Genomic DNA, 188,323 nt, shown 5'->3' with positions numbered 1-188,323 from the left:
ACACCAGGATCGCGCCGTCCATCTGGGCAGCACCGGTGATCATGTTCTTCACATAGTCCGCGTGACCCGGGCAGTCCACGTGGGCGTAGTGACGGGTCTCCGACTCGTACTCCACGTGCGAGGTCGAGATCGTGATGCCACGGGCCTTTTCTTCCGGAGCGCGGTCAATCGCGTCGTACGCGCTGAAATCACCGCCGAAACGCTCCGCGCCCACCTTCGTCAGCGCCGCCGTCAGCGTCGTCTTGCCGTGGTCAACGTGACCGATCGTGCCCACGTTCACGTGGGGCTTGGTGCGCTCGAACTTGTCCTTTGCCATGGTTGCGTATCTCGTCGGAACTGGAATGGATGTGGGGAACCGCGCGCACCCCCTACCGGGGGTGCTTGTGATGTGGTGCTCACGAATGGAATCGAACCATCGACCTCCTCCTTACCAAGGAGGTGCTCTACCGACTGAGCTACGTGAGCGTATTGAACCTGGTTGTCTTGCCTGCCTGAGAATCCTGCAACCGCGGGTAGATCAATGGAGCGGGAGACGGGAATCGAACCCGCACCATCAGCTTGGAAGGCTGAGGTTCTACCGTTGAACTACTCCCGCGCCGCGTGATGCATCGTGGTGGAGGGAGGTGGATTCGAACCACCGAAGGCGTAAGCCAGCAGATTTACAGTCTGCCCCCGTTGGCCGCTTGGGTATCCCTCCGGTCGACATTTCTCGTAGCCGGTGAAACAGCCCGTAATTTTCACCATAAAGCGGGCCGTTGTCAACGCATGAAATTCATTTCCCCGAAAAACCTTGTTTCAGCACGCTGCGGAAGCCTCCGGGGGGAGGCACCATGCCTGTTCAGGCCACTGAATGCAACAGGTCCGGGCTCAGACGTTGAACCGGAAGTGCAGCACGTCCCCTTCCTTCACCCGGTATTCCTTGCCTTCCAGCCGCAGCCGCCCGGCCTCGCGGGCCCCGGCCTCGCCGCGATAGCGGATGAAGTCGTCGAAAGCGATGGTTTCAGCGCGGATGAAGCCTTTTTCGAAGTCCGTATGGATCACTCCGGCGGCCTGCGGCGCAGTGGCGCCACCCTTGACCGTCCACGCGCGAACCTCCTTCACGCCGGCGGTGAAATAGGTCTGCAGGCCCAGCAGCTGATAGGCGGCGCGGATGACACGGTTCAGGCCCGGCTCCTCCAGCCCCAGGTCGGCCAGGAACTCACCCCGGTCGGCTTCGTCCAGCTGGGCCAGCTCTTCCTCGATCACCGCCGACACCGGTACCACTTCGGCGCCCTCGGCCTCGGCCCGGGCACGCACGGCGTCCACGTGGGGATTGTCGATGAATCCGTCCTCGAGCACGTTCAGCACGTACATGACCGGCTTGAGGGTCAGCAGGAACAGGTCGCGGACCAGTTCGCGTTCGTCTTCGTCCAGACCGATCGCCCGCGCCGGGGTGCCGTCCGACAGCGCCTTGTAGAGCTGATCGAGCACCGGCATGCGCGCGATGGCGTCCTTGTCGCCGCCCTTGGCCGCCCGCTCGGCGCGCTGGCGCGCCTTTTCCACCGACTCCAGGTCGGCCAGGGCCAGCTCGGTGTCGATGGTCTCGATGTCCGAGATCGGATCCACCTTGCCCGCCACGTGAACAATGTCCCCGTGCTCGAAGCAGCGCACCACGTGGGCGATCGCATCGACCTCGCGGATATGGGCCAGGAACTTGTTGCCCAGGCCCTCGCCGCTGGAGGCACCGGCCACCAGGCCGGCGATATCGACGAACTCGATCACCGTTGGCAGCACCTTCTGCGGATTGATGATCTCCGCCAGCTGCTGCAGGCGCGGGTCCGGCACCGGCACCACGCCCACGTTGGGTTCGATGGTGCAGAACGGGAAGTTGGCCGCGGCGATCCCCGCCTTGGTCAGCGCATTGAACAGGGTCGACTTGCCGACGTTCGGCAGGCCGACGATGCCGCATTTGATGCCCATGTGAGTTCTAGTCCGTGCGTGTATGGAGCCGGGTCATGGCGTCCATGAAGTTGCCCTGCGCGGCCAGTGGCAGCGCATCCAGGGCGCTGTCGATCGCCCGCGCAATCAGAATGTCGTCCTCGGCCGAGGGACGCCCGAGCACCCAGGGGGTGACCATGTCCTTGTGTCCCGGATGACCGATGCCGATGCGCAGCCGGTGGAACCGGCCGTGACCGAGCAGGCGCATGGTGTCGCGCAGCCCGTTCTGGCCGCCGTGGCCGCCATCGAACTTGAGCCGTGCAGTGCCCACAGGAAGGTCCAGCTCATCGTGCGCCAATAGCGCCTGCTCCGGATCAATTTTCCAGAACTGCAGCGCGGCAAGCACTGATTTACCGGACAGGTTCATGAAGGTCGCCGGCCTCAGCAGCCGTACCGGCTCACCGCCCAACTGGACCTGCGCGGTCTCACCGAACAGCTTGGCGTCCAGCCGGAAGCGCTCACCGGCACGCTCGGCGAGCGTATCCAGAAAGCGGAACCCGGCGTTGTGCCGGGTCCGTGCATATTCCGGGCCGGGATTGCCCAGCCCGACGATAAGACGCAGTCCTGCCATCGTAAAAACGCAGACCTGCCGCGCCCGATGGGGACGCGGCAGGCAGTGCGCTTACTCGTCCTTCTTGTCGGCTTCGTCGGAAACCTTGGCTGCCGGCACGTCGGCGGACGGCTCCTCGCCTTCTGCCGGCTCTTCCTCGACTTCGACGCGGGCCGGACGCGCGGTCACGATCGCATCGTCGTGATCCTTGCCCAAGGCCAGCTGCGGAATCTCGACGCCCTCGGGCAGCTTGATGTCCGACAGGTAGAGGGTGTCGCCCAGCACCAGCGCCGACAGGTCCACCTCGATCGAACCAGGCAGGTTCTTCGGCAGGCACTCGACCGTGACCTCCCTGAGTTCGTGGCTGACCAGCACGTCGGCCAGCTTGCCGGCCGGGGAGACTTCCTCGTTGATGAAGTTCAGCGGCACCGAGGTGCGCAGCGTCTCGCCGGCGGTCACGCGCTGGAAGTCCAGGTGCAGGATCTGCTGCTTGTACGGATGGCGCTGCATGTCACGCAGCAGCACCGGCTGCACGTCATCGTTGAGGCTCAGGTCCAGGATCGACGAGTAGAACCACTCGTGCTCGCTGGCCAACAGCACATCGTTGTGGCTGAGCTGGATATTGACCGGCGGCAGATCGCCACCGTAGACAATTGCAGGCACCTGGCCGCTGTGGCGAAGGCGGCGGCTCGCACCCTTCCCTTCGTCCTCGCGGCGCTGGACCTTGATTACCTGTGAAATGGGCATGTTTTCTTACTACCTTGGTTGATGAGCCGCCTCACGGCAGCCTGGATGACTCTTCCGCGACCAGAAGAGCCTGGATTGGTTCAGTCCACGTAGAGCGAGCTGACCGACTCGCCGAACGCGATCCTGCGGATGGTTTCGCCCAGCAGCTCGGCGACGCTGAGCTGGCGGATGCGATCGCAGGCCTCGGCGGCCTCCGACAGCGGGATGGTATCGGTGACCACCAGCTCGTCGAGCTGGGAGTTGTTGATGTTGCTGATCGCGGCCCCGGACAGCACCGGATGGGTGCAGTAGGCCACGACTTTCCTGGCGCCGTTTTCCTTCAGCGCCGCGGCCGCGGCACACAGGGTGCCGGCGGTGTCGATGATGTCGTCCACCAGCACGCAGGTCTTGCCGCGCACGTCGCCGATGATGTTCATCACCGTGGCCACGTTGGCGCGCGGACGGCGCTTGTCGATGATTGCCAGGTCGGCGTCGTCCAGGCGCTTGGCGATCGCCCTGGCCCGCACCACGCCGCCAACATCCGGGCTGACCACCACCATGTTGTCGGTGCCGTGCGCGCGCCAGATGTCGGCCAGCAGCAGCGGCGAGGCATAGACGTTGTCCACCGGGATATCAAAAAACCCCTGGATCTGGTCGGCATGCAGGTCGATGGTCAGCACCCGGGCGGTGCCGACCGCACCGATCATCTTGGCCGCCACCTTGGCCGTGATCGGCACTCGCGACGAACGCAAGCGGCGGTCCTGGCGGGCATATCCGAAGTACGGGATCACCGCCGTCACGCTGGCGGCCGAGGCGCGGGTCAGCGCGTCCACCAGCACCAGCAGTTCAACCAGGTGCTCGGCGGCAGGCGCGCAGGTGGACTGCAGCACGAACACTTCCTGCCGGCGCACGTTCTCCTCGATCTCGACCTGCACTTCGCCGTCGGAGAACTTCGACACCAGCGCCTTGCCCTGGCGCGCGCCCAGCTGGCGACACACGGCCTGGGTCAGCGGCCGGTTGGCGTTGCCGGAGAAGATCAGGATGTTGCGATCTTCTTTCATGTGATGTGTGCGCATTGGTGATTGCCGTGACGGAAGGTGCCGGAATGGCAGGGGCGGCAGGATTCGAACCTGCGGATGCCGGGATCAAAACCCGGTGCCTTGGACCTCTTGGCGACGCCCCTGTGGAACCGTATTTTCAAGTGCCTGATACAGCGTGGACCGCGCCATGCCTTCCGCCACCCAGGCCCTGAGGCCGGCTGGCAGCGCGGCGCGCGCCGCTTCGGCGGCCTCGCAGGTTGCGAATTCGACGAAACAGCCGCTGCCCGTCCCGGTCAAGCGCGGTGAGCCGACGCGCGCCAGCTCGGCGAACACGGAATCGATGACCGGTTCGCGGCGGCGCAGCACCGGCTCGAACGCATTGCCGAGCGGAGCTCCCGAAACAAAGTCCGCTATTGTCGCGGGCTGGGCATTGCGCGTCAATTCTGGAGTCTGGAACAGCTCCGCGGTTCCCACCCGCACCCCTGGATCCACCAGCAGATACCAGGCTGGCGGCAGCTCCAGCGGCGTCAGCCGCTCGCCCACCCCCTCGGCCCAGGCACTGTGGCCGCGCACGAATACCGGCACATCCGCGCCCAGTTGCAGGCCCAAAGCCGCCAGCCCGGGCGTATCCATGCGGGTGTTCCACAGCCGGTTCAGCACCATCAGCACGGTGGCGGCGTTGGACGACCCCCCGCCAAAGCCGCCGCCCATGGGAATGCGCTTGTCCACGGCGATATCGGCGCCCTGCCCGGTGCCGCTGGCCTGCTGCAGCATCCGCGCTGCACGCAGCAGCAGGTTGGAATCATCCGGAACGCCGGCCAGCCCGGGGCCGTGCATCCGGACAAGACCGTCCGGACGCGGACGCAGAAACACCGTATCGCCCCAGTCGAGCAGCCGGAACGCGGTCTGCAGGCAGTGGTAGCCGTCCCCACGCCTGCCGGTGATGCGCAGGAAGAGATTCAGCTTGGCCGGCGCCGGCCAGCGGCTCCAGCCGTCCCCGTCAGGCCCGCCCATGCTCAGCTTCCGCCGGGCGCAGGCGCGCCCAGCGACCACTCGTCAACCATCAGGCGCACCCGGGCCTGGCCGCGCTCGGCGTCGATCCGGGCCGGCAATGCCGTTGCCTCTGCGCCCGGCCCCTCCGGCGGCTGCCAGCGCACATAATCAATCGTCCAGCCGCCCTGGCGAATCCGCACCAGCCGTCCTTCGGCGGAAAACTCCAGCTGCGCGGCCCCGAATGTGGCCTGATCAGCGCGGGTTCCGGCAGCCCACGCCGCTAGCGCAGCAATGGGAACCTCCATGCCAGTTGCCTCGTACAGCAGCTCCATCGGATCCGGCCCCTGCAGCGGCCCGCCGTCCAGGCCATCGATGCGGGCACCGCCAGGGCCGGCGGACAGGCTCCAGCCCTGGCGTGTAACCGGCGCCCTGAGCATGACCCGGTATTCCCGCTCCGCCTGCCACCACTCCAGCCGCCCACTGCCGCCGTCGCTGCCATTGGAAAGCGCCACCCGGCCGCTGAAGGCCACCGGGCCGGCAGCAGTCAGCAGCGCCTCACGGGCGGACACCCGAGCCTCGGCGGCGGCCAGCGCAGGCCCGGACAGCAGCGCTGAATCCGGCGCGCGTACGGGCTGGCTCACGCAGCCGGCGAGCGCGAGCGCAGCAAGCAGAGCCAGCAACCGACCCGCTGCAATCACAGCTCCACTCCCGTCAATTCCAGCGATCTCAGCAGGGCCCGATTTTCAGGGTCAAGCTCATGCGCCTTTTCGAAGAATTCCCGCGCCTCGTCGTGCCGCCCGAGCACCCACAGCACCTGGCCCACGTGCGCGGCCACCTCGGCTTCGCGCAGCATCGACCAGGCCCGGCGCAGCTCCACCAGCGCCTCTTCGTGCCGGCCCAGCTGGTACAGGACCCAGCCGTAGCTGTCGATGATATGGGCGTTGCCCGGCTCCGCCAGGCGTGCGCGATCAATCAGGGCCAGCGCCTCCTCGTAGCGCTCGGTGCGGTCGGCCAGGGTGTATCCCAGCGCGTTGAGTGCGTGTACGTTCTCCGGCTCGGCCACCAGCAGCCGGCGCAGGTCGGCTTCCGCCCGGTCGATGTCGTCGCGCCGCTCCCACATCAGCGCGCGTGCGTAGAGCAGCGCGCCCTCGTCCGGCCAGATGGCCAGGCCGCGGGCGTAGACATCCAGCTCACCCGGCGCGTCGCCGGCCTCGCGCCGCAGCTCGGCCTCCATGAGGTAGGAGTCCCGGTGCAGGTCTTCGTCGATGGAGGCGTCGGCCTGCAGCGCGCGTAGTTCGGCAAAGGCGTCCTCGCGGCGATCGAGGTCGAACAGGGCCTTGGCTGCGCGCAGCCTGGCGATATCCCTCTGCACTCCGCCGGGAACGCTGCGGTACCACTCCAGCGCCTGGCCTGGACGCTCCATGTATTCGGCCAGCTGACCGAGCAGCAGGCGCCAGCCCGGATGCGGGGCGTCGGCGCGCGCGGCCAGCTCGTCGTACAGCTCTTCCAGGCGCTCGCTGTCTTCGGCGCGCACCAGCAGGGAGGCGCGCATGGCGTAGCTGCGCTCGTCCTGCGGCCCCATGGCCATCACCCGCGCGGCGGACTCCAGTTCCTCAAGCTGCTCATACTGGGCGGCGATCGCCAGCCGCAGCTCGGGCGACTGCAGCGCCTGGGCTTCGATCCGCTCCAGCGCCTCCCGCGCGGCCTCTTCATCGCCTCCCTCCCTGGCCTGGGCTGCACGCAGCAGGGCCACGCGCGGCTCGTCCGGGAAACGCCGCACCACTTCTGTGACGATGCGACTGGACAGCTTTTCGTCGCCAAAGCGCTGGGCCAGCCCGCCAAACCCCAGCCAGGCGCGAAAATCGTCGGGCACGGCGTCGGCATCCAACAGCCGCCCCAGGATCCGCGCCGAAGCCTGCTGGTCGCGGGTGCCCGTGCCCAAGGCGCCCACCGCGTAGCCCCAGGCGCGTGGGTCAGGATCGCGCAGCAGGCGCTCCAGCTCCCGGCGCGCGCGCCGGTCACGTCCGGTACGCAGCAACCAGCTGGCCTGGGCCGAGCGCATGGACAGGCTTTCCGGCGCCAGCGCCCGCCACTGCTGCAGCGCCTCGCCCAGCAGGACGTCGTCGTTCTCCACCAGTGCCACCTGCACCGCCCTCTCCACCAGGGCGGCGTCGCCCCCTGCGGCGTCGGATGCCTGGAGGAACCAGCGCACGGCTTCGTTCAGCTTCCCCGCACGCAGCGAGAACTCGGCCGCCATGGTGGCACCGACGGCATCGCCAACCTCAGCGGGAGCCGGCTCCTGTGCACTCGCAGCGACTGGCAACACCAGGGCCGCAGCCAGCAACCAGCTGCGCAAAACAGGACCGATCAGCCCCCGGCCACGGACTGGAAGGCGGTGTTTGGCATATGGAACAGGCATTGCGGGCGGGCGGGCCGTAAAATAGGGGAATCGGAAGCAAGCTTATAGCAAGCCACTGAACGGACCAGACACCAGCAACATGAGCATCATCGCCCTGGGCATCAATCACCGGAGCGCCCCCATCGCCCTGCGCGAACGGGTGGCATTCTCCGGCGATGCGCTGTCCATTGCGCTGGCCCAGATGCGCGCTCTGCCCTCGGTGCGGGAAGCCGCCCTGCTCTCCACCTGCAACCGCACCGAGCTGTATGCGGTGGCTGAAGACGGGGGCGAATCCCTGGTCGACTGGCTGGGCAGCGTGCCCGGCGGCGCCGGCGATCTGCGCGCCTACCTGTACCACCATCAGGGGAACGACGCGGTGCGGCACCTGTTCCGGGTGGCCACCGGGCTGGATTCACTGGTGCTGGGCGAGCCGCAGATCCTGGGCCAGGTGAAGGAAGCCTGGACCATCGCACGCGGCGCCAGGTCCCTCGGCAGCCAGCTCGACCGCCTGTTCCAGCAGGCTTTCGTGACTGCCAAGCGGGCGCGCACCGAGACCCGGATCGGCAACAGCCCGGTATCGGTGGCTTCGGTCGCGGTGCGGCTGGCGGAAGAGTCCTTCGCCCGGCTGGATGAATCGAGCGTGCTGCTGGTGGGCGCCGGCGAGACCATCGAACTTGCGGCCCGGCACCTGTCCCAGGCCAAGGTGAAGCGGCTGATGGTGGCCAACCGCACCCTCGCCCACGCCCAGGACCTGGCCTCCCGCCACGGCGGCGTGGCCCTGCCGCTGGCCGAAATCGACCGCCACCTGGCCCAGGCTGACGTGGTGTTTTCCGCCACTGCCAGCCGCGAGCCGGTGCTGCGCCACGACCAGGTGGAAGCGGCGCTGAAGGCCCGCCGGCACCGGCCGATGCTGCTGCTGGACCTGGCGGTACCGCGCGACATCGCGCCCGAAGTGGCCAATCTGAAGGACGCCTACCTCTACACCGTGGATGACCTGGAACGTTCCGTGGAGGACAACCGCCGCAACCGGCGTGAAGCGGCGGAAGCCGCCGAAGCCATCGTGGAGCTGCAGGTGGCGCGTTTTTCCGAAACGCTGGCCGTCAGCCACATGACCGGCCCGCTGCGCCGGCTGCGGGCACACGGGGAAAGCGCGCGCGAGGACGTCCTGGAACGGGCCCGTCGCCAACTGGCCGCTGGCCAGGATCCGGAGCAGGTGATCGAACGCCTCGCCCACACCCTGACCAACCGCCTGCTCCATGCGCCCACCGCCGCGGTGCGCGAAACCGCCCGCAGCGGCAACACCGAACTGGCCCACGCCCTCGATCGAATCCTCACTTCCGAACGCACACGCGATGCTTCCGACCCTGCGCCATAAGCTGGAGGCGCTGGCCGAGCGTCGCGATGAACTTGAACGCATGCTTGCCGATCCCGATGTGGCCGGCGACCAGACCCGGTTCCGCGCCTACTCCCGGGAATTTTCGCAGCTGGAGCCGCTGGCGGTCGCGCTGGCCGATGAAGTGCGTGCGCGCGCCGACCTGGCCGAAGCCGAGACAATGCGTCGCGATCCCGAGCTGGGCGAGCTCGCCGAGGAGGAAATTGCCAGCGCAAGCGCCCGGCTGGAGGAGCTGAACCGCGTGCTGCTGGGACTGCTGGTGCCGCGCGACGCGCGCGACGACGGCGATCTGTACCTGGAAATCCGCGCCGGCACCGGCGGCGACGAAGCCGCCATCTTCGCTGGCGACCTGCTGCGCATGTATGGCCGCTATGCCGAAAACCGTGGCTGGCGGCTGGAAGTCGAATCAGCCAACCAGGGCGAGCACGGCGGATTCCGCGAGGTGATTGCCCGCATCGAAGGCAAAGGCGCCTATGCAAGGCTCAAGTTCGAGTCCGGTACCCACCGCGTGCAGCGCGTGCCGGAAACCGAATCCCAGGGCCGGATCCACACCTCGGCCGCCACCGTGGCCATCATCCCGGTGGAAGACGAGACCGAACCGGTTGAACTCAACCCTGCCGACCTGCGGGTGGACACCTTCCGTTCCTCCGGCGCCGGCGGCCAGCACGTGAACAAGACCGACTCGGCCATCCGCATCACCCACTTGCCCAGCGGAGTGGTGGTGGAATCGCAGACCGAGCGCTCCCAGCACGCCAACCGCGACAAGGCCATGAAACGGCTGAAGGCGATGCTGGCCGAGGCGGAGGCCACCCGCCGCGCCGCCGCCACCGCCCACACCCGCAAGCTGCAGGTCGGCAGCGGCGACCGCAGCCAGCGCATCCGCACCTACAACTACCCGCAGGGCCGGATCACCGATCACCGGGTGGAAGGCCTGACCGTCTACGACCTGCCCAATGTGCTGGAAGGCGGCCTGGACGGGCTGATCGACCGGCTCGCCAGCGAGCACCAGGCCGAAGAGCTGGCGCAGATGGCCTCGTCCGGCAACTGAGCGGCCGCGTGGCGCGGCGGCGCTGGAGCCGCTACGCTCACCGGATGAACGCAAACGATCAATCCACTCCCCTTTCCATCTGCGTGCTGACCGTTTCCGACAGCCGCACCCCTGAAACCGATACTTCCGGCGACTGGCTGGTCCAGGCCCTGCTGGCGGAAAGCCACCGCCTGGCCGACCGTGCCCTGCTGCCCGACAACCGCTACCTGCTGCGGGCCAAAGTGTCGCAGTGGATTGTCGATGAAGCGGTGGACGGCATCATCGTGACCGGCGGGACCGGCTTTACCGGGCGCGATTCCACCCCGGAGGCCCTGCTGCCGCTGCTGGACAAGGAAATGCCGGGCTTCGGCGAGCTGTTCCGCGCGCTTTCGTACGAAGAGATCGGCACCTCCGCCCTGCAGTCGCGCGCGTTCGCGGGCGTGGCCAACGGCACCTTCCTGTTCTGCCTGCCGGGCTCCACTTCCGCCTGCCGCACCGGCTGGGAAAAGATCATCCGCGAACAGCTGGATGCACGCACCGGACCCTGCAACCTGTCCACGCTCCGGCCCCGCCTGAAGGAATAGGCCATCAGGCTGGCAGCCGCCCGGGACAGTGCAACGCAGCGGCACCTGTGGTGCCGACTGGCGCTGGCCTGCCTGCTGCTGCTTTCCCTGTCCGGCCAACGTGCCCAGGCGCAGGAAGAGGACGGATCCCACGGTGACGGCATCGCCGGTGCCACTCAGACTGAGCCGGAAGACCCGTCCGCCGCGGTCACCAACTTCGACACCGTCCGCGTGGTCGGCAAGCGCCCGGAGTGGGTTGATCCGTTCGCATTCCGGCCCCTGTTTGATCCGGACGCCAACACGTTCCAGCGCCACTGGAACGAGCCACCCAGCGTGGAGGATGTGTCCCTCAGCGGGGGTTACATCCTGCTGGGCATCAACTACGGCCTGCTGAAGGCCGCCGAAGCGGTGACCAGACTTCCGGGATGGAAGCATCAGGTGCAGCCTGCAACTGCCCGACCACCGCCGCTGGATGCCGCGCAGGCGGAGCGCGCCGCGCGCCTGCGCGATGCACAGGACCCTTGAGTTCACGCGCGGGAATCAGGCGCGGCGGGACCTTGCGTTCCATCAGTCAGCGCCACAAGCCGGGCCAGACCCCGTAAATTGGGCCCATCTGTTACCAATTTCCGGGATTCCACCCAATGTCCACACTGTTCAAGAGCTTCGACCTGCACGGGCTGCCGCTGCGAAACCGCATCGTGATGGCGCCGATGACCCGTTCGCGCGTGCCGAGCACGGTGCCCGATGCTCTGACCGCCACCTACTACGGCCAGCGCGCGAGCGCCGGCCTGATCATTACCGAGGGCGCCCAGGTGTCCGAGCAGGCCCGTGGGTATCTGTTCACGCCCGGAATGCACACCACCGCGCAGGTGCAGGGCTGGAAGGCCGTGACCGCCGCCGTGCACGAGCGCGGCGGCGCCATCTTCGCCCAGCTCTGGCACGTGGGCCGTGTGGCGCACTGTTCGGTGCAGCCCTACGAGCGCGCGCCGGTGGCGCCGGTCGCGGTGGCGGCGAAGGATGTGAACGCTTTCGGTTACCGCGAAGACGGCACCCCGGGGCAAATGCCGGTGAGCACGCCGCGGGCGCTGCGAACCGATGAAATCCCCGGCATCGTCGCCGATTTCGTGGCCGCGGCACGCAACGCGATCGAGGCCGGATTCGACGGCATCGAGATCCACGGTGCCAACGGCTACCTGTTCGAACAGTTCATCAATGGCGGCCTCAACACGCGCGACGACCGTTATGGCGGCCCTGATATCGACAACCGCCTGCGCCTGCTGCTGGAGACCGTCGATGCCGTCTCCGCGGCCATCGGCGCCCACAGGACCGGCGTGCGGGTGTCTCCGTTCAACCGGATCTTCGACATGCCCGCCTTCGACGGCGAGTCGGACACCTGGATGGCGCTGGCCCGCGAGCTTGAGCAGCGCAAGCTGGCCTACGTGCACCTGAGCAACCGCGGCAGCGTGCTGGCCAATGCCGGACGCGAATTCCTGAAGGAGTTCCGCGCCGCCTGCGGGGGCACCTTCATCATCGCCGGCAACTACGACCGGGCTGGTGCCGAGGCCGACCTGCACGACGGGTTCGGTGACATGGTCGCCTTCGGCCGTCCGTTCATCTCCAACCCGGACCTGGTCGATCGCCTGCGCAACGGCTGGCCTCTGGCCGATGCCGACGAGGGCAGCTTCTACGGCGGCGGGGCGGCGGGCTACACCGACTACCCGGCGTTCGAAGAAGAGCCGGCAACCGCGTAGCGGAAGGTTCGGGGGCCGGTTTTACCCCACCGGCTCCGAGGCCTCTCCTGCCAGCGCCGGTCCACCCGCTTCGGCGATCGCGGCCTCGATGTCACGTGCGCTGATCGGCCCCAGGAACTGCCTGGCCACGCTGCCATCGGGGGCGATCAGGTAGGTCATGGGCAGTCCCCGCGGCGTGTCGAAGTCCGACGGCGGATCGTAGACGTCGATGATCGCGATCGGATAGGTCACCGGATACTGCTCGAGAAAGCCGCGCAGCGCATCCTCCTCGATGTCCTCATAGGCCAGCCCCACCACCTCGATGTGCTCGCGCATGCTGGCCAGCGCCGAGAGCTCGGGCATTTCCTCGCGGCACGGCGCGCACCAGGTGGCCCAGAAATTCACCACCACCCACTTGCCCCGATGGTCGGCCAGGTCGTACTGCGCTCCGTCAAGGGTCTGCAACTGCAGCGTAGGCACGGTGGGTGCCCGGCTTTCGCCCGGTTCCTCTGAAACCGTCGCCGCCGGCGACTCCGGTGCGGCGACCGGCTCAGCCGGCGATGAGTCTTCACGCTGGCAGGCGGCCAACACCGCGCAGGCCAGGATCAGGGCCAGCAGGTAGCGCTTCTTCATGTGTCCTCCCTGGGAAAGTCATACAGGCTGCCGACCCTGCGCCTGAGGTGCTCGCGCAGGGGCAGGCGAAGCTCGTCCACTGCGGCTGCTGCGGCTGCGCCCAGCGCATCGTCGCGGCATGGCAGGCGTGCCTCGGAGATTGGCACGCGCAGCTGGCAGGCTTCGTAAAGTTCGGCCAGGGTCAGGTCATCCAGATCCCGCGCCAACAGCCATTCACCGGTTTCGGCGCGCATGACCAGGCCGATCTCCGTCAGCTGCCCCAGCATCTGCTGCACCAGGCTGTCGGTCAGGCACGGTTCCAGCGCCTGCAACTCGTCGCTGTGCAATCCCTTCCCGTCGCGCCGCGCTTGGGCAAAGCGGCCCAGCAGACGCAACAGTCCGTACATTTCATAGCCTTCCGGCAGGCGCATGGCCGCCGGCTGGTAGCGGAATGCCGAAACCGAGGCGGCAAACGAAGCGCCCAGCAGCACCGACACCCACGCCATGTAGATCCACAGCAGCAGGATCGGGAAGAACGCCACCTGGCCGTAGATGCGCTCGTAGGCATCGAAACTGCCCAGATAAAACGCCATCAGGCGCTTGAGGACCTCCAGCAGCAGCGCGGCCAGCAGCGCGCCGGCGAAGGCATGGCGCCATTTGACCGTGCGGTGCGGCACCACCCGGTAGATGGTGGCAAACGCCAGCAGCTCGATGACGAACGGCGCCAGCCCCACCAGATTGCGCTGCAGCCACGCGCCCGACACGGTGCGGAAGATGTCCAAAGCGAACACGCTGGTCACCACCGCGATCGACGCGCTGGCCACCAGCGCGCCCAAGGTCAGCACCGTCCAGTACACCAGGAAGCGGGAGATCTGCGGGCGTGCCGCCTTCACCCGCCAGATCCGGTTGAAGCTGGTTTCCACGCCCTGCAGGGTGATCAATACCGTCACTACCAGGGTGATGACGCCGACCGCGGTGAGCTGGCCGGTATTGGCCGAGAACTGCAGCAGGTAGGATTCCACCGCCTGCGCTGCGCTGGGAACGAAGTTGGTGAAGATGAAGTCCTGCAGCACCGCGCTCCACTGCTCGAACACCGGAAACGCCGACAGCACGCCGAAGATGACGATCGACAGCGGCACCAGGGCCAATACCGTGGTGAACGACAGCGCGCCGGCGGCTTCAAGCAGCCGGTCGTCGAAGAACCGCCGCCCCAGGAAACGCACGAAGGAACGCGCGCGTGCGCGGTCAGCCAGGCGGTCCTTCCAGTGGTACGTCGATGCTCCCATCGCAGCGAGATTACCCGAAGACAGCGCGACATCCGGTGGCGGCGTACCGGCGGCCGGGCGGGGATGATCTATCCTTGCCGCTTTCAAAGGGTGGGAAGATGACCGAAATTCTGGTGCTCTACTACAGCCGCAACGGCGCGGTGGCGCGGCTGGCGCGACAGATCGCGCGCGGGGTCGAGGAAGTGGACGGCTGTCGCGCACGGTTGCGCACGGTTCCGCCGGTGGCAGCCGTCACCATCACCGCCGAGCCGCCCGTGCCCGCCGAAGGCGCACCCTTCGTGGAAGCCGCGGATTTCGATGAGTGCCACGGCCTGCTGCTTGGCAGTCCCACCCGTTTCGGCAACATGGCCGCCCCCCTCAAGCACTGCATCGATGGGCTCGGCGCGCAGTGGGCCAGCGGCACCCTGGTGGACAAGCCCGCTGCGGTGTTCACCTCGTCCTCCACCATGCACGGCGGGCAGGAGTCCACCCTGCTGTCGATGATGATCCCGCTGCTGCACCATGGCTGCGTGATCGTGGGCATCCCGTTCACCGAGCCGGCGCTCAGCACCACGCGCAGCGGCGGCACGCCGTATGGGGCCAGCCACGTGGCTGGCACGGGTGACGATGCGCGCCCCAGTGATGATGAAGCCACCCTCGCCCGGGCCCTGGGACGGCGCGTGGCAAAGCTTGCGGCCAAGGTGGCGTCATGACCCCCCGTACGCTGCGCATCGTCCACGCCGCCACGCTGATTGCCCTGGCCGGCCTGTTCGCCCTGTGGTATCTGGGTCGCGGCCACATGGCCACGGCGCTGGTGGTCTTCATCGGCCCGCCGCTGTTGCTGGGCGTCGGCGTGCTCGCTGGAAGCCGTCTGGCGACGTTCTGGTCCGGCGTGGCTGGGCTGCTGTGGTTCAGCCACGGGGTGATGGAAGCCTGGAGCACGCCGGGGTACCGCTTGCTGGCAATCATCGAAATCCTGCTGGCAGTGGCGATCATCCTGCTGGCCAGCTGGCCGGGCCTGGCCGCCCGCCAGAGGAAACGGTCCGGCTGACCCACTGGCCAATGCTCCGGCATTGTCGCCGGGCGGATAGAATGCACGCTCTTTCCGCTGCCTGATTGCCCGAACGCCCTATGGAAGAACTGCTGATCGTCACCACCGGCGGCACCATCGACAAGGTGTATTTCGACGACAAGTCCGACTTTCAGGTGGGTGAACCCCAGATCGGGCAGATCCTGCAGGAACTGGGCGTCGCGTTCCGCTTCCGGGTGATCCCGATCCTGCGCAAGGACTCGCTGCACATCGACGATGCCGACCGCGAGTTGATCCGCGCCACCATCGCCGCCCAGGCGTGCCGGCACGTGCTGATCACCCATGGCACCGACTCGATGGTGGAAACAGCGCAGACGCTGGAAAGCCTGGCCGACAAGACCATCGTGCTCACCGGCGCGCTCAACCCGGCCCGCTTCCGCGGCTCGGACGCCGAATTCAATATCGGCACCGCAGTGGGCGCCGTGCAGTCGCTCTCGCCGGGCGTCTACATCGCCATGAACGGCCGCGTCTGGAATCCACGCGGCGTGCGCAAGAACGTGGATGCAAACCGCTTCGAAGCCGCGGGCTGAATCGCCCTCAGCGCGGGCGCTGCGGCTGTACCGGCAGCGCGTGCATCATCGTCTCGGCTTCCACGTACTGCACTTCGGGATCCGCGGCCAAGGCATCAAACAGGCGTCGCGCCTCGTCACGATCCAGCGGCCGGTCGGCCACGAACAGGTCCGCACCGACTCCCAGCCGCCGCTTCCACTCCAAACGCGGGAGTGAGTGGTTGGCGTCTGCGCCGGCACCAGCGCCGGCAGGGTAATCCGGATTCTCCAGCCTGGCCTGAGCCGCGTGCGGATCCCGCCCCGGTGCGCTGTCCGGCCGGTACTTGATGATGAATTGCTGCCACGGCCCTTCGCCGTCCAGCCCCTGCGTTGCCTGCACGCCACCCTCCCGCGTTGCCATGCCCACACAAGCCGCTGCCAGCAGCAGGCACGCAACGCTTACGACCGCAAACCACCGGATCAGAACATGCCGGTCTGCAGGCGCGCGGCCTCGGACATCATGCTGGCATTCCACGGCGGGTCGAACACCAGTTCCACATCGGCCTCGGCCACGGTGGGGATCATTTCCAGCCGGTGACGCACATCGTCCACGATGACGTCGCCCATTCCGCAGCCCGGCGCGGTCAGGGTCATCTTGATCCCGACCGAACGCTTGCCATCCTCGGCCGGCTCAACTGTCGCCTCGTACACCAGGCCCAGGTCGACGATGTTGATCGGAATTTCCGGATCGAAACAGGTGCGCAGCTGCTGCCACACCAGCTTTTCCACCTCGGTCTCGCCGGCACCTTCGGGCAGTTCGATCGGCGGAGGGACCTCCTTGCCGATCGCCTCCGCGTCGCTACCGGCGATGCGGAACAGGTTGCCTTCGACAAACACGGTGTAGCTGCCACCCAGGGCCTGGGTGATATAGCCAACGCTGCCGGCGGGCAGGATGACGGAATCGCCCTGGGGCACCAGGACGGCGGGGCAGTCACGCTCGAGGCGTACGGGTTCACTGGTTCGGGAATACATAGGCTGATCAATGGGGGCAGTGCTGCGCACTCACAAGCTGCATTGTATCGCCGCTGCCCCGGGGCTGTATGCTGTCGCGCCCCCGGACCCCATGCGCCCATGACCTCCAGGCCCGCCGCGACCCCACCCTGGTTCACCCTGCTGCTGTTGCTGCTGGGCATCGCCGGCTGCGCGGCCCTGTGGGTGCTCGTGTCGATGGCCACCGGCGCCACGGTCAGCTGGATGGCGGTGGTCGCCGCCCTGGATGCCGCCCTGCTGCTGCGCCTGGCGCGGGTCCGCCCCGGCCTGTCGCGCGCCCTGTGGGGCGTGCTGGCCACCAGCGTGTGCATTGTGCTCTCTGTCTGGGTGGTCGTGGCCGGGCTGCTGGGACGGATGCTGGGGCTCACGCCCTGGGAAGCCGCGCTCAAACTGGGGCCCCAGCATGCCTGGGTGCTGACCCAGACGACCCACGGCGCAGCCGATATGGCCTGGCTGGCCGCGGGCTTGGTGATCGCCGCCGTGCTTTCGCGGTAAGCGGCGACAATGGCGCGGCGGGCGGTCAGTGCCCGCCATCGAGCGCCTTCAGTTCGCTGACCAGGGCGCTGGCCATGTCCGCGCCATCGCCGTAGAGCATGCGGGTGTTGTCGGCGTAGAACAGCGCATTCTCGATCCCGGCAAAGCCGGTGCCCTTGCCGCGCTTGATGACGATGGTGTTCTTTGAATCAACCACGTCCAGGATCGGCATGCCGTAGATCGGGCTGGCCGGGTCAGTTTTGGCCACCGGGTTGACCACGTCATTGGCGCCAATCACCAGGCTCACGTCGGTATTCCTGAATTCGGGATTGATGTCGTCCATATCCACGATCAGGTCGTACGGCACCCCGGCCTCGGCCAGCAGCACGTTCATGTGCCCCGGCATGCGCCCGGCCACCGGGTGGATGGCGAATTTCACCTTTACCCCGCGCTCGATCAGGCGCTGGCTCAGCTCCCAGATCTTGTGCTGGGCCTGGGCCACGGCCATGCCGTAGCCGGGCACGATCACCACGCGCTCCGCATAGGCCATCATCGCCGCCACGTCACCGGCCTCGATCGGCTTCTGGCTGCCGGCGATCTCCCGCTGCTCGCCGCCGCCACCGCCGAAGTTGGAGAACAGCACGCTCTTGATCGAGCGGTTCATGGCCTTGGCCATGAGCCGGGTCAGCAGGATGCCCGCCGCACCCACCATCATGCCGGCGATGATCAGCGCCTCGTTGCCCAGCACGTAGCCCTCGAACGCCACCGCCAGGCCGGTGAGCGCGTTGTAGAGCGAGATCACCACCGGCATGTCGGCGCCGCCGATCGGCAGGGTCATCAGCACGCCCAGCGCCAGCGCCACCAGGAAGAAGGCGATGATCCACGGCACGCCCAGGGTCCACATCGCCAGCCCGCCCAGCACGATCGCGGCGACGAACACGCCGGCATTGAAGACCTGCATGCCGGGGAAGGCGTAGCGCTTGTCCATGCGCCCATCCAGCTTGGCCCAGGCGATCAACGAGCCGGACAGCGCCACGGCGCCGATCAGCGCACCGGTCACCGCCAGCAGCGGCACCACCACGCCCGGCGTGGTCCCGGCATCGGACCAGCGCAGCAATTCCACCGCACCGATGGCTGCCGCAGAGCCGCCGCCCAGTCCGTTGTACATGGCCACCATCTGCGGCATGTCGGTGATTGCCACCTTTTTGCCCGAATACCAGGCCAGCGCACCGCCTACCGCGATCGCCACCAGGATCAGGGCGATGTTTTCCAGCCCGGGCAGCAGGAACGTGGCCACGGTTGCGATCAGCATGCCCAGCCCGGCCCACTGGATACCGCTGCGGGCGGTGCGCGGGGAGGCCATCCGCTGCAGGCCCAGCAGGAACAGCGTGGCGGCCGCCAGGTAGCTGATCCTGACCACCAGCGACAGCACTTCCGGCCCGGTCCAGCTCATGACCCGCCCCCCTTGGCGCCGGCACCGGGCTTGTTGCCGGTCTTGAACATCTCCAGCATCCGCTCGGTGACCACATAGCCGCCGGCAGCGTTGCCGGCACCCATCACCACCGCCACGAAACCGATGATTTTCTCCACCGTCGTATCCGCGTGCCCCAGCACCACCATCGCGCCGATCAACACAGCCCCATGGATGAAATTGGAGCCCGACATCAGCGGCGTATGCAGGATCACCGGCACCCGGGAAATGATCACATGACCGGCGATTGCCGCCAGCATGAAGATGTACAGCGCCACAAATCCATCGCCCATGCCCTACTCCCTGCCGGAAACCTGAGTTGAACCGCATCATAACCACACACGAACGTCATGCCGGCCGGTCAACCGCAGCCGCATCCACGCGTTGTCAGTGGCAGACCCCGATAACCAAGGTGCACGGTCAACCGGATGGACGGCAATCTTGCCAGGCAATATGACGACACCAGCGTGGCCGCGGCGCAGCCGACCCTGCGCCCGAGCGGTAAGCTGGGCCTGGTGAGCAAACCAGCCCCCAGCACCGATCCGCGCGCGCCTGTCCGGGCACAGGAAGAAACCCTGGATGCGTTCTTTGCCGGCGTACGTGCCCGCGCTTTCCGCTTTGCCGAGATCGGCCTGCGCAGCCGCGATGACGCCCTGGACGCGGTGCAGGACGCCATGACCCGGATGCTGGGTTATCGCGAACGTCCATCCGCGGAGTGGCCGACCCTATTCTGGACCATCCTGCGCAGCCGGATCATCGACATCCAGCGCCGGCGCACGTTCCGCCTCGGCTGGATGACCAGCTCCGAAGACCGGGAAATGGAGGGCCCGGAATGGGCCGACGATGCTCCGGATCCCTCCCGGGCCCACGACAGCCGCGAGGCCTGGGCACGACTGGTCGAGGCCCTGCGCGAACTGCCGCGCCGGCAGCGCGAAGCCTTCACCCTGCGCGTGCTGGAGGAGCTGGACGTGGCCACCACCGCGCGGGTGATGGGCTGCAGCGAGGGCTCGGTAAAAACGCACCTGTCGCGCGCGCGCGGCGCACTGCAAAAAAAACTGGAGGAGTTCCAATGACCGGCGACACCCACAATCCGCAGCATGTTGACCACGTTGCCCGGGCGCTCCACGCCAGGGCCGTGGCCCACGTACCGGCACAGACCCTGGCCCGACTGCGCCCGCGGCCGGAACCGGCACCCACCCGTCCCACCTGGCTGGCCCGGCCCGCTGGCTGGGGACTGGCAACCGCCTGCTCGGCGGTGTTCATATTCGCGGCAGGCATGTACGTGCTGGTGTCCCCGGATGCCCTTGATCCCCAGCCGTTCCCGGTTGAAACCATGGCCGATTCCGCCGCGTCCGTCCCGGCACCCGCCTTCGACCCCTACGACGATCCCCTGAGCACGTTCGCAGAGGATCCCGACCTGTTTGTCTGGCTGGCCTCCGATGCCCAGCCGGTCGCGATGGAGTAAGCACATGCGAATCCCCACACTTGCCGTGGCGCTCGCCCTGGGGCTGTCCGGCCTGGCCGGACCCGCGCTGGCGCAGGCCCCGCAGGACCTTCCCGAATGGGACCAGCTGACCAGCCAGCAGCGCGAAGCACTCATCGCCACCGTGCGCGACCGCTGGAACGACGCCCCCGGGCAGCGCGCGCGCATGCTCCGTCATGCCGAGCGCTGGCAGCAGATGTCGCCCGAAGAGCGCCAGCGCGCCCACCACGGCATGAAGCGCTGGCGTGACATGAGTCCGGAAAGTCGCGAAGAAGCACGCGCGCTGTACCAGCGGATGCGCAGCCTTCCCGCCAGCGAGCGCGAAGCCTTGCGTGAACGCTGGAAGGAAATGACGCCCGCTGAACGCCGCGACTGGCTGCAACAGAATCCGGTGGAGCGCTGACGCCCGATCCGGCAGGTCCGGGCGGCATCGCTCCGGAGCGCGGCCTCACCCGTCCGCGGCAGCCTTCTCGCGCTCCGGCCAGACCGTCTTCGCCAGCAGCTCGTCTTCCCAGTCGAACGCAAGCGCGCCGTCCGCGATCAGCAGCTGGACGAAATTGAAAACGTTGCGCGCGTACATTTCGCTGGCGTGCTGTGCGCCTTCGCTGGCGAGGTTCAGCGGGCCGGAAATCGTCACCCCGTCCTGGACGAACGTTTCACCCGGGCGGGTCAGTTCGCAGTTGCCACCGGACTCGGCGGCCAGGTCCATGACCACCGTGCCCGGCTTCATGCCCTGGACCATCTGCGCGGTGATGATCTTCGGCGCTGGCCGTCCCGGCACCGCCGCCGTGCTCACGATCACGTCGATGTTCTTCAGGTGCTCGCCCAGGCGCCGCTGCTGCTCCGCGCCCTCCTCCTCGGTGAGCTGGCGCGCGTAGCCGCCTTCGCCCGCGGCGCTTACGCCCAGGTCGAGGAATCGCCCGCCAAGTGATTCGATCTGCTCGCGGGTTTCCGGCCGCACGTCGAAGCCTTCCACCTGTGCCCCCAGCCGGCGGGCGGTAGCGATGGCCTGCAGCCCAGCCACGCCGGCGCCGATCACCAGCACCTTCGACGGCCGGATGGTGCCGGCGGCGGTGGTCAGCATCGGGAAGAACCGGGGCGCCAGCCAGGCAGCGGCCAGCACCGCCTTGTAGCCGGCCATGCCGGCCTGCGAGCTGAGCACATCCATGGCCTGGGCCCGCGTTGTACGCGGCAGGCGCTCCAGCGGGAAAGCAAGGATTCCACGCGCGACCAGCGCCTCGCCACGCGCTGGATCGGCCTGCGGCTGCAGGATGCCTACCAGCACCGCTTCCTGCTTCAGGCCCGCGATCGCCTCCGCCGCAGGGGGCTGCACGCACAGCACCAGGTCGGCATCAGTCACCGCATCCCGGGTTGAATCCACCAGGGTGGCCCCCGCATCGGCGTATGCCTGGTCGGGAAAGTGGGCGCCTGCACCGGCGCCCCGCTCCACCAGCAGCCGCGCACCCGTGGTGGCGAGCTTGCGGCAGGTTTCCGGGGTGAGTGCGACGCGTCGCTCCCCCTGTGCGGTTTCACGCGCGACACCAATGGTCAGCGTCATCATTCGCCTCCGTTTCCCTGATCGGACATCCTAGCGCGAATCATTCCGCCGCCGGGCAGCCCAGAGTCCTCTCGATGCGGCGCAGCGCAGCCTCCACCGCTCCTTCGACAGGACGCGGCAACAGCCGTCCATCGGCGAGCATGCCGGCCAGCTCCTCCGGTGACAGCAGCAGTTCGCGGGTGCCCTGCGCTCCCACCAGCAGGCTGTCACCGCTAAGTGGGCTGCACCAGGCAATTCGGAGTGTACGAACCGGCTCGCCCGCCTCCATCTGCACCAGGATCCGGCCCGGATCCAGCCCTTCCAGCCCGTCAGCCACCGCGGCGGGGCCATCCGTCCCGGCCGTCTGCGCAAGCGGCTTGAAGCCGTGCACCCGGCGTGGCGCATCCGGGTTGGCGAGTTCCCCTACCAGCGTGGCCACCTGCGATCCGACCCCTGTGGGCTCCAGGCCCAACGCGGCATAGCAGTCGTGCAGCCGTGGCTGCAGATCGATCAGGCGTGCGGCCACCTGCGCGCCCTGCACCTTTGCTGCGTCCGCATCCAGTCGCACGAGCGCATCACCCAGCTCCCGCGCGGCGGCATAGCGCTCCGATTCCGGCCCGGCACGCAGCCAGGCCTGCACCAGCGACTGGCGCCAGTACTCTTCCAGGAACACCGTCACGGCTGGCAACAATGGCCGTTCGTGCAGGCGTGACGCCAGCTCACGGTCGGCCTCACGGCGCGCCGCCTCCAACCGCTCCCCGCCCTCGATCGCCTGCCAGGCCCTGCGTTCGCTGACCGCAGCCCGTCGGCGCAAGGGCTCCAATGCGCTTTCAAGTCGTGCCAACGCCCGTGCGAACGCGGCGTCATCTCCGTGATATCCGTCGACCACTTCCCGCGCCGCTTCGTCGGCCAGGTCGTGCAGCCCGGCGTCATGCGGGCCTATACGGCGATTGCCGTCCCACAGCTCCACCAGCAGCGAAAGCAGTCGCGTCGCAGCCGGCTGCGGGGCATGCTCGAACAATCCCGGTTCAGCCAGTGCCAGGCGCAGGTAAGGCAGCGACAACCGGGTCAGCCACTCGCGCCCGCCGGATGACAGCTGATGGTGCGCGGCCAACTGATCGAACAGCATCCCGATCAGGTCCAGCGCGTCCTCCTGCTCGACCGACGGCCGTGCGCTGGCACTGTCAATTCCCAGGCTGCCGGCCACGCGGTCCAGGCCGTTGCGCATCAGCCCTCCGTACCCGGTGCGCGAGTCCACAGGCGGCACCGGCTCGCCCTGCAACAGGGAAAGCACCGCCAGGAACTCCTCCGGCCGCAGACTGCGCACGCCCGGCACACGCCCGCCGCGCGCTTCCCGCCGGGAGCGGACGCGGTGCCGCAGGACGTTGCCCCGCACTGCGTCGCTGCGGTTGTGCGAAGTCGCGGCGGGCTCTCCACGCCGGCCTGCGTCAGCCGGGACGAGCGCGTTGTCCTCGCCCCAGCCCCGCGCCGCATCGCCCCTGCGCGCGCTGACCATGGTGGCGGCGAGGGTGGCGTAATCGCTGACCCCGGCCAGCGCGCATCCCGCATCGGCCAGCTGGCGATTGCACCAGCCGTAGACCCCCACCAGGCTTTCGCCTGCCAAGCGTTCAAAGTGGCGCAACAGCGCAGCGCGCAGGCGCGGACCGCAATCGGCCGGGGTAAAAGTGTAGAGAAAACTGTCAACCAGATGCTGCGGCGAAAGCGGGTTGGCGGGGCGCACCTTGCCCCCCATTTCAGCCGCCAGCGACCACAGCCTCCTGTCGAGGGTGTCGAGAACATCGGCGTGGCGCCGCTCCAGGGCCTCGATCGCCGGCTGCCCGATCAGCTGCGCCTGCAGCTCATCATCCGACACCAGACTGAATGCGTCGTGCACCTCCACCCGGGGCGGGTCCGGCCATCTCGCGAAGGCACGATGGAAGTGGATCTTCCAGCGCCGCTCGTAGGCGATGATCTGGCCGGCGATGATGTTCAGGTTGGCAATGTCTTCTGCGCCGTCGTGCGGCGGCGCCTCAGCGCGCATCTGCCGGAGCAGCGCAGCCTTCTCCGCCTCGATACAGCTGGTAAGCAACGGCAACAACTGCGCCGCTACCCCGGCCTCGAGCGCTTCCACCAGCTCGGCGTACGTAATGCCGTCCCCGTCATCACGCCTGTCCCGGCCGGGTTGCCCCTTCACCATGGCGTCCCTTTCCACGAATCCACTCCCCTGACCGCTCACCGAACATACCAGTCCGTGACAGAGGTCGCAGTTTACGCGTTCGCCGCGAAAAGCCGGAAGCCGACCGCCAAGTGCCGAAGGCGCCTGGAACGTGGGGAAAGAAGAATGCGGGACGCGATCAGTCGTCGTTGACAGCGCGCAGCGGCGGGGCCGGCGGCTGGTTCAGCCGCTGCCAGAGTTGTTTCATCGCCTCGTCGAAGGGTGCATCCACCGAGCGCACCACGACCCGGCCGTTGGCCACCAGTACTGCGAGCTCTTCCGGCGAGACGACCATCTGCCTGACACCGCGCCGGTTGACGATCAGAAAGCGCGATGTGAGTGGACTGATCCAGGCGATCCGGGCCGCCGATTCACGGCCATGCCGATCCACCAGCCGCAGGCCCTGGCCCACCCGCAGGCGGCGCATGCGCGCGGCGATGGCGGGATCGTGCTCAAGACTGTCCAGGCCACCGGCCAGGCGTAATGGAATGCCCGCCTCCTCTTCACCGGTTTCGTCCAGTGCGTCACCGTGCGGCTCGTGTACGGAACGCGGGGTGTCGGGCATGGCCAAGGCGGAAATGATCCGCGCCACGGCATCGCGCGCAGCGTTGGCATCAAGGCCGCAGCTGGTGTAGCACTCGCCCAGCGGCGCCTGCAGGGCCAGCAGCTGCGCGGCGACGGCCGAACCGCGCACCTGCGCCGCGTCGGCATCCACCTGCACCATCGCATCGCCCAGGCCGATCGCACGGCGATGGCGCTCTGAATCCGCGCCGTCGCGCAGCCAGGTCTGGGTGAGGTAGTGGCGCCAGTGTTCGTCGATGAAGTGGGCAATGGGCCGGGTCAGCGGCCGCCTGGCCAGGCGCGACGCCACCAGGCTGTCGGCATTGCTCCGCGCCGCCTGCAGCCGTTCGCGGCCGTGGATGGCCTCGGCCACGCGCTTTTCCGCCACTCCCGAGCGGCGACGCTGCTGATCCAGCTGGTCGCGCAGCTCGCTGGCGGCCAGTTCAAAGATCGCCTGGTCGTCGCGGTATTCCTCCACCACCCGGTCCACCGCATGCTCCGCCCGGTCCAGCGTTTCCCGGTCCTGCGGGCTTTGCCCGGTGTTGCCGTCACAGGCCTCGGTCAGCGCATCAAGCAGGCGCCTGGCAGGATGGCTGCGGCGGTTGAACATGGAATCATCGGTCAGCGCGACCTTCACGTACGGAACCACCAGCCGGCCGTACATCGACTGGGCACGGCGCAGCAGGTCGTTGGCCTCGCACAGCGACTGGAACAGGATGCCGACCAGGTCGATCGCATCTTCCTCGTCGGCGGCAAAGCGGGTGGTGGAAGGGTCGAGCCCCAGCTGGCGCACGCCGCCCAGGATTTCCGCGCGGATCACGTCGGCCAGCGCGCGCTTGTCCTCACCGGCCAGCACCCGGGCGTAGGGCGCGGGATCTTCCCCCTGCAGCAGCGAGGCGACGCTGAGCATGTCTTCGGCATCCAGCACCTGGCCCGCGGCTTCGGCAGCGGCCTCGGCCACCGCCCCGGCTTCCTCGGCCACACTGCCGCCGTCATCGGCCGGCACCGCATGCACGCCGCCGCTGGCACGCCAGGCGCGCAGCTGTTCACGGACAATATCGCGGTAGCGCAGCGGCTGGCCCTCACCCGGAACACCCCCGGGCGACCTTGACGCCGCACCGCCGGAAAAAGTACCGGCGCTGGCTCCGGCCTGCCCTGCTCCGGCCTGCCCTGCTCCAGCCTGCCCGCCTCCAGCCTGCCGCACTCCAACCTGTCCACTGCCGCCCTGCCCGGCAATGGGCTCCACCATGCCGCCGTCTGGAACCCAGGACTCAGCAGCCTCGGCAACCCGGGGCGAAGACCCGGCATCTCGCCCGCGGCCGGCGGGATAGTTCCGCCGCGCCGATCCCGCGCCCTGACCGCCGTACTCGGCTTCAGCCAGGGTGCGGTTGGCCATGACGTAGACCTCGCCAAGGACCTTGGGCAGTCGCTTGTCGAACTGCTGGAACACCATCGTGCGCAGGCCCGGGGTCAGATCGTCTTCGTCGAACAGGGCGACGAAAGACGACACGGCCACTTCCGGGCGCAGCGGATTGCGCGGCTGCCCTTCGATGCCGATGCTGGCGGCCAGCGCCTCCAGCCTTTCATCCAGCTGGGCCAGCGGATGAAGGAACTGGTGTTCGAGCAGTTCGACGATCTGCTGTCCGGCCAGGTAGGTCTCCAGCTCGCCCTCGGACATCAGTTCCAGGTCTTCGGGCCGCTCGGGCTCGACGGAGGGCTCACGCCAGAATTCGAACGACTCCTCGATCGACTCGCGGTAACGGTTGGCGAGTTCCAGCGCGCGGTGACTGAGCGCGAGCACCGCCACGCGATCTTCCTGTGCAGCGCTGAAGTTGTGCCCGGCCAGCGCCGCCAGCCGCGCCTGCTCTTCGATCGCGCTCCAGAATCCGGACAGCACGCCGACCAGTTCGGTAACGGCTTCACGCTTCAGGCGCTCGAGGATGCGCTCCGCATCCCGGCTCCCCGAAGAGGCCGTACGAAGGGACAGTCTGTCAGCGATGTCGTCTCTGGACGGCATTCGGGTCACAATCAGGGGGAAAGGCACGGACTACGTGCCACACCTGTATACCATCCTGAATGAACAATCACGAGTCTGTGAACCCCGTCCCAGATGGCGCCGTTCAAGGGCGCTGCCTGCTTGAAAACCGCCGTTCCACCCCCGCCCGTCAGCTTGCCGCGCCAGGGCCGGATCCGGCCAGCCTGCTGAGGATGCTCGGCGCCGCAGTGCGCGTCCCCGACCACGGCAGGCGGGAGCCTTTCCGGTTCATCACCATTGAAGGCGCAGCCCGCGCGGCACTGGGCGATGAGCTGGCCAGGATCACCCTGACGGCCGATCCCGACGCAGCCCCGGCCGCAGTTGAAAAGGACCGGCAGCGTTTCACCCATGCGCCGCTGGTGGTGGCCGTGGTCGCGGTGTTCGACGAGGAAGACACCCGCATTCCGGAACAGGAGCGCCTGCTCACTGCCGGGTGCGTGTGCTTCTCGCTATTGCTGGCAGCCCAGGCGGAAGGTTTCGGTGCGCAGTGGCTGACCGGTTGGCCCGCATATGACGCGAACGTGGCCAACCGGCTGGGGCTATCGGCGCAGGAGCGGATCGCCGGCTTCATCCATATTGGCACTCCCACCCACGAAGCTCCTGAGCGCGAACGGCCCGACCCGACCGCCCTGCTCACCACCTGGCAACCGTGACGGCGGACCTCAAGACCCGACCGCCACTGCACCTGGTGGATGCCAGCCTGTACGTGTTCCGGGCCTGGCATTCAATGCCGGACGAATTCCAGGACGCCGACGGCTGGCCCACGAACGCCGTCCACGGATTCGCCCGCTTCCTGCTGGAACTGCTCGAGCGCGAGCGTCCACGGCACATCGTGATCGCGTTCGACGATGCCGTGGACGGCTGCTTCCGCAATACGCTCTATCCACCCTACAAGGCCAACCGGCCGCCGACGCCGGACACGCTCAAGCGCCAGTTCGCCTACTGCCGGGCGCTGTGCATGGTGCTGGGCCTGAACGTGGTGGGCCACGGCGAATACGAGGCCGACGATCTGATCGGCAGTGCCCTGCATCAGGGCCGGGGCATCGGCCATCGTGGCGTGATCGTGTCGGCCGACAAGGACCTGTCCCAGCTGCTGCAGCCGGGTGACCAGCAGTGGGATTTTGCCCGCGGGATGCGCTGGGGACCCGACGGCGTACATGCCCGCCACGGCGTTCACCCCGGGCAGATCACCGATTACCTGGCGCTGTGCGGCGACAGCGTTGACAACATCCCGGGCGTGCCCGGCGTGGGAGCGCGCACGGCAGCGGCCCTGCTCGCCCACTTCGGCAGCCTGGATGCGGTGTTGGAGCGGACCGATGAGGTGCCGTTCCTGCGCCTGCGCGGCGCGGCGCGCGTGGCCGCCTCGCTGCGCGCGCACCGCGAAGAAGTCCTGCTGTACCGGCAGCTGACCACCATTGCCTGCGATGTACCGCTGGGCGAGAGCGCTGCCCCGTTCCCGCGTGGACAGGCCGAGCCCGACGCGCTCTGGGCACTGTGCGAGGCCATGGATTTCGGCCCGCTCACCCGGCGCCGCTTGCACGAGGCTGCCAACCTGCCATTCACCCCTGCCCCGGACGCCTATCGATGAGCCACCCTGCCTCTGAAGACACCGAGCTGCTCCATGAAGGAAAGTGGCTGCGCCTGGTCAAGCGCGGCCGCTGGGAATGGTGCGAACGCACCCACAGCGCCCGAGGCCTGGCCGTGCAGGTCATCGCCGTCACCCCGGACGACCGGGTGCTGTTTGTGGAGCAGTACCGCGAAGCCATCGGCGCCCGCGCGGTCGAGATGCCGGCAGGCCTGGTCGGCGATGACGACGACAACGACACCATCGAAGCGGCGGCTCGGCGCGAACTGATCGAGGAAACCGGTTGGGAGCCGGGCCACGTCGAGGTGCTGGTGGGCGGCCCCACCACCGCCGGCATGAGCAGCGAGCGCATCGTCATGGTGCGTGCGCGGGATCTGCGCCAGATCGGCCCTGGCGGCGGCGTGGCTGGCGAGGACATCATCGTGCACGCCATTGCACGCGCCGACGCTCCTGCCTGGCTGATGCACAAGCATGCCGAAGGCTACGAGCTGGATCTCAAGCTCTGGGCCGGCCTGTGGATGATCGACCGCAACCCGGATGGCAGCCCTGCCTGAGCGGCAACCTATTCCGCGAAGCGGTCGGTAGCCTGCACCAGCGCATCGGTGTTTTCCGGCTCGAATGCCGAATGTCCGGACGCCGGGGTGACCATCAGCTCGGCCTTCGGCCATGCCTTGTGCAGGTCCCAGGCGTTGTTGACCGGACACACCACGTCGTAGCGCCCGTGCACGATGATCCCGGGTATATCCACCATCCGGTACACATCGCGCAGGATCTGACCGTCCACTTCGAAGAACCCGCGGTTGTGGAAGTAGTGGTTCTCGATCCGGGCAAAGGCCAGCGCGAAGGCAGGGTCTCCATGCCCGCTGACGAAATCCGGATCCTGGTGGAGGAATGAGGTCGAGGCCTCCCACACGCTCCAGGCCTGCGCCGCCGCCAGCCGGGTGGCTTCATCGTCGCTGGTCAGGCGGCGGTTGTAGGCGGCGATGAAGTCGTCACGCTCGTCTTCGGGGATTGCGGCCTGGTACTGCTCCCACGCTTCCGGAAACAGCCGCGAAGCGCCCTGCTGGTAGAACCACTCCACCTCCCAGCGACGCAGCATGAAGATGCCGCGCAGCACCAGCTCGCGCACCCGGCGCGGATGCTGCTGGGCATAGGCCAGCGCCAGGGTTGAGCCCCATGAGCCGCCGAACACCTGCCAGGCATCAATCCCCAGGTGCTCGCGCAGTTTTTCAATATCGTCCACCAGGTGCCAAGTGGTGTTGTCGATCAGTTCCGCGTTGGGCGTGGAGCGACCCGCACCGCGCTGGTCGAACAGCACGATCCGATACCTCGCTGGATCATGGAAGCGGCGCATCCTGGCGCCGGCCCCGCTGCCCGGTCCGCCATGCAGCAGCACCACCGGTTTGCCCTTGGGATTGCCACACTGTTCGTAGTAAAGGGTGTGGCGCCCGTCCACCTGCAGCATGCCGCTGTCATAGGGCTCGATCTCCGGATACAGCGTGCGCATTCGGCGCCTCTCCAAGGTCTTTTCCAGCAATGAAGTCTAACAGCGGCTCAAGGCCCTTCCGCCGTTCCCGGCCGTTGGCCCAGGGTCACCCGGTCCCGGGCTTCCAGATCGCGCACGGTCTCCACCGCTTCCAGCCCTGCATCTGTGAACAGCCCGCGCACCGCCTCGCCCTGCTCCAGGCCGTGCTCAACAAGCAGCCATCCTCCGGGCCTCAGGTGCCCGGGCGCTCCGGCAACGATGATCCGCAGTGCATCCAGCCCGTCACGGCCCGAAGCCAGGGCCGCAGGCGGTTCAAAACGCAGGTCGCCGCGACCCAGGTGGGCATCGTCAGCGGCGATATAGGGCGGATTGGAGGCAATCAGGTCGAAGCGCTGGCCGGACACGGGCACGAACCAGTTGCCCTGGACGAAAGCGACGTTGGCCAACTGGTGCTCCCGCGCATTCGCCTTCGCCACCATCAGTGCGTCGGTGCTGCGGTCGGTGGCCACTACCTGCGCCTGCGGCCGTTCGCTGGCCAGGGCCAGGGCAATCGCGCCGCTGCCGGTGCCCAGATCGAGCACTCGCGGCGCCGTGCCCATCGGTATCCGTTCAAGTGCCAGCTCCACCAGACGCTCGGTTTCCGGGCGCGGGATCAGGGTGTCGGGGCTGACGGCCAGGTCCAGGGTCCAGAAACCCCGCCGACCGGTCAGGTAAGCCACGGGTTCGCCCGCCTCGCGCCGCTCCACCAGCGCCTGGAAACCCGCGACATCTCCGGCGCCCACGGGTTGGTCCCCGTACGCGTACAGCCATGACACCGATCGCCGCAATACGTGGGCCAGGAGAAGCATGGCGTCCTCCGGCGCAATACGCGCGCGCGCCCAGCGCAGCAATTCATCCGGACGCGTGGGGTTCACTTCATTCATTGGCCGATCCTATGGTGGCGGCTGGAAAGCGTCCATCCATCACTACGAGTGGTCGCCCCGCAGGTCTTTGGCGTAGGGAATAGGAGCGCAGTCAAAGCCGCGTCCCACCCTCCTTGCTGGACTCCTTTGTCAGGCGAATTGATAGGCTAGGCCTATTGGATATATCATATCTATCGATTTGCCATATCGATTCACTGTACCTATCATTACCCCTGTCGCCGGCACTGCCCGGCCGCTCTCCCCCTCTCTCAACCGTAGAAACGAGGAATCCATGTCCCTGATCAACACCGAAGTCCAGCCGTTCAAGACCACCGCCTACCGCAACGGCGAGTTCATCGAAGTCACCGATGCCGACCTGAAGGGTCAGTGGTCGGTCCTGATCTTCATGCCGGCCGCGTTCACCTTCAACTGCCCGACCGAGATCGAGGACGCAGCCGAGAACTACGCCGAGTTCCAGAAGGCCGGCGCCGAGGTCTACATCGTCACCACCGACACGCATTTCTCGCACAAGATCTGGCACGAAACCTCCGATGCGGTGGGCAAGGCCCAGTTCCCGCTGGTCGGCGACCCGACCCACCAGCTGACCCGCGCTTTCGGCGTGCATATCGAGGAAGAAGGCCTGGCCCTGCGCGGCACCTTCGTCATCAACCCGGAAGGCGTGATCAAGACGCAGGAAATCCACGACAACGCCATTGCGCGTGACGTCACCGAGACCCTGCGCAAGCTCAAGGCCGCCCAGTACGTCGCCGCCAACCCGAACGAGGTCTGCCCGGCCAAGTGGAAGGAAGGCGAGAAGACCCTGAAGCCGTCGCTGGACCTGGTTGGCAAGATCTAAGTCCTGCTTCATCCAGGCTTGACCTGTCCCACTTCACTCCCGTCCCCGCATCCGCGGAGGCGGGAGTGAACCGGAGCCCGTGCCCGCTGCCTGCCCGCAGCCGCCAGCCCCGCCGCGGATTCGCGCGGGCTCCGGTTCACTCCCTCCCCCCCTCCCTCCCCCACGTCCGATGCCGCCCCACGGCGCGTCACGACCCCCGCTATCGCCTGCAGGAGATTTTGCATGTTGGATGCCGACCTCAAAGCCCAGTTGAAGGCTTACCTGGAGCGCGTGACGCGCCCGATCCAGATCACCGCGTCGGTCGACGACGGTGAAAAATCCGCCGAGATGCTGGCCCTGCTGGAAGACCTGAAGTCGGCCAGCGACAGCATCAGCGTCGAGGTCGTGCGCGATGACAATGAGCACAAGCCTTCGTTCGCCCTGACCACCCCGGGCCAGGACATCCACCTGCGTTTCGCCGGCCTGCCCATGGGCCACGAGTTCACCTCGCTGGTGCTGGCCCTGCTGCAGGTGGGCGGCCACCCCTCCAAGGCAGCCCAGGAGACGCTGGAGCAGATCCGCGGCCTGGAAGGCGAGTTCCTGTTTGAAACCTACTACTCGCTCAGCTGCCAGAACTGCCCCGACGTGGTGCAGGCGCTGAACCTGATGGCAGCCCTGAACCCGAACATCCGCCACGTGGCAATCGACGGCGCCCTGTTCCAGGAAGAGGTCGAAGCACGCGAGGTGATGGCCGTGCCGACCGTGTTCCTCAACGGCGAGGTGTTCGACCAGGGCCGGATGAGCCTGGAACAGATCGTGGCCAAGATCGACACCGGCGCCGAAGCGCGTGAGGCCGAGAAGATCGCCGCCAAGGAGCCCTTCGAGGTGCTCGTGGTCGGTGGCGGTCCGGCGGGCGCTGCAGCCGCCATCTATTCCGCGCGCAAGGGCATCCGCACCGGCGTGGCCGCCGAGCGTTTTGGCGGGCAGGTGCTGGACACCCTGTCGATCGAGAACTTCATCTCGGTGCCGCACACCGAAGGCCCGAAGCTGGCCGCTGCGCTTGAGCAGCACGTGCGTGAATACGAAGTGGACATCATGGACCTGCAGCGCGCGGAGGCCCTGACCGCGGCGGGCGAAGACGGCCTGCACGAAATCAAGCTGGCCAACGGCGCCTCGCTGCACGCGAAAACGGTGGTGCTGTCCACCGGCGCACGCTGGCGGCAGATGAACGTGCCCGGCGAGAACGAATACCGCAACAAGGGCGTGGCCTACTGCCCGCACTGCGATGGCCCGCTGTTCAAGGGCAAGCACGTGTCGGTGATCGGCGGCGGAAACTCCGGCGTCGAGGCCGCGATCGACCTGGCCGGCATCGTCGCCCACGTGACCCTGTTCGAGTTCGACACCAAGCTGCGCGCCGACGAAGTGCTGCAGCGCAAGCTGCGCAGCCTGCCCAACGTGACCATCCTCACCAATGCCCAGACCACCCGGGTGCTGGGTGACGGCAAGCGCGTGAGCGGCCTGGTCTACACCGACCGCGCCAGCGGCGACAGCCACGAGGTGAAGCTGGACGGCATCTTCGTGCAGATCGGACTGCTGCCCAATACCGAATGGCTCAAGGGCACGGTGGAACTGTCCGACCGCGGCGAGATCGTCACCGACGGCCATGGCCGCACCAGCGTGCCGGGCGTGTTTGCCGCGGGTGACTGCACCACCACGCCGTACAAGCAGATCGTGATCGCGATGGGCGAAGGCTCGCGTGCGGCGCTGTCCGCGTTCGACCACCTGATCCGCACCAGCGCCCCCAAGGTCGCCACGGCGGCAGGCGAGGCAGCGTGATCGCGCGCGCGGGCCAGGCGGCACGGCCGTGAACCTGCGCGACATCTACTACCTGGTCGCGCTGGCCGACCACAAGCATTTCGGCCGCGCCGCGGCCGCCTGCTTCGTCAGCCAGCCGACCCTGTCCACCCAGATCCGCAAGCTTGAAGAGGAGCTGGGCGTGGCCCTCGTGGAGCGCACGCCGCGCCGGGTGATGCTGACCCCGGCCGGGCTTGACGCGGTCGAACGCGCCCGGCGCATCGTGGCCGAGGTTGAGCAGATGAAGGAGGCCGCCCGCAGGGAACAGGACCCCGAGTCCGGCACGGTCCGGCTCGGCATCTTCCCCACCCTCGGGCCCTATCTGCTGCCCCACGTGGTGCCGCAGATCCGCACCCGGTTCCCGCAGCTGGAGCTGCTGCTGGTCGAGGAAAAGAGCGACGTGCTGCTGGCCAGGCTGCGCGATGGCCGCCTGGACGCGGCGATCCTGGCCCTGCCGGTGCCCGACGACCAGCTGCACAGCGAGCTGCTGTTTGAAGAACCCTTTGTGCTGGCGGTCCCCGAGGCCCATCCACTGGCCACGCGCGGCCCGCTGCGCATGCAGGACCTGGACAACGAACGACTGCTGCTGCTCGAAGATGGCCACTGTCTGCGCGAGCAGGCGCTGGAAGTCTGCCACCTGGCCGGCGCCCATGAGCGGGGCGAGTTCCGCGCCACCAGTCTGGAAACCCTGCGCCAGATGGTGGCCGCCAACGTGGGCCTGACCCTGCTGCCTGTCCTGGCCGTACAGCCGCCGGTTGCGCAATCGCCGGACATCCGCCTGCTGCCGTTCCAGGATCCCCCGCCCAGCCGCAGGATCGCGATGGTATGGCGCCGCAGCTCGGCCCAGGACGGGTTCCTGCGCAACCTGGCCGAAATATTCAGGCTGCTCCCGCCGGGGTTGTTCGCCTATGATCCGGATTTCCAATCCGGCTCCGCCGGGGCGGGGCCAGCGCCAGACGCTTGAATGCGGCTGCAACCGGGGCTACGTTAGGAACAGACCGACTGCGGGCGGCGCACGATGCGTCGCCCGTTTTTGCTTATGAGCCAATGCCCGACCGGGCCCTTCCAGGAACCAGACCCATGACCGACAGCCGGCACAGCACTCCGCCCCCAGGGCTGATCGTCTCCAGCATCGACGCCGCCCGCCTGGAGGCGCTGCTCGAGTCCCCGCGCTGGCGCGACCTGCCCGCGGCCGAGGCACTGCAGGATGAGCTGCTGCGGGCCGAAGTGCGCCCCGTGGGTGAAATGCCCGCGGGCGTGGTCGGCATGCACTCGCGGGTGGAGTGCGAAGACGCGGAATCCGGCAAGCATTACCACCTGACGCTGGTCTATCCACATGAGGCCGACGTTGCCACCGGCCGGGTATCGGTGCTGGCGCCGATGGGCAGCGCACTGATCGGCCTTTCGGCTGGCCAGCACATTGACTGGCCCAACCCCGACGGGCGCGCGCTGCATCTGAAAGTCATTGCCGTCCAGCCGCCTGAAGCGGTTGGCTCTGCCTGAGCGGCGACCCCAGTCCGGTTTACGCCCCGACGCCGACCGGGCAGGACACCCCGGTACCGGCAATGCCGCAGTAGCCGCCGGGGTTTTTTGAAAGATACTGCTGGTGCTCGTCCTCCGCATAGTAGAAGCGCGGCGGAGGACGGGCGATTTCAGTGCTGATCCCACCCAGCCCGGCTGCCTGCAGGCGTTCAGCGTAAGCATCCCTGCCTGCCAGCGCGATGCGCTGCTGTTCGGGCGTTTCGCAGTGGACAACCGAGCGGTACTGGCTGCCGATATCGTTGCCCTGGCGCATGCCCTGGGTGGGGTCATGGCCTTCCCAGAAGATGCGCATGAGCTCGTCGAACGGCAGCTGCTGTGGGTCATAGACCACCAGCACCACTTCGGCGTGTCCGGTCTGCCCGCTGCACACTTCCCGGTAGGTGGGGTTGGGCGTGTGGCCCCCGGCATAGCCCACCGCCGTGGTCAGCACGCCCGGCACGCTCCAGAAAATGCGCTCCGCCCCCCAGAAGCAGCCCATGCCGAAATGCACTCGCTGGGCGCCTTCAAACCCTCCGCACAGTGGGCGTCCGTGCACGTGATGTTCGTTATGCAGGGGCAAGGGTGTATCCCGTCCCCGCAGCGCCTCGGCTGCTGACGGCAGCCGCTGTTTCCACGCCCCGATGCCTAGCATGACCCGTTCTCCCGGTTGATCCATGCATCCATGATGCAGCTGTTGCCCGCTGCGCCCAAACGCCGACCGACGCAGCGTTCAGGCCGCGTGCGTAGGCAGTCTGGAACGACCCTTGAGGCTGGCCAGGAAAATTCCGGCCAGGGTCAACGCCAGGCCCAGCCAGGCGCGCGGTTCAACCTGCAGATCCAGCACCACCAGGTCCAGCAGAAAGGCCACGATCGGCTGCAGGAGCAATAACAGGCCGATCACCGCCACGCTCAAATGCGCCATCGCCCGCGAGATCAGCACCCAGCTCAGACAGTGGCCCAGTCCGGCCAGCACCAGCAGCCAGCCCAGCGACTGCCACGACGGGATCACAAACGAGCTGCCCTCGGCCAGCCCGGCCATGCCCAGCAGCAGCGCGCACATCAGCGCAATCAGCGCCAGCACCTGGACGATCGGCGCCCGCTGATGGCCGGCAGCGGTACCGGCTGCATGCGCCTCGCCCTGGGCACGCCGGAGCGCCAGGTTGTAGAGCGCATAGCACAGTCCGGTGGCCAGCCCGGCCAGCACGCCCCAGCGATAACCCGCCGGCAGCGTGTCCCAGTCGCCACCCAGCATCAGGTACAGGCCGAAAAACGCCAGGCCAATCCCGGCCATGAAGCGCGGTCCCACCCGCTCGTGGAACAGCACCACCCCGGCCAGCGCCATGAAGAACACCTGTCCGTTGGCAAGCAGCGTCGCCAGTCCAGGGCCGACCAGCAGAATGCTGCGGTGCCACAGCCACAGGTCGGCGGCAAAGGCTGTGGCGGCCGCGACCGACCACCACCACACCTGGCGCGGCACTGGCCGCCATCCGCGCTGCAACAGGATCACCGCCAGCAGCATGAGGCCGGCGAAAAGCATCCGGTAGAAGGCCGAGATCGTTGGCGGGGTATCGGCAAAGCGCACCATCAGCCCGTTGCTGCCGATCACCGCCGCGCCTGAAAGCATCCACAGCAGTGCCCTGCTCCGCCCATCACCCTGCTGCTGCATCTCGCACCGCACCTGATATCAAAGAGCCCGGAAGCTTAGCAGCGGTCTGCTTCGCCGATCAGGTGGCCCGCCCGGTCAGGTAAAGACCGCGGGCGCCACGTGCACGCAGTTGCGCCCGGCACGCTTGGCTGCATAGAGCGCCTTGTCGGCGCGTTCGATCGTGGCCTGTGGGCTACCCTCACCATCGCGACGGGTGGCCACGCCTACGCTGACGGTCAGCTTGACCGGCTGGCCTTCCCAGTCGATCACCTCTCGCTCCACCGCAGCGCGCAGGCGTTCACCCACCTCCCGGGCTGCTGCACCGGTGCATCCCGGCAGGATGACCACGAACTCCTCGCCACCGTAGCGGCCGAAGATGTCCCTTTCTTCCAGCGCTCCGGCCAGGGCGCCGGCCACCGCCCGCAGGCACTGGTCACCCGCCGCGTGCCCGTAGCGGTCGTTGATGAGTTTGAAACGGTCCAGATCAACGAACAGCACCGACAGCGGCAGGCCGTCGCGGTCGGCCTCGGCAAAACAGCGCCCCAGCCACTGATCCACCGAGCGCCGGTTGAGGCTGCCGGTCAGGGCGTCAAGTTCCGCCGACTGGCGCAGCTGGATGGCCGCGATGGCCTGGTCCACCTGCATCTGGGTGGTACGGCAGAACTCGCTGGCCAGCGCCATCTCATCAGGTGCCAGCCCTTCCCCCCCGGCCCGGCGCAGCAGCAGTGCCCCCCACGCTGGCGCCCTGAGCCTGAGCGGGATCACTGCTTCGGTGAATGCCCCTGCAGCAACCGTCAGGGGCTGCTGCAGCGCAAGCCCTGCGGCCGCCTGCCTGCGCAGGACCAGGGCACGCTCGCTCAGGCCTGCCACCACCGCGTCGTGCGAGTCGCTCGGCTCCACCAGCAGCAGGCTGCGTCCGTGATAGCCCTCGGCCAGCACCGCCAGCCCGGAAACGGGCAGCAATGGCAGCAGATGGGTGGCCATGATCTGGAATCCGCTCCAGGCGACCTCCGCCTGCCCCACCTGGCGCAGCCTTGATTGCAGCGCATTGACCAGCTCGGTACGCGCTGCTTCACGCAGCATCCTCCGCTCGCTTTCAATACGCGCTTTCTGGTCACGATCGCGCTGCTCACGGTATTCGCTGATCCGGTGCACCAGGCCAATCGCACACAGGGTCAGGAACAGCACCAGGGCGCCCTGGTAAAGAAACCGGGTAAGCAGCGGACCTAGCAGGTGCATGTCCGCCAGCAGCTCCAGCGACAGCGCCACCGCGATCAGAAGCAGCAACAGCAAGATCAGCGGCCAGGCCATGGCCACCCGCCGGCGCACCGCATCGCCAAACAGGAGCAAGCTGCCGCCGCCCACGGCCAGCCAGCATACGAATGCGACCTGACGCCACGGGAGCGTTGGCAGCCCCACACCCACCAGGCACAGCGCGGCCAGGCCGAGCATTGTCCAGAACGCGACATCCATGGTCCGCGCCACCCTCTCCGCTCCGGGCGACTGGCCCACGTATTGCTGGATCAGCCGGACCCAGGTTGCCAGGAACAGGAAAACCAGAGCCCACAGCCCGGAAGTCCGCCAATGGGCCATCACCCGCAAACCAGGCAAGCCGTACAGATGTCCGTTGACCGCCGCCAACATCAGTACCAGCGCACTGGCACAGACGAACAGCGTGAGAAACACCCGGTCACGCGCCGCCGCATAAAGTGACAGCGACAGCATGGCCAGCATCAGCAGGCTGGCATAGATCACTGCGCTGCCTACTGCAGCCGCCTGCTCCAGCCGCGCTGCTTCGATGACCGGCATGACCCGCGGCTGCAGGCTGGCACCCGGGCCCGGATGGGCGTGCAGGGTGGCCACTATCGGCCCTTCCCAACGCTGCGGCAGCATGAAGACATAGCCACCAGGCAGCACCCCTTCGACCGGGTCGGGAGCGAAAAAGTCGCGCTCCGCGCTGCTCCAGCCATGGGCTTCCAGCCAGATCGCATGCCGCGACACGCGCGGCACCCATATCACCCACGGCGAAGCCCGCGACTCTTTCGCAGGAAGGTTGAACCGGAGTTGCAATGTGCCGGGGGCGGCTCCGCCATCGGGCGTGATGATTTCCACGGCGACGGGAGAGGTGCGGGCGCTTTCAGTGGTCGCCAACCCGCTTCCCACCAGGACCAGCAGGACCAGCAGCCCGACGACATGCCACACGTCGCCACGCCGCGGCTGCCCGCCAGCCCGGGACCTCAACATGGCGCGGTTCCATCCTTGTGTACCTGCTGCAGCACCTGATCCCCCCTGACCGGTTCAACTGCGCCTGTGTCGCCTTTTAAGCAAAGGATATGCCATAAAAGCGTTATCCACATCACATTTGCAACCAATAGAGGTGGGGGATTCTGTCCAATGGAACGGATGGAGCTTCGATGCCACCCCCCGCGGCTCCGCAATCCGGGCCGTCAAGGCCTACACTAGGCGCCCGTTTTCGCATTGTTCCGCATGACCAGCTCTGACGCCCCAGCAAGCCTCCCCGCCCGCCCGCAGACCACTACCGACCGCAAGCCGGACCCGGCTCCGGTCGAGCGCCAGGACTTCGTCCGCCAGATCGTCCGCGACGACCTGGCCAGCGGCAAGCACAGCTTCATCCGCACCCGGTTCCCGCCCGAGCCCAACGGCTACCTGCATATCGGCCACGCCAAGGCGATCTGCCTGGACTTCGGCATTGCCGAGGAATTCAGCGGCGTGTGCAACCTGCGCTTCGATGACACCAACCCGGAGAAGGAACACCCCGAGTTCGTACGTGCGATCCAGGATGATGTGCGCTGGCTCGGCTTCGAATGGGCCAGCCTGCGCCACGCGTCGGACTATTTCGGCGTGTTCTACCTGGCCGCCGAGAAACTGATCACACAGGGCGACGCCTATGTGTGCGACCTGAGCGCGGAGGAAGTGCGCCAGTACCGCGGCACCCTGACCGAGCCGGGACGCAATTCACCTTGGCGCGAGCGCTCGGTGGAGGAGAGCCTGGACCTGTTCCGGCGGATGCGCGCGGGCGAGTTCCCGGACGGCGCCCGCACCCTGCGCGCCAAGATCGACATGGCCAGCGGCAACATCAACATGCGCGACCCGGCCCTGTACCGGATCAAGCACGTGCCGCACCAGAACACCGGCGACGAGTGGGTGATCTACCCCATGTACGACATCGCCCATGCGCTGGGCGACGCCGTGGAAGGCATCACCCACTCGCTGTGCACGCTGGAGTTCGAAGACCACCGTCCGCTCTACGACTGGTGCGTGGACAAGGTGGATCTGGCCGGCAACCCGGAACTGCTGGAGCCGCTCAAGCAGAAGGGCCTGCCGATCGAGGCCGCCAAGCCGCGCCAGATCGAATTCTCGCGCCTCAACATCAACTACACGGTGATGAGCAAGCGCAAGCTCACCCAGCTGGTGGCCGACGGCCTGGTGGACGGCTGGGACGACCCGCGCATGTACTCGCTGCAGGGCCTGCGCCGGCGCGGCTACACCCCCTCGGCGCTGCGCCTGTTCGTGGACCGGCTCGGGGTCAGCAAACAGAACTCGATGATCGATTTCTCGGTGCTGGAAGGCGCGCTGCGTGACGACCTGGACGCGGTGGCACCGCGGCGCATGGCGGTGATCGAGCCGCTGAAACTGGTCATCACCAACCTGCCCGAAGGCCACGAGGAACAGCTCACCTTCGCCAATCATCCCAAGGATGAATCGTTTGGCAGTCGCCAGGTGCCGTTCTCGAGCGAGCTCTGGATCGAACAGAGCGATTTCGCCGAAGTGCCGCCCAAGGGCTGGCGCCGCCTGGTTCCCGGGGGCGAAGTGCGCCTACGCGGCGCCGGGATCGTGCGCTGCGACGAAGTGATCAAGGACGATAGCGGCCAGGTGATCGAACTGCGCGCCACCCTGGACCCTGAATCACGGCCCGGCATGGAAGGCGCCAACCGCAAGGTCAAGGGCACCGTCCATTGGGTCTGCGCTGCACGGGCCGTGGCGGCTGAAATCCGCCTGTATGACCGCCTGTTTCTGGTGCCGGATCCGGATGACGAATCCGAAGGCAAGACCTACCGCGACCATCTCAATCCGGACTCGCGCCGCAGCGTGCAGGGCTGGATCGAGCCGGCCGCGGCGGTGGCCGAGCCGGAGGACAGCCTCCAGTTCGAACGCCAGGGCTATTTTGTTGCAGACCGCCAGGACCACCGCGCTGATACCCCGGTGTTCAACCGCAGCGTCACCCTGCGCGACACCTGGGCCGCCAAGGCCTGATAGGGAGGAAGCATGCGCCACCGCCTGTTGCTGCTGCTGTCCGCCACCCTGTTGGCACTGATGCTTGGCGCCTGTGCGGCGCCGACGACCGACGCCGGCGTCCCGGGGGGCATGGATCCCGCGCCACAGGCGACCAGCGGCCTGCCCAACCTGGATTACAGCTGCCAGGTCGACAGCGACTGCGAGGTCAAGAACGTTGGCAACTGCTGTGGCTACTTCCCGGCCTGCGTGAATGCGGCCGCCGAGCCGGATCCGGATGCCGTCATGGCGCAGTGCGCCGAAAGCGGGATGGCGTCGGTGTGCGGATTTCGCGAGATCCAGGCCTGCACCTGCACCAGCAACCGCTGCGAGGCGGTGGACCAGTTCGCAGCGCCGTTGGAGCAGAAATGATGCTTGCAGCCTTGCCCGGGCGGGTCGAACTTGCCCTGCCCGATTGGATCGAAGATGTCGTGGCCGGCGTTGGCGCGGTGACCGGCGATGAAGCCAAGGTGGCGCTGGCCATCGAACTGTCCCGCCGCAACGTGGAAGCCGGCACGGGCGGTCCGTTTGGCGCAGTGGTCTTCGGGCCGGATGACCGCGTGGTAGCCGCTGCGGTCAACCGGGTCATACCGCAGGGGTGCTCGGTGGCCCACGCCGAAATCATGGCCTACATGCTGGCCCAGCAGCGTGTCGGCCGGGCGCGCCTGAACCGCGACGAGAACGACCAGCCGCTCGGCTCCTATGTATTGGCAACCTCGGCGCAGCCCTGCTGCCAGTGTTACGGCGCGACCGTCTGGGCCGGCGTTGACCGGCTGCTGATCGGAGCCCGCTCGACGGACGTGGAAGAATTGACCGAATTCGATGAAGGGCCGCTGCCCGCCGACTGGGTCGGCGAGCTTGAGCGCCGCGGCATCGCCGTGGTCCGCGACCTGCTGCGCCAGGATGCCCGCACCGTGCTGGCTGCCTATGGCGGCGGCGACGGCGTGCGGTACTGATCATGGCCGGAACCCTGCTGTGCTACTGCCGCGCCGGTTTCGAACCCGAGCTGGCGGCCGAACTGGGCGAGCGCGCTGCGTTGGCCGGATTCCCCGGCTACGCCCGGGCCACGCGCGGGGATGGCTATGTCCTCTTCCATGCCGGCGAAGAAGGCCCCGGCCTGTCACAGGCCCTGCCCTGGCAACGGCTGGTGTTCGCCAGGCAGAAGCTGGACCTGATCGCGGAGCTGCCGCAGATCGACGCCAGCGACCGGATCACCCCGGTCATGCAGGCGCTTGAAGGCCTGGGCCGCTACGGCGACCTGTGGGTGGAGCATCCTGATTCGGACGCGGGCCGGCCGCTTTCGGCCCTGGCCCGGAGCTTTGGCAACGCCCTGCGTCCGGCGTTGCGCAAGCGCGGCTTCCTCAGCGAACGCGACGAGCCCCGCCTGCCGCGGCTGCACGTGTTCCTGCTGGCCGGCGACCATATCCTGCTCGCCCGGGCGGACCGCGCTGACAGCGCGCCCTGGCCATTGGGCATCCCGCGCCTGCGCCTGCACTCCGATGCGCCGTCGCGCTCGGCGCTGAAGCTGGAAGAAGCCCTGATGGCCCTGCTTGACGAGCGCGAACGCGAGAAGTGGATCAAGCCCGGCATGCGCGCCGCCGACCTGGGCGCCGCACCCGGCGGCTGGGCCTGGGTATTGACCCGCCACCACGTCCACGTCACCGCGATCGACAACGGACCGCTGCAGCCGGCGCTTCTGGACACCGGCCTGGTCAGGCACCTGCGTGAAGACGGCTTCCACTGGAGCCCCGACCGCCCGATGGACTGGCTGGTCTGCGACATGGTTGACCAGCCGCGGCGCGTCGCCGCCCGTATGGGCGACTGGTTCCGCAATGAGTGGTGCCGCCACGCGATATTCAATCTCAAGTTGCCGATGAAAAAGCGCTGGCAGGAAGTCCAGCTGAGCCTGGATCTGTTCCAGCAGACGGCAGAGCGTCCCGTGCACATCCGCGCGCGCCAGCTCTACCATGACCGCGAGGAAATCACGGTTTTCGCGACTGTCCGCTGAACGCCGACGGGATTTATCCGCAATTTCAAGCGGATTTCATCGCTGCACCTCCAGCATGGGCATACCGGCGTCATATGCGCTGTATCGGCGTCGGCCATCCCTATTGGAGAAATCCCGTGAAGCCCAGCCAAGACATCCGCAGCCTCCGGATTGCAATCCTGGCGGCGTTGGCCATCCCGTTCGCCGCGCTCGCACAGCCGGCCCCGACCGAACCCCCGGTGGATCCAATCACCCCGGTCGACACCACGCCCCCTGAAGCGGTGCCGCCCACCGACCCGGTCGAGGCCGCCCCGCCGTGGACGGATGAAACCCAGCCTCCGCCGGCCACGCCGCCCGCACAATCAGACACCACCAGCCATGTGCTCGGGAACGAGCAGGGTCGTGACGTGACGCTGCACGAGCATCCGCCGAGCTCGGTCGTGGGTGACTACAGCGTTGATTTCGACACCCTTGATACCGACAGCGACGGGCACATCAGTCGCAGCGAAGCGCAGGCCAATCCGACCCTTTCCGCCGAATTCGACGGCGTGGACCGGGATGGCGACGGTCAGCTGAGCCGTGAGGAACTGGCGGGCTGGAATCGCTGAAGCGCCTGCATTGTCCGGCTGCCCCGCTAGAGCCCGGCAGCCCGCCGCCACAGCAGATGTGCGACCGGGCCGATCCGCGAGGCCGCGCCAAACAGCTGCCCACGCAGCAGCGTGGGCAGCAGCGCGTCGTTGGAGAACACCCGATCGATGCCGTCGAACGTGCACGCGGCGACGGCATTCTCGCTTTTGCGCCGCCGCGCCCAGCGCCGCAGCCGATGCGGGGAGTCCCAACCTTCGCCCGCGCGACGCACCAGCTCGCGTAACCCGTCCACGTCGCGCAAGCCCATGTTCACTCCCTGGCCGGCCAGCGGATGAACGACGTGGGCAGCATCGCCGAGCAGCAGCAGACGGCCCTGTTGGGCGGTGTCTGCCAGACGTAACCGCAGGGGGAATGCCGCACGGGGCGAACGCGGGCGCACTGTCCCCAGACGGCCGCCGAACGCCCGGGTGAGCGCATCACCGAACGCGGCATCATCCAGCGCCAATACGCGCGTCGCCTCCGCGTCGGGCAGCGACCAGACGATCGAACAGCTGCCATCAGCGCAGGGCAGGAAGGCCAGCGGGCCTCCCGGAAGGAACCGCTGCCACGCGGTGTCCTCATGCCCGAGCTCCGCATCCACGTAGCCCACCACGCCGCGCTGGCCGTAGTCGCGGCCGCGGGTGCCAATACCGGCCATGCGGCGCAAACTGGATTCCGCTCCATCGGCGGCAATCACCACCCGCGTTGCCATGCGGCGGCCGTCGTCGAGCTCCAACCGAGCGCCGTCCTCATCCTGTTCGAACGACTGCACCCGGGCCGGGCAATGCACATCCACTCCAGCCGCGGGCAATGCCGCACGCAGCCGATCCACCAGCAGGCCGTTCTCAACGATCCAGCCCAGCGCATCGCGTGCATAGGCATCGCCGTCAAACAGCAGCTCGTCTCCACCCGCCGCATCCCAGACCCGCATCCGCCGGTAGGGGTGGGCGCGCGCCAGGCGGATCGCATCCCAGGCACCAATTGATTGCAGCAGCGCAATGTTGTCCGGAGCCAGGGCGAACACCCGCAGGTCCGGCTGCTCCCGGCTCCAGGGTCGGGCGGACGCGGCTTCCACCAGCTCAACCCGCAATCCTTCGCCGGCCAGCGCCAGCGCGCAGGTCGCGCCGACCACGCCGCCGCCAACCACCACCGCGTCGCTGCGCATCCGGCGGCTCATGCCTGCGACCTCCGGCACAGCGCCGGCACCTGCCCGCGATAGCCCATGGCTCCGCCCGCCAGTCGCGCCTGCAGTGCAGGCAGACGGTCCACCGCCAGTAACCCGAGGCCACGCAGCGGCCGCAGCAGCGGCGCATCGTTGGCGGTCACCCGGGCCAGGCCGTCGGAAAATTCCAGGGTGCGTTCCCGGTCCTCACGGCGCAGCTCCTCGTAGCTGCGAAGCATCTGTGCGCTGCCGGGATCGTCGCGGTGCGCGGCGAGCAGCTCGGCCAGGGTCAGCGCATCGCGCAGGCCGAGGTTGAAGCCCTGGGCACCCACCGGGTGCATGCTCTGGGCGGCGTTGCCCACCAGGACCGCTCTGCCAGCCACGGTGCGCCGCGCGACCACCCTGACCATGGGATAGGCGCTGCGCGGACCGGCAGCCAGGAACCGTCCGGCGCGCCAGCCGAAAGCGGCCTGGATACGCGCAAGGTAGGTCGTCTCGTCCCAGGCCATCGCGGCTTCGGCCTGCCCGCCGGCCACGCCGTGGACCACGCCGTAATGGCGGTCGCTGCGCGGCAGCACCGCGGTGGGGCCGTGGGCGGTGAAGCGCTCCCAGGCGGTCCCATCGGGGGAGTTGGAGGTGCGCACCCGCGCCACCAGCAGGGTCTGGTCGTAGTCGCGATGGTCGGCCTCGATCCCCAATGCAGCGCGCACGCCGCTGGCACTGCCGTCGGCGCCGACCAACAGGCGTGCATGCACGGTGCGCTCGCCCTCGTCCTGTGCAATCCGCACCCGGCACAGATCGCTCTCCACGCTGCAGCCCACAAAGCGCGCCGGACGATAGCGGGTCAGGCCGTGCAGCTGCGCCAGGCGTGTTTCCAGCGCCTGGCCAAAATCACTGGCCACAACCACCTGGCCAAACGCCTCGCGACCGTAGTCGGCCGCTTCCATGCAGACCCGGCCGAAGTCACCCGCCCGGCTGACGTGGATGCGCCGGATGAGCCCCGGCGGCATGCGCAGTTCCTGCATCACACCAAGCGCGGTGAGCGCATTGACCGTGGCGTCGGCAAAGCTCAGGTTGCGCTGATCGAACACCGGCGGCAGGGAGCCTGCGGGCGATGCCTCGACCTGGGCGACATCCATCCCCAACCGGTCGAGCGCGATCGCCAAGCTGGCTCCAACAAGGCCGCCGCCGACGATCAGTACATCGTGGCAGGGAGGGCTGGAGTGGGAGCTGGGTTGCGGCATTGCGCTATGCTATCGCCTTCCACTCCAAAAGCTCCGCGACCAGCCGATGAACAGTTCCGACCAAGCTCCCAGCCTCGCCCTCGGTCCCCTGCTGCTGACGGGCCTGATCGTCGCCGCCGCACTGACCCGTCTGCTGCCGCAGCCGCCGAACTTTTCGCCGGTGATCGCCATCGCGCTGTTTTCCGGGGCCTACTTCGCGGGCCGCCGCTGGGCGATGCTGGTGCCGCTGGCCGCCATGCTGGTATCCGACCTGGCGCTGGCTGCGACCAATGGCGGCATCTACCTGCAGCACATGACCAGCCCGGTCGCGCTATCGGTCTACGCCTGCATCCTGCTGTCCACTCTGGTCGGCTTCGGCCTGCGCGGCAAGGTCAGCAGCGTGCGCGTGCTGGGCGGGTCGGTCGCCGGCTCGGTACTGTTCTTCGCGGTGACCAACTTCATGGTCTGGACCACGGCCACCACGGTTCCCGGCCACGCCCACTGCGTCGCGGGCCTGGCACCCTGCTACGCGGCAGCTATCCCGTTCTTCCACTGGACCCTGCTGGGCACGCTGTTCTGGTCGGCGGTGCTGTTTGGCGGGTTCGAATTGCTGCGCCGCCGCGTTCCGGCGCTGCGCGCCCAGACCGCCTGACGGCCGCCGCCGGTGGGCAATCGGCTCTCGAAGATCTACACCCGCACCGGGGACGACGGCACCACCGGTCTGGGTGACGGAAGCCGGGTGCCCAAGGATTCCGCGCGGGTCACCGCCTACGGCACGGTGGACGAGGCCAACTCCACCATCGGCCTGATCCAAGCCTGCAAGCTGCCCGACGAAGTACGTGACGTGCTCACCCGCGTCCAGCACCAGATGTTCGACCTTGGCGGGGAGCTGTGCATCCCCGGCCACGCGGCGATCCAGGATGCCGATATCGAACATCTGGAAGCCAGGCTTGACCACTTCAACCAGCAACTGCCGCCGCTCAAGGAATTCATCCTTCCCGGTGGAGGCGAAGCCGCTGCACGCTGCCACGTGGCCCGTACCGTGGTGCGCCGTGCCGAGCGCGAGGCGGTCACGCTGGCCCGCCACGAACCGGTCAGGGCCCAGGCGATCCACTACCTCAACCGTCTGTCCGACCTGCTGTTCGTGCTTTCACGGGTGCTGGCCCGCGTTGACGGGCACGGCGAAGTCCTCTGGGATCACGACCGGCGCAAGCCGTGAGCCTGCGGGTTTATACCCACCCCGCCTGCATCGCCCATGACACCGGGGAAGGCCATCCCGAGCGCCCCGAACGCCTGGGCGCAGTGATCCAGGCCCTGCGCGACGGCATGCCCGGCATCGACTGGCAGCAAGCCCCTTCCGCCAGCCGCGGACAGCTGCTGCGGGTGCATTCGGAATCGCTGCTGCAGACGGTGCTTGAGACCCAGGTGACAGGGACCATGCACCTGGATCCGGACACCATTCTTTCCCCTGCCTCGGCCGAAGCTGCGCTGCGTGCGGCGGGCTCGGGCATCGCCGCGGTCGATGCAGTGATGGGCGGCGAAGTGCCGGTGGCGTTCTGCGCCGTGCGCCCGCCCGGCCACCATGCCACCGGCGGCGAGACAATGGGCTTCTGCCTGTTCAACAACGTTGCCGTTGCCGCTGCTCACGCACTCGATCGGCATGGCCTGACCCGGGTGGCGATCATTGATTTCGACGTCCACCACGGCAACGGCACCCAGGCCATCTTCGAGTCAGAGCCGCGGGTGATGTATCTCAGCTCGCACCAGGAATCGCTGTACCCGGATACCGGGCAGCGCCGCGAACGCGGTGTTGGCAATTTGGTGAACGTGCCGCTGGCCGCCGGCACCGGCAGTCGCGCCTTCCGCGAGGCGTGGAGCGAGCGGCTGCTGCCGGAGCTGGACGGTTTCAAGCCCCAGCTGCTGCTGGTTTCAGCGGGCTTCGACGCCCACTGGCGCGACCCGCTCGCCCAGCTGCAGCTGGACGGCGAGGATTTCGGCTGGCTGACCGGCGAGCTGCGAACGATCGCTGTACACCACGCCGCAGGTCGCATGGTGTCAACCCTTGAAGGCGGCTATGACCTGCGTGCGCTGCAGGAAAGCTGCTTGGCCCACGCGCGGGCACTGCTGGGCAGTCCGGATGCGCACCGGGACTGAGGCACCTGCCGCTCAGTCGCCTTCCGGCGTGGCCTTGAAGTCCAGTGCGGCGGAATTGAGGCAGTAGCGCAGCCCGGTCGGCGCTGGGCCATCCGGAAACACGTGCCCCAGGTGGGACTCGCAGCGCGCGCACTTCACTTCAACCCGGCGCATGCCGTGGCTGAGGTCCTCATGCTCGCTGACCGAATCAATGGCGATCGGCGCGTGGAAGCTGGGCCAGCCACTGCCGGAGTCGTATTTCGCGCCGGACCCGAACAATGCACTGCTGCAGGCAACACAGAGGTAGGTGCCCGTCTCCTTGTGGTCCCAGTACTTGCCTGTGAAAGGCGGTTCAGTGGCGGAACAGCGGCACACCGCATACTGCTCATCGCTCAACACCTCGCGCCATTCAGCCTCGGTTCGGTCGTTTGGCTTGTTGCTCATCGTTTTCTCCATGGTCCCGATGATGCCTTACATGGCATTGCATTGCCGCTTTACAAGGGATGCGGCATGCTGGCGACCGCTTTTGGACTGACCGGAAAACCCTGCGTGCGCCGAGCCCTCCGCCTGCTGCCATTGCCGCTGTGCATTGCCTTTTCCCTGACCGCGCTCGCCGATGAGCGCCCGGGAATGTGGCGCCTGTGCCCGTTGGAAGATGCTGTCCCCGAGTTTCCCGATGCCCCGCCGCCCTCGGGTACGGCAGCGGACCGGGACCAGTACCCCACCGACATCGAAGGCGATGCGCTCAGCGGCGTCTACGACCAGGTGATGAACTACGACGGCAACGTGTCGTTGCGCCGCGGCGATCAGTTCCTCAGCGCCGACAACCTGATGTTCGACGCCCAGACCGGCACCTACACTGCGGAAGGCAGCGTCCGCTACCAGGATTCGGGCATGCGCATCGTGGCCGAGCGGCTGCAGGGCGATCAGCAGCAGGACTCGCACAGCATCGGCGGCGTGCGTTACCAGCTGATTGAACAGCGCGGCAGCGGCGGCGCGGATCGCGCGGAACTCGCCGGCGACTACGGCTCGCTGTACGGGTCAACCTATTCCACCTGTCCGCCCAGCGAGCGCATGTGGGAGCTGCGCGCGCGGCAGATCGACATCGACATGGAAGACGGCTTTGGCACCGCCCGTGGCGCCACGCTGCGCCTGGGATCGGTGCCGGTGCTGTACGTGCCGTGGTTCAAGTTCCCGATCGACGATCGCCGCAAGACCGGCCTGCTGTACCCGGCAATTGGCTACAACAGCCGCAACGGCTTCGACTACAGCCAGCCGATCTACCTCAACCTGGCGCCCAACTACGACATGACCCTGGAGCCGCGGCTGATGAGCCGCCGCGGCCTGCTGCTGGGTACCGAGTTCCGTTACCTGACCAACTCCGGTCGCGGCACGTTTGAAGTTGAGTACCTGCCCTCGGACGACCTGGCTCCCAACGAACGCCAGCGCGAGATCGACGAAGGAATCCACCCGGAGAACTGGCGCAAGGAAGACCGCGGGATGTTCCATTTCAACGGCCGGCACAACATCAACCGGACCTGGCAGGCCCGTGCCAACCTCAATTGGATCAGCGACCCCCGCTACTTGGAGGACCTGAGCAGCAGCCTCGCCGAGTCCTCGCCCAGCACGCTTACCAGCACCATGGGCGTCTACGGAAGGGGCCGCTATTGGGATGCGGCGGTGACGGCCGATTACCGGGTGCTGTCCGATTACACCCTGCGCGAGCGCAACCTGCCCTACTACCGCCTGCCGCGGCTGTATGCGAACTGGGAGCAGCCTCTGCGGCCCTGGCTGGTGGCCGGCATGCAGACCGACCTGACCCGGTTCGCCCATGTCGACAGCGGGTTCAAGCCGGGCGGAAGCCGCATCGACCTCAAGCCCTACGTCTCGCTGCCGATTGAAGGGGCCTCATGGTACGTGCGTCCAAGCATGGCTTGGCGCTATACCACCTATCAGCTGGACGACGCTCTGGCCCGCAGCATCAACTCCGCGGCGCCGGATACCTCGCCCAGCCGCAGCCTGCCCATCACCAGCGTGGATGCGGGCCTGTTCTTCGACCGCGACACCCGATTCCGCGGCGAGAACTACCTGCACACGCTCGAGCCGCGGCTGTTCTATCTGAACGTCCCCTACCGCTACCAGGACGACCTGCCCCGGTTCGACACCCGCAACCTGACCTTCAGCTGGGGCCAACTGTTCCGCGACAACCGCTACTCCGGCGCCGACCGCCAGGCCGACGCCAACCAGCTCACCCTGGCCTTGAGCACGCGCATGCTGCGCGAGTCCGATGGCCAGGAGAAACTGGCGCTGAGCGTGGGCCAGATCCGCTACTTCGAGGATTCACGGGTGGGGCTGACTCCCACAACCGGCCAGATCGAAGACGGCAAATCTTCCTGGGTCGCCGAAGGCAGCTACGCGGTCAACGACCGCTGGACCTTCAACGCCGGCTACCAGTGGGATCCCAAGGACCGGCGCGACGACCTGGTCGCCCTGCGCACCCGCTACCTGCTCGGCGACGACGGCATCGTCAACCTCGGCTACCGCTATCGCCGCAGCCAGCTGGAGCAGGTGGATTTCTCCTTCCTGTACCCGATCAATGCCACCTGGAGCCTGGTAGGCCGGTACTACTATTCGCTCCGCGACCAGCAGGTGCTCGAGGGCATCGCCGGTATCCAGTGGGACAGCTGCTGCCTGGCTGTGCGTCTGGTGGGCCGCCACTATGTGCGCAACCGGCTGGGCGAGACCAACGATTCCATCCAGCTGGAAGTTGAACTGAAGGGCCTGGGCTCGGCCGGACCCGGCATGGAAGACCGCCTGCGCCGTGCTATTCTCGGCTATTACCGTGACGACCTCTATCTGGTGCCTCCGTCCGAATTGGGCGGCCGCGGCGACGATGGGGACGACTACTACTTCGACCCCATGCCATGAAGAAACTCCTCCTTTCCCTTCTCGCCGCCGCTCTTCTGGGTGGTACCGTGCATGCCCAGCAGGTGCAGCCACTGGACGAGATCGCCGCCGTCGTCGACGAGGACGTGATCCTGCGCAGCGAGCTTGACCGCGCGGTTGGCAACATCCAGATCCAGTTCGCCGATCAGGTCGGGCAAATGCCTCCGCTGCCGATCCTGCAGCGCCAGGTACTGGAGCGGCTGATCCTGATGCGGCTGCAGACCGACCGCGCTGCCGACACCGGTATTCGCGTGGACGATGCGGAAATCGACGCCACCATCGAAGCCATCGCCCAGCAGAACGGCGGCACGGTCGATCAGCTGCGCATGCAGTTGGAAGCCGACGGCATGGCGTTCAGCGAGTTCCGCAGCTCGCTGCGCGAGGAGCTGATGACCCAGCGCCTGCGCCAGCGTTTCGCCCAGACCCGGATCGTGGTCAGCGAAGGCGAAGTTGATGCCGCCCTGCGCTCGCAGGACGGAGGCACCCAGTTCCGCCTGGCCCACATCCTGGTGGCGGTGCCTGACGGTGCCACGCCGGAACAGATCAACGTGGCCCGGGAAAAGGTCGAAGGCATCCAGGACCTGATCGAACGCAACGACATGGACTTCGCAGCCGCAGCGGTGCGCTACTCCGACAGCCCCAACGCCCTGGAAGGCGGCGATCTGGGCTGGCGCCGGATTGATGAGATCCCCGCCGCGTTCGGCACCGCCGTACCCACCATGCAGCCGGGCAGCATGCTCGGCCCGTTCCAGGGTCCCAGCGGTTTCCAGCTGCTGCAGCTCGTGGATGTGCGCGATACCGCCGGCAACAGGGTCACCCAGTACCAGGCCCGCCATATCCTGATCCGGGCCGGCCAGGACCCCGCTGAGGACGCCTCGGCCCGGTCGCGTGCCGAAGCGCTGCGTGCCCGCATCGTTGCTGGCGAGGACTTCGCCGAAGTGGCCACACAGGAATCGGAAGACCCTTCCAGCAGCCCCCGCGGTGGTGACCTGGGCTGGTTCACCGACGACCAGTTCGGCCCCGAATTCGGCAGCCAGGTGGCCCCTCTGGAGGACGGAGGAGTGTCGCAGCCGTTCCGCACCCAGGCCGGCTGGCACGTGGTACAGCGCCTCGCTTCGCGCCAGGCCGAGGTTGACGATGAAGACCGTCGCAACCTGGTTCGCGAAAGCATTGGCCAGCGCAAGCTGGAAGACGAGTGGAACCGCTTCCAGCGCGAGCTGCGCAGCGAAGCCTACGTCGATATCCGGATCGGCGACGGCGCCGACACCGACGGTTGAGATGGCCCGTCCCCGCCTTGCGCTGGTACCGGGCGAGCCGGCCGGCGTAGGGCCGGAACTGTGCGTGGCTGCGCTGCAGCGCGACTTCGGTGCTGACATCACCATTTATGGCGACCGGGCCAGCCTGGTCCGCGCGGCCGATGTGCTGGACCTGCCCCTGCCACTGGGTGGGACCGGCCCCGGTCGTGCGCAGTTGATCGAAGTCACCCATCCCCTGCTGCCCGCTTTTGGCACACCCGACCCGGCCAACGCCGCCAGCGTCATTGCCGCGCTGCGCGCCGCCACCGACGCCTGCCAACGTGGCGAGATCGATGGGATGGTCACCGGCCCGGTGCACAAAGCCGTCATCAACACGGGAGGCATCGCCTACAGCGGCACCACCGGGTTGCTGGCCGGATGGACGGGGCGCGAAGTGGTGATGATGCTTGCCAACCAGGTGCTCAGGGTTGCCCTGGCGACCACCCACCTCCCGCTGCGCGAGGTGGCCGACGCCATCACCGCGCCCGCGCTGGAACGGACCCTGCGGATCCTGCATGCCTCGATGCAGGAAGACTTCGGCATATCCCGGCCGCGCATCGCCGTACTCGGGCTCAATCCGCATGCCGGCGAAGATGGCCATCTGGGCCGCGAGGAGATCGAAGTGATCCAGCCGGTGCTCGAACGCTTGCGCGGCGACGGCATGCAACTGCTGGGCCCGCTGCCGGCGGACACCGCATTCCTGCCTGCAAAGCTGCGCGAGGTGGATGCGGTGCTGGCCATGTATCACGACCAGGGCCTGCCGGTGCTCAAGCACAGCGGCTTCGAGCACGCCGTCAACCTCACCCTCGGCCTGCCGTGGCCGCGGGTCGCAGTGGACCATGGAACGGCGCTGGAACTTGCCGGCAGCGGACGGGCCACGCCCGCCAGCCTGATGGCCGCACTCGACACTTGTACCCGCCTGGCGGCAACGCGGGCCGGGATGCCGGCATGAGCGGAGCGCCTGCACCCGGCTTCGGCCGCGCCAAAAAAGCGCTCGGCCAGCACTTCCTGCACGAATCGGCCTATATCGATCGCATCATCGATGCCGTCGCCCCGCACCCGGGCGACCGGGTGGTGGAAATCGGCCCGGGCCAGGGCGCGCTGACCCTGCCGCTGCTGCGCCGCCACGGCGCGCTGACGGTGATCGAGTTCGACCGCGACCTGATTGCTCCGCTCACCCACGCCGCAAGCAGCGCCGGCGACCTGGAAGTGATCCACCGCGACGTGCTGGAGGTGGACTTCACGGCCCTGGCCGCCGATGGTCCGCCGCTGCGGCTGGTGGGCAACCTGCCCTACAACATCTCCTCGCCGATCCTGTTCCACGCCCTGAAGCACGCTGGCGCGATCACCGACATGCATTTCATGCTGCAGAAGGAGGTCGTGGACCGGATGGCGGCCCCGCCGGGATCCAAGGTCTATGGCCGGCTGAGCGTCATGCTGCAGGCCAGCTGCATCGTGGTGCCGCTGTTTACCGTGCCGCCGGGCGCATTCCGCCCGCCGCCCAAGGTCGACTCCGCGGTGGTGCGGTTGGCACCCAGACCCACCGGTGAAACCGGCATCGCGGATCCAGCGCGCTTTTCCGCCGTGGTCCGTGCGGCCTTTGGCCAGCGCCGCAAGACCCTGCGCAACGCACTTTCAGGCCTGTGCAGCGAAGCCACCCTCGCCGCGGCAGGCATTGACCCCAAGGCCCGCGCCGAACAGCTGCCGGTACAGGACTTCATCCGCCTGGCCAACACCCCGCCGGTCGACTAGCCAAAGCGTTCACCCGCTCCCATTACACTGTCGTCATGGAAGAGACCCCCGACTACACACTGGAAATCCAGATCGCAGCCCGGTTCCTGGAAGAGGAATCCGAGCCCGAGCGCGAACATTACGTGTTCGCCTACACCATCCGCATCCGCAACCTGGGGCGCCTGCCGGCGCAGCTGGTGCACCGCCACTGGATCATCACCGATGGCAACGGCAAGGTCGATGAGGTGCACGGCGAAGGCGTAGTGGGCCAGCAGCCCCGGCTCGAGCCTGGCGATGAGTTCGAATACACATCCGGCGCAGTGCTGGAAACCGCGGTTGGCAGCATGCAGGGCAAGTACGACATGGTTGGCGACGACGGAACCCACTTCGACGCGCCGATCCCGCCGTTCACCCTGGCTGCGCCCCGCACCCTGCACTGACCTGACAGAGACGGAAGCAAACCTTGGCCATTTGGGCAATCGGAGACCTGCAGGGATGCTATGGCCCCACGCAGCGACTGCTGGAACGCATCGGCTTCGATCCCGCCAGCGACACCCTGTGGTTGTGCGGGGACCTGGTGAACCGCGGCGGGGAGTCACTTGAAACCCTGCGCCTGGTGCACTCGTTGCGCGCGCATTGCCGGGTGGTCCTGGGCAACCATGACCTGTCGCTGCTGGCGATCGGCGAGCGCGACGAGGCGCAGCAGCGGCGCGTGAACCCGGACCTGCGCCGGGTCCTGTTTGCCGAAGACCGTGACGAGCTGCTGGACTGGCTGCGCGGCCAGCCGCTGGTGCACGCGGATCGCGACCTGGGCTGGATGATGGTGCACGCCGGCCTGGCGCCGAAGTGGACCACGGCAATGGCCCTGGAGCATTCCGCCGAAGTCGAGCGCCGGCTGCGCGGGAAAGGCTATCGCAAGCTGCTGCGTAACCTGTACGGCGATCGTCCTGCCTGGTCTCCGGGGCTCAAGGGCGTGGAGCGCGAACGGGCGATCATCAACATGTTCACCCGGATGCGCTATTGCACGCCGCGCGGGCGGATCGCCTTCGATGAGAAAGGTCCTCCCGGCACCCAGGAGCCGGGCCTCTACCCATGGTATTCAGTGCCGGGCCGGGCCGAGCGCGACCTGAAGATCGTCTGCGGCCACTGGTCGTCGCTGGGGCTGTTCATCGGCCACGGCGTGCACGCGCTGGATACCGGCGCGGTTTGGGGCGGCAAGCTCACTGCCCTGCAGCTGGACAGCGAGGAACTGCGGGTAGTGCAGGTGCCGGGGCGCGACGCGAGCGCCGACTGAGCCCGCGCCGCTACTTCCCGGCCACGCGCAGGTAGTCGACGAACGCATAGCCGAACGCATGCCGCGCATCGGCCGGGTGCTCCTCCCGGCGGGCCTCCCGCCACTGCCGGGGATCAAACGCCGGAAAGAATGTGTCGGCACCCTCTACCCGGGCGTCGACCAGGGTCAGGTGCAGCACATCGGCCCTGGACAGCAGCAACCCATAGATCTGGGCACCACCAATCACGCACAGTTCCTGCGCGCCATCCGCCGCGTCCAGCGCGGCTTCGACCGATGCCACTGCCTCCATGCCCGCAAACGGCGCCCGGCCGCTGCGGGTCAGCACCACGTTACGCCGGCCCGGCAGGGCCCGGCCCAGCGACTGCGCGGTCTTGCGGCCCATCAGCATAGGTTTACCCATGGTGAGCGCCTTGAACCGCTTCAGGTCCTCCGGCAGCCGCCAGGGCAGATCGTTGTCGCGGCCGATGGCCCGGTCGCAATCCATCGCCGCGATCAGCGAGATCCGCATCTTCGGCCTGCTCAGACCGCAACCGGCGCCTTGATCGCCGGGAGCGGGTCGTAATCTTCGATGGCGATATCGTCGAAGCCAAAGGCGAACAGGTCATCCACCTCCGGATTGAGCTTCAACCCGGGCAGCGTGCGCGGCTTCCGGGCCAGCTGCTCGCGAGCCTGTTCGTAGTGGTTCGAATACAGGTGCGCGTCGCCCAAGGTGTGCACGAAATCCCCCACCCCCAGCCCGGTCACCTGCGCCACCATGTGGGTCAGCAGCGCGTAGCTGGCGATATTGAACGGCACGCCCAGGAAGATGTCGCCGCTGCGCTGGTACAGCTGGCAGCTGAGCTTTCCGTCGACCACGTAGAACTGGAACATGGTGTGGCAGGGCTGCAGCGCCATCTGCGGCAGATCGGCCACGTTCCATGCCGACACCACCAACCGGCGGGAATCCGGGTTGCGGCGGATCTCCTCGATCACCCAGCGGATCTGGTCGATCTCGCCACCCTTGCCGTCGGCCCAGCGGCGCCACTGCTTGCCGTACACCGGCCCCAGCTCGCCGTCCGCATCCGCCCACTCGTCCCAGATCGAGACCCGGTTTTCCTTCAGGTAGGCGACATTGGTCTCACCCTTCAGGAACCACAGCAGCTCGTGGATGATCGAGCGCAGGTGCAGTTTCTTGGTGGTGACGAGGGGGAAACCTTCCCCGAGGTCATAGCGCATCTGCCATCCGAACACGCTGCGCGTGCCGGTGCCGGTGCGGTCCGCTTTTTCAGTCCCGTGCTCCAGCACATGACCAAGCAGTTGGAGATATTGGCGCATCAGGACGACTCCTTGGCAGTTGCCGGAACCTGCGGCTGCAGGGTCGGCGCACTGCGTGATTTCCACAGCAGGAACAGGCCCAGCGCAATCAGCGGCAGGCTCAACAGCTGGCCCATGGTCAACCAGTCGAACGCCAGGTAGCCCAGGTGCGCGTCCGGCTCACGCACGAACTCCACCAGGAACCGGAACACGCCGTAGCCCAGCGCAAACAGCCCGGAAATGGCATAGCGCGGCCGCGGACGCCTGGAGTACAGCCACAGCACCGCGAACAGCACCAGCCCCTCCAGCAGCGCCTGGTACAGCTGTGACGGATGACGCGCGAAGGCCTCCAGCGCACCTGACTCATGCAGTCCGCGCAGCGCGGCCGCATCCAGGCCGCGGAACTCCGCGGGCAGCGCATTGGGAAACACCACGCCCCAGGCGCCATCGGTGGGCTTGCCCCACAGCTCGCCGCCGATCCAGTTGCCGATGCGGCCGAAGCCCAGCCCTTGGGGAACCAGCACCGCCGCGAAGTCCGCGGTGTCGAAGAAGTGCAGCCGCTGTCGGCGCGACCAGAACCACATCGCCACCAGCACTCCGAGCAGCCCGCCGTGGAAGCTCATCCCGCCTTCCCAGGGCCGCAACAGCATCAGCGGATCGGCCAGGAAATCGCCGAAGGCGTAGAACAGCACGTAACCGATGCGGCCACCGAGGATCACCCCCAGCAGGCCGTAGAACATCAGGTCGCCAAACGCGTCCTCGTTCACCCCAGGCAGCCGTCCGGCGCGGATGCGGCTGCGCCCCAGCCACCAGGCCACGCCGAAGCCGACGACGTACATCAGCCCATACCAGTGCACGCGCAGCGGCCCCAGTGCAAACGCCACCGGGTCGATCTGGTGCAGGTAACTCATCGGCACTGCCCCTGTGTCAAAGCGCTCAGCCTATCAGCGTGGCATCGGCTGGCGGGGTTCGTCCACGGGAGGCGGCTGGATACCCTGGCGGCGCATCTCATTCCGCTTGGCCCACAGATTGAAGATTTCCACCATGGCCGAGAAACCCATCGCCCCATAGATGTAGCCGCGCGGGATATGCAGCTCGAAGCCCTCGGCCACAAGGAAAGCGCCGATCAGCAGGATGAAGGCCAATGCCAGCATCTTCACTGTCGGATTGCTGTCGATGAACCGGCCCATCGGCTGGGCGGCCAGCAGCATCACGCCAACCGCAATCAGGATCGCGCACACCATCACCGGCACGTAGTCGCCGGCCATGCCGACGGCGGCGATCACCGAGTCCAGCGAAAACACGATGTCGATCACTGCGATCTGCGCGATCACCGACCCGAACGACGCCACGGCCTTGCCCCTGCCGCCGCCTTCCTCGTCATGGCCTCCCAGGACCTGCTCCCGGATCTCCATGCCGCCCTTGACCAGCAGGAACAGGCCGCCAAGGACCAGGATCAGGTCCCGCACCGAAATCCCCTGCCCGAACAGCATGAACAGGTCCGTGGTCAGCCGGGCCAGCCAGGCCAGGGTCAGCAGCAGGCCGATACGGGTGATGCATGCCACGGCGATGCCGAACTTGCGCGCGAACTCGCGCTGTTCCACCGGCAGCCGGCCCACGGCGATCGAGATGAATACCAGGTTGTCGATGCCCAGCACGATCTCGATCGTGCTCAGCGTCACCAGCAGGATCCAGACCTGCGGGTCGGTCAACAATTCCATCATTGGCGGAAGTCCTTGAACATGTTCGTTGGGGATTGATTCACGCCGGTCAGAGCCAGCGGGGAATGAGGACCAGCGCCCAGACTGCGCCAGCATTGATCATGGCCACGCATACGGCCGCCGAACCCATGTCCTTGGCCCGGCCCACCAGTTCGTGGGGCTCGTTGCCAAAGCGTTCGATGACCGCTTCCAGCGCCGAATTGAGCAACTCCACCATCGGCACCAGCAGGCAGCTTCCCAGCAGCAGCGCGCGCTCCACGCCGCTGTCGCCCAGCCACAGGGCAAGCGGCGCGAGCACCGCCAGAAGATAGATCTCCAGACGGAACGACGACTCATGCAACCAGGCCGCACGCAGGCCCTGCATCGACCAGACCGTCGCCTTGATGATCCGCGCCGGCCGGCGCGGCAGATGCCCGATTTCGTCGGCCATGTCTCCGGCTCACGCGAAACCGCTATTTTGCCATACCCCGGGCTTCCGCCCGCACCCCCGGGGATTTGCATTGCCGGTCGGGCACTGTTTCACTGCCGGTGCGACTGACGGCCTCGAAGCTGCGGCGCCCTCCTCTGGCAGACAGCGAGTCCCGCCCATGACGTCCAATCCCGGTCCAGCCCTGCTATCCCTGCAATCCGATGACTCCGACTGGCAGGCGCTGGTCGACCTGACCCTGGAACGGGCGCGGGCCAGATTGGGCAAACCGGTGGAGCTGGACCTGCAGGCGGTCGACCGCTGCGGCCACTGGGCGTTCGTGAGGGCCCGCCTGCGGGATACCGGCGGCGGCGCGCTGACGCTCGATGACACGCCTTTTGCCGAAGCGGCAGCGGCCGGCGGTGTTTCCGACCTGGCCGCGGTGCTGTTCAGGCGACACGAGGACGCCAGCACCGGCGACAGCGCCTGGCAGGTGGTCGATCAGACCATTCTTCCGACCGATGTGGCCTGGCTGGCCTGGCCGCAGAAGCACGGAGCCCCCAGCCAGTTGCTTGGCCTCGGCGGCTGATCGGCGACGGGCAGCCGGTCAGCGGTCAATCGGCAGATCGTCAGCCGGGAGGCGTCAACAGGTAATAGTTGCCGGATGCGCCACCCCAGCTGATGCGCTGGGTCCCGTCGGAATTCACGTTGTTGGAACCTATGAATTTCGGAGTGCCGTTCTCGAAGCCTGCAAACAGCACCACGTGGGACTGGCCGTTGCTCTGCATCAGCACCACATCGCCCGGCTTGGCGTTGGCCAGCGGGGTCTGCTGCCAGCCCGCTCCGCGCAGGTTGTTGGCAAGCTGATCCACCGATGCGCTGGCCTGGCCGGAGTTGATCAGACCGGCCTGCTGCAGGCAGGCCGACACGAAGTTGGCACAGTTGACGTTGTCCGGGACCCAGCTTTCCATCGGAAGCTCATTGCTTTGCTTGAGATCCCCGGCGTTGCGACCGATGAACTGCTCGGCAATGGCAGCCGCGTTCGCTCCCTGCAGCCCGGCCACGGGTCCGTTGACCGCCTGGGTGCCAACCGCGGTTGGCGCGGAACCGCCCTGTGCCGCAGACCCCGCACCACCCGATATCTGCAAAGAATCCCCGGCAAAGATCAGGTCCGGGTTGTTGATATGCGGGTTGACGGCCTGCAGCGACTGCACGCTGGTTCCCAAGCGCTGGGCGATCTGCGACAGGGTGTCACCCGAGACAATGTTGTAAGAACCGATTGCGGTCATGCCGACTCCCTCTCCATACCTGGCCACCATCCTTGGGCCGAGTGTGGCTGCCAGCAGGACGCCCCGCAATTGGGGCCAGCCCCTATAGGGAATACCCGAGGGTGGGATCGGGCAGGCACCTGTTTGCCAGGCTCCATCAGTCCTCGCCGCCGAAGATCGCGACGCCACGGCTGCCGTCGGCCGCGATCCAGCCGCGATACATGCCGGCCGTGTTGAACGGCAGCGCGATGTTGCCTTCACCGTCCAGGGCGATCACCCCGCCATCGCCGCCGTGTTCCGGGATCACCTGCATGACCACGGCTTCCGCGGCCGTCTGCAGGCTGTCTCCGCGGTAGGCCATGCGCGCGCAGATGTCGTGGGCCACCGCATTGCGAATAAAGAACTCGCCCCAGCCGGTGGCCGACACGCCGCAGTTGGCGTCAGCCCAGGTGCCGGCCCCGATGATCGGCGCATCACCCACCCGGCCCCAGCGCTTGTTGGTCATGCCGCCGGTGGAGGTTGCCGCCGCAATCCGCCCCTGCGCATCCAGCGCAACCGCGCCCACGGTGCCGAAATACTCTCCGGGCGCTGGACCGGCGGCAGCCTGGCGCTCCGCCTCCTCCCGCTGACGCGCGCGCTCAAGCTGTTCACGCCGGGCAGCGGTATCGAACCAGGCGTTGTCCACCCGGTCCAGGTCCGGGTAATCATCGGCAAAGCGCTCCGCGCCTTCTCCCATCAGCATCACGTGCGGGGACTGCTCCATCACCCGGCGCGCCAGGCGGATCGGGTTGCGCACCGTGGTGACCGCGGCCACCGCCCCGGCCTGCCGGTCCTCGCTGTACATGATCGAAGCGTCCAGCTCATGGCGTCCTTCAGCGTTGAACACGGCGCCCTTGCCTGCGTTGAAGCGCGGCTGTTCCTCCAGAGCCACCACCGTTGCCTCCACCGCGTCCAGCGCGCTGCCACCACGGGCCAGCACAGCGTTGCCGGCGTCGAGCGCCGCATCCAGTGCCGCACGGATTTCGAGCTCGTCGGCCTCGCTGAGCGACCCGCGCTCGATCACCCCGGCGCCGCCGTGGATCACCAGCGCAGTGAGCGGCGCAGCTTCATCCTGTGCGGTTGCGGTGAACGCAATGGCTGCCAGCAGCAGGGATGTCAGTACTCGCACGGGCGTCACCTCGACAGTCAAACACGAGAGGATACCCCGCGACCCGTGGGGGCCGTCGGGGGTGCCCGCACACTACACGTCACGCGGCTTCGCGCGCGTGGCGCGCTCCTACTGGCGGAGCGCCTCAATGGGATCGAGCTGCGACGCCTTGCGCGCCGGGTAATAACCGAAGAACAGGCCGGTCGCGATCGAGAACCCGGCCGCCAGGCCGATCACCTGGCCGTTCAGCTGCACCGGCAATGCTCCCATCCGCCCCACCAGCAGCGCTCCCACCGCTCCCAGCGCGATGCCGATGATCCCGCCGATCAGCGAGATCAGCATCGCCTCGGCCAGAAACTGGCGGCGTACATCCGAAGGCCCGGCGCCGACCGCCATGCGCAGCCCGATCTCCCGGATCCGCTCGGTCACCGACACCAGCATGATGTTCATGATCCCGATGCCGCCGACGATCAGCGAAATCCCTGCGACTGCGCCCAGCAGCAGCGACATCAGCCGCGTCGTTGCCGTGCGCGCCGCCACGATCTCGGAAATATTGCGCACGACGAAATCATCCTCCTCGCCCGGCGCGATCCCGTGCCGCTGGCGCAGCAGCGCTTCCACCTCGCCCTGCACATAGCCAAGGTCGTCGGCATTGGCCACCGTCAGCGCCACCTGCATGACCGCCCGCGGCGGCAGGCCCATGGATCCCAGCAGCCTGCGCCGGCCGGTCTCCAGCGGCACCATCATCACGTCATCCTGGTCCTGTCCCCAGCCGCCCTGGCCCTTCGACTCCAGCACGCCAGCCACGGTAAACAGTGCCCGTCCCAGCCGCACCGTCTCACCGATGCCGGGCTGGTCACCGAACAGTTCCCGACGCACCGTTTCTCCCAGGATCACCACGTTGGCGGCGCTGCTGTAATCCTGCGGCTCAAACAACGCGCCATCAGCCAGCCGCCAGGCGTTGATCTCGAAATAATCCGGTTCCACCCCCTGCCACGTGGCTGCCCAGTTGCTCTCGGCGAACACCACCTGGGTATTGCCACGCAGCGAACCGGACACGTACTGGACCTCCGGGATTTCATTGCGGATCGCGTCCACGTCGCCCTGGCTCAGGGTGTAGCGGCTGCCCGCGCTCATTCGCGCCGCGCCCGGCCCGCGCTGCGCCGACGGCGAGATGTCCAGCCGCTGCGAGCCGAGCCCGGATACGAGGTTGTCGATCTCCGCCTGCGTGCCCTGGCCGACCGATACCATCACGATCACCGCCGCGATGCCGATGATCACCCCCAGCGAGGTCAGCGCACTGCGCATCCAGTTGCCCCGCAGGGCAAAGATCGCGGTCCGCAGCACATCGGTGAACGTCATGACCTGGCCTCGATTTCTCTCTGTTCGTGCTGTTCGTGCAGTTCCCCGTCGTGCATGACGAAAATGCGACTGGCGTGGGCGGCCACCTCTGCATCGTGGGTGATCAGCACCACGGTATGCCCCTGGTCGCGCAGGCGCTCGAACAGGGCCAGGATCTCGGCCCCGGTTTTCGAGTCCAGCGCGCCGGTGGGCTCGTCGGCCAGCAGGATCGGCGGCCGGTTGATCAGCGCGCGGGCAATGGCCACCCGCTGCTGCTGGCCGCCAGACAGTTCATTGGGACGATGCGACGAACGCTCGCCCAGCCCCACCGCTTCCAGAGCTTGCAGCGCCATTTCCCGGCGTTCATCCACTGGCACCCGCGCATAGCCCAGCGGCATCGCCACATTGTCCAGGGCACTCATGCGCGGCAGCAGGTGGAAGCCCTGGAACACGAAACCGATCTTTTCCCGGCGCAGCATCGCCAGTTCCTCGGGATCCAAAGTGGCCACGTCGACCCCGTCGCACAGGTACTCGCCGCTGCTCGGGCTATCCAAAGCGCCGAGCAGGTTCATCAGGGTTGATTTTCCCGACCCGGACGGCCCCATGATGGCCACGAATTCACCGTGCTCGATGCGCAGATCCACGTCGCGCAGCGCCACCACCTCGGCCTGTGAACCCGGTGAATACACCTTGCCCAGGCCTCGGGTCTCGATGACCGGGACCCCGGTCACTGCCGCGCCCGCGCGCCGGTCACCACGATGTCGCCTTCGGCGATATCGCCCGACACCTCGGTGTTGGATCCGTCACTGGCGCCGATGCGCACCGTCACCATCTGCGGCCCGCCATCCACCAGCCGGTAGAGCGGTGCGAACCGGGCGCTGCCCATTGATGCCAGCTCGCGGTCCCACGCGGCGCGCTGGTCATCGTCCAGGGTGGCACGGAAATCGGCGAAGTCCTGCTGGTAGCGCTGGACCATCCGCTGGCGCATCTGGGCCTGCATGCCGGCCCCGCCGCTGCGGCGCATCCCGCCGCCGAACATTGCCCCGTTCCCGCCCTGTGGCGGCGCGGTGGCCCGACGGGCGTCAGCGCGGGCGCGGATGCCCTCCAGTGCAGCATCAAATGCGGTCCGCTGCTCCGCAGTCAGCGAGAGGCCGGAGGCCGCCCGGTCCAGCTCATCGTTCATGCCGCCCCTCGCGCCGGCGGCGCCCTGCGGCGCGCGCGCGTCCGCTTCGGCCGGCTGATAGCGCAGCGCCGCGTTGGACACCAGCAGCACGTCATCGCGGCGGCTGACCTCGATCTCGGCGTTCACGGTCAAACCCGGCAGCAATGTGCTGTCGCTGTTGTCCACCGCCACCATCACCGGATAGGTGATGACGTTGTTGGTATCGGTAGCGGCCAGGCGCACCTGCAGCACCTCACCGCGGAACTGGCGGCCGGGGAAAGCATCCACGGTAAACGACACCTGCTGGCCTTCCTGCACCTGGCCGATGTCGGCCTCGTCCACGGCCAGCTCGATCTGCATCTTCGACAGATCCTCTGCGATGGTGAACAGTTCCGGCGCCTGCAGGCTGGCCGCCACGGTCTGGCCGGGCTCGATGGTGCGGGTAAGCACCACGCCATCCACCGGCGACCGGATCACGGTGCGGTCGAGGTTGACCTGCACCGTGCGGGTTGAAGCGGTCTGCTGTCGGATCTGCGCCTGCGCCGAGGCTACCTGCGCCCGCGCCTGGTCCAACGCCGCACGGGCGAGATCGATGTCGCTGCGCGCCACCAGCTGCCGCTCGCCGAGCCCGGCCTTGCGCTGGTAATCGGCTTCGGCGTTGGCAAGCGTGGCCTGCGCCTGGGCCAGCGAAGCCCGGGCGCTGGCGATCTGCGCATTGCCCTGTTCGATCTGGGCGTCATAGCTGCTGGGATCAATCCGGGCGATCACCTGGCCCCTGCTCACCGTATCGTTGAAATCGACGAGCACATCCGTCACCTGGCCCGAAACCTGGCTGCCGACCACCACGGTGGAGGTCGCGCTCAGGGTGCCGGTGGCGGAAATCGCCACGCGGATATTGCCCTGCTCGATCGTGGTGGTACGCCAATTGCCCTCGTCCTGGGCAGAGCCGCGCTGCTGCCACATCCACAGGGCAGCGATCGCCAGCAGCACGCCGGCGACGATGATCACAACGCGAGAGCGGCCACGCGAACGGCGCGGGCGGACGGGTTTACGGCTGGGTTGGCTCATGGGTGCGGCAGGCCGGACAGTGGATGACACTCAAGGGAACGCCCACGCCGGGCCGCGGTTGACATGGCGCCGCCTGCCCGCTGGCACTCCGGTTATTTCCTGAAGCGGATCTCGGCCACCGTGCCCTGCCCCTGGGCGCTGCGCAGGGACACCGGCCAGCCAAACCGTTCACCCAGCCGGCGCACGATCGACAGCCCCATGCCCTTGCCGGGCCCGTGGAACTGGTCGGCCCGGTAAAACGGGTCGTACACCCGCTGCAGGGTGCCCGGCGACATGCCGATCCCGGTATCGCGCACGGCGATCGTGGCGTCCGTCACTTCCACCTCGATCAAACCGCGTTCGGTGAACACACAGGCGTTGCTGAGCAGGTTGGCCAGCATGACCCCCAGGACCCGCGGCGGCGCGGACAGCACCGGGTCGCCGGAGCCGGTCACCCGCAGCTCGACCGGCTTGCCGGCCAGCAGCGGCAATGCGCGCTCGACTTCCTCGGCCACCACCTCGCGCACCCGGAATTCCTCACCTTGCGGTTCCACTTCGATGTCACGGGCCAGGATCAGGAACGCCTCCACCACCGCTTCCATGTCGCGTCCGGCGGCCTGGATCCGCTGCAGCGACCGGCGCGAGCGCTCGGGTGTTTCCGGATCGGCCAACAGCATGTCGCTGGCCACCCGCACCACCGTCAGGGGGGTACGCAGTTCGTGACTGGCATCGCGGGTGAAGTCACGCTCGCGCTGCACCAGCGCCCGGACCCGGGTGGCCAGGTCACGCAGGGCGCTGCTGAGCTGCCTGACCTCGCTGCCTACGTGTCCGGGACTGCGCCTGACATCAAGCGCCTCCATCGCATTGCTTTCCATATCCCAGCTGGACACCCTCGTCGCCAGCCAGGTGACCGGCATCACCAGCCGGCTGGTGGCGCGATAGGTGAGCCAGCTCAACACGAACAGGCCCAATGAACCGAGGAGCGCAAACAGCATTGCTGCAGCCCACATCACCCGCTTCGCATGCGCGAACGACATCTGCACGTACACCGTGCCTTCCGGGCGTGAATCCACCCACAGGTGGCGGTCGTAGCCCGGCAGCGCGTGCGAGCCGGGCGCCCGCCGCAGCGGCGGCGGCACCGTTTCGATCGCGCTGTCGGCGGGCAGGAAATAAACCTGCACGCTGTCAGTCCGGGGCGGTACATAGCCCGGGTTGGCCGCACGCGCGGCCCAGAACTCCTCGCCCTGTACCTGCAGGCGGGCGTCGATCAGGGTGCGCAGGGTCAAGCCGCAGCCAACCGTCACTGCGATAACCAGCACCAGGCTGGCCACCAGGGCCTGCACCAGAAAGCGGCGACGGAGCTTGCGCGGCAACCCCTGTGGCATCGTCAGGCCCGTCCCACCCGGTCAGGCGGGTGACTGTTCTATATCGGCAATCCTGTAGCCGGCACTCTGCACGGTATGCAGCAGCGGACGTTCGAACGGTTTGTCGATGGTCTTGCGCAGGTTGTACAGGTGGCTGCGCAGGGTGTCCGAATCGGGCAGGCTGTTGCCCCAGATCTCACGCTCGATCTCCTGCCGGCTCACCACCCGCGGCGACTCGCGCATGAGGATGGTCAGCAGCTTCAAGCCGATGGGCGAGAGCTGCAGCTCCTGGCCGGCACGGGTGGCGCGCAGGCTGGCCGGATCAAGCACCAGATCCGCGACCTTGAGCACTTCCGAGCCCACCTGGCGGCGCTCGCGCCGGATCAGCGCCCGCAGCCGCGCTTCCAGCTCCTGGATCGCGAACGGCTTGGTCAGGTAGTCATCCGCGCCCGAGCCGAGCCCGGTCAGCTTCTCATCCAGGGTGTCGCGCGCGGTCAGCATCAGCACCGGCGTGGATTTGCGCGCTTCCTCGCGTAGCCGCCGGCACACCTCGATCCCGTCCAGGCGCGGCAGCATCAGGTCCAGCACGATCACGTCGTAACTGTTTTCCGCGGCCAGCCGATAGCCATCCAGACCGTCAGCCGCGTAGTCCACCTCGAATCCCCGTCCTTCCAGGTATTCGCCCACCATTTCCGAAATATTGCGGTTGTCTTCGACAATCAAGACCAGCCCGCCCGGCTCCTGCGTTGCGCGCATATCGACTCCGATGTGGCAATGAATGGAGAGAAGCCTTACGGCTCCTTCAGCTTTGTGAAAGATGCCGTCCGGCTGGTGCACGCGCCGTGAAGATCCGCAGTCGGGTCAGAAATTCAGATCAGAGAGTTCTGATCAGAGACGGATACGCCCGGTGAGGATGTCCTTGAACATCACCCAGTCGCCGAGGAAGGAGTACAGCGGATGACGGAAGGTGGCCGGGCGGTTCTTCTCGAAGAAGAAGTGCCCAACCCAGGCAAAGCCGTATCCGCACAGAAGGGCCGCCAGCAGGCACCATCCGCTGCGCTGCCAGACGGCCAACAGCACCAGCAGCAGCGACCCGCAGCTGCCGATGAAGTGCAGCCGGCGCGATGTGCGGTTGGCGTGTTCGCCGAGATAGAACGGATAGAACTCGCGGAAGCTGGAAAACCGGCTCATTGCTGCGACTTTTCCGCCTGCTTGGCCCGGCCCCAGTATGCCTCATGCGCCGCCAGTGGAAGCTCCGGCAAGCTGGTGCCGTCAGCCTTCGCCAGCGCCTCCATGGCCCGGAACCGGCGCTCGAACTTGTGGTTGGCCCGGCGCAGCGCCGTACCCACGTCCACCTGCGCATGGCGGGCCAGGTTGGCCGCCACGAACAGCACGTCGCCGATCTCCTCTTCCAGCCGCTCCCGCGCTGCGGCTGCATCATCACCGGGGGCTGTCGATACCGCATCGAACTCCACCCGGACTTCCTCGATCTCTTCCTGCAGTTTGGCGATGACCGGCTCCGGTCCCGGCCAGTCGAAGCCTGCCCGCGCGGCGCGGTTCTGCAGCTTCACCGCCCGCATCCATTCCGGCAGTCCGCGTGAGACTCCGGCCAGTGCCGAGTCGTCCACCTCGCCGCGCGCTTCCCGCTCGCGCCGCTTGTATTCCTCCCACTCGCGGGTCTGTTCCAGGGCATCGGCCACCTGTGTACCGCCGAACACGTGCGGGTGGCGGCTGACCATCTTGTCGCAGATGGCCTGCACTACATCCCCGAACCCGAACGCTCCGGCCTCCTCCGCCATGCGTGAGTGGAACACCACCTGCAGCAGCAGGTCGCCAAGCTCCTCGCGCAGCCCGTCCATGTCGTTGCGGTCGATGGCATCCGCCACCTCGTAGGCTTCCTCGACCGTGTACGGAGCGATGCTGGCGAAATCCTGCGCCAGGTCCCACGGACAGCCGCCGTCGGGGTCGCGCAGGCGGGCCATGATCCCGGTCAGGCGGCGGATGTCCTGGGCTTCAGGCATGGCCTAAAGCCATTCCTGCCACGGCAGGGAAGGATCACCCAGGGCGATGAAATCGCCATTGAGCAGCGTCTCCCGCTGGTTGTAGCGGAACGGGCGCCCGCGCGGATCCACCAGCATCCCGCCGGCCCCTTCGAGGATCGCCTGCCCGGCGGCCGTATCCCACTCGCTGGTGGGTCCGAACCGGGGATACACATCCATCCTTCCTTCCGCGAGCCAGCAAAATTTCAGCGATGAACCGAGCGCCACCGGCTCGATCACGCCGATGCGCTCCATCAGCGCCTCGGTCCGGCCATCACGGTGCGACCGGCTGGCGGCAACGCGCAGTCGCGCGCCCGCCTCGCGTTTCCCCGTGCGCAGCGCATGCTCGATGCCGCCATCGCGCCGCCAGGCGCCACGACCCGGCGCCCCGTACCACAGCTGTCCGGTCACCGGCTGCTGGATCACTCCAAAGCTGGCAATGCCGTCTTCGACCAGCGCGATATTGACGCTGAACTCGCCGTTGCGCTTGATGAATTCGCGCGTGCCGTCCACCGGATCCACCACCCACAGTCGATTCCAGCCCAGCCGCTCCGCCGCCGTGACCTCGTGCGCGGACTCCTCCGACAGCACCGGGATTTCCGGCGTCAATGCCCGCAGCCCGTCGACAATCACATGGTGCGCGGCGAAATCGGCCGCGGTGACCGGCGAGGCGTCGTCCTTGCGCTCCACTTCGAACCGGCCCGCGTACACCTCGAGGATGGCTGCCGCCGCCTGCCGGGCGATATCGATCACACCCTCGCGGATGGATTCAGCGACCGGCATGGTGGCGCAGGTACTCACGCACGATGAACAGCGCGGCGATCGAGCGGCCCTCCGAGAAGTCCTCCTGCAGGACCAGCTCATGCAACGCGTCCAGCTTCCACGGCACCACTTCAAGCTCTTCCGGCTCGTCACCGGGCAGGCGCTCGGGGTACAGATCGCGGGCCAATACCAGATGGGTCTGGTGGCTCATATAGGTGGGCGCCAGGGTGAGCATGCGCAGCACCTGCACATCGCGCGCACCGTAGCCGGCTTCTTCCTTCAGCTCGCGGTCGGCGGCCTGCTCCGGGGTTTCACCCGCATCGATGCGGCCCTTCACCAGGCCCAGCTCATAGCGGTGCAGCCCGGCGGCGTACTCACGCACCAGCAGCACGGTGTCCGCATCCAGCATCGGCACCACGGCCACCGCCCCGTAGCCCCGCCCGTGCACGCGCTCGTAGCGGCGCCGCTCCCCGTTGCTGAATTCCAGGTCCAGCCGCTCCATGCGATAGGGCCCGGCCTCGTGCTCACTCACCGAATGGATGATCGGCAGCTTGCGGCTCATACGGGGCGGCCGGCGCCGGCTTCAGGCGCCCGGGTGATAATGGGAGGATGGACAAGATGATTCACGATCAAACCATTCTAGCCGACGCCACCGACTGGTGTACCCGCGATCTCCAGGTGCTCTGGCACCCATGCACCCAGATGCGCGAGCACCCCAATACGCTTCCGCTGCTACCGGTTGAGCGCGGCGAAGGCGTGTGGCTCATCGGCCCCGACGGCCGCCGCACCCTCGACGCCGTCTCCAGTTGGTGGGTGAACCTGTTCGGCCATGCCGAACCACGCATTGCCGCAGCCATCGGTCGCCAGGCGCAGACCCTGGAGCACGTGATCCTGGCCGGCTGCTCGCACCAGCCGGCGGTGGAGCTCGCGGAGCGCCTGCTGGCGATCGCCCCGCGCCAGCCTGGCCGCGACCCGCTGGCCAAGGTGTTCTACGCCGACAACGGCTCGGCCGGGGTCGAGGTGGCGCTGAAGATGGCCTTCCAGTGGTTCCGCAATCGCGGCGATGAGCCGCGACGCACGAAATTCGTCGCCCTGGAGAACGGTTACCACGGCGAGACCATCGGCGCGCTCTCGGTGGGCGACATCCCCCTGTATCGGCGCGTGTATGCACCGCTGCTGATGGAAGCGATGTTCGCGCCGTCGCCCGACGCCTACCTGGCCGGCAGCGAGCGCGATGCCGTGGCCCGGGCGGAAGACGCCGCGGATGCGCTGGCGCGGCTGTTCGATGAGCATCCGGGCGAAATCTGCGCGCTGGTGCTCGAGCCACTGGTGCAATGTGCCGGCGGCATGCGCATGTATCACCCCGTGTACCTGAAGCGGGCGCGCGAGCTGTGCGATGTGCACGGGGCATTCCTGATCGCCGACGAGATCGCGGTCGGTTTCGGCCGCACCGGCACCATGTTCGCCTTCGAACAGGCCGGGGTGATGCCCGACCTGATGTGCCTGTCCAAGGGTCTGACCGGCGGGTTCCTGCCGCTGGCCGCAGTGTTGGCCACGCAGGCGATCTACGACGGGTTCCTGGACGAATCGCGCGAGCGCGCCTTCCTGCATTCGCACAGCTATACCGGCAACCCGCTGGCCTGTGCCGCGGCGCTGGCGACCCTGGACATTTTTGAATCCGACAACGTGCTGGCCCGCAACCGCGTGACGGCCGAAAAGATGGCCCGGCTGGCAGCCCCGCTGGCCGAGCTGCCCCACGTGGCCGATGTGCGCCAGACCGGCATGATCCTGGCGATTGAACTGGCCGAAGGCGGTCGGAACGGTACCCCGTTCGATCCCGCACGGCGCATCGGCCTGCATGCCTACCGTGCCGCCGTCGAGCGCGGCGTGCTGCTGCGCCCGCTCGGCGACATCCTTTACTGGATGCCGCCCTATTGCATCCAGGATGACGAACTGCAGCTGCTGGCCGACGTCACCCGCAGCGTGATCGAGGAGGCCACCTCGTGACCGTGCCGGGCGCAGGGACCGTCCGCGGCCGGGTGATCCGGGCGTTCGTGGACGCGCCGCTGGCTGTCGGAGCACGGGTCGGCCTGTCGGAGACGGCAGCCGCACACCTGCTGCGGGTCTTGCGCCTGCGCGAAGGCGACGAATGCGTGTTGTTCAACGGTGACGGCCAGGATTACGCGGCCCGCATCACCGCCGTGGGCAAGCGGGACGGCGAAGCCGAGGTCATCGCCGCGCGCGCCGTGGACAACGAATCCCCGCTGCGGATCAACCTGCTGCAGGGCATTGCCCGCGGGGAAAAAATGGACCTGATCCTGCAGAAGGCAACCGAGCTGGGGGCCAGTGCATTCGCACCGGTCAGCAGTCAGCGCAGCGAGGTGAAGCTGGATGCCAAGCGCGCGGAAAAGCGCCTGGCCCACTGGCGCAGCGTGGTCACTTCCGCCTGTGAGCAGAGCGGCCGCGCCCGGGTGCCCGAGGTCGCCCCACCCGCGCCCTTGGCCACGGCCTTGGACAGCCTTCCGGCTCACCCCCTGCGCCTGCTGCTGGACCCGTTCGCCGAACATGGCATTGCCGGCATCGCTGCGCCGGCGGACGGCGCGTTGTCCATCGCTATCGGCCCCGAAGGCGGCTGGTCACCGCGCGACCGGGAGATGCTCGAGTCCGCCGGCTTCACCGGCGTGCGCCTGGGACCGCGCGTGCTTCGCACGGAAACCGCCGGCCTGGCCGCGATTGCCGCCCTGCAAGCCCGGTTCGGAGATCTCTAGCGGTTTTTCCGCCGCTAACCGGCCTGCTGCAGCGCGCTGTCAATCTGCCCGGCAATGGCGTCAAGGTCCGGAACCATGGCCCGGTCTTCGTTGAGCATCACGCTGGCCAGCGCGGCCTCGGGCAGGGGCTGGCCTTCGCCCGCATCCGTCAGCAGCGAATCGTGGGACACCGTGACCAGCCGCGGGAAGCCCTGGGCCAGCACCGCGAAGTACGGCAGGCGCGGATTGCCATGCAGCGCCTTGACCACCGCCACCTTGCTGCCGAGGTCGCCAGCTTCGTCTGCCGCGGCACCGGTCAGTCGCCCCCATGCGACCAGGGGCAACTGCCACCCGCGCCAGCGGATGCGGCCCAGGATCCAGTCGGGCGCTCCATCCAGGGGCTCGGGATCGGCATAGGACAGCACTTCGGAAACGCTGGCGTTGGGCAGCAGCAGGCTGCCGCCCTTGATCTGGATCAGCACCCCGCGGATATCACGGGAGACGCTGCCGGCATCCTGTTGGTTCATGGTTGCTGCTCCTCCATACCGGCGTCTGCCTGGTCAATCTGCGGCGGCCAACGCTCCTGCAGCCGAGCTGCGATCGCTGCCGCGTCAATGGCGGAACCACCATGCTCCATCAGCCGCTGCGCGGCCGCTGCATCAAAACTGGCCTCAGCGGACTGCCCCAGCACCAGCGCACCCGCCTCGCCCAGTTGCAGTGCTTGACCCACCAATGCGGCATCGGCACCACTCATGAACAGCACCGCGCTGTCATCGGCAGCCAGCCCGGACGGCAGGCGCTGCAACGCCGATTCGTCGCGTACAAACTTCAGCCGCGAATCGTCCGCAACCACATCCATCCCTTCAGGAAGGAAGTACACGCGCCCGGTCTCGATCGCAACGCCTTCATCGGCCAGGATCACAGACAGCGGGGTAGCCCGATCCATTTGCCGCACCAGCCGCTCATAGCGCCCGCCCTCCAGTCGCAACCGCACCAGCAGCGGACGCGGGAACCGCTCACCCAGGGCCCCCAGCAGCTGGCGCACTGCGTCAGGCCCGCCCAGACCGGCTTCCACCAGTACCGCGCCAGGGCCGGATTGCCGGCTGTAGTTGTCGCCATCGGCAAGGCTGAGGCCGGCGATGCGCTCCTCCAGAGCCGCAAGGCGCGTATCAGCGTCATCCTCGCCTGGGGAAGCATCGGTGACCGGCACCTCGGGATCGACCAGCTCAAGGTTGGAGAACATTCCCGATGCGGCCGCAACCGCGGGCGGGTCCGCCGCGCGGGCGTCTTCGGAGTCCGGCCCCGCCGCGCTGTCCAGGTTGGCGTCCGCGGCGGCGCTCGACATCCGTTCCAGCCAGGCCTCCAGGCCTTCATCGGCAGGCACTTCGGCAGCATTGCCCTGGGCTTCGTCCTCGATTGAACGGAACTCTTCTTCCAAGCCCTCCACCACCGGCTGCTGCAAGGCACCCGGCTCAGGCTGCCACTCTCCTTCCGGTTCGGCGCCGGGCGGCAACACATCGTCATGGCGCAGCAGCTTTGCGCGCAGATGACGGATCCAGCGCGCTGCATCCCAGCCGGACCGCGAAGCCGCCAGCTCCACCTCGTCGAAGATCACTATCAACGAAGGATCCGACAAAAGGGCATCCCAGGCCTCCAGCGCGTCCTCGATGGCCGGTTCCAGCGCCACCAGCACGCCCTGCGGTTCTTTGGACGCCACTTCCCCGGGATCCGCGGTCAGCGGATCGACCACGGCCACCAGCTGCGCGCCGGCTTCGCGCAGAGCTTCCTGCAGCCGCTCGCGCGCCTGGCCGTCCCGCGCCAGCAATGCCACCCGCACCCCGTGCTCAGCCATCGGGCTGCTCCATGCCCAGCAGGTCGAACACGTTGTGGATCAATTCGTTCTCCTGGTACGGCTTGCCGAGGTAGCGCTCGACGCCGATCTCGAACGCACGCTGGCGATGCTTCTCGCCGGTACGCGAGGTGATCATCACGATCGGCACGTCGCGCAGGCGGGCATCAGCCTTCATGTGCGTGGCCAGCTCGTACCCGTCCATGCGCGGCATTTCGATATCCAGCAGCATCAGGTCGGGCACGCGTTCATCCATCCTCTCGATCGCATCGATGCCGTCGCGTGCAGTCACCACCTCCAGGTGGTTTCGTTCCAGCACGCGCCCGGTGACCTTGCGCATGGTGACGGAGTCGTCGACCACCATGACCAGCGGCACCGGCCGCGCTTCCACCGCCGGCGCGGGCCGCACGTCGTGCGGCTGCGTTGCCAGGCGGCGGACCAGCGGCGCCACGTCCAGGATCACGCGCACGCTGCCATCACCCATGATGGTCGCGCCGAAGATGCCCGGGACCGACGCAACCTGCGGGCCCACCGGCTTCACCACGATCTCGCGGTTGCCCTGGATCTGGTCGACCGCCACCGCTGCGCGCAGACCACCGGCGCCGATCAGCAGCAGCGGCATCTGCAGGTGGCCCTCGGCGCGTGCCGGGGCCTGGCCAACCAGCCGACCCAGGTCATGCAGCACGTATTCCTCACCGCCGTACTCGTAGGCGGCATCCGGCTCGGCCATCGCCTCGCGGGAAATCCGGCCAACGCCGCGCACCGAAGCAATCGGCACTGCGAAACTGGTGTCACCGATCTGCACGAACACCGCCTGGGTCACCGCAAGGGTCTGCGGCAGACGCAGGGCAAAGGTGGTGCCCTCACCCTTGCCGGTGTTGATTTCCAGCGTGCCGCCCAGCTGGCGGACCTCGCTGGTGACCACGTCCATGCCCACGCCGCGACCTGCCAGACGGCTGACCTCGTCGGCGGTGGAGAAGCCCGGCTCGAAAATGAGCGTGTCCAGCGCCTCGTTGGTCAGCACCGCGCCCGCGGCCACCAGGCCGCGCTCTTCGGCCCGCCGCCGGATGCTGGCCCGATCCAGGCCACGGCCATCGTCGGACACCAGCAGCACCACTTCGGAACCTTCACGGCGCACCGTGATGCCGATCCGGCCTTCCTCGGACTTGTCGGCCTTGCGCCGCGCCCTGGAATCCTCCAACCCATGGACCACCGCGTTGCGCAGCATGTGCTCCAGCGGTGCGGTCATGCGCTCAAGGACGTTGCGGTCCAGCTCGCCCTGGGCACCTTCCACATGCAGCTGCACCTGCTTGCCGGTCTCGCCGGCGGCCTGGCGCACCACCCGCCGCAGGCGCGGCAGCACGGACTCGAATGGCACCATGCGGGTGCGCATGAGGCCTTCCTGCAGCTCCGAACTGACCCGCGACTGCTGGGTCAGCAGGGTTTCGTACTGGCTGGTCAGGTCATCCAGCGTGCCCTGCAGGCTGTTCATGTCCGCGGCTGACTCGGCCAACGCGCGCGACAGCTGCTGCAGGGTGGAGAAACGGTCGAGCTCCAGCGGATCGAATGTTGCCTCGGTCGTTTCCGTCTCGCGCTGGTAGCGGGCGATGATCTGGGCTTCGGTTTCGATGTCCAGGCGACGGAGCTGGTCGCGCAGACGCATGTTGGTCTGCTCCATCTCCACCATTGCGCCGCGGAACGCTCCCAGCTGCTGCTCCAGGCGTGCGCGGTAGATCGCAACCTCACCGGCGGAGTTGACCAGGCGGTCAAGCAGGTCGGCGCGCACGCGCACCTGTTCCTGCGGCGCCCGCGTCTCGCCATCGTCGCCAGTTGCGGCAGCGGCATCGGCCATCGGTGCGGACAGCGGGTCCAGCACCTTTTTCGGCGCGCGCGGCTCTGTTGGGACGGAGGTCGTGACACTCGCATCCGGGCGGTCGGCGCTGGCGGTGTCACCCGGGGCTTCGAAGGCGGAAACGAGCTCATGTGCACTGGAGATCGCACGCCGGTCGCGCACGCGGGTCACCATGACGTGCAGCCGGTCATAGCCGCGCTGGAGCAGTTCCATCCCGTCGCGGCCCAGTTCACTGCGACCCTCGACGACGGACTCCAGTACCGTCTCCATCGCGTGGCCCAGCTCGCCGATCGGCAGCAGCCCGGCCATGCCCGCACCGCCCTTCAGGGTATGCAGATCCCGCTGCAACCCGACTATGCTCTCGCGATCGCCCAGCTGGTCGGCGAGCTGCGCCAACAGGCCGTCGGAGTGATCAAGCAGATCGCCGGCCTCTTCGATGAAGATGTCGACCAGCTCGACGTCCAGCGCGGACAGATTCAGAGGTTCGTCCGGATCGTCGGTCTGCCCGGCTGGCACTGGTTGCGTGGTGGCCTCGAGGCGTTCGGCTTCGAGACGTTCAGCTTCAAGGCGCTCGGCTTCGAGACGTTCGGCTTCGAGGCGCTCGGCTTCGAGGCGTTCGGCTTCGAGACGTTCGGCTTCGAGACGTTCGGCTTCAAGGCGCTCGGCTTCGAGACGTTCGGTTTCGAGACGTTCGGTTTCGACACGTTCGGCCTCGACACGTTCGGCTTCGATGCGCTCGGCTTCGATGCGCTCGGCTTCGACACGCTCGGCCTCGATACGTTCGGCTTCGATGCGCTCGGCTTCGATGCGCTCGGCTTCGACACGCTCGGCTTCGACACGCTCGGCTTCGACACGCTCGGCTTCGACACGCTCGGCTTCGACACGCTCGGCTTCGACACGTTCGGCCTCGACACGTTCGGCTTCGATGCGCTCGGCTTCGATGCGCTCGGCTTCGAGGCGTTCGGCTTCGAGGCGTTCGGCTTCGAGGCGCTCGGCTTCGACACGTTCGGCTTCGACACGTTCGGCTTCGAGACGTTCGGCTTCGATGCGCTCGGCCTCGAAACGCTCCGCTTCTATGCGTTCGGCTTCAAGCAGCTCCGCCTCCAGTTCAGGATCGGAGGGATCCGGGATATCAAAATCTGCGAACCGCATGGAAGCGGGTTCGGGCAGCGAGTCACGCAGGGCTGCCCAGCGTGCGGCCAGATCTTCACAGACCGGCACGCCCGGCGTATCCGACTTCAGCCCGGAGATCGAGCTGCGAACCAGCGTGGCCAGCTCCTGCATGGCGGCCACGGCCTCCTCGCTGGCAGTGTTTCCAGTGCCGAGCAGGCGCCGGACCCAGGATTCAGCGGGCGACAGGGCGGTTGGCACCATAGGCACTTCGGCCATCGCAAACGCGCCGTTCATGGTGTGCACTGCGCGCAGCAGTGAATCATCCACCGTCGTCGGACCCGAGGCGGCGGCCTGCAGCCAGCCATCTACCACCGCCAGATGGCCATCCACCTCGGCGTCGAGGATTTCAAGCAGCAGCTCATCCACCTGGGCCGGCACCAACTCCGGGGCAGCGGCGGCTGCGGGCTCTTCCATGGCTGGTGGAGACGCTGACAGCACTTCGACTGCGCCCTCCCCTTCACCGGCCGGGCTGCTGCGCAGCGGTGCCCGCGGCATGGTTTCGTCACCGCCGGCAATGCGCTCGGCATCTTCCTCCAGCGCGGCCAGATCCACATCCAGGCTGCGCTCGCCCTTCAACGCTGCCTGCAACACCGGCAGTACGTGAAACGCATGATCGACGACAGCAAACACCGCGGGGCTGGCCGGACGACCGCCTTCCAGAACCCGGTTGAGCAGACTTTCGATTTTCCAGCTGAACTCGCCCAGGGTGCGTGCGCCCACCAGCCGGCCGCTGCCCTTCAGGGTGTGGAAAACGCGGCGGATCGGCCGTAGCCGCTCCATGTCGTCGGGACTGTCGCGCCACGGCGGCAACAGGCCATCGAGGTTGTCGATTTCTTCGGCAAACTCTTCCAGGAAGACTTCGCGGATCTCGTCGTCGATTTCATCGCCGGTGGCTTCGAAGCCGCCTTCGACCTGCGCCGGGGGCGACATCGGCGCCGGGACCTGTTCCGGTTCCAGACCGGCAGCCGTGACGCCAGCGCCTTCTCCATCACGCGTCCCGGCCTCTTCGCCAGCGCCAGCCTCTGGCCCTTGGCGGTCAATGAACGCGGCAACGGTTGCCGCCGTATCCTCCAGCCCGGCCTCCGCCAACCCGATGGGATCTTGCGGGGCTTGGTGTCCTACCGGCTCGGCGTGCCCGGCCTCAACCGGCAGCGGCCAATAGCCCAGGGTTTCCAGACTGCTGCGGGCAATATCCAGGATGTCCTGGCGGCCGCCCCGGTGTTCACCCAGTGCCTCCAGGTAGTACTCCAGGCTGGCCAGGGTATCGGCCAGGGTGTCCAGCTGACGACCGTTTGGTACCCGGCGGCGAGCGAGCAGTTCGGTTTCGGTAAAGCGACTCACCCCGGCCAGGAAATCCGCAGGCTGTTGCAGCTGGAGCATGCGCATCGCGCCGCCCACCTCGTCCAGCAGCCGCGGCACTTCCACCAGCTCATCGTGGTCCCAGCTAGTTTCCACGAAAGCAACAAACGCCTGGCGCGCATCGGCGAAGTTGGCAATCGCCTCACGGGCGATGACTTCCACCGCCTTGCGCGACTCATTCGCCAGGGGATCCTGCTCCTGATCGCTATCGCTGACCCCGAGGCGCGCCACCTGCTCATCAAGCGAGGCGTCCACGTAGAGCAGCGAACCGGCGATATCAAGCAGCGCGTCTTCGTCGGCAGCGCGGTCCCCACGCACGATCGCGTCCACGGCATCGCGCTGTTGCAGCACCACGGTGCGCGCCACGCCCAATCCAAGCATCCCGAGCGTGTCGCCGACACGGTCCAGGATATCCACCTGCGATTCGAGCCCTGCGATCCCGGCCTCGCCGGTACGCAGGTGCAGGTCCAGCGCGTCCTTGACCCGCAGCAGGTCTTCTTTCACCGCGGCTGCCACGGTGTCGAGCAGCGCGCGATTGCGCCCGCTCAGGCTGCCATGGGCATGATCCAGTTCGGCTTCGCTGGGGGCTGCCTGCTCCAGGTCGAATGTGCTGCGCAATTCCTTCAGCGCCGGATGCCCGACATCGCCGGCAGCAACGTGGAACAGCAGCTGACGGGTGGCTTCGAGCGCGGCGTCAACGCCGGCGAAACCATCCTTTTCCACCAGATGCCGTCGGGCCTCACGGACCACGCTTGAGAACGCCTGGCGCAAACCAGGCGACGACGCCACGGCACCTCCCCCAAGCGCCTGCATTGCACGCTGCGCAACCCAGAGCATCCGCCGTACGGGCTCGTCGGCCGCCTGCGGAAACAGATCCCCCAGGGCGCCGCCGAATGCAGCGGCATCCGCGGGTAACCCGCCTTCAGGCCAACCGTCCATGGCTGCCGCCAGGGATTGGACCGGAGCGGCGGCGCCCGGACTGTCCTCGCCAGCATCTGCAGCAGGCGCCGACAGGGCCGCCGGCATCGGCCGGTCCAAGTCCGGGGCAAACAGTACGCTTTCGCTCAGACCAGTCGCGCCACGCGCGGCGCGCAGCTCGTTGAGCAGCGGAAGCAATACGATCGGTATGTCTCGGTGCCCACCCTGCAGGCGCTCCAGGTAGTCGGGCAGCAGCACGGTGCCACGCATCAGGGCGGCGCAGGCCGCGTCCCGCTCGAGCGCTTGATCCGCCTGCAGTGCGCCCGCCAGCTGCTCCATTTCCTCGGCCACCATCGCCAGGGCATACAGCTCGACCATGCGCAGGGTGCCCTGCACCTGATGCAGATAGCCTGCACAGAAGCGCATCCGGCTGCTGTCGGTCGGATCTTCGACGAACGCCTCCACCTCGAGCCGCGCCTGGCGCAGGGTTTCATCCAGCTCCGGCTTAACCCAGCCCAGCGCCGTGTAGTCGATTGCGTCACGCAACGCCATCGTCATGGTGCATCCCTCCACGGGAGCGCCCGTTCCGTGCTGCATTCGTTGCCGTTGCCGATCATTTCAGTCCCTGCGCCCGCTCAGACCGGCAGCTTGAAGTCGGCGACCGAACGACGCAGGTCGGCGGCCAGCTGCGCCAGGTTGCCGATCGACTCAGCAGTCTGGTTGGCACCTTGCGAGGTCTGGGCGGTGATGGACTGGATGGTGTCCATCGTCTGGGTGATGCTGGAGGCGGCGTCGGACTGCTGCCGCGCGGCATTGGAGATGCCCTGAATCAGGTCGGCCAGGCTGGTCGAAACGCTTTCGATCTCGCCCAGCGCGGTCCCCGCATCCTCGGCCAGGCGCGCACCGGAAACCACCTCGGAGGTGGTCTGTTCCATCGAGCTGACCGCCTCGTTGGTATCGGTCTGAATCGTTTCCACCAGGGCCTCGATACGCTTGGTGGCGCTGGATGCACGCTCGGCCAGCCGCTGCACTTCGTCCGCCACCACCGCGAACCCGCGGCCCGCCTCGCCCGCAGAGGCGGCCTGGATGGCCGCGTTCAGCGCCAGGATATTGGTCTGCTCGGAGATGTCGTTGATCAGCTCGACGATCGAGCCGATTTCCTGGGAGCTCTCGCCCAGCCGCTTGATGCGCTTGGAGGTCTCCTGGATCTGGTCACGGATCGAGTCCATGCCGGCGATCGTCTCGCGCACCACGCCCGCGCCCTTGGTCGCGATCTGCACCGAGCGCTGGGCCACGTCGGCCGATTCGGCGGAGTTCTTCGACACCTGGCCGATGTTGGCCGCGATCTCGGTGATGCGGTTGGAGGCGGAAGTGATTTCCCGCGCCTGGTGCTCAGCGGCCTCGGCCAGGTGCATGGCGGTGGCCTGGGTCTCCTGGGCGCTGGAGGACACCTGCACCGAAGTGTCGTTGATGGTCTGCACCAGGTTGCGCAGCTGCTCGACGGCGAAGTTGATCGAGTCGGCAATGGCGCCGGTCATGTCTTCGGTGACCGTCGCCTTCACCGTGAGATCGCCTTCGGCCAGCGAGCCCATTTCGTCCAGCAGGCGCATGATCGCCTCCTGGTTGCGGTTGTTGAGCTCCATCGTGGTTTCGTAGCGCTCACGCTGGGCCCGGTTGAGGCTGAACACCAGGCCGACAATCGCAGCCAGGGTCGCCAGACCCGACAGGATGCTGATCCACACGTTGCCGAGGATGCTGGTATCGGACAGCGAGCCGAACGCGGTGAAGGCCTGGAACAGGCTCTCGCTGTCGGCCAGCAGCTGGTCCGAGCCGGCGGTGATCGAAGTGGCTGCGCCCTGGGCGCCGGCGAGGCTGTCAGCCGCGGCCAGGATCGCGTCCAGCGCCGGGCGGATCTCTTCCCACAGCTCATCCACGCTGGTCAGCGCGGCCAGCGCGCTGGCGTTGGTGAGAGGCTGCACGTTGAGGTTCTCATCGCCCTCGCGCAGGCCCACGCGCACCTGTTCAAACAGGCTCGCCCGCCGCTGCAGCGTGTCGGCCGCTCCGACGGCGCCTTCGCCACCCGCCTGGATCTGGGTCACGAAGCGCACCATGTCGCCGGTCAGCACCACTTCGCGCAGCGCCATGTACACCTGCGAGGCCGGCGATCCGGTGTTGGACATGGCCCGCACCAATTCGTCAAGCTGGGCCTGCAGCCCCGGCACGCCCCGGTTGAAGCGCTCGGCGTTGCCGGCCAGTCCCAACACAACTTCCTGGCTGTCGATCACCTGCTGGGCGTTCTGCTGGATCGGCTCCCAGGTGCGACTGACGGTCTGGATCGGGCCGGACACGCCGGTGGTGTCGCCGAAGTTGCTTTGCAGGCTGGCGATATCCCGGTCGATTTCCGCCTTGGTGGCACGGAACGCGCCGTACGCCGCGGTATCGCCGGCCACCGCCTCGTTGCCCTGGATCGCCAACCGCTGCGAGTTCACCTGCAGGCTGGAAGCGGCGCTACTGGCCCCGCCCAGCTGCGCAGCTTTCCAGATGGCGTAGCCGGTGTTGGCGCCAAAGATCAGCAGGGCCACTGCCAGCACGGTCAGCCAGGCGTTCGTGCCCAGGTTGCGGCCCTTGCCGGCGACGTTATCCACTTCAGTGCTCATGAGCTTGTCCCAGTTGCTATGCGATGCGGCTTACGCCGCGGCCTGTCTGAATTCGGGTGTGCGCGAGAGCCGGTCAAGACTGAAGATCCCCCACGCGTGCGCTTCCAAGCGGTAGGCCCGCTCGATGAAATGCGCGTACCGCCCTTGTGCCAGCTCGTCGGCCGGCGTGTCCTGTTCGTCCTGGAAGCTGCGCTGGCCGTACATTTCATCGATGGTCACGGCCACGTTCCCGCCCGGCTGGCGCACGATCAGCACGCGCTGGTCCTCGTGCAGCACCGTGCGCTCGCCTTCCAGGAACTGTTTGAGGTCAACGATCGGCAGCAGGTTGCCGCGGATGTTGCCCACGCCCAGCATCCACGGCTGCGAACCAGGCACCGGCGTGACCTGCGGCATCGGCAGCACTTCCAGCACTTCATGGAAGCCTGATGCGAGGCGGCGGCTGCCAATCCGGTAGCCCACGCCACGCCACAGCCCGGGCGCGTCGAGTTGCTCCGGAAGACCGGGCTCATGCGCCAGCGACCGCCGCTCGTAATCGAGCAGGATCGCGAACGGATCAATGGCGCCGGCGCCCGTGTTGGCGCGCTGCTTGTTCACTTGGCGCCGCCAAGCAGCCCGTTGATGGTCTCGACCAGCTCGGCTTCTGCCGGCGGCTTGACGAGGTAGCCGCGGGCGCCCTGGCGCATGCCCCAGGCGCGGTCTGTTTCCATGCCCTTGGTGCTGACGATCACCACCGGGATATGGTCGGTCTCGGTATCGCGCGACAGCGCGCGCGTGGCCTGGAAGCCGTTCATGCCCGGCAGCACGATATCCATGATCACCAGGTCGGGCTGCTCGCGCTTGCACAGGACGATGCCGTCCTCGGCGCTGCTGGAGGCAAGCACCTGGTGGCCGTTGCGCTCAAGCAGCTGGGTCAACACCGCCGTGTCGGTCGGCGAGTCTTCGATCAACAGGATTCGTGCCATGGATGTGCCTGCCCCCCGGTCAGGCGTGGACGTGCTTGCGGATGGCGTCGAGGAGTTCCTCGCGCGTGAATGGTTTGGTGACGTACTGCTCCGAGCCCACGATCCGTCCGCGGGCCTTGTCAAACAGGCCGTCCTTGGACGAAAGCATGATCACCGGCGTGGATTTGAACAGCTGGTTGTTCTTGATCAGCGCGCAGGTCTGGTAGCCATCCAGGCGCGGCATCATGATGTCCACGAAGATGATCTGCGGCTGCTGGTCGGCGATCTTGGCCAATGCCTCGAAGCCATCCACCGCGGTGGTTACTTCCGCCCCCTCCCTGCGGAGCAGCGTCTCGGCGGTGCGACGGATCGTCTTCGAGTCGTCAATCACCATGACCCGCAAGCCCTGGAGGCTGCCGGGCGGTGTGTCTTCTACGGTCATCTAAGTCTTCCCCTGGCGCGGCGCCCCCGGTTTCCCCGTGTGCCGCTGCAACCCGACCATATATCCCAATCGGCGACCGGACTGTCAAGCACGCGGAGCACTTTACCCCCGATCCGTGAACCCCGTCAGCCTCTGGCCGGACACCTGCTGCTGGTAACATCACGACCTCCCATCGCCACCGGTAGCGCAGCCCATGACGCTTGATGTCATCGTCATCATGGATCCGATCAGCGCGATCAACGCTGCCAAGGATTCCACCTTCGCAATGCTGCTCGCTGCCCAGCGCCGCGGCCACCGCCTGCATTACGTGCTGCCCGGTGGGCTGTCGCTGAATGGAGGGATTGCGCAGGCACGCATGGCTGCGCTGTCCGTGCAGGACGATCCGGAAGACTGGTTTGAACTGGGCCCGGAGTCCAGCCGCGCGTTCGGCCCCGGCGATGTTGTCCTGATGCGTCGCGACCCGCCGGTGGATGCCGAGTATGTCTACGACACCCAGATCCTGGGACTTGCCCAGGCCGCCGGTGCGCGCGTGGTCAACGATCCACAGGGCCTGCGCGACCTCAATGAAAAACTGGCGGCACTGGAATTTCCCCAGTGCTGCCCGCCAACGCTGGTATCGCGCAGTTCCAAGGAACTGAAAGCATTCGTTGCCGAGCATGGCGATGCCATCCTCAAGCCGCTGGACGGCATGGGCGGGCGTTCGATCTTCCGCACCAGCCCCTCGGACCCGAACATCAACGTGATCCTGGAGACGCTCACCGACGGCAACCGCCGCACGGCAATGGCGCAGCGCTACCTGCCGGAGATCGTGGACGGGGACAAGCGCATCCTGCTGGTGAACGGCGAGCCGTTGCCCTACTGCCTGGCGCGCATTCCCCAGGGCGACGACTTCCGCGGCAACCTCGCAGTGGGCGGACGCGGCGAAGGACGGCCTTTGACTGACCGCGATCGCTGGATCGCAGCCCAGGTGGGGCCGGAAATGAAGCGTCGCGGCATGATCTTCGTCGGCTTGGACGTGATTGGTGACTGGCTGACCGAGGTCAACGTGACCAGTCCTACCTGCATCCGCGAGCTGGACGCCGAGTTCGGCCTGGATATCGCTGGCGACCTGTTCGCGGCGATCGAGGCCGGAGCGTGACGCTGCAGGCATGAGTCTGGCGATCGCTCCACCCGGCCCTCAGGTGGGCGACCAGCAGCGGCTGGGGGCCACCCTGGTGCTGTCGCTGCTGCTGCACGGCCTGCTGGTGCTGGGGATCGGCTTCACCCTGGACGATGCCGCCCCGGTGGCACCAACGCTGGACGTGATCCTGACCGAGACCACCAGTCCGCTGACCCAGGCCCAGGCGGACTTCCTGGCCCAGGCCAGCAACCAGGGCGGCGGCGAGCACGAGGAAAGCCTGCGACCGCGTGAATCCCAGCTCGGCCTGGCACCACAGGACCAGCCGGGCATCGCCCCCGAGCCGCTGCGCGCGCAGTCGCCTGATGCGCAGCCCCCGCCCCAGGCCAGGGTGATCACCAGCCACCGCGGCGAACACACCGTGGCCACGCCTGACCCCTCCCAACAAGCCGATCCCAGCGCGCTGCCACCTGGCGACGAGCGGATCGAGCGCGACATGGAAATGGCCCGCCTGGCCGCCGAGATCCACCTGCGCTCCGAACGGTACGCCAAACGCCCGAAGCGCAAGTTCGTCTCCGCCAGCACCCAGGAATATGCCTATGCCGCCTACCTGCGCCAGTGGGTGGACCGGGTGGAGCGGATCGGCAACCTCAACTACCCCGACGAAGCCCGGCGCCGGCAGCTGGCGGGTGAGCTGGTGATCAGCGTGGCAATCCGCCGCGACGGATCGGTGGAAAGCGCGCAGGTGATCCGCTCAAGCGGCATCCACCTGCTGGACGAGGCAGCCTTGCGCATCGCCCAGCTGGCCGAGCCCTACCCGGCCCTGCCGCAGACGGAGGAAAACATCGACGTCCTCCACGTCACCCGCACCTGGCAGTTCCTGCCGGCAGGAACCCTGGTCGACAGCTGATCGGCCACGCGTTTTCGCAATCGCGTCAACGTGCGGCGCGCAAGGCCCGCTGTTCTTCCAGGGTCAGGGCCACGTTGTCGCGCAGGTAAGCGGGTTCGACCAGTTCCGGCGCAACCAGCTCGCCACGCAGGAACGCCTGGACCGCAAGCCGGGCGACATCACCCGCCCTGGGCAGCGCGGTGGCATCCACGCTGACGAGACGCGGCCCCAGGGTCGCCTGCAAGGCGCCCTCGACCGCATCAAAGCCGGTGCCCACGCCATGCCACGCACGGTCATCGCCTGCGGGCAGCTGCACTGCGTCAGGGGCGCTCACGGTTTCCGGTCCCAACGCGGCCAGATCGGTACCGGCACGTTCAAACATGCCTGCGTAGACCTCACCCATGCGGGCATCGATCGCCGCGAGCACTTTCCCCGGCCCTTCGGCGCGCAGGGCCAAAGCGGCCAGGGTCGAGACGGGCAGCATCGGCAGATCCAGCGCCAGGGCGATGCCCTGGGACAGTGCGATGCCAAGGCGCACACCGGTGAACGCGCCAGGCCCTCGCCCGACGGCCACCGCGTCCAATTGCGAACGGGCCATGCCGGCTTCGGCCAGCAGATCCTGTGCCCACGGCAGCGCCAGTTCTGCGTGGCGGCGCGGCGCGATTTCAAAGCGCTCCAGGACATCGCCATCGCACCACAGGGCGACCGAGCACGCTTCGGTGGAAGTTTCGAATGCGATCAGCTTCATTGGAGCAGGTTCATTCAAAGAAGGCCTGTACCTGCGCCACATCGCGGGTCACCGCGAACGGTGGCATGGAGTCCATGAACACCCGGCCGTAGCCCTTGCCGGTCAGGCGCGGATCGCACAGCACCAGCACGCCGCGGTCGCGCTCGCTGCGGATCAGCCGGCCGACGCCCTGCTTGAGCGCGATCACCGCCTGGGGCAGCTGCTCATCGGTGAACGGGTTGCCCCCGGCACGGCGGATCGCATCCAGGCGCGCTTCGAACACCGGGTCGTCCGGCGCGGCGAAGGGCAGCTTGTCGATCACCACCACGCTCAGCGCATCACCGGCCACGTCCACGCCCTCGCGGAAGCTGGCCGCGCCGAGCAGCACGCCGTTACCGGAATCGCGAAAGCGCTGCAGCAGCACGTTGCGCGGCGCTTCGCCCTGTACGAACAGCGGCCAGGGCGCGTCGGAGGCGCGCAGCAACGAGGCGGTTTCACGCAGTGCCCGATGCGAGGCGAACAGAAGAAATGCGCGCCCCTTGGAAGCGTGCAGCACCGGCAGCACGGCATCGAGCATCGCCCGGCTGAACTCGCGCGCTCCGGGCGGCGGCAGGCGCTGGGGCAGGTAACACAGCGCCTGGGTGGGCCAGTCGAACGGGCTGGGTGCCAGCAAAGTGCGCGGCTCGTCCAGCCCGAGCCGGGCGGCGATGTGGTCGAAGCGGCCGTCCACGGCCAGCGTGGCCGAGGTGAACACCCAGGACGCGCGTGAGGCTTCACGATGGGCACGCAGCGGTCCGGCCACGTCCAGCGGGGTGCGCTGCAGGCGGAAGCCGCGCGGCGACAGTTCGTACCAGCGCACGGTATCGGCGTCGGCGGGAAGCTGTGCCGACGCCACTCCTGCCGTTTCGGCCTCGGGCAGGCCCATGTCGCCCCTGTCGATCTCGCCGTCGGAAGTCTTTTCACCGCGCCAACGCCCAAGCCGGCCGATGGCCTCGACGGCGCGTGCGTGGCAGGCATCCATGCCCGGCGATGCCTCACGCAGCGGGCCCAACGCCTGCGCCAGTTCGCGCAGCCGGAGATCCAGGCCATCCAGCCCTTCGCCCACCGCCGCCTCACCGTCCAGGCGCCGCTGGGTACCCCGCGGCGGCAGCGGCTCCATCTGCGCCCGCAGGGCGCGTACGGCCTGCTCCAGCGCCTGCGCCGGTCCCTGCAGGATCGCCAGCGCAGTTGGCACCTCCTTGCACTCCAGCAGCGCCTCGCGGGCCAGCTCCACCAGCGGCCGCGCGCTCAGCGATTCACCGAAGAACTGGGCGGCAAGCTCCGGCAACTGGTGGGCCTCGTCGACCACGAATGCCTCCGCCCCGGGAAGAATCTCGCCAAACCCCTCCTGCTTGAGCGCCAGGTCAGCCAGCAGCAGGTGATGGTTGACCACCACCAGATCGGCGGCCTGGGCCCGCTGCCGGGCCTGGACCACGAAGCATTCGTTGTAGAACGGGCATTCCGTACCCAGGCAATTGTCGACGGTGGAGGTGACCATCGGGATCACCGGCGAGCCTTCGGGCAGCGCCTCCAGTTCGGCCAGGTCCCCCATGCGGGTACGCCCGGCCCACGCCACCACCCGCTGGAACAGCGCCGCCTGTGTACCGGTGGCCATGCGCGGCTCGGTTTTGGCCAGCTCAAGCCGGTGATGGCACAGATAGTTGGAGCGGCCTTTGAGCAAAGCGGTCCGCAGCCCGGTGCCCAGCGCGTCACGCACCGCCGGCAGGTCGCGGTGGTACAGCTGGTCCTGCAGCGCGCGGGTTCCGGTGGAAATGATGGTTTTCAGCCCGGACAGCAGCGCAGGGACCAGATAGGCATAGGTCTTGCCGGTACCGGTGCCCGCCTCGGCCAGCAGGCTGTCGCGGCGGCCGAAGGTCTCGGCCACCGCCACCGACAGTTCCTGCTGGGCCGGCCGCGGCACGAAACCAGGCAGCGCCGTGGCCAGCGCCCCGTCCACGCCCAGCGCGTCGCGGACCGAATCCGGCAGCGCAGGCGCCTCGAGTTCGATCACAGTCATCCCCCCATCCCGGCGCGGCCCACTCGTCCCATGGCGTCCGACATCTTCAATAGCGCTCCGGGCCAGTCACGCGGCAGCCCTCGATCTGCGCGCGCGCCGATGTCGCGCCCGCGGCGTCACCCGCGCGCAGGCGCAACTGCTCGAGCGTCGCCCAGTGGCGCCTGCACAGCGGGCCCAGCTGGCTTCCCAGCGCATAGGCGCGCTCTGCCAGCGTGCCGGCCAAGGCGAAGTCCTGCTGCAGCAGGGCAAGTTCGGCCCGCTCCTGCAGCAGTGCCGGATCCCCTTCCACTTCTTCCAGCGCGAGGTCCAGCGCGCGCGCAGCGCCTGCGATGTCGCCGGCCGTTTCCAGCCGCTCGGCATCGATGCGCAGATCCTCGATGCGCGGGTCGCGCCACGGCTGCACCGCCAGCTCGGCCTCGTCCCCGGCGCCTGCGGCCCGCACCGCGGCCACCATTGCAGCGGCCCCGGTTGCTGACGGCGTTCCAGCCTGCGTTCGGCGCGGATCGGGCGAACCCGTGCAGCCGGCCACCAACACGATGGCGATCACGGCTGCGGAAAAACGGACATTACGAATCATGGTTACAGGGGTACGGGCTCGGGGGAAGGAGTGTCCTGGTGGGCAGGTGCTTCGGACTCCGGCTCATCCAGGCCGAACCAGCTGCGCCAGCCGCGTCGGGCTGGCCGTGGCTCGGCACCTGCGCGCGCCGGGTCTGCGTGGTCCTGTGCGAAATCGGCCGAATCGGACAGCCCATGATCGCAGGGCTGGTAAGCCGGCGCGAATCCGGGCACGAAGGCGTATCGGCGCACCTGCGGGCAATCCGCGTCGGTGCTGTAGCCGTGCGCCACCCAGCGCCAATCCAGTCCGCCTTCGCCCACTTCCAGCGGCGCGCTGGGCAGACGCGCGAACATGTCCGACCACACCCGCATCGCGCCGGTAGCGCCATACAGCCCGGTGGCCTGGTTCTGGTCGTTGCCCATCCACGCCACGGCCAGGTGATCACCCGTCCAGCCGGCAAACCAGCTGTCGCGGCCATCGTTGCTGGTGCCGGTCTTGCCGGCCGCCTGCAGGTGGCCGAGGCCGTCGTTGACCAGCTGCCGCGCCGTGCCCGAAGTGACTGCCCGCTGCAGAGCCAGGGTGACAAGCCGTACTGCCACTGCATCGCCGGCCTGGGCCTCGGTCACGCTCTCGTCGTAGCGGCTGACCGTGCGGCCGTCCTCGTCGATCACCCCACGCACCATTCGCAGCGTCTGGAACTCGCCGCCCGAGGCCAGGAACTGGTACAGCTGCGCCATGGCATAGGGGCTCTGGTCGAGCGACCCAAGGATCAGCGCTGGGTTGGGCTCGGCGCGGACCCCGGCCAGGGTGCTGATCAGCTCGGCCAGTCGCCGCGGGTGGATCTGCATGCCCAGCCGCACCGTGGCCTGGTTATAGGAGTTGGCCAGCGCATCCATCAGCGACACCACGCCATGGCTGCGGTTGTTGGCGTTGGCCGGGGTCCAGCGTTGGCCGTTGGGCAGGACCACGGTCACCGGGGCGTCATCGATCGGACTTGCCAGCGACCAGTCGCCAGGCAGGGCCAGCGCCAGCAGGTAGACGAATGGTTTGAGCAGGGATCCCACGGGTCGATGGGCATCGATCGCGCGGTTGAACCCGTGCTCGGACGGGTCGCGGCTGCCGATCACCGCCAGCACATCGCCGTTGTGCACATCGGTAAGCACCATGCCGGCCTGCAGTTCCGGGCGGCTTTCGGTGCTGAGTGATTCGATGGTCCGCCGGACGGCCCCCTCGGCGTAGCCCTGCGCGGAAGGCGACATCGCCGTCATGACCCGCAGGCCCGCGCCCTGCAGTCTGTTGGCGGGGTATTCGGACGCCAGTTGCCGCCGCACCAGATCCACGTAGGCGGGGAAGCGGTTGGCGGCCAGGCTGCCGGGCCGATCGCTCACCCCCAGCGGGGCGGCCAGCGCGCGGCGATACTCCTCTTCCACGATCAGTCCGGTGGCGTGCATCTGGGCCAAGGCGAAATCACGCCGTTCGCGGGCGCGCTCCGGATGGCGGCGCGGATCATAGTACGAAGGCCCCCGGATCATCCCGACCAGCAGCGCAACGTGCTCGGTATCGAGTTCCTCCAGCCAGCGCCCGAACCAGAACTCGGCGCCAGCGGCCACGCCGCGGATCTCCTGCGCGCCGCGCTGGCCCAGGTAAACCTGGTTCAGGTAGGCCTCCATGATCTGGCTCTTGTCATAACGCGACTCGAGCAACAGCGCATAGATGATCTCGTTGAACTTGCGCGACCAGGTCTGTTCGCGGCCGATCCCGAGCACGCCCGAACGCGCCAGCTGCTGGGTGAGCGTGCTGCCCCCCTGGCGAGTGGAGCGGCTGCGCAGGTTGACCCATGCGGCACGCATCATCCCGCTCAGATCGATGCCGTGATGACGGGCAAAGTCACGATCTTCCACCGCTTGGAGCGCGTCGGTCAGCAGCAGCGGCACATCTTCAACCCGCACCAGCCGGCGCTCTTCCTGGTTGGCGCCGTACAGCGTGGCGATCCGGGCCGGATCCAGCCGGGCCTGCTCTAGTGGCGCTCCATCATCTGGACCGCGCAGGCGCGATACGCGACCCCCAGACACCCTGACCTGCAGCTGCGACGCGGCCACCGGGCCGGCCACATCAAGGAAGCCGCGGCTGGAAATGCGCCAATCCCCGTCGTTTTCGAGCCAGGTCCCGGCACGGACCCCGTCGCCTTCGCGGTAACCGGCCGCCTGCAGCTCATGGCGCAGGGTCTGCGCATCCAGTGCCAAACCGGCCTCAAGCTGCAGCGGGCGTGCGTACACCCTGGTCGGTTCCTGCCAGCTCCAAGCGCCGAACTGTTGCTCAAGCTGCTTGTTCAGGTACAGCGCGTAGGGAACCAGGAAGCCCAGCCCCAGGCCAACCGCCGCCAGCGCTGCAATCAGCAGCCTGCGACGCCACCGGTTTAGCGGGCCACGCGGCGTTTCATCGTCTTCGTCGTACTGGATTCGGGCCATGGAACCTCTTTCCCGCCATGGCAGGATGCCGGCTAATGCAACAATATTGATCGCGCGCAGTCTAGCCCAGCGCTCTGTTGGGCTGTTTCGCACGCACCCTTTCAGTCAGCTGGAGTTCCAGACCCATGCCGTTTTCCATGGCCGATGCGCGTTTCGCGCTCGACCGCGCCGCCGGCCTGCTGCGCCGCGGCGTCAGCAGCCTGCGCACCCGCGGCTGGCGCCCCACCTGGCAGCGGGTCACCGCCCAGCTCGGACTGCTGGCGCCGCCACAAAGGCACGCGCTGCTGAAGGCCGATTACAGCCCGTTCCAGGAACTGCGTGTCCCTCGCGACCAGCAGCCCCGGGCCAGCATCGTGATCCCGGTATACAACGAGTTCGAACACACCCTGGCGTGTCTGCGCGCGATCGCCGAAGCACCGCCGGCCGCCGGCATCGAGATCCTGCTGGTGGATGACGGCTCCACGGACCAGACCGCGGCAGCCCTGCCCCAGGTTGAAGGCCTGCGCTACCACCGCCGGGCCGTAAACGGCGGCTTCATTGCCGCCTGCAACGACGGTGCCGCCCAGGCTTCGGGCGAGTACCTGGTGTTCCTGAACAACGACACCGTGCCACAGCCGGGCTGGCTGGACGCGCTGCTGCGCACCTTCACCGAGCATCCGCAGGCCGGTCTGGTGGGCACCCAACTGCTTTACCCGGACGGACGGCTGCAGGAATCCGGCGGCTGGGTGCTGCGCGACGGACGCGCCGAGAGTCGCGGCCGCTTCGCCGACCCCGATCATCCGCTGCTGCGCTTTGCCGGTCCGGTGGACTACTGCTCGGGTGCCGCACTGGCGATCCGGGGGACGCTGTTTGAAACGCTGGGCGGCTTTGATTCGCGCTATGCCCCGGCCTATTACGAAGACACCGACCTGGCGTTCCGCGTGCGTGCGGCCGGACACCAGGTGCTGTGCCAGCCGGACGCGCGGGTGGTGCACGTGGAAGGCGTCAGCGCCGGTACGGACCTGTCCACCGGCATGAAATCCTCGCAGCTGCGCAACCAGCCGGTGTTTTCAGCGCGCTGGGCTGCGGAGCTGCAGGCGCACCCGCAGATCGCCCCCGATCCGCTGCAGCCCGAGGCGGACGGACGGCCGGTGATCCTGGTGATCGACGCGCTTACCCCTACGCCCGATCGTGATTCCGGCTCGCTGCGGTTGGTGAACCTGATGCGCCTGCTGCGCGACGAGGGCGCGCACGTGGTGTTCGTGCCTGCCGACCGGCGTCACGTCGGGGAAGATACCGAGCGGCTGCAGCGGCTGGGGATCGAAACCTGGTATGCGCCACATATGGGCCGCCTGGCGGCCTGGCTGCGGACCCATGGCCCGCGCTTTTCCAGCGTGATCGCCAGCCGCCACTATGTGGCCGGCAGCCTGCTGCCGCTGCTGCGCAGGTATGCGCCGCAGGCCCAGGTGGTGTTTGACAGCGTGGACCTGCACTACCTGCGCGAGCAGCGTGCGGCCGATCTGGCCGGCGATGAAGCGCTGCAGCGAGCCGCAGCCCGCACCCGCACCCTGGAACTGGGGGTGATGGCGCGAAGCGACGTGACCCTGGTGGTCAGCCCGGCCGAGCAGGAGCTGCTGGCCCGCGATGCACCCGAGGTGCGGGTGGAGCTGGTGTCCAACCTGCATCGCATCGCCGGCGCGGGGCTGCCGTTCGAACAGCGCCGCGACCTGGTGTTTGTAGGCGGCTTCCGCCATCCGCCCAACGTGGACGCGGTGTGCTGGTTCGTGGATTCGATCTTCCCCACCATCCGCGCGGCCCTGCCGGAGGTGCGCTTCCACTGCATCGGCGGCGACCTGGTGCCCGAGATCCAGGCCCTGGCCGATCGCGACGGGGTCATCGTGCACGGCTACGTGCCTGATATCAGTCCGTACATGGACGGCTGCCGCATCGCGATCGCGCCGCTGCGCTACGGCGCCGGGGTCAAGGGCAAGGTCAACCTCAGCATGGCCCACGGGCAGCCGGTGGTGGCCACCCGTACGGCGGTGGAAGGCATGCAGCTGCGCGATGGGCACGACGTGCTGGTGGCGGAGAGCGAGCAGGCGTTCGCCGCTGCGGTGCTGCACCTGTACCGGGACGCCACCCTGTGGATGGAGCTGAGCATCCACGGGCATGAAAACATCGAACGGCATTTTTCACCCGAGGCGGCCCGCGACACCGTTCGCGCGGTGTTTTTCGAGCCGACTGCGGATTAACGCGAGGGCGAGGCGGAAGCCGTACGCAGGCGCTGGGCAAACTCGGCCAGGCCGGATACCGATGGGTCGATGGTCCGGGCCGATTCCAGCGCCGCGCCTGCGCCCGGCAGGTCGCCCGCTCCCAGGCGCTCGTCGCCGATGGCCAGCCAGCGCTGTGCCAACCGGCGTCGCGCGGCAATCAGATCGCCACTGTCATCGGCAAGGGCCACCCTGACATCGAGGCAGGCATTGGCCCGCCCCAGACTGTTGGCGCGCAGCTCCCGCTCGAAGCATCCAGTGGCCGCGGCCAGCAACTGTTCGCTGGCTTCCCGCACCTGCGGATCATCCGGCGCCAGGCTGCGCGCCGCGCGAAGCTTGTCGAAAGCATTCTCGCCGGGCGGGCTGAGCAGGTCGCCGCGACTCTGGGCTGCGGCCGCCTCCGCCAGCAGCGACGCCACCAGCTCCCGGCGCTCGGCAGGAGAGTGCGCCGGGTCGAGCTGTGCCTGGCGCGTGCGCGCCGCGTCCACCCGCTCGGCCAGGCTCCGTACCTGGGCATCGATCGGCGCCAGCTCCCGCGCCTGGGCCAGGGCGGCATCGGCATCGGCGAAGCGGAAGTCCGCCGCCAGCCGCACCGCACGGCGCGCATGCGCCACGCCCGTCTGCACCAGACCATCGCTGGCCTGTTCGTCGCTGGGATCCATCTCCAGCAGCGCGCGGTAACGCTGCGCGGCCCGCTCCAGCTGGCCGGCGTCCAGATCCGCGGCGGCCTGGGCCAGGGTGGCATCACGCTCCTCGGTCAGGCGCGCCCGGGTATCGGGCAGGTCGACGTGACCAGGATCGAATTCCGCGGCCACCGCGATCATGGCTGCGGCCTCGGCGAGTTCGCCGCTGCGCAGCGCGGCCCGGGCCTGTTGCAACAGCTCCGCCACCCCATCATCCCGACCACGCAGCGCCCCCAGGTGCTCCGAGTCCAGGCGCAGGATCCGGCTGTACAGCGGCAGCGCGGAGTCCTCATTGCCGTACAGCCTGCCGGCTTCATGGGCACGCTCGGCATTGGCCCACAGCTGCTCCAATCCGGCGCCCGCGGCCTCGCGCTTGCGCAGCGCCTCGGCAGCTGACTGCACTGCCTCGCGCGGTGCAGACAATTCCCGCGCCAGCTTGAGGGCGGCGTGGGCCTCGGGGTAGCGGCCCGCAGCGGTTTCGCGCTGGGCCTGCTCCACCGCGGCATGAGCCACGGCGGCCAGACCCTGGCGCGGCTCCGGGCGGTCCGGATCCATCGCCAACGCGGCCTCATACAGTTCGCGCGCGCCGCTGCCTTCGGGATCGCTCAGGTGCCCCCGCTGCAGCGCGGCGCCCGCCTGACGCAGGGCATCCTGGGCCGAGTTCTGGGGCCACAGTCGCTCAGCCAATGGCTGGCGCAGTACCAGCAGTGCAATCAGCAGCAGCGCCGCACCCCCGGCGATCCAGCGCCAATGCTCCTGTAAGCCGCTTTGCCGCGGCGGCTTGCCGGGGTCGACCTGGGATGAATGCGGATCACGCGGGCTGCTCACGTGCAAAGCATAAGAGACTGCGCTCAATCGTGGCGTGATCGGCCAAGGTCGATAGGCGAAACCGATGCGGCGGGACCGTCAGGGCCGATAGGCCCGTTCGACCCCGGGCACCGCTTCCATCTTGCCCAGCAGCCGCGACAGCTGGCCGAAATCCTGCACCCGCACCTGCAGCCGCAGGCGCACCTGCCCGGATCCCCCCAGGCGCTCGCTGTTGATTTCCTGCACGTGCGCGTTTTCCTGCGCGATCAGGTTGGACACATCCTTGAGCAGGTATCGGCGGTCCATACCCTCGACCACGATCGCTGCCTCGTGCGCACCGTCCGCATTGCCCCAATCCACCGGCAGCGCCCGGCGTGGCTCGCGGGCGACCAGGCGCAGATAAGCCGCACAGTCGGACCTGTGCACGCTCACTCCGCGCCCACGTGTGAGGTAGCCACCGATCTGCTCGCCCGGCAGTGGCCGGCAGCAACCAGCCACCTGCACCAGCAGGTTGTCCACGCCCACCACGCTGAATTCTGCACTTGACCGGGGTTTGCGCCGGGGCTGTCGGGCCACGGGGGCCGCCGGCTCGTCGCCCCGCTTGGCTTCGGCCTCGTGTTCAAGCAGCGCGCGCGCCACCTGGTGCGGGCCTACGTCGCCCAACGCCACCTGCACATGAAGGTCCTCAATGCTGGCCGCACGGAACTTGCGCAAGGCCGGCGCCGGATCGGCCTGCTGCAGGCCCATGCGCTTGAGCTCCCGGTCCAGCAGCTCACGTCCGTCCTGCTCGTTGCGGGCGCGGTCCAGCTTGTGGAACCAGTGGCGTACCTTTTCCCGCGAACGGCCGCTGGCCAGGTAACCGCTGGTCACCTGCAGCCAGTCGCGCCGTGGCTCGGCGGTCTTGCCGGTAAGGATTTCCACCCGGTCACCGCTGGCCAGCGCATGGGTGAGCGGCACGATCCGGCCGTTGACCTTGGCCCCGCGACAGCGGTGCCCGACCATGGTGTGCACGTGGTAGGCGAAATCCAGCGGCGTGGCCCCGAGCGGCAGGTCGATCACCTCACCCATCGGGGTCAGCGTGTAGATGCGGTCTTCGACCAGTTCGGTGTCCAGGGCGCTGGCCAGCGACGCATCGCCGCCTTCCTGGTGCGTGTCCAGCAGCCGCCGCATCCACTCGATCTTGCGCTCCAGCGCCGCATCGCCCGAGCCGCCCTCCTTGTAACGCCAGTGCGCGGCCACGCCGAGCTCGGCCTGCTCGTGCATCTCATGGGTGCGAATCTGCACTTCAAGGGTTTTGCCTTCCGGACCGACCACCGCGGTGTGCAGCGAGCGGTAGTCGTTGCGCTTGGGCCGCGCGATGTAGTCGTCAAATTCGCTGGGGATCGGCGCCCACAGCGCATGCACCACGCCCAGCACGGCGTAGCAGGCTGGAACGTCGTCAACCAGAACCCGCACCGCGCGCAGGTCGTACAGCTCGCCGAACGGGATGTCCTTGGCCCGCATCTTCTTCCAGATGCTGTAGATGTGTTTGGGGCGGCCCGCGATTTCACTGCGCACGCCCTGTGCGGCCAGGGCTTCGGCCAGATCCTGCTGCACCTGCTCGATGAATCGCTCGCGGGCGCTGCGCTTGTCGGCCAGCAGCCTGGCGATGCGGCGGTAGGTCTCTGGTTCCAGATGGCGGAAGGCGAGGTCCTCCAGCTCCCACTTGAGCTGCCAGATTCCCAGCCGGTTGGCCAGCGGCGCATGGATATCCCGGGTCAGCTTCGCCAGCGCAATGCGCTCCGCATCGGGTGCCTCCGCGGCAACGCGCATCCGTGCAAGCTGCTGGGCAAGCAGGATCGGCACCACCCGCAGATCACGCACAATGGCCAGCAACAGCCGGCGCAATCCTTCCTGGTTGCCACTGCCGCCGCGTTCGGCATGCAGGTCCCAGACCTGACCGCTGGCCTGCAGGCCATCCACCAGCGCATGAACGCGCGGATGGTCCTTTTCCAGCCGGGGCATCAGCGGCGCGGCCCACTCCCTGATGGCAAAAACCACCGCGGCGCCGACCATGTCCGCATCCGCGTCCAGGCGCGCGAGCGATCCCAGCGTGTCCGCCAGCAGCGGCAGCGGCTCGTGCATCCGGATCGCGGTATGCCCCGCGTCGGCGTGCGAGCCAAGCAGGGCGCGAAGGCCGGGATCCAGCGCGGCCGTTTCCGGCAGCTCGAAAAGGGCCTGCAGCGATATGCTGGCGTGTGACACCGCCTGACCTGCCTCGGGAGTGGGGGATACGCTTACACTACTGCCGACCGTCGAAGAGGAACAGTCCATGCCCCGCCTCCGTTTAATGATCGTCGCCGTCGCGCTGGCCTGCGCCGCGCCGGCCATGGCCCAGCAGGGCCTCCAGCAGCAGATGAGCAACGAGGAGTTCCGTGCCGCTGGCCTGGACAGGCTCAGCGCGACGGAACTGGCCAACCTGGACCGCTGGCTGCAGCGCCAGGTGCAGGAGGAAACCACGGTGGCGGTCGAGAGGGCGGTGGAACAGGGCCGCGAGCAGGGTCGCGAAGAGGCGCTGCAGCAGCCACGCGCCCCAGAGGCCGGCCCGCCGGCGCCGTCCGCGCCTGCCGGCCCTGTGCGCACCACCATCAGCGGCGAATTCGCCGGCTTCGGCCGCGGCGAGCGCTACACCCTGGCCAACGGACAGGTGTGGGAGCAGACCGACGCAGCCCGGCTTGAAGGCGTACGCGTGAGCGATCCGCAGGTCACCATCAGCCCCGGCGTGTTCGGCGTCTGGTACCTGCGGATTGATGGCTACAACACCCGCACCAAGGTGCGCCGCGTCCAGTAACCGTCAGCTGGCCTGCTGCTCCGCGCGGATCGCCTGCAGCCGCCGGGCCAGCTTTTTTGCCGACACCCCGCCGCGCACGCCCAGTTCCTGGGCGTGGATGGAGACCCGCAGCTCCTCCAGGTCGCGGCGGAACTCCAGCCATTCCGGCCCGTCGGCCTGCCCCTGCAGCCCGGCTTCTTCCAGTGCCTGGACGAACGGGACCAGCTCCAGCATGCGCTGCTGGTCACGTAGCGGATCGCGCAGGGCGCGTTCGGCCCGCAGCTCCAGCGCCTGCAGGTAACGCGGGTACTCGGCCAACAGCGATTCGGGCACTTCACGCAGGAAACCGGGCGGCGCCAGCGCGGCCAGATGCGCATGCATGTCGTCCAGGTTGGCGCGCGCCCAGCCCATCAGGGTTGACTCCAGGCCGGCGCGGATCGCGGCGATCCGCTCCAGGATCTCTTCTGCCAGCTGCAACCGACGCATCGATTCGGCAGACACCCCCCGGCCGATCCGGTCCCTCACGGCGGCGAATGCATCCGCGTCGCGCACTTCGAGCAGGCCTTCGCTGGACAGGGCGGCAAAGGCGCCGTCCACCAGATCCTGGCGCAGCAGGTCGCCCGCGCGTCCGCCACCGCCCGCCTCGATCGCCGCGTACAGCAGCGCGGTCCGCGGATTGACCGGCAGCTGCTTGCGCACCTGGCGCAGCTTCACTTCCAGGGCAATGCGCAGCAGGCGCCGCACACCCTGTGGATGCAGGCGGCGGGCCTGCGCTGGATCGGCATATACCGCCAAGGCGGCAGTTTCCCCGTCGTCGGACAGCGCCGGATACGCCGCCACCCCGCCCGCCCCGGGTACGGACATGGGCACCGGCTCCTCCGGGAACGCGGTCAGTCCCTGCCTGGCCATGCCCCGGGCCGCGCGGGCCGAAAACGCTTCGGCGGCACGCTTGCCGAACCGGGCACGCAGCTCTTCAAGACTGCGCGACTCGGCCAAGACATTCCGATCGTCGGCATCCAGCAGGCGCAGGTTCATGCGCAGGTGCGGATCCAGCGCGGATTCATCGAATTCGGTGCCCTGTATCGCCACCCCGGTCATCCGCTGCAGGAACCTGGCCAGCGTGCCGGCGAAATCGTCCGCCTCCGGCCGCTCATGTGCATGGGCGAAGGCATTGGCGAAGTCCGGCGCCGGTACAAAGTTTCGGCGCAGCGCCTTGGGCAGGGAGCGGATCATCGCCGTGGCCTTGTCCAGATAGAACCCCGGCGCCAGCCAGCTCAGGCGTGCCGGGTCCAGCGCGTTGAGCAGGTACAGCGGCACCACCAAGGTCATGCCGTCATCGGGCGCACCCGGCTCAAAGCGGTATAGAACGTCCAGGCGCGCATCACCCAGGGCGATGACCGGCGGGAAGCGGGATGCATCGCTTTCCTCGGCCACCAGCAGGTCGTCGCGGCTCCATTCCAGCGCACGCTGTTCGGCCTTGGAGGCCTTGCGATACCAGGCGTCCAGCGAACGTGCATCCACGATCTGCCCCGGTACACGCTGGGCATACCACTGCGCCATCCAGTCTTCGTCCACCACCAGGCCGACGCGGCGCTGCTTGGCTTCCTCTTCCAGCGCACTCTCCAGCGTGGCCATGTTGCGCGCCAGGAACGGGCTGCGCAGGTTGACCTCGCCGCGCGCAAGGCCATCGCGCAGGAAAATGTCCCGCGCCTGGTCCGGATACAGGCGGCCGTAATCCACCGGCTTCTTCGGCGCCAGCACCAGGCCGAACAGGCTGATCTGCTCGCTGCCGATCACCCGTCCCTGCGACCGGGCCCAGCGCGGGTCGTGGTGCCGGCGGGCCAGCAGGTGCGGCAGTTCGGCAATCACCCACTCGGGTTCGATCGCAGCGTTGGTCAGCGCCCACACCCGCTCGGTGTCCAGCAGCGTTGCCGACAGCACCCACGGCGGCGGACGGCGCGCCAGCACCGAGCCGGGAAAGAGCTGGAACTTGCGCCCACGCGGACCGTCATACAGGCCGCGATCCACGCGCTGGCCCACCTGCGTCGGCAGGCCGGCAATCACGGCGCGATGCAGGGTGGCGTAGCGGGCAGCGGCTTCCTTGCTCTCGGGACCATCCGGCGCACCATCCTTGCCCGGCCCGGCCGCTTCCCATCCCAGTTCGGCGCACTGCAGCTTGAGCTGCCGATGCAGCTCGCGCCATTCGCGCATGCGCAGGAATCCGAGGAAATTGCGCTCGCACCAGCGTCTGAGCTGCGACTGGGTCGAATCGGCATGGGTCTGGCGATAGGCCTCCCACAGCTTGAGGATGCCGACGAATTCGGACTTCGGATCGGCAAACTCCGCATGGGCGTTGTCGGCCGCGGTGCGCTGATCGGCAGGACGCTCGCGCGGATCCTGGATGCCCAGGAACGAGGCCACCACCAGCATCTCGCGCAGGCACCCGTGGGCGTGGGCGGCCACCAGCATCCGCGCCAGCTTCACGTCCAGGGGCAGCCGCGCCATGGAGCGGCCGATCGCCGTGAGGCGGCGTGATTCATCCACCGCGCCCAGCTCGGTCAGCTGCTGCCAGCCATCGGCCACGGCCCGCGGATCGGGCGGATCGATGAAAGGAAAATCCTCGATCAGGCGGGGACTCGCCTTTGCCTCGACCTGTCCACGCCGACGCCGACCACCGCCCCTGGGTTCACCCAGGCCCAGCGAGAGCATGCGCAGGATCACCCCGGCCAGAGCGGCGCGGCGGATTTCAGGATCGGTATACTGCGGCCGGGCGAGGAAGTCCGCCTCGCTGTAAAGGCGGATGCAGGTGCCCGGTGCCACGCGGCCGCAGCGTCCCTTGCGCTGGTCGGCGCTGGCCTGGGAGATCGGCTCCACATGCAGCCGGTCCAGCTTCAGCCGCGGGCTGTAGCGCTTGACCCGTGCCAGGCCGGGATCGACCACGTAATGGATCCGCGGCACGGTCAACGAGGTTTCGGCCACGTTGGTAGCCAGCACGATGCGCCGCTTCGGGCCGGGATTGAACACCCGGTCCTGGTCGCGCACCGACAGCCGCGCGTACAGCGGCAGCACCTCGGTGTGGCGGTACTTGCGCTTCTCCAGCGCCCGATGGGCATCGCGGATTTCGCGCTCGCCCGGCAGGAATATCAGGGTGTCGCCGGTGCCGCGCTCGCGCATGATTTCATCGCAGGCCGCGACCACGCCGTCGACCACCGTGCGTTCGCCTTCCTCTTCGCCCTCGCCCTCCAGCGGGCGCCACCGCACCTCGACCGGGTAGCCGCGTCCTTCCACATCCACTACCGGCGCGTCAGAGAAATGTTCGGCGAACCGCCCGGTATCGATGGTTGCCGAGGTGACGATCAGGCGGAGGTCGGAGCGCCGCTGCAGCAGCTGCTTCAGGTAACCCAGCAGGAAATCGATGTTGAGGCTGCGCTCGTGCGCCTCGTCGATGATCAGCGTGTCGTAGGCCGAGAGCCAGGGATCGGAAGTAATTTCCGCCAGCAGGATGCCGTCGGTCATGAATTTGATCGCGGTGCGATCGCTGACCCGGTCATTGAAACGCACCTGGAAGCCGACTTCCTCGCCCAATGGCACGTCGAGCTCTTCGGCCACGCGACGCGCCACTGCCCGGGCCGCGATCCGGCGCGGCTGGGTGCAGCCGATCATCCCCGCTGCCCCCCGGCCCGCGGCCAGGCACAGCTTGGGAAGCTGGGTGGTCTTGCCGGAACCCGTTTCGCCAGCCACCACCACCACCTGGTGGTCGCGAATCAGCTCCACGATGCGCTCGGCTTCCGCGGCGATGGGCAGCCCGGTATCCACGCTGGCCCTGGGCAGCCGGGCGGCCCGCTGCTCCCGCTCCTGCACGGAGGCCTGCAACGCCTGCTCGAACCGCTCGCGGGCATCATCCCCGGCAGAATCCGCGTTCCACCGGTTCCACAGACCCATCAACCGCCCACGGTCACGCGCCAGCGCGCCGTCGATCGCGCGCCGGGCCTGTCTTGACGCGCCGGTCGCAGAGCGGGGGCTAGGATTCATCGGTGTGTTTGAAAATGATGATTTGGAACTGGACAAACCAGAGCACTTATATCGCTGTAGCAAGAGAAGAGTATTGTCGCCTTTCCAGCATGTCAGGGAGATCAAGCCATGGCCAAGACCCAGTCAAGCAAGACCACCAAATCCAGCAAGGGCAAGAAAACTGCTCTTCCCGCCGCCTCGCCTGGGCCTGGCAGTTCCGGCCCGGCAGTGGATATCGGCATTGACGACAAGGACCGCCAGAAGATCTCCCAGGGGCTGTCCCGCCTGCTGGCGGACAGCTTCAGCCTGTATCTGAAGACCCACAACTTCCACTGGAACGTGACCGGCCCGATGTTCAATTCGCTGCACGCCATGTTCGAAGAGCAGTACACGGAGCAGTGGCAAGCGCTGGATGAAATTGCCGAACGCATCCGCGCGCTGGGCTTCAACGCGCCGGGCTCGTATACGGAATTCACCCAGCTGAGCACGATCGCCGAGGCGCCCGGCGCCACCAAGGCCCAGTCCTGGGAGGAGATGGTCCGCCAGCTGGTGGAAGGCAACGAAGCGGTGTGCCGCACGGCCCGCAAGGTGCTGGATGAGGCCGATGACGCCGACGACGCGCCGACCGAAGATCTGGTGACCCAGCGCCTGCAGACCCACGAAAAGTACGCCTGGATGCTGCGCTCGCTCCTGCAATAGCGTAGCGCCGGGATTCCCGACGCTTTCCGACACGCGTGGAGGGAATTGCCCGATAGGCCGGCGGGCATCGCGCCGGTATCCTTGTGGGCATGTCATCCCCACAAGAGCAATCTGCGCTGGAAGTCCTGCAGCGCGTCTTTGGCCATTCCGCGTTCCGCGGCGAGCAGGCCGCCATTGTCGAGCACGTCGCGTCCGGCAACGACGCCCTGGTGTTGATGCCCACGGGCGGCGGCAAGTCGCTGTGCTACCAACTGCCCGCCCTGTTGCGTGAAGGCACGGCGATCGTGGTATCGCCGCTGATTGCGCTGATGCAGGACCAGGTCGAAGCCCTGAATCAGCTGGGCGTGCGCGCCGCATATCTCAACTCCACCCTGGAGGCCGATGCCGCCCAGGCAATCGAACGCCAGTTGCTGAATGGGGAGATTGACCTGCTCTACGTGGCCCCGGAACGGCTGCTGACCCCGCGTTTCCTATCGCTGATGGACCGGGCGCCGCTGGCGCTGTTCGCGATCGACGAAGCGCACTGCGTTTCCCAGTGGGGGCACGACTTCCGCCGTGAATACCGCGAGCTCACCGTGCTCCACGAGCGCTGGCCGCAGGTGCCGCGGGTGGCGCTTACCGCCACCGCCGATCCGCCCACCCAGCGGGAGATCGCCGAGCGCCTGCAACTGGAAGATGCGCGCCGCTTCGTCAGCTCGTTCGACCGTGCCAACATCCGCTACACCGTAGTGCAGAAGGACAGCGCCAAGCGCCAGCTGCTGGATTTCCTGCAGGCCCACCAGGGCGAGGCCGGCATCGTCTACTGCCTGTCGCGACGCAAGGTGGAGGAGTTCGCGGAGTATCTGGCGGAACACGGGATTGACGCCGTGCCCTACCACGCGGGCATCGATGCCCGCATCCGGGCCGCCAACCAGCGCAGGTTCCTGCACGAAGATGGCGTGGTGGTGGTGGCCACCATCGCCTTCGGCATGGGCATCGACAAGCCGGACGTGCGCTTTGTCGCCCACATGGACCTGCCCAAGTCGATCGAGGGCTACTACCAGGAAACCGGCCGCGCCGGCCGCGATGGCGAACCCGCCGACGCCTGGATGGCGTACGGCCTGGGCGACCTGGTGCTGCTGCGGCAGATGATCGCCCAGTCCGACTCCGGCGAGGAGCGCAAGCGCCTGGAAAACCGCAAGCTGGACGCCCTCGTCGGCTACTGCGAATCCATGCGCTGCCGGCGCCAGGTGCTGCTGGCCAACTTCGGCGAGGAGTATCCGGAGGCCTGCGGCAACTGCGACAACTGCCTGCACCCGCCGGAAGCCTGGGACGCCACCGAGGCTGCGCAGAAAGCGCTCAGCTGCGTCTATCGCAGCGGTCAGCGTTTCGGCGCGGCGCACGTGATCGACGTCCTGCGCGGCTCGGACAACGAAAAGGTCCGCCAGTTCGGCCACGATCGGCTCAGCACCCATGGTATTGGCGCCGACATGGACGCCCGCAGCTGGCGCGGCGTGTTCCGCCAGCTGGTTGCCCACGGCCTGCTGGAAGTGGATGGCGAAGGCTATGGCGGTCTGCGCCTGACGGCCGCCAGCCGGCCGGTGCTCACCGGCGGCGAACGGGTGATGCTGCGCAGGATCACTCCGCCCCGGCGTGAGCGGGACCGCAGCGGCGCCTCGCGGGCATCAGCTCCCCAGGTGGAGCTGGCCTCGGCCGACTTGTCCCTGTTCGAGGCACTGCGCGAGATGCGCGCCCGCCTGGCACGGGAACAAAACGTACCCGCCTACGTGATCTTCCACGACGCCACCCTGCGCGGCATTGCCGCCGAGCGTCCCACGACCGAGGCCGAACTGGCCGGAATCGGCGGCATCGGTGCGGGCAAGCTGGCACGGTACGGGGACATGGTGCTGGAGACCGTGCGGGAGATGGAATAAAAAACCCCGCACCCGGATCCGCGGTGCACAGCGGTCGGGAAGCGGGGTCGTCAGGCGGAGCCCTTGCCGGTCAGCGCTGGCCGCTGACCTCGATCTCCACGCGGCGATCGGGCCGCAGGCACGCGACCAGCGCGTCACGCCCCAGTCCGGCATCGCAGCTCGTCACCGGCTGGGTCGAACCGCGACCGGAAGCGGTGATGCTGGCGGCGGGAATGCCGTCCTGGACCAGCAGATCACGGACCGTATTGGCGCGCTGTTCGGACAGCCGCTGGTTGTAATCGGCATTGCCGAGCCGGTCGGCGTGGCCCACCACGCTGATGCGGACCTGGTCGTCGCCGCTGAGGCTGGCGGCCAGCTCGGCCACTTCCTTTTGCCCCTCGGGCAGGATGTCCCGCACGCCGGAGCGGTCGAAGGCGAACAGCGCATCGGCCGACAGGGTATGGACCACCGGCTCCGGCGCCACGGCCACGGGCGCGGGTGCCGCGTTCAGCACGTCCAGGCAGGCCGGGCCGTCCCAGTGGATCGACTCGACCAGGTAACGCCGCTCGGGGCGCTCATAGTTGAGCTGATACTGGCAGGTCACGTGCGTATCCACGCCGGTGCGGAAGTTGAACACGTAGTCCCAGCGCGATACGCCGCCGATCCCCTCGCTGAAGTGCGGGTTGCCCAGCAGCGAGCGGATCTGGTTCTTGCTCATCCCGCGCCCGATCTGGCGCAGGTTGTCCACGTTGACGAAATCACCGCCGCGCAGCCAAGCGCGGTCGACGTCCGGAAATTCGGTTTCACCCACGACGCCCTGGATGGGCACATCAGCCCCGGCGGGGACCACCAGGTCCGTTGCGTGCAGCGCCGCGGCGCACAGCGGCAGCAGGGCAAGGGCCAGCGACCGGCGGATCATGTTCCTGTTCCACATGTATGTCATTCCTCTAGATTCGAATCCTGCGGGTTGCCGCCGCCCCTAGCCAAGCCGGGGGCGGCGGCGCCTGGTCACTTGCTGCCGAGCACGCCGCTCACGCCGACGTAACCGCCGGCACCGTCACGGTTGGCGGAGAACCCGCCTTCCAGGCTCCAGCGGCCGTTGTCTGCGGTCCGCCGCAGGCTCACGCCCAGCGCGCCCTGGTCCTTGTAGGCACCAAAACCGGCGAAGTACGTCGTCGCCCCGGCCACGTACGGCGCCTGGCGCATGGCCATCGCGGTCGCCACGCCCGAGTTGATGCTCTTCTCCAGGTCGTCAACGCGCCCGTGCAGGTGCCACACATCGCCCTGCACCTGGTTGATGCGCTGGTCGGTGTAGTCATTGGCCGTGACCACTGCATGGTTGACGCCGGCGTTGAGCTGGTTGACGTTGACCGCGTCGTTGCCCGCCACGCCCGGCGCAACGCCGGAGATGGTGCGGTTGCCAACGTTGACCTCGCCCGACGAACTGCTGCTGCCCACGTAGGCCGCGTCGTAACCGGACTGGGCACCCACGGTCGTCGCCGACCCCTGGCCCAGCGCCACGCTGTTGTCGTGCGCGGCCTGCGCGCCCTGGCCGACCGCGGTGCTGTTGGCACCGCTGGCCACGGCCTGGTTGCCCAGGGCAGTGGAATTGTCACCGCTGGCGTCCGCACCGCTGCCGCCAGCCGCCGAGTTCGCACCGGTTGGAGTTGGAGCCACGATCGGCGCTTCCTGGCTGACCTGGAACGGACCGGTCGCGCCGGCCTGCAGGTCGCTGACATCGCCTTCCACCACATCCATGCGGTCGCCGAGGTCGTTCACGTCACCCGCAACCTGGTTGAGCTGGCCCACGTTGGCGGCGTCGGTGTCGTTCACGCCGGCCGCAACGTTGGTGATCACGCTGCCACCGGCGTCGATGCCGTCGGTGGTCACGCTCGGGCCGCCCTCGATCACCAGGCCGGTATCGCCCAGGTGCACGTCATCGCCCACCCGCACGCCATCCGTATCGATCACGGTGTCGCCGGCGGTGATGCTGTCCACATCGAGGTCACGGTTGAGGGTGATTTCGATCTCACCGCTGTTGTCATCGCCGGTCTGGGCCACGCTGATGTTGCCGTCGCCGGTGAAGGCCACCGAGCCGTTCGGGCCGATGTTGGCGTCGTTGCCGCCCGCATCGGTCGCCGTCCAGCCGGCGTTGGCCGCATCGTTGGCCGAGCGGATCGCATCGTCGATGTTGTCGTGACCGGTGCCACCAATGTCGCTGGTGACGATGGTGCCATCCGGGTTGAGCTCGGCGTTGCCGCCGATCACGTTCACGATCGAATCACCCATGCCGTGCAGCTGGCTGCCGTTGATGGCATCGGTGCTGGTGGCGCTGATCTCGCCGGGGGCCACGTTGGTGATGACCATGTTCCCGGCATCGATCCCCGTCAGGGTCACGCTCGGGCCGCCGTTGATCACCAGGCCGGTATTGCCCAGGTGAACGTCGGTACCGATCGCCACGCCGGTGGTGTCGATGAAGACGTTGTCGTCAACCGTGATGCTGGTTCCGATCTCCAGTTCATCTGACAGGTCGAATACCAGATCCGTCCCATCGCGGGCGACCACGATATTGTCGTCCGTGTTAGCGAAGTCCACCGTGCCACCCGGCCCGACGTTGTTGTCGGCGGTGGCTCCTTCGCCGTCCACCGAGATGTTCCAGCCGGCGTTGGCCGCATCGCTGACCTCGTTCAGCTGATCCACGTTGACCGCGTCGGCACCGTCGACGCCGCGGGCCAGATTGGTGATGCGATTAGCGCTCATGTCGATACCGCCGCTGCTGATCACCGGCCCACCGTTGTTGATGGTGATGCTGTTCAGGTCGGTCAGGTCCTGCGCCATCACCAGGTTGAGCTGGCCATCGGCGCTGTCGACGCGCAGGTTGGCGTCGGTGGCATCTTTACCCTCTTCAAGCTCACCCGAGATGGTCAGCGTCTCGCCCAGCGTCTTGGCGATGTCATCGCCGGTGTTGCCGACGAAGGTGAGGCCGTCATTCAGGGTCGCCACTTCATGCGGAGTGCCGTCGGCGTCTTCGTAGATGATGCGGGTAATGCCGTCTGCGCCATCCAGACCCGGCGAGCCATCGCCGCCACGGATGGTCAGACCAGCCTGGCCATCGATGCCATTCAGGCCAATGCTGTCCAGATCGGTCAGGTCGGGGTTGAGCGCGAGCGCAACGGTGTGCTCGCCATCATCACCCACCACATTGCTGACCAGCACGTTGCCGTCATCGGCAAAGTTCACCGAGTCGCCAGGTGCCACGTTGGCAAGATCGCCATCGTTGGTGCTGATGTCCCAGCCACGGTTGGCGATCGCTTCGACACCCTCCAACTGTCCAAGGTTGACCGCGTGATCATCCTCGGTGCCATCGGCCAGGTTGGTAATGCGGTTATCGTTCATGTCGATACCGCCGCTGCTGATCACCGGCCCACCGTTGTTGATGGTGATGCTGTTCAGGTCGGTCAGGTCCTGCGCCATCACCAGGTTGAGCTGACCATCTGCGCTATCGACGCGCAGGTTGTCGCCGGTGGCATCTTTACCCTCTTCAAGCTCGCCGGAGACGGTCAACGTCTCGCCCAGCGTCCTGGCGATGTCATCGCCGGTGTTGCCGGCGAACACCAGTCCATCGTCCATGGTTGCTACTTCGCGATCATTGCCTTCATCGTCGGTATAGACAATGCGCGTGATGCCACCAGTGCCACCCACGCCCGGTGTCCCCCGGGCACCGCGGATGGTCAGGCCGTCCGCGCCAGCTGTGCCGTTCAGGGCCAGGCTGTCCACGGCGATGTCGCCGGCCAGATTGAAGTTCAGGTCCGTGTCGTCGCGGCTGACGACGATGTTTCCGTCATCATTGCTGAAGTCCACCGTGCTGCCCGGCGCGACGTTGGCTGTGGCGCCATCCCCGTTGGCGCTGACGTTCCAGCCCATGTTGGCGGTCTCATTGACCAAGCTCAGCTGCTCTTCGGTGGCCGCACGACCCGCCTGCGCAAAGTCGGCGCCGTCAAGGTCCACGTTGGTCAACCCTTCAATGGTGCCCGATCCTCCGTTGATCATGATCTGGTTGCCAATCGACACCTGGTTGCCGCTGATGAGCGTCTCACCATCTGCGTCGGACACCGAGATCGTCCCGGCATCCACTTCAGTGCTGCTTCCCGTTCCATCGGTCACCGCCACGCCTTCACCGTCGATGGCGGTATCGCCCACGCTGACGAGGCCTCTGTCACCGTCGATCGTCACCGCCTCATCGCCGTCACCCAGAGTGATCGAGTCGTTCAACGCAATTTCCACCACGCCGGCATCGTCCGCACCGGTCTGGACGACCGTGATGTTGTCGTCACCCACGAAAGCCACCTCGCCACCCGGTCCGATGCCGGCGGCATTGTTTTCCGCGTCCGTCACCGTCCAACCCGCGCTGACAGCATCACGGACCGCGTTCAGCTGCCCCAGATTGACCGCGTGGTGGTCCTCGTCGCCATCGGCCAGGTTGCTGATCTGTTGGCCCGCCATGTCGATGCCGTCGCCGCTGATCTCCAGACCGCCGTTGATGATGACACTGTCCAGATCGGTCAGGTCACGCGCCATCACCAGGTTCAGCCTCTCGCCGTCGCTGTCCACGCGCAGGTTGGCGCCGGTGGAAGCTTTGCCGTCGGCCAGACCGCCCCAAATGGTCAGCGGCGTGGGATCGCCCAGGGTCCTGCTGATCATGTCGCCGGTATTTCCGGCGAAGTTCAGGCCATCGTTCTGGGTGGCGATCTCCGCATCGTTGTAGTACACCTCGCCGTCGTTGTTGACGAAGAAGTTGTCGCCCAGTCGGGTTTCGCCCCCGACCGTCAGGTTCGTGGTCGTGATTCTGTTGCCGATAGTCAGATCGTCGGCCAGGTCGAACGTCAGATTGGTACCGTCACGTGCGATGACGATATTTTCGTCGGTGTTGCTGAAGTCGACGGAGCCGCCCGGAGCGACATTTGCGCCAGCTTCGCTGTTGACACCCACGTCCCAGCCCTGCGCTGCGTACTCGATGGCCTCATGGACGGTGTCCTCACCGGTACCGCCAACATTGGTCATCGTGACCTGGTGCGTATCCGGGTCGTAGGCGGCGTTGCCGCCCAGCACGTCGGCGATGGACTGGCCCGCGGTATCCAGATCGTCGGCCAGTGATTCCAGCGCCATGTTGGTGCCGTATAGCTGGCTGCCGTTGATGGCATCGGTGCTTTCCTCGTCGACACGACCGGCAGCGACGTTGGTGATGGTGCGTTCCGCACCCACCCGGCCAACGCTGACAGTCGATGTCACCCCGTCAGTGGCGCCGGCATAGTTGTAGGTGATGCCGTCAATCTCGGCGTTTGGCGTGCGCACCACTTCCGCGGTCTCCGATCCCGCGCCCAACGCAACCGCATTCGCATGCGTCGCACGCGCGCCCTGGCCAAAGGCCACTGCGTTCAGGGCAGCTGCGCGGGCCCCGGTGCCAACGGCAAGCGCATCCTGAGAATCGGCGTCCGCACCCTGGCCGATTGCGGACGCGCGGATTCCGGTGGCTTGGGCATTGGTGCCCATTGCCATTGCATCCACCGCGGTGGCCGCCGCACTCCGGCCGAGCGCCGAAGCATTTTGCGCGGAAGCGCCGGCCTCGGACCCGATCGCCAACGCATTTTGCGCGGAAGCGCCAGCCTTGGACCCGATCGCCAACGCATCCTCGGCAGTCGCCTGGGAAGAGTCGCCAATTGCGGTGGAGGATTCCGCGTCGGAATGCGCGTCCACACCCAGTGCGATTGCGTGACGATAGATCGCTGAGGCGCTCGCGCCAATGGCAATCGCACCCGTGTTGCCGTCCGGGTCGATGTTGGCCGGGTCCTCGAAGCCGGCTACCGCCTCACTGCCCAGAGCAATGCCGTCGAATGCCCAGCCGGCGGCACCAGTGCCGGTGGCGATCGCGTTTTCGCGATGGGCACTGGCATTTGTGCCGCTGGCCTGCGAACTTTCACCGCTCGCCATCGCGTTGGTGCCACTCGCTTGAGAGTTGAGATTGCTAGCGTGAGAGGTGGTCCCGAAAGACAATGAGTTAATGCCTTCCGCGTGAGCTCTATAACCTACCGCCGACGACCGTGCGCCCGAAGCGGTCGCATGATGACCTAACGCGGAAGCACTATCATCGGATGCCCGGGCACTCGTGCCAATGGCAATAGCATTATCAGCCAACTGTCCAACGCCTTTCTCTTCTGTCTGGGCATCGGTACCAATTGCCAGTGAGTTCGTACCGCGGCTATATGCCCCGCTTCCAACGGCTACTCCAGCAGCATCATCCACGATGCTGCCGCTACCCAATGCCGTGCCATCTTCCCCCTTGACCCTGACGTTGTATCCAACGGCAGTCGCTCTTTGTGCGGAGTCGATGGCAGCGGCATGGCCTATCGCCATGCTGTTTGCGCTGTCCGGCCCGAGCGCGCCTTCACCATTTTCATTAGCTGAGTCGCCATTCGGATTGATGCTGAAGAACCGCGGCCGTTCTTCCGCGATAGCGGCATTCATCTGGGCCAGATTAACGGCCCGATCGGCAGCAGTTGCCGCTTCGACGGTTATGGTCCCGTCGGCGTTGTAGTTGACGTTACCGCCGGACTCAGGATCAAAAGAACCCAGGGTTTCCTTCAGCGACTCCAGCTGCCTGACGTTGACGGCATCGTAGCCATCAGCGCCATCTTCCACATTCGTAATCCGGCGCGTAAGCTTGGTTGCCGCGTTGCCCACTGAGACTGACGGTCCCGTATACGCGACACCCGTTTGAAAACTGGTTCCAGAAACTTGCAGCGCATGGGAGTTGTGGCCTAGTGCAACGCTCGCATCTTCAGCCCGTGCTCCAGCACCCAAGGCTATGGATGAATAGTCTGCATTGGCACCATAGCCCAGTGCGACCGCATCGCTCATCGCCCTGGTCAACCCACCGACGGCAACAGCATGGTCCACGTCCCCAGTCGCCCTGTTTGCCTGGTATCCCAAGGAAACATTGCGCTCTCCGCTCAACGAAGCGCCAGCTTCTGCACCAATGGCGACCTGGTTGCTGCCAGCCGAGTTCGAGCCTGCCGCCACGCCGATCGAAATAGCCTGGTTGCCGTCTACGTTCTGCCCTGCATCTCTTCCAATCGCAATAAATGAATGACGCTGTCCGGGGTCATTTATTTCCGACCCGGTCCCCTGCCCTGCGCCTGCGCCAAGGGCGATTGAATCCCTCGTGGCGGCGATTGCACCGGAACCGGCAGCAAAGGAGTTAGCAGCAACGGCCTCAGCGTTGCCAATGGCAATACTGCCGCCGCCAGATGCCGTCGCATTAGCGCCCACCGCCGTGGCGTTACCAGCAGCGGCACTGGCCCCGTCGCCCAGGGCCACGGCACTGTTGCCGCTGGCCGCACTCTCGCGACCGATCGCTATCGCCGCTTCTCCACCGGTCTGCGCACCGCCCGCGGTGGCACCCTGGCCCATCGCGATCGCGCCTTCGCCGGTTGCGGTCGTGGTCGCACCATCACCGGCGGCGAAGCTGCTTTCACCTGCGCTGACGGAATCGGGGCCGATAGCGACTGACTCAGCGCCCGAGGCGAGGGAGTCGTTTCCTTCAGAATTTACCCGGAAGTAGCGGACGCCGAACGCCGTACCTCCCTCGAACAACGCATTATGGAGCTGATGGCCGGTGACCGCGTCGGTGCTATCCAGCGCGATATCCCCATGGGCAAGACCGGTGATGACCTTGCCGTCGACATCGATGCCATCTGCATCAAGGGTCATGCCGCCAACGCCGTCAACGGCGCCAACGACGATGCTCCCGACCTCGATCTCGTCGGCCAGGCTGAAGGCCAGGTTGGTATCGGTGCGCACGACTTCGATATTGCCGTCGCCGCTGAAGTCCACCGAGTCTCCGGGGCCCACGTTCGCGGCGGCGCCATCTTCCGCGCTGATGTTCCAGCCGGCGCCGGCGGTGTTCGCGGCCGCCTCAGCGGCGGTCCGCGCTGCCTCGGCAGTGGATTGAGCGGTGTTGGCGGCCGCGACCACGGCCTGATGTTGCCCGTAGTTCACCGCATCGGTGGCATTACCGCCTGCGGCGACGCCGGTGATCACGGTACCGCCGGCATTGATGCCGTCCGTGGTCACGTTAACTCCGCCGACAGTGAGGCCGGCGTTGTTCAGGACGGTACCTCCAACCCTTACGCCGCTGTTGTTCACGAGCGTGTTGCCGATGGTAAGTCTCCCGTCCGCTCCGAGGTCGACCTCATCGTCGAGCGAGATCACGACGGTGCCGGCATCGTCGTCGCCCGTCTGCGCGACCGAAATATTGCTGCCGCCCTGGAAAGCGACGGTGCCGCCATCGCCAATCACGGCGCCGTTGTTGCCACCGTCGGTCACGGTCCAGCTCGCGTCCTGCGCGAACGCGGTTGATCCGGCCAATCCCGCCAGCGCCAGCATCGGCGCGATAACCGCGGCCAGCAGCGACCTGCGCAACAAGGTTGCGGCCCCTGCTCCCTGGACCACGCCGGTGCTGTCGCTCCGGGCAAACTCCGAGGCCACGACGAGCTGGCCCAGTTCCTTGTTCCAAACCTTGCTGTAGATCTTGTTCATATGTAGCGGACTCCTAGGGATGTTCGCAGGTGGCAATGGATGACGTACGGCGCGACGGACGCGCGGAAAGTGCTGACACAGGCAGCCACTGGCTGCGGCGCAAAAGTGCGTCGGACGGGTAACTCAGGTGGTTCCCCCACTCCCGGCCCCGGGAGCTTCGACCCTGTAGCGGCGCTGCTGGCCCCGACAACAGGGATTGCGCCAAAAAGTGACCAACAACGGCAGCTCTCGCAGCGGCAGCGGCAGCGAAAAGTAACGCTGCTTTGCGAATTGGCTCACCAACAAAGCGTGATATTAATCACGGCCAAGGCCGGACTCATCCACCAACACCCGCCAAAACTCACTATCGGTGAGGAAGCCCCTGCGGCTGTGCGGCGCTTGCGGCACACTGGCTCACCCGCGATCACGCCCCCCTATGAGCGCAACCCCAAGCCCCTGGCATCGCGCCCAGCAATGGCTGCAGCACGTGCCGATCGCCGATCCGGTCGACCGCCGCAATGCGCCGATGCTGCAACTGGTACTGCTGCTCATCGGTATCCCGGTGCCATTGCTCTGGCTGTACCGCATCCTCGGCACGGACATCGCCTGGCGGCCGGGTGAAACCATGGGCCTGGCTACGGGCCTGATCCTCTCGGCAATGAGCCTGTTCTGCTTCGCCCTGGTGCGCCGGGGCCATTTCCAGTGGGCAATCCGGCAGATGCTGGCCGTGGTCGCCGCGACGCTGCTGCTGACCTACGCCAGCCGGGGGATATCCGCGCACGTGCACGAACTGCCGCTGCAGGTGATGTGGCTGTTCGTGGCCGGGATGATGATCGGCCGCTGGGCGCTGTGGATGATGTATGCGGTGCTGGCGGCCTCGCTGACCATGGGGGCGGTCAGCGAGGCCAGGATTCTGGGCGAGCCGCTGTCGCACCTGCTTGGCGATGCGGTGATCCGCTCAACGATGTTCCTGGTGATTGCGGTGGTGGTGGACCGGAGCACGCGCTCGCTGCGCGACAGCCTGTCGGACGCCATCGCGCGCGGACAGGAGTTGGAGACTGCCAACCGGCGCCTGGAAGCGGAAATCGTGGCCCGCGAGCGCGCCCAGGAGCAACTTCTGCACGCACAGAAGATCGAGACCGTCGGCCACATGGCCAGCGGAGTAGCGCACGATTTCAACCATCTGCTGGGCCTGATACTGGGCTATGCCCAGCGGGCCAGGACTGCCGAGCACGAGGCCGAGCTGCGCCAAGCGGTCGGCGGAATGGAGTCGGCCGCAAAGCGCGCCAGCGCACTCACCCGCGGGCTGCTCAGCTTCAGCCGCTACGACGCCACAAAGGCCGAGCGTTTCGAGGCGGGCGAGGCGCTGGAAGACATACTGCCCATGCTGCGCCAGGCGCTGGGGCCGCGCATCACGCTCGATGTCAGCCTGGCTTCCGGCCCCTCACCGGTGGTCTTCGACCGCGCCCAGTTCGACCTGGTGGTGCTCAACCTGGCCACCAACTCGGCCCAGGCCATGCCGCAGGGCGGGCGGGTGGAACTGGAGCTGGAACTGGCCGACCCGGCTGCCGTGCGCATCGCGCTGCGAGACGGTGGGCCTGGCATTCCGGCCGGGGTGCAGGCGCGGATGTTCGAGCCGTTCTTCACCACCAAGCCTTGCGGCCAGGGCACCGGGCTGGGGCTGGCGATCGTGCACAACCTGGTGACCGCCTTTGGCGGCACGGTCCACGTGCAAAGCGCGGAGGGGTCGGGCACCAGGATCTGCATCGAGCTGCCGCTGGCCGTGGAAGACAGCCGGCAGGAGGCACGGCCGCCGCGCTACCAGGCCAGCATGTAGCCCACACCGCGCACCGCCTTGAGCGGAAGCTCCTGGCCGAATTCCTCGCGGCACTTGCGCCGCAGCCGGTAGACCAGCATTTCCAGTCGGCGCGGGTCGAAGTCCTCGGCGCGGCCGGAAAGCCTGGCGATCAGCGCTTCGCGGGACACCGGCGCACCGGTGTTGTCCGCCAGCAGCACCAGCACCTCGCGTTCGGCCATGCCCAGGTCCAGCCCGGCGTCGTCCGGGGCAACCAGCCGCCAGCCGCCGGCTTCCAGCCTCCATCCGCTTGCACCCCCGCCCGCAACGGAGCGCTCGCGCGCAACCCGCCCGGCCAGGTTGCGCAGGGTGGCCACGACTTCATCCATGTCCGTCGGCTTGGCCAGCCAGGCATCCACCCCGGCCTCCAGCGCACGCTGGCGCCAGTGGCCGCCCACCACTCCGGTCAGCATCACGATGCCCAGTGACGGCGACCGCTCGCGCAGGCGCCCGGCGATGCTCAAGCCATCCTCGTCCGGAAGTCCGACATCCAGCAGTACCAGGTCATAACTGGAAGAAAGCAGGTCGCGGTAGAGCTCCAGCGCGCTGCCCATGGCAGTCACTGCGAAGCCGGCACGGGTGAGGATCGGCAGCAGGATCTGCTCCCGGAATTCGGCGTCGTCCTCCACGACCGCAAGCCTCACCGGGGGCGGAGGACCATCCTTTGCCAGCATTCAACCAACTCCATGAACCAACGGCATACCCACGGCCTGGAAAGGCCTATCGGCGGCAGCGTCCCTTCACTGCACGGGCCGGGGAAACATAGCATGGGCGGCCGCGCCGGCTTCGCGCGTGCGGCACGTTCCGGCAAGCTGCGGCGGACTTAGACTTTGGTCGCAAGCGGGCCGGACCACAGCCGGACCGGTGGGCGGACCGGCCCCGGCAGGGACCGCGGTAAATGGTGGGTCGTGCTGGATTCGAACCAGCGACCAGCGGATTAAAAGTCCGATGCTCTACCGACTGAGCTAACGACCCGAGGGGCTTGGTCACCCTGCATTTCACAGCGGGACGCCCTACAATGGATGGGATTTTACACGCGGATGCACTTCCGGGCACCCCCCGGTCGCACTCAAGGCAAAAGCGGGCTGTGCCCGCGACCCAATGCCTGCCAGAAAGCGGGTTATTCCGACTTGATCCAGATCAAGTTGATGCCGCCCTGCAACCGCAACAATACCGTCCGGACCTAGAGACACCCCTACCATGGCAGATACCAGCATCGCTCCGGCCATCACCCCCTCTGTGGGGTCGGCCGAATCCGCAACCAAGGACTACTACAACGACAAAGTGGTGCTCCAGTTCGCCGTCGCCACGGTGATCTGGGGCATCGTGGGCATGCTGGTGGGCGTGGTCATCGCCGCCCAGCTGTTCTGGCCGACCCTGTTCGAGGGCATTTCGTGGCTGAGCTACGGCCGCCTGCGCCCGCTGCACACCAACGCGGTGATCTTCGCTTTCGGCGGCAGCGCGCTGTTCGCCACCAGCCTGCACGTGGTGCAGCGGACCTGCCACGCGCGGCTGATCTCCGACCGGCTGGCCTCGTTCGTGTTCTGGGGCTGGCAGGCGGTCATCGTCGCCACCGCCATCACCCTGCCCCTGGGGATCACCCAGAGCAAGGAATACGCGGAGATGGAGTGGCCGATCGACATCGCCATCGCGGTGGTCTGGATCGCCTATGCAGTGCTGTTCTTCGGCACCATCGCCAAGCGCCGGGTGTCACACATCTATGTGGCCAACTGGTTCTACGGCGCCTACATCATCGCCATCGCGCTGCTGCACATCGTCAACAACCTGGCGCTGCCCGCAGGCCTGGGCAAGTCGTACGTCATCTACACCGGCGCGGTCGATGCGATGGTGCAGTGGTGGTACGGCCACAACGCGGTGGGCTTCCTGCTGACCGCGGGCTTCCTGGGCATGATGTACTACTACGTGCCCAAGCAGGCCGGCCGCCCGGTGTACTCCTACCGGCTGTCGATCGTGCACTTCTGGGCGCTGATCTCCATCTACATGTGGGCCGGCCCGCACCACCTGCACTACACCGCGCTGCCGGACTGGGTGCAGTCGGTGGGCATGGTGTTCTCGATCATCCTGCTGGCCCCCAGCTGGGGCGGTGCGATCAACGGCATCATGACCCTGTCGGGCGTCTGGCATAAGCTGCGCACCGACCCGATCCTGAAGTTCCTCATCGTCGCGATCAGCTTCTACATGATCGCCACCTTCGAGGGGCCGATGATGGGCATCAAGACGGTCAACTCGCTGTCCCACTACACCGACTGGACCATCGGCCACGTGCACGCCGGTGCGCTGGGCTGGGTGGCGATGATCTCCATCGGTTCGATCTACTCGCTGATGCCGCGCCTGCTGGGCCTGAACGGCATGTATTCCACCAAGTGGATCGACGCCCACTTCTGGGTGCACACCATCGGCGTGGTGCTTTACATCGTGGCGATGTGGATCGCCGGAATGATGCAGGGCCTGATGTGGCGCGCCACCAACGCCGACGGCACGCTGACCTATGCCTTTGTCGAAGCACTCAACGCCACCTATCCCTACTACTTCGTGCGCCTTGTGGGCGGCGTGCTGATTGTCTCCGGCATGGTGCTGATGGCAGTCAATACCTGGAAGACGTTCGCCGCCGCGCGTGCTACCCGCGCTCCGCAGCCGGTGCTGCCGCCCGACGCCGCCAACGCCCGCGCCTGATTGTCTGGAACCAAAGAAAGCATGAGCAACGAGCCCAACAAGCCAAACAACCCGCACGAGAAGGTCGAGAAAAACATCGGCCTCATGGCGGTCCTGATCGCGGTGGTGGTCTCCATGGGGGGACTGGTCGAGATCGTGCCGCTGATGTACCAGGCCGAAGCGATCGAACCGCTGCCCGGGGTTGAACCCTATCCGCCGCTTGAACTTGCCGGGCGCGATGTCTACGTCCGCGAGGGGTGCCACAACTGCCATTCGCAGATGATCCGCACCCTGCGCTTCGAGACCGAGCGCTACGGCCATTATTCGCTGGCCGGAGAATCGGTCTACGACCGCCCGTTCCAGTGGGGCTCCAAGCGCACCGGGCCGGACCTGGCCCGTGTGGGCGGCCGCTATTCCGACGACTGGCACCGCGTGCACCTGATCAACCCGCGTGACGTGGTGCCCGAATCCAACATGCCGTCCTACCCCTGGCTGGACCGGCGCCTGGTCGATCCGGAACAGATCACCCGCCACCTGCGCACGCTGCAGCGCCTGGGTGACCCGTACTCCGATGAGCAGATCGCCGAAGCCGCCGACGAAGTGGGCGGCAAGACCGAACTCGACGCCGTGGTCGCCTACCTGCAGGGACTCGGCCGCCACGCACCAAGAGGACAATGAGATGGTGTCCGGAATCGTAGCCGTAATCCTGCTGGTGCTGTTTCTGGCCGGCTGGGCCTGGGCCTGGAGCCCGCGTCGCAAGTACACATTTGATGAAGCCGCGCGCCTGCCGCTTGACGAAGAGGAACTGGAAGAAGTGAGGGAGAGGCAGTCATGACCCAGGGATGGTCCCTGTTTGTAACCGTCCTGGTGATCGCGCACATCATCGGATACACGTGGCTGCTGTGGTGGACCGGCCGTCGTCGCCCCGGCGACCCGGCTCCCGATGACACCGGCCACGTCTGGGATGGCGACATCACCGAGTACAACAAGCCGCTGCCCAAGTGGTGGGTGAACGGCTTCTACCTGAGCATCGTGTTCGGGGTCGCCTACCTGGCCTGGTATCCGGGCCTTGGGAATTTCTCCGGCCTCAGCAACTGGAGCTCGGCCTCCGAGCACGACCGCCAGCGCGCGGCCAACGACGCCCTGCTGGAAGAAACGTTTGCCGTTCACGCCGGCCAGCCGATCCCGGTGCTGGCGCGCAACGACGAAGCGCTGCAGCTGGGACGCTCGATTTTTGCCAACACCTGCGCCACCTGCCACGGCTCCACCGCCCAGGGTGCGATCGGCTACCCCGACCTCACTGATGACCACTGGCTGTGGGGCGGCGAACCCGAAGACATCCTGGCCACGATCCTTGACGGGCGCGACGGCATCATGCCGCCGTGGGAATCCGTGCTGGTGGGCATGGGCGGCGACCAGGCGATGACCCAGATCGTTGCCTACACCCGCTCCCTGGCCCAGCCGGACGCGCCGCGCGACTTCTTCGCCACCCGTGGCGAACGGCTGTTCGAAGGCCTGTGCGTGGCCTGTCACATGGCAGACGGCACCGGCAACCCCTCGCTGGGTGCCCCCGACCTGACCCGTGGGGAGTACGTCTACGGCGGCAGTGCCGAAGCCATCCACCAGACCATCGCCGAGGGACGGCACGGCGTGATGCCGGCTCACCGCGACCTGCTGGGTGAAACCCGCGCACGTCTGGTGGCCGCCTATGTGTGGTCGCTGTCCAACCCGCCGGAAGGCACGGTCGCCACTGCGGCGCCCGGGAGCGGGCAGCAATGAGTCACCAGGTCCGCCCATCCGCGCCGGAGCACCCGCCCCGGCCGATGGCACAAAGGCTCGGCGCAATCCTGTGGCCGAGCTTCTTTGCCGCGGGCGTGACCACCATGGTGTTTTTTGCCCACGTCGACCCGCTGGAACTGCGGGACATGACGTTCCCCGGGCTCCCGATCAGCCGCACCCTGGGCTACACGATCGGCTTCTTTGTTTTCTGGCTGGCTACGGCGTCCTCCAGCCTGTTTACGTGGTGGCTGCTGCGACCGGCAAGCCGCTTCAACCGGACGCTGTCAGGCGACTGAGCACCTATGTCCGGCCGTATTCCTATCAAGATGCTCGATGACGAAGGGCACGACAGCTACTACGTCAGCGAAGGAAAAATCTACCCCCGCGAAGTAAACGGTCGCCTCGACCGGCTGCGCAAGCTGGCCGTGTTCTGGCTGCTGGGGATGTTCTATGTGTTCCCGTGGCTGAGCTGGAACGGCCGCCAGGCGGTGCTGTTCGACCTGCCCGCCCGCCAGTTCCACGTGTTCGGTCTGACCTTCTGGCCGCAGGACTTCGTGTTCCTGGCTCTGCTGCTGATCATCGCCTCGATGGCGCTGTTTTTCTTCACGGCCCTGGCCGGACGCCTGTTCTGCGGCTACGCCTGTCCCCAGACCGTGTGGACCGAGGTGTTCCTGTGGATCGAGCAGTGGACCGAGGGCAAGCGCAACCAGCGCATGCGGCTTGATGCCGGCCCGTGGACGCGGGAGAAGATCCTGCGCAAGGGCAGCAAGCACATCCTGTGGCTGGTGCTGGCGCTGTGGACCGGCTTCACCTTCGTCGGCTTCTTCACCCCCATCACCGATCTGGGCGCACGCCTGCCGCAGCTGGCATGGGGCGGCTGGGAAATCTTCTGGGTGCTGTTTTACGCCCTGGCCACCTGGGGCAACGCCGGGTTCCTGCGCGAACAGGTGTGCAAGTACATGTGCCCCTACGCGCGCTTCCAGAGCGCGATGTTTGACCGCAACACGCTGATCATCGCCTACGACCCGATGCGCGGCGAGCCGCGCGGCCCGCGCAAACGTGGCCTGGAAAGCGTGTTTGAGCGCGGCCGCGGGCTGCTGGACAAGATCACCGCCTACGACTTCGTGTTCCGCTCGGCCCAGCATCCCACCGCAGCCGATAACCGCGCCCATGCGCGCGGCACCATCAGCTTTGACAACGAGCTGGATATCGAAGCCGAGCCGCTGCCCAAGTTCGCACCCGAACAACTGGGCGACTGCATCGACTGCACCATCTGCGTGCAGGTCTGCCCCACCGGCATCGATATCCGCAACGGCCTGCAATACGAATGCATCGCCTGTGGGGCCTGCATCGACGCCTGTGACGACGTCATGGACAAGATGGGCTATCCGCAGGGCCTGATCCGCTACACCACCCAGAACGCGATCGACAGCAAGCCCAGCCGGGTCATGCGTCCGCGGATCATGATCTACGGCACCATCCTGCTTGCCCTGGTGCTCGCCTGGGGCTGGGGCGTTGGCACGCGCAGCCCGCTGATCGCCGAGGTCCTGCGTGATCGCAACGCGCTGTACCGCGAAACCCCCACGGGGGTTGAAAATGGCTACACGCTGAAGCTCATCAACAAGAGCAACGAGCAGGCGCAGTACAATATCGCCATTGAAAGCGGCATCGACGACTTGCAACTGATGCTCGATGACGTCGTCTCCCTGGACGCCCAGCAGGTGCGCTCCCTGCCACTGGTCATTGCCGCACCGGCCGGTGTCTCGGGCCGGCATGAAATCACCTTCTTGATCGAATCGGCCGATGGCCAGGTCCGTCAGGAAGTCGACAGCAGCTTCTTTGGTCCCCTGCAATGAATGAAAAAGTCCCCTTCTGGCGTAACCACGTCCTGATCCTGGTCTTCGTATTGCCGGCGATTTCCATCATCGCCGGCGTAGGCCTGCTGATCACGGCGCTGCGCACCGGCGGCGACGATCCGGTGCTGGATGAAGTGCGACGCACCGCCCGCGGCGCGCAGGTCACCGACCTGAGTGCCGACGAAGCAGCCCGCGTCGGGCGCTACGTCGCCGTGGTCCGTCTGGACCTGGAGGCCGGCACGGTGGAAGTCTTTCCGGTGAGCGGGCGCTTCACCCGCAGCGCGCCCCTGGACCTGGTGCTCAGCCACCCGATCAGCTCCGCCGAGGACCTGCGCCTTCAGCTGGACCCGTCCGACATCGGCTGGCGCGTTGAGGCCGAAGTGGACACCAGCCACGACTGGAACCTGCGCCTGTCCCCGGTCGACCGTGAGTGGCGCCTGCAGGGCAGGCTGACGCGCGGGGAGCTGGCCGCGCGCCTGCAACCGGCCCTGCAGGAAGCCGGCCCCGACCGATGAGCGCGGTCGCGCCGGGCGCAACCCTGCGCGCGGACGCCGTTTCTCCGCGGCAGGCCGCCGGCTGTCACCACTGCGCCGATCCGCTGCCTGCATCGCCGGCGCAGCGCACCCTCTCTGGTACTACCCGTTCGTTCTGCTGCGAAGGCTGCGCCGCCGCGGCCGAATGGATCCAGGACGCGCGCCTGGGCGATTACTACCGGCTGCGCACCGCGCCGGCCAGCCGCATCGACGAAGACGCCCTGGATGACGACCTGTCGCTATGGGACCGCGAGGATGTCCAGGCCGAACATGCCCGCAACGTACCGGGCGGGCGCGAGATCACCCTGCTCACCGACGGCATGCGCTGCGCCGCCTGCGCGTGGCTGATCGATCGGGCCCTGTCGCGCGAAGAAGGCATCATCGAGAGCGGCGCCAACGCCGTGACCGGCCGTATCCGCCTCACCTGGGACCCCACCCGTACCCGTTTGTCCGCGCCGCTGCGGCGCCTGGCCGCGCTCGGCTACCGACCCTATCTCGCCACCGGCGAAGCGCGCGAACGCGAGCAGCGCCGCCAGCGCAACCGCGACCTGCTCCGGATCGGCGTGGCCGGGATCGGCGCCATGCAGGCCATGATGGTGGCCGAAGCGCTGTACCTGGACATCCACTTCACCATGCCCATCCCCACGCGGGATTTCTTCCGCTGGGTGACCTTCCTGCTGTCCACGCCGGTGGTCTTCTACGCCGGCTGGCCGTTCCTGCTCGGCTCCTGGCGCGAACTCGTCCAGCGCCGCCTCGGCATGGACACCCTGATCGCCAGTGCCACCCTGCTGGCCTGGGGTGCGAGCGTGCTGGAAACGGTCCGCGGCGGCGTCCACGTCTGGTATGACGCGGCGGTGATGTTCGTGTTCCTGCTGCTGGTGGCGCGCATGCTCGAGCAGCGCGCTCGCGCCACCGCCAGCGCCCAGGTGGATGCCCTGGCACGCGCCCGGCCGGCCTTCGCCGCGCGCGAAGGCCCCGATGGACAGCGCGAGACCGTGCCGGTTGCCGCGCTCTCGCCAGGCGACGTGGCCTACGTTGCAGTCGGCGGCGTGGTCCCGGCCGACGGGATCCTGCTTGAGCCGTCCAGCTTCGAAGAAGCGCTGCTGACCGGCGAATGGACGCCCGTGGCGCGCGGGGCCGGCGAGCGCGTCTTCGCCGGCACCCTGTGCCGCGAGCGCCCTGCCCGCCTGCGGGTGGACGAGACCGGTGCCGGCACCCGCCTCTCCCAGCTCACCGCCCTGGTCGAGAAGGCCCAGGCCCAGCGCCCCGCGCTGGCAGTGGTGGGCGAACGCATCGCCCATCACTTCGTCAGCTGGCTGCTGATCGCGGCGGTGGCGGTTTACATCGGCTGGCGCATCTACGATCCGTCCCGCGCCCTCGAGGTCACCCTGGCACTGCTGGTCATCAGCTGCCCATGCGCACTGGCTTTGGCCGCGCCGGCCGCGCTGGCGGCCGCACACGGCACCCTGGCCCGCCTGGGCGTACTGGCCCTGGGCGAATCCGCGCTCGACCAGCTGGCCCGGGTCACCGATCTGGTATTCGACAAGACCGGCACCCTCAGCGATGGGCATCCCGTCCTCTCGGAAGCCACGCCGCTGGCGGAACTGGATCGTGACACGGTGCTTTCGATCGCCGCAGCGCTGGAGAGCGACAGCGGGCACCCTCTGGCCCGCGCCTTCGCCGGCCTGGAAACTCCGCATCCCGCCAAAGAAGTCCGTGCGGTACCCGGCCAGGGCATCGAAGGCAGCGTCAATGGACAGCGCTGGCACCTGGGCCGGGCGGCGTACGCAGCGGCCGGACAGGCCGATGACGATGCCATCTGGCTGGGCAATGGCGAACGCGCCGTGGCCCGGTTCCGGGTTCAGGAAGCCACCCGCGCTGACGCCGCTGCCGCCGTGGCGCGCCTGCGGGAAATGGGCATCCGCGTGCACCTGTCCAGCGGCGACGCTGAAGCGCCGGTCGCCGACTTCGCCAAGCGTCTGGGCATCGAGCATGCCCACGCCCGTCAGAGCCCCGAGGACAAGCTGGCCTATGCGCGCGCCCTGCAGGCCCAAGGCCGCGTTGTGGCAATGGTGGGTGATGGTCTCAACGACGCTCCCGTCCTCGCTGGTGCCGACGTCTCCCTGGCGCTGTCAGGTGGCGCCGCGTTGGCCCAGCAGTCAGCCGACCTGGTGCTGACCGGCAATTCGCTGCTGCGCGTCCCGCAGGCGGTGGAAACCGCCCGCCGCACGCGTCGCGTGGTCCGCCAGAACCTGGTCTGGGCCGGGGGCTACAACATCATTGCCCTGCCGGTGGCCATTGCCGGCCTGGTGACCCCCTGGCTGGCCGCGCTGGGCATGGCACTGTCTTCGCTGCTGGTGGTGGGCAACGCCCTGCGGCTCACGCGCGTTCCACGCGCACATTCCAGGACTGCGGCATGAACATCCTTTTCGTCCTGATCCCCATCAGCGTGATCCTGTTGTTGCTCATGATCGGCACCTTCGTCTGGGCGGTACGCAAGGGCCAGTTCGAGGATCTGGACACGGCGGCGATCGACATTCTCAGCGAGGATGCGCCGCCACCCGGCCGGCTGGAAGATGTCCAGCCCGGCCAGGCACGGGAACGCGATGCCGATTGACTGGCTTGCCCTTGGCGCCGCGCTGCTCGCGGGCCTGATGGGCGGCGTCCACTGCGCCGCCATGTGTGGGGGGATTGCCACGGGATTTTCCGCCATGTCCACGCGCAGCAGCTGGCGGGCGGCGTTTGAACCGAACCTCGGCCGGGTGCTGGGCTACACCCTGGGCGGCGCCATCGTCGGCGGACTCGGCCACGGCCTGCTGCGGGTGGTCCGCGTCGACTGGCTGGCCTGGGGCCTGCGCGCCGCCGTGGGGCTGATGATGGTGATGGTTGCCATGCGGATCCTCAACCCGCGGGCGGGCGCAGGCATCCTCGCCGGTCCTGCGCAGCGTCTGTGGGGGGCATTGCGGCCGCTTCAGCGGCATCTGCTGCCGGCCGACAGCACGGCCAAGCGCATTGGCCTGGGCATGTTGTGGGGCTGGCTGCCGTGCGGCCTCAGCACCACCCTGCTGGCCGTGGCGTGGCTGCAGGCCGACGCGCGCAACGGCGCCCTGACCATGGCGGCCTTCGGCCTGGGCACGCTGCCGCTGATGGTGTCCATCACCTGGTCGGGCGCACGCATCGGGCGCTGGCTGCAGCAGCCCCGCTGGCGCACCGTGGCCGGCGTGCTGGTGCTTGGCGCCGGCCTGCTGACCATGGCCTCGCCGTGGCTGATGCAGATCCCCGCCCTGCACGGCGTTCTGGCAGCGCTCGGCTGCCTGCCGCGGAGCACCTGAACGCTCTTTGCACCCGGCCGCAAAAGCATGCCGTCGGCATGATCCAGATCAAGGTGGTCGAAGGGCCGCATCTCCATACTGCAAAGCATGGATTTCAACCTTCGTCACTGCACAGGAGCAGCCACCATGAAACGTCTTACCGCCGCCCTCGGACTTGCCATTCTCTTTGCCGCCGGCAGCGCTGCCGCCCAGAACTGCACCATCTCTCTGGACAGCAACGACCGCATGCAGTTCAGCCAGAAGAGCGTCAGCGTGTCGTCCAGCTGCCCCTCGATCACGGTCGAGCTGACCCACTCCGGTTCGCTGCCGGTGGCGGCCATGGGCCATAACGTGGTGATCACCGAGACTGCCGCCGCCAATGACGTTGCCCAGGCCGGGATCAAGGCCGGCGCCGCGAACAACTACGTGCCTTCCGGCGATGCCCGGGTGATCGCCGCAACCGAGATGATCGGCGGTGGTGGCAAGACCAGCATCACGTTCCCGGGCAGCAAGCTGACGGCCGGTGATGACTACACCTTCTTCTGTTCCTTCCCGGGCCACTCCGGCCTGATGCGGGGCACGGTTGAAGTTACCCGCTGATCGCTACACACAGCTCTCTCCCCTCGACATGCCGGCGAAAGCCGGCATGTTTTTTTGTGCGCTGCCGTGTGTGGAGAAGTCTCTTTTCCAAGAGCGGGGAAGCAGCGAGGGAACTGCCTTTCTTCTCCTGGCTTTGCGGTGAGCTGACGGGCCCCGCCGCGGCCGGAAGCCCTTGCGGCTCATGTCCCCCGGCCTCCGCCTGCGGCGGTGGCCTCCTCCTTTACTTCCCCGCAAGGGCTTCCGGCCACGACGGGGCTCGGCTTGCGGGGACAGGCGACCACCAATCGACTCCGAACTGTTCCCGAAGCCACCCCGGACTCGACACGCGGGGGTCGGGGCCCTTGAGAGCGAAGTAAAGGAGGAGGCGGCGGCCGCAGGCCGTCGCCGGGGGACATGAGCGCTCAAGGGCCCCGGCCCCCGGCGCCCCACAAAGTATCAGCCCTGCTCTTTCCATCAAACCAGGACAGCACTTAAAAAGCACTTTCCGACTTCAAAAAAACACCCTGGGAAACCGCTGTGAAACAAGCGCCCACTTGATTCCGATCAAGGCGTGAATAGCGCCCCCGGGAGACCATGGCTCCAGACAAAAGGAACACCCACTGGAGACCCACGATGAACGTGTTCAAGACCACCCTTCTCGCCGCTGCAATCGTCCTTGGAATGGGCGCTGCACCCGAGCCCGCACAGGCCATGGATGCCATGGAGCTGGTGCAGCGGAACATTGCCGATGCGCCTGACCTGTCCAACCTGCCGCGTCAGCAGGTGCAGCTGGTCCGCCCCCCGCACATCCATGACCATACCCAGGTCGCGGTTGGCGGGCCCAAGGTGGTGCAGTTCACCCTGCCCATCACCGAAGAGGAAGTGGTCATCGATCAGCAGGGCACCACGCTGCAGGCCATGACGTTCGGCGGCAGCATCCCGGGCCCGATGATGGTCGTGCACGAGGGTGACTACGTTGAGCTGACCCTGATCAATCCCGCCACCAACACCATGCCGCACAACATCGACTTCCACTCGGCCACGGGTGCGATGGGCGGCGGCGACATCACCGTCATCTCCCCGGGCGAGCAGGTCACGCTGCTGTGGCAGGCCACCCGGCCGGGCACCTTCATCTATCACTGCGCACCGGGCGGCACGATGACGCCGTGGCACGTGGTGGCCGGCATGCAGGGCGCGATCATGGTGCTGCCCCGCGATGGCCTGAAGGATGGGGAAAGCAATCCGCTGCGCTACGACAAGGCCTATTACATCGGCGAGACGGAGTTCTACATCCCGCGCGATGAGGACGGCAATTTCAAGAGCTACGGCTCGCACGCCGAAGCCCTGCCGGACACGCTCGAAGTCATGCGCAGCCTGACCCCCAGCCACGTGGTGTTCAACGGTTCGGTGGGCGCCCTGACCGGCGAGAACGCGATGACCGCCAAGGTCGGCGAGACGGTGCTGTTCATCCACTCGCAGGGCAACCGCGACACCCGTCCGCACCTGATCGGCGGCCACGGCGACTACGTATGGGAGCGCGGCAAGTTCAACAACGCACCGCTCAAGGACCTGGAGACATGGTTCATCGCCGGTGGTTCGGCCGGTGCAGCGCTGTACACCTTCCTGCAGCCGGGCATGTACACCTACCTCAACCACAACCTGATCGAGGCGGTTGAACTGGGTGCGGCAGCGCACGTGATGGTCGAAGGCGACAGCTGGAATCACGACCTGATGACCCTCCCGTCGGCCGCGGGTCCGATCAAGGCCGACACCGACCTCTCCCTGCCCATCGCCCGCTGACTTCCCCCAGCCGATGGGTTACCCCGCCGCCGCCCAGCTCCTGGGGCGGCGGTTTCTTTTTTGGCTCCGGTAAATCGGGATCTGCAGAGATGCGGGGAAGGGCCTGCGCTTTCGCTTTCCAATGTCGTGACCTGATGGGCCCCACCACGCGGGTGCCGGTGCCCTTGCGTGCGAAATCAAGGAGGAGGCGAAGGCCGCAGGCCGTAGCCGGGGGACATTCGCACGCAAGGGCACCGGCGCCAGGCGCCGCGACAACCCTTCAGCCCCGGGCTTTCCCAAAATAAAAAGCAACCGTCCATCCGCCCAGAGATTGACCAGAGTCAAGGCATCCCCCTCCGCCCAGGACTAATCTTCAGTCATGCAGATTCCCTCCCAGCCCCAGTTCGACGCAGGGCTGCTGCGGCGATACGACCGCCCCGGCCCGCGCTACACCTCCTACCCGACCGCGCCCAAGTTCAACGCGGACTTCGGCGAAGCCGAGCTGCGCGAAGCCGCGCTGGCCAGCAACGGCGACCCCATCCCCCGGCGCCTGTCGCTGTACGTGCACGTGCCGTTCTGCATGAGCCCGTGCTTCTACTGCGGCTGCAACCGGATCATCACCCGTGACCTGACCCGGGGCGAGGCGTACCTGGCGCGCCTGTACCGCGAGATCGCCCTGTTCGCGGAGCTCTTCGACCGCGACCGGGAGGTGATCCAGCTGCACTTCGGCGGCGGCACCCCGAACTTCCTCGCCCCCGCCCAGCTGGCCGAAGCCGTGGATGCCCTGCGCAGCCAGTTCCACTTCTCCGACCACCGTGACCGCGACATCTCGATCGAGCTGGACCCGCGTTTCATCGGTCCGAAGGAAGTCGCCGAGCTGGCGCAAATCGGATTCAACCGCGCCAGCCTGGGCGTGCAGGACTTCGACCACGACGTGCAGGTGGCGGTGAACCGGGTGCAGTCGGTGGAGGAAACCTTCGCCGTGGTGGAGGCCTGCCGCCAGCATGGCTTCCGCTCGGTCAACTTGGACCTGATCTACGGCCTGCCGCTGCAGACCCGGGAAAGCTTCGCCCGCACGCTCGACCTGGTGCTGGAGGCGCGCCCGGACCGCCTGGCGGTCTACAGCTATGCCCACCTTCCGCAGCTGTTCCGCCCGCAGAAGAAGATCCGGGACGATCAGCTTCCGGATGCCGAGACCAAGCTGGGCCTGCTGCAGTTGGCCATCGAAAAGCTCGGAGCGGCCGGCTACGTCTACATCGGCATGGACCACTTCGCCCTGCCCGATGACGATCTGGCCCGTGCCCAGGAGCGGGGCGGCCTGCATCGCAACTTCATGGGTTACACCACCCACGCCGATACCGACCTGATCGGTTTGGGCGTCAGCGCCATCAGCCATATCGGCAACACCTTCAGCCAGAACCCGCGCGACCTGCCTTCCTGGCAGATCGCGATCGACGAGGGCCGGCTGCCGGTATTCCGCGGGCTGGGCCTGGATGAGGATGATTGCCTGCGCGCCGACCTGATCCAGCGCCTGATGTGCCAGGGGGAAATACCGGTCAACGCGCTGGAACGGCGCTACCTGATCAACTTCCCGGAGTATTTCGCCGACGCCCTGGACCGGCTGCACCCGCTGGTGGAAGACGGACTGGTGCGGGTTGAGCAGGACCGGATCATCGCGACCTCGCGCGGACGCCTGCTGTTGCGTAATATTGCGATGTGCTTCGATCGATATCTCAACCAGCCCACCGCCGAGCCGTCTGCTCCGCGCTACTCGCGTGCCATCTGACTGCTTCGGCGGGATGGCGATGAGTACGCCGTTTCCGCATCACAACCAGGCAACGCTAGCGGACGACGGTGATGACTTCACCTTCTGCTCCACCTGTGCCTTTTCCCAGGCCTGCCTGGCCGAAGGCATGGACAAGTCCGGTTTGCGCAACCTGCACATGCTGGTCGAGCACACCGGGCCGCTGCACGCGGGAGATCATGTGTTCCGCGCGGGCGATCCGTTTGAGGCGATCGCAGCGGTACGTTCCGGCACGGTCAAGACCTACACCATCGATCGCGAAGGTCGCGAGCACGTGCTGGGGTTTCATTTCCCCGGCGAGGTGATCGGCCTGGACGGGATCGACGGCGACCGCTACCCCTGCAACGCTGTGGCGCTGGACACGGTGATGCTGTGCCAGTTCTCGTTCCCCAAAATTTCGGTACTGGCCGCGCAGCTGCCCGGCCTGCAGCGGCACCTGTTCCGCCTGCTCAGCCGCAACATCGGCCGCGCCGCGCTGCTGGCCGGCGACTGGACCGCGGACCAGCGCATGGCCGCATTCCTGATCGGGCTGTCGCGGCGACTGGCCGCGCGCGGTTTCTCGCCGCACCGCTTCCAACTGACCATGGCCCGCACCGACATCGGCAACTACCTGCGGCTGGCGCCTGAAACGGTCAGCCGGGTGCTGCGCCGCTTCCAGCAGGATGGGCTGCTGCAGATCGACCGCCGCGACGTGGAGCTGCTGGACCGCGACCGTCTGGAAACGCTGGCCGAGCCGATCCTGCGCAACTGAGCCGACCCCGGCTGACCTGGGTCAAGGCCCCGGCCACCGGTGGCGCCCATACTGGCGCCATGCACCCTCAACACTCCCCTGCCCTGTCCCCGCGTCGCCTGGGCGACGCCCCGCACCGGCTGATGTTCTTCATCGGCGCCGGCAACCTGCTGTTGGCGATGGCCTGGTGGGCCGCCTGGCTGGGCGCGCTGCGCTGGCCGCTGGTGGAAATGCATCAGCCGCTGACCTACGCAGGCTGGCTGCACGCCTTCGTGATGCAGTACCAGATGCTGCCCAGCTTCATCTTCGGCTTCCTGCTCACCACGTTCCCCAAATGGATGGGACAGCCCGAGTTCGAGCGCTGGCGCTACGCGCCGGTCGGCGTGGGCCTGTTCGGCGGCCAGATCGCGACCCTGCTGGGGGCGATCGGCTGGGATGTCGGCCTGGTGGTGGGGCTGTTCATGACCATCGGCGGATGGCTGGCGGGCCTGTGCACCCTCGGCCCGCTGCTGTGGCGTGAGCGCGGCACCACCTGGCACGCGCGCTCCTGCTTCGCTGCCCTTTCACTGGGCTTCGTGGGCCTGCTGGCCTGGCTGGTCCATGTGTGGGGTGCTCCGCCGTTCTGGGCGTTCGTGAGCATCAAGATCGGCAGCTTTGGCCTGCTGCTGCCGATCTATCTGACTATCGCCCACCGCATGTTCCCGTTCTTCGCCGCCAGCGCCGTGCCCGGTTACCAGGCATGGCGGCCCATGTGGCTGCTCGCGGCGCTGTGGCCGCTGTGCCTCGGGCACCTGGTGCTGGAACTGTTCCACCTGTACGGGCTGCTGTGGCTGGTGGACGTGCCGCTGCTGGCGCTGACCGGCTGGATGCTGTGGCGGTGGTGGCCGCGCGGGAAAAAGCCCGGCCTGCTGACAGTGCTGTTCCTGGGCCTTGCCTGGCTGCCGCTCACCTTCGCCCTCTACACCGGCCAGAGCTTCTCCTACCTGCTGACCGGCGTGTACTGGCTGGGCCGCGGCCCGGCGCATGCGCTGTTCGTGGGCTTTTTCGGCAGCGTGCTGGTGGCCATGGTCACCCGGGTCACCCAGGGCCATTCCGGCCAGGGCCTGTATATGCCGAAGGTGGCCTGGTTCGCTTTCATCGCCATCCAGGTGGTCGCGCTGATGCGGGTTGCGGCCGAGGTGCTGCCGGATACCCCGGCCTGGCAGGCGGCGGCCGCGCTGGGCTGGCTGGTGGCGTTCCTGCCCTGGGTGGCGAGGCTCGGCCGGATCTACCTGAGTCCCCGGGCCGACGGCCGGCCGGGCTGAAACACCCGGACACGGGTCAACTCTTGCTGGTGTTGCGGAAGCTTCAATGATCGAGTTCTACCCGCAGATCAAACACGCCCATATCGGCCTGGCATTGACCAGCGGCGCCCTGTTCGCCCTGCGCGGCGCCGGCGTCCTGGCCGGCATGCGCTGGCCGCGCTGGGCGGCGGTGCGTTGGACCAGCTATGGCATCGACACCGCGCTGCTCACCGCTGCATTGATGCTGCTGGCCATCCTGCCGGGCGGGCTGTACGCCAACGGCTGGCTGACGGTGAAACTCATCCTGCTGGTGGTCTATGTCGTGCTGGGCGTATACGCATTGAGGCGCGCGCGCAGCCGCACGGGCCAGGCCGGGTGCTACGTGGCTGCGCTGGCCACGTTCGGCATGATCTACAGCATCGCCCGGGCCCACCATCCACTCGGGGTGTTCTACGGCATCACCGGGTGAAACCAGCCCATCCCGCGTATCCTTACAGGCACATGGATACGCAGATTTCCCCCTCCGTCGAAGATTCCGCCAGCCACCGCCTCTGGACCCGCGAAGCGTTGAAACTGCTGCGCCAGGAGGCGGCCCGCTCGGCTGATACGCACCTGCTGCGGTTGGCGTTCAAGGGCTTTCCCGGCATCGAGTTCTACTTCAAGGACGAGGCCGCCCACCCGACCGGCAGCCTCAAGCATCGCCTGGCCCGCTCGCTGTACCTGTACGCGCTGTGCAATGGCCGCCTGCGCCAGGGACAGCAGGTGGTGGACGCCTCCTCCGGCAGTACCGCCATCTCGGAAGCCTGGTTCGCACGCCTGCTCGGCCTCCCCTTCACCGCGGTGATGCCCGCCGCCACCGCACCGCGCAAGATCGCCGATGTGCAGGCGCTGGGTGGCCACTGCGACCTGGTGGAGGATCCCTCCCAGGTGTACGCACGCGCCGCCTGGCATGCCGCCAACGGCGCCTGCCACCTGGACCAGTTCGGCCTGGCGGTGACCGCCACCGACTGGCGCGGCAACAACAACATTGCCGAATCGATCATCACCCAGCTGGCCGCGGAACCGCATCCGGACCCGGCCTGGGTCGTCTGTGGCGTGGGTACCGGTGGCACCTCGGCCACGATCGGCCGCTACCTGCGCTATCGCGGTCTGGCCACCCAGCTATGCGTGGCCGAGCCCAGCGGCAGCGCTTTCGTCCACGCCTGGCAGAGCCGCGACCGCGGCGTCCGCTGCAGCCAGCCGACGCTGATCGAAGGCATTGGCCGGCCACAGGTTGAACCCGGCTGGGTGTTTGAAACCGTGGACGATGTGATCGAGGTTCCCGACGCCGCATCCGTCGCCGGCATGTGGCTGCTGAAGGAACACTTGGGGCGCCGCTACGGCGGCTCGTCCGGCACCAACCTGGTCGCTTGCCTGCAGCTGGCCTGCCGCATGCGCGAGCAGGGGCAGGAAGGCAGCATCGTGACCCTGCTGTGTGATCCCGGCGAACGCTACGACCAGACGCTCTACGACACGGAATGGCTCGCACGCAACGGCATTGATTCCGCTCCCATCATTGAAGCCCTGCGTAGCACCGTGGCCAGCGGAAGCTGGCGCGCCTGGGACTGAACTTCCCCCGGCATTGACCGCTTCCGGCAGCGTTTCCCGCCTGCCGGAAGCCGCTCAACGGCTGCAACCTGCAGGCCGGTTGACCTGCGTCATGTGCGGATCCTGACCTGATCGCCAACATAGCCTGCAACACCGGACAACACCGTCCGGGGGTCAGAAAGCAGCGATCAGGATGTCGTACGCAGGGGACCAGGCAGCGCGTTCCACCCGGCAGCAGGGGACATCGGCATCATCGCTCCGCGGCTCCCCGACGCGATTCGCGCATGCTTTCCACGCCCGCACCGCGGGCTTGAATCCAGCATCGACAAGCTTCCGCCGCACGGCGCTGGTAGCGCTGCTTGCAACCCTGATGGCCGCGCTGGCACCTGCTGCCAGCAGGATGCTTTCCGTGGCGTCGGCCGGATGCGACGCAGCAGCTCCTTGTGCCACGGCCACGGACGGCTCCGCGCACTCGGCCCACCACCCGGCAGACGAGAACACCTCGCCGCAGCTCGTTGATGATGCCTGCGGCTACTGCCTGCTGGTGGCGCCCCCTCCGCGGATGCAGTCACCGCTGTGGCTGCCTGCATCGCAACAGGCCGAAAAGCCTTCTTCCCCGCTCCACATCGTCCGCCTGCGGCCCAACCGGAACGTACGCGGACTCGGCTCCCAGGCTCCTCCGCCTGCGGCCTGACCCAGGCCTGGCGTGACCCCCACCCGCGGCCCAGTGCCGCACCAAGAGCTTTGGAGCCAACATGTCGAACCTCCCCTTTGCGCCCCTGCGCCCGTCGTGCCTGTGCCTGGCCGTCGTGGCCGCGCTCGCATTTGCTGCACCCGCAGCTGCCACTGCATCCGGACTCGCCACCGCATCGCTGACGACCGCCGAGTCCGGCCCCGATGCGGGCATCGTTGATTTCGATGCCCTGGTGGTCACCGGGGTCGCACCAAGCGCGGCGCTGACTTTTGTCACCGATCCGCGCCAGCCCCGCCAGCCGGTGCCCGCCGGCGATGGCGCGGACTACCTCAAGACCATTCCCGGCTTTGCAGTGATGCGCAGCGGCGGTACCAACGGCGATCCGGTGCTGCGCGGCATGTTCGGATCACGTTTGAACCTGCTCGCCGGCGATGGCGCGCTGGCAGGCGCTTGCCCCTCGCGCATGGACAACGCCATGTCCTACATCTCCCCGGAGACCTGGGACGGGCTGACCGTCATCAAGGGGCCGCAGACCGTGCTGTGGGGCGGCGGCGCGGCGGCGGGCACGGTGCGATTCGAGCGCGACATCCCGTACTTCCCCGAGCCCGGCATCCAGGCCCGGGGCAGCGTGCTCGGCGGCAGCAGCGGCCGCAACGACCAGGTATTCGATTTCGCCGCGGGCAACGAATCGGCCTATGGCCGGCTCACCGCCAACCGCACGGAAGCCGATGACTATGAAGACGGCGATGGCCACCGCGTCCATTCCGCCTGGCTGAAGTGGAACGCCGATGCCGCTATTGGCTGGACCCCCGATGCCGACACCGTGATCGAGGCGAGCGTGGGCCGGGGCGACGGCGAGGCGCGCTATGCAGGCCGCGGCATGGACGGCTCGGTGTTCGATCGCACCAGTTACGGCCTGCGTTTTGAACGCAGCAACCTGACGGGTACGCTCACCGATGTCGAAGCCAACCTGTATTACAACGACATCGACCACGTCATGGACAACTACACCCTGCGCAGCCCGGACCCGGACAGCAGCATGCCGATGCCGATGGCCAGCAACGTGGCCCACCGCACCACGGGTGGCCGCATGGCCCTGACCTGGCACGGCGATCACTGGGACCTGACCGGTGGTCTGGACGCTCGCGCCAGCAGGCACGCCAAACGCAGTGCGATGGGACGCGGCGCCTATCTGGCCCAGCCTTGGGAAGTGGACGCCCGCTTCCGCCAGTCGGGCGTTTTTGCCGAGCTGCACTGGCACATCAGCGACCAGCACCACCTCATTGCCGGTGCACGCGCCGACCGGGTCGACGCCGAGGATCGGCGCATGCACGCCGGCGGCGGCCATGGCCATGGCGGTGCCCACGACATGCCGGCCGCCAATCCCACCGCCGGCATGAAGCGCAGCAAGACCCTGCCCTCGGCATTCGTCCGCTACGAGCAGACCCTCGCCGGCTCCGGCTTCAGCTGGTATGCGGGTCTGGGCCACACTGCACGCATGCCTGATTACTGGGAGCTGTTTTCTCCCGACCGCGGTCCTGCAGGCGCCGCAAACGCATTCGCCGGCGTCGATCCCGAACGCACCACCCAGCTGGACCTGGGTCTGAACTGGAAAAGTGAATCGGTCGACGCCTGGGCCTCGGTGTATCTGGGCCGGATGAACGACTACATCCTCTTCAACTACGGCCTGCTCAACTACGGCCTGTCCGACCACGGCCATGGCACCACCGCGCTCAACGCCGATGCCAATATCCGCGGCGGCGAAGCCGGGATTGAATGGCGTCCGGCGGAAAACTGGAAGGCGGGCGGCAGCATCGCCTATGCCTGGGGCGAGCTGGCCAGCGGCGGTGGACCGCTGCCACAGATGACGCCGATGGAGTCACGCTTCACCGTCAGCTACGACAACCAGCGCTGGAGCGCGGGTGCCCTGTTGCGGATCGTCGCCGGCCAGGACCGGGTGAGCGAATCCCTGGGCAACGTGGTCGGCCGCGACCTTGGCCCCAGCCCCGGATTCGCGGTGTTCTCGCTCAACGGCGGCTACCGCGTCAACGACCGGATGCAGCTCACCGCGGGGATCGACAACCTGTTTGATCGCGCCTACAGCGAGCACCTGAACCTCGCCGGCAACAGCGCGTTCGGCTACCCCGCCGATCCGGTACGGATCGGCGAGCCCGGCCGCACCGCCTGGGTGAAACTCAACATGACCTACTGACCCGCGTCCTAGTAGGAGCGCGCCATGCGCGCGACGCCGCGCTCCTACACCCGCATGACCGTCAGCTGGGGCGGCTGAAGACCAGGCTCGCGTTGGTGCCGCCAAAACCAAAGCTGTTGGACATCACCGTGTGCAGATCCGCATCGCGGCTCTCGCGCACGATCGGGAAGCCTTCCGCCCGCGGGTCCAGCTGCTCGATGTTGGCCGAGCCGGCGATGAAGCCATCGCGCATCATCAGCAGGCTGTAGATGGCCTCATGCACGCTGGCAGCACCCAGTGAATGCCCGCTCAGCGCCTTGGTCGAGGACAGCGGCGGCACCTTGCCGGCGAATGCCTCGCGCACGGCCTCCAACTCGACGATGTCGCCGGCCGGGGTCGAAGTGCCATGGGTGTTGAGGTAGTCGATCCCGCCCACCGGCGTACCGTTGAGGCCGGCCAGCGCCATGCGCATGCAGCGCACCGCGCCCTCGCCCGAGGGAGCCACCATGTCCGCGCCGTCGGAGGTCACGCCATAGCCGGTGAGTTCGGCCAGGATCGTCGCCCCGCGCGCGACCGCGTGCTCGTACTCTTCCAGCACCAGCATGCCGCCACCGCCGGCAATCACGAATCCGTCGCGGTCCGCGTCATACGGACGCGAGGCGCTCAGCGGGGTGTCATTGCGTTTGTTCGACAGGGCGCCCATCGCATCGAACTGCGCGGTCATCGCCCAGTGCAGCTCTTCACCGCCGCCGGCGATCACGACGTCCTGGGCACCGTGGCGGATCAGGTCCGCACCGGCGCCGATGCAGTGCGCCGAGGTGGCGCAGGCCGCGGAGAGCGAATAGCTCACGCCGCGGATCCCGAACGCGGTGGAAAGCGTTGCCGAGACCGTCGATCCCATCGAGCGCGGAACCATGTACGGCCCCACCTTGCGCACGCCGCGGTTGCGCAGCAGGTCTGCGGTTTCCACCTGCCACTGCGGCGAACCGCCGCCGGAACCGGCCACCAGGCCGGTGCGCTCGCTGCGTACCTGTTCGTCGGTCAGCCCCGCAGCGGCAATCGCGTCGCGGGCGGCCACATACGCATACGCAGCGGCGTCGCCCATGAAGCGCTTGAGCTTGCGGTCGATCTCAGCCGTCAGGTCGATCTCCGGCACGCCGGCCACCCTGCTGCGCAGGCCAAGTTCTTCGTACTCGGGCACAAAGCTGATGCCCGGGCGGCTTTCGCGCAACGACTTCGACACCGTTTCCAGGTCATTGCCCAGGCACGAAACCACGCCCATTCCGGTCACTACCACGCGACGCATGATCAGAAGCCCTCAGTGGAGGAAAACAGGCCCACGCGCAGGTCGGAGGCCAGGTAGATCTCACGCCCGTCAACCAGCGTACGGCCGTCGGCAATCACCAGGTCCAGCTTGCCGCGCATGGTGCGGCGGATGTCGATTTCATAGCTCACCACCTTTGCGCCCGGGAGTACCTGGCCGCTGAATTTCACCTGGCCCACGCCCAGCGCACGTCCCAGGCCGGTCGCGCCCAGCCACGGCAGATAGAAGCCGCACAGCTGCCACATGGCATCCAGGCCCAAACAGCCGGGCATCACCGGATCGCCTTCGAAGTGGCAATCGAAAAACCACAGGTCCGGACGGATATCCAATTCGGCCTTCAGCTCGCCCTTGCCGTAGCGGCCACCCTCGGTGGAGACATGGGTGATGCGGTCGAACATGAGCATCGGCGGCGCGGGCAGCCGGGCATTGCCGGGGCCGAAGAGTTCGCCGCGCGAACAGGCGAGCAACTGCTCATAGTCGAAGGAGGAAGGCTGTTTCATGTCGTCCAAAGGTGGGGGAACCCTTCTATTTTGCGTGTTTTGCCGGAAAATTTCCGGGACGCCATCCGCACGCCGGGTTTCGGCGTCCGGACGGCGTATTCAGCAGTAGCGCGTGGGGTCGGCAATGCCGGCTCCGGAGAATCCTTCCGCGCGCAGCCGGCAGGCATCGCAGCGCCCGCAGGCGCGCCCCGCGGCATCCGCGCTGTAACACGAGACCGTTGCCGCGAAGTCCACGCCCAGGCGCACTCCTTCGCGCACTATCCCGTCCTTGCCCATCGCCATCAGCGGTGCGTGCACCCGGATCCCGGCCCCCTCCACGCCTGCCTGGGTGGCCAGGTTGGCCAACGACTGGAAGGCATCAATGAACTCCGGACGGCAATCGGGATAGCCGGAATAGTCGACAGCGTTGACCCCGCAGAAGATGTCCGCCGCGCCCAGTACCTCGGCCCAGCCCAGGGCAATGGACAGCATGATCGTGTTGCGGGCCGGCACGTAGGTGACCGGGATGTCTCCGGCGCCGTGCCCGCCAGCCTCGGGGACGTCGATATCGTCGGTCAGCGCCGAGCCGCCGATGCTGCGCAGGTCAACCGAGACGGTCTTGTGCGCCGCTGCGCCCTGTGCCTGCGCAACCCGAGCGGCGGCTTGCAGTTCCGCGGGGTGACGCTGGCCATAGTCCACGCTCAGCGCATGCACGGAAAAGCCCTGCTCGCGGGCGATGGCCAGGACCACGGCGGAATCCATGCCGCCGGACAGGAGTACGACTGCTTTCTTCATGAGTCTGCCTCAGCGTCCCGGTTCGTCATTCCAGAGGATTTTGTGCAGCTGCATCTGGAAGCGCACCGGCAGGCGGTCGGCAACAATCCAGTCGGCCAGATCACGCGGGGCCAGTTCGCTCTTGCTGGGCGAAAACAGCACGTCGCAGCGGGCTGGGATGTCGTACTGGCGCACGATGCCGCTGGCCCACTCATAGTCCTCGCGCCCGCACAGGACGAACTTGACCTGGTCGTGGGGCGTCAGCAGGTCGATGTTCTCCCAGAGGTTGCGGTGGGCTTCACCGGAACCCGGCGTCTTGATATCCAGCACCCGGCTCACCCGCGGATCGACGCGACCGATGTCGATTGCGCCGGAGGTTTCCAGGGACACCGCATGACCGGCATCGCACAGCCGCTGCAGCAGGTCCACGCAGCGCTTCTGCGCCAGCGGCTCGCCGCCGGTCACGCACACGTGGCGCACTCCGTGGCGGGCGACTTCCGCGACGATGTCGTCGATCGTCCACCATTGCCCGCCGTGGAACGCATAGGCGGTATCGCAGTAATGGCAGCGCAGCGGGCAGCCGGTCAGGCGCACGAACACGCTGGGCCAGCCGGCTTCGCGTGCTTCGCCCTGCAGGGACAGGAAGATCTCGGTAATCCGGAGCCGGTCGGCCGCCGTGGCGGCGTCAGGGACAGCAACTTGGGTCATGGGTGCAATTGTACGGAGCCTACCGGATCCCGGCAGAATCAGACCTCAGCGCAGACGGCTGAGGCGGATGACGCGAAGGCGATCGTCGGCGGTCACCGCCGCATCGCTGCCGGGATAACGCTCGATCACCTTGGCCAGCGTCTGTTCCGCGGATTCCATGTCCTGCCGGCCGTACTGCGACAGGCCCACCTTGAGCAGCGCACGCGGCGTGCGCGAATCCTCGGGGAAGCGCTGGATCAGGGCTTCGAACGCGCGCTGGGCGGCGTCATAGTCCTCCAGCACGTAAAAACTTTCACCCAGCCAATACTGGGCGTTGGGAACCAGCGACCCGTCCGGGTGGGCACTGAGGAACTGCCGGAACAGCTCCGTCGACTTTTCATAATCGCCGGCACGCAGGGCGCTGAAGGCCACCTCATAGGCGGCTCGCTCATCGGGATCCTGTGCTGGCAGGCGCGGCCGCTCGGCGGCACCTGCATCCGTCTCCGGCACGGGGACCGGCAACGATGCACCGGCCTCGCCCTCAGCCGGTTCCGGCACGAAACCGCTTTCCAGGCGGTTGAGCCGCCCGTCCGCATCCAGGTACTGGGCGCGGCTGGTCTCGCGCATCTGCTCGATGCCGTGCTGCAGCTCTTCGATCTGCGAGCGCAGCTGCACCACTTCGCGACGCAGCTCGTTGACCTGGTTCAGCAGGTCGACATTGGAGGTGCGGGTGGTGGAATCCTGGCGCTCCAGCGCGGCCACGCGATCGGCGAGGCTTGCGCGCTGTGCAAACGCGGGTGCAGCGGCCACAAGGGCCGCCGCAACCACGACTGGAACAATCAGTCTACGCATGACGCCAGCGATCAGCGTGCGCTGTAGACGATCTCAACGCGACGGTTGCGCGCCCAGCAGTCTTCGTTGACATCGGTGCAGCTGGGGCGCTCTTCGCCGTAGCTGACGGTGGTCAGCTGGGTGCCGGAACCGCCATTGGCCTGCAGGGCGGAGGACACCGCGTTGCCGCGGCGCTCACCCAGACCCAGGTTGTAGTCACGGCTGCCGCGCTCGTCGGCATGGCCTTCCAGGGTGATGCGGGCGGAAGGGCGGTCACGCAGGTACTTGGCGTGGCAGGCCATCTGGGCCTGGAACTCCGGACGCACCGACTCCTGGTCAAAATCGAAGTACACCACCCGCTGGCGCAGGCAAGCATCGGTGTCCAGATCCTCGGGGCCGAAAACACCGGCAGTGGGGGCGGGCGCAGTCGCGGTCGGCGGCGGCGCGGCCGGCGGCGGCGGCGCTTCCTCCTGAACCTGGCGGGCGCAGCCAACAGCGGCAACGCACAGCGCAGCGATGAACACGATACGGGTGGTGGTCTTCATCTCGTCGATCCTATGGTTGAACAACAGCGTTCAGGTTGATGGAAACAATGTGGAGACGGCGTCAGCGTTGTTCCCGGAACGGACCCCAGGCCGGCTCGCGCACGTCACCATCAGCAAGCACCAGGCGCTGGCGCACTCGGCCATCGGACGAAACGGCGTACAACACCCCTCGCCGTCCCTCACGTGCCGCGTACAGGATCATGCTGGCATTCGGTGCAAAGCTCGGTGATTCATCGAGCGAACCTGGCGACAGCGTGGACCAGCGCGGCGTGCCGAGGCTTCGATCCAGCACTGCAATACGGTACACGTTGCCCGCGCCTTGCGCTACGGCAATCTTCTGCCCATCGAAGGAAACACTGGGGTCGGAGTTGTAGCTGCCCTGGAAGGTCGTCCGGCTCTCTCCGCCGCCGCTGGCAGGCACCTGGTAAACCTGCGGCCGGCCGCCGCGATCGGAGGTGAAATAGATGCTGTTGCCGTCATGGCTCCAGGCGGGCGAGGTGTCGATGCCGAAGTGGTTGGTCAATCGGGTCAGCGCCTTGCTGCCCAGATCCATGACATAGATCTCCGGATTGCCGCTGCGCGAGAGCGTCAGCGCCAGCCGGCTGCCGTCCGGCGAAAATGCGGGCGAGGCGTTGATGCCGCGGAAGCTGGACATCAGTTCGCGGCCGCCGGTGGCGATGTTCTGGATGTAGATGGCCGAGTTGCCGCCTTCAAAGCTCACGTAGGCCAGGCGGTTGCCATCGGGGCTCCAGGCCGGGGAAAGCAGCGGCTCATTGGAGCGCACCACCGTTTGCGGGTTGAATCCGTCCGAATCAGCCACGATCAGCGCGTAGCGTGCGCTTTCACCGGCGCCGGTCTGGGTGATATAGGCGATCCGGGTCCAGAACGCACCGCGCACGCCCAGGATCGCTTCGTAGATGGCATCCGACATCTGGTGGGCCACATCGCGCATGGCGCTGGCGCGGCCGGTCATGGCCATGCCCAGTACGCGCTCCTGCTTGGCCACGTCGAACAGTTCGTACTCCACCCGGTAGCCGCCACCAGCCGCGTCCAGCACCCGGCCGACCACCAGGAAATCCTGCCGCAGCATGCGCCAGGTGGGGTACTGGACCTCGGCGCCGCGGGTCGGCCGCTCGACGATGTCGCGCTCGGGCAGCGTACGGAACTGGCCCGAGCGGTCCAGGTTGGCGCGGATCACCGCGGCCACGTCGGTATCGGGAGCGGTTGCCGAGCCCTGGTAGGGCATGGGCACCACTGCGATCGGCAGCGCCGAGGCGTGGCCGCCGACGATATCGATCTCCAGGCCCTGCTGTTGCGCCATGACGGCAACGGGCAGCAGAAGCGCAAACAGGGCAGCGAGGAAGCGGGTCATGGATTTCATCGTCTGGCTCGACATTGGAAAATAGGGAATGCTCACAACGCTACAGCTTGGCCGCTGGGCGTGGAGGATTGATGAACGGCAACCGTCGCCGCGTGCTCACCAGCTGCTGTAGGAGCGCGCCATGCGCGCGAAGCCGCGTGACAGTGATCGGTTCGCGCAGGCGAGCGGGGGAAGGCCCGTGATGTTCCGGATTTTCGGCAATTGTAAGAGTTGCAGACGTCACGCGGCTTCGCGCGCATGGCGCGCTCCTACCGGTCCCGGGCGGTGAAATTGAGGTTGAGCCTGCGGTTGAACACCGATTCGAAACCGGCATACGGCAGCGGTTCGGCCCGGCGCACCGCAGCCTCCACCGATCGCCGTCCCAAGGCGTCATAGGGGCAGGAACTGTCGAATTCGACATTCATCACCTGCCCGCCTGGCAGCTGGGTGATGTAGATCCGGCAGCGCTGGCCCAGGGCCACGTTGTCGGGACGGGTCCAGTTGCGCACGATCGCTTCTTGCAGCGCAGTGGCATAGCGGTTAGCCAAGTCGTTATCACCCGACTGTCCGCCTTGTGACGGGCTGGCGGCTGAGCTCGCAACTTGCTCGGCATCACGCCGATCACGGGCGCTGGCGATCTGCTGCAGCTTGCGCTCGGCCTCCTCCGCCTCGCGCTGCACCCGCGCCTGCTCTGCGCGCAGCTTGGCGAGCTCCTGCTCGCGTTGCTGCCGGGCCAGGCGGCGCTTCTGCTCGGCCTCTTCCTGCTTCTGCCGTTCGGCCAGCTCGATCTGCTCCTGGCGCCGGCGCTCTTCCTGTTCGCGCTCGGCAACCAGCTCGGACTCGGCGTCGGCGCGGGCCTCGTCCTGGTCCACCACGTCGGGCTCCGGGATCTGCTCCTGCGGTGCGGGCTGCGGCTCCACCTCGGCATCATCGGGAACCGGCTCAGGCAGCGGCTGCGACGGGGGCGCCGCGTCTTCCTCGACCGGCTCGGGTGTGGGCTCAGGCTCAGGCTCCGGCGCGGGCATGGGCTCGGGCACCTCGGCCAGCGCCTGCTGGGCGGCTGGCGACAGCGCGTCGGCATCCACCAGCTCGGCGCTGATCGGCACGCCGGCCGCCTGCGGCGCCGCGCTGCGGGTCCAGTGCAGGCCAAGGAACACCAGCGCGAACAACAGCACGTGCAGCAGCAGCGCCAGCACGACCGCCTGGACGGTGTCGGCACGCGCCTCACGCATTTATTCGCCGCCCTCCTGCGGACGGCTGATCAGGCTCACCCGGGTCACCCCGGCCTGATTGATGGTGTCGATGGCGCGGATCACGCTCTGGTAGCTGGCGTCGCGATCGCCGTTGACCAGCACGCTGGCACCGGGATTCTGGTTGTGGATGGCCTGCACGCGCTCGCGCAGGCCGGCCACGTCGACGATCTGGTTGACGTTCTCGATCATCAGCCCCAGCGAGCCGTCCGCGTACACGCTCACCACCACCGGGTCCTTGGGCGAGCCCAGCGAGCGGGCGCTGGAATCGGGCAGGTTCACCTGCGTGCCGAGGTTCAACAGCGGCGCGGTGACCATGAAGATGATCAGCAGCACCAGCATCACGTCGATGTAGGGAACGACGTTGATCTCGTTCTTGAGCTTGCGGCGGTGGCGGCGGCGATTGGAGATGACCGACATGGGGACTCCGGACTACAGGGCGATCAGGCGAACGGTCGAAGGCGGGCAGCGGGGCGGGCCCGCGTCACGGTCATTCGTCGGGGTAGGCCTGGCGCTCCAGGATCGAGGAAAACTCGTCGGCAAAGGACTCGTAGCGGGTGGCGATGCGCTCAACCTTGGTGGCATAGCGGTTGTAGGCCCACACCGCCGGGATCGCGGCGAACAGGCCCATCGCGGTCGCGATCAGCGCCTCGGAAATACCCGGGGCGACGGTGGCGATGGTGGCTTCCTGCACGTTGGCCAGGCCCTGGAAGGAAATCATGATCCCCCACACGGTGCCGAGCAGGCCCACGTACGGGGCGATCGAACCGACGTTGGCGAGGAATTCCAGGTTGTGCTCCAACCCTTCCAGCTCGCGCGAGGTGGCCACGCGCATGCCGCGCTGGGCACCCTCAAGCTGGCTGGCCGGAGTGGCGCTGCGGCGTTCGCGCTGGCGCGAAAACTCACGGAAGCCGGACTCGAAGATCAACTCCAGGCCCCCGATCTCGCGGTTGCGCTCGGTGGCGGCGGCGTACAGCTTGCCCATGTCCGAGCCGGACCAGAACTTCTCCTCGAACCGGTCGGCTTCGCGCTGGGCGCGGTCGAGCAGCTTCTTCTTGCGGAAGATGATCACCCACGAGGCGATCGATGCGGCCAGCAGCAGCAGCATCACCAGCTGCACCGGGATCGAGGCATGCAGGAGCAGCTGCAGCATGTCGATGTCCCCGCCCACTGCGGTGGCCGCTTCAACCACGCCGGCATCCGCGGGCAGCTGGCTGGCCAGCGCACCGTCCTCTGCGGGCAACGGCTGGATCTCGGTGGCCTGCAGCAACATCGTCAGTGGAATCATGCATCCGCTCCAGATTTCTGTATTTGGTATGGAACCAGTTCGGCAAGGAGCGCCTCCGGGATCGCCCGGGGACGGAATCCTTCCGCATCCAGCGCCGCCAGCCGCACTTGCGCGTCCAGCAGGCACTGGCCTTCGCGTTCAACCAGCTGGTCCACGACCAGGCTGGCCCGGCGGCATTCTCGCAGCGCCACCGTGACCTCAAGTACATCGTCCAGCCTTGCCGGCGCACGGAAGTCCATCCGCATCGCCCGCACCGCGAACACTAGGTTGTGCGAGGTACGCAGCGCTTCCTGGCCGTACCCGAGCGTGCGCATCCATTCGGTACGCGCCCGCTCCAGGAAAGCCACATAGCGCGCGTGGTACACCACGCCACCAGCGTCGGTATCTTCCCAGTACACCCTTGTCGGCAAGCTGAACGCTGGCTGCAACCTGGTCGTGTGGCTCAAAACTGCCCCTCCGTGCCGCCCTGGCCCGCGGCCTTGCGCAGCGGCTCCAGGCCCAGGTGCCGATACGCCTTGGCCGAGGCCATGCGTCCGCGCGCGGTGCGCACCAGGAAGCCCTGCTGGATCAGATAGGGTTCGATCACATCTTCCAGGGTGCCGCGCTCCTCGCTCAGCGCCGCGGCCAGCGACTCCACGCCCACCGGGCCGCCGTCGAAGTTCTCGATGATCAGGTTGAGCAGGCGCCGGTCCAGGTCGTCAAAGCCTTCCGGGTCCACGCTCAGCATCTTCATTGCCGCATCCGCCACCTGGCGGTCAATCTTTCCGCCCGCACGAACCTGGGCGTAATCGCGTACCCGCCGCAGCAGGCGGTTGGCGATGCGTGGCGTGCCGCGCGCGCGGCGGGCGATTTCCGCAGCGCCCTCAGGCTCGCAGTCGATGCCCAGGATCCCTGCCGAACGCCGCACGATCCGCTCCAGGTCCGCCGCGCTGTAGAACTCCAGCCGCTGGACGATGCCGAAGCGGTCGCGCAGCGGCGCGGTCAGCAGGCCTGCACGGGTGGTCGCACCAATGAGGGTGAACGGCGGCAGGTCCAGCTTGATCGAGCGCGCGGCCGGGCCCTCTCCGATCATGATGTCGATCTGGAAATCCTCCATCGCCGGGTACAGCACCTCCTCGACCACGGGCGGAAGGCGGTGGATCTCGTCGATGAACAGCACGTCATGCGGCTGCAGGTTGGTCAGCAGCGCGGCCAGGTCGCCGGCCTTTTCGATCACCGGCCCGGAGGTCACCCGCAGGCTCACCCCCAGCTCGTTGGCGATCACGTGGCTGAGCGTGGTCTTGCCCAGCCCTGGCGGGCCAAAGATCAGCACGTGGTCCATGGCCTCGCCGCGCTTGATCGCCGCTTCGATATAGATGGAAAGCTGCTCGCGGACCGGCTTCTGGCCCAGGTAATCGGCCAGCCTTTGCGGCCGGATCGAGGCCTCGACGGCCTCGTCTTCACGGGTCGCGTCGGCGGCGATGATGCGCTCTTCGGTCATCGCGCTATGGTCGCATAGCTGGCGTGCCCAAGACGCACGCGCTTGCGCGTCGTAGGAGCGCGCCATGCGCGCGAAACCGCGTGAATCGCGGAACCGCGCGGCGGGCCCGGAACCCGCGTACTCGCCGAAGCCACGCCCCACCGCCATGTGTCACGCGGCTTCGCGCGCATGGCGCGCTCCTACGCGAGAGCCGATCGTCGGGTTACAGGGTTGGCTGAAGGCCCCAGGCCTCCGCGGCGATGGTGAAGCTGCGCTTGCGGGCCTCCAGGCTGGCGAGGTTGGCAGTCAGGATCAGCTCGTTCGGGCGGTGGCGCTCGACGAAGTCGGCGATGCCCTCGCCCACGTCCTTTGCGTCACCGACCACCGAACAGGCCAGCGCCTGGCCCACAGCAGCCAGCTCCTGCGGGCTCAGCTCGGCGTTGATGTCATCCACCGGCAGCGGCACCTTGCCCGGCGGGCCGGGGCGCCGCAGGCGGGCGAACATCTGCTGCAGGGCGGTGAACTCGCGCTCGGCTTCCGCCCGGGTATCAGCGGCCACCACGTTCAGGGCCAGCATCGCGTAGGGCTCGCGCAGGTATTTGGAGGGCCTGAAATCGCGGTGATACAGCGCCAGCGCTTCGCTCATCATCGCCGGCGCAAAGTGCGAGGCGAAGGAATACGGCAGGCCCATGGCCGCGGCCAGCTGGGCGCCGAACAGGCTCGAGCCCAGGATCCACACCGGCACGTCCAGTCCCGAGCCGGGCACCGCCTGCACCAGCTGTCCCGGCTTCACCGGCTCGAAGTAGTGCAGCAGCTCGGCCACGTCCTGCGGGAACGCGTCGGCGCCCTCGTAATAGCGGCGCAGCGCGCGCACGGTGGGCTGGTCGGTGCCGGGCGCGCGGCCCAAGCCCAGGTCGATGCGGTCCGGATACAGCGTGGCCAGGGTGCCGAACTGCTCGGCCACCTGCAGCGGGGCGTGGTTGGGCAGCATCACCCCGCCGGCGCCGACCCGGATCGTCTTCGTGGCTCCGGCCACGTGGCCGATCAGCAGCGCGGTGGCGGCGCTCGCCACGCCCGGCATGTTGTGGTGCTCGGCCATCCAGTAGCGGCGGTAGCCCAGCGCGTCGGCGTGCCGGGCCAGGGCCACCATGTCGGAGAACGCGGTGGCAACGTCGCTGCCTTCGGCCACCGGAGCCAGGTCGAGGATGGAAAGCGGAACTTTGGGGGCTGGAGATGTCGTCATGGGCACAGGATGAGGGTGCCGGGAGCACATTGCCACCGGCCGGGGCGCACTTCAGATTTCCACCGGTGTCCCCAGCTCCACCAGGCGGTCGCCGGGGATATGGAAATAGGCCGAGGCCGGCGCCGCATTGCGGTGCATGGTGGAAAACAGCTTCTCCCGCCACAGGGCCATGCCGTGGCGTACGCCAGGCACCACGGTCTCGCGGCTGGTGAACCAGGTGGTCTCCATGGGATCAAACCAGAAGCCGTCCTCTTCATCGCTGGCGGCCATCAGCGCCACCGGCAGGTCGGGCGTTTCCATGAAACCGAAGCGCACCACCACGCGGTGGAATCCATCGCCGATCTCCTTGACCTGCAGCCGCTTTCCGCGCGGCGCGTACGGCACCGCCAGAGTGTCCACAGTCAGCGCCACGTTGCGCTCGTGCAGCACCTTGTTGTGGGTGAGGTTGTTCAGCAGCGCCGGTGGCACCACGCCGCGGTCGGCGGTCAAAAACACAGCGGTGCCCGGCACCCGCAGCGGCGGCGCCAGCAGCAGCCCCGGCAGGAACTCATCCAGCGGCGTGCCGTGCTCGCGGATGCGCGCGCGCAGCAGCAGCCGGCCCCGGCGCCAGGTACGCAACAGGGTGAACAGCACCAATCCCAGCAGCAGCGGAAACCAGCCGCCCTGCGGCACCTTGGCCAGGTTGGCGGTGGCAAAGGCCAGGTCCATCACCAGGAACAGCCCGCACAGCGGAAGTACCCAGCGCCTGCCCTGCGGCCACAGCGCATGGGCCACGATGGCCAGCAGCACGGTGTCGATCAGCATGGTCAGCGACACCGACACCCCGTAGGCCGCCGCCAGCGCCGACGAGCTGCCAAAGCCGATCACCAGCGCAATAACCACCACCATCATGGTCCAGTTGACCGCGGGGATGTAGATCTGGCCGATGGCGTCCCGCGAAGTGTGGCGCACCTGCATGCGCGGGATATAGCCCAGCTGCATGGCCTGGCGGGCAATGGAATAGCCGCCGGTGATCACCGCCTGGGAGGCGATCACCGTCGCCGCCGTGGCCAGCACGATCATGGGAAAACGCCCCCATTCGGGCACGCCGTAATAGAACGGATTGGCCGCGGCCGCCGGATCCTCCAGCACCAGCGCGCCCTGCCCGAGGTAATTGAGCATCAGGGCCGGCAGCACCACGGCGTACCAGGCAATGCGGACCGGTCGGGCGCCGAAGTGCCCCATGTCGGTATAGATCGCCTCGCCGCCGGTGACTGCCAGTACCACCGCGCCCAGGATGAATATCCCGCCCCAGGAGTGGTCGATGAAAAACCGCACCGCCCAAGTCGGGTTCACCGCCTTCAGCACCTCCGGCTCGTGCAGGATATTGGCTACGCCCAGCGTCGCAAGCACCAGGAACCAGAGAATGGTGACCGGGCCGAATACCCGCCCCACCTTCTGCGTGCCATAACGCTGGGTGGCGAACAGGGCCACCAGCACCGCCACGGCGATCGGCAGCACCCAATGGCTCAGCTGCGGCGCCGCAACCTCCAGGCCTTCCACCGCCGCCAGCACCGATACCGCTGGCGTCAGCACCCCATCGCCAAAGAACAGGGCCGCGCCGAGGACGCCGAAGATGCCAACCAGCCATGCCGCACGCGAGTCCGCCGGCAGGCTGCGCTGGGCCAGCGCCATCAGCGCCATGATCCCGCCCTCGCCGTCGTTGTCGGCGCGGGTAATGATGCTCACGTATTTCACCGTGACCACCAGCACCAGTGACCAGAACACCAGCGACAGCAGGCCGAGCACGGTGTCGTGGTTGGCCACCAGGCCGTAGTGCGGGGAAAACGCCTCGCGGATCGCGTACAGCGGGCTGGTGCCGATATCTCCGAACACCACGCCCAGCGCGCCCACGGTCAGACCGAACAGGCCTATCCGGTGGTGCCCATCCGTAGTGTCGCGGGCAGAGCGTGGTGCGGCCATGCGGGTGTCCTGGACGCGGGTGGGAGCGTCAGCGCAGTGCGGACTGTAGCGCCTTGCGGATGATGGCTTCCGCACCGTCGCCTTCGGCGCCAGCGGCCCGAGCCATCTTCTGCGCCTCGGCCGGACGGTAGCCCAGCTGCTGCAGGGCCACGATGGCCTCGGCCATGGGGTCAGCCGGTACCCCGCCGGACACCGCCGCAGGCGCTGCGCTGATCATGTCCGCTGCGCGGTCGCGCAGTTCCACCACGATGCGCTCGGCGGTCTTCTTGCCGATTCCGGGAATGCGGCACAGCGCGGTGATGTCGCCGGCCTGCACCATCAGGGCGAATTCGCCCACCGACGCCCCGGAGAGGATTGCCAGGGCGATCTTCGCCCCGATCCCGCTGACCCTCTGCACATCGCGGAACATGCGCCGCTCGGCCTCGGTCAGGAAGCCGTACAGGGACACAGTGTCGTCCTTGTGCGCGTAGTGGGTGGACAGCGCCACTTCGCGGCCCAGCTCAGGCAGTTCGTAGAACGTGCTCATGGGCGCTTCCAGCTCGTAGCCCACCCCGCCCACGTCCACCACCAGCCACGGCGGCTGCTTGTGGATGAGGATGCCTTTCAACCGTCCGATCATGTCCCCTCAATCTCCATTTACTCGCGCCTCCATTACTTGCGCGCCCAGGCCTGGCGCGTTCCCACGCCCAGGCGGCGGGCGCTGGCCCGCACGTGTGCGTGGGTGATGGCGGCGGCCAGCGCATCGGCCGCGTCGGCCTGCAGCTTGCCATGCAGGTTCAGCAGGATCCCGACCATGTGCTGGACCTGCCCTTTCTCGGCCCCGCCGCGGCCCACCACCGCCAGCTTGATTTCGGTGGCCGCGTATTCGTGCACCGGCAGGTCGCGCAGCACCGCGGCGCAGATCGCCGCCCCACGGGCCTGACCCAGCTTCAGCGCCGAATCCGGATTGCGGGCCATGAATACCTGCTCGATCACCACCTCATCGGGCCGGTGCTCATCGATCAGCCCGCCCAGACCGTCCAGCAGCAGCCGCAGCCGCCCCGGGAAGTCGGGCGCCGACAGCAGGACCACCGGACCGCTGAAAACGTGGGTCATCCGCCCGCCGGGATCGACATCAATGATGCCCACGCCGGTGCGCTGGGAGCCGGGGTCGATGCCGAGGATGCGGGTCATGTCGGGCTTGGGCGCCGCCATCAGGCGTAGGCGTCCTCGCCCAGGTCGGCGTTCGAATACACCGCCTGCACGTCGTCGATGTCTTCCAGCCAGTCCAGCAGCTTGACCACCTGCTGGCCGGTTTCGCCATCCACGGCCACGTCGGTGTCGCCGCGCCAGGTGACCTCGGCCTCGGCCGGCTCCGCCCCGGCTGCGATCATGGCGTCGCGCACCTCGGCAAAGGTGTCCGGATCGGTAAGCACGTCGATCGAGCCATCTTCGGGATAGGTGACGATGTCATCGGCGCCGGCCTCGATCGCAGCCTCGGTCACCTTGTCCTCGTCCGATCCGGGCGCAAAGCTCAGCACGCCGAGCTTGCGGAACATGAAGGCCACCGAGCCATCGGTGCCAAGATTGCCGCCAAACTTGCTGAAGGCGTGGCGCACATCAGCCACGGTGCGGACCTTGTTGTCGGTCAGGCAGTCCACGATCACCGCAACCCCGCCCGGGGCGTAGCCCTCGTAGCGGATCTCTTCGTAGTTCACGCCCTCCAGCTCGCCGGTGGCCTTCTTGATCGCGCGCTCGACGGAGTCGCGGGTCATGTTGGCCGCCAGGGCCTTGTCCACCGCGGTGCGCAGGCGCGGGTTGGAGGCGGTGTCACCGCCGCCGATGCGCGCCGCCACCGAAATCTCGCGGATCAGCTTGGTGAAAATCTTGCCCCGCTTGGCGTCCTGCGCGTTCTTGCGGTGCTGGATGTTCGCCCACTTGGAATGTCCTGCCATCTTGCTTGTGGTCCGGAAAAAAACGTGAAGGGATGCCCCGGATTATAGGCACCACGCCTGCGGGGCGCGCAGCGGCGGGCCCGCCAGACCGGCATCTGCTATAATGACCGGCGCTTCGCGGACCTTCCCTGCGCATTGAATTGCGCATGCCACGCGAACGCCCAAGCCGCTGCGTCCGGCTTTTTTTGTTTGCGCTTGTTTCCCAGCTTTTCTTTCGCAGCGCCTCTGGCGGCAGCAGCCGCCCTGCCCCCGGCACATCAGCATGCCGCGTGACGCAGCAAATCCGGCTGTTTTCACCTGGCCCCAAATGGCCCCCAACCCGGCGGATGCATCCCGCACGGGCGACTGTTGTGTTGTCTGCCGCCCGCGCCTGACGTCCCGCCAAAGGACCGTCCACCAACGTATGGAACAAACAGGAATCCACCAGCTCAGCTCCGGTACCGCCCTGCTGCTACTGATCGGCTTCTACGCCCTCACCTTCCTCATGTCGCTGACGATCATCCGCAAGAATGAGAACGTCGACGCGTACATGGTCTCCAACAGCGCCATCGGCTTCGGCATGGCCGCGGCCAGCATGATGGCCACCTGGATCTGGGCCGCATCGTTCTTCGCCAGCGCCACCTCCGGCTACCGCTACGGTATTTCCGGGCCGATCCACTACGGCCTGTGGGGCGCGCTGATGATCCTCTTCATCTACCCCTTCGGCCGCCGCTTCCGTGAAGTGGCCCCTGATGCCCACACGCTGGCGGAGATCCTGCATGCCCGCCACGGCACCTCCAGCCAGATGGTGATGGCGGTGTCCAATATCGTGGGCAGCTGCATCAGCCTGATGGTGAACTTCAGCGCCGCCGGCGCGCTGGTGGCAGTGCTCTCGCCCCTATCCTTCATCCACGGCGTGCTGATCGCCGGCGCCGGCGTGCTGGCCTACACCCTGTGGTCCGGCTTTCGCGCTTCGGTGATGACCGACTTCGCCCAGCTGGTGGCGATGGTCGTGGCCGCCGCCGTGCTGATCCCGATGGTGTACTTCAATGCCGGTGGCAGCTCACTGCTGCAGGAGGGCATGGTGCACTTGACCTCCGAACAGGCGAGCTTCTTCTCCGGCACGGCCTTCCTGGAACAGGGCGCACCCTATCTGGTGGCGGTGCTTGCATATGCGATCGGCAACCAGACCATCGCCCAGCGGCTGTTCGCCGTACGCCAGGACCTGATCAAGCCCACCTTCATGATGGCCACCGTCGGCTACGGCGCGGTGGTGATCGGCCTGGGCATGCTGGGCATGCTGGCACTGTTTGCCGGTATCACCCCGCTTGATGGCGACAGCAACAACCTGATCCCGCAGATGGCCTCGCAGTACCTGCCGCCGTTCGCGATCGGCCTGTTCTTCATCCTGGTGGTGGGCTCGCTGTCTTCCACCGCCGACTCGGACCTGTCCGCGCTGTCAGCCATCGTGATGACCGACCTTTACGGCAAGAACCTGGCCCGCAAGCGCCCGGACCCCAAGCTGATGCTGCTGATCGGACGCCTCACCATGATCGTGGCCACCGTGATCGGAATCATCTTCGCCAGCCTGCGTCTGGATATTCTCATCGTGCTGGTGTTCGTGGGCGCGCTGTGGGGGGCGATCGTGTTCCCGGTGATCACCAGCTTCTACTGGGATCGGGTGAACAACCGGGCGTTTACCTGGTCGGTGGCGGTTGCAGTGACCCTGTTCTGTCTGACCCGGTTCGAGCTGGTCCCGCTGGACGGCATGACCGGCTACCTGCTTGAGGGCGTTGCCCTGGTGGGTGCCGGCGTGGTGACCGGGCTGATGGCCTTTGGATTCTTCGGCAGGCGCGTCGCCTTCTTCGTGGGCAGCGCCACCATCATTGGCCTGTCGACGATCGTATTCGGCGCGCTGCGTGAGTACATCCCGCTGATGAGCGCCCTGGTGTCCTACGGTGCCAGCGCCATCGTCTGCACCGTGCTGAGCCTGCGCAACCAGGACCGCTTCGATTTCTCCCTGCTGGACCAGCGGGTACGCAACTTCCAGCTGACCGCCTTTGACAAGAGCCCGGCCGACAAGGTTCGCGAACCGGCCGACAATGAACTTGAATCAGGAGTCCGCGCATGAGCATCCCCCTGCTTTCCTTCTACATCCTCGTCTGGCCCGCCTTGGCCGTGCTGGTCATGATCGTACTGTGCGTGGCACTGGTGCGTGATATCCGCGCCGCCCGCAAGAAAGGCACCCGCATGGTGTAACCCGCAACGCCGGGGATCGGAACGCTTGTCCCGATCCCCGGAAGCGGGGCACCGCCCGTAGCCCGCGTGAAACGCTACGGGGAAGGCTTGCCGTGATCAAAAAATCCGGCGCCGAGGAACTGCGCGGTCTGCGCAGCCACCTCGTTCGAGAGCAGCATGCCTAAGTGACTGGCATGGACTACCAGGTGATCCGCCAGCGCCGGGCTGCGGGTCTCCTCCACCGCCACGGTGCCGTCGTGTTCGCCATCGAAGCCGCCGAAGAAGCGACCAAGCCCGTAGGGCGCGCTGCCGGCGATCATCCCCACCTCAATGCCTTCCGGCCAGGCTAAACAGCCGTCCAGCAGGACCCGCTTGCTGCGACCGAACCAGACATGTGAGAAGCGGTGTCGGGCCAGCCCCGCCGCTGCTCCGCTCCCGCACAGCGGAGAGCCCAGACACACAATTCGACCGACCGTTACTGCGGGATCTTTTTGCAAAGCATGCAGCGCGATCAGGCCGCCAAGGCTGTGCCCGACCACATGGGCTGGACCGCCTGCGTGCAGACTTTCCAGCAGCCGGCTGGCCGCGTTATCGGTGCCGTCGGTGACGCTGCGGTAGCCGAGGAGCTCCGGAGCGAAACCCTGGGCCCGCAGCCGTCGGGCCAGCGGCCACATGGTGGACCGCGTCATCCAGATGCCGTGGAGCAGGATGACGCGACGGATGGAATCGACAGGAGAGGGTGCGGACATGGGGGGATCTTATCGGAGGCCTGGCGATGCTTCTGGCAAATCACCGACAACCTTGAGGGACCAGCTGGGCACCCCTTGGCGGGACTGTCCGCGCCATGGACGGCGCGGGCAAGCCCCCATGGACGGGTTTACGGCGTGTCCCGCCAAGGGGTGTCCCGCTGGTTCGCGGGCAGGAGTCCGGACGCCCCTTCTAGCCGGGACATTCGCCGGGAAACAGGTGTCACGCGGCTTCGCGCGCGTGGCGCGCTCCTACAGGGGCGGGCGGCGGAGGATGAACTCGAGATCGCGGGCCTCGCCGACTTCGAACAGGTATTCGCCGACCTTTTCAAAGCCCCAGCGCGCGTAAAAGCGGTGTGCGCCCAGGTTTTCCGACCATGCGCCTATCCACAGCGTCCGCGGTCCGTCGCGCAGCAGCCAGGCCATTGCCGCTTCCATCATCCGCGCTCCGTGGCCGCCCCCCTGCCAGTCGGGCAGCAGGTACAGCCGCTTCAGTTCACCGTGGTCCCGCGATGCCTCCGGATGGGGCAATCCGCACGGGCCGGCGGCCATGTGCCCCACCGCCTCGCCGTCCGCTTCCAGCAGCCACACCGCGTAGTCCGGATGCGCCAGGATCACCCGCTGTTTCTCGACCGAGTACGCGTCTTCAAGAAATGCGCCCAGGTCCTGCGGCCGGTAAAGGTGGCCGAAGGTTTCGCTGAAAGTCCGCGCGGCGAGCGAAGACAGCGCCTGCGCGTCGTCGCCCGTCGCCCGTCGCAGCACCGCCTCCAGGCGATCAGCTCCCACTTGCATCGGGCCGCACCTGGATGTGCAGCTCCACCAGCTGCTGATCGTCGATTGGCGACGGTGCATCGGTCATCAGGCACTGCGCGCCGGTGGTCTTGGGGAAGGCGATCACGTCGCGGATCGATTCGGTGCCGGCCAGCAGCGCGGCCATGCGGTCGATACCGAAGGCGATGCCGGCGTGCGGGGGAGCGCCATACTTCAGTGCGTCCAGCAGGAAGCCGAATTTGGCCTGTGCTTCCTCGGCGCCAATGCCCAGCAGTTCGAACACCGCCTTCTGCATCGCCGGACGGTGGATGCGCACCGAGCCGCCACCGATCTCGTTGCCGTTGAGCACCAGGTCATATGCCCGGGACACCGCCGTGCCGGCCTGTTCGCGCAGGACCGAGGCATCGTCAATTGCCGGCGCGGTGAACGGATGGTGCAGGGCCACGTAACGCCCCGCGTCTTCGTCCCACTCGAACATCGGGAAATCCACCACCCACAGCGGCTTCCAACCCTTCTCGACCAGGTCGAATTCGACGCCAGCCTTGAGCCGCACCGCGCCCATGAAGGCGCTGACCACCGGATAGTCACCGGCGCCGAAGAACACCATGTCACCGTTGCCCGCGCCCACGTGGGCCAGCAGCGCGCTGAACTGCGCCTCGTCAAAGAACTTCTGGATCGGGGACGACACGGCTCCGTCCTCGCCTACCTTCACGTAGGCCAGGCCCTTGGCGCCGAACTTGGCCGCGTGCGCGGCGTAACCATCGATCTGCTTGCGCGACAGCGCCGCGCCGCCGGGGATCCGCAGCGCACACACGCGACTGCCGTCGGTGCCGGCCACATCGGCAAACACCTTGAAACCGCTGCCCTTGACCAGATCGGCCACGTCCACCAGTTCCAGCGGGTTGCGCAGGTCGGGCTTGTCCGAACCGTAGCGGCGCATCGCCTCGGCCCAGGTCATGCGCGGGAACGGATCGGCCAGCTCCACGCCCGCCACTTCGCCGAACACCTCACGAATCATCGTTTCCACCGTGCCCTGCACGTGGCTCTCATCGACCCAGGCGAACTCCATGTCCAACTGGGTGAACTCCAGCTGGCGGTCGGCGCGCAGGGCTTCGTCGCGGAAGCAGCGCGCGATCTGGTAGTAGCGGTCGAAGCCGGACATCATCAGGATCTGCTTGAACAGCTGCGGGCTCTGCGGCAGCGCGTAGAACTCGCCCGGGTGCTGGCGCGCCGGTACCAGGAAGTCGCGCGCGCCCTCGGGCGTGGCCCGGGTCAGGATGGGGGTTTCGATATCCTGGAAGTCGCGCGCATCCAGCCAGTGGCGCAGCGCGCTCACCAGCTTCGTGCGGATACGCATGCGGCGCTGCATCTCGGGATGGCGCAGGTCCAGATAACGGTACTTGAGGCGGATGTCCTCGCCGGGATTCTCGTGGTGGTGGAACGGCAGCGGCTCGGCCTTGTTCAGCACCTCGATCGCGGTGGCCACCAGTTCCACCTGACCGGTGCGGATCTTCGGGTTCACCGATTCACGGCGCCGCACGGTACCGGTGACGCGCAGGCAGTCCTCGTATCCCACGCCGGCCGCAGTGGCGATCACCTCGGCGTTGCCGGCGGTATCCGACGGCTCGGCCACCACCTGCACGATGCCGTGATGGTCGCGCAGATCGATGAAGCACAGACCGCCAAGATCGCGGGCCACGTCGGCCCAGCCGCAGAGGGTGACGGTCTGGCCGATCAGGGACTCGTCGATCAGGCCGCAAAAGTGGGTACGCATGCAAACTCCGGACAGCCCGCGCAGGGGCGCGGAAAGCCCGATATTTTAGCTGGTTGGGGGCAAGGTTTAGAATGTGGCCATCGACACGCGCCCCGCCCCGCCCCCGTCCGCCCCCTCCCGGAGCCCGATCGCCACCGTCAAATCGCTGGCCGCATTGCTCACGGGCGTGGCCCTGTTGCTGATGGGCAGCGGCCTGCTCAGCACCCTGATTGCAGTGCGCGGCGGCCTGGAAGGCTACAGCGAGCAGACCCTTGGCCTGGTGATGTCGGCCTATTTCGCCGGCTTTTTCCTGGGCACCTACGTCGCGCCCGGGCTGATCCAGCGGACCGGCCACATCCGCGCCTTCGCGTTCTACGCCGGCCTGTGCGCGGCCATGGTGCTGCTGCATCCGATCTTCGTCTCGCCCTGGGCCTGGGGACTGCTGCGCCTGGGCACCGGAATCGCCCTGGTGGGCCTGTACACGGTGATCGAGAGCTGGCTCAACGTGCAGGCGCCGCCGGAGCAGCGCAGCCAGGTATTCGCGGTCTACATGGCGGTGAACCTGCTGGCCCTGGCGGCCGGCCAGTGGCTGATCGGGCTGGCCTCAACGGCCGGGTTCGTGCTGTTCAACCTGGTGGCCATCCTGATCTGCATGGCCGCGCTGCCGGTCACCGCCAGCCGCATGGTGCAGCCGGAGCTGCCCGAGGTTCCCAGGCTGGCGTTGAGCAAGCTGTTCAAGGTGGCGCCCGCGGCCACGCTGGGCGCCCTTCTGGCCGGCCTGGCAGTGGGCAGCTTCTGGGGCCTTGGTGCGGTATTCGCCACCCGTCTGGGCTTGGAACTGAGCGGCGTGGCCCTGCTGGTGAGCGCAACCATTCTCGGCGGAGCCGCCCTGCAGTGGCCGATCGGCCGCCTGACGGATGGCACCGACCGGCGCACCACCCTGGCATTGGTGTGCGTGTTGGCCGCCGTCGCGGCGTTGGGCATGATGCTGCCGGTCGGCCAGTCGGGATGGCCGCTGTACACGCTGGCCTTCATCTTCGGCGGGCTGGCGTTTGCGATCTATCCGATCTGCATGGCCCACCTGCTTGACCACCTGACGCCGGATAAAACCCTGGCCGCAGGCAGCAGCCTGCTGCTGCTCAACGGCGTGGGATCGGCGATCGGACCGGCGCTGGCCGGATTGGCCATGACCCGCTGGGGTGCAGAGGCACTGCCCGCTTTCTATGCGGCCACGCTGACACTGGCCGCCCTGGTAGCCGGCGCGCGCAGGGTGTTCCGCCCGCGCGAGAACGACACCCCGTCCGAGTTCCACCTGATGCTGCGCACCACCCCGTCGGCGATCGAGCTGCTGCCGGAGGTGGAAGGGGACGCGGAAGCGGCAGTGGAAGAAAACCGCTGACCGACCTGGCCCGAGGGCCGTGGCGCTCAGCTCGACGGGTTGGCGGCTGGTTCGCTCTTCGCAGGCTTGGCGGCCGGCTCGGCCGCAGTGGAGCTTGCACCTTCGCCTGAACCAGCCAGATTGCGCCTGCCTTCTCCTTCCTTCTTGAAATCGGTCTCGTACCAGCCGCTGCCGGCCAGCCGGAACGACGGCGCGGTCACCTGCCGCTTGATCGCGCCCTTGGCGCAGGACGGGCAGCTGTCCGGATCGGGATCGGACATTTTCTGCAGGCGATCGAACTGATGACCACAGGCAGTGCACTCAAAACCATAGATCGGCATGGCAACGGACTCGAACTGGCAAGTGTGAAAGTGAAAACCCGGACATGGGATGGGGCCGGAGACGCCGGTTTCAAGCCCCTGCACCGGGCACAAAGAAAAGCGGCGGCCCCCGGGGAGCCGCCGCGCTTGTCAGATGAAGCTGAAAGGCTCAGTAGCCCCAGGGCGTGGGCGGGGCTTCCACCGGCTGGGTGAGGTCGAACTCGACCTGGAACAGGCGGCCTTCCGGATTCGCATCGCTCACCGGACGCGACAGCTCGTAGAGGAAGCGCTGGCCGGGCTCGATTTCCATCGCCCACACGTTGGTGATGGAGACATCCAGGCCCTCGCGCGTGAACAGGTCGATCGACTCCCGGTCGATCGGGAACTCCTGCCGCTGGGAGGTGCCGGGGCCCACGGTGTCGCCGCCGTACATGGTGACCGGATCGTCGCTGCCGTCTTCCAGGCGGTGGTCGTGCTTGAGGCGCAGGCCATCGTCGGTACGGGTCAGCAGCCAGGTACGCGAATGGTTGTCGCCCACGTGGAAGGGCACCTGCAGTTCGCGGGTCGGGTCGTCGCAGCCGCGCACGTGCATCACCAGGTCCTGGCCGTCGAATGCGTCGGGCTCGGGCGAAGCGGGATCGTTGGTGAGGACGCGGCCGGCGAACGCCTGTCCGCAGTGCTCGGCCAGACGGATGAGGAACTCGTCGGCCGGGATGGACACATCCTGGGCGGCAGCTGCGGCTGCGGCCGCGGCGGCTTCTGCCTGCGGATCCACGGCATCGGCTGCCGGCTCGGTGGAAGGTGCGCATGCTGCCAGGGCAACGGCAAATGCGATCGATACGGGAAGAGTGAGCTTGTTCATCCGCGCACGGTAACCTCCGCCGTCGCAGCGCGCAAACCGCAGCTCAGTCTTCCAGCAGCTCCAGCCAGCGCTCCTCGGCCACCGACAGCCGCTGGGCAACAGCCTCCCTCTCTCCGCCGAGTTCGGTCATGCGCCCGGCATCGGAATGATGGGCAGGGTCGGCCAGCGCCGCGTCGATCCTGCCCAGCGCTGCCTCAAGCTCACCGACCTCACGCTCGGCCTCCTGCAGCCTGTGCGGATTGACCTTGCGCGCGGGAGCCGCCGGCTTGGCCGGCTCGGGGACGGACTGGGCACTGGATTTCTTCCCGCTTTCCCCGCGCGTTTCCCCCTGCCGGGCACGCAGCCATATCGCGTACTCATCCAGGTCACCCTCGAACGGCTTGACCTCCCCGTGCGATACCCGCCAGAAGCTGTCGCTGACCAGGCCGATCAGGTGCCGGTCGTGCGAGACCAGCACAATCGCGCCTTCGAAGTCACTCAGCGCCTCGGCCAGCGCCTCGCGCATGTCCAGGTCCAGATGGTTGGTGGGCTCATCCAGCAGCAGCACGTTGGGCTGCTTCCAGGCGATCAGCGCCAGCGCCAATCGCGCCCGCTCTCCGCCGGAAAAGCCGTCAATGCTTTCAAACGCACGGTCACCGGGGAAGAACCATTTCCCCAGGAAATCCCGGAACGCCTGGCTGGACGCATCCGGCGACAGCTCACGCAGGTGATCCATCGGCGAGGTGCCGGCCACCAGCGATTCCACCGTGTGCTGGGCGAAGTAGCCGATCCTCAAGTCCGGGTGCGCCGCGCGCTCTCCTTCCAGCAGCGGCAATTCGCCCACCAGAGATTTGACCAGGGTGGATTTGCCGGCGCCGTTGGGACCCAGCAGGCCGATCCGGTCGCCCGCCTCCAGCCCGAAGCCAACGTTTTCCAGAATGCGCGCATCTTCGCTGTAGCCGCACACGCCATCATTGATCCGCAGCAGCGCGTGCGGCAGCTTCGCCGGCTGGGGGAATTCAATGTGGAACCCGCGCTCGGCGCGGACCGCCTCGGTACCGGCCAGCTTGGCCAGCCGCTTCATCCGGCTCTGGGCCTGGCGCGCCTTGCTGGCCTGGGCGCGGAAGCGGTCGATGAATTTCTGCAGATGGGCGCGTTCGGCCTGCTCCTTGTTGTGTGCGATCTGCTGCTGGCGCAGGTGTTCGGCACGCTGGCGCTCGAAGGCGGTGTAGTCGCCCACATACAGCTTAGCCTTGCCGTCATGCAGGTGCAGGGTGTGGGTGGACACGCCGTCCAGGAACTCGCGGTCATGGCTGATCAGCAGCAGCGTGCCCTGGTACTTGAGCAGCCACTGTTCAAGCCACAGCACCGCGTCCAGGTCCAGGTGGTTGGTGGGCTCGTCGAGCAGCAGCAGGTCGCTGGGCATCATCAGCGCGCGGGCAAGATTCAGCCGCACCCGCCAGCCACCGGAAAACGAGCTGACCGGACGGTGATGGGTGTCAGCCGAGAACCCGAGGCCGTGCAACAGCCGGCCCGCACGCGCTTCGGCGTCGTAGCCGTTGAGCTCGGCCAGGCGCTGGTGCGCGGCGGCCACGGCGTCCCAGTCCTCGGCAGCCACGGCGTCGGCCTCGGCCTGCAGCGCGGCGGCCACTTCAACATCGCCCGACAGCACGAAGGAGATCGCGGGATCGGGCAGCGAGGGCGTTTCCTGGGCCACGCTGGCGATGCGCAACCGCGACGGCAGGTCCAGGTCGCCAAGGTCCGGCTCGACCTCGCCGCGGATGGCGGCGAACAGCGATGATTTGCCGGTTCCGTTGCGGCCGACCACGCCCAGGCGCCATCCGGCGTGCATGGCCAGGTCCACTCCGGACAACAGCAGGCGCTCCCCGCGACGCAGGGCAAAGTTTCTGAAAGAGATCATGGGGCCGATTGTAAAGGTCCGGACGCGGCGACCGGCGCGTCGCCGCCACCCGTGGTCAGGCCCGCGACACCATTGCCGCCGCGCCGCCCGCATGCTAAGCAACCACAACAGGGAACCCCTGCGGCACTGCCGCGCATACCCACCGGATTGGGAGATCACCGATGCAGCACACCACGCTTGCCGCCGCCCTCGCCCTGGCCCTGGTCGCCCCCGCGGCCCTGGCCCAGGACAGCGAAACGCCTGCCGAACGCACCTCCACCCTGGACACGCTGATCGTCACCGGCACCCGGGTGACCGACCGCACGGTGGCCGAGTCCACCTCGCCGATCGACATCATCACCCCGGAGACATTGCAGGCTACCGGCACCACCGAGCTGGCCACGGCGCTGTCGCGCGCCCTGCCGTCGCTGAACTTCCCGCGCCCGGCGGTCACCGATGGCACCAGCGCGATCCGCCCGGCGCAGCTGCGCGGGCTGGCCCCCGACCAGGTGCTGGTGCTGGTGAACGGCAAGCGCCGCCACACCACCGCGCTGATCAACGTCAACGGCACCCAGGGCCGCGGCTCGTCACCGGTGGACCTCAATGCGATCCCGATCGCGGCGATCGAGCGCGTGGAGGTGCTGCGCGACGGCGCCTCGGCCCAGTACGGATCGGACGCGATCGCCGGCGTGATCAACGTGGTCCTCAAGGGCAGTGGTGCCAGCGGCGGGGGAATCGATGCGCGTTACGGCCAGTACTCGGCCGGCGACGGGGCGCAGTGGAACCTGTCCGGCGACCACGGCATGCCCCTGGGCCAGGACGGTTTCCTGCACCTGGCTGCCCAGTTCGGCGAACAGGACCCCACCAACCGCGCCCGCCCCTACGCGGGCACATCGCCCGGCGGCAACAACGCGCAGCTGGGCGAGAAGCGCTTCATCTACGGCGACCCTGAAGTTGAGCACTGGGGCCTGTCGTTCAACGCCGAGATGCCGCTGGGCGACTCGGCGACGCTGTACGGCTTCGGCATGGCCAGTGAGCGCGACATCACCTCGTTCGCGTTCTTCCGCGCGCCGGGCAACCCCAACCAGAACGTGCCGCAGGTCCACCCGGACGGCTTCGTGCCGCAGATCAACAACATCGCCGACGACCGCTCGATGGTGGCCGGGGTGCGCGGCGCAGGCGGCGGCTGGAACTGGGACCTGAGCTACAACTGGGGCTTCAACCACCTGGAGTTCTTCACCCGCAACACGGTCAACGCAAGCCTCGGCCCGGCCTCGCCGACGGACTTTTACGCAGGTGCGCTGGAAACCACCCAGAACATCTTCAACCTGGACGTGAGCCGCGCGCTGGACTGGGGCCTGGCGTACCCGGTGAACCTGGCGCTTGGCGCCGAGTACCGCGAAGAAAAGTGGAACCAGTCGCCCGGCGAGCCGGACTCCTGGCGCCAGGGAGCGCTGCCGCCACCGGTGGCCTCCGGCGCGCAGGGCTTCCCCGGCTACCGGCCCACCGATGCCGGTCACCACAAGCGTGACAGCCACGCGGTGTACGCGGATCTTGAAGCGGACTTCACCGAGCAGTTCTCGGCCGGCGCGGCGGTGCGGTACGAGGACTACAGCGACTTCGGCAGCCAGACCTCCGGCAAGCTCTCGGCCCGCTTTGCGTTCACGGACGCGGTGGCCATGCGCGGCACGGTGGCGTCGGGCTTCCGCGCGCCATCGCTGTCGCAGCAGAACTTCCAGACCACCAGCACCACCTTCATCGCCGGCTTTGCCGATCCGTTCGAAATCCGCACCTTCCCGGCCGGCAGCGCCATCGCCCAGGCGCTGGGTGCGGAGCCGCTGCGGCCGGAGGAGTCGATGTCGCTGAGCATGGGCCTGGTCCTGCAGCCGGTGGATGCGCTCTACGTGACGGTGGACGCCTACCAGGTCGAAGTGGATGACCGGATCGTGCTGTCGGCCAACCTGACCGGCAACATCCGCGACTTCCTGGAGGACCGCGGGATCTTCGGGGTCACCGGCGGCCGCTACTTCACCAACGCCATCGACACCCGCACCCGCGGCATCGACGTGGTGGGCAGCTATCGCTGGGACCTGGCCTCCGGCACCTTCGACCTGACCGCGGGCTACAACTACTCCAAGACCGAGATCACCCGCATCGCGGACAACCCGCCGGAGCTGGAAAGCGGCGGGCTGAACCTGGAGCGCATCGACCGGGCCGAGCGCGGCCGGATCGAGCGCGGCTTCCCGCGTGACAAGCTGCTGCTGACCGGGGTGTGGAACACCGGCGACTGGTCCTTCACCGCCGGCACCACCCGCTACGGCAGCTTCCAGACCACGCCCAACGCTTCAGCCAACGACCAGACCTACGGGGCCAAGTGGCTGGTCGATGTGGCGGCAACCTGGCACCTGGACGGCTGGAGTTTCACCGTGGGCGGGGACAACGTGTTCAACCAGTACCCGGACGAGAACATCTTCGGCAATTCGACCAACGGCCAGTTCCCGTACAACTCGGCGTCGCCGTTCGGCTTCAACGGCGCGTTCGCGTACGTGCGCGCCGGTTACCGCTGGTAGCGGGACGCAGGGGCATGCGGATTGCGGTCCTGAGCGGAGCGGGGATGTCCGCGGAGAGCGGCATCAGCACGTTCCGCGATGCCCAAGCGGGGCTGTGGGCGCGGTTCGATCCGCAGCAGCTGGCAACGCCCGGGGCGTTCAACGACGACCCCGCCCTGGTCTGGGGCTGGTACCGCTGGCGCGCCGCCTCGGTGCTGCGCGCGCAGCCCAACGACGGCCACCTGGGACTGGCCCGGCTGGAACAGCTGGGCCACGACGTCACCGTTATCACCCAGAACGTGGACGACCTGCACGAGCGCGGCGGCTCCCGCCGCGTGCTGCATCTGCACGGCAGCCTGTTCGCCTCGCGCTGCATTGACTGCGGCGCGGCGCCGGCCAGCGAGCCCTTGCGCGAGCGGCTGCACACCGTCCCGGCGGATGGCGGGCGCGAAGATCCGCCCGCCTGCATCCCATGCGGCGAACGGCTGCGACCAGGCGTGGTCTGGTTTGGCGAAGGTTTGCCGGAAACCCCATGGCAGGCCGCCATGGAAGCGGTATCAGCCTGCGACCTGCTGCTGGTGATCGGCACCTCTGCACTGGTGTATCCAGCGGCTGCCCTGCCGCTGGCCGCGATCGAAGACGGCACCCCAGTATTGGAGATCAACCCGCAGCCCACCCCACTTTCCAGTCGGGTGGACGCAAGCTGGCGACTGCCGGCCAGTGCGGGCGTGGGCCAACTGCTTGAACGCTTTGCCAACGCCCCGCAGGTTGGCGCCCGCGACCTGATCGCCTGAGGTACGGATTCAGGACTGCAGCGCGGATTGCAGATAAGGCAGCAACCGCGGGTGCCGGAACTGGAAACCGGCCTGCTGCAGCCGCTGCGGGATGACCCGCTGGCCGTCGAGCAGCAGGGTCGACATCTTGCCCAGCGCCAATTTCAGCAGCGGCGTGGGCACGGTAAAAGCCGTTGGCCGCCCCAGCGCGCTCCCCAGCGCGTGGGTAAATTCCGCATTGCTGGCCGGCTCGGGCGAGGTCAGGTTGACCGGGCCCACCGGAGCATCCCCGGCGCCGCCCACGTGCCGTCGCAGCAGGATCCGCACGGTCTCCGCCCAGTCGGCCAGGGCGATCCAGCTCAGCACCTGGGCGCCGCTGCCCAACCGCCCGCCCAGACCCAGGCGGAATGAAGGCAGCAGGCGCCGCAGCATCCCGCCAGCGGGATCCAGCACCACCCCGGTGCGCAGCAGCAACACCGGCACTCCCAGCGGCACGGCCTGCATGGCCGCCTCTTCCCAGACCTGACACAGGGTGTGGGGGAAATCCTCGTGGGCACCACTGTCCTCGGTCAGTTGGGTATCGCCGCCCTGGGCGCCGTACCAGCCCACTGCCGAGCCGCTCAGAAGCACCTTGGGGCGCCGCTCGCAGCGGCGCATCCACTGCATAAGGGTGCGGGTGGGCTCCAGCCGGCTGTCAAACAGCAGCTGCCGGCGACGATCGCTCCAGCGCCGGTCGGCAATGCCCGCTCCGGCAAGGTTGACCACCGCATCAAAATACTGCGACGGCGACAGTCCCTCGTAGCCAAGCACCTCGATCCCGTCCGGCGCCCTGCGTGAGGGGTCGCGCGACGCCCAGGCGACCCGGGCGCCGTCCCGCTGCAGCCGCTCGCTGAGCGCCCGCCCGAGAAACCCGCTGCCACCGGTGATCAGAATCCGCATCGCACTGCCTTGACCCACCATTGGCGGTGGGCAAAGTCGCCAGCCTGCAGCTTCGCGGATCAAGCCCTCGTCAATCCTCCCTGTATCCGGCTACCGACCACGACTGGGGTTCAGGCCTGCGCCAGCGCCTGCTCGACATCGGCCAGCAGGTCGTCCACGTGCTCGATCCCGATGCACAGGCGCACCGTGTCCTCGCTGACCCCTGCCTTCTCCAGTTCCTCCGGGGAGAGCTGGCGGTGGGTGGTGGAAGCCGGGTGAGTGGCCAGCGAACGCGTATCGCCGATGTTCACCAGCCGGGTGAACAGCTGCAGCGCGTCGAGGAACCTCGCCCCCGCCTCGCGCCCGCCCGGCAGGCCGAAGGTGAACAGCCCCGAGGCCGCACCACCCCGCAGGTACTTCTGCGCCAAGGCATGCTCGGGATGATCCGGCAGGCCGGCATAGTTCACCCACGAGACCTTCGGGTGCCGCTGCAGGTGGCTGGCGATGGCCAGGGTATTGGCATTGATCCGGTCCATGCGCAGCGGCAGGGTCTCGATGCCCTGCAGGATCAGGAAGGCGTTGAAAGGCGACAGCGCCGCCCCGGTATTGCGCAGCGGCACCACCCGGGCGCGGCCGATGTAGGCCGCCGGCCCCAGCGCCTCGGTATAGACCACGCCGTGGTAGCTGGGATCGGGCGTGTTGAGCTGCGGGAAGCGGTCCTTGTGCTCGGCCCAGGGAAATCGGCCGGAGTCGACGATCGCGCCGCCCAGGCTGTTGCCGTGGCCGCCCAGGTACTTGGTCAGCGAATGGACCACGATATCGGCACCGAAATCGATCGGCCGCAGCAGGTACGGCGTGGGCACGGTGTTGTCGACGATCAGCGGCACGCCACGGGCGTGGGCCGCCTTCGCCACCGCTTCGATATCGGTCACGTTGCCCAGCGGGTTGCCGATCGATTCGACGAACACCGCCTTGGTCTTGTCGTCGATCAGGCGGTCGAAGGCGGCAGGATCGCGGTAATCGGCAAACCGCGTCTCGATTCCGTACTGCGGAAAGGTGTGCGCGAACAGGTTGTAGGTGCCGCCGTACAGCGCGCTGGCCGAGACGATGTTGTCGCCCACCCCGGCGATGGTCTGGATCGCGTAGGTGATCGCGGCCTGCCCCGAGGCCAGCGCCAGTGCGCCCACGCCGCCTTCCAGCGCCGCCACCCGCTGCTCGAGCACGTCGGTGGTCGGGTTCATGATGCGGGTGTAGATGTTGCCCGGCACCTTGAGGTCAAACAGGTCGGCCCCGTGCTGGGTGTTGTCGAAGGCGTAGGCCACGGTCTGGTAGATCGGCACCGCCACCGAGCGGGTGGTCGGATCCGGGGTGTAGCCGCCGTGGACGGCGATGGTTTCAGGCTTCCAGTCGGAGGAGGTCATTGCGTGGCTCGAACGGGCTGTGGACAGCCACGCTAACCAAGCCGGGCGCCAAAGTGGCGCCCGGAAAGGAAATCAGCGTTGTCGCCCGTGGAACGATCGCCTTCCGGCGGCCTCAGCCCTTGCTGAAAGCCAGCGCGCCGGCTTCCGCCTCGACCCGGATCAGGTCGCCGTTGACGAAGTCACCCGCCAGGATCAAGGACGCCAGCGGGTTCTCCAGCTGCTGCTGGATCGCTCGCTTGAGCGGCCGGGCGCCGTACACCGGATCAAAGCCGACGTTGCCCAGCAGCTCGAAGGCCGCATCGGATACCGAGATCCGCAGTCCGCGTTCGGCCAACCGCTTCTCCAGTCCGGCCATCTGGATCCGGGCAATCGACTTGATCTGCGCCTTGTCCAACGGGTGGAAGACCACGATGTCGTCGAGCCTGTTGATGAATTCGGGGCGGAAATGCGCCTGCACCACGCCCATCACCGAAGCCTTCATCTGGGTGTAGGCCTGGGGAGAGCCGTCGCCGTCCAGCTCCTGGATCATCTGCGAGCCCAGGTTGGAGGTCATCACGATGACGGTGTTGCGGAAGTCCACCGTGCGGCCCTGGCCGTCGGTCAGGCGGCCATCATCGAGCACCTGCAGCAGGATGTTGAACACATCCGGGTGCGCCTTCTCGACCTCGTCGAGCAGGATCACGCTGTACGGGCGCCGGCGCACGGCCTCGGTCAGGTACCCGCCCTCCTCATAGCCAACGTAGCCCGGGGGCGCGCCAACAAGGCGGCTGACGGCGTGCTTCTCCATGAACTCGCTCATGTCGATGCGCACCATGGCCTCTTCGCTGTCGAACAGGAAGCCGGCCAGGGCCTTGCACAGCTCGGTCTTGCCCACGCCGGTCGGACCCAGGAACAGGAACGAGCCCGAGGGACGATCTGGATCCGACAGTCCGGCCCGCGCGCGGCGCACGGAATCGGACACCGCGGTGATGGCCTCGTCCTGGCCCACCACGCGCTCGTGCAACACCTCTTCCATGCGCAGCAGCTTGTCGCGCTCGCCCTCAAGCATCTTGCTGACCGGAATCCCGGTCCAGCGCGCGACCACCTCGGCAATCTCTTCAGCGGTCACCTTCTCCTGCAGCAGGGTGAAGCCGGTGGTCTCGGCCTCCTGCGCGGCCTTGAGCTGCTTCTCCAGCTCCGGCAGGCGGCCGTACTGGATCTCGCTCATCCTGGCGTAGTCCTGGGCGCGCTGGGCGGTCTCCAGCTCCAGCCGAGCCTGCTCGATCTTCTCCTTGATCTTCGTCGCGCCCTGCACGGTGGCCTTCTCGGCCTTCCACACTTCTTCCAGGTCGTTGTATTCGCGCTCCAGCACTTCGATCTCGGCTTCAAGATCGGAAAGCCGCTGTTTGGACTCGGCGTCCTTTTCCTTCTTCAGCGCCTCGCGCTCGATCTTGAACTGGATCAGGCGCCGTTCGCGGCGGTCCAGCTCCTCGGGCTTGGAATCGATCTCCATGCGGATCCGGCTGGCTGCCTCGTCCATCAGGTCGATGGCCTTGTCGGGCAGCTTGCGGTCGGCGATGTAGCGGTGGCTGAGGGTGGCCGCGGCCACCACCGCCGGGTCGGTGATCTCCACCCCGTGGTGCACGGCGTAACGCTCCTTCAGCCCGCGCAGGATGGCGATGGTGTCCTCCACCGTCGGCTCCCCGACGAACACCTTCTGGAAGCGGCGCTCCAGCGCCGCGTCCTTCTCGATGTACTTGCGGTATTCGTCGAGCGTGGTCGCGCCGATGCAGTGCAGCTCGCCGCGCGCCAGGGCCGGCTTGAGCATGTTGCCGGCATCCATCGAACCTTCGGCCTTGCCGGCGCCGACCACGGTATGCAGCTCGTCGATGAACAGGATGATCCGGCCCTCGTTCTTGGCCAGGTCGTTGAGCACGCCCTTCAGGCGCTCCTCGAACTCGCCGCGGAACTTGGCCCCGGCAATCAGCGCGCCCATGTCGAGCGAGAGCACGCGCTTGCCGCGCAGGCCTTCGGGCACCTCGTTGTTGACGATGCGCTGGGCCAGTCCCTCCGCGATCGCGGTCTTGCCAACGCCCGGTTCGCCGATCAGCACCGGGTTGTTCTTGGTCCGGCGCTGCAGCACCTGGATGGTGCGGCGGATCTCCTCGTCGCGGCCGATCACCGGGTCGAGCTTGCCGCTCTCGGCGCGGGCGGTGAGGTCGATCGTGTACTTCTCCAGCGCCTGGCGCGACTCCTCGGCGTTCTCGTCCTGCACGCTTTCGCCGCCGCGGACCTTGTCGATCGCGGCCTCCAGCGCCTGGCGGTTGCCGCCGGCATCCTTCAGCGCGCGTCCGCTGTCTCCACCGTCTTCCAGCGCGGCCAGCAGGAACAGCTCCGAGGCGATGTAGGCATCGCCGCGCTGCTGGGCCAGCTTGTCGGTGACGTTGAGCAGGCGACCAAGGTCGTTGCCGACGGCAACGCTACCGGCCTGGCCGGAGACGGTGGGCAGGCGATCGAGGATTTCGCCGAGCCGCTCACGCAGCAGGGGCACGTTGACGCCGGCCTGCGACAGCAGCGGCCGGGTGCCGCCGCCCTGCTGGTCGATCAGGGCGGCCAGCAGGTGGGCCGGTTCGATCAGGTTGTGGTCGCGGCCCACGGCCAGCGACTGGGCGTCGGCCAGGGCCTGCTGGAAACGCGTGGTGAGCTTGTCCATCCGCATCGGACTGTCCTCTGAAAGTCAGGCCGGTATGTCCCGGCAATGATGTCCAGATGCGGGCTTCAGCGTTGTGAATCAAGGGTTCTACGGAGCCCTCGTCAGAAAATGAGCGGTTCTGATACCACGCCGGGGGTCGGGTGGGGGTGCCCTTCAGTCTCCATGTCCCCCGGCGTCGGCCTGCGGCCGCCACCTCCTCCTTTACTTACGACTGAAGGGCACCCCCACCCGCCGCTCCGGGATTCAGGCGGCTTCGCGCGCATGGCGTGCTCCTACAAAAACCCCGGTCCCGAGCGGCAAGCCGGGGCCCGGAAGACAACCTTCCCGGAGCCAAGCCCCGCCGTGGCCGGGAGGCCTTTGCGCGTAAGTAAAGGAGGAGGCCTTCGCCGCAGGCGGAGGCCGGGGGACATGGAGCGCAAAGGCCTCCCGGTCGCGGCGGGGCCCCTCAGGTCGGACCGTAGGTCCATGGAGCGCAAAAGACCCGGCACGGCGGGACCTCTCAGGTCAGGGCGATGCCCATCGAAGCAGCCCCGACCGCACCCATCACCCCAGCGGCGTCGGCTGGATGATCTCCACCCAGTAGCCGTCCGGATCCCTGAGGAAGGCCAGCTCGCGCATGCGGCCGTCGGTCAGGCGCTTCTGGAAATCCACGCCCAGCTTCTCGAACCGCTCGCAGGCCGCCACTACGTCCGGCACCGTGATGCAGATGTGGCCGAAGCCACGCGGGTCGCTGTTGCCGTCGTGGTACACCGGGCCGTCCTGCTCCTCGGTGCCGTGGTTGTGGGTCAGCTCCAGCACGCCGCGCTGGCGCGCCACCCATTCCTTGCGGGCGGCATCGTCTTCAGGGATCACAGACGGGTCATCGACCAGCGCCAGGAAGTAGAGGCTGAACTTGGCTTCGGGAAAGTCGTTCTTGCGCACCAGGGTGAAGCCCAGCACGCGGGTATAGAAGTCCAGCGATGCGCGCGGATCCTTGATCCGCAGCATGGTGTGGTTGAAAAGGAAATCGCGGGTGGCGGGGTCGCGTTCGGCCACGCCGGGCACCTGGGCCAGTGCGGCAAGGGAGTCTGAGGACATCTGTCATCTCCGTTGGTGGGGGAACCTCCATTATCGGCCATCCGGATGAATCGGCCTGGCGGATGTGAACGTGGCCTTCCCAGGAGCTCCGGCACAATCGCCTGCATGGTTGCTGACCTTCCGCGGACACCGCCGCCATCGCTCGATTCACGCTGCGCGCTGTTTCTTGACGTCGATGGCACCCTGCTCGATTTCGCTCCCTGGCCCGACGCGGTCAGGGTTCCCGATGCCTTGCCCGAAGTGCTGCGCCAGCTGCACCGCCAGCTTGACGGCGCGCTGGCACTGATCAGCGGCCGGCCGCTGCGCTCGCTGGATACGCTGTTCCACCCGCTGCGGCTGCCTGCGGCCGGCATGCACGGGCTGGAACTGCGCAACGGCGCCTGTCTCCGGTCGCCACCACCGGCTCCGGACGCGTTGGCTGATGTGCTGGATGACGCACATGCATTCGTCACCGACCATCCCGGCACGGTGGTGGAAGACAAGGGCACCAGCATCGGCCTGCACTGGCGCAACGCTCCCGGACACGCGGACGCAATGCGTGGTTTTGCCGAAGGCGCGCTGCGGCGTCTGCCCGGGTACTGTCTGCAGGCCGGCAACCACGTGGTTGAGCTGCGCCCCAAGGGTGCCGACAAGGGCGATGCCATCGACCTGCTGATGGAGCAGGAGCCGTTCCGCGGTCGCAGGCCGATCTTTGTCGGCGACGACCTCACCGACGAGCATGGCTTTGCCGTGGTCAACGCCCGCGGCGGCTCCAGCGTGCTGGTGGGCCGGCGCTCGCCCAGCGCCGCCCGGCACTGCCTGGCCGACACCGCCGCGGTACTGCAATGGCTGCAGGAGGGAACCTCTGCATGAACCAGTCAAACCTCGATCTGGGCGTCATCGGCAACGGCAGTTTCGCCGCGCTCATCGACCGCAAGGCGCGGGTGGTGTGGAGCTGCCTGCCGGCCTTCGATGGCGACCCGGCCTTCTGTGCCCTGCTCGAACCGCGCGACCATGACGCCGGCGATTACAGCATCGAGCTGGAAGGGTTCCAGCGCAGCGAGCAGGCCTATGTGACCAATACCGCCGTCCTGCGCACGGTGCTGCATGACGACAGCGGCGGAGCGGTTGAAGTGCTCGATTTCGCGCCCCGCTGGCGCAACCAGGGCCGCTTCTACCGCCCGGTGTCGATCATGCGCCGGATCACGCCGCTGGCTGGCAACCCGCGGATCCGGGTGCGGCTGCGGCCACTCAAGCACTGGGGCGCCGAACAGGTGGACACCACCTGGGGCAGCAACCATGTCCGCTACCTGCTGCCGGAGGTCACGCTGCGCCTGACCACCGATGTGCCGGTGCGCTTCGTGCGCGATGAAATTCCCTTTGTGCTCGGCCGGCCCATGCACCTGCTGCTGGGCCCGGACGAATCACTGGCACGGTCGCTGAGCGGATTCATGCAGGAAGCGCTCGAACGCACCACCAACTACTGGCGCGAATGGGTGCGCTACCTGTCGATCCCGCTGGACTGGCAGGACGCCGTAATCCGCTCGGCCATCACCCTCAAGCTGTGCCAGTACGAGGACAGCGGCGCGATCATTGCCGCCATGACCACGTCCATCCCGGAGGCCGCGCACACGGCGCGCAACTGGGATTACCGCTACTGCTGGCTGCGCGATGCGGCCTTCGTGGTGCGCGCGCTCAACCGCTTGGGCGCGACTCGCACCATGGAAGAGTTCCTGCGCTACATCTTCAACATCGCCACCCATGACGGCAGCCTGCAGCCGCTGTACGGCATCGACTTCGCCGACGAGCTGGAAGAGCACGAAGTGCCGACCCTGCGCGGATATCGCGGCATGGGTCCGGTGCGGCGCGGCAACCTCGCCTGGCTGCAGAAGCAGCACGATGTCTACGGCAGCGTGGTGCTGGCCTCCACCCAGCTGTTCTTCGACCAGCGCCTGGTTGAACCCGGCGATGCAGACACCTTCCGCCGCCTGGAGCCCCTTGGCGAGCGCGCGGTGGAGCTGTGCAACGTGCCCGACGCCGGCCTGTGGGAATTCCGCGGTCGCACTGCGGTGCATACCTATACGGCGGCCATGTGCTGGGCCGCGTGCGACCGGCTGGCCCGGATCGCCGCCCACCTCGGTCTGGCGGACCGCGAACAGCACTGGCGCGGCGAGGCCGGAAAAATCCGCGAACAGGTGCTGGCCGAAGCCTGGAACGAAGAGCTCGGCCATTTCACCGACACCTTTGGCGGTGAGCACCTGGACGCCTCGCTGCTGCTGCTGGAGGAAATCGGATTCATCAGCGCGGACGACCCCCGGTACATCGCTACGGTTGAGGCCATCGGCCGCGACCTGCGCCGCGGTGACGGACTGTTCCGCTACATCGCGCCGGACGACTTCGGCTCGCCCGAAACCAGCTTCACCATCTGCACGTTCTGGTACATCGACGCGCTGGCAGCCATTGGACGGATGGATGAGGCGCGCGAATTCTTCGAACGCATCCTGGCCCGGCGCAACCACCTGGGACTGCTGTCGGAAGACCTTGCGTTTGAGGATGGCGAAGCCTGGGGCAACTTCCCCCAGACCTACTCCCATGTCGGCCTGATCACCGCAGCCATGCGCCTGTCCCGGCCGTGGACGGAGGCCTCATGAGCAGGCTGGTGGTGGTCTCCAACCGGGTCGCCGTTCCCGGGAAGAACCAGGCCGGCGGCCTGGCGGTGGCCCTGCACGATGCGCTGAGCGAGCGCGGCGGGCTGTGGTTCGGCTGGAGCGGCCGGACCGTGCGCGGCGAAAGTGGCGAATTGCACGACCAGACCGAAGGCGGCATCCGCTACCTGACGATGGACCTCAGTCGCGCCGACAACGACAGCTACTACAACGGCTTTGCCAACCGCACCCTGTGGCCGCTGCTGCATTTCCGCCTGGACCTGGTGGATTACACCCGCGAAACCCGCGAGGGCTATCGCCGCGTCAATGCGCTGTTTGCCGAGCGGCTGGCGCCGCACCTGCGCGACAGCGATACGCTATGGATCCACGATTACCACCTGATCCCGCTGGCCGCTCTGCTGCGCGAGCGCGGCGTCGGCTGCCGGATGGGCTTTTTCCTGCACGTGCCCATGCCCTCCTCCGACCTGGTCGCCGCCATGCCGGACCATACGCGGCTGTTTTCCACGCTGTACGCCTACGACCTGGTGGGCTTCCAGACGTTGCGCGACGTGGAGCGGTTCCAGGACTACGTGCGCCTGTTCGGCGGCGGCAAGGTGCTCAGTGACGGGGTCATCGAGTCGCCCGGGGGCAGGCGGCTGCGGGCGGCGGCGTTCCCGATCAGCATCGATACCACGCGCATCGCCGAGCAGGCGACGGCAGCCACTTCCAAAGCCATGGTGCGCCGCCTGCAGGGCAGCCTTGGGCAGCGCCGGTTGATGATCGGCGTCGATCGGCTGGACTACTCCAAGGGATTGCCGGAGCGGTTTCGCGGTTTTGAACGCTATCTGGAGCGCAAAGGCCCGGACGATGATGGCCTGACCTATCTGCAGATCGCCCCGGTCTCACGCGGCAGTGTGGAGGAATACCAGGAGCTGCGCGCCGAGCTGGAGCAGATTGCCGGACACATCAACGGCACCCGCTCCAGCGCCGACTGGACCCCGCTGCGCTACGTCAACCGCAACTTCGCCCACGCTACCCTGACCGGCTTCTACCGGATGGCTTCCGTCGGCCTGGTCACTCCGCTGCGCGACGGCATGAACCTGGTGGCCAAGGAGTATGTCGGCTCGCAGGATCCGGACAATCCGGGCGTGCTGGTGCTCTCGCACTTCGCCGGTGCCGCGCACGAGCTGCGCGAGGCATTGCTGGTCAACCCGCATGACCTGGACGGGGTGGCCAACGCGATCGCCTACGCCGCGTCGATGCCGCTGGCCGAGCGCCGCGAACGCTGGAACGCGATGATCGAACACCTGCGCACGCACGACATCAATGCGTGGCGCCGCCGCTACCTCGAAGCGCTTGTCGCCGGCACCTGAGCTGGCCGTGCTTCAGGACCTCGCCAGGCCCGAATGCCAGATCACCGTCGCCAAGCGGCCGGTGCGCGCATCACGACGGTGCGAGTAGAAGCGTCGCGGATCTGAAATGGTGCACAGGCCGCCGCCACTGATGCTGCCCGCGGCCATGCCGGTCGCCTGCAACCGCTGGCGGGCCAGCGCGTAGAGGTCCACATGCCAGTGGCCCGGACGGGTGCCGGTGAACGCCCGGGCCGCGTTGGCATCCGCCTCGCCAAACGCCTCATAAACCTCAGCGCCCACCTCATAGGCCTGCGGGCCAGCTGCCGGCCCGAGCCAGGCCAGCAGATCCGCAGGCCGGGTGTGCATGGCGGCGACGGTGCGCTCCAGCACGCCGGCTGCCAGTCCCCGCCAGCCGGCGTGGGCTGCGCCAACCTCACTGCCGTCGCGAGCCGCGAACACCACTGGCAGGCAATCGGCGGTCAGGATCGCCAGCACCACCCCGAGCTCCCCGGTGACGGCGGCATCCGCCTCGGGCTCCGAGCCCATGCGCAGGCGCTCCCCAGCTGCGTCCGCTACCGGTAGCGACTGATCGAACCGGACCACGCCGGTGCCGTGCACCTGGCGCAGCCAATGCGGCGCGGAAGGCAAGCCGGCCAACTCGACCAGCGCGGCACGATTGGCAGCCACCGCTGCCGGATCATCACCCTCGGCGGCCCGGCTGTTGCCGAGATTGAATGCATCGAAAGGCGGCCGTGACACTCCCGCGCCTTCACGCAGCGTCGCGAAAGCCGTTACACCGGGCGGCGCCGCCCAGTCCGCCGGCAGGACCGGCAGCGCCGGACCTGCCCCGCTCACCTCAGCGCCACTCCGCATCGGGGTTGGCGGCCGAGTCCTCGCGCAGCAGCTTGATCAGCGCCAGCAGGTCGTCGGGCACCGGCGCAGTGGCGCGTACCGGCTCACCGCTGACTGGATGGGTGAACTCCAGGGTCTCCGCATGCAGCGCCTGGCGACGGAAGCTGCGCAGGCCGGTGATCACCTCGTCGGAGGCTCCCTTGGGCAATTTCACCGGACCACCGTAAAGCTGGTCACCGACGATCGGATGCCGCTGATGCTGCATGTGCACGCGGATCTGGTGGGTGCGGCCGGTTTCAAGCCGGCACTCCAGCACGGTGTGAGCGCGGAAACGCTCGCGCAGACGGTAATGGGTGATGGCTTCGCGCCCATCCTCGCGCACCGCCATGCGCAGGCGGTCGCGCGGGTGGCGATCGATCGGCGCGTCGGCGGTGCCACCGCTGATCAGGGACCCCACCACGACTGCCAGGTACTGCCGGTGCACCGAGCGCGAGGACAGCTGTTCAACCAAGCCGGCGTGCGCCTGCACCGTGCGCGCAACCACCATGACCCCGGAGGTGTCCTTGTCCAGGCGATGCACGATCCCGGCACGCGGCAATGTTGCCAGCGTCGGATCCCGGAACAGCAGGCCGTTGACCAGGGTCCCAGTGCGATTTCCCGCGCCCGGATGCACCACCATGCCGGCCGGCTTGTCGATCACCAGCACGTGTTCGTCTTCGTAAAGCACCTGCAGCGGGATGTCTTCCGGCTCATCGTGGGTCTGTTCTTCCAGCACCACGTCCAGGGTGACCAGCTCTCCCCCTGCTACAGGATCGCGCGGGCGCATGGTCCTGCCATCCAGCAGCGCGTCTCCGGAACGGATCCAGCCCGCCAGCCGGGAACGGGAGAATTCGGGGAACAGTTCGGCCAGCACCACGTCAAGGCGGCGGCCGGCCTGGGATTCCGGAATCCGCATCTGGCGGCCTCCGGCGTCGTCGGCGTTTTCATCCTGGAGGGGAAGGTCGTCAGGCGAGGCAGTCATGGGCAGGGGTCGGTTCAGGCGCTTGCGCCGGTGCGGCGATGCGGGCTGCTATTATCCGCCTTTCGTGCCGCTTACGCCCAAGACCTCATGACCCGACCCGGCTTTCTGTTGCGCAACGCGCTCCTCCTGGCGCTGCTGGCCATTTTCCTTGCCTCCGGCTGCAGCCGCTCCCGCGGCGACCGCGACACCGTTGAGGGGGTCCCCGTCGAGGAACTCTACGAGACGGCCCACCAGTCAATGCGCACTGGCAACTGGAACCGCGCCGCCACCGTCTTCCGCCGCCTGGTGGCCCAGTACCCGTACGGACCGTACACCGAGCAGGCACTGATCGAGACCGCCTACGCGCAGTACAAGATGGGCAGCCACGAGGAGGCGATTTCCAGCATCGACCGCTTCCTGCGCACCTACCCCACCCACCGCCACTCGGCCTACATGTACTACCTGCGCGGGCTGGTGAATGCCTCGCGCGACACGGTGTTCATGCAGCGGGTGTGGTCACTGGACGCGAGCAGCCGCGACCTGGCCACGCCGCAGCAGGCGTACGCGGACTTCGCCGTGGTCGCCGAGCGCTTCGCCAACACCCCTTACGCCGAGGATGCCCGCGAGCGGATGCTCGTGCTGCGTGACATGTTCGCCCGCCACGACCTGGACGCGGCGCTCTACTACCTGCGCCGCGACGCCAATGTGGCTGCCACCAGCCGCGCCACCTACCTGCTGGAAACCTATCCGCAGTCGAGCCACCAGAACGACGCGGTAGCGGTGCTTGCCGAGGCCTACACCCGGCTGGGCAACGAAACCCTCGCCGCCGATGCGCGCCGGGTGCTGGAACTGAACGACCCGGATCACCAGTGGCTGGACGGCAACTGGCCCCGCTACCCCTGGTCCATCCGCAAGATCAACCCGTTCGCCGGGGAGCGCTCGCCGATCGACATGTAACGGCTGGCGCGCTGTTCACGCGCGCTCCCGCGTGTGCCGCTCCGGGCGGCACGCAGGCTCAGTCCCGCTCCTGCTCCCAGGGGAAGCCGGACAACTGGGCCAGTTGTTCCGGCGTCTGGATGCCGGAGTGCATCAGCCCGTTGATTTGCCAGCTCGGATACGAGGACACGCCCGCGGTAGTGCACTCGCGAGCCACCGGGCCGCCGCGTCCCTGGGGACTGCATTCCACGTAGGGCAGGCGCCCTGCCGAGGCCCCGAACATCCGGGTCTGGCGCGCGCAGCTGCCGCACCACGATGCGCCGTAATAGCGCGCCCCGGTGGACTCCAGATGGTCCACCAGCGCCGCGACCCGGGGATTCTCCGGGCGCCGGTCCAACACGCCGCCCAGCGCCAGCTGCAGGGCCACCACAACGCCCAGAGCGAGGAAAGCGTTGCCCAGCCACCAGCTGCCCCAGCTCTGCGTACCGGATGGCGCGCCGGGACGCCGCAGGTGCACCAGGGCGAACAGCGCCACCATGATTGCCAACGAAGCCAGGCACCAGCCGCAAGTGGCCTCAAGGGCGAAGATGCCGGCCAGGGTCAGATAGATGCTGATTGCCAGCCCCAGCGCGGTCAGGCGCGAAAGCCGCCGCCAACGCGCAGCGGGCGTTGTGCCGGTCGCCGCCGCCAATGCAATCAGCGCATACAGGCCGAAGCCCCACAGCGCCAATGGCACCCCGAACAGACGGGACCAGCTGCTGCCCTGGATCACATCGCAGCCGCCGCCCTCGGCGCAGAACGCCGGCGCCCCGCCGGTCAGGGTCAGATATGCGGTCAACAACAGGCCGAGAACGGCCAGCGACAGGATCCACGGATCGGGCTTCAGCCGCGGCTGCGGACGCTGCTGCCCGGACACGCCGGCTGCTGGGGGTTTCCGGTCGGAAGGCCGACGCTTCTTTCTTGCCATTGCCAAATCCTCCGAACGGTTTCCCGCATTCTACCGGCGCCGCGGGGAGAAGACGGGCGGGCCTCTATCCCCAGCTCGCGTGGTCAGGCGCGGTAGGCGTTACTGATCGGATAGCGACGCTCGCGGCCGAAGGCACACCGGGTCACCTTCGGGCCAATGGCAGCCTGATGCCGCTTCCATTCACCAATCCGCACCAGCCGCAGCACGCGCTCGACCACGACCGCCTCATGGCCCGCCGCGATGATTTCAGCCTGCGACTGGGCGCCTTCGATATGCCGCTCCAGGATGTCGTCGAGCACTTCGTAAGGCGGCAGTGAATCGTCATCACGCTGATCTTCGCGCAGCTCCGCGGAGGGCGGGCGCGAGATCACCTCCGGCGGAATCACCGGCTCGGCGGCGATCGAATTGCGCCAGCGTGCCAGCGCGAACACCCGGGTCTTGTACAGGTCCTTCAGCGGCGCGTAGCCGCCGTTCATGTCGCCATAGATGGTGGCGTAGCCCACCGCGTACTCGCTCTTGTTGCCGGTGGTCAGCAGCAGGCCGCCAAACTTGTTGCCCAGCGCCATCATCAGCGCCCCGCGGGTACGCGACTGCAGGTTTTCCTCGGTCACATCCGGCTCGCGCCCGTCGAAGGTTTCCGCCAGCGCATCCATGAAACCCCGAAACGGCGCCTCGATCGGCACCGTCAGCATGCGCACGCCCAACTCCCGGCACTGTTCGGCAGCCAGGTCATTGCTCAGCCCCGCCGTATAGCGTGACGGCAGCCGCACGGCGGTCACCGCATCCGCGCCCAGCGCATCTACCGCCACGGCCAGCACCACCGCCGAATCGAGCCCGCCAGACAGCCCCAGCCAGACCTTGGAAAAGCCGTTCCTGCCGCAGTAGTCGCGCAGCCCGCGTACCACCGCACGCCAAACCATGGAGTGTTCGCTGGAGTCCTGCTCCAGCGGCCATTCCACCGGTAAAAAGCCGCCCGTCCCCGGATCAAAATCCGCCACCAGCCAGTGCTCTTCAAACGCGGCTGCGGCGCCGTGCACCCGGCCATCCGCATCGGCCAGTACCGATCCACCATCAAATACCAGCGAATCCTGTCCGCCCACCGCATTGAGATAGGCCAACGCCACCCCGTTCCCTCCCGCCCGCTCGGCCAGCAGCGAATCGCGGAACGCCTGCTTGCCCAGTTCGAACGGAGACGCGTTGGACACCAGCACCAGGCGCGCACCCGCCGCCTTGGCTTCAGCCAGCGGCGCAGGCAGCCAGAGATCCTCACAGATCAGCATGCACAGCGGCACGCCCTTCACCCCGAACACCAGCGGCCCATCGCCGCCGGACCGGAAGTAGCGACGCTCATCGAAGACACCGTAGTTCGGCAGCTCGCGCTTCCTGTAAGTGACTTCGATGCGCCCGTCACGCAGCACGCTCGCCGCGTTGTACAGCCCATCGTCCGCCTGCTCGGGCCAACCCACCACCGCCACAATCCCGCGCACATGCCCCGCGATGTCCTGCAGCGCCTGCTCGCAGTCGCGCAGAAACTCCCCCCGCAGCAACAGGTCTTCCGGCGGATACCCACTCACCGCCAGCTCCGGGAACAGCACCAGGTCCGCACGGTGCGCGTCCCGGGCCTCCTCGATCATTGCCGTGATCCGCCGGGCATTCTCCGCCACGGCTCCGACCGGGAAGTCAAACTGGGCCAGGGCGATTCGCAGCTTCTCGGACATGAGGCAGACCTTTCGGGAACCAGGCCACATTGTAGGGCGGGTCTGGACCCGCCACTCTGTCAATACATCAGCCGATATATCGGCACCGGATAAGCGGCGTGGCGTGAAGGTCATCCCGTTCTTGGCGTCACGCGGCTTCGCGCGCATGGCGCGCTCCTACAGCTGGTGATGGCCCTTGGCAGGGAGCAAGCCGAGCCCCGTCGTGGCCGGCAGGCCCATCAGGTCACCGGAAATTCAAACGAAGCAGCACCCGGTCGTTCACGACCCCGGACAGTAGCCTCAGGCCGGAACCGGCTCGCCGTAAACCAGGGGCGCAGGAACATTTTCGGAGAAAGTGACGATTTCCCACGCCGACTCCTCGGCCATCAGCGCCCGCACCAGCTTGTTGTTCAGCGCGTGCCCCGACTTGAACCCCTCGAACGCCCCAAGGATCGGATGCCCCGCCAGATACAGATCTCCGACCGCATCCAGGATCTTGTGCCGCACGAACTCGTTCGCATAGCGCAACCCGTCATCGTTCAGCACCCGGAACTCATCCAGCACGATCGCATTGTCCATCGAGCCGCCCAGGCCCAGATTGCGATCGCGCATGAACTCCAGATCGCGCATGAACCCGAACGTACGTGCCCGGCTCACCTCACGGATATAGGCCTCGGTGGAAAACTCCACCTCCGCCCGTGACTCCGCCACTGGAATCGCCGGATGATCGAACTCGATCGTGAACCCCAATCGGAAACCGTCATACGGCTCGAAACGCGCGATCTTGTCGCCATCGCGCACTTCCAGCGGCCGCTTGATGCGGATGAAACGCTTGGGCGCATCCTGGGCCACGATCCCGGCAGACTGCAGCAGGAACACGAATGGACCCGAAGACCCGTCCATGATCGGCACCTCCGCCGCGGACAGGTCCACAAAAAGATTGTCGACACCCAGTCCGGCCAGCGCCGACATCAGGTGTTCGACCGTCATCACCTTGCCCTCGCCCCGGGTCAGGCCGGTACACAGCATGGTCTCGGTGACCAGGTCGCCACGGGCAGGGATTTCAACTACCGGATCAAGATCAACGCGGCGGAACACGATCCCGGCATCCACAGGCGCCGGGCGCAGGGTCAGATAGACCTTCTCGCCGCTGTGCAGACCCACGCCGGTGGCGCGGATAATGTTCTTGAGGGTGCGCTGCTTGGGCATCGTCTATTCGGTTCGTGGGATTGCGGCTCGCTCTCCGGAACGAACGCACAAAATATTAACACGCGACCGGCTGAACCTGAACGGAAGCAGCGGCCACATGAAGCACCGTCCACCAGCCTGCGTCAGCCAGCGTGAGGGAGAGGAAAACGCCCGCCCCCGGAGCCCCGGGGGCGAGTAAAAATCCACCGGGCCGGCGGGGCCCGATGGCAAGAGGACGCGGACATGGATCAGGAACGCAGAGGCTGCGCTCCCGAGCGCTCAGTCCGCCTGGCGACGCAGGAAAGCCGGGATATCCAGGTAGCTTGTATCGGGGCCGAAATCGGCGGTTTCGGGCTTGGAGGCCGGCTCCGCACTGTGGCCACGCAGGCTGGCCGCGATGCTCGGGGCCTGGGTTTCCGTGCTCACCATCGTGCTCACCATATCGTCGATCGGCAGGCCGGTGGTGCCATCGCGCTTGACCTGGGTATGGATCAGCTGGACGTGCGAACGGCGCGGCTGCTCCTGGGCGAACTCGCCGCCGCGGGCGGCCTGGCGTGCGGCACCGCGGTGCAGCCCGGTGGCCACCACGGTCACGCGGACTTCGTCCTGCATGTCCTGATCAAGCACGGTTCCGATCACGATGGTCGCGTCTTCGCTGGCGAAGTTTTCCACCGTGCGGCCCACTTCGTCGAACTCGGCCATGGTGAAGTCCGGACCGGCGGTGATGTTGACCAGGATGCCGTTGGCACCGGCCAGGTTGACGTCATCGAGCAGCGGGTTCTGGATGGCGGATTCGGCTGCAGCCTGGGCGCGGTCGTCGCCGCGTGCCTGGCCGGTGCCCATCATCGCCAGGCCCATTTCGCTCATCACGGTGCGCACGTCGGCGAAGTCGACGTTGATCAGGCCGGGGCGCACGATCAGGTCGGCAATGCCCTGCACCGCGCCCAGCAGCACGTCGTTGGCGGCGCGGAAAGCCTGCACCATGGTGGCATTGCGGCCCAGCACCGAGATCAGCTTCTCGTTGGGAATGGTGATCAGCGAGTCCACGTGCTGGCTCAGGTCCTCGATGCCCTTGAGCGCCACCTGCATGCGGCGACGGCCCTCGAACGGGAACGGCTTGGTCACCACGGCCACGGTCAGGATGCCCATCTCCTTGGCCAGCTGCGCCACCACCGGCGCGGCGCCGGTACCGGTGCCACCGCCCATGCCGGCGGTGATGAACACCATGTCCGCGCCCTGCAGGGATTCGATGATCACCTCGCGGTCTTCCAGCGCGGCCTGGCGGCCGACCTCGGGATTGGCACCTGCGCCCAGCCCCTTGGTGACGCTGTCACCCAGCTGCAGCTGCAACTTGGCGCCGCAGTTGCGGATTGCCTGTGAATCGGTGTTGGCGGTGATGAACTCCACCCCTTCCACGCTGCTCGCCACCATGTGCGCGACCGCGTTGCCACCGCCGCCGCCCACGCCAAACACCTTGATGTTGGCATTGGGAGCCATCTTCTCTACCAGTTCGAAATGCGCCATGTCATGAGTCCTCGTTGCTGAATTTCTGGTTATGTTTTTTGCTTGAAACGTGTTGCCAACGTCCTGCCACCTGCCGCTCCTGCTCCGCGCCGTCAGAACGCGCCGCGGTACCACTCCTTCAATTTCCTGAGAAAGTTCATCGCCGGGCCGGTGGAACTCACCGGACGGCGCGGATTCTCGATCTGGCTGCCCATCAGCAGCAGGCCCACGCCGGTGGCGTGGACCGGGTTGCCCACCACTTCGCCCAGGCCGGTGACGTGCTGGGGAATGCCCACCCGAACCGGCATCTGCAGCATTTCCTCGGCCAGCTCCACCACGCCTTCCATCTTCGCGGCGCCGCCGGTCAGGACCATGCCGGCGCGCACGTGCTGCTCGAAGCCCGAGCGGCGCAGTTCGGCCTGCACCATCTCGAAGATCTCCTCGTAGCGCGCCTGCACTGCCTGGGCCAGCGACTGGCGTGGCAGGCGACGTGGTGGGCGATCGCCCACGCTCGGCACCTGGATCGACTCCTCGCTGGTGGCCAGCTGGGCCAGTGCGCAGGCGTAGCGCACCTTGATCTGCTCCGCCTCCGGGGTCGGCGTGCGCAGCATGTGGGCGATGTCCTCGGTCACCTTGTCGCCGGCGATCGGCAGGCTCGAGGTGTGGCAGATTGCACCCTGCACGAACACCGCGAGATCCGTTGTACCGGCGCCGATGTCGACCAGCACCACGCCCAGCTCGCGCTCGTCGCCGGTCAGCACCGCGGTGCTGGAAGCCAGCGACGACAGCACCAGGTCGTCGATCTGCAGGCCGCAGCGCTGCACGCACTTGCTGACGTTGGCCGCGGCGGACTGCGCGCACACCACCAGGTGCGCATGCACCTCCAGGCGCACGCCGGTCATGCCCACCGGATTGCGGATGCCCTCCTGCGAATCATCCAGCACGTACTCGCGGGGAATGGCGTGCAGGATCCGCTGGTCGGCCGGGATCGCCACCGCCTTGGCTGCTTCCAGCACGCGGTCCAGGTCGGCCCAGGTGACTTCACCATCGCGGATCGGCACGATCCCGGGCGAGTTCTTGCACTGCACGTGGTTGCCCGAGATCGAGGCGTAGACCGAGCGGATCTCGCAGCCGGCCATCAGCTCAGCCTCCTCGATGGCGCGCTGGATCGACTGCACGGTCGATTCGATGTCCACCACCACGCCGCGCTTGAGGCCGCGCGATTCGTGGCTGCCGATGCCGATCACCTCGATCGGATTGCCGGGGGAATACTCGCCCACCAGCGCCACCACCTTGGAGGTGCCGATGTCGAGTCCGACGATGAGGGCTTTGTCGCCTTTGCGATTCATGTGCGGGTGCCGTAATTCATGGGGGGTGAAGACCAGCCGGAGGCGGTCGGGGGACGCTGCCGGTCCGTGGCAGCGGCGAGGCCGCCCTCTGCGGTCGCGGCGTCTTCGTCTTCGCCCCAGACCAGGGCGAAGCCGTTGGTGTAACGAAGGTCGGCACGCGTAAGCCGATCGGTGCGTGCCTGCAGCAGCTGCGGCAGCAGGCGCGCGAAACGCTCCAGGCGTGGCTTGGCCTGCTGGCTGCCGATGGTGATCCGGGTGCCGTTGGTGAGCACCAGCGACCAGCTGCCGCGGGTGTCCAGGACCAGCTCGCGCACGTCATAGCCAAGCGGGGTGAACAGCACTCGCGACTCGTTGTAGAGCGCCACCACCTCGGCCGCACGACTGTCGGGGGCGTGGAACTGCGGCAGGCGCGGCGGCGGCTCGATGCCGGTGGCGGGGAACAGCGTGCCCTGCTCGGACAGCAGCCGGTCTTCGCCCCAGCGCGCGAACGGGCGGTGCTCGGTCACCTGCACCTCGACCACATCGGGCCAGCGCTTGCGCACTTCCGCGCTCTCCACCCACGGCAGCGCGGCCACCGCGGCCTGGGCATCGGCCAGGCGCATGGCGAAGAAGCCGTCCCGGGCATAGGGCAGCACCGCTTCACGCAGGCGGGCGTCTTCCACGTGCACCAGCTCGCCGGCTACCCGCAGCGTGCGCAGTGGCCAGCGGTCGGCGCCGATCCAGCCCTGCAGCACCGCCACCACCGGCAGCGCCACCAGCGCAAGGGCGATTGCCCACACCAGCGTGCGCAGCAGCGCGGTCACAGCGTCGCCTCCAGGACCCGCCAGCACAGCTCGGCGTAGTCGATGCCCAGCTGTGCGGCCGCCTTGGGCACCAGCGAGTGGCTGGTCATGCCCGGCGCGGTGTTGATTTCCATCAGGGCGAAGCGGCCATCGGCGTGGCGCATCACGTCCACCCGGCCCCAGCCGCTGCAGTCCGCGGCGCGGAATGCTTCCAGGGCCAGCTGGCGGAGCACGGTCTCGTCATCACCTTCCAGCCCCGGGCACAGGTACTGGGTGTCGTCGGCCACGTACTTGGCGTGGTAGTCGTACCAGCCGCGGGCCGGCACGATCCGGATCGAAGGCAGGGCCAGCTCGCCGAGGATGGCCACGGTGTATTCGCCGCCGGCCACAAGCTGCTCGGCCAGCAGTTCTTCGGGATAGTCACGGGCGAAGGCGACCGCTTCGGCCAGCCCGGCCTCGTCGACCACGCTGAACACCCCAACGCTGGAGCCTTCCGCCGACGGCTTGATGAACACCGGCAGCCCCAGCTCGCGCACCGCGGCCTCCACGTCCGAGTCTGGAGGCAGGCGCACGAAGCGCGCCGTCGGCAGCCCTTCGGCTTCCCACACCTGCTTGGTGCGGATCTTGTCCATGGTCAGCGCCGAACCCAGCACGCCGGGGCCGGTATACGGCACGCCCAGCGCCGACAGCAGTCCCTGCAGCACGCCGTTTTCGCCGTCGCCGCCGTGAAGGATGTTGAACACCCGGTCGACCCGGCCCGTGCGGATCTCTTCCAGCAGCGCAGGAATGCCGTCCACCGGATGTGCATCAACGCCGCGCGAGAGCAGGGCTTCAAGTACCCCGCGACCGGAATCCAGCGATACCTCGCGCTCACTCGTCGTACCACCGAGCGCCACCGCAACCCGACCGAACACGGCCGGATCAGTCACCTTCAGCGCTGGCACCTGCAGGCTCATGCAGGCACCTCCGGGAAACCTTCATCCGCCAGCCGCTGCACGGCCTGGCCGATATCGCCGGCGCCCATCATCAGCAGCAGGTCGCCGTCTTCAAGCACGTCGGGCAGCACCCGCACCAGCTCGGCCACGTCGTCCACCACCACCGGGTCGATCCGGCCGCGTGCGCGGATCGCGCGGGCCAGCGAGCGGGCATCGGCACCGGGAATCGGCTCCTCACCGGCCGGATACACCTCGGTCAGCACCACTGCATCCACTTCCGACAGCACGCCGGCAAAGTCGTCCAGCAGGTCGCGGGTGCGGCTGTAGCGGTGCGGCTGGAAAGCCACCACCACGCGCCGGTCCGGCCAGCCGCCGCGTGCGGCTTCAAACACCGCTGCCAACTCGTTGGGATGGTGGCCATAGTCATCCACCAGCTGCACGGTCGCGCCGCGCGCGGTACGCAGCTCGGCCTTCAGGTTGAAGCGCCGGCCGATCCCCTCGAACTGCTCCAGCGCCTCGGCAATGGCTTCCGGGCTTACCCCGAGCTGCCAGCCGACCGAAGCTGCCGCCAGCGCGTTCTGCACGTTGTGCCGGCCCGGCAGGGCCAGGGTCACCTCGGTGCGCGGGCCATCCGGCAGCACCAGCTCGAAGCGCATCCGCGCGCCGTCCTGGCGTACGTTCTCGGCGCGCACGTCGGCGCGCTCGTCAAAGCCGTAGGTGGTCACGTGGCGCGAGGTGTTGCCCGCCAGCGTTGCCACTTCAGGATCGTCGATGCCCAGCACGGCAAGGCCGTAGAACGGCAGCCGGTGCAGGAACTCGGAAAACGCAGCGCGCACTCGACCAAAATCGTTGTCGTAGTGCTCCATGTGGTCGGCATCGATGGTGGTGATCACCGCCACCAGCGGGTTCAGCCGGAGGAAGCTGCCGTCACTTTCATCGGCCTCGGCGACCAGCCAGTCGCTGCTGCCGAGCCGCGCATTGGCGCCGGCAGCCAGAAGCTGGCCACCGATCACGAAGGTCGGATCCAGGCCCCCGCGCGCGAGCACGCTGGCCAGCAACGAGGTGGTGGTGGTCTTGCCGTGGGTCCCGGCCACCGCGATGCCGCGGCGGAAGCGCATCAGCTCGGCCAGCATCTCCGCGCGCGGCACGATCGGAATCCTGCGTTCGCGCGCCTCCACCAGCTCGGGATTTTCCGCGCTGATTGCACTGGAAACCACCACGCAGTCGGTGCCATGCACGTTGTCCGCGGCGTGACCCAGGTGCACGTTGGCCCCCAGCTTGCGCAGGCGGCGGACCGCGGCGTTTTCCGCAATGTCGGAGCCGGACACCCGGTAACCCAGGGTGCACAAAACCTCGGCGATGCCGCTCATGCCGGCGCCGCCGATGCCCACGAAATGCACGCGCGAGAACGCCCTGCCCACCTCGGCGGTGGACAACGCACGGGTGTCGAGCAGGCGGCGGGTCATGGTGTTCCTCCAAAAATTGGTTCGATCCGGCCGTCGGGACGGCCCGGGCGGCGCAGCGCGGATGCCAGCGGGCTGCTGGCCACCGGTTCGGCAGGCTCGGCCGGGATCCCGTCAACGGACGGCGCGGTCGTGGCGGTCTCGCCACCACGCAGGCGGGCGACCTGGCGCTCCGCGCGGTCAAGCTCGTAGGACACCCTCAGCAGCAGGCCGATGGCCACGCAGGTCATCAGCACGCTGGATCCGCCGGCCGAAATCAGCGGCAGGGTCAGGCCCTTGGTGGGCAGCAGGCCCAGGTTAACGCCGATCGACACCAGGCTCTGCAGGCCGATCATCAGTGCCACACCGAAGGCGCAGTAGCCGGCAAAGTGGCGACGCATTTCCACGCATTTCAGGCCGATCCAGAACGCCCGGCCCACCAGCAACGCGTACAGCCCGATCACCAGGCACACGCCCACGAAGCCCAGCTCCTCGGCGATCACCGCCAGGATGAAGTCGGTATGCGCTTCGGGCAGGTAGTTGAGCTTCTGGATGGATGCACCCAGGCCCACGCCCCAGAACTCGCCGCGCCCCACCGCCATCAGCGCGTTGGCCAGCTGGTAACCGCTGTTGAACGGATCGGCGAACGGATCCATGAACGAGGTCAGCCGACGCATCCGGTAGGGCTCGGCGATGGCCACGACCGCCAGCAGCGGCAGCAGCACCAGCACCGGCGCGGCCATGCGCGGCAGGTGCACGCCGCCCAGCACCAGCATGCCGGCGGCGGTGGCCAGCAGCAGCGCCAGCGAGCCGAAGTCAGGCTGCAGGGCCAGCAACGCCATCAGCGCCAGGGTCACGCCAATCGGCTTGAGCATCGCCGCCCAGGTGGCATTGACCTCGTCGCGGAAGCGCACCAGATAGCTCGCCAGCCAGACGATGAACATCAGCTTGGCCGCCTCGACCGTCTGGAAGTTCGACACCCCCAGGTTGATCCAGCGCCGGGCACCGTTGACCGTGTGCCCCAGCCCTGGCATGAACACCACCAGCAGCATCGCGAAGCTGCCCAGCAGCAGCAGCCGGTCATAGCGCTCGATGGTCTTGAGCTCGGTACGGGCCACGATGATGCACAGCACCGCACCCGCCAGCAGGAACACCACGTGGCGGATGAGGAAATGGAACGGGCCCACGTTGAGCTCCTCGCCGATGGCGATCGAGCTGGAGCCAACCATCACCACGCCCAGCGCCACCAGGCCCAGCGCGGCGCCGATCAGCCACGGGTCGTAGCGCCCGTGGATATCGTCGATCCGGGTGGCCTGGCGCGCGTAGGGGGCGTCGTATCGATCCATCAACGCACCTTCAACGTGGCCAGGCCGACCAGCACCAGGATCACCGAGATGATCCAGAAGCGCACGATCACGCGCGGCTCCGGCCAGCCCTTGAGTTCGAAGTGGTGGTGGATCGGCGCCATGCGGAACACGCGCTTGCCGGTGAGCTTGAACGACGCCACCTGGATCATCACCGACAGCGTCTCGATGACGAAGATGCCGCCCATGATCACCAGCACCAGCTCCTGGCGCACGATCACCGCGATCGTGCCCAGCACCGCGCCCAGCGCCAGCGCGCCGATGTCGCCCATGAACACCATGGCCGGATAGGTGTTGAACCACAGGAAGCCCAGCCCCGCGCCGGCAATCGCCGCGCAGATGATGGTCAGCTCGCCGGCCCCGGGGATCTGCGGGATCTGCAGGTAGTCGGCGAACACCGCATGGCCGGAGGCATAGGCGAACACGCCCAGCCCGCAAGCCACCAGCACCGTGGGCATGATCGCCAGCCCGTCCAGGCCGTCGGTCAGGTTGACCGCGTTGGAGAAGCCGACGATCCAGAAGTAGGCGATCGCCACGAAGGTGATCGCCGCCATCGGCAGCGCCACCGCCTTGAACAGCGGGAAGTAGAAGGTGGTGGCGGCCGCCACGTCGGCCGTCTGGTAGAGGTAGATTCCCGCCGCCAGGCCGAACACCGACTGCAGCAGGTACTTCCACCGCGACTTCATGCCGTTGGGATCGCGCTTGACGATCTTCAGCCAGTCGTCGTACCAGCCGATCGCGCCAAAGGCGGCCATCACCGCCAGCACCAGCCACACGTACTTGTTGCGCAGGTCGCCCCACAGCAGCACCGAGGCCAGCACCACGATCAGGATCAGCGCACCGCCCATGGTCGGCGTGCCGGCCTTGGATAAATGGGTCTTCGGACCATCGTCGCGGATCGGCTGGCCGCCCTTGTACTGGGCCAGGCGCCGGATCACCGCGGGCCCCCACCACAGCGACAGCA

The 188,323-nt window shown here is 67.4% G+C and carries 167 protein-coding genes, 5 tRNA genes and 3 pseudogenes (1 of these 175 only partly in view); 72 read left to right on the top strand and 103 right to left on the bottom strand.

Translation table 11 applies throughout. The annotated features are described in order from the left end of the window. The 12 genes from ACW7G3_RS08970 to ACW7G3_RS08915 form a co-directional block, all read right to left on the bottom strand. Positions 1–316, bottom strand: a 316-nt coding sequence (locus tag ACW7G3_RS08970; RefSeq protein ID WP_456982375.1) for a GTP-binding protein, incomplete at its 3' end; no start/stop codon positions are given. Between the two features lie 73 nt (positions 317–389). Next, positions 390–465 (bottom strand) — tRNA-Thr (locus ACW7G3_RS08965). A 56-nt stretch (positions 466–521) separates the two neighbouring features. Next, positions 522–595: transfer RNA gene (locus ACW7G3_RS08960), tRNA-Gly, on the bottom strand. Between the two features lie 16 nt (positions 596–611). Beyond that, positions 612–697 (bottom strand) — tRNA-Tyr (locus ACW7G3_RS08955). A gap of 170 nt (positions 698–867) precedes the next feature. Beyond that, positions 868–1,959, bottom strand: coding sequence for a redox-regulated ATPase YchF (gene ychF / locus ACW7G3_RS08950; protein WP_456973339.1), 1,092 nt, complete (start codon positions 1,957–1,959; stop codon positions 868–870). Between the two features lie 7 nt (positions 1,960–1,966). Then, the gene (pth, locus tag ACW7G3_RS08945) at positions 1,967–2,548 is read right to left on the bottom strand and encodes an aminoacyl-tRNA hydrolase (protein ID WP_456973341.1); all 582 of its coding nucleotides are present in this window, start codon (positions 2,546–2,548) and stop codon (positions 1,967–1,969) included. A gap of 51 nt (positions 2,549–2,599) precedes the next feature. Next, a complete protein-coding gene (locus ACW7G3_RS08940) occupies positions 2,600–3,274 on the bottom strand; it encodes a 50S ribosomal protein L25/general stress protein Ctc (protein WP_456973343.1) in 675 nt (224 codons plus the stop codon). Positions 3,275–3,354: 80 nt separating this feature from the next. Then, a complete protein-coding gene (locus ACW7G3_RS08935; protein WP_456973345.1) occupies positions 3,355–4,314 on the bottom strand; it encodes a ribose-phosphate diphosphokinase in 960 nt (319 codons plus the stop codon). 45 nt (positions 4,315–4,359) lie between these two features. Beyond that, positions 4,360–4,436: transfer RNA gene (locus ACW7G3_RS08930), tRNA-Gln, on the bottom strand. Beyond that, a complete protein-coding gene (ispE, locus tag ACW7G3_RS08925) occupies positions 4,399–5,307 on the bottom strand; it encodes a 4-(cytidine 5'-diphospho)-2-C-methyl-D-erythritol kinase (protein WP_456982374.1) in 909 nt (302 codons plus the stop codon). Before ispE ends, ACW7G3_RS08930 begins: the two co-directional genes overlap by 38 nt. Before the next feature lie 2 nt (positions 5,308–5,309). Further along, on the bottom strand, positions 5,310–5,927 hold the full coding sequence (gene lolB, locus ACW7G3_RS08920) for a lipoprotein insertase outer membrane protein LolB (protein ID WP_456982373.1): 618 nt from the start codon (positions 5,925–5,927) through the stop codon (positions 5,310–5,312). A 53-nt stretch (positions 5,928–5,980) separates the two neighbouring features. Beyond that, a complete protein-coding gene (locus ACW7G3_RS08915; protein WP_456982371.1) occupies positions 5,981–7,705 on the bottom strand; it encodes a tetratricopeptide repeat protein in 1,725 nt (574 codons plus the stop codon). 79 nt (positions 7,706–7,784) lie between these two features. On the opposite strand from ACW7G3_RS08915, the gene hemA reads away from it, so the two are divergent. From hemA to ACW7G3_RS08890, 5 genes are all read left to right on the top strand, one after another. Then, a complete protein-coding gene (gene hemA / locus ACW7G3_RS08910; protein WP_456982369.1) occupies positions 7,785–9,059 on the top strand; it encodes a glutamyl-tRNA reductase in 1,275 nt (424 codons plus the stop codon). Then, positions 9,037–10,125 (top strand): peptide chain release factor 1, encoded by a 1,089-nt coding sequence (gene prfA, locus ACW7G3_RS08905; protein ID WP_456982368.1) that lies wholly within the window; start codon positions 9,037–9,039, stop codon positions 10,123–10,125. The genes hemA and prfA overlap by 23 nt, the downstream gene beginning before the upstream one ends. A gap of 44 nt (positions 10,126–10,169) precedes the next feature. Beyond that, positions 10,170–10,688 (top strand): molybdenum cofactor biosynthesis protein B, encoded by a 519-nt coding sequence (moaB, locus tag ACW7G3_RS08900; protein WP_456982367.1) that lies wholly within the window; start codon positions 10,170–10,172, stop codon positions 10,686–10,688. Between the two features lie 210 nt (positions 10,689–10,898). Continuing rightward, entirely contained in the window at positions 10,899–11,192 is a 294-nt protein-coding gene (locus ACW7G3_RS08895; RefSeq protein ID WP_456973361.1) for a hypothetical protein, read from the top strand. A 116-nt stretch (positions 11,193–11,308) separates the two neighbouring features. Further along, the gene (locus tag ACW7G3_RS08890; protein WP_456982366.1) at positions 11,309–12,418 is read left to right on the top strand and encodes an alkene reductase; all 1,110 of its coding nucleotides are present in this window, start codon (positions 11,309–11,311) and stop codon (positions 12,416–12,418) included. Between the two features lie 21 nt (positions 12,419–12,439). Here ACW7G3_RS08890 and ACW7G3_RS08885 read toward each other — a convergent pair whose 3' ends face one another. Together ACW7G3_RS08885 and ACW7G3_RS08880 are read right to left on the bottom strand one after the other, a co-directional pair. Beyond that, the gene (locus ACW7G3_RS08885) at positions 12,440–13,030 is read right to left on the bottom strand and encodes a redoxin domain-containing protein (protein WP_456982364.1); all 591 of its coding nucleotides are present in this window, start codon (positions 13,028–13,030) and stop codon (positions 12,440–12,442) included. Then, positions 13,027–14,295 carry a YihY family inner membrane protein gene (locus tag ACW7G3_RS08880; protein WP_456973367.1) on the bottom strand — a complete coding sequence of 423 codons (1,269 nt, stop codon included), beginning with the start codon at positions 14,293–14,295 and terminating at the stop codon, positions 13,027–13,029. The genes ACW7G3_RS08885 and ACW7G3_RS08880 overlap by 4 nt, the downstream gene beginning before the upstream one ends. A 98-nt stretch (positions 14,296–14,393) precedes the next feature. Here ACW7G3_RS08880 and wrbA point away from each other — a divergent pair, with 98 nt between their 5' ends. From wrbA to ACW7G3_RS08865, 3 genes are all read left to right on the top strand, one after another. Further along, a complete protein-coding gene (gene wrbA, locus ACW7G3_RS08875) occupies positions 14,394–14,987 on the top strand; it encodes an NAD(P)H:quinone oxidoreductase (RefSeq protein WP_456982363.1) in 594 nt (197 codons plus the stop codon). Then, on the top strand, positions 14,984–15,325 hold the full coding sequence (locus ACW7G3_RS08870; protein WP_456982362.1) for a DUF2069 domain-containing protein: 342 nt from the start codon (positions 14,984–14,986) through the stop codon (positions 15,323–15,325). The genes wrbA and ACW7G3_RS08870 overlap by 4 nt, the downstream gene beginning before the upstream one ends. An 80-nt stretch (positions 15,326–15,405) precedes the next feature. Then, on the top strand, positions 15,406–15,894 hold the full coding sequence (locus ACW7G3_RS08865; RefSeq protein WP_456982360.1) for an asparaginase domain-containing protein: 489 nt from the start codon (positions 15,406–15,408) through the stop codon (positions 15,892–15,894). 7 nt (positions 15,895–15,901) lie between these two features. On the opposite strand, the gene ACW7G3_RS08860 is transcribed toward ACW7G3_RS08865, so the two are convergent. Together ACW7G3_RS08860 and sufT are read right to left on the bottom strand one after the other, a co-directional pair. After that, complete coding sequence (locus tag ACW7G3_RS08860; protein WP_456982359.1) at positions 15,902–16,273, bottom strand: hypothetical protein; 372 nt, start codon at positions 16,271–16,273, stop codon at positions 15,902–15,904. A gap of 59 nt (positions 16,274–16,332) precedes the next feature. After that, positions 16,333–16,884 carry a putative Fe-S cluster assembly protein SufT gene (sufT, locus tag ACW7G3_RS08855; RefSeq protein WP_456973377.1) on the bottom strand — a complete coding sequence of 184 codons (552 nt, stop codon included), beginning with the start codon at positions 16,882–16,884 and terminating at the stop codon, positions 16,333–16,335. 99 nt (positions 16,885–16,983) lie between these two features. On the opposite strand from sufT, the gene ACW7G3_RS08850 reads away from it, so the two are divergent. Beyond that, positions 16,984–17,397, top strand: coding sequence for a hypothetical protein (locus tag ACW7G3_RS08850; RefSeq protein WP_456982358.1), 414 nt, complete (start codon positions 16,984–16,986; stop codon positions 17,395–17,397). Between the two features lie 25 nt (positions 17,398–17,422). Here the strand turns inward: ACW7G3_RS08850 and ACW7G3_RS08845 are convergent, their stop codons facing one another. Then, positions 17,423–18,829 carry an NAD(P)(+) transhydrogenase (Re/Si-specific) subunit beta gene (locus ACW7G3_RS08845; RefSeq protein WP_456982357.1) on the bottom strand — a complete coding sequence of 469 codons (1,407 nt, stop codon included), beginning with the start codon at positions 18,827–18,829 and terminating at the stop codon, positions 17,423–17,425. Beyond that, complete coding sequence (locus ACW7G3_RS08840) at positions 18,826–19,140, bottom strand: NAD(P) transhydrogenase subunit alpha (RefSeq protein ID WP_456973383.1); 315 nt, start codon at positions 19,138–19,140, stop codon at positions 18,826–18,828. Before ACW7G3_RS08840 ends, ACW7G3_RS08845 begins: the two co-directional genes overlap by 4 nt. Positions 19,141–19,275: 135 nt before the next feature. On the opposite strand from ACW7G3_RS08840, the gene ACW7G3_RS08835 reads away from it, so the two are divergent. Genes ACW7G3_RS08835 through ACW7G3_RS08825 form a run of 3 tightly spaced genes read left to right on the top strand, consistent with a single transcriptional unit; the run spans position 19,276 to position 20,733 of the window. Then, on the top strand, positions 19,276–19,920 hold the full coding sequence (locus tag ACW7G3_RS08835; protein WP_456982355.1) for an RNA polymerase sigma factor: 645 nt from the start codon (positions 19,276–19,278) through the stop codon (positions 19,918–19,920). Further along, the gene (locus tag ACW7G3_RS08830) at positions 19,917–20,312 is read left to right on the top strand and encodes a hypothetical protein (protein ID WP_456982353.1); all 396 of its coding nucleotides are present in this window, start codon (positions 19,917–19,919) and stop codon (positions 20,310–20,312) included. The genes ACW7G3_RS08835 and ACW7G3_RS08830 overlap by 4 nt, the downstream gene beginning before the upstream one ends. A gap of 4 nt (positions 20,313–20,316) precedes the next feature. Continuing rightward, complete coding sequence (locus ACW7G3_RS08825; RefSeq protein WP_456982352.1) at positions 20,317–20,733, top strand: DUF3106 domain-containing protein; 417 nt, start codon at positions 20,317–20,319, stop codon at positions 20,731–20,733. 45 nt (positions 20,734–20,778) lie between these two features. Here the strand turns inward: ACW7G3_RS08825 and ACW7G3_RS08820 are convergent, their stop codons facing one another. The 3 genes from ACW7G3_RS08820 to ACW7G3_RS08810 all read right to left on the bottom strand — a co-directional run bounded on the left by ACW7G3_RS08820 (position 20,779) and on the right by ACW7G3_RS08810 (position 26,660). Next, positions 20,779–21,888 carry an NAD(P) transhydrogenase subunit alpha gene (locus ACW7G3_RS08820; RefSeq protein ID WP_456973391.1) on the bottom strand — a complete coding sequence of 370 codons (1,110 nt, stop codon included), beginning with the start codon at positions 21,886–21,888 and terminating at the stop codon, positions 20,779–20,781. 40 nt (positions 21,889–21,928) lie between these two features. Continuing rightward, positions 21,929–24,064, bottom strand: coding sequence for a DUF1631 family protein (locus tag ACW7G3_RS08815; RefSeq protein WP_456982351.1), 2,136 nt, complete (start codon positions 24,062–24,064; stop codon positions 21,929–21,931). A 157-nt stretch (positions 24,065–24,221) separates the two neighbouring features. Beyond that, positions 24,222–26,660 (bottom strand): DUF1631 family protein, encoded by a 2,439-nt coding sequence (locus tag ACW7G3_RS08810; protein WP_456982349.1) that lies wholly within the window; start codon positions 26,658–26,660, stop codon positions 24,222–24,224. Between the two features lie 59 nt (positions 26,661–26,719). Between ACW7G3_RS08810 and ACW7G3_RS08805 the strand changes: the two genes are divergently transcribed. From ACW7G3_RS08805 to ACW7G3_RS08795, 3 genes are read left to right on the top strand one after another with little or no spacing between them, the layout of a single operon-like run. Next, a complete protein-coding gene (locus tag ACW7G3_RS08805) occupies positions 26,720–27,331 on the top strand; it encodes a nitroreductase family protein (RefSeq protein ID WP_456982348.1) in 612 nt (203 codons plus the stop codon). Beyond that, positions 27,319–28,266: a 5'-3' exonuclease gene (locus ACW7G3_RS08800; protein ID WP_456982417.1), complete on the top strand. Its 948-nt coding sequence runs from the start codon at positions 27,319–27,321 to the stop codon at positions 28,264–28,266. Before ACW7G3_RS08805 ends, ACW7G3_RS08800 begins: the two co-directional genes overlap by 13 nt. Next, positions 28,263–28,817, top strand: a complete 555-nt coding sequence (locus ACW7G3_RS08795) for an NUDIX hydrolase (RefSeq protein WP_456982346.1) — start codon at positions 28,263–28,265, stop codon at positions 28,815–28,817. Before ACW7G3_RS08800 ends, ACW7G3_RS08795 begins: the two co-directional genes overlap by 4 nt. Positions 28,818–28,825: 8 nt before the next feature. Here ACW7G3_RS08795 and pip read toward each other — a convergent pair whose 3' ends face one another. Next, positions 28,826–29,770 carry a prolyl aminopeptidase gene (pip, locus tag ACW7G3_RS08790; RefSeq protein WP_456982345.1) on the bottom strand — a complete coding sequence of 315 codons (945 nt, stop codon included), beginning with the start codon at positions 29,768–29,770 and terminating at the stop codon, positions 28,826–28,828. A 47-nt stretch (positions 29,771–29,817) separates the two neighbouring features. Beyond that, positions 29,818–30,672 (bottom strand): peptide chain release factor N(5)-glutamine methyltransferase, encoded by an 855-nt coding sequence (prmC, locus tag ACW7G3_RS08785; protein WP_456982343.1) that lies wholly within the window; start codon positions 30,670–30,672, stop codon positions 29,818–29,820. 271 nt (positions 30,673–30,943) lie between these two features. Between prmC and ahpC the strand changes: the two genes are divergently transcribed. The 4 genes from ahpC to rnk all read left to right on the top strand — a co-directional run bounded on the left by ahpC (position 30,944) and on the right by rnk (position 34,843). Continuing rightward, complete coding sequence (ahpC, locus tag ACW7G3_RS08780; RefSeq protein ID WP_456973405.1) at positions 30,944–31,507, top strand: alkyl hydroperoxide reductase subunit C; 564 nt, start codon at positions 30,944–30,946, stop codon at positions 31,505–31,507. A gap of 222 nt (positions 31,508–31,729) precedes the next feature. Beyond that, a complete protein-coding gene (gene ahpF / locus ACW7G3_RS08775) occupies positions 31,730–33,322 on the top strand; it encodes an alkyl hydroperoxide reductase subunit F (RefSeq protein ID WP_456982341.1) in 1,593 nt (530 codons plus the stop codon). A 28-nt stretch (positions 33,323–33,350) separates the two neighbouring features. Continuing rightward, complete coding sequence (gene oxyR / locus ACW7G3_RS08770; RefSeq protein WP_456973409.1) at positions 33,351–34,304, top strand: DNA-binding transcriptional regulator OxyR; 954 nt, start codon at positions 33,351–33,353, stop codon at positions 34,302–34,304. Between the two features lie 116 nt (positions 34,305–34,420). After that, a complete protein-coding gene (gene rnk, locus ACW7G3_RS08765; RefSeq protein WP_456973411.1) occupies positions 34,421–34,843 on the top strand; it encodes a nucleoside diphosphate kinase regulator in 423 nt (140 codons plus the stop codon). A 19-nt stretch (positions 34,844–34,862) separates the two neighbouring features. Here rnk and msrA read toward each other — a convergent pair whose 3' ends face one another. The 3 genes from msrA to ACW7G3_RS08750 form a co-directional block, all read right to left on the bottom strand. After that, positions 34,863–35,513, bottom strand: coding sequence for a peptide-methionine (S)-S-oxide reductase MsrA (gene msrA / locus ACW7G3_RS08760; protein ID WP_456982339.1), 651 nt, complete (start codon positions 35,511–35,513; stop codon positions 34,863–34,865). 78 nt (positions 35,514–35,591) lie between these two features. Further along, the gene (locus ACW7G3_RS08755) at positions 35,592–36,527 is read right to left on the bottom strand and encodes a DMT family transporter (RefSeq protein WP_456982338.1); all 936 of its coding nucleotides are present in this window, start codon (positions 36,525–36,527) and stop codon (positions 35,592–35,594) included. 75 nt (positions 36,528–36,602) lie between these two features. Next, the gene (locus ACW7G3_RS08750; RefSeq protein WP_456982336.1) at positions 36,603–38,750 is read right to left on the bottom strand and encodes a GGDEF domain-containing protein; all 2,148 of its coding nucleotides are present in this window, start codon (positions 38,748–38,750) and stop codon (positions 36,603–36,605) included. 243 nt (positions 38,751–38,993) lie between these two features. On the opposite strand from ACW7G3_RS08750, the gene ACW7G3_RS08745 reads away from it, so the two are divergent. The 5 genes from ACW7G3_RS08745 to ACW7G3_RS08725 all read left to right on the top strand — a co-directional run bounded on the left by ACW7G3_RS08745 (position 38,994) and on the right by ACW7G3_RS08725 (position 43,394). Next, positions 38,994–40,781 carry a glutamine--tRNA ligase/YqeY domain fusion protein gene (locus ACW7G3_RS08745; protein WP_456982334.1) on the top strand — a complete coding sequence of 596 codons (1,788 nt, stop codon included), beginning with the start codon at positions 38,994–38,996 and terminating at the stop codon, positions 40,779–40,781. Positions 40,782–40,793: 12 nt separating this feature from the next. After that, on the top strand, positions 40,794–41,171 hold the full coding sequence (locus tag ACW7G3_RS08740; RefSeq protein ID WP_456982332.1) for a hypothetical protein: 378 nt from the start codon (positions 40,794–40,796) through the stop codon (positions 41,169–41,171). After that, entirely contained in the window at positions 41,168–41,755 is a 588-nt protein-coding gene (locus tag ACW7G3_RS08735) for a nucleoside deaminase (RefSeq protein WP_456982331.1), read from the top strand. Before ACW7G3_RS08740 ends, ACW7G3_RS08735 begins: the two co-directional genes overlap by 4 nt. A gap of 2 nt (positions 41,756–41,757) precedes the next feature. Continuing rightward, positions 41,758–42,807, top strand: coding sequence for a 23S rRNA (cytidine(2498)-2'-O)-methyltransferase RlmM (rlmM, locus tag ACW7G3_RS08730; protein WP_456973426.1), 1,050 nt, complete (start codon positions 41,758–41,760; stop codon positions 42,805–42,807). Between the two features lie 116 nt (positions 42,808–42,923). Next, positions 42,924–43,394, top strand: a complete 471-nt coding sequence (locus ACW7G3_RS08725) for a hypothetical protein (RefSeq protein WP_456982329.1) — start codon at positions 42,924–42,926, stop codon at positions 43,392–43,394. A 26-nt stretch (positions 43,395–43,420) separates the two neighbouring features. On the opposite strand, the gene ACW7G3_RS08720 is transcribed toward ACW7G3_RS08725, so the two are convergent. Both ACW7G3_RS08720 and ubiH read right to left on the bottom strand, forming a co-directional pair. After that, the gene (locus ACW7G3_RS08720) at positions 43,421–44,590 is read right to left on the bottom strand and encodes an FAD-dependent monooxygenase (RefSeq protein ID WP_456982328.1); all 1,170 of its coding nucleotides are present in this window, start codon (positions 44,588–44,590) and stop codon (positions 43,421–43,423) included. Next, positions 44,587–45,819 carry a 2-octaprenyl-6-methoxyphenyl hydroxylase gene (gene ubiH / locus ACW7G3_RS08715; RefSeq protein WP_456982327.1) on the bottom strand — a complete coding sequence of 411 codons (1,233 nt, stop codon included), beginning with the start codon at positions 45,817–45,819 and terminating at the stop codon, positions 44,587–44,589. The genes ACW7G3_RS08720 and ubiH overlap by 4 nt, the downstream gene beginning before the upstream one ends. 46 nt (positions 45,820–45,865) lie before the next feature. On the opposite strand from ubiH, the gene ACW7G3_RS08710 reads away from it, so the two are divergent. The 3 genes from ACW7G3_RS08710 to ACW7G3_RS08700 are packed head-to-tail and all read left to right on the top strand — an operon-like array spanning position 45,866 to position 47,952. Then, complete coding sequence (locus ACW7G3_RS08710) at positions 45,866–46,450, top strand: DUF6580 family putative transport protein (RefSeq protein WP_456982326.1); 585 nt, start codon at positions 45,866–45,868, stop codon at positions 46,448–46,450. Between the two features lie 12 nt (positions 46,451–46,462). Beyond that, positions 46,463–47,017, top strand: coding sequence for a cob(I)yrinic acid a,c-diamide adenosyltransferase (locus tag ACW7G3_RS08705; protein ID WP_456973436.1), 555 nt, complete (start codon positions 46,463–46,465; stop codon positions 47,015–47,017). 2 nt (positions 47,018–47,019) lie between these two features. Beyond that, positions 47,020–47,952 carry a histone deacetylase family protein gene (locus ACW7G3_RS08700; RefSeq protein ID WP_456982415.1) on the top strand — a complete coding sequence of 311 codons (933 nt, stop codon included), beginning with the start codon at positions 47,020–47,022 and terminating at the stop codon, positions 47,950–47,952. A gap of 12 nt (positions 47,953–47,964) precedes the next feature. Here ACW7G3_RS08700 and msrB read toward each other — a convergent pair whose 3' ends face one another. Then, on the bottom strand, positions 47,965–48,375 hold the full coding sequence (msrB, locus tag ACW7G3_RS08695; RefSeq protein ID WP_456973438.1) for a peptide-methionine (R)-S-oxide reductase MsrB: 411 nt from the start codon (positions 48,373–48,375) through the stop codon (positions 47,965–47,967). Positions 48,376–48,480: 105 nt separating this feature from the next. Between msrB and lptD the strand changes: the two genes are divergently transcribed. The 6 genes and pseudogenes from lptD to ACW7G3_RS08665 all read left to right on the top strand — a co-directional run. Continuing rightward, positions 48,481–50,859 carry an LPS assembly protein LptD gene (lptD, locus tag ACW7G3_RS08690; protein WP_456982324.1) on the top strand — a complete coding sequence of 793 codons (2,379 nt, stop codon included), beginning with the start codon at positions 48,481–48,483 and terminating at the stop codon, positions 50,857–50,859. Beyond that, on the top strand, positions 50,856–52,154 hold the full coding sequence (locus tag ACW7G3_RS08685; protein ID WP_456982323.1) for a peptidylprolyl isomerase: 1,299 nt from the start codon (positions 50,856–50,858) through the stop codon (positions 52,152–52,154). Before lptD ends, ACW7G3_RS08685 begins: the two co-directional genes overlap by 4 nt. Before the next feature lies 1 nt (position 52,155). Beyond that, entirely contained in the window at positions 52,156–53,124 is a 969-nt protein-coding gene (gene pdxA, locus ACW7G3_RS08680; protein WP_456982322.1) for a 4-hydroxythreonine-4-phosphate dehydrogenase PdxA, read from the top strand. Further along, on the top strand, positions 53,121–53,924 hold the full coding sequence (rsmA, locus tag ACW7G3_RS08675) for a 16S rRNA (adenine(1518)-N(6)/adenine(1519)-N(6))-dimethyltransferase RsmA (RefSeq protein ID WP_456973446.1): 804 nt from the start codon (positions 53,121–53,123) through the stop codon (positions 53,922–53,924). The genes pdxA and rsmA overlap by 4 nt, the downstream gene beginning before the upstream one ends. A 35-nt stretch (positions 53,925–53,959) precedes the next feature. Then, on the top strand, positions 53,960–54,343 hold the full coding sequence (gene apaG / locus ACW7G3_RS08670; protein ID WP_456973448.1) for a Co2+/Mg2+ efflux protein ApaG: 384 nt from the start codon (positions 53,960–53,962) through the stop codon (positions 54,341–54,343). A 23-nt stretch (positions 54,344–54,366) separates the two neighbouring features. Then, positions 54,367–55,296 (top strand): annotated as a pseudogene (locus ACW7G3_RS08665) (symmetrical bis(5'-nucleosyl)-tetraphosphatase); the annotation flags it as partial. Here the strand turns inward: ACW7G3_RS08665 and ACW7G3_RS08660 are convergent. From ACW7G3_RS08660 to ACW7G3_RS08640, 5 genes are read right to left on the bottom strand one after another with little or no spacing between them, the layout of a single operon-like run. Then, the gene (locus tag ACW7G3_RS08660) at positions 55,208–55,705 is read right to left on the bottom strand and encodes a dihydrofolate reductase (RefSeq protein ID WP_456982321.1); all 498 of its coding nucleotides are present in this window, start codon (positions 55,703–55,705) and stop codon (positions 55,208–55,210) included. The pseudogene ACW7G3_RS08665 and the gene ACW7G3_RS08660 sit on opposite strands and share 89 nt — an antisense overlap. Positions 55,706–55,716: 11 nt before the next feature. Beyond that, positions 55,717–56,511, bottom strand: a complete 795-nt coding sequence (locus tag ACW7G3_RS08655) for a thymidylate synthase (RefSeq protein WP_456982319.1) — start codon at positions 56,509–56,511, stop codon at positions 55,717–55,719. Beyond that, a complete protein-coding gene (lgt, locus tag ACW7G3_RS08650; RefSeq protein WP_456982318.1) occupies positions 56,511–57,401 on the bottom strand; it encodes a prolipoprotein diacylglyceryl transferase in 891 nt (296 codons plus the stop codon). Before lgt ends, ACW7G3_RS08655 begins: the two co-directional genes overlap by 1 nt. Before the next feature lie 33 nt (positions 57,402–57,434). Next, complete coding sequence (locus tag ACW7G3_RS08645) at positions 57,435–58,214, bottom strand: TerC family protein (RefSeq protein ID WP_456973456.1); 780 nt, start codon at positions 58,212–58,214, stop codon at positions 57,435–57,437. Positions 58,215–58,260: 46 nt separating this feature from the next. Next, complete coding sequence (locus ACW7G3_RS08640; RefSeq protein WP_456973458.1) at positions 58,261–58,641, bottom strand: diacylglycerol kinase; 381 nt, start codon at positions 58,639–58,641, stop codon at positions 58,261–58,263. 157 nt (positions 58,642–58,798) lie between these two features. On the opposite strand from ACW7G3_RS08640, the gene ACW7G3_RS08635 reads away from it, so the two are divergent. Next, on the top strand, positions 58,799–59,206 hold the full coding sequence (locus tag ACW7G3_RS08635) for a hypothetical protein (RefSeq protein WP_456982317.1): 408 nt from the start codon (positions 58,799–58,801) through the stop codon (positions 59,204–59,206). Between the two features lie 40 nt (positions 59,207–59,246). Here ACW7G3_RS08635 and ACW7G3_RS08630 read toward each other — a convergent pair whose 3' ends face one another. The 11 genes from ACW7G3_RS08630 to nudE all read right to left on the bottom strand — a co-directional run bounded on the left by ACW7G3_RS08630 (position 59,247) and on the right by nudE (position 69,309). Beyond that, a complete protein-coding gene (locus ACW7G3_RS08630; RefSeq protein WP_456982316.1) occupies positions 59,247–59,906 on the bottom strand; it encodes a LysM peptidoglycan-binding domain-containing protein in 660 nt (219 codons plus the stop codon). Between the two features lie 136 nt (positions 59,907–60,042). After that, the gene (locus ACW7G3_RS08625) at positions 60,043–61,044 is read right to left on the bottom strand and encodes an isoaspartyl peptidase/L-asparaginase family protein (RefSeq protein ID WP_456973735.1); all 1,002 of its coding nucleotides are present in this window, start codon (positions 61,042–61,044) and stop codon (positions 60,043–60,045) included. A gap of 117 nt (positions 61,045–61,161) precedes the next feature. Further along, positions 61,162–62,394 carry an ABC transporter permease gene (locus ACW7G3_RS08620; protein ID WP_456982314.1) on the bottom strand — a complete coding sequence of 411 codons (1,233 nt, stop codon included), beginning with the start codon at positions 62,392–62,394 and terminating at the stop codon, positions 61,162–61,164. After that, positions 62,391–63,104, bottom strand: a complete 714-nt coding sequence (locus ACW7G3_RS08615; protein ID WP_456982312.1) for an ABC transporter ATP-binding protein — start codon at positions 63,102–63,104, stop codon at positions 62,391–62,393. Before ACW7G3_RS08615 ends, ACW7G3_RS08620 begins: the two co-directional genes overlap by 4 nt. After that, positions 63,101–64,603: an efflux RND transporter periplasmic adaptor subunit gene (locus ACW7G3_RS08610; RefSeq protein WP_456982311.1), complete on the bottom strand. Its 1,503-nt coding sequence runs from the start codon at positions 64,601–64,603 to the stop codon at positions 63,101–63,103. The genes ACW7G3_RS08615 and ACW7G3_RS08610 overlap by 4 nt, the downstream gene beginning before the upstream one ends. A 92-nt stretch (positions 64,604–64,695) precedes the next feature. After that, positions 64,696–65,967 carry a sensor histidine kinase gene (locus ACW7G3_RS08605; protein ID WP_456982309.1) on the bottom strand — a complete coding sequence of 424 codons (1,272 nt, stop codon included), beginning with the start codon at positions 65,965–65,967 and terminating at the stop codon, positions 64,696–64,698. A gap of 21 nt (positions 65,968–65,988) precedes the next feature. After that, positions 65,989–66,702 carry a response regulator transcription factor gene (locus tag ACW7G3_RS08600; protein WP_456973472.1) on the bottom strand — a complete coding sequence of 238 codons (714 nt, stop codon included), beginning with the start codon at positions 66,700–66,702 and terminating at the stop codon, positions 65,989–65,991. Positions 66,703–66,834: 132 nt separating this feature from the next. Continuing rightward, complete coding sequence (locus tag ACW7G3_RS08595; RefSeq protein WP_456982308.1) at positions 66,835–67,137, bottom strand: Mpo1-like protein; 303 nt, start codon at positions 67,135–67,137, stop codon at positions 66,835–66,837. Next, positions 67,134–67,967, bottom strand: coding sequence for a nucleoside triphosphate pyrophosphohydrolase (gene mazG / locus ACW7G3_RS08590; protein ID WP_456982307.1), 834 nt, complete (start codon positions 67,965–67,967; stop codon positions 67,134–67,136). Before mazG ends, ACW7G3_RS08595 begins: the two co-directional genes overlap by 4 nt. A 3-nt stretch (positions 67,968–67,970) precedes the next feature. Continuing rightward, positions 67,971–68,768, bottom strand: a complete 798-nt coding sequence (gene cysQ, locus ACW7G3_RS08585; RefSeq protein WP_456973478.1) for a 3'(2'),5'-bisphosphate nucleotidase CysQ — start codon at positions 68,766–68,768, stop codon at positions 67,971–67,973. Next, positions 68,755–69,309 (bottom strand): ADP compounds hydrolase NudE, encoded by a 555-nt coding sequence (gene nudE / locus ACW7G3_RS08580; protein ID WP_456982305.1) that lies wholly within the window; start codon positions 69,307–69,309, stop codon positions 68,755–68,757. Before nudE ends, cysQ begins: the two co-directional genes overlap by 14 nt. 56 nt (positions 69,310–69,365) lie before the next feature. Between nudE and bioA the strand changes: the two genes are divergently transcribed. Together bioA and ACW7G3_RS08570 are read left to right on the top strand one after the other, a co-directional pair. Continuing rightward, positions 69,366–70,754 carry an adenosylmethionine--8-amino-7-oxononanoate transaminase gene (gene bioA / locus ACW7G3_RS08575; protein WP_456973482.1) on the top strand — a complete coding sequence of 463 codons (1,389 nt, stop codon included), beginning with the start codon at positions 69,366–69,368 and terminating at the stop codon, positions 70,752–70,754. A gap of 2 nt (positions 70,755–70,756) precedes the next feature. Continuing rightward, complete coding sequence (locus ACW7G3_RS08570) at positions 70,757–71,515, top strand: 16S rRNA (uracil(1498)-N(3))-methyltransferase (RefSeq protein ID WP_456982413.1); 759 nt, start codon at positions 70,757–70,759, stop codon at positions 71,513–71,515. Positions 71,516–71,529: 14 nt separating this feature from the next. Here ACW7G3_RS08570 and ACW7G3_RS08565 read toward each other — a convergent pair whose 3' ends face one another. The 3 genes and pseudogenes from ACW7G3_RS08565 to ACW7G3_RS08555 all read right to left on the bottom strand — a co-directional run. Continuing rightward, on the bottom strand, positions 71,530–72,021 hold the full coding sequence (locus tag ACW7G3_RS08565; RefSeq protein WP_456982303.1) for a chemotaxis protein CheW: 492 nt from the start codon (positions 72,019–72,021) through the stop codon (positions 71,530–71,532). Then, positions 72,018–73,346 carry a chemotaxis protein CheB gene (locus ACW7G3_RS08560; RefSeq protein ID WP_456982301.1) on the bottom strand — a complete coding sequence of 443 codons (1,329 nt, stop codon included), beginning with the start codon at positions 73,344–73,346 and terminating at the stop codon, positions 72,018–72,020. The genes ACW7G3_RS08565 and ACW7G3_RS08560 overlap by 4 nt, the downstream gene beginning before the upstream one ends. Further along, positions 73,339–75,639, bottom strand: a pseudogene (locus ACW7G3_RS08555) (response regulator); the annotation flags it as partial. The gene ACW7G3_RS08560 and the pseudogene ACW7G3_RS08555, both read right to left, overlap by 8 nt. Before the next feature lie 65 nt (positions 75,640–75,704). On the opposite strand from ACW7G3_RS08555, the gene ACW7G3_RS08550 reads away from it, so the two are divergent. Further along, the gene (locus ACW7G3_RS08550; protein WP_456982412.1) at positions 75,705–76,571 is read left to right on the top strand and encodes a pentapeptide repeat-containing protein; all 867 of its coding nucleotides are present in this window, start codon (positions 75,705–75,707) and stop codon (positions 76,569–76,571) included. A 415-nt stretch (positions 76,572–76,986) separates the two neighbouring features. On the opposite strand, the pseudogene ACW7G3_RS08545 reads toward ACW7G3_RS08550, so the two are convergent. The 5 genes and pseudogenes from ACW7G3_RS08545 to pilG form a co-directional block, all read right to left on the bottom strand. Continuing rightward, a pseudogene (locus ACW7G3_RS08545) lies at positions 76,987–79,197 on the bottom strand (Hpt domain-containing protein); the annotation flags it as partial. 83 nt (positions 79,198–79,280) lie between these two features. Further along, positions 79,281–81,302 (bottom strand): methyl-accepting chemotaxis protein, encoded by a 2,022-nt coding sequence (locus ACW7G3_RS08540; protein ID WP_456973488.1) that lies wholly within the window; start codon positions 81,300–81,302, stop codon positions 79,281–79,283. A gap of 30 nt (positions 81,303–81,332) precedes the next feature. Continuing rightward, on the bottom strand, positions 81,333–81,860 hold the full coding sequence (locus tag ACW7G3_RS08535) for a chemotaxis protein CheW (RefSeq protein WP_456973743.1): 528 nt from the start codon (positions 81,858–81,860) through the stop codon (positions 81,333–81,335). Between the two features lie 32 nt (positions 81,861–81,892). Continuing rightward, on the bottom strand, positions 81,893–82,264 hold the full coding sequence (locus tag ACW7G3_RS08530) for a response regulator (protein ID WP_456973490.1): 372 nt from the start codon (positions 82,262–82,264) through the stop codon (positions 81,893–81,895). Between the two features lie 19 nt (positions 82,265–82,283). Then, a complete protein-coding gene (gene pilG / locus ACW7G3_RS08525; RefSeq protein ID WP_456973492.1) occupies positions 82,284–82,685 on the bottom strand; it encodes a twitching motility response regulator PilG in 402 nt (133 codons plus the stop codon). A gap of 193 nt (positions 82,686–82,878) precedes the next feature. Here pilG and gshB point away from each other — a divergent pair, with 193 nt between their 5' ends. Together gshB and ACW7G3_RS08515 are read left to right on the top strand one after the other, a co-directional pair. Next, a complete protein-coding gene (gshB, locus tag ACW7G3_RS08520; protein WP_456982299.1) occupies positions 82,879–83,823 on the top strand; it encodes a glutathione synthase in 945 nt (314 codons plus the stop codon). Between the two features lie 10 nt (positions 83,824–83,833). Then, positions 83,834–84,712, top strand: coding sequence for an energy transducer TonB (locus ACW7G3_RS08515; protein ID WP_456982297.1), 879 nt, complete (start codon positions 83,834–83,836; stop codon positions 84,710–84,712). A gap of 25 nt (positions 84,713–84,737) precedes the next feature. On the opposite strand, the gene tsaB is transcribed toward ACW7G3_RS08515, so the two are convergent. The 4 genes from tsaB to mrcB are packed head-to-tail and all read right to left on the bottom strand — an operon-like array spanning position 84,738 to position 90,498. Continuing rightward, the gene (gene tsaB / locus ACW7G3_RS08510; RefSeq protein ID WP_456982295.1) at positions 84,738–85,439 is read right to left on the bottom strand and encodes a tRNA (adenosine(37)-N6)-threonylcarbamoyltransferase complex dimerization subunit type 1 TsaB; all 702 of its coding nucleotides are present in this window, start codon (positions 85,437–85,439) and stop codon (positions 84,738–84,740) included. A gap of 10 nt (positions 85,440–85,449) precedes the next feature. Beyond that, positions 85,450–87,474, bottom strand: a complete 2,025-nt coding sequence (locus ACW7G3_RS08505) for an ATP-dependent DNA helicase (RefSeq protein WP_456982293.1) — start codon at positions 87,472–87,474, stop codon at positions 85,450–85,452. Positions 87,475–87,520: 46 nt separating this feature from the next. Further along, positions 87,521–88,051 (bottom strand): hypothetical protein, encoded by a 531-nt coding sequence (locus tag ACW7G3_RS08500; RefSeq protein ID WP_456982291.1) that lies wholly within the window; start codon positions 88,049–88,051, stop codon positions 87,521–87,523. A 2-nt stretch (positions 88,052–88,053) separates the two neighbouring features. Continuing rightward, a complete protein-coding gene (gene mrcB, locus ACW7G3_RS08495) occupies positions 88,054–90,498 on the bottom strand; it encodes a penicillin-binding protein 1B (RefSeq protein WP_456982289.1) in 2,445 nt (814 codons plus the stop codon). Between the two features lie 125 nt (positions 90,499–90,623). Here mrcB and ACW7G3_RS08490 point away from each other — a divergent pair, with 125 nt between their 5' ends. After that, entirely contained in the window at positions 90,624–92,729 is a 2,106-nt protein-coding gene (locus ACW7G3_RS08490; protein ID WP_456982287.1) for a glycosyltransferase, read from the top strand. On the opposite strand, the gene ACW7G3_RS08485 is transcribed toward ACW7G3_RS08490, so the two are convergent. Further along, positions 92,726–94,258 carry a hypothetical protein gene (locus ACW7G3_RS08485; RefSeq protein ID WP_456982285.1) on the bottom strand — a complete coding sequence of 511 codons (1,533 nt, stop codon included), beginning with the start codon at positions 94,256–94,258 and terminating at the stop codon, positions 92,726–92,728. The two genes, ACW7G3_RS08490 and ACW7G3_RS08485, sit on opposite strands and share 4 nt — an antisense overlap. Before the next feature lie 78 nt (positions 94,259–94,336). Beyond that, the gene (locus ACW7G3_RS08480; protein ID WP_456982283.1) at positions 94,337–96,550 is read right to left on the bottom strand and encodes a RelA/SpoT family protein; all 2,214 of its coding nucleotides are present in this window, start codon (positions 96,548–96,550) and stop codon (positions 94,337–94,339) included. On the opposite strand from ACW7G3_RS08480, the gene ACW7G3_RS08475 reads away from it, so the two are divergent. Next, positions 96,549–97,067 (top strand): hypothetical protein, encoded by a 519-nt coding sequence (locus ACW7G3_RS08475; RefSeq protein WP_456982281.1) that lies wholly within the window; start codon positions 96,549–96,551, stop codon positions 97,065–97,067. The genes ACW7G3_RS08480 and ACW7G3_RS08475 overlap by 2 nt on opposite strands. Before the next feature lie 3 nt (positions 97,068–97,070). Here ACW7G3_RS08475 and hrpA read toward each other — a convergent pair whose 3' ends face one another. Beyond that, a complete protein-coding gene (hrpA, locus tag ACW7G3_RS08470; protein WP_456982279.1) occupies positions 97,071–101,078 on the bottom strand; it encodes an ATP-dependent RNA helicase HrpA in 4,008 nt (1,335 codons plus the stop codon). Positions 101,079–101,186: 108 nt separating this feature from the next. Here hrpA and ACW7G3_RS08465 point away from each other — a divergent pair, with 108 nt between their 5' ends. Then, complete coding sequence (locus ACW7G3_RS08465) at positions 101,187–101,756, top strand: Dps family protein (RefSeq protein WP_456982277.1); 570 nt, start codon at positions 101,187–101,189, stop codon at positions 101,754–101,756. A gap of 89 nt (positions 101,757–101,845) precedes the next feature. Continuing rightward, entirely contained in the window at positions 101,846–103,669 is a 1,824-nt protein-coding gene (recQ, locus tag ACW7G3_RS08460) for a DNA helicase RecQ (protein WP_456982275.1), read from the top strand. Positions 103,670–103,739: 70 nt separating this feature from the next. Here recQ and ACW7G3_RS08455 read toward each other — a convergent pair whose 3' ends face one another. Then, positions 103,740–104,582 carry an OmpA family protein gene (locus ACW7G3_RS08455; RefSeq protein ID WP_456982273.1) on the bottom strand — a complete coding sequence of 281 codons (843 nt, stop codon included), beginning with the start codon at positions 104,580–104,582 and terminating at the stop codon, positions 103,740–103,742. A 74-nt stretch (positions 104,583–104,656) separates the two neighbouring features. Beyond that, positions 104,657–112,243 (bottom strand): ESPR-type extended signal peptide-containing protein, encoded by a 7,587-nt coding sequence (locus ACW7G3_RS08450; protein ID WP_456982271.1) that lies wholly within the window; start codon positions 112,241–112,243, stop codon positions 104,657–104,659. A gap of 415 nt (positions 112,244–112,658) precedes the next feature. On the opposite strand from ACW7G3_RS08450, the gene ACW7G3_RS08445 reads away from it, so the two are divergent. After that, a complete protein-coding gene (locus tag ACW7G3_RS08445; protein WP_456982269.1) occupies positions 112,659–114,059 on the top strand; it encodes a sensor histidine kinase in 1,401 nt (466 codons plus the stop codon). Here ACW7G3_RS08445 and ACW7G3_RS08440 read toward each other — a convergent pair. Both ACW7G3_RS08440 and ACW7G3_RS08435 read right to left on the bottom strand, forming a co-directional pair. Then, a complete protein-coding gene (locus ACW7G3_RS08440; protein ID WP_456973526.1) occupies positions 114,041–114,751 on the bottom strand; it encodes a response regulator transcription factor in 711 nt (236 codons plus the stop codon). The two genes, ACW7G3_RS08445 and ACW7G3_RS08440, sit on opposite strands and share 19 nt — an antisense overlap. 225 nt (positions 114,752–114,976) lie before the next feature. Beyond that, a tRNA-Lys gene (locus ACW7G3_RS08435) sits at positions 114,977–115,052 on the bottom strand. 225 nt (positions 115,053–115,277) lie between these two features. Between ACW7G3_RS08435 and ccoN the strand changes: the two genes are divergently transcribed. The 19 genes from ccoN to ACW7G3_RS08340 all read left to right on the top strand — a co-directional run bounded on the left by ccoN (position 115,278) and on the right by ACW7G3_RS08340 (position 134,897). After that, complete coding sequence (gene ccoN / locus ACW7G3_RS08430) at positions 115,278–116,771, top strand: cytochrome-c oxidase, cbb3-type subunit I (RefSeq protein ID WP_456973528.1); 1,494 nt, start codon at positions 115,278–115,280, stop codon at positions 116,769–116,771. A 21-nt stretch (positions 116,772–116,792) separates the two neighbouring features. After that, entirely contained in the window at positions 116,793–117,428 is a 636-nt protein-coding gene (ccoO, locus tag ACW7G3_RS08425; protein WP_456982267.1) for a cytochrome-c oxidase, cbb3-type subunit II, read from the top strand. Positions 117,429–117,432: 4 nt separating this feature from the next. Then, positions 117,433–117,585, top strand: coding sequence for a CcoQ/FixQ family Cbb3-type cytochrome c oxidase assembly chaperone (locus tag ACW7G3_RS08420; protein ID WP_456973532.1), 153 nt, complete (start codon positions 117,433–117,435; stop codon positions 117,583–117,585). Continuing rightward, positions 117,582–118,529, top strand: a complete 948-nt coding sequence (gene ccoP / locus ACW7G3_RS08415) for a cytochrome-c oxidase, cbb3-type subunit III (RefSeq protein WP_456973534.1) — start codon at positions 117,582–117,584, stop codon at positions 118,527–118,529. Before ACW7G3_RS08420 ends, ccoP begins: the two co-directional genes overlap by 4 nt. Then, the gene (locus ACW7G3_RS08410) at positions 118,526–118,825 is read left to right on the top strand and encodes a hypothetical protein (RefSeq protein WP_456973536.1); all 300 of its coding nucleotides are present in this window, start codon (positions 118,526–118,528) and stop codon (positions 118,823–118,825) included. The genes ccoP and ACW7G3_RS08410 overlap by 4 nt, the downstream gene beginning before the upstream one ends. Positions 118,826–118,855: 30 nt before the next feature. Beyond that, positions 118,856–120,385 carry a 4Fe-4S dicluster domain-containing protein gene (locus ACW7G3_RS08405; RefSeq protein WP_456982265.1) on the top strand — a complete coding sequence of 510 codons (1,530 nt, stop codon included), beginning with the start codon at positions 118,856–118,858 and terminating at the stop codon, positions 120,383–120,385. Next, on the top strand, positions 120,382–120,900 hold the full coding sequence (locus tag ACW7G3_RS08400; RefSeq protein ID WP_456973540.1) for a FixH family protein: 519 nt from the start codon (positions 120,382–120,384) through the stop codon (positions 120,898–120,900). The genes ACW7G3_RS08405 and ACW7G3_RS08400 overlap by 4 nt, the downstream gene beginning before the upstream one ends. Continuing rightward, positions 120,897–123,338: a heavy metal translocating P-type ATPase gene (locus tag ACW7G3_RS08395; RefSeq protein ID WP_456982263.1), complete on the top strand. Its 2,442-nt coding sequence runs from the start codon at positions 120,897–120,899 to the stop codon at positions 123,336–123,338. Before ACW7G3_RS08400 ends, ACW7G3_RS08395 begins: the two co-directional genes overlap by 4 nt. Further along, positions 123,335–123,535 (top strand): cbb3-type cytochrome oxidase assembly protein CcoS, encoded by a 201-nt coding sequence (gene ccoS, locus ACW7G3_RS08390; RefSeq protein ID WP_456973544.1) that lies wholly within the window; start codon positions 123,335–123,337, stop codon positions 123,533–123,535. The genes ACW7G3_RS08395 and ccoS overlap by 4 nt, the downstream gene beginning before the upstream one ends. Then, the gene (locus ACW7G3_RS08385; protein ID WP_456982261.1) at positions 123,468–124,250 is read left to right on the top strand and encodes a sulfite exporter TauE/SafE family protein; all 783 of its coding nucleotides are present in this window, start codon (positions 123,468–123,470) and stop codon (positions 124,248–124,250) included. Before ccoS ends, ACW7G3_RS08385 begins: the two co-directional genes overlap by 68 nt. A 126-nt stretch (positions 124,251–124,376) precedes the next feature. Continuing rightward, positions 124,377–124,829 carry an azurin gene (azu, locus tag ACW7G3_RS08380; RefSeq protein ID WP_456982259.1) on the top strand — a complete coding sequence of 151 codons (453 nt, stop codon included), beginning with the start codon at positions 124,377–124,379 and terminating at the stop codon, positions 124,827–124,829. Between the two features lie 612 nt (positions 124,830–125,441). After that, the gene (nirK, locus tag ACW7G3_RS08375; protein WP_456982257.1) at positions 125,442–126,608 is read left to right on the top strand and encodes a copper-containing nitrite reductase; all 1,167 of its coding nucleotides are present in this window, start codon (positions 125,442–125,444) and stop codon (positions 126,606–126,608) included. Positions 126,609–126,966: 358 nt separating this feature from the next. Next, a complete protein-coding gene (gene hemN, locus ACW7G3_RS08370) occupies positions 126,967–128,373 on the top strand; it encodes an oxygen-independent coproporphyrinogen III oxidase (RefSeq protein ID WP_456973552.1) in 1,407 nt (468 codons plus the stop codon). 19 nt (positions 128,374–128,392) lie between these two features. Further along, entirely contained in the window at positions 128,393–129,142 is a 750-nt protein-coding gene (locus ACW7G3_RS08365) for a helix-turn-helix domain-containing protein (protein ID WP_456973554.1), read from the top strand. A 59-nt stretch (positions 129,143–129,201) separates the two neighbouring features. Continuing rightward, a complete protein-coding gene (locus ACW7G3_RS08360) occupies positions 129,202–130,425 on the top strand; it encodes an NnrS family protein (protein ID WP_456982255.1) in 1,224 nt (407 codons plus the stop codon). 46 nt (positions 130,426–130,471) lie between these two features. Next, the gene (locus ACW7G3_RS08355; RefSeq protein WP_456982253.1) at positions 130,472–130,873 is read left to right on the top strand and encodes a SirB2 family protein; all 402 of its coding nucleotides are present in this window, start codon (positions 130,472–130,474) and stop codon (positions 130,871–130,873) included. A 32-nt stretch (positions 130,874–130,905) separates the two neighbouring features. Next, positions 130,906–132,012, top strand: a complete 1,107-nt coding sequence (locus ACW7G3_RS08350) for a PLP-dependent cysteine synthase family protein (RefSeq protein WP_456982252.1) — start codon at positions 130,906–130,908, stop codon at positions 132,010–132,012. Positions 132,013–132,301: 289 nt separating this feature from the next. Continuing rightward, positions 132,302–132,685 carry a DUF2946 family protein gene (locus ACW7G3_RS08345; protein ID WP_456982250.1) on the top strand — a complete coding sequence of 128 codons (384 nt, stop codon included), beginning with the start codon at positions 132,302–132,304 and terminating at the stop codon, positions 132,683–132,685. A 61-nt stretch (positions 132,686–132,746) separates the two neighbouring features. Beyond that, the gene (locus tag ACW7G3_RS08340; protein WP_456982248.1) at positions 132,747–134,897 is read left to right on the top strand and encodes a TonB-dependent copper receptor; all 2,151 of its coding nucleotides are present in this window, start codon (positions 132,747–132,749) and stop codon (positions 134,895–134,897) included. A gap of 61 nt (positions 134,898–134,958) precedes the next feature. On the opposite strand, the gene fabB is transcribed toward ACW7G3_RS08340, so the two are convergent. From fabB to ACW7G3_RS08255, 17 genes are all read right to left on the bottom strand, one after another. Beyond that, positions 134,959–136,182 carry a beta-ketoacyl-ACP synthase I gene (gene fabB / locus ACW7G3_RS08335; RefSeq protein WP_456982246.1) on the bottom strand — a complete coding sequence of 408 codons (1,224 nt, stop codon included), beginning with the start codon at positions 136,180–136,182 and terminating at the stop codon, positions 134,959–134,961. Between the two features lie 2 nt (positions 136,183–136,184). Continuing rightward, positions 136,185–136,700, bottom strand: coding sequence for a 3-hydroxyacyl-[acyl-carrier-protein] dehydratase FabA (gene fabA, locus ACW7G3_RS08330; RefSeq protein WP_456973564.1), 516 nt, complete (start codon positions 136,698–136,700; stop codon positions 136,185–136,187). Positions 136,701–136,799: 99 nt separating this feature from the next. Then, positions 136,800–137,474 (bottom strand): 7-cyano-7-deazaguanine synthase QueC, encoded by a 675-nt coding sequence (queC, locus tag ACW7G3_RS08325; protein ID WP_456982244.1) that lies wholly within the window; start codon positions 137,472–137,474, stop codon positions 136,800–136,802. Positions 137,475–137,483: 9 nt separating this feature from the next. Next, entirely contained in the window at positions 137,484–138,161 is a 678-nt protein-coding gene (gene queE / locus ACW7G3_RS08320) for a 7-carboxy-7-deazaguanine synthase QueE (RefSeq protein WP_456982242.1), read from the bottom strand. A gap of 45 nt (positions 138,162–138,206) precedes the next feature. After that, positions 138,207–138,992: a tol-pal system protein YbgF gene (gene ybgF, locus ACW7G3_RS08315; protein ID WP_456982240.1), complete on the bottom strand. Its 786-nt coding sequence runs from the start codon at positions 138,990–138,992 to the stop codon at positions 138,207–138,209. Between the two features lie 11 nt (positions 138,993–139,003). After that, a complete protein-coding gene (gene pal / locus ACW7G3_RS08310; protein WP_456973572.1) occupies positions 139,004–139,516 on the bottom strand; it encodes a peptidoglycan-associated lipoprotein Pal in 513 nt (170 codons plus the stop codon). Between the two features lie 61 nt (positions 139,517–139,577). After that, the gene (gene tolB / locus ACW7G3_RS08305; protein ID WP_456973574.1) at positions 139,578–140,897 is read right to left on the bottom strand and encodes a Tol-Pal system beta propeller repeat protein TolB; all 1,320 of its coding nucleotides are present in this window, start codon (positions 140,895–140,897) and stop codon (positions 139,578–139,580) included. Positions 140,898–141,145: 248 nt separating this feature from the next. Next, entirely contained in the window at positions 141,146–142,108 is a 963-nt protein-coding gene (tolA, locus tag ACW7G3_RS08300) for a cell envelope integrity protein TolA (RefSeq protein WP_456982239.1), read from the bottom strand. Continuing rightward, positions 142,109–142,546, bottom strand: coding sequence for a protein TolR (gene tolR, locus ACW7G3_RS08295; protein ID WP_456973578.1), 438 nt, complete (start codon positions 142,544–142,546; stop codon positions 142,109–142,111). 70 nt (positions 142,547–142,616) lie between these two features. Beyond that, entirely contained in the window at positions 142,617–143,414 is a 798-nt protein-coding gene (gene tolQ / locus ACW7G3_RS08290; RefSeq protein ID WP_456982237.1) for a protein TolQ, read from the bottom strand. After that, a complete protein-coding gene (ybgC, locus tag ACW7G3_RS08285) occupies positions 143,411–143,860 on the bottom strand; it encodes a tol-pal system-associated acyl-CoA thioesterase (protein ID WP_456982235.1) in 450 nt (149 codons plus the stop codon). Before ybgC ends, tolQ begins: the two co-directional genes overlap by 4 nt. After that, positions 143,857–144,894 (bottom strand): Holliday junction branch migration DNA helicase RuvB, encoded by a 1,038-nt coding sequence (gene ruvB, locus ACW7G3_RS08280; RefSeq protein WP_456973584.1) that lies wholly within the window; start codon positions 144,892–144,894, stop codon positions 143,857–143,859. The genes ybgC and ruvB overlap by 4 nt, the downstream gene beginning before the upstream one ends. Positions 144,895–145,096: 202 nt before the next feature. Then, a complete protein-coding gene (locus ACW7G3_RS08275; RefSeq protein WP_456973586.1) occupies positions 145,097–146,116 on the bottom strand; it encodes an LLM class flavin-dependent oxidoreductase in 1,020 nt (339 codons plus the stop codon). A gap of 51 nt (positions 146,117–146,167) precedes the next feature. Beyond that, complete coding sequence (locus ACW7G3_RS08270; protein WP_456982233.1) at positions 146,168–148,078, bottom strand: potassium transporter Kup; 1,911 nt, start codon at positions 148,076–148,078, stop codon at positions 146,168–146,170. A gap of 28 nt (positions 148,079–148,106) precedes the next feature. Then, complete coding sequence (gene ruvA, locus ACW7G3_RS08265) at positions 148,107–148,697, bottom strand: Holliday junction branch migration protein RuvA (protein WP_456973590.1); 591 nt, start codon at positions 148,695–148,697, stop codon at positions 148,107–148,109. A gap of 32 nt (positions 148,698–148,729) precedes the next feature. Further along, on the bottom strand, positions 148,730–149,251 hold the full coding sequence (gene ruvC, locus ACW7G3_RS08260; RefSeq protein WP_456973745.1) for a crossover junction endodeoxyribonuclease RuvC: 522 nt from the start codon (positions 149,249–149,251) through the stop codon (positions 148,730–148,732). Positions 149,252–149,271: 20 nt separating this feature from the next. Continuing rightward, a complete protein-coding gene (locus tag ACW7G3_RS08255) occupies positions 149,272–150,012 on the bottom strand; it encodes a YebC/PmpR family DNA-binding transcriptional regulator (RefSeq protein ID WP_456973592.1) in 741 nt (246 codons plus the stop codon). A gap of 403 nt (positions 150,013–150,415) precedes the next feature. On the opposite strand from ACW7G3_RS08255, the gene ACW7G3_RS08250 reads away from it, so the two are divergent. Together ACW7G3_RS08250 and ACW7G3_RS08245 are read left to right on the top strand one after the other, a co-directional pair. Further along, a complete protein-coding gene (locus tag ACW7G3_RS08250) occupies positions 150,416–152,122 on the top strand; it encodes a sodium:solute symporter family protein (protein WP_456982232.1) in 1,707 nt (568 codons plus the stop codon). Continuing rightward, a complete protein-coding gene (locus ACW7G3_RS08245) occupies positions 152,119–152,250 on the top strand; it encodes a putative transporter small subunit (protein ID WP_456973595.1) in 132 nt (43 codons plus the stop codon). The genes ACW7G3_RS08250 and ACW7G3_RS08245 overlap by 4 nt, the downstream gene beginning before the upstream one ends. Before the next feature lie 74 nt (positions 152,251–152,324). Here the strand turns inward: ACW7G3_RS08245 and ACW7G3_RS08240 are convergent, their stop codons facing one another. From ACW7G3_RS08240 to aspS, 3 genes are all read right to left on the bottom strand, one after another. Then, positions 152,325–152,978 (bottom strand): esterase/lipase family protein, encoded by a 654-nt coding sequence (locus ACW7G3_RS08240; protein WP_456973597.1) that lies wholly within the window; start codon positions 152,976–152,978, stop codon positions 152,325–152,327. A 249-nt stretch (positions 152,979–153,227) separates the two neighbouring features. Then, the gene (locus tag ACW7G3_RS08235) at positions 153,228–153,767 is read right to left on the bottom strand and encodes a GNAT family N-acetyltransferase (RefSeq protein ID WP_456982230.1); all 540 of its coding nucleotides are present in this window, start codon (positions 153,765–153,767) and stop codon (positions 153,228–153,230) included. Then, the gene (gene aspS, locus ACW7G3_RS08230) at positions 153,751–155,520 is read right to left on the bottom strand and encodes an aspartate--tRNA ligase (protein WP_456982228.1); all 1,770 of its coding nucleotides are present in this window, start codon (positions 155,518–155,520) and stop codon (positions 153,751–153,753) included. Before aspS ends, ACW7G3_RS08235 begins: the two co-directional genes overlap by 17 nt. A gap of 145 nt (positions 155,521–155,665) precedes the next feature. Here aspS and ACW7G3_RS08225 point away from each other — a divergent pair, with 145 nt between their 5' ends. After that, positions 155,666–156,898: an MFS transporter gene (locus tag ACW7G3_RS08225; protein ID WP_456982410.1), complete on the top strand. Its 1,233-nt coding sequence runs from the start codon at positions 155,666–155,668 to the stop codon at positions 156,896–156,898. Between the two features lie 26 nt (positions 156,899–156,924). Here ACW7G3_RS08225 and ACW7G3_RS08220 read toward each other — a convergent pair whose 3' ends face one another. The 3 genes from ACW7G3_RS08220 to ACW7G3_RS08210 all read right to left on the bottom strand — a co-directional run bounded on the left by ACW7G3_RS08220 (position 156,925) and on the right by ACW7G3_RS08210 (position 159,959). Continuing rightward, the gene (locus ACW7G3_RS08220) at positions 156,925–157,218 is read right to left on the bottom strand and encodes an FmdB family zinc ribbon protein (protein ID WP_456973603.1); all 294 of its coding nucleotides are present in this window, start codon (positions 157,216–157,218) and stop codon (positions 156,925–156,927) included. A 148-nt stretch (positions 157,219–157,366) separates the two neighbouring features. After that, the gene (locus ACW7G3_RS08215) at positions 157,367–158,059 is read right to left on the bottom strand and encodes a hypothetical protein (RefSeq protein WP_456982226.1); all 693 of its coding nucleotides are present in this window, start codon (positions 158,057–158,059) and stop codon (positions 157,367–157,369) included. A 43-nt stretch (positions 158,060–158,102) separates the two neighbouring features. Continuing rightward, positions 158,103–159,959 carry an ABC-F family ATP-binding cassette domain-containing protein gene (locus ACW7G3_RS08210; RefSeq protein ID WP_456982224.1) on the bottom strand — a complete coding sequence of 619 codons (1,857 nt, stop codon included), beginning with the start codon at positions 159,957–159,959 and terminating at the stop codon, positions 158,103–158,105. 161 nt (positions 159,960–160,120) lie between these two features. Between ACW7G3_RS08210 and ACW7G3_RS08205 the strand changes: the two genes are divergently transcribed. Together ACW7G3_RS08205 and ACW7G3_RS08200 are read left to right on the top strand one after the other, a co-directional pair. Beyond that, positions 160,121–162,508 carry a TonB-dependent receptor plug domain-containing protein gene (locus ACW7G3_RS08205; protein WP_456982222.1) on the top strand — a complete coding sequence of 796 codons (2,388 nt, stop codon included), beginning with the start codon at positions 160,121–160,123 and terminating at the stop codon, positions 162,506–162,508. A gap of 14 nt (positions 162,509–162,522) precedes the next feature. Continuing rightward, positions 162,523–163,281 (top strand): SIR2 family NAD-dependent protein deacylase, encoded by a 759-nt coding sequence (locus ACW7G3_RS08200; protein ID WP_456982220.1) that lies wholly within the window; start codon positions 162,523–162,525, stop codon positions 163,279–163,281. Between the two features lie 9 nt (positions 163,282–163,290). On the opposite strand, the gene ACW7G3_RS08195 is transcribed toward ACW7G3_RS08200, so the two are convergent. From ACW7G3_RS08195 to gloA, 4 genes are all read right to left on the bottom strand, one after another. Continuing rightward, positions 163,291–164,199: a TIGR01777 family oxidoreductase gene (locus tag ACW7G3_RS08195; RefSeq protein WP_456982218.1), complete on the bottom strand. Its 909-nt coding sequence runs from the start codon at positions 164,197–164,199 to the stop codon at positions 163,291–163,293. Between the two features lie 110 nt (positions 164,200–164,309). Further along, positions 164,310–165,599: an O-acetylhomoserine aminocarboxypropyltransferase/cysteine synthase family protein gene (locus tag ACW7G3_RS08190; protein WP_456982216.1), complete on the bottom strand. Its 1,290-nt coding sequence runs from the start codon at positions 165,597–165,599 to the stop codon at positions 164,310–164,312. A 112-nt stretch (positions 165,600–165,711) separates the two neighbouring features. Further along, entirely contained in the window at positions 165,712–168,297 is a 2,586-nt protein-coding gene (gene clpB / locus ACW7G3_RS08185) for an ATP-dependent chaperone ClpB (RefSeq protein ID WP_456973617.1), read from the bottom strand. A 537-nt stretch (positions 168,298–168,834) separates the two neighbouring features. After that, complete coding sequence (gene gloA / locus ACW7G3_RS08180) at positions 168,835–169,368, bottom strand: lactoylglutathione lyase (RefSeq protein ID WP_456982214.1); 534 nt, start codon at positions 169,366–169,368, stop codon at positions 168,835–168,837. Positions 169,369–169,473: 105 nt separating this feature from the next. Here gloA and otsB point away from each other — a divergent pair, with 105 nt between their 5' ends. Genes otsB through otsA form a run of 3 tightly spaced genes read left to right on the top strand, consistent with a single transcriptional unit; the run spans position 169,474 to position 173,365 of the window. Next, a complete protein-coding gene (otsB, locus tag ACW7G3_RS08175) occupies positions 169,474–170,220 on the top strand; it encodes a trehalose-phosphatase (RefSeq protein WP_456982212.1) in 747 nt (248 codons plus the stop codon). Next, positions 170,217–171,998 (top strand): glycoside hydrolase family 15 protein, encoded by a 1,782-nt coding sequence (locus ACW7G3_RS08170; protein ID WP_456982211.1) that lies wholly within the window; start codon positions 170,217–170,219, stop codon positions 171,996–171,998. Before otsB ends, ACW7G3_RS08170 begins: the two co-directional genes overlap by 4 nt. Then, a complete protein-coding gene (otsA, locus tag ACW7G3_RS08165) occupies positions 171,995–173,365 on the top strand; it encodes an alpha,alpha-trehalose-phosphate synthase (UDP-forming) (protein WP_456982210.1) in 1,371 nt (456 codons plus the stop codon). Before ACW7G3_RS08170 ends, otsA begins: the two co-directional genes overlap by 4 nt. 12 nt (positions 173,366–173,377) lie before the next feature. Here the strand turns inward: otsA and pgeF are convergent, their stop codons facing one another. Together pgeF and rluD are read right to left on the bottom strand one after the other, a co-directional pair. Then, positions 173,378–174,217, bottom strand: coding sequence for a peptidoglycan editing factor PgeF (pgeF, locus tag ACW7G3_RS08160; RefSeq protein WP_456982209.1), 840 nt, complete (start codon positions 174,215–174,217; stop codon positions 173,378–173,380). Continuing rightward, positions 174,201–175,151: a 23S rRNA pseudouridine(1911/1915/1917) synthase RluD gene (rluD, locus tag ACW7G3_RS08155; protein ID WP_456982408.1), complete on the bottom strand. Its 951-nt coding sequence runs from the start codon at positions 175,149–175,151 to the stop codon at positions 174,201–174,203. Before rluD ends, pgeF begins: the two co-directional genes overlap by 17 nt. Positions 175,152–175,304: 153 nt before the next feature. Between rluD and ACW7G3_RS08150 the strand changes: the two genes are divergently transcribed. After that, the gene (locus ACW7G3_RS08150; RefSeq protein WP_456973627.1) at positions 175,305–176,153 is read left to right on the top strand and encodes an outer membrane protein assembly factor BamD; all 849 of its coding nucleotides are present in this window, start codon (positions 175,305–175,307) and stop codon (positions 176,151–176,153) included. Between the two features lie 58 nt (positions 176,154–176,211). Here ACW7G3_RS08150 and ACW7G3_RS08145 read toward each other — a convergent pair whose 3' ends face one another. From ACW7G3_RS08145 to mraY, 10 genes are all read right to left on the bottom strand, one after another. Further along, complete coding sequence (locus ACW7G3_RS08145) at positions 176,212–177,099, bottom strand: vitamin K epoxide reductase family protein (protein WP_456982207.1); 888 nt, start codon at positions 177,097–177,099, stop codon at positions 176,212–176,214. Positions 177,100–177,182: 83 nt separating this feature from the next. Then, positions 177,183–178,817 carry an NAD+ synthase gene (locus tag ACW7G3_RS08140; RefSeq protein ID WP_456982205.1) on the bottom strand — a complete coding sequence of 545 codons (1,635 nt, stop codon included), beginning with the start codon at positions 178,815–178,817 and terminating at the stop codon, positions 177,183–177,185. A gap of 279 nt (positions 178,818–179,096) precedes the next feature. After that, the gene (lpxC, locus tag ACW7G3_RS08135) at positions 179,097–180,005 is read right to left on the bottom strand and encodes a UDP-3-O-acyl-N-acetylglucosamine deacetylase (protein ID WP_456982204.1); all 909 of its coding nucleotides are present in this window, start codon (positions 180,003–180,005) and stop codon (positions 179,097–179,099) included. Positions 180,006–180,263: 258 nt separating this feature from the next. Then, positions 180,264–181,508 carry a cell division protein FtsZ gene (gene ftsZ / locus ACW7G3_RS08130; protein ID WP_456982203.1) on the bottom strand — a complete coding sequence of 415 codons (1,245 nt, stop codon included), beginning with the start codon at positions 181,506–181,508 and terminating at the stop codon, positions 180,264–180,266. Between the two features lie 92 nt (positions 181,509–181,600). Beyond that, positions 181,601–182,836, bottom strand: a complete 1,236-nt coding sequence (ftsA, locus tag ACW7G3_RS08125; protein WP_456973638.1) for a cell division protein FtsA — start codon at positions 182,834–182,836, stop codon at positions 181,601–181,603. Next, the gene (locus tag ACW7G3_RS08120; RefSeq protein ID WP_456973640.1) at positions 182,833–183,639 is read right to left on the bottom strand and encodes a cell division protein FtsQ/DivIB; all 807 of its coding nucleotides are present in this window, start codon (positions 183,637–183,639) and stop codon (positions 182,833–182,835) included. The genes ftsA and ACW7G3_RS08120 overlap by 4 nt, the downstream gene beginning before the upstream one ends. Further along, positions 183,636–184,574: a D-alanine--D-alanine ligase gene (locus ACW7G3_RS08115; RefSeq protein WP_456982202.1), complete on the bottom strand. Its 939-nt coding sequence runs from the start codon at positions 184,572–184,574 to the stop codon at positions 183,636–183,638. Before ACW7G3_RS08115 ends, ACW7G3_RS08120 begins: the two co-directional genes overlap by 4 nt. Further along, positions 184,571–186,019, bottom strand: coding sequence for a UDP-N-acetylmuramate--L-alanine ligase (gene murC / locus ACW7G3_RS08110; protein WP_456982200.1), 1,449 nt, complete (start codon positions 186,017–186,019; stop codon positions 184,571–184,573). Before murC ends, ACW7G3_RS08115 begins: the two co-directional genes overlap by 4 nt. Continuing rightward, positions 186,016–187,341: a putative lipid II flippase FtsW gene (gene ftsW / locus ACW7G3_RS08105; protein WP_456982198.1), complete on the bottom strand. Its 1,326-nt coding sequence runs from the start codon at positions 187,339–187,341 to the stop codon at positions 186,016–186,018. The genes murC and ftsW overlap by 4 nt, the downstream gene beginning before the upstream one ends. After that, a protein-coding gene (gene mraY / locus ACW7G3_RS08100) for a phospho-N-acetylmuramoyl-pentapeptide-transferase (RefSeq protein WP_456973648.1) crosses the window boundary here: on the bottom strand, positions 187,341–188,323 show its 3' portion. Its footprint extends 103 nt past the window's final position; only the last 983 of its 1,086 coding nucleotides appear in the window; its start codon lies beyond the right edge, outside the window; its stop codon occupies positions 187,341–187,343. The genes ftsW and mraY overlap by 1 nt, the downstream gene beginning before the upstream one ends.

Source organism: Luteimonas sp. A478 (genome assembly GCF_054052025.1).
This window is presented reverse-complemented; position numbering and strand designations above follow the sequence as displayed.

Excerpts from the sequence above, each read along its gene's own strand:
- ychF (WP_456973339.1), bottom strand. The coding sequence starts at position 1,959 with ATGGGCATCAAATGCGGCATCGTCGGCCTGCCGAACGTCGGCAAGTCG.
- pth (WP_456973341.1), bottom strand. The coding sequence starts at position 2,548 with ATGGCAGGACTGCGTCTTATCGTCGGGCTGGGCAATCCCGGCCCGGAA.
- ACW7G3_RS08940 (WP_456973343.1), bottom strand. The coding sequence starts at position 3,274 with ATGCCCATTTCACAGGTAATCAAGGTCCAGCGCCGCGAGGACGAAGGG.
- ACW7G3_RS08935 (WP_456973345.1), bottom strand. The coding sequence starts at position 4,314 with ATGAAAGAAGATCGCAACATCCTGATCTTCTCCGGCAACGCCAACCGG.
- ispE (WP_456982374.1), bottom strand. The coding sequence starts at position 5,307 with ATGGGCGGGCCTGACGGGGACGGCTGGAGCCGCTGGCCGGCGCCGGCC.
- ACW7G3_RS08915 (WP_456982371.1), bottom strand. The coding sequence starts at position 7,705 with ATGCCTGTTCCATATGCCAAACACCGCCTTCCAGTCCGTGGCCGGGGG.
- hemA (WP_456982369.1), top strand. The coding sequence starts at position 7,785 with ATGAGCATCATCGCCCTGGGCATCAATCACCGGAGCGCCCCCATCGCC.
- prfA (WP_456982368.1), top strand. The coding sequence starts at position 9,037 with ATGCTTCCGACCCTGCGCCATAAGCTGGAGGCGCTGGCCGAGCGTCGC.
- moaB (WP_456982367.1), top strand. The coding sequence starts at position 10,170 with ATGAACGCAAACGATCAATCCACTCCCCTTTCCATCTGCGTGCTGACC.
- ACW7G3_RS08890 (WP_456982366.1), top strand. The coding sequence starts at position 11,309 with ATGTCCACACTGTTCAAGAGCTTCGACCTGCACGGGCTGCCGCTGCGA.
- ACW7G3_RS08885 (WP_456982364.1), bottom strand. The coding sequence starts at position 13,030 with ATGAAGAAGCGCTACCTGCTGGCCCTGATCCTGGCCTGCGCGGTGTTG.
- ACW7G3_RS08880 (WP_456973367.1), bottom strand. The coding sequence starts at position 14,295 with ATGGGAGCATCGACGTACCACTGGAAGGACCGCCTGGCTGACCGCGCA.
- wrbA (WP_456982363.1), top strand. The coding sequence starts at position 14,394 with ATGACCGAAATTCTGGTGCTCTACTACAGCCGCAACGGCGCGGTGGCG.
- ACW7G3_RS08870 (WP_456982362.1), top strand. The coding sequence starts at position 14,984 with ATGACCCCCCGTACGCTGCGCATCGTCCACGCCGCCACGCTGATTGCC.
- ACW7G3_RS08865 (WP_456982360.1), top strand. The coding sequence starts at position 15,406 with ATGGAAGAACTGCTGATCGTCACCACCGGCGGCACCATCGACAAGGTG.
- ACW7G3_RS08860 (WP_456982359.1), bottom strand. The coding sequence starts at position 16,273 with ATGGCAACGCGGGAGGGTGGCGTGCAGGCAACGCAGGGGCTGGACGGC.
- sufT (WP_456973377.1), bottom strand. The coding sequence starts at position 16,884 with ATGTATTCCCGAACCAGTGAACCCGTACGCCTCGAGCGTGACTGCCCC.
- ACW7G3_RS08850 (WP_456982358.1), top strand. The coding sequence starts at position 16,984 with ATGACCTCCAGGCCCGCCGCGACCCCACCCTGGTTCACCCTGCTGCTG.
- ACW7G3_RS08845 (WP_456982357.1), bottom strand. The coding sequence starts at position 18,829 with ATGAGCTGGACCGGGCCGGAAGTGCTGTCGCTGGTGGTCAGGATCAGC.
- ACW7G3_RS08840 (WP_456973383.1), bottom strand. The coding sequence starts at position 19,140 with ATGGGCGATGGATTTGTGGCGCTGTACATCTTCATGCTGGCGGCAATC.
- ACW7G3_RS08835 (WP_456982355.1), top strand. The coding sequence starts at position 19,276 with ATGGACGGCAATCTTGCCAGGCAATATGACGACACCAGCGTGGCCGCG.
- ACW7G3_RS08830 (WP_456982353.1), top strand. The coding sequence starts at position 19,917 with ATGACCGGCGACACCCACAATCCGCAGCATGTTGACCACGTTGCCCGG.
- ACW7G3_RS08825 (WP_456982352.1), top strand. The coding sequence starts at position 20,317 with ATGCGAATCCCCACACTTGCCGTGGCGCTCGCCCTGGGGCTGTCCGGC.
- ACW7G3_RS08820 (WP_456973391.1), bottom strand. The coding sequence starts at position 21,888 with ATGACGCTGACCATTGGTGTCGCGCGTGAAACCGCACAGGGGGAGCGA.
- ACW7G3_RS08815 (WP_456982351.1), bottom strand. The coding sequence starts at position 24,064 with ATGGTGAAGGGGCAACCCGGCCGGGACAGGCGTGATGACGGGGACGGC.
- ACW7G3_RS08810 (WP_456982349.1), bottom strand. The coding sequence starts at position 26,660 with ATGCCGTCCAGAGACGACATCGCTGACAGACTGTCCCTTCGTACGGCC.
- ACW7G3_RS08805 (WP_456982348.1), top strand. The coding sequence starts at position 26,720 with ATGAACAATCACGAGTCTGTGAACCCCGTCCCAGATGGCGCCGTTCAA.
- ACW7G3_RS08795 (WP_456982346.1), top strand. The coding sequence starts at position 28,263 with ATGAGCCACCCTGCCTCTGAAGACACCGAGCTGCTCCATGAAGGAAAG.
- pip (WP_456982345.1), bottom strand. The coding sequence starts at position 29,770 with ATGCGCACGCTGTATCCGGAGATCGAGCCCTATGACAGCGGCATGCTG.
- prmC (WP_456982343.1), bottom strand. The coding sequence starts at position 30,672 with ATGAATGAAGTGAACCCCACGCGTCCGGATGAATTGCTGCGCTGGGCG.
- ahpC (WP_456973405.1), top strand. The coding sequence starts at position 30,944 with ATGTCCCTGATCAACACCGAAGTCCAGCCGTTCAAGACCACCGCCTAC.
- ahpF (WP_456982341.1), top strand. The coding sequence starts at position 31,730 with ATGTTGGATGCCGACCTCAAAGCCCAGTTGAAGGCTTACCTGGAGCGC.
- rnk (WP_456973411.1), top strand. The coding sequence starts at position 34,421 with ATGACCGACAGCCGGCACAGCACTCCGCCCCCAGGGCTGATCGTCTCC.
- msrA (WP_456982339.1), bottom strand. The coding sequence starts at position 35,513 with ATGCTAGGCATCGGGGCGTGGAAACAGCGGCTGCCGTCAGCAGCCGAG.
- ACW7G3_RS08755 (WP_456982338.1), bottom strand. The coding sequence starts at position 36,527 with ATGCAGCAGCAGGGTGATGGGCGGAGCAGGGCACTGCTGTGGATGCTT.
- ACW7G3_RS08750 (WP_456982336.1), bottom strand. The coding sequence starts at position 38,750 with ATGTTGAGGTCCCGGGCTGGCGGGCAGCCGCGGCGTGGCGACGTGTGG.
- ACW7G3_RS08745 (WP_456982334.1), top strand. The coding sequence starts at position 38,994 with ATGACCAGCTCTGACGCCCCAGCAAGCCTCCCCGCCCGCCCGCAGACC.
- ACW7G3_RS08740 (WP_456982332.1), top strand. The coding sequence starts at position 40,794 with ATGCGCCACCGCCTGTTGCTGCTGCTGTCCGCCACCCTGTTGGCACTG.
- ACW7G3_RS08735 (WP_456982331.1), top strand. The coding sequence starts at position 41,168 with ATGATGCTTGCAGCCTTGCCCGGGCGGGTCGAACTTGCCCTGCCCGAT.
- rlmM (WP_456973426.1), top strand. The coding sequence starts at position 41,758 with ATGGCCGGAACCCTGCTGTGCTACTGCCGCGCCGGTTTCGAACCCGAG.
- ACW7G3_RS08720 (WP_456982328.1), bottom strand. The coding sequence starts at position 44,590 with ATGAGCCGCCGGATGCGCAGCGACGCGGTGGTGGTTGGCGGCGGCGTG.
- ubiH (WP_456982327.1), bottom strand. The coding sequence starts at position 45,819 with ATGCCGCAACCCAGCTCCCACTCCAGCCCTCCCTGCCACGATGTACTG.
- ACW7G3_RS08710 (WP_456982326.1), top strand. The coding sequence starts at position 45,866 with ATGAACAGTTCCGACCAAGCTCCCAGCCTCGCCCTCGGTCCCCTGCTG.
- msrB (WP_456973438.1), bottom strand. The coding sequence starts at position 48,375 with ATGAGCAACAAGCCAAACGACCGAACCGAGGCTGAATGGCGCGAGGTG.
- ACW7G3_RS08685 (WP_456982323.1), top strand. The coding sequence starts at position 50,856 with ATGAAGAAACTCCTCCTTTCCCTTCTCGCCGCCGCTCTTCTGGGTGGT.
- pdxA (WP_456982322.1), top strand. The coding sequence starts at position 52,156 with ATGGCCCGTCCCCGCCTTGCGCTGGTACCGGGCGAGCCGGCCGGCGTA.
- rsmA (WP_456973446.1), top strand. The coding sequence starts at position 53,121 with ATGAGCGGAGCGCCTGCACCCGGCTTCGGCCGCGCCAAAAAAGCGCTC.
- apaG (WP_456973448.1), top strand. The coding sequence starts at position 53,960 with ATGGAAGAGACCCCCGACTACACACTGGAAATCCAGATCGCAGCCCGG.
- ACW7G3_RS08660 (WP_456982321.1), bottom strand. The coding sequence starts at position 55,705 with ATGCGGATCTCGCTGATCGCGGCGATGGATTGCGACCGGGCCATCGGC.
- ACW7G3_RS08655 (WP_456982319.1), bottom strand. The coding sequence starts at position 56,511 with ATGCGCCAATATCTCCAACTGCTTGGTCATGTGCTGGAGCACGGGACT.
- lgt (WP_456982318.1), bottom strand. The coding sequence starts at position 57,401 with ATGAGTTACCTGCACCAGATCGACCCGGTGGCGTTTGCACTGGGGCCG.
- ACW7G3_RS08645 (WP_456973456.1), bottom strand. The coding sequence starts at position 58,214 with ATGATGGAATTGTTGACCGACCCGCAGGTCTGGATCCTGCTGGTGACG.
- ACW7G3_RS08640 (WP_456973458.1), bottom strand. The coding sequence starts at position 58,641 with ATGGCCGACGAAATCGGGCATCTGCCGCGCCGGCCGGCGCGGATCATC.
- ACW7G3_RS08635 (WP_456982317.1), top strand. The coding sequence starts at position 58,799 with ATGACGTCCAATCCCGGTCCAGCCCTGCTATCCCTGCAATCCGATGAC.
- ACW7G3_RS08630 (WP_456982316.1), bottom strand. The coding sequence starts at position 59,906 with ATGACCGCAATCGGTTCTTACAACATTGTCTCGGGTGACACCCTGTCG.
- ACW7G3_RS08620 (WP_456982314.1), bottom strand. The coding sequence starts at position 62,394 with ATGACGTTCACCGATGTGCTGCGGACCGCGATCTTTGCCCTGCGGGGC.
- ACW7G3_RS08610 (WP_456982311.1), bottom strand. The coding sequence starts at position 64,603 with ATGAGCCAACCCAGCCGTAAACCCGTCCGCCCGCGCCGTTCGCGTGGC.
- ACW7G3_RS08605 (WP_456982309.1), bottom strand. The coding sequence starts at position 65,967 with ATGCCACAGGGGTTGCCGCGCAAGCTCCGTCGCCGCTTTCTGGTGCAG.
- ACW7G3_RS08600 (WP_456973472.1), bottom strand. The coding sequence starts at position 66,702 with ATGCGCGCAACGCAGGAGCCGGGCGGGCTGGTCTTGATTGTCGAAGAC.
- ACW7G3_RS08595 (WP_456982308.1), bottom strand. The coding sequence starts at position 67,137 with ATGAGCCGGTTTTCCAGCTTCCGCGAGTTCTATCCGTTCTATCTCGGC.
- mazG (WP_456982307.1), bottom strand. The coding sequence starts at position 67,967 with ATGCCTGAAGCCCAGGACATCCGCCGCCTGACCGGGATCATGGCCCGC.
- cysQ (WP_456973478.1), bottom strand. The coding sequence starts at position 68,768 with ATGCCGGTCGCTGAATCCATCCGCGAGGGTGTGATCGATATCGCCCGG.
- nudE (WP_456982305.1), bottom strand. The coding sequence starts at position 69,309 with ATGAGCCGCAAGCTGCCGATCATCCATTCGGTGAGTGAGCACGAGGCC.
- bioA (WP_456973482.1), top strand. The coding sequence starts at position 69,366 with ATGATTCACGATCAAACCATTCTAGCCGACGCCACCGACTGGTGTACC.
- ACW7G3_RS08565 (WP_456982303.1), bottom strand. The coding sequence starts at position 72,021 with ATGAACCAACAGGATGCCGGCAGCGTCTCCCGTGATATCCGCGGGGTG.
- ACW7G3_RS08560 (WP_456982301.1), bottom strand. The coding sequence starts at position 73,346 with ATGGCTGAGCACGGGGTGCGGGTGGCATTGCTGGCGCGGGACGGCCAG.
- ACW7G3_RS08540 (WP_456973488.1), bottom strand. The coding sequence starts at position 81,302 with ATGAGCACTGAAGTGGATAACGTCGCCGGCAAGGGCCGCAACCTGGGC.
- ACW7G3_RS08530 (WP_456973490.1), bottom strand. The coding sequence starts at position 82,264 with ATGGCACGAATCCTGTTGATCGAAGACTCGCCGACCGACACGGCGGTG.
- pilG (WP_456973492.1), bottom strand. The coding sequence starts at position 82,685 with ATGACCGTAGAAGACACACCGCCCGGCAGCCTCCAGGGCTTGCGGGTC.
- gshB (WP_456982299.1), top strand. The coding sequence starts at position 82,879 with ATGACGCTTGATGTCATCGTCATCATGGATCCGATCAGCGCGATCAAC.
- ACW7G3_RS08515 (WP_456982297.1), top strand. The coding sequence starts at position 83,834 with ATGAGTCTGGCGATCGCTCCACCCGGCCCTCAGGTGGGCGACCAGCAG.
- tsaB (WP_456982295.1), bottom strand. The coding sequence starts at position 85,439 with ATGAAGCTGATCGCATTCGAAACTTCCACCGAAGCGTGCTCGGTCGCC.
- ACW7G3_RS08505 (WP_456982293.1), bottom strand. The coding sequence starts at position 87,474 with ATGACTGTGATCGAACTCGAGGCGCCTGCGCTGCCGGATTCGGTCCGC.
- ACW7G3_RS08500 (WP_456982291.1), bottom strand. The coding sequence starts at position 88,051 with ATGATTCGTAATGTCCGTTTTTCCGCAGCCGTGATCGCCATCGTGTTG.
- mrcB (WP_456982289.1), bottom strand. The coding sequence starts at position 90,498 with ATGGCCCGAATCCAGTACGACGAAGACGATGAAACGCCGCGTGGCCCG.
- ACW7G3_RS08490 (WP_456982287.1), top strand. The coding sequence starts at position 90,624 with ATGCCGTTTTCCATGGCCGATGCGCGTTTCGCGCTCGACCGCGCCGCC.
- ACW7G3_RS08475 (WP_456982281.1), top strand. The coding sequence starts at position 96,549 with ATGCCCCGCCTCCGTTTAATGATCGTCGCCGTCGCGCTGGCCTGCGCC.
- ACW7G3_RS08480 (WP_456982283.1), bottom strand. The coding sequence starts at position 96,550 with ATGGACTGTTCCTCTTCGACGGTCGGCAGTAGTGTAAGCGTATCCCCC.
- hrpA (WP_456982279.1), bottom strand. The coding sequence starts at position 101,078 with ATGAATCCTAGCCCCCGCTCTGCGACCGGCGCGTCAAGACAGGCCCGG.
- ACW7G3_RS08465 (WP_456982277.1), top strand. The coding sequence starts at position 101,187 with ATGGCCAAGACCCAGTCAAGCAAGACCACCAAATCCAGCAAGGGCAAG.
- recQ (WP_456982275.1), top strand. The coding sequence starts at position 101,846 with ATGTCATCCCCACAAGAGCAATCTGCGCTGGAAGTCCTGCAGCGCGTC.
- ACW7G3_RS08455 (WP_456982273.1), bottom strand. The coding sequence starts at position 104,582 with ATGTGGAACAGGAACATGATCCGCCGGTCGCTGGCCCTTGCCCTGCTG.
- ACW7G3_RS08450 (WP_456982271.1), bottom strand. The coding sequence starts at position 112,243 with ATGAACAAGATCTACAGCAAGGTTTGGAACAAGGAACTGGGCCAGCTC.
- ACW7G3_RS08445 (WP_456982269.1), top strand. The coding sequence starts at position 112,659 with ATGAGCGCAACCCCAAGCCCCTGGCATCGCGCCCAGCAATGGCTGCAG.
- ACW7G3_RS08440 (WP_456973526.1), bottom strand. The coding sequence starts at position 114,751 with ATGCTGGCAAAGGATGGTCCTCCGCCCCCGGTGAGGCTTGCGGTCGTG.
- ccoN (WP_456973528.1), top strand. The coding sequence starts at position 115,278 with ATGGCAGATACCAGCATCGCTCCGGCCATCACCCCCTCTGTGGGGTCG.
- ccoO (WP_456982267.1), top strand. The coding sequence starts at position 116,793 with ATGAGCAACGAGCCCAACAAGCCAAACAACCCGCACGAGAAGGTCGAG.
- ccoP (WP_456973534.1), top strand. The coding sequence starts at position 117,582 with ATGACCCAGGGATGGTCCCTGTTTGTAACCGTCCTGGTGATCGCGCAC.
- ACW7G3_RS08410 (WP_456973536.1), top strand. The coding sequence starts at position 118,526 with ATGAGTCACCAGGTCCGCCCATCCGCGCCGGAGCACCCGCCCCGGCCG.
- ACW7G3_RS08405 (WP_456982265.1), top strand. The coding sequence starts at position 118,856 with ATGCTCGATGACGAAGGGCACGACAGCTACTACGTCAGCGAAGGAAAA.
- ACW7G3_RS08400 (WP_456973540.1), top strand. The coding sequence starts at position 120,382 with ATGAATGAAAAAGTCCCCTTCTGGCGTAACCACGTCCTGATCCTGGTC.
- ACW7G3_RS08395 (WP_456982263.1), top strand. The coding sequence starts at position 120,897 with ATGAGCGCGGTCGCGCCGGGCGCAACCCTGCGCGCGGACGCCGTTTCT.
- ccoS (WP_456973544.1), top strand. The coding sequence starts at position 123,335 with ATGAACATCCTTTTCGTCCTGATCCCCATCAGCGTGATCCTGTTGTTG.
- ACW7G3_RS08385 (WP_456982261.1), top strand. The coding sequence starts at position 123,468 with ATGCGCCGCCACCCGGCCGGCTGGAAGATGTCCAGCCCGGCCAGGCAC.
- azu (WP_456982259.1), top strand. The coding sequence starts at position 124,377 with ATGAAACGTCTTACCGCCGCCCTCGGACTTGCCATTCTCTTTGCCGCC.
- nirK (WP_456982257.1), top strand. The coding sequence starts at position 125,442 with ATGAACGTGTTCAAGACCACCCTTCTCGCCGCTGCAATCGTCCTTGGA.
- hemN (WP_456973552.1), top strand. The coding sequence starts at position 126,967 with ATGCAGATTCCCTCCCAGCCCCAGTTCGACGCAGGGCTGCTGCGGCGA.
- ACW7G3_RS08365 (WP_456973554.1), top strand. The coding sequence starts at position 128,393 with ATGAGTACGCCGTTTCCGCATCACAACCAGGCAACGCTAGCGGACGAC.
- ACW7G3_RS08360 (WP_456982255.1), top strand. The coding sequence starts at position 129,202 with ATGCACCCTCAACACTCCCCTGCCCTGTCCCCGCGTCGCCTGGGCGAC.
- ACW7G3_RS08355 (WP_456982253.1), top strand. The coding sequence starts at position 130,472 with ATGATCGAGTTCTACCCGCAGATCAAACACGCCCATATCGGCCTGGCA.
- ACW7G3_RS08350 (WP_456982252.1), top strand. The coding sequence starts at position 130,906 with ATGGATACGCAGATTTCCCCCTCCGTCGAAGATTCCGCCAGCCACCGC.
- ACW7G3_RS08340 (WP_456982248.1), top strand. The coding sequence starts at position 132,747 with ATGTCGAACCTCCCCTTTGCGCCCCTGCGCCCGTCGTGCCTGTGCCTG.
- fabB (WP_456982246.1), bottom strand. The coding sequence starts at position 136,182 with ATGCGTCGCGTGGTAGTGACCGGAATGGGCGTGGTTTCGTGCCTGGGC.
- fabA (WP_456973564.1), bottom strand. The coding sequence starts at position 136,700 with ATGAAACAGCCTTCCTCCTTCGACTATGAGCAGTTGCTCGCCTGTTCG.
- queC (WP_456982244.1), bottom strand. The coding sequence starts at position 137,474 with ATGAAGAAAGCAGTCGTACTCCTGTCCGGCGGCATGGATTCCGCCGTG.
- queE (WP_456982242.1), bottom strand. The coding sequence starts at position 138,161 with ATGACCCAAGTTGCTGTCCCTGACGCCGCCACGGCGGCCGACCGGCTC.
- ybgF (WP_456982240.1), bottom strand. The coding sequence starts at position 138,992 with ATGCGTAGACTGATTGTTCCAGTCGTGGTTGCGGCGGCCCTTGTGGCC.
- pal (WP_456973572.1), bottom strand. The coding sequence starts at position 139,516 with ATGAAGACCACCACCCGTATCGTGTTCATCGCTGCGCTGTGCGTTGCC.
- tolB (WP_456973574.1), bottom strand. The coding sequence starts at position 140,897 with ATGAAATCCATGACCCGCTTCCTCGCTGCCCTGTTTGCGCTTCTGCTG.
- tolA (WP_456982239.1), bottom strand. The coding sequence starts at position 142,108 with ATGCGTGAGGCGCGTGCCGACACCGTCCAGGCGGTCGTGCTGGCGCTG.
- tolR (WP_456973578.1), bottom strand. The coding sequence starts at position 142,546 with ATGTCGGTCATCTCCAATCGCCGCCGCCACCGCCGCAAGCTCAAGAAC.
- tolQ (WP_456982237.1), bottom strand. The coding sequence starts at position 143,414 with ATGATTCCACTGACGATGTTGCTGCAGGCCACCGAGATCCAGCCGTTG.
- ruvB (WP_456973584.1), bottom strand. The coding sequence starts at position 144,894 with ATGACCGAAGAGCGCATCATCGCCGCCGACGCGACCCGTGAAGACGAG.
- ACW7G3_RS08275 (WP_456973586.1), bottom strand. The coding sequence starts at position 146,116 with ATGACGACATCTCCAGCCCCCAAAGTTCCGCTTTCCATCCTCGACCTG.
- ACW7G3_RS08270 (WP_456982233.1), bottom strand. The coding sequence starts at position 148,078 with ATGGCCGCACCACGCTCTGCCCGCGACACTACGGATGGGCACCACCGG.
- ruvA (WP_456973590.1), bottom strand. The coding sequence starts at position 148,697 with ATGATCGGACGGTTGAAAGGCATCCTCATCCACAAGCAGCCGCCGTGG.
- ruvC (WP_456973745.1), bottom strand. The coding sequence starts at position 149,251 with ATGACCCGCATCCTCGGCATCGACCCCGGCTCCCAGCGCACCGGCGTG.
- ACW7G3_RS08255 (WP_456973592.1), bottom strand. The coding sequence starts at position 150,012 with ATGGCAGGACATTCCAAGTGGGCGAACATCCAGCACCGCAAGAACGCG.
- ACW7G3_RS08250 (WP_456982232.1), top strand. The coding sequence starts at position 150,416 with ATGGAACAAACAGGAATCCACCAGCTCAGCTCCGGTACCGCCCTGCTG.
- ACW7G3_RS08245 (WP_456973595.1), top strand. The coding sequence starts at position 152,119 with ATGAGCATCCCCCTGCTTTCCTTCTACATCCTCGTCTGGCCCGCCTTG.
- ACW7G3_RS08240 (WP_456973597.1), bottom strand. The coding sequence starts at position 152,978 with ATGTCCGCACCCTCTCCTGTCGATTCCATCCGTCGCGTCATCCTGCTC.
- ACW7G3_RS08235 (WP_456982230.1), bottom strand. The coding sequence starts at position 153,767 with ATGCAAGTGGGAGCTGATCGCCTGGAGGCGGTGCTGCGACGGGCGACG.
- aspS (WP_456982228.1), bottom strand. The coding sequence starts at position 155,520 with ATGCGTACCCACTTTTGCGGCCTGATCGACGAGTCCCTGATCGGCCAG.
- ACW7G3_RS08220 (WP_456973603.1), bottom strand. The coding sequence starts at position 157,218 with ATGCCGATCTATGGTTTTGAGTGCACTGCCTGTGGTCATCAGTTCGAT.
- ACW7G3_RS08215 (WP_456982226.1), bottom strand. The coding sequence starts at position 158,059 with ATGAACAAGCTCACTCTTCCCGTATCGATCGCATTTGCCGTTGCCCTG.
- ACW7G3_RS08210 (WP_456982224.1), bottom strand. The coding sequence starts at position 159,959 with ATGATCTCTTTCAGAAACTTTGCCCTGCGTCGCGGGGAGCGCCTGCTG.
- ACW7G3_RS08205 (WP_456982222.1), top strand. The coding sequence starts at position 160,121 with ATGCAGCACACCACGCTTGCCGCCGCCCTCGCCCTGGCCCTGGTCGCC.
- ACW7G3_RS08200 (WP_456982220.1), top strand. The coding sequence starts at position 162,523 with ATGCGGATTGCGGTCCTGAGCGGAGCGGGGATGTCCGCGGAGAGCGGC.
- ACW7G3_RS08195 (WP_456982218.1), bottom strand. The coding sequence starts at position 164,199 with ATGCGGATTCTGATCACCGGTGGCAGCGGGTTTCTCGGGCGGGCGCTC.
- ACW7G3_RS08190 (WP_456982216.1), bottom strand. The coding sequence starts at position 165,599 with ATGACCTCCTCCGACTGGAAGCCTGAAACCATCGCCGTCCACGGCGGC.
- clpB (WP_456973617.1), bottom strand. The coding sequence starts at position 168,297 with ATGCGGATGGACAAGCTCACCACGCGTTTCCAGCAGGCCCTGGCCGAC.
- gloA (WP_456982214.1), bottom strand. The coding sequence starts at position 169,368 with ATGTCCTCAGACTCCCTTGCCGCACTGGCCCAGGTGCCCGGCGTGGCC.
- otsB (WP_456982212.1), top strand. The coding sequence starts at position 169,474 with ATGGTTGCTGACCTTCCGCGGACACCGCCGCCATCGCTCGATTCACGC.
- ACW7G3_RS08170 (WP_456982211.1), top strand. The coding sequence starts at position 170,217 with ATGAACCAGTCAAACCTCGATCTGGGCGTCATCGGCAACGGCAGTTTC.
- otsA (WP_456982210.1), top strand. The coding sequence starts at position 171,995 with ATGAGCAGGCTGGTGGTGGTCTCCAACCGGGTCGCCGTTCCCGGGAAG.
- pgeF (WP_456982209.1), bottom strand. The coding sequence starts at position 174,217 with ATGCGGAGTGGCGCTGAGGTGAGCGGGGCAGGTCCGGCGCTGCCGGTC.
- rluD (WP_456982408.1), bottom strand. The coding sequence starts at position 175,151 with ATGCGGATTCCGGAATCCCAGGCCGGCCGCCGCCTTGACGTGGTGCTG.
- ACW7G3_RS08150 (WP_456973627.1), top strand. The coding sequence starts at position 175,305 with ATGACCCGACCCGGCTTTCTGTTGCGCAACGCGCTCCTCCTGGCGCTG.
- ACW7G3_RS08145 (WP_456982207.1), bottom strand. The coding sequence starts at position 177,099 with ATGGCAAGAAAGAAGCGTCGGCCTTCCGACCGGAAACCCCCAGCAGCC.
- ACW7G3_RS08140 (WP_456982205.1), bottom strand. The coding sequence starts at position 178,817 with ATGTCCGAGAAGCTGCGAATCGCCCTGGCCCAGTTTGACTTCCCGGTC.
- lpxC (WP_456982204.1), bottom strand. The coding sequence starts at position 180,005 with ATGCCCAAGCAGCGCACCCTCAAGAACATTATCCGCGCCACCGGCGTG.
- ftsZ (WP_456982203.1), bottom strand. The coding sequence starts at position 181,508 with ATGGCGCATTTCGAACTGGTAGAGAAGATGGCTCCCAATGCCAACATC.
- ftsA (WP_456973638.1), bottom strand. The coding sequence starts at position 182,836 with ATGAATCGCAAAGGCGACAAAGCCCTCATCGTCGGACTCGACATCGGC.
- ACW7G3_RS08115 (WP_456982202.1), bottom strand. The coding sequence starts at position 184,574 with ATGAGCCTGCAGGTGCCAGCGCTGAAGGTGACTGATCCGGCCGTGTTC.
- murC (WP_456982200.1), bottom strand. The coding sequence starts at position 186,019 with ATGACCCGCCGCCTGCTCGACACCCGTGCGTTGTCCACCGCCGAGGTG.
- ftsW (WP_456982198.1), bottom strand. The coding sequence starts at position 187,341 with ATGGATCGATACGACGCCCCCTACGCGCGCCAGGCCACCCGGATCGAC.